Consider the following 225437-nt stretch of genomic DNA (forward strand, 5'->3'; position numbering starts at 1 on the left):
AGACTATGCGTCTCTTCCACCCTTGCATGACCGACCACCTTCGTTTCGAACAAGGTGGCGAGACTACAGCGGGCCTTGCGTCCGCAAAAGTCAGGTCCTTTCAATTTTTCTGACAGGAGGCCGCACATGTTGACCAGCGACCACATCGACATGCTGCTGACCGTCATCGACAAAGGCTCGTTCTCGGCGGCCGCGCGTGCGCTCGGCCGCACGCCGTCGGCGGTCAGCATGGCGATCGCGAACCTCGAGGCCGAGCTGGACCTCGTGCTGTTCGATCGCGGCTCGCGCGAACCGACGCCGACCGCCGCGATGCTCGCGCTGCTGCCCGATGCGCGGTCGATCGCCGAGCGGCTGCATGCGCTGCGTTCGCATGCGCAGCACCTGTCGGAAGGCGTCGAGGACACGCTGCGGCTCGGCCTCGCGGCGGAGCTCGACGGCACCCGCGTCGCCCGCGCGCTGACGGCCGTCGCCGCGAAGTATCCGGCGCTCGCGGTCAGCGTCGTCACCGCGCCGCAGGACACGATCGTCGACGCGCTGCATCGCGGCGCCGTCGATCTGTGCGTCGCATACGGCGGGCTCGATCTTCATCCGCAGGAACAGATTCACGCGCTGTGGACCGAGACGCTGATCGCCGTCGCGGCGCCCGGGCATCCGGCGATCGCCGAAGCCGCGCAGCCGGAGGCGATCGAGCGGTTGTCCGGGTTCCGGCAGATCGTGATCGCCGATCCGGAGCGGCCACTCACCGACGTGCGGCCGGTGATCGGCAATCGCACGTGGAACGTGACCGACACGGCGACCGCGATCGCGTTGGTGAAGGCCGGCCATGGCTGGGCGAACTTCCCGGCATCGATCGTCGCCCGGTATGTCGACGGCGGCGAGCTTGCGCCGCTCGTGTTCGCGAATATTCGCAACGGGCTGCCGCTGCCGGTGTATCTGCGGCGGCCGAAGCATACGGGGCTCGGCAAGGCGGCGAGCGAACTGGTGCGGGCGTTGCGGGCCGACCGCGACGATGTCTGAGCGGTACGGCTGACGACACGACATGCGTCACCGCGCCCGCCTGGCCGCCGCGCGCGGCCCCTTCCCGCTCGGCGCCCGACGCGTGCTGGTTCCCGCGAACATCTTCATGTCGTGCAGCAGGCAGTTCAGCAACGTGTCGGCCGCGACCCCGAGTGGCCGCCCCGCCTTCACGAGCAGGCGCGCCTTGGCGGAATCGAATAACGGATGCGCGATCGGCAGTGCCACGAGTTCACCGCTCTCGAGTTCTCGGTACGCAGCGAACGCGCCGATCAGCGTAATCCCGTCGTGACGCTTCACGAAATGGCGCAACACCGCAAGCGAATTGGTCGTCAGCGTCGGACGGATCGGCAGGTTCTCCGTATAGGCGAGCATCTGCGCGACCTGGCCGAGACCGAATGCCGGCGGCATCAGCGCGAGCGGATACTCGCCGAGTTCGTGCGCGCGCACCGCGCCGCCGCGCAACGCGAGCGGATGCCCGGCATGCACGAGCGCCACCACCGGCTGGGACGACGTGGCGAGATATTGAATCTCCGCATGGGCCGGCGGGTTGTAGGCGAGTCCGATATGCGCACGGCTCTCGGCCACCTCCTGCAGCACATTGTTGACGGGCAACACGTCGACGATCACGTCGAGCTTCGGATAGCGCATGCAGAAATCGGTCAGCACCTCGTCCATCAGCACATCGACGTAGCCCTCGCTGGTGACGATGCGGACCTGGCCGGATTGCAGCCGCCGCAACGCCTGCAGGCGCTCCTCGAACAGTTCCTGCTGTGAGCGGCAACCGCGCCAGTATTCGAGCAGATGCGCAGCCGCCTCGGTCGGGCACACGCCGCGCGCCTGCCGCTCGAACAACACGACGCCAACTTCCTCCTCGAGCAGGCGAATCTGCCGCGTAATCACGGACGGCGCGGTATTGATGCTGTCGGCCGCCCCGCGGATCGAGCCGTGCGTCAGCACTTCATGGAAGTAGCGCAAGCGGCGCTGGTTCAGTTCGCGCATGGAGATTCCGGTTGGCCTGTCTGTTGCCTGTGGAGCAACATTAGATCACTTAAGTTGCTCTTGCTCTGCTTTTTCGTCTCTTCGACGATGCGGCAAGCGGGATCCATCCTGCAAGACGTCCACGCCCCTGGAGAGAGACATGTCCGCCGTCCCATCCTCCCGCCGTCCGGCGGCGCATGACAGCGCGCCGGTGCAGGCGCTGTACCGCAAGCTGAACTGGCGCCTGCTGCCGCTGCTGTTGCTGTGCTACACGTTCGCGTATCTGGATCGCGTGAACATCGGCTTCGCGAAGCTCCACATGCAAAGTGCGCTCGGCTTCTCCGACGCCGCCTACGGCCTTGGCGCGGGCATTTTCTTCCTCGGCTACGTGCTGTTCGAGATTCCGAGCAACCTGCTGCTGCCCAGGATCGGCGCGCGCAAGACCATCAGCCGGATAATGGTGCTGTGGGGCTTGACGTCGGCGGGCATGATGTTCGTGCACGACACCACGTCGTTCTACGTGCTGCGCTTCCTGCTCGGCGTGTTCGAGGCCGGCTTCGCGCCCGGCATGATCTTCTATCTGACCTACTGGTACGGCCCGCGACGCATGGCCGGCGTGATGGCCGTGGTGATGCTCGCCGGCCCGATCGGCGGCATCGTCGGCTCGCCGCTGTCGACCTGGCTGATGACCACCCTCGACGGCGCGCACGGGCTGACCGGCTGGCAATGGATGTTCGTCGCCGAGGGCCTGCCGTGTGCCGTGCTGGGGCTGCTGGTGCTGAAGGTGCTGGCCGACCGGCCCGCCGACGCAGTGTGGCTGAGCGACCGCGAGAAAAACCTGCTCGCGGCCGAACTCCACGCGCCCGCCGCCGGCCACCACGCGTTCGGGCAGGCTGCGCGCGACCCGCGCGTCTACCTGCTGGCCTTCGCCTACTTCACGATGATCTGCGGGATCTATGCGGTCAGCTTCTGGCTGCCGTCGATCCTCAAGGCCAACGGCGTGAACGACACGATGCAGATCGGCTTCTATTCGATGATTCCGTATATCGGCGCCGCAGGCGCGATGATCGTGATCGGCCGGCGCTCGGATCGTCACGGCGAGCGCCGGTTGCACAGCGCGGTGTCGGCGCTGGCAGGCGCCGCCGCGCTGGCCGCAGCGACCTACGCGGACGGCCATCTCGCGGTATCGCTCGTCTGCATGACGATTGCCACGGCACTGTCGTGGGCCGCCTACACGGTGTTCTGGGCCATTCCGTCGCAATACCTGACCGGCAATGCGGCCGCGGGCGGCATCGCGCTCATCAACACGATCGGCCTGTTCGGCGGCTTCCTCAGCCCGACGCTGATCGGCGAGATCCGCACCGCAACCGGCAGCATGCAAGCGGGGTTGCTCGTGATCGTCGCGTTGATGGTCGCCGGCGCCGTGGCGCTGATCATGAACCGCCTGCCCGCTGCGGCACGGTGACCTGTCGCGCGGCCGGCATCTCGCACACGTGCCGCACTCGTCCACTGTCTTACTGAAATCAATGTCATGACCCAACGCATCCTAGTTGCCGGCTTCCAGCACGAAACCAATACCTTCGCGCCCACCAAGGCCGCGTACGCCAACTTCGAACGCGGCGAGGGGTTTCCGGCGCTCGTGCGCGGCGCCGATGTGCTCGCACTGCGCGACGTCAACATTCCGGCGGGTGGCTTCATCAACGCGGCGGAGCGGCGCGGCTGGCACGTGCTGCCGGTGATCTGGGCCGGTGCCAGCCCGTCGGCGCACGTCACCGAGGACGCATTCGAACGCATCGCCACCGAGATCGTCGATGCGGCGCGACGCGGCGGTTGCGATGCGGTGTATCTCGACCTGCACGGCGCGATGGTCGCCGAGCACACCGATGACGGCGAAGGCACCCTGCTCGAACGCGTACGCGACGCGGTCGGCCCGGCCGTGCCGGTCATCGCGTCGCTCGACCTGCACGCGAACGTGACCGACCGGATGCTGAGCCGCGCCGACGCGCTGGTCGCCTTTCGCACGTATCCTCACGTCGACATGGCTGAAACCGGCGAACGCGCGGCCGCGTTGCTCGAACGCCTGCTCGCGGCCGGCAAGCCGCTGCGTCGCGCGGCGCGACGGCTGCCGTTCCTGATTCCGATCAACGGGATGTGCACGCTGCTCGACCCCGCACGCGCGCTGTACGCACAACTCGCGGCGCTGGAGACCGGCGGCGTGGTTTCACTGTCGTTCGCACCGGGCTTCCCGGCGGCGGACTTCCCGGAGTGCGGGCCGGTCATCTGGGGGTATGGCGACACCGACGCGGTGGATACCGCCGTGCAGACGCTGTACGACACGATGCTGGCCGACGAGGCGAAGTGGCAGGTGCCGTTCCTGACGCCCGACGATGCCGTGCTCGAGGCCATGCGGCTCGCGGCGGATGCGAGCAAGCCGGTCGTGATCGCCGACACGCAGGACAACCCGGGCGCGGGCGGCGATTCGAATACGACGGGCCTGCTTCGCGCGCTCCTTCGCCATGGCGCGCAGGACGCGGCGCTGGGCCTGCTATGGGATCCGGCGGCCGTCGCAGCGGCGTGGCGTGCCGGTGTCGGTGCGCGCATCGAACTGTCGCTCGGCGGCTCCGGCGTGCCGGGCGACGAACCGTTTCGCGGACGCTTCGAGGTCGTCGCGCTATCCGACGGCGTGTGCCGCTACGACGGCCCGATGATGAACGGCATGCAGGCCGACGTCGGGCCGGTAGCGTGCCTGCGGATCGACGGCGTGCGCATCGTCGTGAGTGCCGGCAAGGCCCAGATGCTCGATCGCAATCTTTTTCGCGTGGGCGGCGTCGAGCCCGAAGCGATGAAGATCCTCGTCAACAAGAGCTCGGTGCACTTCCGCGCCGACTTCCAGGACATCGCGCACGCGGTGCTGGTTGCCAAGGCGCCGGGACCGATGCAGGCCGATCCGGCAGACCTGCCGTGGACGCGGCTCGCACGCGGGATGCGGACGAGGCCGATGGGGAACGCGTTCGAAGGCGTATGATGCGGTGACACGCACCCGGTTGATGCGGGTGCGATCGGCGGCAGCCTGCCGCGCGACTTGCTGGCGGCAATCGTGTCGGGGCGGTACGCGGCCGAACACCGTCGCACCGTTGGAAGGGGGTGGACGGAGCTGACCGCATCTCAAACGCGCATACCAACAAAATGGTTCGCCGTCGCTCGATAGCCGTCTATCGACGACACATTAAATAAAGCAGATCAGCCGGGGGATACATGACCATTCAGAGTGCAATTGTCCGGGCCGCGGCATTGGCTGCCGTGCTTTACGCGATGAATCGCCTTAAAGAGCGGCGCAATGCCGGCGATATCATGCCCAAACCGGCGAATTTCATGACCCGGCGGGTTGCAGGCATTGTGACAGGCCTGATCATATTTGCCTTGATTGCTTACTCCGAGCGGCATCTGATAGCGGCAACTTTCGGTTGACCGCGGAGCGCGGGCTTTGCCGGAGTAGAAGCAGGACGAACGCCGACGCTCCCCCGTAAATCCGCGATGAACCATAAAAAACCCCGGTCACGCAGGCCTGAGCCTGCATGCCGGGGTTCTTTGCGTCAGCGTCGACAGCCGACGCATCAGCCGCCGTCCACATTCATCGCGCCGCCACCTCCGCCTTCCCCGTCGCCGCATCCCCCACCGCCGTCGGCGCCGGCGCATTCCCCCACCCACCGCCCAACGCACGGATCAGGTTGACGGTCGACACCGCCTGCGCACCCGTCAGCTGGTTCGCCTGCAATTGCGACTGCAGCACCGACCGCTCGCTGTCGATCACGTCGAGATACGCGACCTCGCCTTCCTGGTACTGCGTCCGCGACAGCGTCGCCGCACGGCGCGACGCATTGACGGCCGCATCCTGCGCGCGGATCTGGTCGTCGAGCAGACGCAGGTCGGCGAGATTGTCCTCGACCTCGCGGAACGCGACGAGCACCTGCTGCCGGTAGTTCGCGACCTGCTCGTCATACTGCGCGCGCGCCTGCTGCACGCCGGCCGCCCGCCGCCCGCCGTCGAACAGCGGCAGCGTCAGCGCGGTGCCGGCGAACGGCCCGAGCAAGAACGTGCGGCTCGACCACAGGAACAGGTTGCCGAGCGTCGACGCCTCATAGCCGAACGCGCCCGTGATATCGAGCTTCGGGAAGTACGCCGACTTCGCGAGGCCGATCCGCGCGTTCGCCGCCGCCATCGCGCGCTCGGCGGCCGACACGTCCGGCCGGCGTTCGAGCAGCGCGGACGGCAGGCCCGGCGGAATCTTGACCGCGACCGGCACGATCGGCGTTTCCTTGAACGCGAAGTCCGCGGGCGCCTTGCCGAGCAGGATCGCGAGCGCATGCTCGGACGCCGCGCGCCGGCGCGCGACGCCGACCGCATCGGCCTGCGCGCTCGCCAGTTCGTTCTTCGCGCGCGACACGTCGAGCTCGCTGATGTCGCCTTCGCTGAAGCGCCGCTGCACGAGCTTCAGTGCCTGATCGCGCAGTTCGACGGTGCGGCGGTACAGGTCCTGGTCCGAGTCGAGCTGACGCAGTTCGAAGTAGTTCTGCGCGACGTCCGCCTGCAGCGCGAGCTGCACCGACCGGAACAGCGCTTCGCTCTGTGCCTGGTCGGCACGCGACGCCTCGACGTTGCGGCCCACGCGACCGAACAGGTCGGCCTCGTAGGACACCGTGCCCTGCGCACGCCACAGCGTCGCGTTGGTCGGGCCGGTGCCCTGCGGCTGGAACTGCGACGCCGACGACAGCCCTTCGCGCGTCGGCCCGAAACCGGCGCCGATCTGCGGGAACCACTGCGAGCGCGCGGTGCGGGTCGCCGCACGCGCTTCCTCGACGCGCGCCGCCGCGGCCTTCAGGTTCTGGTTCGCGGCGAGCGCCTGCGACTCGAGCGCGTCGAGCACCGGATCGCCGAACACCGTCCACCATTCGCCGCGATGCTCGCCGTCCGCCGGTTCGGCGGTCTTCCACGTGCCGGCCTGTTCGCCGGCCGCGAGCGTCGGCGCTTCCTTGAACGCCGCGGGCGTCGACACATCCGGGCGCTTGTAGTCGGGCCCCACCGCGCACGCGGCGAGCAGCGTCGCGAGCAGGGTGCTCGCGGCCGCCACCTTCGCGAAACGCATCAGGCCATTCGAGTTGTGCATGTTGTCCATCTTCTTGTCCTCAAGCATCCGTAGCCGGCGCACCCGACGGCGGCACGCCGTAACCGGCCGAGTCCTTCCCCGCGACGTGGATCTTGCCGCCCGCGAGCGTACGCAGCACGACATAGAACACCGGCGTGAGCATCAGCCCGAACAGCGTCACGCCGAGCATCCCGAAGAACACCGCGATACCCATCGCATGCCGCATCTCCGAGCCCGCGCCCGTCGACGTGACGAGCGGCACGACGCCCATGATGAAAGCGATCGACGTCATCAGGATCGGGCGCAGCCGCAGCCGGCTCGCCTCGATCGCGGCCTCGAGCGGCGTCCTGCCGTCGTGCTCCAGCTCGCGCGCGAATTCGACGATCAGGATCGCGTTCTTCGCGGACAGCCCCACCAGCACCATCAAACCGATCTGCGTGAAGATGTTGTTGTCGCCCTGCGTGAGCCACACGCCCGTCAGCGCCGACAGAATGCTCATCGGCACGATCAGGATCACCGCGAGCGGCAGCGTCAGGCTTTCGTACAGCGCCGCGAGCACGAGGAACACGAGCAGCACGCTGATCGGGAACACGTACATCGCCGAATCGCCGGCCAGAATCTGCTGGTACGTGAGGTCGGTCCATTCGAACCGCACGCCGCGCGGCAGCGTTTCATGCGCGATGCGCTCGATCGCGGCCTGCGCCTGCCCCGACGAGAAGCCCGGTGCCGGGCCGCCGTTGATGTCGGCCGCCGTGTAGCCGTTGTAGCGCACGACCATTTCCGGGCCGAACGTCGGCGTCACCGTGACGAGCGACGACAGCGGCACCATCTCGCCCTTGTCGTTGCGGGTCTTCAACTGCAGGATGTCGTCAGGACGCTGACGGAACGGCGCATCGGCCTGCACGCGCACCTGGTACACGCGCCCGAAGCGGTTGAAGTCGTTCACGTACAGCGAGCCGAGATACACCTGCATCGTGTTGAACACATCGGTGACCGGCACGCCGAGCTGCTTCGCCTTCACGCGGTCGAGATCGACGTTGAGCTGCGGCACGTTGATCTGGTAGCTCGTGAACAACGGGCCGAGTTCCGGCGCCTGCTGCGCGCGCTTGATGAAGTCGTTGGTCGCATCCGCGAGCCGCGCATAGCCAACCGCGCCGCGATCCTCGATCTGCATCTTGAACCCGCCGAGCGTACCGAGGCCGAGCACCGGCGGCGGCGGGAACACGGCGACGAACGAGTCCTTCATCGCGCTGTACTGCTGGTTCAGCGCACCCGCGATCGCGCCGGCCGACAGCGCCTTGCCATGCCGTTCCGAGAACGGCTTCAGCGTGACGAACACGATGCCCGCGCTCGAGCTGTTGGTGAAGCCGTTCACCGACAGCCCCGGGAACGCAACCGCGCTCTCGACGCCCGGCTGCTTCAGCGCGATCGAGCCCATGTCGCGAATCACCTTCTCGGTGCGGTCGAGCGATGCGCCGTTCGGCAGTTGCGCGAACGCGATCAGGTATTCCTTGTCCTGCGCGGGCACGAAGCCGCCCGGCACGACCTTCGACACGAGCACGGTCGCGCCCACCAGCACGAGGTACACGCCGAGCATCAGCGTCTTGCGCGACAGCACGCCGCGCACGCCGCGGCCGTAGTTCTCCGCGCCGCGATGGAACACCTTGTTGAACCCGCGGAAGAAGCCGCCGAGCACGCGGTTCATCACGCGCGTGAGCCAGTCTTCCTTGTCGCCATGCCCCTTCAGCAGGATCGCGGACAGCGCCGGCGACAGCGTCAGCGAGTTGAACGCCGAGATCACCGTCGAGATCGCGATGGTCATCGCGAACTGCTTGTAGAACTGGCCGGTCAGGCCCGACATGAACGCGAGCGGCACGAACACGGCGACGAGCGTCAGCGCGATCGCGATGATCGGCCCGCTCACTTCCTGCATCGCCTTGTAAGTCGCCTGCCGCGCATTCATCCCGCTCTCGATGTTGCGCTCGACGTTCTCGACCACCACGATCGCATCGTCGACCACGATCCCGATCGCGAGCACCATCCCGAACAATGACAACGCGTTGATCGAGTACCCGAACGCCAGCAGCAGCGAGAACGTGCCGATGATCGACACCGGCACCGCGATCAGCGGAATCAGCGATGCGCGCCAGGTCTGCAGGAACACGATCACGACGATCACGACCAGCGCGATCGCCTCGAGCAGCGTGTGCACGACGGCCTTGATCGACGAGCGCACGAACTGCGTCGGGTCATAGACGATCTTGTAGTCGACGCCGGCCGGCATGTCCTGCTTCAGCTCGGCCATCGTCTTGCGCACTTCGTCGGAGATCTGCAGCGAGTTCGCGCCCGGCGACTGGTTGATCGCCATCGCGACGGCCGGCTTGTTGTCGAGCAGCGAGCGCAGCCCGTACTCGGACGCGTCGAGCTGGATCCGCGCGATGTCGCGCAGGCGCGTGACGCCGCCGTCCGGCGTCGTCTTCACGACGATGTCGCCGAATTCGTCCTCGGTCTGCAGACGGCCGCGCGCGTTCACCGACAACTGCAGCGGCGTGCCGGGCAGCGACGGCGATGCGCCGATCACGCCGGCCGCAACCTGCACGTTCTGCTCGCGGATCGCCTGCACGACGTCCTCGGCGGACAGCCCGCGCTGCGCGACCTTCTGCGGATCGAGCCACACGCGCATCGCGTAGTCGCCCGAACCCCACAGCTGCACCTGACCGACGCCCTGAATCCGCGACAGGCGATCCTTCACGTTGATCAGCGCGTAGTTGCGCAGGTAGGTCATGTCGTAGCGGTTGTCCGGCGAGATCAGGTGGACCACCATCGTCAGCGTCGGCGAGCTCTTCACCGTCGTGATGCCGAGCCGCTGCACGTCTTCCGGCAGGCGCGGCAGCGCCTGGTTCACGCGGTTCTGCACGAGCTGCGTGGCCTTGTCCGGATCGGTGCCGAGCTTGAACGTGACGGTGATCGTCATGTTGCCGTCGCTGTTCGCCTGCGACTGCATGTACAGCATGTCCTCGACGCCGTTGATCTGTTCTTCAAGCGGCGACGCGACCGTCTCGGCGATCACTTTCGGGTTCGCGCCCGGGTACTGCGCCTTCACGATCACGGAAGGCGGCACGACTTCCGGATATTCCGAAATCGGCAGCAGGAACATCGCGATCACCCCGCCGAGCAGGATGATGACCGATAGGACTCCTGCGAAGATCGGCCGGTCGATAAAGAATTTTGAGATGTTCATGGGTTGCTCTGTCTGGTTGAACGCGGAAAACGTAGCGGCGTGCCGCTTACGATTCCGCCTTCGCCGGTGCGGCCGGCTTCGCGTTGTTCGCGAGCGGCGCGGACGGCGCATCGCCGCCCGTCATCGGGACCATGTGCGGCTTCACCTGCTCGCCCGGCCGCACGCGCTGCGTGCCGTTCACGACCACGCGATCGCCGGCGGACAGGCCGCTCACGATCACGCGGCGGTTGCCGTGCTGGTTGCCCTGCTGCACTTCGCGGTACGACACGCGGCCCTGCTGGTCGACGACGAACACGAACTTCTTGTCCTGGTCGGTGTTGATCGCCGCGTCGTCGACCAGCAGCGCCTGGTGCGGCGCGCTGCCGCCGACCTTCACGCGCGCATAGAGGCCCGGGACGAGCTCGCCGTCCGCGTTGTCGAAACGCGCGCGCACGCGGATCGTGCCCGACGACGTATCGAGCCGGTTGTCGACCGAATCGATCACGCCGCTGCGCGAGTAGCCCGTCTCGTTCGCCAGACCGAGTTCGACCGGCACCTTGCGGCCGTCGCGTGCGCCGTTGATGTATTGCAGGTAGGTCTGCTCGTCCGCATCGAACGACGCGTAGATCGGCGACACCGACACCAGCGTCGTCAGCGGCGCGGCCGACGCACCGGCCGACACGACGTTGCCGACCGTGATCTCCGCGCGCGACACGCGGCCCGACACCGGCGCCGTGATCCGCGTATAGCCGAGATTGATGCGCGCCGTTTCCAGCGCGGCGTCGGCGGCCTTCAGGTTCGCATTCGCTTCGCGCGCGGCGTTCTGCTTCTCGTCGTAGTCGCGCTTCGCGATCGCGTTGTCGACGATCAGCCGCTGCGCGCGCTGCCAGTCGCTCTGCGCGTAGCCGTTGCGCGCCTGCGCGGCGGCGAGCTGCGCGGCCGCGCGGTCGGTCTCCGCCTGGTACGGACGCGGGTCGATCACGAACAGCACATCGCCCTTCTTCACGAGCGCGCCGTCCTTGAAGTTCACCGCGACGATCGTGCCCGACACCTGCGGGCGCACGTCGACTTTCTCGACGGCTTCGAGGCGGCCCGAATAGCTTTGCCAGTCGGTGACGGTTTGCGGCACGACGGTCGCGACGTCGACTTCGGGCAGCGGCGCCGCCGTTTTCTCCGGCGCGTTCGCGTTCACGCGCATCGCGCCGAACGTGCCGAGGCCGACGACGGCGAGCGTCACGATCGCCGCGGTCGCGATTCGGGAACGAGAGGTACGTAGGATGGCCATGTGGATCTCCAGTAAGCGTGGATTGGTCTGGTTATTCGGAACGGTTCGGCTGGCGCGCCTGGAAGCGGCACTGGAAGAAGCGCACGGCTTCCTCCAGCGCGGCTTCGTGCGTCGCGAGCGCCGCGTGCGTGACGTCCGGGTAGCGGATCACCTGCGTGAGCACGCCCGATGAAATCAGGCAGCCCGCATATTTCTCCGCTTCGACGTGCAGCACGTCGTTCTGCGCGGTGACGACGAGCGTCGGCGGCAGGCCCGCGAGGCGCACCGATTCGAGCGGCGCCGCGTACGGGTGCATGCGCTGCGCCGCCTGCGGCAGATAGGCGCGATAACAGGCCGCGCATTCGCGCGCGGTAATGTCCGACGACAGGCGCTCGGCGTCGCCGATGCGCGTCATGCTCGGGTCGAGCATCGGCCCGAACAGCGCCTGCGCGGCGATCGACACTTCGCCGCGATCGCGCGCGATGAACGCGAGGCAGTTCGCGAGCTGGCCGCCCGCGTCATGGCCCGCGACGCCGATCTTCTTCGGATTGCCGCCGAATGCGCGGGCGCGCGTCGCGGCCCACACGGCGGCGCGATACGCATCCTCCGGCGCGGCCGGAAAAGGAAAGGCCGGCGCGAGCGAATAATCGACCGACACTACGAGAGCTGGTAAGCGTTCTGCTAAAAAACGCGCAGCGAAATCCGCGTCTTCGAGCGTGCCGCGCACGAAGCCGCCACCGTGGAAATAAAGCACTACCGGCAATCCGGTCTTGTCCGCGCGCCGATAGACACGCAGCGCGATGTCCTGCGCGTAGCCGGGGATTTCCACCTCCGCGACCGTCAATGCCGCGCGGGCCGTGGCTTCGGCGGGCAATGCGGCTTTCAGGAATTTGCTGAATTCAGAAGCGTCCATGACGATGCAGCATCCATTTCGAGATGGAACGAATTCTGGGTCCGGCAGACATTGGGATAAATGCCTATAATCCGGCAACACAATTCAACGCCTCCGAACAATCCCAGGCTGTGTCGCCTACAAAGCGACGCAGCCTGTTTGTTCCTAGGCTCATTAGATCGTGGAGGTTGTGATGGACCGGCTTCAGGCCATGCAGGTGTTTACTCGCGTCGTCGATACAAGCAGCTTCACCAAGGCAGCAGAAACGCTCAGCCTGCCGCGGGCGTCCGTCACGACGATCATCCAGAATCTCGAAGCCTTCCTCGGCGTGCGTCTGATGCACCGGACCACGCGCCGGCTGTCGCTGACGCCGGACGGTGCCGCGTACTACGAACGATGCGTGCGGATCCTCGCCGATGTCGAGGAAACCGAAGCAAGCTTCCAGAACAACAACCGGAAGCCGCACGGAAAGTTGCGTATCGACATGCCGGGCTCGATCGGGCGACTGCTCGTGATTCCGTCGCTGTGCGAATTCCATACGCGCTATCCGGACATCGACCTCCAGCTCGGCCTGTCCGATCGTCCGGTCGATCTGCTGCAGGAAGGCGTCGACTGCGTGATCCGCGTCGGTGCGCTGCAGGACTCGTCGCTCGTCGCGCGCCGCGTCGGTCTGTTCGAAGGCGTGACGGTGGCGTCGCCCGACTATCTCGAGCGCCACGGCGAGCCGCAGACGATCGAGGACCTGAACGACCACAAGGCCGTCAACTATTTCTCGAGCCGCACCGGCCGCACGATCGACTGGTCGTTCCTGATCGACGGCAAGGAAACCGAGATCAAGATGAACAGCATCGTGTCGGTCAATGATGCGGATGCGTACGTGACCTGCGGCGTCGAGGGTTTCGGGCTGATCCAGCCGCCGCTCTTCATGGTCCTGCCGCACCTGCGCGAAGGCCGGCTCAAGGAAGTGCTGCCGGGCATCAAGCCGCTGCCGATGCCGATCTCGGTCGTGTATCCGCACAGCCGGCACCTGTCGCCGAAGGTGCGCGTGTTCGTCGACTGGATCGCCGAAGTGTTCGACCGCTGCCCGCTGCTGAGCGGCAAGGGCAGCCTCGATGCGACGTGCAGCAAGCGCACGTTCGAGGAAGCCGAGCGCGCGCCGGCGCTCGATACGCCGGTCATCAACGAGTGGGTCGCGTAATCATCTGAATCGCGGCGCGCGGGCTGTCCGGCCCGTGCGCCGTACCGCATCCGTGCGGCCTGGGCACCGCTCCGGCGTCGCGTTCGCGCCGCCTTCCCCGCCGCCCCCGTCATCGTTCCCGAATCCGCATCACACCTTTGCGCCGCGCGCGGCAATCGTTCGCGCGTGTCGTCGCATGGCGGGCGTCACCTCGCTGCGAGGCCCGCTGCACGCGGCTGTGCGCGATTTTCGAATGCCCCTGCCGGCATTGCGTATTGCGATTGTTCCTCCATTACGACAATTCAATTCGCGTCAGCCGCATTTATCGCGCCGGAACAGATACCTAGAGTAAACCCTGTCGCGCACCTGCTGCGCATCGAACAGCCCCGTCAGACGGGACCGGAGCAAGCGCTCACGCGCCAACTCCGACCAACACAGGAGTTACGTCATGAACCGCCGCCATCTTCTCTCCGCCGTCGCCCTCGCACTCGCCGTGTCCGCACCGGCCTTCGCCGATACGAACGCCCCGCATGCCGGCGACTACGGCAACACGTCGTGGTACTCGCAGCACAACAATGGCCCGCGCACCCGCGCCGAAGTCAGCGCGGAAGTCGTGCAGGCCCGCCGCGACGGCACACTGGCCTGGCTGCGCAAGGCGAATTCGTATCCGCAAGGCCTCGAAGTCGCGCAAGGCCCGTATCGTCCGACGCAGGAAGGCAACCAGCTCGCCGGCGGGGGCCGCTAAGCGTCGGTCAACGTGCGACGCCGCGCAACGGATGATCCGGTGCGCGGCGTCGAATATTCGATTAGTCAGTTAGTTGCAGGAGTCTGTGATGAACGATCAACTTCCTTCGCCGCTCGATCATTGGGACGACACCACGCCCGTCTGGATGCCGTTCCGTTCCGCACCGCAATCGCACTGACCCGTGCGTTGATCTGTCGACGGGATCGGCCGGCCATCAACGGCGCGGCACCCCGTCGCGCCATTCGCTCCAGTGCGTGACGATGTCCTGCACGAGCGGGTTGCCTGCGCGGTACAGGTTCGGTGCCAGGGGCGAAGCCACCGGCCAGTGCTGCATATCGTACGTGAGTTGCGGCAATGGTCGTAGCGACACAATTGTCGACGTTCTCCGAAGTCAATCCAGTGGATGAGTCCCATCAGGGGCGGCCACATCGCTTGACACCGGCCAATCACGCTGGCACGCCGCGCTCGCCGTCATTCTCGATGTTCCGTTGGCCGCATATCGCGTGCCCAAGCTGTTTCAATCCCGATCGTCACGCCGGTTGAGCAGGCGCAAGAACACGTGTGCGCCACGAGAAACCGCGGTCTTTCCGATCTCTCGTTCACACTTCCCAATCTTTGTTCGTTCCGTCGACCGCCATTGGGTGCATCGTCGGTCCGCTTCAGGCACTTAGCATCGGCACGCCAAATGATGTCCATATGGAGCGTGCCTATGAATGCGTCGCCACAGCCCGATGTGTCGCTCGACGAACCGCCGATCTGCCCGAACATGACGGATTCTGCGTTCAGGAAACGGATACTTGAATTGCGGGACGAAGCCGTCGAGATCACACTGCAACGGCGCCGGGAACTGATGCAATGGAATCCGGCCGCCGAAGCTCGAGTCATCGAGTGGTTCGGCTCGGCAAACATGGATGCAAGACGCAAACTCGCTACGGGACTCGACGCCCTTGCCAGAGTGATGGCTCGCCTCGGCCCAAGGAACTTCGTCCGCGTCGGTTCCGATGCCGACCGGGCAACAGGATGTCTGCCGAACATGAAAAATGTCGACGTCGAGGTTGCGCATGTCTGTCGCCCCGACACTGCAACGCATACGATCGCCATCAATCTGCCGTTCTGCTCGCTACCGGAGCGATCGGCTGGAAACCTCTCCTCGCAGCAACTCACGATTGTTCATGAATGCGCCCATTTTGCGGACACCTTCGACGCCGGGGATCACCCGGCGGCATACGGTCGCTCGGCCTGCGCCCAGTTCGCCAAACGCTATCCGGGCATGGCGATCGGCAACGCAGACAACATCGCGTGGTTCATTCTGGCGCGGTGAACTGGAGCGACCGATGAGACATGCCCTCGCCGTCATACTCGGCGCCTTTCTGTCACTCCCGATCCAGGCCGATGCATGCAAGATTGTGTTGACCGACAGCATGGAACTGCCACTGAATTCGGCCGAGATCGCCAATAGCGACAGGCTCGCCGTCGCCAGGCATTACCTGAGCGCCCAGGAATGGACGCGCGAAGGGGCGACGGCCTCGATCGACGCGACGGCCTACGACTGGGAAAACCAACCCAATCAGCTCGCGCGACAACGCGGTGCGCAGATGAAATCCTTTCTCGTGCAACTCGGGATGTCGCCCGATGACATTTACGTCGACGAGCGAATCGTATCGCGCAGGAACGGCAGGCTCGATCCCGACGACAAAAAGCAGCTTTGGATCCAGTTCGTCCCGAAATGCCCGCCAGCAGGCTGTCATGATCTCTGCAACCCGGCAGGTACACCGGGTGTCGCGAGTCATGCACTGACACCCGCGACGCCCGGGCCTGAGCCCGACTCGATCCGTTTTTCGTGCGGCGACGTCCGGGAGCCCGCACCGGCGCGTTTTGTGACGACGGAACGCTGGACTGCACGCACACGCGATCAGACGTTGCTTGTGCGAGATCAAGACCGGAAGCCGTTGATGCACACCTGCTACCGGATCAGCACCAGTGCAACGCAATACATCGGCATGACGGACGAGCACGGCGAAACGGCGACCATGCAGTTATTGGGCCCCGAATACACGCGCATCGAACTCAAGCTGCCCCCACCCGGGCCGTGATCCTCGGCACGGCTCCCACGAGCCGCAATCCGGTCGCTCCGGGCAATATTGATGCGCCCGGAGCTCCGCCATGCGTGGATGATGGAGTGACTTCAGCACGTCGCCACACCGTTACCGGCGCGGCACCCCGTCGCGCCATTCGCTCCAGTGCGTGACGATGTCCTGCACGAGCGGGTTGCCTGCGCGGTACAGGTTCTCGGTTGCCGGGGCGAAGCCGCCCTGGTCCGCGTAGTTCAGCAGGTTGTCGGCACTCGTCTGCCCCGCATACGGCCGGTCGAAATCGGAACCCGTACGTAACACCGCCACGCGCGACAGGTCGACGCGCTTCACGCTCGCCGCACGCTTGAGTGCTTCGAACGTCGCGTTGTCTTCCTGCGCGGTCATGCAGTAGGTGCCCTTGCCGTCGGTCAGGATCTTGGTCCACTGACGCGCACGCTCGCCGATCAGCGTGCCCGAGAACCACGTGTTGCCCGACGACGTGTCGCACTGGATCACCGACGGCGGCCGGTTCGCCGGCGCGTACGTGAACTTCGCGCGCGCCGCCTGGGCCTGCGCGCTGTCGGCGAGCACGACGTTGCGCGACAGCGCATATGCGGCATCGGTCAGCTTCGGGTTGAGCTGGAACACTTCGGTGCGGTAATCGAGCGGCGGCTTGTCGCTCGGGCTCTTCGTATTGATGCCGAGATAGCCCGTGTTCCAGCCGGCCGGAATCTCGCGTGCATCGAGCTCCCACTGCAGGCTGAAATCGACCAGGTATTTCGACCACGCGGCCGAGCCGACCGTGCCTTGCGCGGGGTCGACGCCTGCGATGCCGGAAACCAGGAAGTACGTGTGACGCAGATCGAAGCGCTGCGAGAACGTGAGCGCCATGATCGACGCGGTGGCGTTCGCGTAGCCCATGCCGGTCGTCACGACGCACACGTCCTGCTTGTTGCAGTGAACGGCCGGGTAGTCGGGCGACAGTCCGGGTACGGCGATATCGCGCCACGGCCCGATCCGGTCGAGCCATGCCTGGCCCTCCGGACCGAACATCGTGATGATCATCACCTTGACCGGGCGGCCCTGTGCACCGGTCTCGGCGAATCCAGTGTTGCCCGCATCGTTGCCCTGGTTGTCCTGGGCGATCGACGGTGCGGTCGCACAGGCCGCGAGCGAGAATGCGGCAGCGGAAAGAATGGAGCGAGTCAGCATCGGCGTTCCTTGTTTCAATGATGTTGGGTGAGAACGGCTCTCGGAGACTGCGCGAGGGAGTATAGAACGCGCTTGCGCGATGCGTAACCCGACTACGAAACGGCCTGTGGCACTTGCCAACGCGACGTGCAGGGGTTGCGTCGCGTCTCGGCCGATGTGACAAAAGATCAGGAATGCTATCTGGTTCGCTCACGCGGCGATGAAACGTCCGTCACCGAAGTGCACTGCCGCGACCCGCTATACGCGCACGATCCCCGCCACGCCATAACCGAACACGACGAGCGCGGCGACCACATGGCTCGCCGCGAGCCATCGCGGCGACTTCACGATGCGCCCGATCATGCCGCCGCCGAAAGCGAACACGAGCTGCCCGACGAGGCTGCCGGCAAACACGCATGCGGCACCGGCGAGCCAGTGCCGATGCGCACCGGCGGCCGCGGTGGCGTAGCCGTAGAACAGCAGGATGGTCAGCGGATTGGCGAGCGTGACGAAGAACATCGACGTGAACGGGCGCGTGCCCGGCGGCGGCGCAGCGCCGTCGAGCGTGCGGCGCCGGTCCCTCAACGCCTGCCACATCATGCGTGCGCCCATGGCGAGCAGCACGCATGCGCCGACGCAACGGAACAGCGGCAGGTGCGACGCGAGCGTGCCCGCGAGCATCGCACCGATCGTGAATGCGGCGACGGCATAGCAGCCATCGGCCGACGCCACGCCCACCGCGGCGCGCACGCCGCTCGCGGTGCCGGCGCGCATGCCGTAATTGGCGATCATCAGCGCGACGGGCCCGACCGACAGCGCGATCATCAGCCCGAACAGGAAATCGCTCATCGGTTCGTCGATGCCGTCAAGGGAAGGCATCGATTCTACCGACCGTCGGCGACCCGACGTGACAACAACCGCGTCAGGCGACGTCGACGCGCGACGGCCCGTCCACCATCTCGCCGATCACGGCCGCGCGGTCGAAACCGTCGGCCCGGAAGCAGGCAAGCACGTCGTCGACCGCTTCCGGCGCGCACGCGACCAGCAGGCCGCCGGACGTCTGCGGATCGGTCAGCAGCGCCTGCGCGACCGGCGGCAGGCCGTCGGCAAGCCGCACGTCGCTGCCATACGCACCCCAGTTGCGGCCCGATGCGCCGGTAAACACGCCATCGGCGACGAACGCCTCGACGCCCGCCAGCCACGGCAGCGACGCGTAGTGCACGCGCGCGGTGAGGTTCGCGCCGCGCGCGAGTTCGAGCGTGTGGCCGAGCAGCCCGAAGCCCGTGACATCGGTCAGCGCGTGCACGCCCGGCAGCGCGGCGAGTTCCGCGCCGGGCCGGTTCAGCTTGGTGGTCGTCGCGACCATCTGCGCATAGCCGGCATCGTCGAGCTGGTTCTTCTTCAGCGCGGCCGACAGCACGCCGACGCCGAGCGGCTTGCCGAGCACGAGCACGTCGCCCGCCCGCGCCGCCGCGTTGCGCTTCACGCGTGACGGATGCACGACGCCGATCGCCGCGAGCCCGTAGATCGGCTCGACCGAATCGATCGAATGGCCGCCCGCGACCGGAATGCCGGCCTCCGCGCACACCGATTCGCCGCCGCGCAGCACGGCCGCGATCGTCTCGTGCGGCAGCACGTTGATCGGCATGCCGACCAGCGCGAGCGCGAGAATCGGCTTGCCGCCCATCGCGTAGACGTCCGACAGTGCGTTGGTCGCCGCGATGCGGCCGAAGTCGAACGGGTCGTCGACGATCGGCATGAAGAAGTCGGTGGTCGCGACGATCGCCTGCTCGTCGTTCAGCCGGTAGACGGCCGCGTCGTCGGACGTCTCGGTGCCGACCAGCAGATCGGGGAACAACGCCGGCGGCGTCGCCCGCTTCAGCAGCTCGGACAGCACGCCCGGCGCGATCTTGCAGCCGCAGCCGCCCCCGTGCGACAGGCTCGTGAGGCGCGGAACGGCGGGCGGGGTGAGGGTGGCTTCGGTCATCGTCGGCATCCGGTGAATAACAACGTTCTATTATCGACAATTCCGCGCGAGCGCGCCCGATACCCACATAATTGACCGCTCGCCCCGCTATGTTGCGCGTCCGCGCCTTCTTCATGGATCACTTGTTCATCGGCCTCGTGCTGTGCTCCGCCCTGCTGCACGCGATCTGGAATGCCTTCCTGCATGTCAGCGAGGACCGGCTCGTCCAGCTCGGCACGATGTCGCTGCCGTATCTCGCGTTCGGCCTCGCCGGCGTCGTACTGCTGCCCGCGCCGGCGCGCGCCGCCTGGCCGTATATCGCGGCGTCGGCCGCGCTCGAGGTCGCGTACTGCTTCACGCTGGTGCGGGCATACCGCAACGGCGAATTCGGACAGATCTATCCGATCGCGCGCGGGATCTCGCCGCTGCTCGTGTCGGTGCTGGCGCTCGCCGTGCTGCACGAGCAGCCGACACCCTTCGGCTTCGCCGGCATCGCGCTCGTGTCGTTCGGGATCATGTCGCTCGCGCTGCGGCGCGGCTTCCGGTTCTCCGGGGAAGGCGTGCCCTATGCGCTGCTCACCGGCGTGTTCATCGCGTCGTATTCGATCTGCGACGGAATCGGCTCGCGCGTGTCGGGCAGCGCGCTCGGCTACATCGCGTGGGTGTATGTGCTGTGGAGCGTGCCGCAGCTCGTGCTCGTCTGCGCGGTGCGCGGCGGCCCGCGCGCGGTGCTCGGCTCGCGCACCGCGCTCACGCAGGGCGGCATTGCCGGCACGATCTCGCTCGCCGCATACGGGATCGTGATCCTCGCGTACCGGCACCTGCCGGTCGCGACGGTGTCGGCACTGCGCGAAACGAGCTCGATCTTCGCGGTCGCGATCGGCTGGTTCGTGATGCGCGAGCGGCCCGGCCCGCAGCGGCTCGCCGCGTGTGCGCTGGTGGTCGCCGGCGCGGCGTTGATCCGGCTTTGAGCACCCGAACGGTCGGTTCCGCGCGGCGGCGACGGTCGGTCGTCCTCGTGTCGGCAGCGCGCGCCGCATCGCGATGCCGGCCGTCGCACGGCTGCGTTCAAACCACTGCGGCAACCTTGCCGAACGCCCGCTCGTCGATCGCTTCGGCCAGCGTCGCGAACGCGGTCGCGATCTCGTCCTCCGGCACGCACGCATAACCGAGCAGCAAGCCCGACGCCGCGCGCTCGCGCTCCGCGTAATAGCCGGACAGCGGCCGCACGACAATGTTGCGTTCGAGCGCGGCTTGCGCGACCGCGCGATCGTCGACGCCGTCCGGCAACTGCGTGACGAGATGCAGCCCCGCATCGCTGCCGAGCGCGTGCAGCGTGTCGCCGTAGCGGCGCGCGACCGCATCGAGCAGCATCTCGCGGCGCTGCCCGTACAGGGTGCGCATCTTGCGGATGTGCGACACGAAGTGCCCTTCCGCGATGAACTCGGCCAGCACCGCCTGCTGCAGCAACTGGCCTTCGCGGTACAGCTCGGCGCTCGCGGTCGCGAAGCTCTCCGCGAGCGGCTCCGGCGCGACCAGATAGCCGACCCGCAGCCCCGGAAACAGCGTCTTGCCGAAACTGCCGACGTAGATCACCTGCCCGGCCGTGTCGAGCCCCTGCAGCGACGCGAGCGGTCGGCTGCCGTAGCGGAACTCGCTGTCGTAATCGTCCTCGATGATCCAGCAGCCGTGCTGGCGCGCGTATTCGAGCAGCATCCGGCGCCGCGCGAGGCTCATCACCATCCCGAGCGGATACTGGTGCGACGGCGTGACGAGCATCAGCTTCGGCGGCTCCGCGAGATCGGCCGCCGACGGCGCGATCCCCTCCTCGTCGACAGGAATCGGCCGCGTGGTGAGCCCCGACACGTTCAGCACGCTGCGCACGCCCCAGTAGCACGGATCCTCGGTCCAGATCGCGTCGCCCGGATCGGTCAGCAGCCGCACCGCGAGGTCGATCGACTGGTGGATGCCGGTGGTGATCACGATCTGCTCGGGCGTGCAGCGCACCGAGCGCGACGTGCGCAGGTAATCGGCCAGCGCCTCGCGCAGCAGCGCGAGCCCGCCGCCCGGCGCGTAGGTCAGCAGGTCCGGACGCAGGCGCCGCCAGTACTTGTTGTGCAGCCGCGTCCACACCCGCGCCGGAAATCGTGACACATCGGGCACGCCCGGCATGAATGCGCCGCCCTGGCGCTTCGACACGCCCGCGCCGTCGACGAGCCGCGTGCCGCGCGCGGACAGCCGCCGTGCGGACGGCAGCACCACCGCCGGGCCGGCGGCCGGATCGGGCGCCGCGCCGACGATCTCGTCCGGCGCGCTGTCGGCGACGAACGTGCCGCGGCCGGTCGCCGAGTTCACATAGCCTTCGAGCGCAAGCTGTTCGTAAACCTGCGTGACCGTGTTGCGGGCGATCCCGAGCTCGGCCGCGAGCAGCCGCGACGACGGCACGCGCGTGCCGGCCGGCAGTTCGCGCGACAGGATCGCCTGCTGCAGCAACCGGTGCAGCTGCCGGTAGATCGGCTGTTCGCCGCCGCGCACGAGGCGCTGCGCCAGCCAGTCCGACAACACGCTTGCGCGCATGATTGGCTCCTGAATATTTATTGAAATGGCTCTGATTACCAGAGCCAAATGTGATTATAGTCGCCTCCATGGGCTGCCAATGCAGCCGATTTTTATCCCACCGGACAGAACATCAAGGAGATGACCGTGAAGAATGCCGACCTGCAGGCCCGCAAGAACGCCGCCACCCCGCGCGGCGTTGGCGTGATGTGTGATTTCTACGCAGCCCGCGCCGAGAACGCGGAGCTGTGGGATGTCGAAGGCCGCCGCTTCATCGATTTCGCCGCCGGCATCGCGGTGCTGAACACGGGCCACCGCCATCCGAAGATCGTCAAGGCGATCGCCGACCAGCTCAACAGCTTCACGCACACCGCTTACCAGATCGTCCCGTACGCGTCGTACGTCGAGCTGGCGGAAAAGATCAACGAACGCGCGCCGGGCGACTTCCCGAAGAAGACCGCGTTCTTCACGACCGGCGCCGAAGCCGTCGAAAACGCGATCAAGATCGCACGCGCGGCAACCGGCCGTCCGGGCGTCATCGCGTTCTCGGGCGGCTTCCACGGCCGCACGATGATGGGCATGGCGCTGACCGGCAAGGTCGCCCCGTACAAGCTGAACTTCGGCCCGTTCCCGGGCGACGTGTTCCACGCGCCGTACCCGAACGCCGTGCACGGCGTGACGACGGCCGACTCGATCAAGGCGATCGAGATGCTGTTCAAGGCCGACATCGATCCGAAGCGCGTCGCCGCGATCATCTTCGAACCGGTCCAGGGCGAAGGCGGCTTCAACCCGGCGCCGGCGGAATTCGTGCGCGCGCTGCGCAAGATCTGTAACGAGCACGGCATCCTGCTGATCGCCGACGAAGTGCAGACGGGCTTCGCGCGTACCGGCAAGCTGTTCGCGATGCAGCACTACGACGTGCTGGCCGACCTGATCACGATGGCGAAGAGCCTCGCGGGCGGCATGCCGCTGTCCGGCGTCGTCGGCCGTGCGGACGTGATGGACGCGGCAGCCCCCGGCGGCCTCGGCGGCACGTACGCGGGCAACCCGCTGGCCGTCGCATCGGCGCACGCGGTGCTGGAGATCATCGACGAAGAGAAGCTGTGCGAGCGTGCCACGCAACTCGGCGACGTGCTGAAGGCGAAGCTGAACGCACTGCAGGCCGACGTGCCGCAGATCGTCGACGTCCGCGGTCCGGGCGCGATGGTCGCCGTCGAATTCATGAAGCCGGGCACGGGCGAGCCGGACGCCGACTTCACGAAGCGCGTGCAGGCGCGTGCGCTCGAGCGCGGGCTGCTGCTGCTCGTGTGCGGCGTGTACTCGAACGTCGTGCGCTTCCTGTTCCCGCTGACGATCACGCAAGCCGTGTTCGACGAAGCGCTCGTGATCCTCGAGGAAGTGCTGAAGGAAACGGTCGGCGTGCCGGCCTGAATTCCCGCTCACCTCAACTGAATGTGCCGCCGCCGTCATGAAGACGGCGGCGGCCGTTTTCATCCGTCCTTTTCAAAGCAGGTGATTCACATGAGCACTGTTCAGGAAACCCTGGCACTGAAAGATCCGTCGCTGTTCCGCCAGCAGGCGTACGTCAACGGCGAATGGCAAGGCGCGGCGAACGGCGAGTCGTTCGAAGTCCGCAACCCGGCAACCGGCGGCCTGCTCGGCACCGTGCCGGCGATGGGCACGGCCGAGACGCGTCACGCGATCGAAGCCGCGAATGCCGCGTGGCCGGCGTGGCGCAAGAAGACCGCGAAGGAACGCGCGGTCGTCCTGCGCAAGTGGCACGACCTGATGATGGAAAACGCCGACGACCTCGCGCTGATCCTGACGACCGAGCAGGGCAAGTCGCTGGCCGAAGCGAAGGGCGAGATCGGCTACGCGGCCTCGTTCCTCGAGTGGTTCGCCGAAGAAGGCAAGCGCGTGTACGGCGACACGATCCCGACGCCGGCGAGCGACAAGCGCATCGTCGTCACGAAGGAAGCGATCGGCGTGTGCGCGGCGATCACGCCGTGGAACTTCCCGGCGGCGATGATCACCCGCAAGGTCGGCCCGGCGCTCGCGGCAGGCTGCCCGATCGTCGTGAAGCCGGCGGAAGCGACGCCGTTCTCCGCACTCGCGATGGCCGTGCTGGCCGAGCGCGCGGGCGTGCCGGCCGGCGTGTTCAGCGTCGTCACGGGCGACCCGAAGGCGATCGGCGGCGAACTGACGTCGAACCCGATCGTGCGCAAGCTGTCGTTCACCGGCTCGACGCCGATCGGCCGCCTGCTGATGTCGCAATGCGCGGCGACGGTCAAGAAGGTGTCGCTGGAACTCGGCGGCAACGCACCGTTCATCGTGTTCGACGATGCCGATCTCGATGCCGCCGTGCAGGGCGCGATCGCGTCGAAGTACCGCAACAGCGGCCAGACGTGCGTGTGCACGAACCGCTTCTACGTGCATGAAGCCGTGTACGACCAGTTCGCGCAAAAGCTCGCGGCGGCGGTCGGCCAGTTGAAGGTCGGTCGCGGCACGGAGCCGGGCGTCACGCAAGGTCCGCTGATCAACGAAGCGGCCGTGCTGAAGGTCGAGGCGCACATCGAGGACGCGCTCGCGAAAGGCGCGACCGTCGTGACGGGCGGCAAGCGCCACGCGCTCGGCCACGGCTTCTTCGAGCCGACCGTGCTGACCGGCGTCACGCCGGCGATGAAGGTCGCGAAGGAAGAGACGTTCGGGCCGCTCGCGCCGCTGTTCAAGTTCAGCAGCGACGACGAAGTGATCCGCCTCGCGAACGACACCGAGTTCGGTCTGGCCGCGTATTTCTACAGCCGCGACATCGGCCGCGTGTGGAAGGTCGCCGAAGCGCTCGAATACGGGATGGTTGGCGTGAACACGGGCCTGATCTCGAACGAAGTCGCGCCGTTCGGTGGCGTCAAGCAGTCGGGCCTCGGCCGCGAAGGCTCGCACTACGGCATCGACGACTACGTCGTGATCAAGTACCTCTGCCTGGCCGTCTGACGGTTCGGGGCCTGTCGCATCCGCGACCGGCCCTGACCGCCCGGCCGGAACCGGGCGGTCACGACGCGGGCCGGCGCCCCCCTCTCCGTCGCGCCCGCGTCATCTTCCTGTTCCGCTCAACGAAACACGTTCACCGCATCCGCAAGTCGCATCGTCCGATGCTTCAGGCTTGATGCGCCCGCCGCACGCTGTCCTTCCGGCGATAGTCTCCTCTCCGCGATCAGGCCCGACGACATACGCTTCACTCACGTGACGATGTCCGCCATCTCCCTGCTCGAACACCATTGGCAACGACCATCGCTCGGCTCGCCGAACGCGCCCGGATCGTCGATCCGCATTGCAGTTCGAGCGCGCGACTGGACGCGGATACTGGAACGTCTGACACATCGTTCAGGCATCCGCATCAAAACCCATCTTCGCGGAGAAATGCCTCGCGACATCGAGCGTCGCCGCCACGACGGTCGACTCGGGCGAGACGTCGATGCTCGCCGCCAGCCCCAGTATCGTCAACGCGCCGGCCAGCTTGCCGCCCCGTTCGAATATCGGCGTACTGATCGCGTCGATGTCCCTGAACATTCCGCCGGACGTGGCCCCGTATCCGCGCCGGCGGGCCAGGCCCCTGCGCAGGTCGAGATCGACGCGCTGGCCGTCTCTTTGGTCAGGCGGGTAATGCAGCAAGGTGTTGTCGATCGCGACGTCGACGGCCTCCCGGTCGCCCCATGCGAGAAACACCTCGCCGGTCGCGGAGCGCAGCAGCGGCATGACCGTGCCTAGTCGCGCATACACCGTGAGCGGCCGCTGCCCCTGATGCCAGCGCACGATCAGCGGCCCCTGCGGCGACCAGATGCTGAAAAACGACGCTTCGGCGGTTTTGTCGCTGAGCGCCTGGAGAAACGGCGCGCTGACGTGCTGAATCTCGAGCGTGTCGACCGCCGCCAGACCGAGCCGGACGGCGAATGGCCCCAGCGCATATCGGGCCGGCGAACTCTCTCGCCTGACGAACCCGGTGCGCACGAGGCTCACCAGATAGTGATGCACTTGCGCGGAAGCAAACCCGCAGGCGCGCGAGATTTCGATCACGCGCAGCGGCGCACGCGCTTGGTACAGGACGTCGAGAATGGCGGCAGCGACCTCGACCGCACTCACCCCGCGCTGTTTTGACACGGTCTGCTTGTCGGACACGTCGTCACCCCCTCCGGAATCGACCGTAAGCCTTGCACCGTCCTTTTTCGACAGCGTCCCCGCATCGCACCCGCACTCCCGGCACGCCTGGCGATTGACGGCGGCGCTTCCGCGAATGCTTCCTATGTGGTCGCGCGGCGCTTGATTTACGCATTGTAAATAGAGGTAGAGCCTTCCGGTGCAGCGACGCGATACTGCATTCACTGCATGTCGCGGAGCAAGGAACGCATCGGACAGCGCCGATCGCGGCACCGCGCCGGCAGTTCATTCCCCTTCCCGCACGCAAGGCGTCACGCGGGCCGAGCGGTTCGTCTGGCCGCGCGTCGCCAGCGAACGGCCGACGGCGCGACGACGCGCACGCCGGCCCGATCGCCCATTCCCCAAACGCGGAGACACGTCGATGTTCAATATGTTTGTGCGCAATTGCTGGTACGTAGCCGGCTGGAGCCACGAAGTGGCGGACGGGTTGTTCAGTCGCACCATTCTGGGCGAGGCGATCTGCCTTTACCGGGACAGCCAGGGCGCGATCGTGGCGCTCGCCGACCGCTGCGCCCATCGCGGCGCGCCGTTGTCCAGGGGACGCAAGGAAGGCGATGCGCTGCGCTGCATGTATCACGGCGTCAAGTTCGACAAAAGCGGCGCCTGCGTCGATGTGCCGGGTCAGGACAAGTGTCCGCCGAACCTGTGCGTTTCGAGCTTTCCCGTGATCGAGCGCGACAACTGGATCTGGATCTGGATGGGCGACAAGGCCAAGGCCGATCCCGCCCGGATTCCCGGTGCCTGGTCGCTCGGCCGGCCGGACTGGGTCTACCGGCCCGGCTACTACCACTACGATGCGCCCCACATGCTCATCTGCGACAACCTGCTCGACTTCTCTCACATCGGATACGTCCACCCGACGACGCTGGGCGGAACGGAAAACATGTCGGCGAACCGCCCGAAGGTCAGCCGCGGGGACGATCTGGTGCGGGTCGAGCGCTGGCTCGTCGATGAAGTGCCAGCGCCTTTCCACAGCCGGATCGCCCACTTCCCCGGGCTCGTGGACCGGTGGCACTTCTACGACTTCCACGTGCCGGGCGTGTTGATCATGCATTCCGGCGTGCAGGCGACGGGCACGGGTGCGCCCGAGGGCCGCATCCACGATGCCCTTGAGTTCAGAAGCTGTCAGGCGGTCACTCCCGAAACGGAATCGACGTCGCATTATTTCTATGCAGTCCCACGCAATTTTGCACTCGACGACGCATCGATCACCGAAAAAATCTTCGAAGACATCGTCACGGCGTTCGAGGAAGACCGGGTGATGATCGAGGCGCAGGCGCGCAATCTTCCGTCGAGTGGCTGGTCGGCCGCCCCGATCCAGGCAGACACGGCGTTGTCCCATTTCCGCTGGCTGATGAGCAAACGGCTCGACCTCGAAGGTCGACCCGATACGGCAGGACGGCCCGTCGACCGTTGACGCCACCCGTCGCGCGGGACCATGCGCGCGATGCCGTATTGCAGATGCAGTCGTATCCGACATGATTGAGATTGACTGGAGTAGATGATGAATTCGACAGGGCTGACCGTGAAAGTCGTACGCAAGACGATCGAAGCGATCGACATCTGCTCGCTCGAGCTGGTCGACCCGGAAGGCGCCCCCCTGCCCGCCTTCACCGCCGGGTCCCATATCGACGTGCACACGCCGGACGGGCACGTCCGGCAGTATTCGCTTTGCAACGCGCCGAACGAACGAGGCCGCTATCTGATCGCCGTGCTGCGCACGCCGACGTCGCGGGGCGGCTCCATCGCCGTGCACGACGACATCAACGAAGGCGACACGATCCGGATCAGCGCGCCGAGAAACCATTTCCCGCTCGCGGCGGAACCCCGCGACACGCTGCTGCTTGCAGCGGGCATCGGCATCACGCCGATTCTCTGCATGGCCGAACAATTGTCGGGCAGCGGGGTGGCATTCACGTTGCACTACTGCACGCGCACGATCGGGCACACCGCGTTCCGCGAACGGATTCTGGCGTCGAGCTATGCGGCGCGCACGGTCTTCCACCACAGCAGGGAGGCGAGCGGCGACGCGTTTGACATTCCGTCGGTGCTGTCCGGCGTCGAGCCGGGCACGCATCTGTACGTATGCGGACCGGTCGGTTTCCTGGAGGCGACGCTGGCTGCTGCGAGGTCGCTCGGCTGGTCCGACGATCGGCTCCACTACGAATATTTCGGCGCGTCGACAGCCGCCGGATCGGCAAACAAGGCGTTCCAGGTCAAAGTCATGAGTTCCGGGCAGGTGCATGACATTCCGGTGGATCGAAGCGTGACGTCGGTCCTCGCCGAGGCCGGCGTCGACATTCCCGTCTCTTGCGAGCAAGGCGTTTGCGGCACCTGTCTGACCCGTATCGTCGAAGGCGAGCCGGAGCATCGGGACCTGTTCCTCACCGAAGAAGAGCATCGCTTGAACGATCAGTTCACGCCCTGCTGCTCGCGCTCGAAAAGCCCGTTGCTGGTGCTGGATATTTAGGAAAACACATGAGCTTCTCGCGCGCTTTGGCGCGTTGACGCGTTGATGCGTTGACGCGCCCGGGCCATGACGCCGGCGCACGTGCGCCCGTTCATATCGGCTTGATCGGCAAGCAGCGCGAACCCGGGCAGCACAAGCTGCTCACGGGCTTCGCCCTTCCGCTCCGCCGCGTCACGCGGGGGCGACCGCCTGCGACGCCTCCTTCTGCAGCATGGCATCGAGCATCCGACGTGCCCGGACGGGGCCGGCGTCGATATTGAGCAGCGCCGGCCGCAAGGCCGTCAGGCCACCGGCGTTCACCAACGCCTGCTGCTGCGCCATGACCATCGGTTCATCCTGCTCCTCGAACGCGTAGCGGCGCAGGCTGCTGAGCTTTTCGTTCACCGCCTGCTGCTCGTCGGGCGTGCGCGTGACATTCTCGTCACGGCGCACCGCGGCGAAGTGATACAGCGTCTTGAACTCGGAAACAGGGGTGAGGATGTGCGCGCCGAGAATGTGGACGCCGTCGTCGCGGTTTCCGCCGGGCGGGCATGCACCGGCATGGTTCAGCATGCAGGACGGCGCGTTCCAGCGCATGTCGGCCCACTGATCCACGGGCTGGGCATCGCGCCGATACATCAGGTCGAACATGCCCGGCGGCACGACGTTGGGCCACGAGCGCCGCACGTGCAGCGTGTCCCCCGCCTGCTCCACCCTGGTTTCGCCCCGCACCATGCCGGCATGGCCCAGCACGCCGTCATGGAGAAACGACACATGGCTGAGGTCCAGCAGGTTGTCGGTCATCAACTGGTAGTTGACGGCCAGCTCGATCGTTTCCCGACGGCTCACCCGGGTATTGGCGTCCTCATCGAACGCGCTGTAATCCGGTATCAGTTCTTCCCGCGGCGCCTGTTCGCCCATCCACACCCAGACGAGCGAATGTCGCTCGACGGCGGGAAACGCGCTCACCCTGGCGGCAGACGGGATCGCGTCGCTGTGAGGGTTGTGCACGCAACGCCCTGACGCGTCGAACTCCAGCCCGTGGTACCCGCACCGGATGCGGGTCTTGTCGGCGCACAGTTTTCCGACGTGCAGCGGAACGAATCGGTGAGGACACCGATCTAGCAGCGCGACCGGCTTGCCTTCGGCATTCCGGAACATCACCAACGGCGTCTCCGTGATCGTCACGTCGACGAGTTGCCCGGCCGGCAAGTCCTGGGCCCACATCGCCGCGTACCAGATATTTCTCATGAAACGCATACTGCCTCCTCGTAATATTCAATAATATTGAATCACATCAACATAGGTAAGCAGATTAGGGGCTAACCTTTTGGGTCATAATTGGGGAGTTCCCTGATCCCCCGATGGAGTTTCTCTTGCCAAAACAGGTAGATAACGAAGAAGAAATTACGCAGAAACAGGGCATCCAGTCCGTCGAACTGGGGTTTGGACTCGTCGCGGCCCTGATGCAGGCTCAAGAGGCGCTGTCGCTCACGGAACTGGCGCGCGCGGCCGGCATGTCGACCAGCAAGGCACGGGGGTATCTGATCAGTTTCGTTCGACTGGGCATCGTCCGGCAGCTCGGCGACGGCGGCCTTTACGATCTCGGCCCGACGGCCGTCAGGCTCGGCCTCGCAGCGCTCGGCCGCATCAATCCGCTCGAATGCGCGCGAAGCGAACTGCCCGCGCTGCGGGCGGCGGTACGGGAGACCGTCTGCCTGTGCGTCTGGGGAGATTTCGGGCCGGTCGTCGTCGACAAGCTGGACGGCGTTCAGAACACGCCCTTCGAACTGAGGCTCGGCATGACGGTCCCGCTGTTGACGACCGCAACCGGGCGGCTTTTCATGGCATGGATGCCACCGGAGAGTTATCAGACCTTGTTCCAGCAGGAATCGGGGCGGCTCTTGCGCTCCGGCGCGAAGCATCAGTTCAACCTCGATCGCGTGCTCGCCGCGGTGCGCAAGGACGGATGCGCGTCGGTCAGCGATGTGGAGCTGCCAGGCTTCGCATCGGTCGGCGTGCCGCTGTTCGACAATCGCGGCGAACTGATCGCCACGGTCAATGCGATCGGCCCGAGCAGCCGGTTCGACGTTTCGATCAACGGCCCGGTTGCGAATCAGCTGCGGGCATTCGCGCGCCACGTGGCCGAGCAATGCGGAATCGCCGTGTAGCTGCAACGGCCGAACCCAGGAACCCGCCCCCTCCCTTCCAACGGCTGCCGCACCGTACCCGCGCGCCCGACGCCCTGCGTCCAAACGGCCTTATTTACCCATCGTAAATGGATGTAGGGCCGCGCGCGGTACGGGCGCGATACTGAATTCATCGCTTCTCGCCGCCCCGATCCACCGGCGCGGGATCGACCCCGCGTCGCTCTGCCGGCATGCCGTTGCTTGCCGCATGCGCCTGTCGCCGCGTGCTCGCGTTGAATCAGGCCTGCGATTTCGAGCTGTCGGTCCGTGGGACAGGGTTCATCCGGGTATTCAGCAAATCTGATGCAATTCAACATAACTGAATTATCAGGATGCTTCGCCGACTGCCCAGCCCCGTGATCCGGCACCCCGGTCGCACCTGGGACTGGCATACGGGCCCGCACATCGAGCGCCGTTTCGCGATCGAAACGTCACCCGCCCATCGGCTGATCGCGTAACCGCGTCACCGAGTTGGCGCCGACTCGGGTCAGCGCAACGAGATGATTTCGTGCATCAAATATAGGAATACGAAATACAGGAAGACACGACGGCCGGAGAAAGGACGTCGGCCATGCCGGCAACACCGATTCCCGGAGCGCGCCGGTCAATGCAGAAGAAACGAAAACCATTTGGAGACTTGTGATGGAAGGCGACGTGGAGCAACGGCTGGTGCGCAAGATCTGCATGCGGATACTGCCGCTGCTGATCCTCGGATATTTCTTCTCCTACTTCGATCGCGTCAACGTTGGCTTCGCCGCGATCTCAATGAAGGAGGACTTTCACCTGTCGCCCGCCGCGTTCGGCTTCGGCGCCGGCATCTTCTTCATTGGCTACACGCTGTTCGAAATCCCCAGCAACCTGATCATGTTGCGCACGGGCCCACGCATCTGGATCGGCCGCATCATGATCACCTGGGGGTTGATTTCGGCCGGCACGGCATTCGTCTGGAACGACGTCAGCTTCTGGGTCGCGCGCTTTCTGCTCGGGGTCGCCGAGGCGGGGTTCTTCCCGGGGATCATTTACTACCTCACCCTCTGGCTTCCGGCCCGGTACCGCGCGAGGATTTTCGGTCTCGTGCTCGCCACCGGCGTCGTCTCGGTGGTGATCGGCAGTCCGATCTCGGGATGGATCCTGTCGGTCGGCTCCATCGCCGGCCTGAAAAACTGGCAGTGGCTGCTCATCGTCGAGGGCCTGCCGTCATCGCTCCTCGGGATCATCGTTCTGTTCGGGCTGCCCAATCGCCCCGATCAGGTGACATGGCTGTCGGCGCGCGAAAAGACCTGGCTTACCCAAGAACTGCAACAGGAGAAGTCGTCACTGTCGGCAGAGGCCTCGCGCGCCGGGCGCGCGCTGCTGGACCGGCGCGTCTGGGCGCTCGGTCTCATGGTCTTTCCCCTCGCGGCAGCCATCTACGGGATGTTCACCTGGCTGCCGCAGGTCGTCAGCAGCCTGGGGGCATCGCCTATGCAAACGGGCCTGATCAATGCCGTGCCGTTCATCTTCAGCGCGATCGCGATGGTCTGGTGGGGCAACCATTCCGACCGCACGGGCGAACGCGCGTGGCACCTGATCATCCCGCCGGTATGCGCAACGGTCGGCCTGGTGACCGCTGCCATGCTGCCGGTCGGCATCTGGACGCTGGTGTGGCTTTCGATCGGCATGGCAGGCACGCTGGCCGCGCTGACGATGATCGTCTCGGTCACGCCCGAGTTTCTGACCGGGGCCGCCGCGGCGGCCGGAATCGCGCTGGTCAATGCGATCGGCAACGTCGGAAGCTTTTGCGGCCCGTATCTGATCGGTCTCATCAAGGCCATGGGCGGCCAGTTCCAGACCGCGCTGCTCGCGCTCGGCCTGCTGCTGCTGGTCACCGTCGGTCTTGCCGTGTGGTTCCGCGCGAGACACGGCGTCGAGCTCGGCATCAGTTCGGCCAACGCCTGACGCGCCGCGTGGCCGCGCATCGGGCATGGCGCGGATGCGTCGATCCGGACGGGCGGGAGCCTGTACGCGCATACGCACGGCCGGCTCGAACCGGTCCATGCAATCGCTGAAGCGCGACACGGGATCCTGATCGAAGCCTGACCGTCTATTTTCTTCATTTTTTGAAATCGCCCTCACTTAATAGATATGCAGTCCTGATAAAAACAGGCATCTTTCCTGAGGAGAACCTCGTATGAAAAAGTCAGCTTCGACGCTTGCCGCACTTGCGACCTGCGTGGGATGTTCGGTGCCGGCGTTCGCGCAATCCAGCGTGAGCATGTACGGGTTGATCAGCACCGGCATCGGCTATGCCAGCAACGCCGGCGGCTCGCGCCAGTACGGCCTTTACTCCGGCACGATGCAGAATAATCGGTGGGGCTTCCTGATCCGGGAGGATCTCGGCGGCGGATACACCGTGATCGCGCAGCTCGAGAACGGCTTCGACATCACCAACGGCAAGCTCGGGCAGGGAGGTCGCCTGTTCGGCCGACAGGCGTGGGTCGGCCTGTCGAGCGACAAATACGGGACCCTCACGCTGGGACGCCAATACGACGCGTTCTGGGACTACCTGTCCGTTTATGCGGCGCCGAACACATCTGGCGGTACCTTGGCAGCCCATCCGGGCGACGCCGACAACCTGATGGGAAGCTGGCGCTACAACAACAGCATCAAGTATGCGACGCCGACGTGGGCGGGTTTCTCGGCCGAAGGCCTCTATGCGATGAGCAATGCGACGAACTTCGCGATGAACCGGGCCTGGACCGCCGGCGTGCGATACACCGGCCAGCGGTTCAGTGCGGCCGTAGCCTATGTCGACATTCAGTCTCCGGGAACCCTGAATGCATCGGGCGCGGTCACCGACGATTACGCGGGCGCCCCCTTCTTCCTATTCCGCACGAGCCCGCTGAACAACACCGCGGGCGTCCGTCGACAGCGCAACGTCGGCGGCGGCGCCAATTACAAGGTGACGGACAAGTTCACGGTCAGCGCCTTCGCGGACGACATTCGCTACGACTACGTCGATCACACCAGCCTGCGCCTCGACAATTTCGACGTATCGTTATCCTACAAGCTGACGCCGTCCCTGTTCCTGTCCGGCGCCTACGTGTACACGAGCGGCGCGTATGGCGGCCTGCAGGCGAACCCGCACTGGAACACCGGCGTCGCGAGCATCGACTACTTCCTGTCGAAGCGTACCGACCTCTACCTGTACGACATCTTCCAGCGCACCAGCGGCCCTCGCGCGACGGCAGCCATCTACGGCGCCGTACCGTCGACCGGGAGGACACAGAATCTCCTGATCGTCGGCATCCGGCACAAATTCTGACGGCGTACGCGAAGAGCGCACCCAGCCTGCCGCCGCCCCCGAACACATCCATGCAACAGCGAAGCATGCCGGCCACCACAGTCGGCATGCCCACGCCCGACGCTCACCTGAACACGTTCACCGCATCCACCAACCGCGTCGCCTGCTGCTTCAGGCTCTCCGACGCCGCCGTGCTCTGCTCGACCAGCGCCGCGTTCTGCTGCGTGATGTTGTCCAGATGCACCACCGCCTGATCGACCTGCGCAACCCCCGTGCTCTGCTCGGCGGTTGACGAGCTGATTTCCGCGATCAGGTCCGACACGCGCTTCACCTGCGTGACGATGTCCTCCATCGTCTTGCCGGCGCCGTCGACGATCCGTGCGCCCGATTCGACCCGTTCGACGCTCGCGCCGATCAGCGTCTTGATCTCCTTCGCCGCATTCGCGCTGCGCTGCGCGAGCGCCCTGACCTCGCCTGCGACCACCGCGAAACCGCGCCCCTGATCGCCCGCGCGCGCGGCTTCGACCGCCGCGTTCAGCGCGAGGATGTTGGTCTGGAATGCGATCCCGTCGATCACGCCGATGATGTCGGAAATCTTGCGCGAGCTCGCCGTGATGTCGCTCATCGTCGTGACAACCTCGCTCACCGCCTGCCCGCCGCGCTCGGCCGCTTCGCTCGCGGACACCGACAACTGGTTCGCCTGCAGCGCCGTCTCCGCATTGCTCGACACCGTGGCCGTCATCTCGGCCATCGATGCGGCCGTCTGCTGCACGCTGGTCGACGCCTGTTCGGTACGCGCGCTCAGGTCGTTGTTGCCCTGTGCGATCTCGTTGCTCGCGCGCTGCACGTTGAGCACCTGTTCGCTGACGTCGTCGACGAGCCAACGGAACATCAGCCCGAGCTGGTTGATCGTGCGCAGCGTCATGCCGATCTCGTCGACGCGGTTCATCGCGACGCCGGTACGGCTTTCGCCGGTCGCGACGCGCAACGCCTGGTCGCGCAACTGCATCAGCGGACGCGCGATCTGCGCATCGAGCCACAGCCCGGCGGCAATCGACACGCCGGCCGCAGCAGCGGCAAACGCCGCGAGCCCGGCACCGGCCAGCCCGCACGCCCACCCCGCGCCGACGACGGCCGGCGCCAGCACGCACAGCGTCGAATGCAGCCGCGCCCGCACCGACATCGTCTGGAACAGCGATGCGACGCGCATCAGCCCGCTCCGCACGATCAGCCCTTTGTGGAAACGGCGGTTGCCGGCCTTGCCTTCGCGAAACGCGCGATACAGCGCGTCGGCGGCCGCGATCTCGTCGCGCGACGCCTTGGTACGCACCGACATGTATCCGGTCGGCTGCCCGTTGCGCATCACCGGCACCGTATTCGAACGCACCCAGTAGTGATCGCCGTTCTTGCGACGGTTCTTCACGAGCGCGGTCCACGGCTCGCCGTTCTTCAGCGTCGCCCACATGTCGGCGAACGCCTCCTTCGGCATGTCCGGGTGCCGCACGACGTTGTGCGGCTGACCTTCGATCTCCTCCGGGGAAAAGCCGCTGACCTGAATGAATGCGGCGTTCGCGTACTTGATGTAACTGTCCGCATCGGTGGTCGACATCAGCGTCGCGTCGTCGGGAAAATCGAATTCGTGTTGCGTGACAGGCTGGTTATTGCGCATGGTGTGGAGTCCCGGGTTGCGGATCTTGCGTCCGCCTGTGGATGGATTCGAGACCGGACGCATCGCGGTCGGCCCGCATGCGTTCGATCAGACTCCTGCGCTTTCGGCAAATCTGGCGAAAACATTATGCCGACCACGGGTAAATATGCATTAATCGTGCATCGTCTTGATTTAGCCGAACACTTTGTTTATACGTGAATAAAAAATCCCGTTTTATCAAATAGTTGCACGTCAATCGTCTGATCATTCCGGGCAATTCCTTCGACCGGATTGGCGAACGAATCCGGAATCTCGAATGCGAATCCCTCTCGTTTGATGCATTCGAATCCAGTCAAACCGGAAAACGGAGATTTCGCAGCCTCGTCGCGACGGGATACGCAAGCACGCGCCTCCGACGATTACCGAAACACGTTCACCGCATCCACCAGCAGCGTCGCCTGCTGCTTCAGGCTTTCCGACGCCGCCGCGCTCTGCTCGACCAGCGCCGCGTTCTGCTGCGTGATGTTGTCCAGATGCACGACCGCCTGATCGACCTGCGCGACGCCGGTGCTCTGCTCGGCGGTCGACGAGCTGATCTCCGCGATCAGGTCCGACACGCGCTTCACCTGCGCGACGATGTCCTCCATCGTCCTGCCCGCGTCGTCGACCCGCCGCGCGCCCGATTCGACCCGGTCGACGCTCGCGCCGATCAGCGTCTTGATCTCCTTCGCCGCATTCGCACTGCGCTGCGCAAGCGCGCGCACTTCGCCCGCGACCACCGCGAAACCACGCCCCTGCTCGCCGGCGCGTGCCGCTTCGACCGCCGCGTTCAGCGCGAGGATGTTGGTCTGGAATGCGATCCCGTCGATCACGCCGATGATGTCGGCGATCTTGCGCGAGCTGTCGGTGATGTCGCTCATCGTCGCGACGACTTCGCTCACCGCCTGCCCGCCACGCTCGGCCGCTTCGCTCGCGGACACCGACAACTGGTTCGCCTGCAACGCCGTCTCCGCATTGCTCGACACCGTGGCCGTCATCTCGGCCATCGACGCGGCCGTCTGCTGCACACTGGATGCGGCCTGCTCGGTGCGCGCGCTCAAATCGTTGTTGCCCTGCGCGATCTCGTTGCTCGCGCGCTGCACGTTGTGCACCTGCTCGCTGACGTCGTCGACGAGCCAGCGGAACATCAGCCCGAGCTGGTTGATCGTGCGCAGCGTCATGCCGATCTCGTCGACACGGTTCATTCGCACGCCGCGGCGGCTTTCGCCGGTCGCGACGTTCAACGCCTGGTCGTGCAGCCGCTTCAGCGGACGCACGATCTGCGCATCGAGCCACAGCCCTGCCGCAATCGACACGCCGGCCGCCGCAGCGGCAAACGCCGCAAGCCCGGCACCAACCAGCCCGCATGCCCAGCCCGCGCCGATCACGGCCGGCGCCAGCACGCATAGCGCCGAATGAACGCGCGCACGCACCGACATCGTCTGCGGCAGCGACGCGATGCGCAGCAGCCCGGTGCGGACGATCAGCCCTTTGTGGAACTTGCGCTGCCCGGCCTTGCCTTCGCGAAGCTCGCGGTACAACGCGTCGGCGGCCTCGATCTCGTCGCGCGGCGCCTTGGTGCGCACCGACATATAGCCGTGCGGCGCGCCGTTGCGCATCACGGGCACCGCGTTCGCGCGCACCCAGTAGTAGTCGCCGTTCTTGCGACGGTTCTTCACGAGCGCGGTCCACGGCTCGCCGTTCTTCAGCGTCGCCCACATGTCGGCGAACGCCTCTTTCGGCATGTCCGGGTGCCGCACGACGTTGTGCGGCTGGCCGACGAGCTCATCGTTCGAGAAGCCGCTCACATGGGCGAACGTCGTGTTCGCGTACGTGATGTAGCTGTCGGCATCGGTGGTCGACATCAACGTAACGTCGTCGGGAAATTCGAATTCTTGTTGGGTGACAGGCTGGTTGTTGCGCATGCAGGGCTCCGAAAGGCGGATCCGGAGGCAGGATCCGCGCGGCGCGGAAATCGCGATCAGTAGCCGAAAAACGGTTTATCGCTTTACGACGGTCTCGTCCTTACTGTCGGCAATTTCGGCAAAAACCTTACCCCTCAAATACAAAAAATACCGAATTCGTTTATCAATATGACCTGGATCAAATAATCTCGCGATAATCGAGGCCCGCTCTTTTCCGCTGCGACGCGATCCGTTATGGGAAAACGCCGGGCGGCAAGCCGATGTCGGCGGCCGCTGCGCGTGGCAAAACGATTTGGCTCATTTCGCCCAATTCAACCGCCATTCGAAAAATTCGATGAAAAAAATCTTGCATGAACTGAATCGACCTGGCGAACATACGGCATGCCGCCCGCAACCCGCCACCGGCCGGGCAATCGGATGACGCGCCGCACCGTTGGCGAACGCGACGCGCTGTCGGCCCGCCTGCTCGCACGCGACGAACTGCCGCTCGTGTGGACCATCGACCGGCGCGAGATCATCCACCGTCTGTACGCGCTGCGCGACGGCGAGCTGCATCTGGTCCCGGACTTCTACGACGTGCAAGGCTGGCCCGACGGCGAAGCCGAACACTACACGCCGATCCTGCTCGACTGTCACGATCGCGGCGGCTGGTGCCTCGGGATGTTCGACGGCACGCGGCTCGTCGCCGCGGTCATCGTCGACAGCAATCCGCTCGGCGTGCAACGCGACATGCTGCAACTGAAATTCCTGCACGTGAGCCGCGACTGGCGCGGTTGCGGGCTCGGCGCACGGCTCTATCGCGCGGCCCGCGCGCAGGCGCGCGCGATGGGGGCGAAACGTCTGTACGTTTCTGCGACGCCGTCGCAGCATACGATCGACTTCTACCTACGGCTCGGCTTCACAATCAGCGCGTCGCCCGACCCGGCGCTGCATGCGCTCGAGCCGGAGGACATCCACATGGAAGCACCGACCGCCTGACGCGAGCGTGCAAGCGCGACCGCGGGCCGCGCGTAGAATTTCCGCTCGACCCACGCCGCCAACACGGAGAACGACATTGCAGAACGCGCCGCAGCAGCCGGCCCCGCCGAAAATCCTCGTCAGCATGTGCGTGCTCGGTCATCCGGTCCGCTACAACGGCTCGGCCAGGACCGCCGCTCACGCCGCGCTCGAACGGTGGCAACGCGAAGGGCGTCTGGTGCCGGTCTGCCCGGAACTGGCAGGCGGATTGAGCGTGCCGCGCCCGCCCGCCGAGATCGCGGACGGGGAATCCGGGCAACGCGTACTGAAGGGGGCCGCGCGCATCGTCGACGTGCATGGCACGGACGTCACGGCAGCGTTCGTCGACGGCGCGCAAACCGCGCTGGCGCTCGCACGCGCGCACGATTGCCGCTTCGCGATCCTCGCGGACGGCAGTCCGTCGTGCGGAAGCCGCTTCATCTACGACGGGAGTTTCGCGGGCCGACGGCATGCCGGTGCCGGCGTCACGGCGGCGTTGCTGCGCGAGCATGGCGTCGAGGTGTTCGCGGACACCGAGATCGACGCGCTCGTCGCCCGCCTTGCGCGCCTCGCACAACGAACGGAAGGCTGAATGACGAAGTGGCCGTCACGACGATCTCGTGACGGCCACTTCGTTGGCGTTGGCGTTGGCGTTGGCGTTGGCGTTGGCGTTGGCGCAGCGGCGCGGATTCCGATCCTGCCGCTGCCGCCGCGTGACGCGATCAGACGCGTTCGATCGCGATCGCGATGCCCTGACCGACGCCGATGCACATCGTGCACAGCGCGAAACGGCCGTTGGTGCGATGAAGCTGGTACATCGCGGTCGTCACGAGACGCGCGCCCGATGCGCCGAGCGGATGGCCGAGCGCGATCGCGCCGCCGTTCGGGTTCACGCGAGGATCGTCGTCGGCGACGCCGAGCATGCGCAGCACCGCAAGACCCTGCGACGCGAACGCTTCGTTCAGCTCGATCACGTCGAACTGGTCGATCGTCATCCCGAGTCGCGCGAGCAGCTTCTGCGTGGCGGGCGCCGGGCCGATGCCCATCACGCGCGGCGCGACGCCGGCCGTCGCGATGCCGAGCACGCGAGCGCGCGGCGTCAGACCGAAGCGCTTCGCGGTGGCTTCGTTCGCGAGCAGCAGCGCGGCGGCGCCGTCGTTGACGCCCGACGCGTTGCCGGCCGTCACCGAGCCGTCCGGGCGCACGACGCCCTTCAGCTTCGCGAGCGTCTCGAGCGACGTTTCGCGCGGATGCTCGTCACGCGAAAAGACGACGGCGTCGCCTTTCTTCTGCGGAATCGTGACCGACACGATTTCCTCGACGAGCGTGCCGTCCTGCTGCGCACGTGCGGCCTTCTGCTGGCTGCGCAGCGCGAACAAATCTTGATCGGCGCGGCTGATGTTGTAGTCGACCGCGACGTTCTCGGCCGTCTCCGGCATCGAATCGACGCCATGCAGCTTTTTCATCAGCGGATTGACGAAGCGCCAGCCGATCGTCGTGTCGTAGATGTCGGCCTGGCGCGCGAATGCGCTGGCGGCCTTGCCCATCACGAACGGCGCGCGCGTCATGCTTTCGACGCCGCCGGCCACCATCAGCGCGGCCTCGCCCGACTTGATCGCGCGTGCGGCCACGCCGACCGCGTCCATCCCGGAACCGCACAGGCGGTTGATCGTCGAACCCGGCACACCCTCCGGCAGACCCGCGAGCAGCGCGGACATGCGCGCGACGTTGCGGTTGTCCTCGCCGGCCTGGTTCGCGCAGCCGTAGATCACGTCGTCGATCGCGGTCCAGTCGACGTCGCGGTTGCGCTCGACGAGCGCCTTGAGCGGCACCGCGCCGAGGTCGTCGGCGCGCACGCCGGACAGTGCACCGCCGTAACGGCCGATCGGGGTACGAATCGCATCACACAGAAAAGCTTCAGTCATCAGTGTCTCCGGTCTCATGCAAGGCTGGGAAGTGAATGAAACGCGCCCCTTGCATTGCCCGCCGGGATGCGCTTAAATGTTCTATATACGAACATAAGATCGTGTATCGAACGTTCAACGCATCATAGGGAGTGCGGGGACGACCTGTCAAGCGCCCGGTCCGCCGGGCGGTTGGCGTGTCAGGCCCCATGCGCTATCTTCTCGGCTGCACGACAATTCGACCGTTCATGACCACCGAAGACATCCAGAAACCCGGCGACTCCTATGTGCAGTCGTTCGCACGCGGCCTCGCGGTGATCCGCGCGTTCGACGCCCAGCGCCCGGAGCAGACGCTCACCGAGGTCGCGTCGGCCACCGGACTCACGCGCGCGGGCGCGCGCCGGATCCTGCTCACGCTGCAGACGCTCGGCTACGTCGAGGCCGACGGCCGGCTGTTCCGGCTCACGCCGAAGATCCTCGAGCTCGGCTTCGCGTATCTCACGTCGATGCCGTTCTGGAATCTCGCCGATCCGGTGATGGAACAACTGTCCGCGCAGATCCACGAAAGCTGCTCGGCGGCCGTGCTCGACCGCACCGAAATCGTCTATGTGCTGCGCGTGCCGACCCACAAGATCATGACGATCAACCTGTCGATCGGCAGCCGCCTGCCTGCGTACTGCACGTCGATGGGCCGCGTGCTGCTGTCCGCGCTCGACGACGCGGCGCTCGACGAGACGCTCGCGCAAAGCGGCATCCGCGCGCACACGCAGCACACGATCACCGATCTCGGCGAACTGAAGGCGACGATCGCGCAGGTGCGCCAGCAGGGCTGGGCCGTGGTCGACCAGGAACTCGAAGTGGGATTGATGTCGATTTCCGCGCCGATCCGCAACCGGCGCGGGCAGGTGATCGCCGCGATGAACATCAGCGGCAACGCGCAGCGACACACCGCGAAGCAGATGGTGAAGGAGTTTCTCGGGCCGCTGCAGCACGCCGCGCAGACGGTGTCGGAACTGGTCGCGCGGCGCGGCTGAGCGGCCGGCTCGCGTGCCTGCCCGGCGATACGGCACGGCGTGGCGCAGACAAAAAAGACGGGCGGCACGCGCCGCCCGCTCAACTCTCTGACTCTGCTGCAACTTCTTCTCACGGAACACGGAGCACGCTCCGCACCGCCCAATTTAGTGACGCGGCGAAAGCCGGTCAATTTGACGAGAACGAAATTGCCTGGCGCCTTTCGGACGCCCGGGCGCCTCAGCGCCCCGCCGCTCACGCGCCGAGCAACATCCCCTTGCGCACCGGCACCGTGCCCGTCACGCGGCCGAGCGGCGCGCCGGCCGTCACGAAGCGGATCGCGCGGCGCATGTAGAACACGCCGTCGGTGCGGCTCGACACGGTCGTGATCGCATCGGTCAGCGGATCGACGATGTCGAACAGCGGATCGCCGGCCCGAATCGTCGCGCCGATTGCCGCGCGATGCACGAGAATCCCGCTCACCGGCGCGTAGAACTGTTCGCTGCCGGCAAGCGGCGTGGCCGGCGCGGCGAGCGCCGGCAGCGGCGTGCGCTCGCCGTTCACGGCGCCGCACCACACCAGATAGTCGACGAGCGCATCGGCGTCGCGCTCCGCGTATTCATATGTCACGTCGCGCTGCCCGCGGCATTCGACCGTCACGGCCACCGTGCCCGCCGCCATCGGCGTGTGCGCCGGCAAATGCTGCCGCAACTGCGACCACAGCAGGTGATGCGCATCGTCGAACGCATGGCCGCCCGAATCCTCCGCAAGCAACGACACCTGCGCGCCGAGATAGCGCGCGAGCGGCTCGACCTGCGGCCACGCCGTGTCGCTCGTGTACACGTGCATCACCGCTTCGAGCGAGCAATGCAGGTCGATCACGACGTCGGCGTCATGCGACAGCTTCAGCAGCGCGAGCTGCAACGCATCGAATTCGGTGCGCGGCGCGATGTCGTCGAGCGCCGCGCCGACGCATTCGCGCACGATCGCGCGATTGCGCACCGGGTCCGCGCCGAGCCGGTCGCTGGCCTGCGCGGCAATCTCCGCGAGCGGCAGGAAGCCGCGATTGAAGTTGCGCCCGCTCGCGAGATCGAAGCGGCCGATGAATTGCCCGAGCAGATGATGATTGAGGCCGACCGGGTTCGCGACCGGCACGAGCACGATCCCGGCCGTGAGCCGGCCGTCGGCGTCGAGTTGCGCAAGACGCTGCTTGAGCACGACCGCGGCGAGCATCGCCGGAGTTTCGTCCGCATGCAGCGCGGCCTGCAGGTAGATCTTGCGGCCGGCGTCGGCCGGCCCGAAATGGAAGCTCGTCAGCGTGCGCTGCGTGCCGATCGACGGCGACAGGAGCGGCGTGGTGCGAATCTGCATCGATGATCTCGAATGAGGAAGAACGGAGAAAACGGGAGAACGGCGCGACTCAATCGCCGTACGGGTTGAAATCGAAGTACTTCTTCGCGATCCGGTCGTACGTGCCGTCCTTCAGCATCGACGCGATCGCGCCGTCGATCGACGCCTTGAGCGCCGTGTCCGACTGGCGCATCCCGATCCCGACGCCGCGATCGCCCATGTCGAGCGGCGCACCGACGAACGCGAAGCCCTTGCCCTTCGGCTGGCGCAGGAATCCGTAGTCGGCTTCCACCGCGCCGAGCAGCGCCGCGTCGAGCCGGCCGTTGACGAGATCGGCGAACACGTCGTCCTGGCTCTTGTACTGCACGATGCTGACGCCGGCCGGCGCCCAGTGCGCGAGCGCCCACGATTCGAACTGCGTGCCCGACTGCACGCCGACGCGCTTGCCGGCGAGCGACGCGGTCGTGCTGCCGAGCCCGAGCGCGGGCCGCGCGACAAGGCGCGACTTGAAGCGGAACAGCTTCGACGAGAACAGGATCTGCTTCTCGCGCTTCCCGGTGATCGCCATCGACGACAGGATCGCGTCGATCTTGCGCGCCTGCAGCGCCGGGATCATCCCTGAGAATTCCAGCTCGACCCACTGGCAGCGCAGTTGCGCGCGGCGGCAGATCTCGTTGCCGAGATCGACGTCGAAGCCCTTCAGGCTGCCGTCGGGTGCCTTCGCGTCCATCGGCGGATAGGTCGGGTCGATGCCGAGACGCACCAGGTGCGCGTCGAGCGCATGCGCGGGCGCGGCCGCGAATCCGATGCACAGGGAAACCAGCGGAAAGAGGAGGCGACGGACGCGTTGCATGCTTTTCATGGTCGACGGAGCGCTGGAAGAGAAACAAACGGCATGAGCCGGACTGCCTGCGATCGTAGTGCGCGCACGCCGCCGCCGGAACGCGCGACTGTCTTATCATGATCACTCTTTCCGATCACGGCATCGCGCTCGACCATGGCGTTCACGCTGTCCCAGCTTCGCATCTTCCAGGCCGTCGTCGAGCACGGCAGCCTGCGCGCCGCCGCACGCGCGCTCGATCTCGCGCAAAGCGGCGTCACGCAGCAGTTGCAGGGGCTCGAGGCGACGCTCGGCGCAACGCTGTTCACGCGCACCAATCGCGGGATCGTGCCGACCGCCGTCGGCCAGCGGCTGCTCGCGCGTTCGGGCGCGATCCTCGGCGAATGCGAACAGGTCGAGCACGAGATCCGGCAACTGAGCGGCGCGTACGAAGGCACCGTCACGCTCGGCCTGGTGGCGGAACCGCTGATCGACGCGTTCGCGCCGGTGCTGACGGCCTTCCGCGAGCGCTTCGCGAAGGTCGACGTGCACCTGCGCACCGGCACGTCGCGGATGATGATCGGCTGGCTGCGCGAAAACGCGGTGGATTTCGCGATCGCGATCGTCGCGAAGCAGACCGACACGACCGATCTCGCGGTCACGCCGCTGCTTGCGTCGGCGCCGGTGGTCGTCTGCCGCAGCGGCCATCCGCAGCGGCACGCGCAATCGCTTGCCGAGCTGGCCGACTACGCGTGGGTGTCGACGCGTTCGCCGAACCTGAGCGCCGATCCGGTCGTCAACCGGCTGCTCGCGTACTTCGACGTGCACGGCCTGCCGCCGCCGAGGATCCTCGCCACCGTCGAAGGGATGTTCGAGACGCTGCAACTCGTCACGCAGACCGATTGCCTGTCGCTCGAAACCGAAGCCGTGACGCGCCACGGGCCGTTCGCCGGCGCGCTCGCGAAGGTGCCCGTGCGCGAGCAGGCCGAATCGCAGGACATCTGCCTGCTGCAGCGCGCGGCCGTGCCGCTGACGCCGGCCGCGCAGGAACTGGCGACGATGCTCGCGTCGTACCTGAGGACCGTGCGCGGGCGGTAAGCGCAACGCGCCGCCCGCGGCACGTCACGTCAGTCCATCGACTCGCGCGCCGTCTCGCGCAGCATCGCGACCGCGATCAGCGACAGCACCACACACGCCGCCACATAGCCGGCCGGCGCGAGCTTGCTGCCCGTCGTCTTCACGAGCCACGTCGCGATCAGCTGCGCGGTGCCGCCGAAAATCGTCACGGCGAGCGCATACGCGATCGAGATGCCCGTCGCGCGCACGTGGCGCGGCAGCGACTCGCACATCAGCGCCATTTCCGATGCCGACCCGAGCGAATAGAACAGCAGCATCAGCGCGGTCAGCGGCAGGATCACCGACAGCGTCGGATGATGGTTCATCAGCCAGAACGCGGGGAACAGCAGCAGCACGAGCACGCCGCGCCCGACGAAGATCGGCATGCGCCGGCTGCCCAGGCGATCCGACAGCCAGCCGAACAGCGGGCACGTGACCAGCATCACGCAACCCGACGCGACGCCGACGAACATCGACAGCTTCATCGGCAGGCCGAGCGTATGAATCGCGTAGGTCGGCATGTAGAACGTCAGGATGTAGGTCGACACCGTGCCGCCCATCACCGTCAGCATCAGCAGCACCACCGTACGCGTATGCTGCGAGAACAGCTCGCGCAGCACGCCGCGTTCGATCCCGTGATGACTGTCGCCGGGCGCATCGTCGGCGAGCCGGCGGCGCAGATACATGCCGACCGGCGCGATCAGCACGCCCACGAGGAACGGCAGGCGCCAGCCCCAGCCTTCGAGGGCGTCCTTCGTCAGCGTGTTCGACAGCAGCGCCGCGAAGCCCGAGCCCATCAACGCCGCGCCGCCTTGCGTCGCGAGCTGCCAGCTCGCGCGGAACGCGCGGCGCGACGTGCCGCCCTGCTCGATCAGTGTCGACGTCGCCGCGCCGAACTCGCCGCCCTGCGAAAAGCCCTGCAGCAACCGCGCGAAGACGACCAGCAGCGGCGCGGCCACGCCGACCTGCGCGTAGGTCGGCGCGATCGCGATCAGGCCGGTGCCGAGCGCCATCAGCATGATCGTCAGGTTCAGCGCGGCCTTGCGGCCCTTGCGGTCCGCATAGACGCCGAGCACGACACTGCCGAGCGGCCGCGTGAAGAAGCCGGCGGCGAAGGTCGCGACCGACAGCAGCAGCGACGTGGTCGGATCGCTCGACGGGAAGAACAGCTTGCCGATCAGCACCGCGAAGAAGCCGTACACGGTGAAATCGAAGAACTCCAGCCAGTTGCCGATCACGGCCGCGGCGATCGCGCCGCGCCGTGTGACGGCAGGCGCGCCGTGCGCATCGGTTCCGGCTGCCCCCGTCGACGCGGGGTGCAGCGCGAGATGGTCTTTCTGCATGCTACGTGTCTCCTCTCAATGCGGCCTGACGCGCCGGCCGCCCGCCGCCGCCCGGTTACTGCCCGAGGTAACGCTCCACGAGACGCGTCCAGAATGCCGCGCCGATCGGCAGGTTGCGGTCGTTGAAGTCGTACTTCGGGTTGTGCACCATGCAGCCGTCCTCGCCTTCGCCGTTGCCGAGCCGCACGAACGACCCCGGCCGCTGCTGCAGCATGAACGCGAAATCCTCGCTGCCCATCAGCAGGTCGGCCTGCTCGACCACGTGCGCATCGCCGACCAGCTCGCGCGCGACCTGCGCGGCGAAATCCGTTTCGGCATCCGTATTGACGACGACCGGATAGCCTTCGATGTACTCGACGTTCGCGGTCGCGCCGTAGCTCGCGGCCTGCGACTCGGCCAGCTCGACGATGCGGCGCTTGAGCAGCGCGCGCACTTCCGGGCTGAACGAACGCACGCTCAGTTCGAGGCGCGCGCCGTTCGGGATCACGTTGTTCGCGGTGCCCGCGTGCATCGAGCCGACCGTGACGACCGCCGGCTGCGACGGGTCGATGTTGCGCGCGACGATCGTCTGCAGCGCCATCACGATGCTCGCCGCGACGACCACCGGGTCGACCGTCAGGTGCGGGCGCGCCGCATGGCCGCCGACGCCTTCGATCGAGATGATCGCCTTGTCGCCGGCCGACATGAACGGGCCGCGCCGCGTGAGGAACACGCCCGGCGCCGCGCCCGGATGGTTGTGCATGCCGTACACGGCATCGCACGGAAAGCGTTCGAACAGGCCGTCGTCGATCATCTTCTTCGCGCCGCTGTCGACGCCGTGCTCTTCCGCCGGCTGGAAATACAGGTGCACGGTGCCGGAGAAGTTGCGCGTCTTCGCGAGATGTTGCGCGGCGCCGAGCAGCATCGTCGTGTGGCCGTCGTGGCCGCACGCGTGCATCTTGCCGTGCGCGCCGCTCGCGTACGGCAGGCCGGTCGCTTCGAGAATCGGCAGCGCGTCCATGTCCGCACGGATGCCGATACTGCGCTTGCCGTCGCCCACGCGCAGCGTGCCGACCACGCCCGTCTTGCCGACCCCGCGCGTCACCTGCCAGCCCCATTGCTCGAGCTTGTCCGCGACGAGCGCGGCCGTTTCGTGCTCCTCGTACGCGAGCTCCGGGTGATGGTGGATGTGGTGGCGAATCTCGCGCAGCCCGCCGGCGGCGGGCATCAGGTCTTCGATTTCGGTGAGTCGAACGTCGGTGGTCATCAAGCGGCTCCTGCTGTTTGTCAGCGTATCTGCGCACGCGGGCGATTGCGTGCGGTAAAGCGAGCCACTATATCGAGCCGATATCGGTTCAATAAGATGCGGAATTTTTCACCGCGATAAGCTTTGTTAATCAGGGTTAATACGGACGAGCGCGGCCCGATCGACGTCGCCCGGCGCGCCGTTCACGTCCATCGTCATGTCAGCCATTGATTTTTGAGACGAACGGTCTATTATTCACCCATGGACGTTCGAACCGACCCGCCTCGCCGTCGCGGCAGGCCCCCCAAACAACACGAGGACCTCGTCGCCACGCGCGACATGCTGTTGCGCACCGGGCTGGAGGTGCTCACCGAAAAGGGCTTCTCGGCCACCGGGCTCGACGAGATCCTCGGCCGCGCCGGCGTGCCGAAGGGTTCGTTCTATCACTACTTCGACAGCAAGGAGGCGTTCGGCCTCGAGCTGATCGACCGCTACGCCGAATTCTTCGCCCGCAAGCTGGACCGCCATTTCAGCCAGCTCGACCGCACGCCGCTGGAGCGCGTGCGCGCGTTCGTCGACGACGCGTGCGAAGGGATGGCCCGCTACGCGTACAGCCGAGGCTGCCTGATCGGCAACCTCGGCCAGGAAATGGGCGCGCTGCCCGAGAGCTTCCGCGCGCGGCTGCGCGCCACGTTCGAGGACTGGCAGCGCCGTCTGGCCGACTGCCTGGCCGCCGCGCAGCAGGCGGGCGAGCTGGCGGCCTCCGCCGACGTCGCCGAGCTGGCCGCGTTTTTCTGGATCGGCTGGGAAGGCGCCGTGCTGCGCGCGAAGCTCGAACGCAGCGACGTGCCGCTCAAGCTGTTCGCACAGTTTTTCTTCAGTGGCCTGCCGCGCCACTGAGTTTTTTTGCCATTGACTAGACGATCGGTCTAAAAAAGGAGAACGCATGTTCCAGGGCATCGTGATCGACAAGGACGACACCGGCCAGCACGCGCGGCTGCAAACGCTGGACGACGCGCAACTGCCCGAGGGCAACGTGACGATCCGCGTCGGCTATTCGACACTGAACTACAAGGACGGGCTCGCGATCACCGGCAAGAGCCCGGTGGTCCGCAAGTTCCCGATGGTGCCGGGCATCGACCTGGTCGGCGAAGTCGAGCACAGCACGCATCCGGATTACCGCGCGGGCGACCGCGTCGTGCTCAACGGCTGGGGCGTCGGCGAAACGCACTGGGGCGGCCTCGCGCAGAAGGCGCGCGTCGACGGCGACTGGCTGGTGCCGCTGCCGTCGGCGTTTTCGCCGCAACAGGCGATGGCCATCGGCACGGCCGGCTACACCGCGATGCTGTGCGTGATGGCGCTGGAACGGCACGGCGTGCGCCCCGACGACGGCGACATCGTCGTGACCGGCGCGGCAGGCGGGGTGGGCAGCGTCGCCACGGCCATCCTCGGGCGGCTCGGGTATCGCGTCGTCGCCGTGACCGGCCGACCGGCGGACGCCGACTATCTGCGGCAGCTCGGCGCCGCCGAGATTCTCGATCGCGCGCAATTCAGCGAACCCGGCAAGCCGCTCGGCAAGGAACGCTGGGCCGGCGCCGTCGACGTGGCCGGCAGCCACGTGCTCGCGAACGTCTGCGCGACGACGCGCTATCGCGGCGTCGTGACGGCTTGCGGCCTCGCCGCCGGCATGGATTTCCCCGCCACCGTCGCGCCGTTCATCCTGCGCGGCGTCACGCTCGTCGGCATCGACAGCGTCATGTGCCCGCGCGCCGAACGGCTCGAGGCATGGCGCCGGCTCGCGACCGATCTCGACGTCGCGAAGCTGGGCGCGATCGGTCATCAGGTCGGCCTCGGCGACGCCATTCCGCTCGCCGGCGAACTGATCGGCGGCAAGGTACGCGGCCGCATCGTCGTGGACGTCAACGCGTGACACGCGCGACGGCACCCCGTCGTTTGTTTTCAGGCCGGCGGCTCGTGCATCGAGACCGGCCGGGCCACTTCATCCAGGAGACCTCATGACCGCTGCAGACAACGCTCCCATCAGCCGCTTCCCGGTGCCAGCTCTTGAAGACCTGCCCGACGACATTCGCGAACGCATCGCGGCCGTCCAGGAAAAGTCGGGCTTCATCCCGAACGTGTTCCTCACGCTCGCGCATCGCCCGGACGAGTTTCGCGCGTTCATGGCGTACCACGACGCGCTGATGGACAAGCCGGGCAATCTCACGAAGGCCGAACGCGAAATGATCGTCGTGGCGACCAGCAGCGTGAACCAGTGTCAGTACTGCGTGATCGCGCACGGCGCGATCCTGCGCATTCGCGCGAAGGATCCGCTGATCGCCGATCAGGTCGCGACCAACTACCGCAAGGCCGACATCACCGCCCGGCAGAAGGCGATGCTCGACTTCGCGATGAAGGTGTCGCAGACCGCGCATCAGGTGGGCGAAGCGGACTTCGACGCGCTGAAGTCGCATGGCTTTACCGAAGAGGACGTCTGGGACATCGCGGCGATCTCGGCATTCTTCGGGATGTCGAACCGCATCGCGAACGTGACGAACATGCGGCCCAACGCGGAGTTTTACGCGCTGGGGCGTTGAGCGCACGCGACGTTCGGGGACGCGGCGGCCGTGCCGCGCCCTCTATCGACGCCGATAAACGACGCCCTCGCCCGGCTCCGGCACCGCAGCGGCCGCCTCGTCGAAACGCTCGCGCGCTTGCGCGATCGGCTGCTTGTTTTTCTCCGCCCACATGACGAGCGCCATCACGGGCTCCAGCAGCGTTTCACCGAGCGGCGTGAGCGCGTAGTCGACACGCGGCGGAATCGTCGCGAACACCGTCCGCGTGACCAGCCCGTCGCGCTCCAGCCCACGCAATGCCAGCGTCAGCATGCGCTGCGAAATCCCTTCGATCTCGCGTTTCAGCTCGTTGAAACGCCGCGTACCGTCGTTCAACGTGGCGATGATGTAGAGGCTCCATTTGTCGCCGATGCGATCGAGGATCTGGCGGGTCGCCTGGCAGTCGTTGTCGCTGGGTCGGGGCATGGTGGCGGGAACATCGATGTGACTGGGGCACAACCCTGTGCGTTCTTGTGGTGCCCGGGTGCGAACCCTAGCATTCCACATGCATTTCGGTAACCGAGTTATCAAAAGTTACCGGGTGCTCATCTTATCCCGAAAGGAACGCTCATGAGCCGCATCCTGCTGATCACATCCAGCCCCCGCAGCACCGACAGCCTGTCCACGCGCTTCGCGCACGACCTCGCGCGGCAACTCGCGGCGCGCGACGCAAACAGCGCCGTGACCTTGCGCGATCTCTCCACCGATCCGCTGCCGCATATCGACGACGCTTACATCGTCGGCCGCATGCTGCCGCCGGACGCGCGCAGCGCCGAACAGGCGCAGGCCGTCGAGCTGGCGCAAGTGCTGATCGACGAACTGCGCGCCGCCGACATCGTCGTGATCGGCTCCGCGATGACCAACTTCGGCCCGTCCACGCAGCTGCGCGCGTGGTTCGACCGCGTGATCTGGCCGCAGGTCACGTTTCGCTATGGCGAAAGCGGCGTCGCCGGCATGGTGGAAGGCAAGCAGGTCTATCTGGTCACCGCCAGCGGCGGCGTCTTTTCGGAAGGCCCGTATGCGCCCTTCGACTACCAGTCCGGCTATCTGAAGCATCTGCTCGGGTTCATCGGGATGACCGACATCCGCGAAGTGCGCGTGGAAGGCACCGTATTGGGTGCCGATGCGGTGCAAGCAGCGATCGCGAAGGCCGGGCAGGAATTGCACGCGCTGGTGGAACAGGCAGGTTGATATGACGGCAGCGCCCGCCGATCCCGCGGCCGCGGGCGCTGCCGACCTCAACCAGCGCTCGCGGCTGCCAGACGCAGGTATTTCTTCGGACTCAACTGATAGAACTGCTCCATGACCAGCGTATGGGACGCTTCGTCGACGTCAACGATCTTGATGGACCCGTTCGTCAGATACTGGCCCGGCGTGAAGCCGTAGTAGTAGTCGCCGAACTTGACTTCGACATCGTTGTCCCTATGTCGCTGCACACCGGTGGCGGCATGCGTGCCCACGGAGATGATCAGCCGATTCATCCGGAGCGTCACCGGGTTGAAATTGATGTAGGTCACGGTCCACACATTGCCGAGCGCGTCCCGGTAACGCGACACCACTTCGGGAAACTTCTCGTACGGCTCGTCCGCCGGGCCGTAAAAATCATTGTCGACACGAACGGCCCTCGGGCTTTTCGCCTGAATCGCCGCGAACGCTTCCGCTTGAGGATCGCTGTTTCCGCACCCTGCAAGCAGCACCATGCCGATCATCGACACCGTCAATAGATGAAACTTCATTGCCCCCCCTTCTTCAAGCAATCCAAACCACTTCGGCACGTACAGGCGGCGCTACGCCGTCGGCAACGATCACCGACACCGCCTCGGCCTAGCGTTCGATTTCGCGCGTGTCGTACAGGAACATATAGTCGTGCTGGGTGCCGTCGCTGTCATGCGACTCCTGGATCACCTGAACGATCGCGCCGGGATGGTAGGTGAAGAGCTTGTCGTTCTTCATGCGTGCCTCGGCTTCCGCATGGAGGCGTGGGCCAACGATCACGGTCGTCTTGATTCCGTTCGACGAGCGCTTGTACGTCGACGCGAAGTACATGACGCCAAAACTGTCCTGATCCGTCGTGTTGTATGCCCACGAGCAGCGATCCGGACTGCGCTTGCCGTTCGGGTCGAAGGTTTCGCAACCGTGGGTGGCATCGACACGGGAATCCTGGTCGCTGTACAGAACGATCTTGTGCCCCTGGACGGTGAAACTGCCGTAGTACGGTGCGGCATATCCTGCAGTCGATGCGACAAGCAGGGCGAGCGAGAGCATGGTCTTTTTCATGATTGGTCTTTTGGTTGAGATTGTGGATCCTGCCTGGTTCTTCGCATCCGGCTATCGTTTTTCTCCCCCGGATTCATGGTCGCTCGCGGAGCACCCCGACGGCGACTCGGCGTGCGACACGAGCTTCGCGGCATCCGGACTCCCGAGCAACGCGTGCCGGGCCGCGGCATCGGCAAACCCGACGCGGTAGCGCCCCTGTTCGTCCGGACCGTCGACGATGCTGCCGCCGTACAACACCAGCATCCGACGCATCTCCCGTTCCGCGACGCCGTCCCTGAACGTAAGCCACACGTCGCCGCACGAACCCGTCGAACCGCGCGTGATCGTCACGTCTGCGCCGCCCCCGTCGCTTCCGACATAGTGGGCGATGACGCCGGCCTGTACGACGACGAGCGCGACGAGTGCGGGCTGAAGGACCGCCGCATGGTCGACCATCCATCTGCGCAGCCGTCCGACCCATGACGATCGCGCGACGTGCGCTTCGGGCTGCGCCCGTGTTTCGTTGCCCTCCGGAGCCAATCCCAGCCGCGCGGACGTCGTCGCGTACGACTGCTCCTCGGTGGCAGCCATGCTCTCCTCCCAGAACAGCTCCGCCGCCGTTTCCAGGATCTGCAGTTCCGTGCGTAATGCTGCATCGTCGCGCAGGCGTTCGACGACGCGTTGACGCTCATCGTCGGAGAGCTGATTGCGCAGGTAGGCAATCAGGACATCGTCGTCGCCGGACACCGGACCCTGAGCGTCAGTCATGCTTGCCTCCCGATTTCCGTCGCACGCACTCGACGACCGTCGACTTGGTCTCCGATACGCGACGACGGATTGCATTCGCCGACCCGGTTCGAGTCAGCGCCTGGATTTCGGTGTCCGTATAGCCCTGCAATGCAAGCTTGAACGTCTCGCGTGCGAGCGCGGACAGCTTCGCGAGACACGCGTCGAGGAGCCGCTTCATGCCTGTCGCCTCGGCGTCCGCCTCCGCCCCGGGAGCCGTGTGCCCGCCTTCGTACAGCAGCTTGTCGAAGTCCACGCCGTCGGCGACCATGCCGTCGAGCGACTGAAAGCGCTGCGCGGATTTACCGAGCGATGCGAGACGCGTGGACAGCTTGTTGATGGCCGCCTTTCCCAGGTAACGCGTCAGTACCGCCTCGAACTGCTCCGGCGCCCCTGCCATTTCCGAAGGATTCTTGAAGTTGTCCGGCTTGTCGAGAAACACATCGACGACCGTCGCTTGCCACGCGTCTTCCACGTCCTCGCGAAACGACCAGTGATAATGCCTCCCTGCAAACCGGTAGAACGCGGTACGCGCGCTCAGGAGAAACGGCTTGAACCGCTCGCTGTGCATGAAGTCGCGCAGGGATCCCCCTCCCGGAAACGCGTTCGGATGCTCTTCTTCGTGGACGGTCATGATCGAACACCAATGATTCAAACGAACAACACCCTCTTGTGCCGCGTGGGCACTTGCCATGTTCGGCCGCACCGCACCCCGGCGCACCGGCTCCGGCCTGAATTCAGGCAGCCTTCCTTTTCTTGCGCATGAACCACCAGCCCAGCACGGCCACTTCCGCCGCGAGCAACCCCGCATACTTCAACGCAACGCCATAGCCGGTCTCGCGGATCTTTGACTGATCCTTCTGGTTGAACTTCAAGTAGCCCTGCCTGGTTGGCTCGAACACCGTCCTGACGTTCTGGTAATCGCGAACGTGACATCCCGTCGCCGTCGGTTCGAGGACGATCTTCCCCCGGAACGACTTCATCACGTAGTTGCCGCCGATATAGAGATTGTTGAATTCATTCTTCTGGCAAGCCAGTTGCAGGAAGTTCTGCATCTGTGCCGGCTTGACGAAGCGGACATGCTTCAGCATCTCGGCACTGGACGGCTGTTCGCATGCTTGCGCGCAACTGTCGACCATCCGCATCACGACGGCGTGACTGGTGATCATCGGCGTCAGCTTGTCGATCAGCGTTTCCCTGGCGGAATCGGGCGTCAGGCCGATGCGAATCGGCTTTTCGGGCGCTTCCAGATACTCGGGGAGTTCGTCCAGATAGCCCGGCGCGGCGACCACACGCGCCTGGGTCGTCTGAACGCCGGCAACAAAGATCGATGCCGTCTTGTACACGGTGAAGACAACCAGGCACCAGAAGCCCACTATGAGAAGGCGTCCCAGGGTCTTCATGGCCAATTCGAAGTCCGCGACGTCGCTCGCTTGCGCGGCCGACTGATACTCCCCTTGCAGCTCCTGAAACCGGTCGTAATTGACCTTGGACCTCGCCGAATCGATCGTATCGGAATAGTTGACCCCAGCCCTGGACTGCCGGTATTCCGAACCGACGCCTGCACCCGGGTCGCTGAATCCGCCCTGATCGTTTCTTGAATAACCTTCCTGATCTCTACTCACCGACTTTCCCCTCGTCTGTTTTTAAGTTTCCGGCTTGCCTGCAGCAAGCGCTCTCGGCAATCGCATGCGCGTCACTCAGTCAACGGTCGTCAGCACCGGATCCCGCCCGTATGCGTCGCGGTAGCGCGCCCGGTATTGATCAACGGAGGCGGCACGTCCGACTTTCGGAAGCAGCGGAATCAGTTTCTCGGTTGCCTTGACGAAACCGTCGTCCACGGCGTGTTGCAGAAAAAGCGCGGCGGTATAGAGGTCGGCCGGCTCGCGCGCTTCGTTCAGTCTCCAGTTGCCGTACAGCGCTTCCGCGAGCGGATAGCGGCGACCGGCCGCATAGACGGCGTACGCCGTCGCTTGCGCACGCATCCGGTACCAGATCTGATCGGTAAGCATCGGCGGACGGTTCTGCAATGCCATCGCCATCGCGGTCATCGAGAAGAGGTCGCCTTGTTCGGCCTGGTCGTGAATGCGATTCGCCACGTCGGGGTTCTGCCAGATGTCGGGAAGCAGTGCGAGCATGCGGCTCACCTCCGCATCCCAGCGGGCTGCCCCCGCTACAGCGGGAGCAGCGTCACTCGCATCCGGCGCTGCAACCGGCTCCGCCGTCGCCCCGCGCGATACCGAGAGCAGCGCGGCCGGTTGACGCACGCTCATGCGCGGCCCCGGCGCCGCCGAGTCCGACAGCTTCAGATCGCCGACCAGGCCATCGTTGAACCAGGGCCGCTGCGTATCGGCCGTTGCGCCCGATACCATGATCTGCGTGTGCCTCAGCATGGTCAGCATGTCATCGCCTGTCCGCATCTGCTGACTCAGGTAGTAGGCGAACGGACTGTGGTCGTAGCGGGTTGCCCCGAGCCAGAACGAGTCGAGCGCCACTCCGCCGGGTTGGGTCGCGAAAGCGATGAGTTCGCCATGCCCCGCGTCCACTTTCGTCATCACCTGCCTGCCCGCCCCGCGCACCGCAGGGCTACGGCATGCATCGAGCAAGACGATCACGGCACGCGGCGCGCCGCTGCTCGCGGAACTTCGTACGTAGCGCAACGGAATCGCATAGCGTTGAAGATCCGCGTGCGTCACCTTGCCGATCGGCACGGGCAGGTCGACAGGAATCAGGTAGTTCTCGCCACCGTTCTCGAATCCGTGACCGGCGTAATAGACGAGGGCAATTGCAGCTTTGGACGCCACCTTGCCGAAACGGTCCAGCGCATCGAGCATTTGGCCGCGCGTCTGATTCTCTTCGAGATCGACGGTAAAACCGACCGATCGCAGGCTTGCGGCAATGAGTCCGGCATCGGACAACGGTGAGCCTAGGCGATCGGCGCCACGATAGACCGCATTGCCGATGACGAGTGCGACGCGCGGCGCGGAAGCAACATAAGCGGATGTGGAAGGCTGCGGCTCCGCTGCGCCGCCGGGCAATGAGAACGCGGCGGCAAGCAATGCAACGAGCCATGCATTCAACCGGCTGAAACCGGCGGTGCGCCCGCTGATATTCGCGCCCGTTATTTGGCGCAAGTTGCGCGCACAACTGAACTGCATCTCTTTCCCCGTGAGAAGCCGATCAAGTCCGGTATTGCTGGGTGATTCATCGAAACGGGTAAATTTCTTATATTTACCTTTCAGTGTTTCTGATGATATCGGTATCCAGTTCTGGTCGTCGGCGGATTATACGATGGCCCAATAGCGAGTCGGCATGAAATTCGGTGGATCGTCCGGCCCGCATAGGGCGCGACTCACCGTTCGAAACATCACGACGCAGTCGTCCAGCTCCAGTCGACGGTAAATGGCTGACCGTTCCTGATGCCGCTCACCGTGGCTGTGTACGGCGCACCGGCCTGCAACGGATGCAGCGGCGTGCAGACCGCCGCACCATGCAGTTCGGCGCCGATCGACGCCGTATCGGGATCCACCAGTTGGCACGGCACGTTCGTCCCTTGCGATGTGATCAGGAACGACCGGATCGACAGCTTGTCGGTACTCGCGCCCTGCAGTGTCACCGGATAGCCGACATTCGCACCGATGAATTGCGGCACATCGTTCAACGGATTCGGATTTTCGTTGGCGACCCAGGTTGTCGATATTCCGGTCTGGCCGTCATACGGATAAGCCACGAGGTGATTGCTGCCGAGTGTTTTCGCGTTGTCCGCGAAATCGATATTCAGTGCCTCGGCCCACGACACTGCACCCGGCACGAAATTCGTATCGACTGCCACGCCCGTGGCACCAAAATCGGACAGCATGACAATGCGATGAAACGGTGCATCGATCAGTGTATGGATCGGCAGCAGCGAATCGATTCCGTTTGACGCGGACGGGCCGCTCACGGAGAGCACGATATTGACTTCACCGGTAAAGCCGGACGGATAGAGCGCGGCAATCCGGCTTTGCGGATCGATGCCGGTAAAACCGGGCCTGCCCGCGATCTCGTAGTGTCCGTTCACGCCGTTCGCCACCATGTAGTCCGCATGATTCTGCGCCGCTCTGGCAATCGCGGCGTTTTGCGGAAGCACGCGCAGGCCGATGGTCTGACGCAGCGCGTTCAGGAAGCCGATCGAGTCGATCGCCACATCGCCGACCGGCGAGTATGTGACGGGCACGGCAGCGACCGGCACAAGCGAAGCCGGCGTATTCGCCACGCTGCCGGTTCCCGTCGATGCCTGTCCGGCCTGTCCGTCCGAAGCGCCACCGCCCCCTCCACAGGCCGCAAGACCGGTCAGCAGTACCGCAACCCCGCACGCTTTCAGCGCAATCGATATTTTCATGATGGTTTCCGATTTATTGTTGGACCTGCCACCCGCTGTTCGTCTTCACCAGCGCTACCTTGGCTGCCACTGGCGCACGCATGCCGTCCACACCGGCAAAATCGTCGCGATTTGCCCAGCCCGGCAGATCGTCGACCTTCCACGTGAAATCGACGTAGGTCACTGACATACCTTCAACACTGCTCGGAACCGTCCACTGACGGACCTCGTCCACGACCTTGCGACCGACACAGAAGCCCTGCCCGGGTGTCCATACGTTTTTCCCGGCCCCCGCCGGCGTGACCTGCACCTGGAGGATGTCGCCACCGAAGAAGCCCGTTGCCGTCACACGGCTCAGCGCGACATAGCCCTCTTTCCTCATGCCGAGAAGAATCGGGTGAATGTGTTGCATGTCGGCTGATACGCGCAGCGGAAACACCGCGTTCCGGTCGGTGACAGACCAGCACACGCTGCCGTCCTTTGCCAGCCCGGTGTTCAGCGCATCCTTGATGTCGCCTTTCGACGGACCGGCGTGGCACCCGGTCAACGCAAACGACGCGATGCAGGCGGCTGCCGCAACGCCGGTGAACAACTTCGTCATGGAGTTCCTCGACAAGAGTGGGGTCTGTTCGAAGCGACTAGTGCCGCCTCAGGACAACGGCCCGACTCCGCGGACCGCTCTACTCCCCTATTCATTGCGATCGCGGCATTTGTTCGCTTTTTTTTATCCGACTGCCGGAGTGGTTCTGCACGCCCGGCCCGATCGACCACACTCGAAAGCCCGGGCACAGCGCGGCCCGGACTGCCTTTCCAAAAAAAGTGCGAACAAATCCGTCATTCCAGGCGAATACGCAGGTACCGGGGCACGAGCTCATCCGGCACGACGAAAACGGAATCGCCGGAATCGGCAAACCCGCGTCATGACGCGGGTTCAAGAATCGACCTTCGGGGTCGTTGGGCGGATGAATGCATCCGCTGCGGTCAGAAGACGGCCAAACGTGCGGCGGTAGCGAGGCGAAGCAACCTGCTTCGCCTATTTCAGGCAACTTTCATCGAGCGAGCAAAAAATGTTTCTTTTCATCATTTTTCTTTTGATTGTCGTGGGCATGCTGGTCTGGGGATCCGCCAAGAAAAAGGAGCTGAAGCAGCAGGTGCGGCAAGCGATCGCATTGAGCGAAGGTGACGGATATTCGTTCTTCCACGGACATAGCGGCATCGCCATCAATACGAAGACGAAGCACATCGCCGTTGCTGAGAAATGGAAGGTCAAGGCCTATCCGTACAGCGACGTTCGCAGTTGGGAAGCCAGCAAAGTGCACGCAGGACAGACCCGCATGACCGCCTTCGGCGGCGCGACCGGCGCACTCGAAAATGTCGGCAATCACCACCTCGCGAAACTGAAGGCGGACGCCATGAGCGGCTTCTTCGTCAGGGTCGCGGACATCGAGAACACCGAGTGGCATATCCAGATGGTGAGCGAGAAGGAACAGGCGCGCTGGATGGAAATCTTCCGGCAGCACATCAATGAAGCCTGAGCGGCTCTTATCCGAATCGGCCGTCCGCGCTGTTCAAATCGCGCGGTGTATCGAACGAGCAATCGCGCGCCGGCGCGCGATTGCTCGTACTGCAAGCCCGGATTCGCGCGACCGTCCACACCGCTCACCCGGTTTCACCGACAACTCGAGCGTCAGCGCTCACTCCAACCCCTTCAGCGCCTGCAGCCCGTCCGGCAGTTTCGCGTCCGGGAACATCGTCGACAGCGTCGTATCCCGCCACCGCGCCGCCTCTTCCGCGCGCTGCTTCTCCGCCTGCTCGCACACGAACAGCGCATCGCCGCCGAGCAGCAGGCGCATCGGCACATCGTCGCGGCGCGACAGTTCGACGATCAGCGCCGCGATCCGCGCGGGATCGCCAACCTCATGGCCGCCGTACGCGCCGAGCAGTTCGAGAATCTTCCCGACCGACGGCTGGTAGTCGGGTAGCAGGCCGTCGACGTCGCGCTTCGCCTGCGCGGCCCATTCGGTCCGCATCCCGCCCGGCTCGAGCGTACACACGCGCACGCCGAACGGCGCAACTTCCTTCGCCAGCACGTCGCTGAACCCGCCCACCGCCCACTTCGCGGCCTGGTACGCGGACAACCCGGCCGTCGACGTGCGCCCGCCGACCGACGACACCTGGAAGATGTGGCCCGCGCGCTGCGCGCGCAGCGTCGGCAACACCGCGCGCGTCAGGTTGATCACGCCGAACAGGTTCGTTTCGATCTGGTCGCGGAAGTCGTCGGCGCGCATCTGCTCGAACGGCGCGGTATGACCGTAGCCCGCGTTGTTCACCAGCACGTCGATGCGGCCGAACGCGTCGCGCGCGGCGGCCACCGCATGCGCGGCCGCCGTGGCGTCGGTCACGTCGAGCTCCATCGGCAGCACCCGGTCGGCATACCGTTCTTCCAGATCCGCGAGCCGCGCGGGATCGCGCGCACCGGCCACCAGCCGGTCACCCGCCGCCAGCACCGCTTCCGAGATTGCGCGCCCCAGGCCGCGTGCGGCCCCTGTCACCAGCCAGACTTTCGACATTTCTCACACCTCGATGAAGTTGAAACCACAAAATGAATGATTACTCACTCATTAATATGAGCGATGACGCGATCGTTCACGCGATCCATCGCCCTGCCTGACATCACTGCCGCCGCAAACGCATCGCGTCGCCTGCTTTTCCCGTTACACCGGCCGGCCGCTCACACGGCGTGCAACACGGCCCACAACGCCCGAAACCCGGCTTCCCGGTACGCATCGGCCAGCGCCGGCGCACGCGCGATCGACTCCATCGCGGTTTCCGCGATCGACGTGAACAGCGCCGCACAGAACGCGTGTGCGTCGCCAGGCGCCAGCCCGCTCGACATCGCAGCCTGCTCGGTCAGCAGCGAATGCACCGCGCCGAAGCCCTCCGCCCCGACCGCGCGATGCGCATCGTCGATGCGACCGCTCACGCCGAGCTGCTGCAATGCGTGCCGTCCTTCCGGATTCGCGACGCCCCACGACACATAGCCGTTCCATGCATGCCGCATCGCCTGTTCGGCCGGCGCGTGCTCCGGATACCCGGTCATCATCGCGTCGCGCATCCCGGCCTTCAGGCTCACGTACAACGCGTTCAGCAGCGCGTCCTTGGTTTCGAAGTACGTGAACACCGTGCCCTCCGCGACGCCGGCGAGCCGCGCGATGCGCGCGGTGGTCGCGCTCGCGCCGTCCTCCGCGAGCGCGCGGGCGGCGGCGGCGAGAATGGCGTCGTGCTTGTCGGGACTGCGCGGTCGGGCCACGTTCGATTCCTTTAATGAGTGAGTGCTCAATCATAATCGTGCCAACGTATCGAATTCAAGCGCTGTTACATATGGGCGAACCCATACGCAATCACTCAAAACCGTGCACTATTAGCGTTTTCACGTACTGGCGCGCCAACGCACCGGCGCCCGGCGCTTCGACGTTCGTTCCACGCTCACCCGTTTCAGACCGCGAACCACTTCATGACGAATCAGCCCAACCAGACCGAAGCCGACCGGCCCGTCGACATGATCATCTTCGGCGGCGGCGGCGACCTTGCCGCCCGCAAGCTGTTGCCCGCGCTGTACATGGCGCACCTGCACTGCAACCTGCCGCCGGAGACGCGCATCATCGCGGTCGGCCGCCGCGACTGGGGCATCGACGGCTACCGCCAGTTCATGGACGAGCAGTCGCGCCCGTTCATCGACGACAAGGCCTTCGACGCCGACGCATGGGCCCGCTTCCTCGACCTGTTCAAGTACGTGCTGATCGACGTGAATGCGCCGGAAGACTACGCGCGGCTCGGCGAAGCGGCGCGCGGCGACGCGATTCGCGTGTTCTACCTGTCGACGTCGCCGGAGCTGTTCACGACGATCTGCGACAACCTGTCGGCTGCGAAGCTCGTCGATTCGCGCTCGCGCGTCGTGCTCGAAAAGCCGCTGGGCCACGATCTCGCGTCGGCAAAGGCGATCAACGATGCCGTCGGCAAGCACTTCGAGGAATCGCAGATCTATCGGATCGACCACTATCTCGGCAAGGAAACCGTGCAGAACCTGATGGTGCTGCGCTTCGGCAACCCGATCTTCGGGCCGCTGTGGCAGGCGCCGAGCATCCGCAGCGTGCAGATCACGGTCGCGGAAACCGTGGGCGTGGGCAGCCGCGCGGGCTTCTACGACCATACCGGCGCGCTGCGCGACATGGTGCAGAACCACCTGCTGCAGCTGCTTTGCATCGTCGCGATGGAGCCGCCGGTGTCGCTCGACCCGGACGCGGTGCGCGACGAGAAGCTGAAGGTGCTGCGCTCGCTGCGGCCGATGGCGCTGTCGGACGTCGCGCGCGACACGGTGCGCGGCCAGTACACGGCCGGCGCGGTCGACGGCCAGCCGGTGAAGGGCTACCTCGACGAGGAGAACGTGCCGGCGGACAGCCACGCGGAAACCTTCGTCGCGCTGCGCACGCACATCAACAACTGGCGCTGGGCGAACGTGCCGTTCTTCCTGCGCACCGGCAAGCGGCTGCAGCGCCGCCAGTCGGAAATCGTGATCGAGTTCGCGGACATGCCGTTCTCGATCATCCCGAGCGGCCCGCGCCACTACAGCAACCGCCTCGTGATCCAGCTCCAGCCGGAAGAGTCGATCCAGTTGCAGATGCTCGCGAAGGAACCGGGCAGCGGGATGAAGATGGTGCCCGTGAGCCTGAACCTCGACCTGCAGCAGGCGATTCCGGAACGGCGCGCGGAAGCGTACGAACGGCTGCTGATCGACGTGATCCGCGGGCGCCTCACGCACTTCATGCGCCGCGACGAGCTCGAAGCCGCGTGGTCGTGGGTCGAGCCGATCCTCGACGGCTGGAAGCAGCTCGGCGATCGTCCGCGCCTCTATACAGCCGGCACGTTCGGGCCGGCGGCCTCGTCGGCGCTGCTCGCGCGCGACAACATGTCGTGGTCGGAAGAGGCATAAGGCGCACAACACGCGACGGCGTGCCCGCGGCGCAAGCGCCGCGCGGCACGCCGGTGCATGACGGCGGCCGCCCGCCTCCCCCTCCCGCCTGCCGCGCTTACAGCGGCCCCACCCACGCAGCCTTGCGCCGCGACGACGCATCGCCGCTGCCCCCGCTGCCGCCCAGCACCTCGATCATGTAATCGACGAACGACGCGATCCGCGACGAAATTGCCGTGTTCCGGTAATACACCGCGTTGATCGGCTGTTCGACGTCGAGCGTCTGCCGCGCCAGCACCTGCACGAGGCGCCCGGCCTCGCGATCCTGCGCGGTCATGAAATCCGACAGGCACACGACGCCCGCGCCATCCAGCGCGAGCTGCCGCAGCGTCTCGCCGCTCGACGACCAGATGCCGGGCTCGATGCGCGACGGCTCGCCGTCCGCGCCGAGGATCGGCCACACGTTCAGCGATTCGGGCTGCGTGAAGCCGAGCAGCGTGTGCTTGTCGAGCTCCTCGACCTTGCGCGGCTGGCCGTGCGCTTCGAGATACGCGGGGCTCGCGAGGATGCGCAACCGGCTGTTGCCGATCCGTCGGCTGTGCAGCGTCGAATCCTTGAGCCGGCCGATCCGGATCGCGACGTCGGTGCGCCGCTCGAGCAGGTCGATGATCCCTTCGTTGCTGTTGAGCTCCAGATCGACCTTCGGGAAGCGCTCGCGGTAGCCGCGCACGAGCGGCACGATCACGTGCAGCATGAACGGCGTCGCGGCATCGACGCGCAGCCGCCCCGACGGCATCTCGCGCCGCGCGAGCATCTGCTCCTCGGCGTTCTCGACCGATTCGATGATCGCCCGCGCGTTCTGCAGGAACGCGCGCCCTTCTTCCGTCAGTTCCAGCCGGCGCGTGGTCCGGCGCAGCAGCGTGGTCTTCAGCTTCTCCTCGAGCCGCGCGAGCGTGCGGCTCGCGGCCGACACGGTGAGGTCGAGCTGCTGCGCGGCGGCCGTGATCGAACCGGTGTCGACCACGGCCGCAAAGGCCTGGAGTTCGTCGAGCGTGATTTTCATTATTGATCTGAAATCAAAACAATTTGGTTTATAGACCAGTTTTTCCGCAAAAGTAAAGGCGGCACACTGCGATCCATCCTTACTGGAACCAGGATCCCATCATGCCACTCGCCCTGCTCGCGCTGACCATCAGCGCCTTTGCCATCGGCACGACCGAATTCGTGATCGTCGGGCTGATCCCGACGATCGGCGCCGATCTCGGCGTCAGCCTGCCGTCGGCCGGCCTGCTCGTCAGCCTCTACGCACTGAGCGTCGCGATCGGCGCGCCGCTCCTCACCGCGCTCACCGGCCGCGTGCCGCGCAAGACGCTGCTCGCCGCGCTGATGGCGCTGTTCACCGTCGGCAACCTCGTCGCCTGGCAGGCGCCGAGCTACGAATCGCTGATCGTCGCGCGCATCCTCACGGGCCTCGCGCACGGCGTGTTCTTCTCGGTCGGCTCGATCATCGCGACCACGCTCGTGCCGAAGGAGAAGGCCGCCAGCGCGATCGCGACGATGTTCAGCGGGATGACCGTCGCGTTCGTCGCCGGCATTCCGCTCGGCACCTTCATCGGCCAGCACTTCGGCTGGCGCGCGACGTTCCTGATCGTCGCGCTGTTCGGCCTCGTCGCGTTCCTCGGCGCGGTGGCGTTCGTGCCGCGCGGCCTCCCGCGGACGCCGCCCGCGCCGCTCGCCCGCCAGTTCCGCGTGCTCGCCCAGCCGCGCCTGCTGCTCGTCTACGCGATGACGGCGGTCGGCTACGGCGGCTCGCTGATCGCGTTCACGTACATGGCGCCGCTGCTCGAACAGATCGCCGGCTTCACGCCGTCTCAGGTCAGCCTCGTGCTCGTCGGCTACGGCGTGTCGGTCGCGTTCGGCAACGTGTGGGGCGGCAAGCTCGCCGATAGCGTCGGCCCGGTCAAGGCGCTCAAGCGGATCTTCCTGCTGCTCGCGATCGTGCTGCTCGCGCTGACCTTCACGGTGCACGTGAAGTGGCTCGCGGTGCTGACGATGCTCGCGTGGGGCGCGGTCGCCTTCGGCAACGTGCCGGGCCTGCAGGTGTACGTCGTCAAGCAGGCGCGCCACTTCGCGCCAGACGCCACCGACGTCGCGTCGGGCTTCAACATCGCCGCGTTCAACCTCGGCGTCGCGGGCGGCTCGTCGCTCGGCGGCCTGATCGTCGCGCACGTCGGCCTCGGCCAGACGCCGTGGATCGCGGCGGCCGTCACGCTCGGCGCATTCGCGCTGACCGCACTGAGCGGCCGCCTCGACCGCGGCGCGGGCCTGCCCGAACGCACGGCCGAACCCGTCGAACTCGCACATTGAACGTCACTTTTTGCAGGAGCCAGACAGCATGAACGCATCGACCCGACGTCCGCCGTTCGCCGGCAAGACTTTCGAAGTCCGTTACGACGGCCTCACCGCACTCAACGCGTACGACGAGGACGGCCTCCACATGCGCTACGAGATCACCGAAGGCCCGTACGCAGGCGCCAGGGGCGAAGTCGAATACACGTGGCAGCACGTCGCCGGCGAGACCTACGCGATCGCGTGGCAGGAAGCCGATCGCGCAACGGTCGTCCATATCGACGATTTCGCGGCCGGCACGTCGCACACGTTCTTCACCGCGTCGTCGCTCGATTTCCACCGGCTCGCAGGCAGCCTGCGCGCGGTCTGAACGCAGGGAGATCCCAACCATGTCCACCTCACTCGCCAGGCTCGCCGACGGCGGCTTCAGCATCGGCATCGAACTGCCGCTCGACAACGACTGGTCGCCCGCCGGCGACGCGAAGCGCCAGCATGACGGCCGCCGCCCGGGCGTGCCCGACCTCGAAAGCCACGCCGCGCTCGCGCGACTGGCCGACACGCTCGGCTTCCGCGCACTCTGGGTGCGCGACGTGCCGGTGTACGACCCGTCGTTCGGCGACGCCGCGCAGGTGTTCGAAACGTTCTCGTATCTCGGCTACCTCGCCGGCATCACGCGCGACATCCTGCTCGGCACGGCGGCCGTGGTGCTGCCGCTGCGCGAACCGCTGCTGACGCTGAAATCGGCCGCGACGATCCAGGAACTGAGCGGCGGGCGCCTGCTGCTCGGCGTCGCGAGCGGCGACCGGCCGGTCGAATATCCGCTGTTCGGCCGCGACTTCGCATCACGCGGCGCGACCTTCCGCGACCAGATCGCGCTGCTGCGCGACGGCGCGCGCGGGCATCTGCCGCCGGGGCTCGACGTCCTGCCGGCCGCACGCTCGCCGGTGCCGCTGCTCGTCGCGGGTCTCGCGCAGCAGACGCCCGCGTGGATCGGCGAGCACATGGACGGCTGCCTCGCGTATCCGGGCACGCCGGCCGATCACGCGCAGCGCGCCGCGAACTGGCGCGCGGTGGCCGACAACAAGCCGTACGTGAGCTTCATCCACCTCGACCTCGCGGAAGACCCGCACGAACCGCTGCAGCGGCACCGCTTCGGCGCGCGCGCCGGACGCATCGCGCTGACGGAAGAACTCGCGGCGATGCGCGACGCGGGCGTGCAGCACATCGGCCTGCATTTCCGCCGCAACCGGCGCCCGCTCGACGAGACGCTGTCGGAGATCGCGTCGGACGTGCTGCCGGCGTTCCACGCGAACGGCGCGGCGAACCCGCTGGCGCGCACCGCCTGAGGCCGGCATCGCGCCACGCCGGCCGGATTCACGACCCATATTTGATTTCAAATCAAATATTTTTGACCTCTAACGGCGTTTATCTCATCAGTTCGAAACGCCAGAATGCCTTCCATACCGCAACCGTTCCGCCCTTTCAGGAGCCCACCATGAGCAACATTCCCGCATTCGGCCTCGGCACCTTCCGCCTGCAAGGCCAGATTGTCATCGACTCGGTCCGTAACGGCCTCGAAGTCGGCTACCGCGCGATCGACACCGCGCAGATCTACGGCAACGAAACCGAAGTCGGCGAAGCGATCGCCGCGTCGGGCGTGCGCCGCGAAGACCTGTTCCTCACGACGAAGATCTGGGTCGACAACTACGCACCGGAAAAGCTGGTCGCCAGCCTCGAGGAAAGCCTGCGCAAGCTGCGCACCGACACCGTCGACCTGACGCTGATCCACTGGCCGGCCCCGGGCAACGGCGTGTCGATCCAGGCGTTCATGACCGCGCTGGCCGAAGCGAAGGCGAAGGGCCTCACGCGCCAGATCGGCATCTCGAACTTCAACATCGAACTGACGAAGGAAGCGATCGCGGCCGTCGGCAAGGATGCGATCGCGACGAACCAGATCGAACTGAGCCCGTACCTGCAGAACCGCAAGCTGGTCGAGTTCCTGAACGCCGAAGACATCCACGTCACGTCGTACATGACGCTCGCATACGGCAAGGTGCTCGGCGACCCGGTGATCGGCGCGATCGCGCAGCGTCACGACGCGACGCCGGCGCAAGTCGCGCTCGCCTGGGCACTGCAGCTCGGCTACTCGGTGATTCCGTCGTCGACCAAGCGCGAGAACCTCGCGAGCAACCTGCTCGCGCAGACGCTGCGCCTGACCGGCGAAGACATGGCGCAGATCGCCGCGCTCGAGCGCAACGGGCGCGAAGTCGACCCGGCCGGCCTCGCGCCGAAGTGGGACTAAGCGCGCCGCGCTCTCATCCGATATGACCCGTCCGCGGCCAGCCGGCCGCGGCACCGACAGGACCCCATCATGAAGCAAGACCCGCTTTTCCAACCGCTGCAATTCGGCACGCTGACGCTGCCGAACCGCATCGTGATGCCGCCGATGACGCGTTCGCGCGCCAGCCAGCCCGGCGACGAAGCCAACGAACTGATGGCCGCGTATTACGCGCAGCGCGCGAGTGCGGGCCTGATCGTCAGCGAAGGCACCTATATCGCGCCGCTCGGCAAGGGCTACGCATGGACGCCCGGCATCCACACGCCATCGCAGGTCGCCGGCTGGCGCAAGGTGACGGACGCCGTCCACGCCGCGCACGGCCGCATCTTCGCGCAGCTCTGGCACGTCGGTCGGCTGAGCCACACGAGCCTGCTCGGCGGCCAGCAACCCGTGTCGTCGTCGCCGCTCCAGGCGAAGGGCGTGAACGTGTTCGTCGCCGGTGAAGACGGCAGCACGCCGGGCTTCGTGCAGGCGTCCGAGCCGCGCGCGCTGTCCGTCGACGAGATCCGCGAGATCGTCGATCAGTACCGCGCCGCCGCCCGCCACGCGATCGACGCCGGCTTCGACGGCGTCGAACTGCATGGCGCGAACGGCTATCTCGTGAACCAGTTCATCGACTCGAACGCGAACACGCGCACCGACGCATACGGCGGCTCGCTCGAAAACCGGCTGCGCTTCCTGCGCGAAGTCACGCAGGCGCTGATCGAGGGCACCGGCGACGCATCGCGCGTCGGCATCCGCCTCGCGCCGCTGACCACGCTGAACGGCTGCGTCGACGACGATCCGGAAACGACCTATCTCGCCGCCGCGAAGCTGCTCGGCGAACTCGGCGTCGGCTACCTGCACATCGCGGAAGCCGACTGGGACGACGCACCGCTGATGCCGGTCGTGTTCAAGCAACAGCTGCGCGCCGCCTACCCCGGCGTGCTGATCTACGCCGGCGCGTACACCGCCGAGCGCGCCCGTGAAGCGATCGCCGCCGGCTGGGCCGACCTCGTCGCATTCGGCCGCCCGTTCGTCGCGAACCCCGACCTGCCCGAGCGCCTGCGCACCGGCGTCACGCTCACGCCGCATGACCGCAACACGCTGTTCGGCGGTGGCGCGCAGGGCCTGACCGACTATCCGACGCTCGTGCAAGCCGCGGCGTAACCGGCGCATTCACATGAGAATCACGCTCCCTTCCCGCCTGGGTTTCGGCACCGCGCCGCTGGGCAACATGTATCGGGCCATCCCGAACGACGAAGCGCTGGCCACGGTCGACGCCGCCTGGGAAAACGGTATCCGCTACTTCGACGCGGCGCCGCTGTATGGCGCCGGCCTCGCCGAGCTGCGCCTGGGCGAAGCGCTCGCCGGCCGGCCGCGCGACGCGTATTCGCTCGGCACCAAGGTCGGCCGCCTCGTGCTCGACGAGCACGAGGACGCATCGCAGCGCGATCTCGGCGAGAAGGGCGGGCTGTTCCAGCACGGCCTGCCGAACCGGATCGTCTACGACTACACCGAAGACGGCACGCTGCGCTCGATCGAAGCGAGCCTGAAGCGGCTGCGCACCGACCGCCTCGACACCGTGTGGATCCACGATCCGGCGATCGACTTCCACGGCGAGCACTGGCTCGACGTGTTCGACGTCGCGATGTCGGGTGCCGCGAAAGCGCTCACGCGGCTGCGCGACGAGAAGGTCATCGAGGGCTGGGGCCTCGGCGTGAACCGGATCGAGCCGTGCACGCTCGCGCTCGAACGCTCGGACCCGGACGGCTTCCTGCTGGCCGGCCGCTACACGCTGCTCGACCATGCCGGCGCGCTCGAACGGCTGATGCCGGAAAGCGTCGCGCGCGGGCTCGGCCTCATCGTCGGCGGCCCGTACAACTCCGGCGTGCTCGCCGGCGGCACCCACTTCGAATATCAGCCGGCCACGCAGGCGATGCTCGATCGCGTCGCGCGCATCCGGCAGATCAGCGAACGGTTCGGCGTCGACGTGCGCGCGGCGGCGCTGCAGTTCTCGCTCGCGCATCCGGCCGTCGCGGCCGTGATTCCCGGCGCGAGCCGCCCCGATCGCATCGACGAGAACCTGCGGCTCGCGTCGGCGCCGATTCCGGCCGCGCTGTGGGACGCGCTGAAAGCCGAACGCCTGATCGCCGAGCATGCGCCGACGCCGGCCGGCGCGGCCTGAGGTTCCCGGGCTGAATCGGCAGGCGCACATGACTATCGCCGCGATCGTCATGTGCGCATTGCGGCCGGCGCGATTGGCGTCTAGCGTTTACGGGTTTGCCGATGGTTGACCTTCACCCGACCTAAAAGGATGCCCTGCCATGCGAAGCCGTTCCCTGCAACGCGCCACGCTGCCGGCCGCCGTGGCCTGCCTTGCGCTGGCCGTCTGTACCGTCTCCGCCCACGCCGACGAAGCCGCCGGCCTCGCGCCGCCCCAGCCGGCCACGCCCGTGCTGTCGACGACCGCGGCCGGCGTGCAGGTCTACACGTGCGACTACGACGCCGGACACAAGCTCATGTGGGTGTTCCAGCACCCGGAAGCGATGCTGTTCGACAGCAGCGGCACGCTCGTCGTCCGGCACGGCGCAGGGCCGTCGTGGGAGGCGACCGACGGCAGCCGGATCACCGGCAAGAAGCTCGCGCAAGCGCCGGGCGCGCAGCCGGGCAGCATCCCGCAACTGCTGCTCGCCGCGACGCCGGCCGCAACGGACGCGAAGACCACGACCGGCGCGCTCGCCGGCGTGCGCTTCGTGCAGCGGCTCGACACCGCGGGCGGCATGCCGCCGGAATCGGCGTGTTCGACCGAGCATGCGGTCGGCCGTTTTCCGTATTTCGCGCGTTACGTGTTCCTGAAGTAACGCACGACGACGGCTACCCGAATCCGGGGCGTCACTGCCGCACCCATTTGATCAGTTATCCTCCATTTCCACGATGCTGCTCCGGCCGTCGCGCAACGACCCGGCCTCAGCGAATCCGCATCGACAACTCGACATCGCCGCCGAACGGCACCGACAGGTAGCCGTTGCGCGGTGCGCGCACGTAGTCAAGATAGTCGGGACTGTATTCCGCGTTGTCGGCGACGACGAACGCGCCGGGCCGCAGCCGCGGCTCGACCCGCGCGAGGATCTCCGGATACAGCGCCTTCGCGCCGTCGAGCAGCAGCAGGTCGACGGTATCCGGCAGATCGACGGCCAGCGTGCGCAACGCATCGCCTTCACGGATCTCCACGAGATCGTCGAGCCCGGCCGCGGCCAGGTTCGCCTGCGCCCGTGCAACCTTCGATGCCTCGAACTCGCTCGTGATCAGCCGCCCGCCGCCGTTGTCGCGCAGCGCGGCCGCGAGGTGCAGCGTCGAGATGCCGAACGACGTGCCGAATTCGACGATCGCGCGCGCGCCGCTGCCGCGCGCGAGCATGTACAGCAGCGTGCCCGTCTCGCGCGACACCGCGAGCGGATAGTCCTTCAGGCGTGCATAGAAATCGGCGTAACCGGTCTTGCTGCGCATCAGCCGCACGTGCTCGTCGTGCGTCAGGTCGGCGAAGTCCGGATGCGACGCAGGCGACGACGCATCGGCTTCGTCGAACAGGCGCGCGAGCAGCGACGCCAGCGGGTCGTGAATCAGGGTGGTCATGCGAATCTCCGGTGTCAGGTTGAGTGCATCAGTGCACCTGGCTAGAATATGACGAACCATTCACGTTTTACCATTCGCATTGGCAGCCCCGTCATGACCGACCGCCGCAACGCCCCGATCGCCTCGCGCAGACAGCCTCGGCAGGCCCGCTCGACCCAGCTCGTCGACGACGTGCTGGAGGCCGCTATTCAGGTTTTGACGACCGAAGGCGCGCAGCGCTTCACGATGGCGCGCGTTGCCGAGCGCGCCGGCGTGAGCGTCGGCTCGCTGTATCAGTACTTCCCGAACAAGGCGGCCGTCCTGTTCCGGCTCCAGCACGACGAGTGGCGGCAGACGTCCGGGATGCTGTGCGGAATGCTGCAAGACGCGCAGAAGACGCCGCCCGAGCGGCTGCGCACCGCCGTCCACGCGTTCATCCGTTCGGAATGCGACGAAGCGCCCATGCGCATCGCACTCGACGATGCGGCGCCCCTCTATCGCGACGCCCCCGAGGCGCAGGCCGTGCGGGCCGAGGGCAACCGGATCTTCAGCGCGTTCATGCGCGAAGCCCTGCCCGACGTATCGGACGCCACGCATGCGATCGCGTGCGAGCTGGTCATGACGACACTCACGACGGGCGGCAAGGCGTTCTCCGAGACCGCACGCACGCCGGCGGAAATCGACGCCTATGCGTCCGCGATGGCCGACATGTTCTGCGCGTACCTCGCGCATCTCACGCCTCTCGCGCCGGATTGATGCAACGCGGGGCCAGAACAAGTGGCAGCGCAGCCCGCGCGCGGCACCGGTATCATCCGGATGCAGATTGCGCACGGCCGCGCATGGCGTCATACGCGGTCGGTTTCACGCACCTGCGCAGCCTCGATGAAAGATATTTGTAATATTTAGATGCACCACCCGCTCCCGCCCTGCCCGCCGACCCCGCATTCAAATAATCGCCTTAACGGATTCGAACTAGGCGTATACACGCGTTCCGCGACGACGAAGCCCCGTTACACGCCGATATAAGCGCTGAGACATGCGCTGCATGCTCTTCCCCCAATGGGACGTGATGGGCCGTTCGCCTAACCTTCGCTACGGCAAAGCACACGTGACGGGGTCGACCACACCACGCGTCGTACGACGCGACACACTCGCGCCCGCCGCATGGCGCGTACGACGACACGAATCACATGTCATGCGTCCCCACGACGTTGCCGATCATTCCAACCAGATTCGAGACACCCTGACGGCGGTCCGCTACGACCGTTTCAGTACGCTGATAAAGGAGCAAGCTCATGAGTGATACCCCGGTGCAGCCGACGGTCGGCGTCGGCACGGAAGAAACGGACTTTGGCACCAAGGGAGTCCTCGACCGGTACTTCGACATTTCGTCGCGCGGCAGCACGCAGCGCCGCGAGATCGTCGCGGGCGTGACCACTTTCCTCGCGATGGTCTATTCCGTGTTCGTCGTGCCCGGCATGTTCGGCAAGGCCGGCTTCGACACGAGCGCCGTGTTCGTCGCGGTCTGCCTGACCACCGCCTTCGGTTCCCTGCTGATGGGCCTGTGGGCGAAGCTGCCGATCGCGATCGGCTGCGCGATTTCGCTGACCGCGTTCACCGCGTTCGGCCTCGTGCTCGGCAAGGGGCTGCATCCGACCGTCGCGCTCGGCGCGGTGTTCCTGATGGGTCTCGTGTTCACGGGCATCTCGGTCACCGGCGTGCGTTCGTGGATCCTGCGCAACCTGCCCGCGGGCGTCGCGCACGGCACCGGGATCGGCATCGGCCTGTTCCTGCTGCTGATCGCGTCGAACGACGTCGGGCTCGTGATCAAGAACCCGGGTGCCGGCCTGCCGGTGTCGCTCGGCCAGATCACCGCGTTCCCGGTCATCATGTCGGTCGTCGGCCTCGCCGCGATCTTCGGTCTCGAGAAGCGGCGCGTGCCGGGCGGCATCCTGCTCGTCGTGGTCGCGATCTCGCTGGTCGGCCTGATCTTCGATCCGAGCGTGAAATACCATGGCATCTTCGCGCTGCCGTCGCTGAGCACGCCGGGCCACGCATCGCTGATCGGCGCGATGGACATCAAGGGCGCGCTGTCGATGGCCGTGCTGCCGAGCGTACTGGCGCTGGTGATGACCGCCGTGTTCGACGCGACCGGCACGATCCGCGCGGTGGCCGGACAAGCCGGCCAGCTCGACGAGAACGGCCGCATCATCAACGGCGGCCGCGCGCTGACCGCCGATTCGATCAGCTCGATCTTCTCGGGCTTCCTCGGCGGTGCGCCGGCTGCGGCCTACATCGAGTCGAGCGTCGGCGTGGCCGCCGGCGCGAAGACGGGGCTGGCGGCAGCGGTGGTCGGCCTGCTGTTCCTGGTCGTGATGTTCTTCTCGCCGCTCGCGGGCCTCGTGCCGTCGTATGCGACCGCGCCTGCGCTGATGTACGTCGGCCTGCTGATGCTCGGCAGCGTGAGCAAGCTGCACATGGACGACATGGTCGACGCGATGTCGGGGCTCGTCTGCGCGGTGTTCATCGTGCTGACCGCGAACATCGTGACGGGCATCATGCTCGGCTTCTCGACGCTCGTGATCGGCCGCATCGCCAGCGGCGAATTCCGCAAGCTGAACGTCGGCACCGTGCTCATCGCCGCCGTGCTCGTCACGTTCTATCTCGGCGGCTGGGCGATCTGACCGCAGAACATGCGCGACGCTGCCGGCAGAAGGGCGGCGCGCATCGGGACGATCACGTCTCCTCCACCATCCTCGTTGATGGTCTCCAAGCCTGGAAACGCCTGTTTCCAGGCTTTTTTTGTCTGCGCGGCCGCGATTGCCGCTCGACGGCCAAACGGACTACGAACCGTCGATGCGCGGCACGGCGCGAGGCGTCAAATCCACTGGTCGTTCTCGACCGTGCGTGCGCTGGTTGCGCTGTCGCCGGTATTCACGACGCCGCGCGGCTCGATCAGCAGCAGTTTCACTTCGCCCTGCGCACAAGGCTTGTGCTCGATACCTTTCGGCACCACGGCCATTTGCCCGGTACGCAGTTCGATCGAACCGTCGCCGTGCGGGCCGCCGCGAAAGTCGATACGCAGGATGCCGTCCAGCACGATGAAGGTCTCGTCGGTATCGCCGTGCCGGTGCCAGACGAATTCGCCTGCGAGCTTGACGACCTTGAATTGGTAATCGTTCATTTCCGCGACCACACGGGGTTGCCAATGGCCGCCGATCAGCGCGATCTTGCCCGCCAGATCAATCGTTTCGCATTTGCCGCGCGCAGCGGGCGTCGTAGGGGAATGTGGTGATGCCGACATCGTTCTCTCCGTGTGGGTGGGGATACGTTGCCGAGCATAGGCCGCCGCCGGCGGACCGTATTGAACGATCGTGGGACGCCCGCTCACCCACGGCGCATGACGTCTGCGACCTGGAGCCAGTGTCCGGGCGTGTGACCGAAGGCCTTCAGAAAATGCCGTGTCATGTGACTTTGATCGGCGAAGCCGGCGTCGGCCGCCGCGCCCGCAAGCGACGCGCCTGAACGCAGCATGCCGCGCACGGCACCGAGCCGGCGCATCGTCAGATAGCGATACGGACTCGTGCCGTAGAAGGTCCGGAAATCGTGGGACAGACTCCAGCGGTCGCGTCCCGTCACGATTTCCAGTTCGTCGAGCGTGACGACTCGCGTGAAGTTGGCATGCAGATAGTCGCGCGCACGACGTGCCGCCAGATAATCGCCTTTCCCTCGCGAGCGCGGCATGTCCGCGACGGCGGCAAGCGCGTGTACGAGCTCGACCAGCGCTTCGCTCTGTTCGAGCGGCTCGAGCCTGTGTCCGACGTGTTGCAGCAGGCTTTCCGTCGCGGCCGCGATACGCGGATCGCTCGTCACGCCACCTTCGATGAACGGCAACGCGCGGCCGCCCAGCACCGCCTGGAACAGCGCAGGTTCGACGTAAATCATCCGGTAGCGGAACCCCTCGCCCGTACCGGCCTGGCCGTCGTGTGCCTCGTCGGGATGCAGCACCATCGTATTTCCCGGGAGGCTATCGCGCCGAGAGCGGCGATAGTTGAAACTCTGCACGCCCGCCAGCGTGCGGCCGATCGCATACGTATCGTGCCGATGCATCGCATACGCATTGCCTTGAAACCAGGCTTCGATGCGCTCGACGCCGTCGATCGGCGTCGCATGCATCATCCAGTCGTGGGGCGACGAGGCTGCTTTTCGGGACATGACGAATTGAAAAACGCAGGGAAACGGGAGGTGTGCCGGTGCAAACCGCGCACCGTTCCGCGCAGCATGCCACATCGGCGCGGCGCGCACCGCCGTGTATCGACATGCCGTTCCGGGTGACGCGTTCGGCGTGCCGCCGCCCGATATCCGACGCACACCCGCATCCCGGTTGCCCTGATTCGCGGCCATCGGCCCCCACCACCCCGCACCCCTTCGTGCCGGGGTGCAGCGCGGCCAGCCTCGCGGCACCCGTCCGCACCCGGTGCTACGATCGCGCTTTGTCCTCCGGAGCGCTCATGAATCCGTTCGGCATCGTTTCCGAATCAGACACGCGGGCCGCGGCGCGCAAGCCGCCGTTCATCCCGTCGTTCGGCTTCGTCGAAGTTCATGAATCGCGGCCGATCGACGCGTCGCCGTCGCGCATCATCGACGCCGTGGCATCGCTCGACATGCGCGCCGATCCGGTGATCGACGCGCTGCTCGCCGTGCGCGAATCGCCGGCGGCCATCGTCCGCGCGCTGGGCCACCGCCCGGCCCCGGCCGAGCGCGCCCGCTTCGGCTTCGACACGTTCACGCTGCTGCATCGCGACGACACATCGCTGTCGCTGGGGCTCGTCGGACGCTTCTGGCGCCCGACGCCCGATGTACGGACGATCGACGACGCCGCGGCCTTCGTCCGGCACGACGATCCGCGCGATGCGAAGCTGGTGCTGCGGTTCGAGGTCGTCGGCCTGCCGTCCGGCACCCGGCTGCTGCGCACCGAAACCTTCGTGCACTGTCCGAGCATGCGCACACGCGTGCTGTTCACGCCGTACTGGCTCGCGATCCGGCTCGGGAGCGGCTGGATCCGTCGCCGCACGCTGGCTGCCGTCGAACTGGCGCTCGCCTGATCCGCGCGGTGCGGCGCCGGACGACAATGCGATACGTCGTATCGCAACATCCCGCGACAACGTCACGCACACGCTCGCGCCGTCGTTCGCAATCCTGACCGGTTTTCCGCCGGTCGTGGCGAAAACCTGCCGCGCGCCGCTCCGGCATTTTTGTTCCGCGCCCGGCGTCCGTCCCGCGACGCGCTACCCTATCGTTCTTCGCGCCGGCGCCCGGCCGCCGCGAGATCCGAATCCGATCGATGACCCGCATCCGAAACCAACTGAACATCACGCAGCTCCAGGCGTTCGTCTCCGCCGCGCATCACAAGAGCCTGCGCGCCGCCGCGCGCGAGCTCGGCGTCACGCAGCCCGCGATCACGCATACGATCCGCGAACTCGAAACCGCGCTGAACGCGGAACTGCTGGTGCGCAGCGTGCGCGGCGTCGAGTTGACCGCATGCGGCCATGCGCTGCTGCCGCGCGCGGAACAACTGCTCGGCGACATGCGCCGCACGGTCGAGGCCGTCGAGCAGGTGAAGGGAGAAATGTCGGGGCGCGTCGCGGTCGGCACGATGCCGTCGATCGCACTGACCGCGCTGCCGCATGCGGTGACGGCATTCCGCCGCTCGATGCCGAACGTGAGCCTGCATCTCGAGGAAGTGACGGTGCCCGACGCCCTCGCGCAACTGCGCAACGGCACGCTCGACATCGCTGCGATGCACCATGTGCCCGCGCTCGACCGCGATTTCACGCAGGTGCCGCTGCTGTCGACCGAATTCACCGTCGTGATGCGCGAAGGGCATCCGCTCGCGCACGCGCGCCGGTTAGAGGAATTGCTCGACGCCGAATGGATCGTCACGGTCGGCGCCGAACAGTTTCCGCACAGCGTGATGATCGCGATGTTCGAGGCCCGCGGGCTGCCGCTGCCGAAGCGCCTGCTGCGCTCGCCGATGTCGTTCGCGGTAACGCTCGGCCTCGTCGCGCACTCCGACGTGATCGGCTGCTTCACGCGCCCGCTGGCCGCGATGGTGGCGCCGCTCGGCATCCGAACGGCCGAGCTCGACGAAAGCATGCCGCGCTTCGACCTGTCGATCATCGCGCGGCGCGACCTGCTGCCGACGCCCGCTGTCTCGCAATTCGTCACGTGCCTGCAGCGCGCGGTCAACGAAACGCTCGGCTGAATCGTTCCTAGGTCTGAAACGGTCGCGTCGCTGTCCGCATGGCCGTCGGGTCCGGTATCGGGGCATGTCCTAGGCGCCCCGCCGGCATTTTGTCTTGATAATCTTGCGCACGTCGCGCGCCCGAATCGGGCAGGCGAAACGGACAGTCCGACGCGAAGCCGCGCCGGGCCGAAGGCTTACGGCGCGGCACAACCGCGCACCCATCGAACAAAACGAGGAGTCACCGAGTGAAAAAGATTCTTGCGGCTGTGACCGTTGCCGTGCTCGCCGTATCGGCCGGCAGCGCCTACGCGAAGGAATGGACGACCGTGCGCTTCGGCGTCGACGCAAGCTACCCGCCTTTCGAATCGAAAGACGCAAGCGGCAAGGTGGTCGGCTTCGACGTCGATCTGGGCAACGAAATCTGCCGCCGCATGCACGCGAAGTGCGTGTGGATCGAAAACGACTTCGACGGGATGATCCCGGCGCTGAAGGCCCGCAAGTTCGACGGCGTGCTGTCGTCGATGTCGATGACGCCGGCGCGTCAGGAACAGATCGCGTTCTCGGCGAAGCTGTTCAACACGCCGACGCGCCTCGTCACGAAGAAGGGCTCGGGCCTGCTGCCGACGGCCGACTCGCTGAAGGGCAAGTCGATCGGCGTCGAGCAGGGCACGATTCAGGAAACCTACGCGAAGACCTACTGGGCGCCGAAGGGCGTGAACGTCGTGCCTTACCAGAACCAGGACCAGGTCTACGCCGACCTGATCTCGGGCCGTCTGGACGGCGCGCTGCAGGACGCGGTGCAGGCTGAAATCGGCTTCCTGAAGACGCCGCGCGGCGCGACCTTCGACTTCGCCGGCAAGGATCTCGACGATCCGAAGACGCTCGGCGAAGGCGCCGGCATCGGCCTGCGCAAGGAAGACACCGACCTGAAGACGCAGATCGACGGCGCGATCGCCGGCATGCGCAAGGACGGCACGTACGACAAGATCGCGAAGAAGTACTTCGATTTCGACGTCTACGGCAAGTAATCGCGCGTAACAGCGCGCTTCGCATCCGCGCACACGGGCTCCGCAAGGAGCCCGTTTTTTTGCCTGCACGCGGCCCGACACGGCAAGGAATGCATGGCGGAGGCGCCGCCGCAGCGTTATTTTTTACGCGTCAACCTGATGATTCGCAAAGGAAAAGAGCGTGTTCCGAGGGCGGTTTGATAGGTTCGAGGAAGGCAACGTACAATCAATCTTCCACGCATACCGGATCACTCGCGGCTGCGCCGCACTCTCCTCATCATGCAAACGCAGACCCATCCGCTGATTTCCCCCGCCGTCGGCACCGAACGCCAGATCACGAGCTTCCACTACGGCCCGCGCGGCGGCAAGAAGGTCTACATCCAGTCGTCGCTGCACGCGGACGAACTGCCCGGCATGCTGGTCGCCGCGCTGCTGCGTCGCAAGATCGCCGCGCTCGAGACCGCCGGCAAGCTGCGTGGCGAAGTCGTCATCGTGCCCGTGCCGAACCCGATCGGCCTGTCGCAGCACGTGTTCGGCGACCACCTCGGCCGCTTCGATCTCGGCTCGATGCAGAACTTCAACCGCAATTTCTACGATCTCGCGGCGCTCGTGCTGCCGCGCATCGAAGGCCACCTGACGAACGACGCGCAGCGCAACGTCGCCGCGGTACGCGCCGCGATGCGCGACGCGCTCCACGAACAGATGCCGCGCACCGAGCTCGACTCGCAGCGTCTCGCGCTGCAAAAGCTGTCGTTCGATGCGGACATCGTGCTCGACCTGCATTGCGACAGCGACGCGGTGCTGCACCTCTACACGAACCCCGACCTGTGGGCAGACGTCGAGCCGCTCGCGCGCTATCTCGACTCGCAGGCCTCGCTGCTCGCGCTGAATTCGGTCGGCAATCCGTTCGACGAGATCCACAGCTTCTGCTGGTCGGACCTGCGCAACCGCTTCGGCGACCGCTTCCCGATCCCGAACGGCGCGATTTCCGTCACGGTGGAGCTGCGCAGCGAGCGCGACGTGTCGTACGAACTCGCGGAGAAAGATGCGCAAGGGATCGTCGAATACCTGACCGAGCGCGGCGTCATCGACGGTACGCCCGCACCGCTGCCGCCGCTCGCGTATCCGGCCACGCCGCTCGCGGGCACCGATCCGCTCGTCGCGCCGGTGTCCGGCGTGATCGTGTTCCGCACGCCGGTCGGCGCGTGGATCGAGGCCGGCCAGGAAGTGGCCGACATCGTCGATCCACTGACCGATCGCGTGATCACGCTGAAGAGCAGCGTGTCCGGCGTGCTGTACGCGCGCCAGATCGTGCGTTTCGCGACGGCCGGCATGGAAGTCGCGCGCATCGCGGGCGCCACGCCGATCCGCACCGGGTCGCTGCTGTCGGCCTGAGTGGGCCAAGCAGCCTGAACCGCCTGCTCGCGCGCCGCGCAACGGCGCGCATCAACGAAATCGCCCGCTTGCGCGGGCGATTGGCTTTTCTGCTTCAAGGCATGCCCGGCTGCGGCGCCGGGCAGCGGCGTGCGTCGACGCTCAGAACGCCGGCACGATCGCGCCGCCGAACTTCTGGTCGATGAACTTGCGCACGTCGTCCGATTCATAGGCCGCAACCAGCTTCTTCACCCACGGCTTGTCCTTGTCCTGCGCGCGCACCGCGATCAGGTTCGCGTACGGCCCGCGCAGGTCCTCGATCGCGATCGCATCCTTTACCGGCGTGAGCCCCGCCTTCACCGCATAATCGGTGTTGATCGACGCGACGTCGAGGTCGGGCAGCGCGCGCGGCAGTTGCGCGGCGTCGAGTTCGACGATCTTGATCTTCTTCGGGTTCTCGGCGACATCGAGCGGCGTCGCGTTCACGCCGTTCGTGCCGGCGCCCGCCTTCAGCTTGATCACCCCGTATTTCTGCAACAGCAGCAGCGCGCGGTTGCCGTTCGACGGATCGTTCTGAATCCCGACCTTCGCGCCGACCGGCAAATCCTTCAGCGACTTGAGCTTCTTCGAATAAAAGCCCATCGGCGCCGTGTAGGTCAGCCCGACGTTGACGATCTTGTAGCCGCGCTGCTTGATCTGGCTGTCGAGAAACGGCTGGTGCTGGAAGCCGTTCGCATCGAGGTCGCCCGCATCGAGCGCCGCGTTCGGCTGCACGTAGTCGTTGAACTCGATGACCTTGATCGCGAGGCCTTCGCGCGCGGCGACCTTCGTCACCTCGGTCCAGATCTGCGCATCGGGGCCGCTCATCGTGCCGATCTTCAGCGTCTGCGGGTCGGCGTGCGCGCCGGGCGCCGCAAAGGCCAGCGCCGCGGCAAGCGCGCCGAGGCCGGTCAGGATCGAACGTCGCATGGTGTTCCTCTTGTCCCGTGTCGTTGTTGAACGCGCATCGTGGCACGGGGCCGGAACGGCACCAACCAAGCTTATGTCATGTGCATATTCCCGCGCCCGATCGACGCTCAGGCGGAATCGGTATAACTCCCCGCTGTACAAGCAGGCAGAATCCACTGTCGCATCGGCACCACACATTCGTCATATGACAAACGCTGTCACATTCATTACGTGGCCCGCCGATAAAGTTGCGACCGGTCCGTGAAAGCGCCCATAGAGAGCGCCGGAACCGCAACTGGACACGCCATTTATTCGCTCGGAGAATCCTTTGAACAAGAAACTGTTGACCCTCGCCGCCCTCGCAGCAACGACTGGTGTGGCGCACGCACAAAGCAGCGTCACCCTGTACGGCGTGATCGATGCCGGTATCAGCTACGTGAACCACAGCAAGACCGCCAACGGCGGTAGCGGCAAGCTGTTCAAGTACGACGACGGCGTGGCCCAAGGCAGCCGTTGGGGCCTGCGCGGCACCGAAGACCTCGGTGGCGGCCTGAAGGCGATCTTCGTGCTCGAAAACGGCTTCAACAGCGGCAACGGCACGCTCGGCCAAGGCAACTCGATCTTCGGTCGCCAGGCTTATGTCGGCCTGAGCCAGGCGCAATACGGTACGGTAACGCTCGGCCGTCAATACTCGTTCTCGACCGACATCCTCGGTTCGAACTACTCGACGGGTGGCAACACGGTCGCCGGCAACTACGCGTACCACGTGAACGACGTCGACCAGCTCACGTCGAGCCGCATCAGCAACGCAGTGAAGTTCCAGAGCGCGAACTACGCCGGCTTCACGTTCGGCGCGTTGTACGGCTTCTCGAACTCGACCGACTTCGCAGGCGCACCGTCGACGACGACGGGCACCACGACGACGGCCGGTTCGTCGCGTGCATACAGCTTCGGCCTGAACTACGCGAACGGCCCGTTCGCCCTCGGCGCCGCCTACACGGACATCCGCTTCCCGAGCCAGGCTTCGCCGACGGCGTTCTCGACGACGATCGCGAACATCAGCACGGGCAACATCCGCGACCTGCGCACGTACGGCGTCGGTGGCCGCTACATCTTCGGCCCGGCAACGGCATGGGCGCTGTGGACGCGCACGCAGTTCACCCCGGTCGCTGCAGGCGCATCGGGCACGTTCTACAACGCATACGAAGCAGGCCTGAAGTATGCGATCACGCCGGCCCTGTCGGCAGCAGTCGGCTACACGTACACGAACGCAACGCAAAGCGGCAACTCGGCGCACTGGAACCAGGGCAACGTGGCGCTGGACTACGCGCTCAGCAAGCGTACGGACGTGTATGCGCTGGTCGTCGGTCAGAAGGCATCGGGCAACAACGTGCAAGCTCAGATCGGTTCGAGCACGAGCTACTTCAGCACGTCGGGCAACGGTTCGACGAACCAGATCGCCGCTCGCGTCGGTATCCGTCACAAGTTCTAAAGCATCCGCTTAATTTATCCGCTTGACACGCGGATCACGACGGCAAGAAGCGCCCCGCTCCACGCGGGGCGCTTTTTTATGGGCTTTTAAGTTTCGCTTAATTCTGGGCTGAGAGGATGCTCTCACCCCCCCTGTTGGCCGCCTGAACATCGGCGGCTTTTTTTTTGAGACCCACTACGGCACCGCCATCAACTGCCCACAAGACAGGATCGGAGGCCATGATGATCGAAGATACCGTTTTCAGCCATCTGCACGCGATGTTGACGCGCCAGCATTCGCTTCCCGTTCAGAGCTGCCGCGTGTCGGTGGCCATGCAGCGCCCGTGGGGCCGCCCGTACCGGCTCGTCGAATGGACGATGCATCTCGACGCACCCGCACGACGCCAGATCGTACCGGCCGAGTCGACCGACGAAGAGATCGCCGAAGTCGTCGCATCGCACGTGCCGGGCCGCCTGTACGGCGACGGCAGGCTGCAGTTCTGACGCCCCTTCCATTGCACCCGTCATCCGCATGCCGGCAGCGCCACCCATGTCATGCGGCACTCGGCCTCGTTTGATGCAGCAACGAAGTCTGCTACGCTTCGCGTTTTCGTCCACGCAACATACGATGGAAAACGCATTCAATGAACGCGGCGTGATGGTCACGCGCAACGGCCTGTCGGCCGCGGGCCAGTCCTTCCCGCTGCGCGACATCCGCAACGTCGACGTCGTCAAGATCCCGAAGAATCGTCTCGTACCGTCGCTGATCTCGCTGATCGGCGCGGCCACCGCCATCGCCGGCGGTATCGGCGCATCGAGCGCGGCGCTCGTCGTCGGCGTGATGCTCGTCGTCGTCGGCTATCTCGCCTGGGCCACGCAGGACATCACGTACCGGCTGATGGTCGAGATGCCCGACGGCAAGCGCGAAGCGCTGTCGAGCGCCGACGCCGAGTTCGTCGAACGCGTCGCGCAGGTCGTGCGCGATGCACGGGCGGCGACGGCCGCCGGCTGATTTCCGCTGCGCGCGGCGAGCACCTACTATGAAGTGAGCGGCACGCCGCCGCATCGTTCGAGGAGGTCGGCATGAACCCCCAATCGTTGTCCGGCATGCTGCGCGCACAGGAACTGCTGCTCGTCTCGATGATCCGCTCGCTGCCTCCCGACGCGCGCACCGCACTCGTCGACCTCTACGCGGAACAGCTCGCGTTCGCCGAACAGGCCGGCTTCGAAGGCCACGGCGATCGTGCGACGCACGACGCGTTCATCGCGCATGCGCGCAACCTGCTGATCCGCATCGAATCGCTGGCCTAAGGCTTCTCCCGCTTTTTCCCCGCGCGGCGCGTCCGCCCCGCGCACGACGGCGCTCGCCCGCACGCATCGCCGTTCTTTCTTGTATTGATAATAATTCTCATTTACACTGACAAAATTGTCAGTTGCCTTTCAATTCGCCGTTTGCCGCCTGTCGCGCGCAAACGGGCCAGCCAGGTGGACGCGTCACCCAGCCAGCCTTCGGGCTTGTTATCGTCAATGGGAGACCACCTGTGCATTGCTATCCGCTGGCACGGCAACCGATCTGTGCCGCACTGTTCGGCGCGTTCGGCCTGTCCGCCGCCCCGGCTCACGCCGATTCGTCGCCGCAAGGCGCCAACCCGCCACCTGCCGTCCTGACCACCACCGCCGCGTCCACGCGCGGCGATGCGGCGCTGCTCGACCCCGTCACCGTCACGGCCACCCGCACCGCCACCGCCGCGAGCCGCACGGCCGCGTCCGTGTCGGTGATCACCGACGACGAGCTCGACGAGCAGCAGGCCACCAACATCAAGGACGCGCTGCGCTACGAGCCGGGCGTCACGGTGCGCCGCACCGCGTATCGCCCGGGCAGCGCCGCGCTCGGCGGCGGCCGCGACGGCGATTCGAGCATCAACATCCGCGGCCTCGAAGGCAATCGCGTGCTGCTGATGGAAGACGGCATCCGCCTGCCGAACGCGTTCTCGTTCGGGCCGCTCGAAGCCGGCCGCGGCGACTACGCGGATCTCGACATGCTCAAACGCATCGAGATCCTGCGCGGGCCGGCCTCGGCGCTGTACGGCAGCGACGGGCTGACCGGCGCCGTGAACTTCATCACGAAGGATCCGCGCGACCTGCTGTCGATCTACGGCAAGCCCTCGTACTTCTCGTTCCGGCCGAGCTACGACTCGACCGATCGCAGCATTGGCGCGACGGTGTCGGCCGCCGGCGGCAACGACCGCGTGCAGGGGATGATCATCGCCGACGGCCGGCGCGGTCACGAAGTCGACACGCGCGGCGACAACAACTCGGCGAGCACGCTGCGCACGACGTCGAACCCTCAGGACGTCTATTCGGAATCGCTGCTCGGCAAGCTCGTGCTGACGCCCACCGCGCGCGACACGATCAGGTTCACCGCCGAAACCGTGCAGCGGCGCGTGAGCACCGACGTGCTGTCGGCGATCAACCCGCCCGGCACGCTCGGCCTCACGACGCACGACCGGCTCGAGCGCAACCGCTTCAGCGTCGACTACGACTTTCGCGACGATACGTTCCGCTGGTTCCAGAACGCGCACGTGCAGTTCTACTACCAGGACGCGAAGCAGGATCAATATGCGTTCGAGACGCGCGGCACGCAGCCGTCGCGCTCGCGCGACAACCAGTACAAGGAGCGCACGTTCGGCGGCTCCGCGTTCGCCGAAAGCGGCTTCTCGACCGGCCCGCTCGCCCACAAGCTGCTGTATGGCGTCGACGGCAGCCTGTCGCGCGTGACGAACCTGCGCGACGGCACCGTGCCCGGCGTCGGCGAAGCCTTCCCGAACAAGGCGTTTCCCGATACCGACTACACGCTGTTCGGCGCGTTCGTGCAGGACCAGATCGGCTATGGCCGGCTGCTCGTCACGCCGGGGCTGCGCTTCGACACGTACCGGCTGAGCCCGACGCAGAACGATCCGCTGTTTACCGGCACGGCGGTATCGACGAGCGCGAACGAAGTGTCGCCGCGCGTCGCCGTGCTGTACGAGATCACGCCCGCACTGATTCCCTATGCGCAATATGCGCACGGCTTCCGCGCACCGACGCCCGACCAGGTGAACAGCAGCTTCTCGAACCCGGTGTACGGCTACACGTCGATCGGCAATCCGAACCTGAAGCCCGAAACCAGCGACACGTTCGAAGCGGGGCTGCGCGGCAAGGCCGGCACCGGCTACGGCGTCGTGCGCTACAGCGCGGCCGCGTTCACCGGTCGTTACCGCAACTTCATCTCGCGCACGACGATCGCGGGCAGCGGCCGCCCGAGCGACCCGTTCGTGTTCCAGTACGTGAACTTCGCCGATGCGCGCATTCACGGCCTCGAAGGCCGCGCCGAATGGATCATGCCGAACGGCATCACGCTGAAGACGGCGATGGCGTTCACGAAGGGTTCGACGCAGAACGACGGCGCGGCGAGCCAGCCGCTGAACACGATCAATCCGTTCTCGGCGGTGTTCGGCGTGCGCTACGAGCCGGGCGAGCGCTGGTTCGTGCAGACCGACCTGCTGTTCCAGGCCGCGAAGCGCGACAAGGACATCGACACGTCCGACTGCTCGAACAAGGCGTGCTTCGCGCCGCCGTCGTCGTTCGTCGTCGACCTGCGCGGCGGCTACCGCTTCAACAAGCACGTGAGCGCGACGATCGGCATCCGCAACCTGTTCGACCGCAAATACTGGAACTGGTCGGACGTGCGCGGCATCGCCGACGATTCGAAGGTGCTCGATGCGTACACGTCGCCCGGGCGCACCGTCGCCGTCAGCATGAAAGTCGATTTCTGATGCGCGCCACCGCGCGCTGCTACCCAACCGCTACTTGAAGGAGTCCGACATGATGCATTCCGCCCTTCCCGGTCAACCCGTTACGGCGACGCGTGCGCCCGCCGCGTTGCGCGACGCGTTCGTCAAGCTCAAGGCCGAGCGCCAGCTGCGCAACCGCGACGTCGCGCAGGCGCTCGGCGTCAGCGAAGGCGAGGCGCTCGCCGCGTTCGTCGGCGAACACGTGGTGCGGCTCGACGCGCGCTTTCCGGCGATGTTCGAGGAAATGCCGCGCCTCGGCCGCGTGATGGCGCTCACGCGCAACGACACGGCCGTCCACGAGAAAGACGGCGAATACGCGCAGATGAGCCACGACGGGCCGGTCGGCCTCGCGCTCGGCGACATCGACCTGCGCATCTTCTATCGCCACTGGGCGTCCGCGTTCGCGGTGCACGACGAAACCACCCACGGCCCGCTGAAGAGCCTGCAGTTCTTCGATGCGCAAGGCCATGCGATCCACAAGGTGTACCTGCGCACGCACAGCGATCACGCGGCGTACGACGCATTCGTCGAACGCTGGCGCGCGGCATCGCAACAGCCGGGGCTCGACGTCGCGCCCGCCGCGCCGAAGACGCCCGAGCGCGCCGACACCGACATCGACGTCGCGGGCTTTCGCGCCGCGTGGGACGCGATGACCGACACGCACCAGTTCTTCGGCATCACGCAGCGCTTCGGCGTGAGCCGCATGCAGGCGCTGCGCCTCGCCGATCCGCAGTATGCGTACCCGGTCGAGACCGCGCATGCGCTGCGCCACGTGCTCGAACGCGCCGCGCAGAGCGGCCAGCCGATCATGGTGTTCGTCGGCAACGCGGGCATGATCCAGATCCACACGGGCCCCGTCGCGAACGTGCGCGAGGTCGGGGCGTGGATCAACGTGCTCGATCCGGGCTTCAACCTGCACGTGCGCGAGGACATGATCGCCGCCGCGTGGGTCGTGAAAAAGCCGACGAGCGACGGCCTCGTCACGTCGCTCGAACTCTTCGATCGCCAGGGCGACCATGTCGCGCTGCTGTTCGGCGAACGCAAGCCCGGCCGGGTCGAGCGCGACGACTGGCGCGCACTCGTCGCGACGCTGCCGGCGGCTGCACACGGAGAGGCTCGGTGAGCGCTCGATCGTTCGATGCCCGGCGCCGCATCGTACTCGCGAGCGCGGCTGCCGGCGCGCTCGCGGGCGTACTGCCCGGCCGCGCTTCGGCGCAGGCCACGCCGAAGCGTGTGGTCGTGATCGGCGGCGCGATTGCGGAAACCGCGTTCGCGCTCGGCGGCGCCGATGCGCGCGGCTACCGGCTCGTCGGTGCGGACACCACCTGCACCTACCCGGATGCCGCGAAACGCCTGCCGAAGGTCGGCTACCAGCGCGCGCTGTCGGCCGAGGGGCTGCTGTCGCTGCGGCCCGATCTCGTGCTCGCGTCAGCGGAAGCCGGCCCGCCCGCCGCGATCGCACAGGTAAAAAGCGCCGGCGTCGCGGTGACGACGTTCGACGAGCGCCACGACGTCGACTCGGTACGCGCGAAGATCACCGGCGTCGCGCAGGCGCTCGACGTGCGCGACGCCGGCGCCGCGCTGCTGCAACGCTTCGATCGCGACTGGCAGGCCACGCACGATGCGGTCGCCGCGCACGTGCCCGGCGGCGCGCAGCCGCCGCGCGTGCTGTTCGTGCTGAACCACACCGGCAACCAGGCGCTCGTCGCCGGCCAGCGCACGGCCGCCGACGCGATGATCCGCTATGCGGGCGCGCGCAACGCGATGCAGGGCTTCGATCACTACAAGCCGCTGACGACCGAAGCGCTCGCCGCCGCGGCACCGGACGTCGTGCTGATCTCCGACGAAGGGCTCGCTGCCGTCGGCGGGCGCGCCGCGCTGCTCGCCGCGCCCGGCTTCGGCGCGACGCCGGCCGGCCGCGCGCAGCGCGTCGTGTCGCTCGACGCGCTGTTCCTGCTCGGCTTCGGCCCGCGCCTGCCGCTCGCCGTCACGACCCTGCACCGACACCTGTCGGATGCGCTCGCCTGATTCCGGATCGTCCCGATGCCTGCTCATGCTTCGCCCTTCTCCGCGTCGTCGCCCCCGTCGGGCGCCACCCTCGGCGCCGCGCGCGTCGGCACGTCGCGCCGCGTTGCGCCGTTCGCGCTGACCGCGCTCGCCATCCTCGTGTGCGCGATGTCCATCGTCGCGCTGTGCGTCGGCGCCTACCGCATTCCGTTCGCCGAAGCGTGGGCCGCGCTGAGCGGCGACCCGGCCGCGCAGCAGGCGCGCGCGGTGCTGTTCGACATCCGCGCGCCGCGCGTCGTGCTCGCGCTGCTGGTCGGCGGCGGCTTCGGCGCGGCCGGCGCCGCGATGCAGGCGCTGTTCCGCAATCCGCTCGCGGACCCGGGGCTCGTCGGCGTGTCGAGCGGTGCGGCGCTCGGCGCGACGACGACGATCGTGCTCGGCCCCGCGCTGTTCGCCGCGCACGTGAGCGCGGCCGTGCTGCCCGTCGCCGCCTTCGCGGGCGCGCTCGCGGTCGCGGCGCTCGTCTACCGGCTCGCCGCGTCGCGCGGCCGGCTCGCGCTGCCGCTGCTGCTGCTCGCGGGTATCGCGATCAACGCGCTGGTCGGCGCGGCGATCGGGCTGCTCACGTTCGTCGCCGACGACGCGCAGTTGCGTTCGCTGACCTTCTGGAGCCTCGGCAGCCTCGGCGGCGCGCAATGGTCGGCGCTGGCGGCCGTCGCGCCATGCGTCGCGATCGGCTGCGTGCTGCTCGCGCGCGACCGCGACGCGCTGAACGCGTTGCAGCTCGGCGAAACCGAGGCCTTGCATCTCGGCGTGCCCGTGCAGCGGCTGAAGCGGCGCGTGCTCGTCGCGGTCGCGCTCGCCGTCGGCGCGCTCGTGTCGTGCGCGGGCATCATCGGTTTCATCGGCCTCGTCGCGCCGCACTGCGTGCGTCTCGCATGCGGCCCCGACCAGCGCGTCGTGCTGCCCGGCGCCGCGCTGCTCGGCGCGCTGCTGACGCTTGCCGCCGATCTCGCCGCCCGCACGGTGGCCGCCCCCGCCGAGATTCCGCTCGGCGTGCTGACTGCACTGCTCGGCGCGCCGTTCTTTCTCGCGCTGCTGTGGAAAAGCCGCGGCGCACTTGGCGGTTGAACCCTTCATTCACGAATCATGCTGACCGCCCATCATCTCGACGTCGCCCGCCGGCACACCGCGGTGCTCCGCAACCTGTCGCTGTCGATCGAACCCGGCCGCGTGACCGCGCTGCTCGGCCGCAACGGCGCGGGCAAGAGCACGCTGCTGAAAACCTTCGCGGGAGAACTGACCGGCAGCATCGCGCCGAACGGCGTGCGCGTGACCGGCGACATCACGCTGAACGGCGAACCGCTCGCACGCATCGACGCGCCGCGGCTCGCGCGCCTGCGCGCCGTGCTGCCGCAGGCCGCGCAGCCGGCGTTTCCGTTCAGCGTCGACGAAATCGTGCTGCTCGGCCGCTATCCGCATGCGCGGCGCAGCGGGGCAACCTCGCACCGCGATCGCGACATCGCGTGGCATGCGCTCGAACGCGCGGGCGCCGACGCGCTCGTCGGCCGCGACGTGACGACGCTGTCGGGCGGCGAACTTGCACGCGTGCAGTTCGCGCGCGTGCTCGCGCAGCTGTGGCCGGACGACGACGCGCCGGACACCGCGCCGCGCTACCTGCTGCTCGACGAGCCGACCGCCGCACTGGATCTCGCGCATCAGCACCGGCTGCTCGATACCGTGCGCGAGGTCGCGCGCGAATGGCAGCTCGGCGTGCTCGCGATCGTGCACGATCCGAACCTCGCCGCGCGGCATGCAGATACGATCGCAATGCTCGCCGACGGCACGATCATCGCGCATGGCACGCCGCGCGACGTGATGACGCCCGCCCACATCGCGCGATGCTACGGCTTCGCGGTGAAGAGGGTGGATACCGGCGACGGATCGCCGCCGGTCATGGTGCCGGCGTGACGCCGTTGCGTGAACCGGCTGCGTGCCGTGCAGCCGGCATCGTCATTCGCTTATCGCCTTCCAGGAGACATACGTGCCGCTTCCGCTGACCCGCATCATCCTGTACGTGCAGAACGTCGCATTGCTGAAGGCGTTCTATCAGCAGTATTTCGGTCTTCCTGTCATCGAGGCAATCGACGACGAATGGGCCGTGCTCGACGCCGGCGCGATCGAGCTTGCGCTGCATCTGGCCGGCCCGGCGTTTCGCCACGCGGCCACGACGCCCGCGCGCGCCGATGCGAACAACGTGAAGCTCGTCTTCTCGATCGACACGGACATCGACGCGCATCGCGAACGCTTCGTCCGCGATCGCGTGACGGTGCGCGCGCTCAAGCGCTACGACGGGTTCGCGTACCGGATGTACGACGGCGTCGATCCGGAAGGGAATGTCTTCCAGGTGGTGCAGCCGGACTGAATGCGGGCGCGACGGCGGATCCGTCGCACCCGCCCGCTCAATGCTCGAGATCCGCGACGCCGAACGTCCGCATCTTCCAGCCGAGCCGCACCGCGAGCATCCGCATCGCGAAGCCCGCCGCCAGCGCGACCACCGTCGCGACACCCGCGTCGATGCCGACGTGCTGCATCCCGACGTACAGCGCACCGGTGAAGAATGCGACGCTCGCGTACAGCTCCTCGCGCAGGATCAGCGGCATCTCGTTGCACAGCAGGTCGCGCAGCATCCCGCCGCACACCCCGGTGATCGCACCGGCGAGCACGACGATGATCGGCGCGGTGCCGGTCGACGCGCCGATGTCGCAACCGATGATCGTGAAGGCCGCAAGGCCGATCGCGTCGACGGTGACGAACAGCGTCTTCATCCGCGCAACGTGCCGCGCGGCCCACGACGCGACGGTTGCCGCGGCGAGCGTGATCATCAGGTACTCGGGATGGGCGATCCAGCCGAGCGGATAGTGGCCGAGCAGCACGTCGCGCACGGTGCCGCCGCCGAGCGCGGTCACCGCGCCCACCAGCGCGAGCCCGAAGCGGTCCATCCCGCGCCGCATCCCCATCAGCGCGCCCGACATCGCTTCCGCGACGATCGCAATCAGATAAAGCGTATGCATCGTGTGTCTCAGTCTTCGGTACGGAACAGGTCGAGCACGCGCTCGCGCTCGGCCGCGTCGACGGCTGCCGGCATCGGCGCGTCGGGTTGGCCGTCATTGCCCGGCGCATCGGACGCCGGCGCGCCGCCGCACGCATAGCGGCTGCGGATGAACGGCGGCACGTCGGCGGTGCAGGTGCCGCGCAGGTATTCGTCGTACACGAAATCGCCGTCGGCAAGCGCGACGTCCTGCGGCGGCGTCGCCTCGAGCGGCGTGCGTCCGTCGACGGCCGTCTTCATGTAGTCGAGCCAGACCGGCAGCGCGAGCGACGCACCGGTCGCGCGCCCCATCGGCCGCGGCGTGTCGTAGCCGAGCCACGCGACCGAGACGATGCCCGACGAATAGCCGGCGAACCAGACGTCCTTCGAGCCGTTCGACGTGCCCGTCTTGCCGGCCGCGTCGTCGCGGCGCAGCGCGAGCGCGCCGCGCGCGGTGCCGGCGCGCACCACGTCGCGCAACATGCTGTCCATCACGAACGCGTTGCGCGCCGACACGACGCGCGTGCCGTCGGGCACGGGCGCGTCGTACAGCGCACCGCCATGACGTTGCTTCACCGACAGGATCAGGCGCGGCACCATCCGCATGCCACCGTTCGCGAATACGCCGTACGCGCTCGCGAGTTCGAGCGGCGTCACCGCGCCCGCGCCGAGCGCGAGCGGCAGCGACGCCGGATTGCGCTGCGCGTCGAAACCGAAGCCCACCGCATGCTGCTGCACGTAGTGTGGGTCGGCCGCCTGCATCAGGCTGACCGCGACGAGGTTCTTCGAGCGCACGAGCCCGCGTCGCACCGGAATGAAGCCTTCGTAGTGGTTGCCGAAATTGCGCGGACGCCATGGCCGCGCACCGGTTTCCGCATGCGTGAGCGTGCGCTGCGTGTCGTCGACCAGCACGCCCGGGAAGTAGCCCTTCTCCAGCGCCGCCGAATAGACGAACGGCTTGAAGCTCGAGCCCGGCTGGCGATACGCCTGCAGTGCATGGTCGAACACGTTGCGGTTGAAATCCGCGCCGCCGACGAGCGCGAGCATGTCGCCGGTCGCCGCATCCAGCGACACGAGCGCGCCTTCGAGACCGTTGCGCGCATCGCGCGTCGCGGGCTGGCGGCGCAGCGTGCGCGCGAGGGCGGCTTCGGCCGCGCGCTGGTCGCGCATCGAGATCGTCGTGGTCACGTCGAGGCCCAGCGTGTAGGCCTCGTCGTGAAAGCGCTCGACCATCATCCGGCGCGCGCGCTCCGCGACGTACGGCGCCGCGATGATGCCCGGCGGCGGCGTGGTCGCCAGCGCGATCGGCGCGGCCACCGCCGCGCGGTACGTCGCATCGTCGAGCTGGCCGAGGGCGTGCATGCGGCCCAGCACGTAGTTGCGCCGCGCGGTCGCGCGTGCCGGATTGACGACCGGGTTGAACGCCGACGGCGCCTTCGGCAGCCCGGCGAGCACGGCCGCCTCGCCCGCATTCAGCGCGTCGAGCGGCTTGCCGAAATACACGTGCGCGGCCGCCGCGAAACCATACGCGCGCTCGCCGAGATAGATCTCGTTCATGTACAGCTCGAGCAGCTTGTCCTTGCTGTATTCGCGTTCGAGCTTGATCGCCATCAGGATCTCGACGAGCTTGCGGCTCAGCACCTTGTCGCGCGTCAGGTAGAAATTGCGCGCGACCTGCATCGTGATCGTGCTGCCGCCCTGCCCGGGCTGCCGCGTCACGACGTTCGCGAACGTCGCACGCGCGAGGCCGCCGACGTCGATCGCGCCGTGCTCGTAGAACTTCGCGTCCTCGGCCGCGAGCAGCGCATGCCGCATCAGCGGCGGGATGTGCTCGAGCGGCACGAACTCGCGGCGCTCGACCCCGTATTCGGCGAGCAGCTCGCCGTCGCGCGCGAAAATCCGCAGCGGCAGCGCGGGGCGATAGACGGCCAGATGTTCGACGGACGGCAGTTGCGTCCAGATGCGATGGACCGTCCATGCGCCGATGCCCGCGCACGCGAGCATCAGGCCGAGCAACGCGCCCGCGAGCATGCGCCATGCACGGCGACGTGGCGACGCGGGGGGCGGAGACGGCGGCGGAGGGGAAGCGGTGTGGTCGGTCATTCGGGCTCCTTCTTCGATGCAGCGACGGCGGACGCACCACGCGCCCATCCGTCACGAAAGGCGCGCATTGTCGAAGGGATGCCGGGATACCGGAACAATCTTTAGCCAATGTTTGGCTGGCTAAATTTTATTTAGGAAGCGTTGCTCGGGCGGACAACGGCAATGGTCGGACCGCTGCGCGTACGCCGCTTCGCCTGTACCATCGTCCGCATGTTCGACACCTACCTGCGCCTGTGGGGCCTCGTGCCCGACGGCGGCCCCATCCTGACCGCGAGCGGCGGCGTGCTGCCCGTCGCCTGGCACGCGCGGCCGGCGATGCTGAAAATCGCCACGTGCGACGAAGAGCGTCGCGGCAATGCGCTGATGACGTGGTGGAACGGGAATGGCGCCGCGCGGGTCTGGCTGCACGACAGCGATGCGGTGCTGCTCGAGCGCGCGCAGCCCGCGCCGACGCTCGCCGGCCTGTCCGCCGCGGGCCACGACGACGACGCGCTGCGGATCGCGTGCGACGCCGTCGCACGGCTGCACGCACATCGCGCCGCCGCGCCGCCCGAACTCGTGCCGCTGCACGACTGGTTCTATTCGCTGCTGTCGTACGACGCGGACGACGACGTGCTGCGCCGCTCGGCCGCGACCGCGCATCGGCTGCTGGCTGGGCCATCCGTCGACGAAGCGGTCCTGCACGGCGACATCCATCACGGCAACGTGCTTCACTTCGGCGACCGCGGCTGGCTCGCGATCGATCCGAAGGGCCTGCGCGGCGACCGCGCGTTCGACTATGCGAACCTGTTCTGCAATCCCGCGCACGACATCGCGGTCGATCCCGTGCGCTTCGAGCGGCGCGTCGCGATCGTCGCCGAGGCCGCGCAACTCGACCGGCGCCGGTTGCTGGAATGGATCCTCGCGTGGGCCGGCCTGTCGGCACTCTGGCTGATGGAAGACGAACAACCACCCGACACGCGGCTGCAGGTCGCGGCACTCGCCGCCGCCGCGCTCGACGTGTAGCACGCAACGCGCGCCACACGACAACGTCGACAACGCCCCGCCGCCGCGCCAATAAAAAAAACCCGCCGGCATTCACCGGCGGGCTTGCACATCCGACTCCCTGCGCGATGCTCAGCGCGCGGGGTTCAGCGTCAGGTTCATGTGACGGTTCACATCTTTGTACAGCAGGTAGCGGAAGCGGCCAGGGCCACCCGAATAGCATGCCTGCGGGCAGAACGCGCGCAGCCACATGAAGTCGCCTGCTTCCACCTCGACCCAGTCCTGGTTCAGGCGATAGACGGCCTTGCCTTCGAGCACGTACAGGCCGTGCTCCATCACGTGCGTTTCGGCGAACGGAATCACGCCGCCCGGCTCGAACGTCACGATGTTCACGTGCATGTCATGACGCATGTCGCTCATGTCGACGAAGCGCGTCGTCACCCATGCGCCGTTGGTGCCCGGCATCGGGATCGGCTCGACGTCCTGCTCGTTGGTCACGAACGCTTCCGGCAGCGGAATGCCGTCGACGACCTGATAGTGCTTGCGGACCCAGTGGAAACGCACGGCAGCATCGCTGACGTTGTGCAGCGTCCAGTCGGCGCCCGGCGGAATGAACGCGTAGCCGCCCGGCTTCAGCGTGTGCTTCTTGCCCTGCAGCGTCAGCTCGGCCTCGCCTTCGACGACGAACAGCACGGCTTCGGCGTTCTTGTCCTGCTCGGGCTTGTCGCTGCCGCCGCCCGGGTTCACTTCGACGATGTACTGCGAGAAGGTTTCGGCGAAACCCGACAGCGGACGCGCGATCACCCACAGGCGCGTGTTGGTCCAGAACGGCAGCCAGCTCGTGACGATGTCACGCATCACGCCCTTCGGAATGACGGCATACGCCTCGGTGAACATCGCGCGATCGGTCAGCAGATCGGTCTGCGGCGGGTGGCCGCCATGCGGCGCGTAATACGTTGTCTTAGACATAAAGCATCCAGGCAATGGGTTGGTCCGGCCCCGGGTGAAAACGGCAGCCGCGGCACACAGGCGCGTGGGGCACGCATGCGGCGGCGGAACATTGTTGCCGGGGTGGCTTGAAAGCGCATGCGCCTTCGTTCGGTCGGCCAGGCTTCGCGACGGGTCCGTCCGGTTCAGCGGGCGGTGCGACCCATGCTTGTGGGTCCGGCGGCCGGGCCGCGGACACTCGGGTCATGCGGCGGGGCACGGGGGACGGCACGGTTCGGTTCCGTACGCGGGCAGCGTTGACGATAGCGAAGTCGATTCCGATCGACCAATTAAATGTTGCGATGACATCCATTCGATTTCCCACTACCCGCCGGCGCCCGCGACGGCCGGTACGCCAGGATTTCAGGCGGTTTGCGTATCAGGGAAATCCTGATGCGCAGGCGCGTGGATACGGTGCCGGTGAAGTACCCGATGCAGGCGCGATACGGATGAGTGTGCGGATGAAGGATGAGCAGATGGCCGCCCGGCCGCGCTGCTTCGATCACGCGTGCGCGTCGGCTTCACGACGTGGCGTGACGGTGAATGACGTGCGGGAATGCAACCGGCGATGTCGTCGCCAGGCGGGAGAGGTCAACCGGAAGGAAAAGCATGCCGGCCCGTCGATCGGGCGAACATGATGCGCTGCTGAAACCGCGGAAGGTGGCCGGTCTGGGCGGTGATGGCGGCCCGACTCAGGCTGCCGGGCCGACCGTCGGATCGGATATCGACGCGTCGGGCGCGCCGGTGCGCAAGCCGCGCACCGCGCTGCGCCCGTGGGGCGCTTAGTCCCAGTGACGGTTGTGGCGATGCTTGCGGTGGCGAGAGCCGTGATCGCGCTCGTACGAGCTGCGCGACATGTTGCCGCCGAGCGCCGCGCCGGCGCCGCCGCCGACTGCCGCACCCAGCAGGCCGCCCGTGCGGCCGCCCATCGCGTTGCCGGCCGCGGTACCCGCGCCGCCGCCGAGGGCGCCGCCGATGATCGCGCCGGTGCGCTCGCGACGGTTCGACGTCACGGCGCCGCCGGCGCCACCGCCGATCGCGCCACCGATGACGGAGCCCGTGCTGCCGCCGACCGCGCCACCGACTGCTGCGCCGGCAACCCCGCCGAGCGCGCCGCCAAGCGCGTTGTTCAAATCACCGGCCATTGCCGGCAGTGCGGTCGCGCCAGCCAGGGCGGCGACGACGAGAGCGGGGGCGATTTTCTTCCACATTCCCGTATTCTTCCTTGTTCGCAATCTGGTTATTAAAGGTCCGCTCGCTACGACGATCTGAACCGATCGACGTTGATTCAGGCATTGTGCCGAATCCCGGACCAATTCATTTCAATGAGCTTGCGGCGAAGAATAGCACCGCTCCCGCCTCCTTGCCGTCGACATTCTGGTAACAAGTTGTTTACGAAAATGGACGCTCGGGCTGGCCGTGAGAAAAGCCGCAAATGCCCGCCAGACGGACGTCTGGGCGATTTCAACTCATCCAGGAGGAATGACCGCGAGCACCGGAATCGCCCCGCCGAGACACACGTGGCAACACATCGGGCGCGGGCAGCGCGCCGGGTCGGCTTCAACCGGTCATCCGGCGTTGATGAGGGTCAGTACACGCCCGGGAGCAGGCGCCAGGTGCGCGCGAAGTACGCGTCGTATTCGGCGCCGAACTGTGCGCGCAGCAGCGCCTCCTCGGAGCGGATCCGCGCGACCAGCGGCACCAGCATCAGCGCGACCAGCAACAGGCCGACGCTCGAGCGGAACGCGCACGCCCAGCCGATCGAATTGACGAGCAAGCCGAGATAGCTCGGGTTGCGGATGTGACGGTAAATGCCGCCCGTGACCAGCGTGTGGCCGGGCTGGATGGCAACCAGCCCGCTGAAGCGCTTGCCGAGCACGAATACGGGCCAGATGCGCAGCACCCCGCCCGCAACGTACAGCACGACGCCGACCCATCGCACCGCGTCGCCGCCGAAGGTCCAGACGTCGAGCCGGTCGGTCAGCGCGGGCAAATAGGCCAGCAGGAACCCGCTCGCGCCGAATGCCGCGAGCACCCAGCGGTTGTCGCGGTTCTCGCGCTCGCCGGCGCTCAGGTTGCCTTCGGTAAACATCGCGGCGAACGCCAGCGCGAACGTCACGACGGCGACAGCGGTGAGTTGCGGATGGGAGAAGAAGGCGGCGAACCCGCCGATGCCGAGCACGGCGAGCCCGAGATAGACGAGCGTGGAGACGCTCGACACGATTGCGACCTTGCGCGTGACGGACATGATTGCCTCGCCGGGATGGGCTTTCCTGTGAAGTATAGGAACCCGGGCGAGCGATGCGCCGGCGCACTGTTACACGATGCGCGCGTCGGCCCTGCCGATGACGGCGGCGCGGCGCCGAACGACGCGGCCGATCAATGTGCGGCGCAGCACGCGGGCCGGGCCCGCATGCGCGCGTACCGCTGGATCAGCGGATGCGGAAGTTGCCGCCGATCCCGACGCTGATGGGCGGTGCGTAATACCCCGGCGCATAACCGTAGTAGGCCGGCGCGGGTGCGTAGCCGTAAGGCGGCGCAACGTAGCAGCCGGACAGGCCGCCGATCAGCGCAAACGTAACGAGGACTTTGTACATGGCTCGATTCCCGGCGAAAAGGACACGTGGCACCTTGCGAAAGCCGGGCCGCCGCGACCTGCGGCGACCGGCACGAAGAGGCGATCCGCCCTTCCTGTCGCTCGATGAAACAATGCGCCGAGTCTAGCGCCGGGCCCGCACGGGCGAGTTTCGCGCGCGGTTACACGTGTTACCTCGCGTCACCGCTGAAACAGATGCGCGCCGCGCCGCCCGTGCGGCGAGCCATGCCCGCTTACACGAAATGGGCGCGAATGCGCTGCGCGACCGATTCGAGCGCCACCGCGTCGGCGATGTCGCGCGCGTGCATCCGCAGCTCGACGCCTTCCCAGCGCGGAATCACGTGGAAATGCACGTGCGGAACCGTCTGGCCGGCTGCCGCACCGTTGAACTGGCCGATGAACACGCCGTCCGGCCCGAGCGCCGCGCGCACGGCCGCCGCGATGCGCTGCGTCATGCGGATGCCGGCCGCGGCCGCCTCGCCGGACAGCTCGAAGATCTGTGCGGCGGGCTCCTTCGGGATCACGAGCACGTGACCGTCGGACTGCGGCATGAGATCCATGATCGCGATGGTTTCGTCGTCTTCGGCGACCTTCACGCACGGCAGTTCGCCGCGCAGGATTTTGGCGAACGGGTTGTTGTTGTCGTAGGACATGGCGTTTTCCGATAGCGGTTTGACGGATAGAAGAGCAATGCCGGACGATTATCGGCCGATGGCCGGTTCGAGTTCAACTCGTCCGGTGCCGCGCCGGCCCGCCGATCGGCAAAACGCACGGCCGGAACGCGCGCGCGGACGCCATCCATCCGTCACGCAACCGCGATTGCGCCGCGTCGCCCGAACCTGCGACACTGCCGCATCGTTGCCGGCCGGCACGCCACCGAGGACGCTCGCGCATGACGATTTCCATCAAATCGCTGATCCTGCGCGGCGCCGCACTCGCGGTCGTCGCCGCGATCGGCTACACGGGCTACATGCTGTCCCGGCTCGCGCCGATCGCGACCGGCTATGCGGCGAAGGCGCTGTGTTCGGGCGTGTTCGTGTCGGGTCGTCCGGCCGCGTCGGTGATCGACATCGACATCATGGCCGGCGTGCATCCGCTGCTGAAACTGGTGCGCCCGTCGGTGGATCCCGAGCATCATCGCGCCGTCGCGACCTTCGCCGGCTTCGCGCAACGCGAAGCGGACTTCCGGCCGGGGCTCGGCTGCACGCTCGCGCTCGGACCGTCGCCCGGCGTGCTGCCGGCCGCGCTGCCGCCCTTCCCCGATCCGCCGCCCGCGCAAGCGGCCCCCGTCGCCCCCGGCGCGCCGATCGTGCCGCCCGCCGGCATCGACGCACGCAAGCTGCAGACCGCGCTCGATCGTGCGTTCGACGAACCCGATCCGGCGCGGCCGCGGCGCACGCGCGCCGTCGTCGTGATGTGGCGCGGCCAGGTGATCGCCGAACGCTATGCGCCCGGCTTCACGGCCGACATGCCGCTGCCCGGCTGGTCGATGACGAAGACCGTGACGGCCGCGCTGGTCGGCATGCTCGTCGCGCAACACCGGCTGTCGCCGGATGCGTCGGCGCTGCTGCCCGAATGGCGCGGCAGCGGCGATCCGCGCGCGGCGATCACGCTCGACGAGCTGCTGCGGATGACGAGCGGCCTGCAATTCAACGAGGACTACGACGACCCGCTGTCCGACGTCGCCGTGATGCTGTTCACGCAGCCCGACACCGCGCGCTTCGCATCGTCCAGGCCGCTCGCCGTGAAGCCCGGCACGCAGTGGTACTACTCGAGCGGCACGAGCGCGATCGTCGCGCGCGTGATGCGCGTCGCGATGGGCGGCACCGAGGACGACTACCTCGCGTTTCCGCGCCGCGCGCTGTTCGCGCCGCTCGGGATGCGCAGCGCGGTGTTCGAGCCCGATGCATCCGGCACGCTCGGCAGCGCGTCGTTCATGTATGCGAGCGCGCGCGACTGGGCGCGCTTCGGGCAGTTTCTGCTGCAGGACGGTGTGTGGAACGGTCAGCGGCTGCTGCCCGAAGGCTGGGTGCGCTACCTGACGCGCGCAACGCCGCTGTCGCCGCACGAGGAATTCGGCGCGCATCTGTGGGTGAAGGTGCCGGAGCCGTTCAACGATACCGGCCCGGATGCGCGTGCCTTACCCGCCGACGCGTTTCATGCGGTCGGCCATGAAGGCCAGTTCGTGAGCGTGGTGCCGAGCCGCCAGCTGGTGGTCGTGCGACTCGGGCTGTCGCGGCCGGAATCCGCGTGGAATCACGAAAGGTTTCTCGCGCGCGTGCTCGACGCGGTGCCCGCGCCGGGCGAATGACGGCCGGCGCGCAGCATTCGGTGAATGCGGGCGGTAAATGCAGGCGGTGACACGGCGGCGGCCGACGCCGCCATGCCGCCGCGGCGCGCCGCACACCGCACGCGACTGACGACGCGTTACGGATTCGCGCTGCCCGCGTACTGCTTGAAGCCTTCGCGCGTCGCGAGACGGTCGATGTAACGCTTCACCGCCGGGAAATCCGGATGCTCGAACGGCGTGCCGAACCAGCGGTTCACCGACAGGCCGATCGGAATGTCGGCGAGCGTGAAGTGGTCGCCGGCCACGTATGCGCCGGTCGCTTCGAGCTGTGCGTTCAGCACCGTCATGTGCTTCGTCCAGCCCGCGATCGACTGCGCGATCACCGCCGGATCCTGATGATCGGGCGACTTGCGCACGAGGCCGAGGAATGCGCCGACCCATGCGCGGTTCAGGTCGGCCGCCTGCCAGTCGATCCACTGATCGACCCGCGCGCGCGCCTGCGGCTCGGCCGGATACAGCGCATCGCCGCCATAGCGGTTCGCGAGGTAGCGGATGATCGTGTTCGATTCCCAAAGCACGAAATCGTCGTCCTTGATCACCGGCACGAGCGCGTTCGGATTCAGTGCCAGATAGGTCGGATCGTTGGTCGTGCGAAAGCCCGAGCCCCAGTCTTCCTGTTCGAACGGCAGGTTCAGCTCGGTGCACAGCCACAGCACCTTGCGGACGTTGATGGACGGGATCTTGCCGAGGACGTGCAGCATGCAGTCTCCTTGTGAGGTCGGATGCAGGGCGTTCGGGGCACTCGACCGGCCCGAACGGGTATCCGTCGAATTTATACACGACCTCGGGGCAAACGGCAGGCCGCGCGCGCAAAATCGGTGTGCGGCCGGTCGGTCAGGTCGCGCAACGCGTGCTCGGCCGTCGGGAACCGGAACATGAATCCGTCCTGATGCAGCCGCGCCGACATCACGCGCTGCCCGTCCAGCAGCAGCTCGGCCATCTCGCCCATCGCCACGCGCAGCGGGGCGGCCGGCACGTGCAGCCAGGCCGGGCGCCGCAGCACCTTCGCGACGACCGCCACGAACTCGCGCTGGGTCAAGGCCACCGGTGCGACCGCGTTGTAGACACCGCGCATGCCGCCGTTCGACATCGCACGCGCGATGATCCGCAGCACGTCGTCCCGGTGAATCCAGCTCATTACCTGCGCGCCGTCGCCGAACCGGCCGCCCATGCCGACGTAGTGCGGCAGCAGCATCGGACGCAACGCGCCGCCGGGGCCGAACACGATGCCCAGCCGCAGCACCACCGTCCGCACCCCGTGGCGCTCGAGCGGCTGCGCCGACTGCTCCCACTGCCGGCACAACGCCGACATGAAGCCGCTGCCGGCGCTGCTGCCCTCGTCGAGGCGCTCGTCGGCCGGCCGCACGCCGTAGTAGCCGATCGCCGATGCCTGGATCCACGTGCGCGGCTTGACCTCGGCGGTCTCGACCCAGCGCATCAGCGCCTGCGTGACGCCGACGCGGCTGGCGAGCAGCAGCGCCCGGCGACGCTCGCTCCAGCGCGCGCCCAGCACCGGCGCGCCCGCGAGATTGACGACCGTGTCGAAACGCTCGTGCGGCTGCAACTGCGCGGCGGACGTCACGCTGCGCACGCGGCCGTGAAACTGATAGGCCGCGCGCAGCGGATCGCGCGCCAGCAACGTGACCGTATGCCCCGCATCGAGCAGCTGGTTCACGAGGATCTCGCCGATGAAGCCGGTCCCGCCGGTCACGAGCACGTTGCCGGCCGGCTGCCCGGCGAACGGATTGGCGGCCGGCGCGCGCCGTGCGATCCGGCAGGCCGCGATCCCGTCGCGCATGCCCGACAGCGTCACGCCGACGGCGAACAGGCTGAGCAGCCAGCCGCGCCAGCCGGCATCGATCGCGCGCAACGCGGTCGGTTCGTGGGCCCACGCGGCCAGTTGCATCGCGAGCATCCCGAACAGCGCCCCGCCATTGACGGCCAGCAGCGTGTGCAGCACGCGCTCGGTCGCCGGCAGCTTGCGGCTTTGGTCCTCGACGACGAAATCCCATAACGTCAGCGCCACTTCGACGAGCACGACCGCCGCGATGGCCGCCACCCACGCGCCATGAAAGGCGACGTTCGCGATCGACGCGAACACGAGACCGTAGAGCACGGAACGCACCGCATGAATCGTCAGTTCGAGCCGCGCGCGCGGACGGTGCGGCAGATCCTGCGTGAGTTCGTGGTGGTAAAGCGTATCGAATGCGCCCATCGCGCCCTGCACGATCAGCAGGTCGAGCGCCCAGTGAAAAGCCGGCAGCGTGTTCATGCGGTATCCCTCCTCCACAACCAGACGAGCGGCGGCACCATCGCGACGAGCGCCGCGACATCGGCCACCACGTGGCTCGCTACCTGCGCGTGCCACGACAGCAGCATGTCCTGCGGCGCCCAGATCAGCAGGCCGGCCAGCAGCCATCCCCACACTTCGCGTCTGCGCAACCGGTTGCCGAGGTGGACGAGCGCCAGCATCCAGACCGATGCGCATTGCAGCGTCGCGCCGAACAGCGACAGCCACCAGATCTGCTGCGCGCGCGCCGCATCGGGCGCCGTTGCGGCCCAGAAATGCAGCTCGATGCGCCGGTGATACGCATCGAACCACGACGCCCCGGCGACCCACGGCAGCGCCGCGCCGACGAGCAGGTGCACGATCGCCGCCGCATACATCCCGTTCACGACGATGCGACGCACGTCGTCGCGCGCGGGACGATCCGCCGCCGTGCCGATACCGCATGCCCGGGCATCGCAGTGCGCTTCGGCGTGATAGCCGAGCCAGCGCGACACGACATACCGGTTGCGCGCGAGGCGACGATACAGCGGCGCGAACACGTCACGCACGGCCGGCGCGCGCAGCAGCCAGACGAGCCCGTGACGCCCGACCAGCGTATAGGCGGCCACGATGCTGTCCATGCCGGTCAGCATGCGCCCGTCGGGCAGGCGCGCATGCAGCTCGCGATTCAGCGCGGAAAGGTCGACGCCGAGCGGCGCGGGATCGAAGCCCGGCTCGGCGATATCGACGAAGGCCAGCCGGTGTCGCGTGTCCTGCGCACCGAGACGCCTGATTTCCGCCGCGCATAACGGACACCGTCCGTCGAAGTAAAGAACCAGTTCACTCGAACTCATGTTTTGCACTCCTTCTTTTTATCGCAAGCATCATGAATCGATCGACTGCCCGGCAGCCACGCACTTACATCGGCTTGAGCACCATCAGGAAATAGACGGACAGCATCGCGAAGAACGCCGGATAGCCAAGCAGCTCCCAGCGCTTCGCATAGCGCCAGTAGCGCGCCGGCAACGCGGCGTCGCCATTCGCGTGCGCGAGCTTCGCCATCGAGGCCAGTTCGATCTGCAGCCACACGACCGGCAGCCAGCACGCGCCCGCGATCGCATACAGCACGATCGACGCGACGAGCCACGGCGTATCCCACTGCCAGCCGGCCGTGTGCGCGAGCCACAGCCCGGACGCGGGCTGGAACAGCACGGCCGGCGTCGTGAACCACCAGTCCGCGCGCACCACGAGGCGCGACACGGCCGCGATCGCCGGCACCGAGCGCGTGCGGTTCGCGAAGAACAGGTAGAACGCGGTGCCGAAGCCGGTGCCGACCATCAGCACCGAGGACAGGATATGCAGCGTCTTGACGATCAGGTAGACATTCATTTTTATTCCTCGTCGGCAAACAGGATCAACAGGATCGCGAGAATCGGCACGTTCTTGAGCACGGGGCCGAACGGCTCGGCGAGCAGGGCCGGCATCGTGACCGCGATGACCGCCGAATACGCGACGATCAGCGCGCCTTGCGCGACCCACAGGCGGCGGGACGGCGCAACGACGGTCGCCACGCCGAACGCGCAGTCCAGCGCGCAGGCCGCGTAGAGTGCGATCAGCGCGGGCAGCCCGGTCAGGTGCGCGTGCGCCAGCATCGCGAGGCTGTCGCTCCGCGGATGGACGAAGGCGCTGACGATGGCCGTCCAGATCCAGACGATCGCGAGCGCACCGAGCAGCAGCGGCCGCCGCCACATCGCGAGCGCGTCGTGGCGCAGCACGGCCGCATCCGCGCCGATGAAGGTCCGCAGCCCGCGCGGCGCGCGGCCGAGCACGGCCGTGATGGCCGCGGGATCACCGGTGTTGCCGCCGCGCAGCATCGTCCACGTGTCGCGGGTCAGCATCGCGCCGGGAATCGCGCCGGACAGCGTGGCCGCCGCCCCGACCAGCAAGCCCGGCAGCACGATGCGCGCCGCCGGCGGAAAACCGAGCGCCGCGCGATAGCCGCCGAGCATGTCGCGGTACTCGACTTCGTCGGCGCCAACGGCTTCGATGACACGCTCGCCGGCCGCCGGCGCATCGACGAGCCGCGCGACGAGTTCGGCGAGATCGTCGACATGCACCGGGCGCAGCCGTTGATGACCGCCCGCCGGCAGCACGTGCACGGGCAGGCTCGCGAGCATCCGGAAGAACCGCGCCGACGTGCCGGACGCGCCGTAGACCAGCGCCGGACGCACGATCCGGGACTCGAGCGGCAGCGTCTGCAGGAAGCGGTCGGCGGCGTACTTGCTTGTGAAATACGGCGTATCGCCGCGTTCGACGCCCAGCGCCGAAATCTGGATCACGCGCCGCACGCCGGCGCGGCAGCACGCGGTGAACAGCGCGCACGGCGCCGCACGGCGTCCAGCGTCGCACCGCGCCGGCCGGCGAGGATGCCGACCGCGTTGATCACCACGTCGACGCCCTCCAGCCGGGGCAGCCATGCATCGGCGTCGACGTCCTTCGCGAAGTCGATTTCGAGGTCGCGCGGGCCGGCCGCACGGCGCACGCCGCGCAGCACGCGGTGGCCGCCGGCTTCGAGCCGCGCGCCCAGCGCCCGCCCGATGAAGCCGTTCGCGCCGCACACGAGGATGTTCATGTCGCACTCCGTCGTGCGGCATGCCGGCGGTTCGACAGCAAGGCCAGGGTCATCATCGTCCTCTATTTACAGTTATTTCTGTAAAGACAGAAATATAAAACCCGAAAAAAGCGGGCTGTGTGCCCGCACGTCCGGTGCTGCTTACTTCGACGACTTGCGCCGGACCGTCTGGCTGATCTTCGCGCCGATGCCGAGCGCCTTCATCAGCGTGTCCGGCTTCAACCGCAGCATTTCGTCCGACCAGGTCGTGAGCGTCTCGACGAACTGCAGCGTGTCGCGGATGCGCTGTTCGGTCTCGCGGCTTTCGTCGGCGATCTCGGGGCTCGTCAGGCAATCGCGGAGCACCGTGAGCGTCGGTTCGATCTCGCGCTGGCGCCGCCCTTCGACGATCAGCTTGAACAGTTCCCAGATGTCGGTCGACGTCTCGAAATGGTCGCGGCGATCGCCCAGCACGTGCACGACCTTCGCGAGCCGCCACGACTGCAGTTCCTTCAGGCTCGTGCTGACGTTGGAGCGCGCGACGTTGAGCGTCTCGGCGATCTCGTCGGCCGCGACGGGCCGCCCGGCCAGATACAGCAGCGCGTGGATCTGCGAGACGGTGCGGTTGACGCCCCACCGCGAGCCCATTTCGCCCCAGTGGAGAATGAATCGTTCGGCAATCGGTGTGAGTTCCATGTCGAGAAATTTAGGCTTTTCAGTAATTTCTGTCAAGAGAGAAATAACCGGAGAAGCCGGCGTGTCGCGGCCCGCCGCGCGCCGCCTTTCCCGACGCGGATGCCCGCTTCCATTACAATGCGCGGGATTTTTCCGATTTCAGGCCGTCCCCGCCTTTCTGAACAGACAGAGGTTCCCATGATCATCAAACCGCGCGTGCGTGGCTTCATCTGCGTGACGACTCATCCGGTCGGCTGCGAAGCCAACGTCAAGGAACAGATCGACTACGTGACTTCGCACGGCACGATCGCCAACGGCCCGAAGAAGGTGCTCGTGATCGGCGCGTCGACGGGCTACGGCCTCGCCGCCCGGATCTCGGCCGCATTCGGCTCGGACGCGGACACGCTGGGCGTGTTCTTCGAGCGCGCCGGCAGCGAAACGAAGCCGGGCACGGCCGGCTGGTACAACACCGCCGCGTTCGAGAAATTCGCCGCCGAAAAGGGGCGCTATGCGCGCAGCATCAACGGCGACGCATTCTCCGACAAGGTCAAGCAGGTCACGATCGACACCATCAAGCAGGATCTCGGCAAGGTCGACCTGGTCGTCTACAGCCTCGCGGCACCGCGCCGCACGCATCCGAAGACGGGCGAAACGATCAACTCGACGCTGAAGCCGATCGGCAAGACGGTGGCGTTCCGCGGGCTCAATACCGACAAGGAAGTCATCCAGGAAACCGTGCTCGAGCCGGCCACGCAGGAAGAGATCGACGGCACCGTCGCCGTGATGGGCGGCGAGGACTGGCAGATGTGGATCGACGCGCTCGATGAAGCCGGCGTGCTGGCCGACGGCGCGAAGACGACCGCGTTCACGTATCTCGGCGAGCAGATCACGCACGACATCTACTGGAACGGCTCGATCGGCGAAGCAAAGAAGGATCTCGACAAGAAGGTGCTGTCGATCCGCGACAAGCTGGCCGCGCACGGCGGCGATGCCCGCGTGTCGGTGCTGAAGGCCGTCGTCACGCAGGCGAGCTCGGCGATCCCGATGATGCCGCTCTACCTGTCGCTGCTGTTCAAGGTGATGAAGGAAACCGGCACGCACGAAGGCTGCATCGAGCAGGTGTACGGGCTCCTGAAGGACAGCCTGTACGGCGCGACGCCGCACGTCGACGACGAAGGCCGCCTGCGCGCGGACTACAAGGAGCTCGATCCGCAAGTGCAGGGCAAGGTCGTCGCGATGTGGGACAAGGTGACGAACGAGAACCTGTACGAGATGACCGACTTCGCCGGCTACAAGACCGAATTCCTGCGTCTGTTCGGCTTCGAGATCGCCGGCGTCGACTACGACGCGGACGTGAACCCGGACGTGAAGATCCCGGGCATCATCGACACGACGGTCTGACGACCGGGCCCGCCGCGCGCAAGCGCGGGCGGCGGGCTATCCTCCACAGGCGGCGTCAGGCCGGCGCCGCCTCGTCCAGATACACCCCGGCCGACAACGTGGCCTTCACCTGCCGCGTGAAGTCGTCGGTGGACACCTCCTCCGCACCGGATTCGATCGCGTCGTACGCCTGGCGCACGACGTCGGCCGGCGTCGCCTTGGGCACGTCGAGGCCGCGCGTCAGGTCCGTATCGATGAAGCCGGCGTGCAGCCCGACCACCTGCGTGCGCTGCTCGCGCAGCGAATGCCGCAGCCCGTTGGTCAGCGCCCACGCGGCCGATTTCGACACGCCGTAGCCCGAGAGGATCGGCCGGTTCACCCAGCTCGCGACGGACAACACGTTCAGGATCGCGCCGCCGCCGTGGCCGGCGAGCGTTCCCGCGAACGCGCGCGACATCGCCAGCATCCCGAACACGTTGGTCTCCAGGTGAGCGCGCAACGCGTCGACCGCACCGTCGTCGGTCAGGCTGCCGAGCCGCGCGATGCCCGCGTTGTTGATCAGCAGCGTGACGTCGCGCGCCGCGTCGGCGGCCGCGGCGACCGCCGCCGGGTCGGTCACGTCGAGCTTCACGGGCACCACGCCCGGCAGCGTCACGCTGGCCGGATCGCGGGCGCCCGCATAGACCTTGCGCGCGCCGCGTTCGAGCGCCTGCTTCGCGAACTCGAGGCCAAGCCCGCGGTTCGCGCCCGTGATGAAAACGACAGCACCTTCGATCTTCATGATCGTTCCTTTCCGAGATTCGATCCCGTCCGCGCCGGTTCGCCGCGCGCCCGGAATCCGGTGAAAACCACGCTCCCTTCGCGCACCGAACCGTTGCCCCGCCGGTGCCGGAAGCCGGGCCGCCCCGCCGCCCGCGCCTCGCCGCACCCAAGCCCCGACCGACATCCAGCCATGTCGCGCCGGTTGCTTCGCTTCGTCCGCGAAGTCGGCTACACTTGATCTCAATGTCGATCACCATCGTCTTTGCGATGCATAGTGCCAGCGCGACTTCGCGCACGTCAATGGTGATCGCCATTGTGATTTTCAATCGCTGCAATTGCTGAAATGAGGGATGGATCAATGGGCGTCTCGAGACAACAGGCTGCCGACAACCGCAACGCGATCGTCGCGGCCGCCGAGCGGCTGTTTCGGGTGCGCGGCGTCGACGCGGTCGGGCTGACGGAATTGATGAAGGAAGCCGGCTTCACGCAGGGCGGCTTCTACAACCATTTCAAGTCGAAGGACGCGCTGGTCGCCGCCGTGATGGACAAGGCGATGCAGGATCGCGCGGATTCGCCGAACGCCGGCAGCGTCGCAAAACAGGTGACGGCGTACCTGTCGGGCGCGCATCGCGACAACGTCGAAGCCGGCTGCCCGCTGTCGGGCTTCGCGGGCGATGCGCCGCGGCTGACCGACGCGGCGCGCGCCTGCTACACGCACGGCGTCGCCGCGTATCTCGACCGGCTGGAACGCATGGTGGCCACGGAAGGCTCGGCCGCGACGGACGCGCGTGGCGACGCGATCGCCGTCTTCAGCCAGATGGTCGGCGCGCTGGTGCTGTCACGGGCGGTTGCCGGCACCGATCCCGCATTGGCCGACGAGATTCTCGATGCGGCGCGCCGCACGCTCGTCGCGCAGCCCGCCCCCGGCGATCCGGCCGTGCCGGCATAGCGGCACGTCGCCGTGCGCGCGCGACCGCGCCGCCATCGCGCGCTACTGGACTGCCCTCGCGGCATCCCACAGCGGCTGCTCGCCGAGCGCCGCATGCCACGCGTCGAACTGCGTGCGCCATGACTCGAACGGCTCCTGCAGCGGATGACGCGGATCCTCGCTGAGTGAATACGCCATCCCTTCGATCAGCCAGCGCGGCTTGGTCGCGACTGCGAGGTTGCCGAGCACTTCGGCCTGCCGGTGATGGATCAGCTCGTGCGCCAGAAAGTAGGTCTGCCAGCCGCGCGGCGCCACGGCCACGCCGAAATCCCCGAGCGTCAATGCCGCGCGTTGGCCGAGGCCGAAAGCATCGGCGCACGCGCGCGTCGAGCAGAACACGACGCGCGGCGCATCGCGAAACGGCCCCACGGCCGCCGCCGCGCGCGCGTAGCCGTCGCGATAGAGCTGCTGCGCGTCGCCGAGTTTCGCGGCATCGTCGATGCAGATGTCCGCGCGCGGACACGACACGCCGGGCAGCAGCGCCGGCGCGACGACACGCAGCGGCTTGACGAGCGCGTAAGCGGCGATCGGCAGCGCGACCAGCAGCCCCGTGAGGGCGAAAGCGACGTGGGAGCGTTTCATCGTGGCGGCCATTCCGTTGGCGTTCCGGTGGAGTGTTGCAGCACGAATATATCGGAGCCGCGCGGCCGCCGGCCGGCTTTTCGTGCCGCGTGGCTTGCACATTGGCGGCGCGGCCGGTGATCCGCGACAGAAGATGGTTGGGGCGTCGCATCGCCGCCCTCTCCCCGGGTTGCCGATCCGTCCGGTCATTAAGACGTTTTTCGACCTAATTTCGCCCGAATAATATATTGGACGCATGACCGGAAGCGCCGCATCCTTGCCGCACATCGACCTGCCGCACCGCAAGGACCGCACATGAAGCACAACGAATGGCTCACCGGAATCGGCTACGGACTGCTCGCGACGCTCATCTGGGGCGGCTTCCCGGTCGTCACGCGGCTGGGCGTCACGCATGCCGCGCTCGATGCGTTCGACATCGCGTTCATCCGCTTCGCCGTATCGGGCACGCTGTTGCTGCCGGTCGTGCTCCGTCGCGGCGTCCGCACGCTGCCCCCCACCGCGATCGTGCTGATGGTGATCGGCGCCGGCGCGCCGTACATCCTCACGGTCGCGGCGGCGCTGAGCCGTGCGCCGGTCGGCTACTTCGCGCTGACGCCCGGCAGCATGATCGCGTTCACCGCCGTCCTCGGCCGGTGGATCGCGCGCGAGACGCTGTCCGCCGCGCGGATCGCCGGCATCGTCGCGATCCTGGCCGGGATGGCGCTGGCCGCCTCCGACGCGCTGAGCGGCGCGATCGGGCCGCTCGCCGTCGCGCTGTTCGTGCTCGGTGGCCTGCTGTGGGCCGTCTATAACGTCACGACGAAACACGCGGCGGCCGGTGCGCTGCATGCGACGGCCATCGTGTCGGTCGGTTCCGCGCTGCTCTACTGCCCGCTTTATCTCGTCGTGCGCGGCGGCGCCGTGCTGCATGCGCCCGTCTCGGCCATTGCCACGCAGGCGATTTACCAGGGCGTGCTGATGTCAGTACTGGCGCTCTACTGCTTCAGCCGCGCCGTCGTCGCACTGGGCCCGGCGATCGGCGCAACCTTCGCCGCGCTGATGCCGCTGCTCGCCACGCTCGAAGCGGCGCTGCTGCTCGGCGAACGACCGCACGCAACGGTGCTCGCCGGCATCGCGGTCGTCACGGCCGGCATGATCGTGAGTCTTGTGAGCCGGAAGCCGTCGGGAGAACCGCGCGCCGTTGCACCGCCGAGCCCGGCCGCAAACGGGTGACGCGGAAGACGGCGCGTGCGCCGCCGATGCCGTGCGGTCGCAGCAGATCGGGGCCGGCAGCGACCGCACGCATGACGACGCGCGTCACGCCACGCGCCCGCGGCCCGGCGCATCGGCACCCGATCCCCACCGACTCGAGCGAATGCCCGCCCACAGAATCGCGAGGCTGGCTGCAAGCAGGATGGCCTCGATCAGTATCGCGTCGACATGCCAGTACCGCGACAGCAGCACGACGACGAGATCGATCCCGAAATGGATCGCGATCGCATAGCCGAGCCATCGCTTCGTCCCGCGCACGAACGTCTGCAACACGATCAGCGACATCCCGACATGCGCGGCGAGTGCGCTCACGCGTTCGAGCAGCGCCAGGAACGGCGACGCCAGCGTCATCCCGGAGAACTGCGACGCGATCAGCGATTGCACACCCGCGCCCGGGACGATCCCGGCGTGCTCGAGCAGGTAGCCGCCGCACAGCGCGAGAAAACCGATGCCGACGAGCAGCATCGCCTCGAGCCCGCCGTGTCCGAGCCCGTACATCACGGCGGTACGCGGATCGCGCTGACCGGCCAGCAAATAGCGGAACGCGACCCAGCGCCCGCATTCCTCGAAGAGCCCCGCCGTGAACGCCGCGAACACGAGCATCGGCACATGCCACGCGGGATCGGGGCCGAGCCAGCGGAACAGCGGAATCTGCCACGACAGTCGCAGCACCGGCTGGAACACGAAAAAGATCAGCATTCCGCACCAGAACGCGCGCATCGGCACGTGCGTGCGGCGCCGCCACGCGAGCGCGAGCAGCGGCGGTCCGATCAGCGCGGCGATGCCTGCGAGGCACGTGGCAAACAGGAGAATCGGCGCGACAGCGAGCATGGCGGGCGTCGGAGAACGAAGTGGCCGGGCAGGTCGATGCGTCCCCGCGCGCGGGGCGCGCATCGGCCGCCACCGTTACTTACACGAGCTGCTTGTGAAAATACGTGGTCGCGCACAACGCGCCGTCGGGCATCAGCGCGTAGTTCGGCACGATGCCGACGCGCTGCCAGCCGGCCCGCTCGTACAGGCGCTCGGCATCGCCGCCCGTCACCGTGTCGAGCACGAGCACGGTCTTGCCGGCGTCGCGCGCGGCGTCGTCGGCGGCCGCCATCAGTCGCGCGGCGACCCCTTGCCGGCGCGCATGACGGGACACGAGCATCTTCGCGATGTCCGCGCGATGCGGCTGGTTCTCCGGCTGCCCGGTCACGACCTGGACGGTGCCGACGATCCGGCCGGCGGCATCCTCTGCGACGAGCAGGATGCGCTCGCCGCTCGCGACGCCGTCGGCGACGCGCGTCCAGAATGCAACGGCCGTCGCGCGCGCGATCGGCAGCATGAAGCTGACGGATGCGCCGCCTTCGACGCAATCGATCAGCACGTCGGCAAGCGCGTCGACGCTGGCATGCGCTTCGTTCGCGTCGACACGGCGAACGGTCACGGGGTCTGTCATACCCTCTCCGGTATATCAGGCGGGGCACGCGTTCGGTCGGCGTGCGCCCGGATCGAATGGCATGCCGGTGTGCAGACGATGCATGCGCAACGGCGGCAGGTGTTCGGCAACACGGCGCCCGGCAGGGCCAGCGCGCGTTACCGCCCCAGCATCCTACGCGATGAAAATTTCCTGTGCATTGCCTATACTTAGCCACATGGCTAACTTTCAACCCGGCATCGACGCCGTATTCCACGCCCTCGCCGATCCGACACGCTGCGCGATCGTCAGCGCCCTCGGCGGCGGCGGGCGGACCGTGTCGGAACTGGCCGCGCCGTTCGACATGGCGCTGCCATCGTTCATGAAGCATGTTGCCGTGCTCGAGCGCAGCGGCCTCGTCCAGACCCGGAAAAACGGCCGCTCGCGCACCTGCGAGCTGGTCGGCGGCCGGCTGGCGGAAGCCGAGCAGTGGCTCGCCGCCCAGCGCGCGCTGTGGGAAGCACGCGCCGATCGTCTCGTGGAATTCGTCGAACGCCGTCACCAGGAGGAGCAAGCCCATGTCAGCCAGCCACGTCGACCCCGCCGCAACCCATGACCTCGTCATCACGCGCACGCTGCGCGCGCCGCGCCAGGCGCTCTGGCGCGCGTGGACCGACCCCGAACTGCTGAAGGCATGGTGGTGCCCGAAACCGTGGACCACCGAAGTCCGCGCGTTCGACCTGCGCCCGGGCGGCGCCTTCCACACGTTCATGCGCGGCCCCGACGGCGGCACGAGCGACAACCCGGGCTGCTTTCTTGAAATCGTGCCGCAAGCGCGCATCGCGTTCACGTCGATGCTCACGGGCGGCTGGCGGCCGCAGGTGCCGTGGATGGGCTTCACGGCCGTCATCACGATGGCCGACGACGCCGCCGGCTGCCGCTACGAAGCACGCGTGATGCATCCGGACGCCGCGACGCGCGAACGCCACGAGGCGCTCGGCTTTTTCGAGGGCTGGAACATCTGCATCACGCAGCTCGACGAATTCGCAGCCGCGTTGCGCTGACTGCGCACGCATGCGCGGCCATTGCATGCCGCCACGCACGCGCCTAGGATTCCTGAAGGAAGCATGACGACGCGCCGGCATCCGGCGCGCACCGTCGCGCGCGCTCCGCGGGAGGCCACATGCTGCACACGCACACGCATTCGACCCGGGTCAGCCGGCACCTGAACGCCCCGCGCGGGCGCGTCTATCGCGCGCTGCTCGACCCGCACGCGGTCGAACAATGGAAGGTGCCGGACGGCATGACGTGCCGCGTGCACGCGTACGACGCACGCGAAGGCGGCGCGCTGCGCGTGTCGCTGAGCTACGACGAACCGTCGGGCGGCACCGGCAAGACCGCCGCGCACACCGACACCTATCACGGCCGCTTCGTGACGCTCGTGCCCGACGAGCAGATTGTCGAAATCGACGTGTTCGAGACCGACGACCCGATGCTGCGCGGCGCGATGACGATCACGATCACGCTGTCCGACGAAGCCGGCGGTACGCGCGTCGACGCGGTGCACGACGGTGTGCCGCCGGGCGTACCGGCCGCCGACAACGAAACCGGCTGGCAGATGGCGCTCGCGCGGCTCGCGACGCTGGTCGAGAAGGGTTAGCGCGCACTCGCATCGCGCGGTCACGTCTGCATGCCGACCGCGGCAGGACCGGGCGCGGCGTCATCACGGGCGCTGCCGGCCGCGCGCCGGACCCTGCGGCAGCGCAAAACACCGCTCCGTGCGACACTGGCCCGCATTCGCATGCGCCGCCCCGCCTGCGCACGCCCGATCCGAACCCGCATGAGGAGACCGATACGATGAACGCCGCGCGCACCGCCACCTGGTATTTCGATTTCGTTTCCCCGTTCGCCTATCTGCAGCAGGAACGGTTCGAGCAGTTGCCGTCGGCGGTGGCGTTCGAGCCGAAGCCGATCGTGCTCGGCGCGCTGCTCGCGCACTGGGGCCAGAAAGCACCGGCCGAGATCGCGGCGAAGCGCACCTTCACGTATCGCCACGCGCAATACCGCGCGGACAAGCTCGGCATTGCGTTCCGGATGCCGCCCGCGCACCCGTTCAACCCGATCCGGCCGCTGCGTCTCGCGATCGCGATGGGCAGCACGCCCGACGCGATCCGGCGGATCTTCCGGCACATCTGGCGCGACGGCCACGACGTGTCGACGCCGGACGGCTTCGCCGCGCTGTGCGACGCGGTCGGCTTTCCCGAAGGCGTGACGGCCGTCGAAACCCAGGTCGTGAAGGACGCCCTGCGCGCGAACACCGATCAGGCGATCGCGGACGGCGTGTTCGGCGTGCCGACCTTCGCACTCGACGGCGACCTGTTCTGGGGCGACGACGCGACCGACATGTTCGTCGACTGCGCGACGTCCCGCGCGTGGCTCGATTCGCCCGAAGTGCGCCGCATCAGTGCGCTGCCCGAAGGCATCCGGCGCGGCTGACACCACGCGCGCCGGCGCTCACGTATCGCGCCCTTCGACGAGCGCGGGTACGGCCTCGCGCATCATCGCGACGAAGCGCACGAGCCGCGACGGATAGAACTGCGCGTGCGGATAGGTGAGGTAGACCGGCAACGGCGCGGCCTGCCACTCGGGCGCGAGATGCACGAGTTCGCCGCGCGCGAGATGGTCCGCCAGCAGCCATGACGAGCCGACGCACGCGCCGACCCCGAGCAGCGCCGCGCTGCGCAATGCGTAGAGGTTCTCGGTCGTGAAGCGCGGCCGGATCGCGATGCGTCGCGTATCGCCGGTCGTGGCGTGCGTCAGCGTCAGCTCGGTCCGGTAATACGTGCGCAGCGCGAGCCACGGCAACGCGGCGAGCGCGTCAGGATCGGCGGGCACGTCGACGCCGTCCAGCACCGACGGCGCGGCCACCACGAAGCGCGGCACCTTCGTCAGACGAATCGCGACGACACCGGGATCGGTCGGCTCGCCGACCTGGATCGCGCAGTCGATCCCGCTGCCGACGAAATCGCGCACCTCGTCCTGCAGCAGCCATTCCACCGATACGCGCGGGTAATCGCTCAGAAACCGTGCAAGCGGCGCGACGAAGCGCTCCTGCCCGAACGCGTGCGGCACCGCGACCCGCAGCAGGCCGTCTGGCTCCTCCTGCGCGCCGCGCAGGTCGGCCTCGAACGCCGCCCAGGTCGCGAGCAGTTCCTTCGCGCGCGTGAAGCAGCGCTGGCCGTCGACGGTCAGCCGCATCGCATGCGTGGTCCGCTGCAGCAAGCGCATGCCGAGCGAACGCTCGAGCGCCTGCAGCCGCCGGCTGATGGTCGGCTGCGTCGTGTGCAGATGCGCGGCGGCGGCCGACAGGCTGCCGGCCTCGACTATGCGTACGAAGGTTTCCATCAACTCGAAACGATAGCCCGCCCCGTCGACAGGTACCGCCTGAATGCGCGCAGACCCGCCAGCAGCGGGCGAAGCGGAAGTTTTCTCGGTCATGCGTGAAGCGTATAACAAATCTGCGCCGGGCGGCACTACCGTGGCCGGCTGCCGGTCGGCACACTCGCGTCCATTCGTTACCCAAACAAGGACGCACGCCATGTCTACTCCGACCCGCCTCGACGCCGCGCCTCGCGCGGCCCACGCACCGGCCCATGCGGTCCATGCAGCCGCCGCATCCATGCCCGATCGCCGGCTCGTGCTGCTGCTCGCCGCGGCGGCCGGCCTGGGCGTCGCGCCGCTCTATTATGCGCAGCCGATGCTCGCCGCGCTCGGCCCCGATCTCGGTGTGTCGGCGCGCGCGATCGGCTTCGTGCCGACGCTCACGCAGCTCGGCTATGCGCTCGGCATCCTGCTGCTCGCGCCGCTCGGCGACCGCTTCGACCGGCGCCGCGTGATCGTGACGAAGGCCGCCGGGCTGGTCGTCGCGCTGCTGCTCGCGGCGGTCGCGCCGTCGCTCGGGCTGTTGCTGGCAGCGAGCTTCGCGATCGGCCTGACCGCGACGATGGCGCAGGACGTCGTGCCGGCCGCCGCGACGCTCGCGCACGACACGCATCGCGGCCGCATCGTCGGCACGGTGATGACGGGGCTGCTGCTCGGCATCCTGCTGTCGCGCGTCGTCGCCGGGTTCGTGGCGGAGACGGCCGGCTGGCGCGCGATGTTCGCGCTGGCGGCCGCCAGCGTCGCGGCGATCGGCATCGTGGCCGCACGCGGGTTGCCGCGCTTCGAGCCGACCACGCAGTTGTCGTACCGCGCGCTGATCGGGTCGCTCGTGGACCTGTGGCGCCATCATCCGGCGCTGCGCCGCGCCGCGCTCGCGCAAGGGGTGCTCGCCATCGGGTTCAGCGCGTTCTGGTCGACGCTCGCCGTGATGCTGCACGGCGCGCCGTTCCACCTGGGCAGCGCGGCCGCCGGTGCATTCGGCCTCGCGGGCGCCGCCGGCGCACTCGCTGCGCCGATCGCCGGACGCCTCGCCGATCACCACGGCCCCGAGCGTGTCACGCGCATCGGCATCGTGATCGCGACGGTGTCGTTCGCCGCGATGGCCGCCGCGCCGCTGATGACGCCGCATGCGCAACTCGCGCTGCTCGCCGTCGCGACAATCGGCTTCGATCTCGGCGTGCAGGCAACGCTGATCGCGCACCAGACGATCGTGTACCGGATCGATCCCGCGTCGCGCAGCCGCCTCAACGCGGTGCTGTTCGTCGGCATGTTCATCGGGATGGCGGCTGGTGCCGCGCTGGGCAGTTGGTTGCTCGCGCAACTGGGCTGGAATGCGGTGATCGTGCTGGCTGTCACGACGTCGCTCGCGGCGCTGGCCGTGCGCATGTGGCGCCGGTAATTTCCGGCGGCGCGATCCAAAGGCGGGCAGGCCCACAGGGCTTGCCCGCCTTTTCTTTTTGTTTTCGTTCGACGCTGTACGGCCCGGCGCGGCGCGGCATATCCGTGCGGCGCGCAGGCCGCATTCGAGCATCCGGTGCAAGGTTTGCGATCGCGCGGCGGATTACCTAGTTCAACCGATTATTTTTCGCCGATCCCGCGAGCGCTGCGCGCAACCATCAGAGGATTCGACATCGCCACGTCACATGGCCCTCTCCCATCCGGCCCCACTGGAAAAGCGCGTTTTATCAGGGGATTCCCGGTATTTTTTCCCATTTTCTTCGAAATTACCGATGACATACTTGCCCCCCATTGCGCTCCGGTGCGAGCGCGCTTCCTGATCCGGCCGGCCGCACGTCATGCGCCGTGCGTCCGCCGGCGTCGCAGAACATGAATAATTTCGACACCACGATCCAGATCTTCCTGACCCGCATCACGCTCAGTCCTCTGATGAATCACGCGATCCGCGTGATCGCCGGTCTCTACACGTTCAAGGGCTTCGTGCTCATTCCCGTGCTGTGCTGGCTGTGGTTCCAGCCGGGGCCGCACCGCGAGCGGCAACGCGAGCTGGTCGTCGCGACGGTCGCGAGCGGGCTCGCCGCGCTCGCATTCGGCCGCTTGCTCGCCAAGGTATTGCCGTTCCGCGTGCGGCCGATCTACAACCCCGATCTGCACCTGCACTTTCCGTCGGAGGAACTGCGTGCGGCCACGCTGCAGGCATGGAGCTCGTTTCCGAGCGATCACGCGATGCTGTGGATGGCGATCGCGACCGGGATCTTCATCATCACGCGTCGCGTCGGCGTGCTCGCGCTGCTGTATGCGGCCGTGTTCATCTGCCTGCCGCGCGCGTATCTCGGCTATCACTATCCGACCGACCTGATCGCCGGAGCCGCGATCGGCATCGCGATCGCGTGGCTGCTGACACGCGATGCGATTCGCTCGCGCTTCGCGCCGCAGGTGCTGGAGGCAATCCGGCGCTTCCCCGCGCCGGCCTATACGCTCGCTTTCCTGCTGTGCTTCGAGTTGATCACGCAGTTCGACGAACTGCTGACGCTCGCGCAGTCGGTCAAGCACACGGCGATGTAACGGAGCAGCGCCGCCATGCTCCCGCTCCTGTGGTCACGACGCACCCGCGCCCGCTGCCGGCCCAGCGCGGCGACGTCGCGCGGTGCGCGTGCCGCCGCGCCCCTGACCGCACACGTCAGTCGCGATCGGGCGCGCCGAGCGGAAAGAACGAACGATACGGCCGCGCCTCGTCGACCGCCCGCGCAAACGACGGCCGCGCAAGCAGGCGCTTGCGATACGCGATCACGTTCGCGAACGACGGATCGATCCGGTGGGCCCAGTCCGCGTAGAACAGGAACGGTGCCGCGCCGCAGTCGGCGAGGCTGAAGCGGTCGCCGGCCGCCCATTCGCGATCGGCCATCTTCCGGTCGAGCCACGCGTACGACGTGTCGAGCATCGCGCGTGCATCGGCAACGCCGCGCGCGTCGCGCTCGTGCTCGGGCCGCAGCGCGTCGTGCACCACCTTCTGCTGCGGCGTCGACACGTAGTTGTCGAAGAAGCGATCCATCATGCGCACCTCGAGCGCCGCGCGCGGATCGTCGGGCAGCAGGCGCACGGGGCCCGGATGAGCGAGCCCAAGGTACTCGATGATGATGGTGGCCTCGAACACGGTGCGCCCCGCGTCGACGAGCACCGGGAAACGCTTCAGCGGCCAGAGCACGGTCAGTTCCTGCATCGGCTTCGGATCGTCGTGCGCGAGCACGCGATACTCGAACGGCGTGCCGTTCTCGTACAGCGCGGTCAGCACTTTCTGGCAGTAGGACGAAAAGGGATGGGCGTAAAGCGTCGGTGTCATCGCGGGATCTCTCGGGTTTCGGCGCCGCGTCGTGCAGCGCCACGTGATCGGATATCTTGACGACGAACAGCGCCGGCCCGATTCGACAGCGTGCCGATCTTTTTTTCTCCGGCGCACGGCATCGCACCGCTACGACCGGCCATCCTTCACGACGCGCCCTTCGCCGCGCCAGCGCAGCATCCCGCCACCGAGATTCGCGACGGCGTCGAAACCGGCCTTCAGCAGGATCACGGTCGCCTGCGCGGAGCGGCCGCCGGCGCGGCACACCGTCACGATCGGCCGGTCGCGCGCCAGCTCGCCGGTGCGCGCGGCCAGCTCGCCGAGCGGAATCGGCGTCGCGCCGGGCAGGTGGCCGAGCGGGCCGGCGAATTCGTCCGGCTCGCGCACGTCGACCACCTGCACGGCCGGCAGATGATCCTCGAGCCACTGCGGATCGATTTCCCAAAACCCGGCGAACGTATAGACGAGCGGCGCCCAGTCGGCGGCGTGCTGCGCATCGGGTGCGTTCGCGGCGACGCCGCACTGCAGGTTCGCGGGCACCGCGACGTCGATCTGGCGCGGATGCGCGAGCCCGAGGTTGCGCATGTAGCCGGCGAAATCGTCCTCGCTGAGATCGCCGCCCAGGCGCGGATTGAAGCGCCGCTCCTCGCCGACGCTCGTCACCGTCAGCCCGCGATAGTCGTGCGCCGGATACAGCAGGCACGCCGCCGGCAGCGTGAAGAGCCGGCCGTGCACCGCGCGATACAGCGCGCGCGGGTCGCCCTGCTGGAAGTCGGTGCGGCCGGTGCCGCGAATCAGCAGGCAGTCGCCGGTGAACGCCATCGTTTCGTCGTCGAGCACGAGGCTGATGCAGCCGCTCGTGTGGCCCGGCGTCGCGCGCACCGTCAGGTCGCGCGTGCCGAACGTGCAGCGGTCGCCGTCGTTCAGGTAACGGTCCGCGCCCTGCGCGCCGCTCGCGGCCGAGATCGCGATCGCGCTGCCGGTGCGCTGCTTGAGCAGCCACGCGCCCGTCACGTGATCGGCATGCACGTGCGTGTCGATCGTCGCGACGAGCCGCAGGCCCAGTTCGTCGAGCAATGCCGCATCGCGACGTACCTGCTCGAATACCGGGTCGATCAGCAGCGCTTCGCGCGACGCGCGGTCGGCGAGCAGATAGGTGTAGGTCGACGATTGCGGGTCGAAGAGTTGCCGGAAGATCATCGCGAAGTGGCTCCGTCGGCTGGGCGTGTCGGTTGTACGGCCGGCCCCGTGTGCGCCGCCGCGCGGGGCGCGCGTTCATACAGGGTAGTTCAAAATGCGCGCGCCGCCCGGCCCCTCGCGCACGCTGCCTTACACTACCGGCTGTTCTCGTCTTACGTTCACAGGAATTGCGTCGACATGTCGATGACGATCGATCCGAAGCAGGCCGCTGCACTGCTGGCCGTCGCCGACACGGGCAGCTTCGAGCAGGCCGCCGTGCGCCTGCACGTGACCGCGTCCGCCGTCACGCAGCGGGTCCGCGCGCTGGAGGCGAGCCTCGGCACGCCGCTCGTGTTGCGCACGCGGCCGTGCCGGCCGACGGTGGCCGGGCAGCGCGTGCTGCAGCACCTGCGCCGCGTCGCGCTGCTGCAGGCCGACCTGCAAAGCACGCTCGCGACCGAGCGCGAATCGCCGATCTCGGTCACGATCGCGCTGAACTCCGACAGCCTCGGCACCTGGTTCCTGCCCGCGCTGACGTCCGTGCTCGCGGGCGAGCGCATCCTGTTCGAGCTGATCGTCGAGGATCAGGACCATACGTTCGCGCTGCTCGAAAGCGGGATGGCCGTGGGCTGCGTGACGACCGAGCCGAAACCGATGCGCGGCTGCGTCGCGACGCCGCTCGGCACGATGCGCTACCGGCTGCTCGCGGCCGCGGCCTTCGCGGGACGCTGGTTTCCGCGCGGCCTGAATCGCACGAGCGCGCGCGATGCGCCCGTCGTCGCGTATTCGCGGCGCGACACGCTGCAGTCTGCATTCCTGAAGGAGAAGTTCGGGTTGCCCGAACGCGCGTATCCGTGCCACTACGTGCCGGGCACGCACGCGCATTTCGCGGCGGTGCGGCACGGGCTCGGCTACGCGATGGTGCCGGAGCCGCTGATCGGCGGCGCACCGCTCGACGCGCAGGGGCTCGTCGATCTCGCGCCCGCGCATCCGACCGACATCACGCTTTACTGGCATGCGTGGACCGTGCAGTCGCCGACGATGGCGTCGCTGTCCGCGCGGGTCGTCGAAGCGGCGCGCCGGTTGCTCGCGCCGCTGCCGAAGAAGTGAAACGAGGTGCCGGGCATCGTGCACGGCACCCTCGACGACGTTACGCGCGCCGTTGCGCGAAATACGCGCCGACCGCGTCGACGAACGTATCAATGTCCGCGCGCGACACGTCGCAGTGCGTGACGAAGCGCGACGCGTACAGCATCTGCGTGAGGATCCCGCGTTCCTTCAGCCATGCCTCGAGCGGCACGCAGTCGGCTTCGGGGAATTGCGCGAACACCATGTTCGTCGCGTGCGACAGCACCTTCACCTGTTCGATGCGCGCAAGGCCTTGCGCGAGATGCGCGGCATTCGCATGATCGTCGGCGAGCCGCTCGACGTTGTGGTCGAGCGCATACAGGCAGGCCGCCGCGAGGATGCCCGACTGCCGCATCCCGCCGCCCAGCACCTTGCGCCAGCGCTGCGCACGCTCGACCAGCGCGCGATTGCCGACCAGCACCGAACCGACCGGCGCGCCGAGCCCTTTCGAGAAGCAGATCGACACGGTATCGAACGGCGTGCACAGCTCGGCGATCGTGCGGCCCGACGCGACGGCCGCGTTGCACACGCGTGCGCCGTCGAGGTGCGCTGCCAGCCCACGGCTGCGCGCGAACGCGACGGCTTCCTGCACATAACCTTCCGGCAACACCTGGCCGCCGATCGTGTTTTCGAGCGCGAGCAGGCGCGTGCGGGCAAAGTGATTGTCGAGCGGCTTGATCGCCGCGGCGATCTTCGCGAGCGGCAGCGTGCCGTCGGGTGCGTTCTCGATCGGCTGCGGCTGGATGCTGCCGAGCACCGCCGCGCCGCCGCCTTCGTACTTGTAGGTGTGGGCGAGCTGGCCGACGATGTATTCGTCGCCGCGTTCGCAATGGGCCATCAGCGCGGCCAGGTTGCTCTGCGTGCCGCTCGGGAAGAACAGGCCGGCTTCCTTGCCCGCCCGCTCGGCCGTGGCCGCCTGCAGGCGCAGCACGGTCGGGTCGTCGCCCCATACGTCGTCGCCGACTTCGGCGGCAGTCATCGCGGCCAGCATCGCCTGGCTCGGACGTGTCACGGTATCGCTGCGTAAATCGATCATCTGCGTGTCCTGAGTGAACGCGGACCGGAACCGATGCGCCCGGCCCTGCCGAAACGAGACTCAGAGTGTACGCAATTCGCGCGGCGCGTGCCGATGGGGCCGACGCGCAGCGGCGACGCGAGCGCGCGCCGCCGGCGAACGGGATGACAACGCCCGCTGCGATGCGCCCCGCGCCGGCACGGCCGGCATGCGGGGCGGCGTCGTCAGTCAATAACGCGGCGGCGGCGGCTGAATGCCCGCCGGCGGCATCGGCGGCGCCGAGGGCTGCGCGCTCCCGCCGTATCCGCCGCTCATCCCGCCCGGCACCGGCACGCGGTTGCCGGATGCGTACATGCACTGCAGGTACGCGTAGTCGTAGCGGCGCTGGATGTCGTACGCCGAGCCTTGTGCGGCGCCCGCCCCCACGACGCTGCCCGCGAGCAGCCCCGCGCCCGCGCCGACCGCGGCGCCGGTGCCGCCGTTGAACGCCGCGCCCGCCGCCGCGCCGAGCGCGGTGCCGACGGCCGCGCTGCCGAGCGCGCTCGCGGTCGACGCCTGGCCGGCGCTCACGCCACCCGATTGCTGGAATGCGTATTGCCGGCAGTTCGCGTCATCGACCCGGAACTGGTCGAACGATTTGCCGGTGCCCGGCAGCGCCATCACGCTCGGGCCGACCGGCATGTATGCGCACGCGCCGAGCAGGCCGGCCAGCGCCAGCACGGCCGGCACACGCAGGGATCGAATTGCCTGGTTCATCGTCGGGCCTCCCTCATTGCGGCCGCGCCGGCACCGATCGCCAGCCCGACTTGCAGGTCTTCACATACGGGTAGTAATGCCGCGACGCGTCGCAGTAGTACCAGAGGTTCGCGTCGCCGCCCGCCTGCGGCTGATCCTTCTCGACGTACACCGGCGGCGGGCCGGGATCGACCGGCACCGCGACGACGGGCGGCGGGTAGTAATACGGCGCCGGCACGACGGGGTAGTAATACGGATAACCGGGGCCGACATAGACCCCGACCCGGGCGGCATGCGCCACGCCGCCCGTCGCGACGGCCACCGCGGCGGCCGCGCCCAGCGCGAGCTTCAATCCATTCACGTCACGTTCTCCGGCAGGACGGTTCGTCGATACGAACCCGATACGTCGAACGCTACGCCGCGCGCGATCCGGCATCCATTACGGGCACGCGCGCGATTGTTGCGCGACGTTACCCGTGTGACAGACGCGGGCCGCACAGGCCCGCCGGCACGCCGTCGTGCGTTACACGCTAATGCGTGGAAACGGATTCGCGCGGATTTGAACCGGCCGATGGCACGCGCCGGTCGCGCGCGGCCCGTTGCGCGCAACGTGGGCGGATCCGTCGCACCGTTCCGATGATGCGACGCGCCATATTGACGCACGTGCGGCAGACCGCCACGCCGCGGCCGCGCGCGCCGCGCACCGCGTTCTTGATACGAATCAACGATTTATCCCGAAATCGGGCGCGGCGGGCTGGACATCTGCGACGAGTTGGCACATTTCGCGGCGCACCATCGCGACCCATACTCCAGCCAACCCCGATGCCCCGTCGGCCGGGGTCCGCCGGCACCCGCCGGCGGGTATCGTCAGCCTCGGTCAACTGGTATGGACACCGCATTTTCGGCCCTCGATCTGGCCCGCCTGCAATTCGCGTTCACCGTCTCCTTTCACATCGTCTTCCCGGCGCTGAGCATCGGCCTCGCCAGCTTCATCGCCGTGCTCGAATATCGCTGGCTGAAGACCGGCAAGCAGTACTACAAAACGCTGTGCCTGTTCTGGTCGAAGATCTTCGCGGTCGCGTTCGGGATGGGCGTCGTCTCCGGCGTCGTGATGAGCTATCAGTTCGGCACCAACTGGTCGGGCTTCTCGAGCTTCGCCGGTTCGGTCACCGGCCCGCTGCTGATGTACGAGGTCATGACCGCGTTCTTCCTCGAAGCCGGCTTCCTCGGCATCATGCTGTTCGGCTGGAATCGCGTGAGCCCGCGCGCGCACTTCGGCGCGACGCTGATGGTCGCGATCGGCACGCTGATCTCGACGTTCTGGATCCTCGCGTCGAATAGCTGGATGCAGACGCCGCAGGGCTTCGAGATCGTCGACGGCCGCGTCGTGCCGACCGACTGGTTCGCGATCATCTTCAACCCGTCGTTCCCGTACCGCCTGTTCCACATGGCGATCGCCGCGTTCATCGTCGCCGCGCTGGTGGTGGCCGCGACCGGCGCATGGCACCTGCTGAAGGGCCGCCGCGACAAGGGCGTGAAGAAGATGTTCTCGATGGCGCTGTGGCTGCTGCTCGTGCTCGCGCCGCTGCAGGCCGTGATCGGCGACCAGCACGGCATCAACACGCTCAAGCATCAGCCGGCGAAGATCGCCGCGATCGAAGGGCTGTGGGACACCGAGAAGGGCGGCACCGCGCTCAACCTGTTCGGCATTCCGGACATGAAGGCGGAAACCACGCGCTACGCGGTGAAGGTGCCGCACCTCGGCAGCCTGATCCTCACGCATAGCTGGGACGGCGAGATCCGCGGGCTGAAGGACTTCCCGCCGCAGGACCGCCCGAACTCGACGATCGTGTTCTGGAGCTTCCGGATCATGGTCGGCCTCGGCTTCGCGATGATCGGTCTGGCCGCGCTCGCCTGGCTGCTGCGCCGCCGCGGCAACCTGTACGAATCGAGATGGTTCCAGCGCTTCGCGCTCGTGATGGGCCCGACCGGTTTCGTGTCGCTGCTCGCGGGTTGGGTGACGACCGAAGCAGGCCGCCAGCCGTGGGTCGTGTATGGCGTGATGCGCACCGCGCAGGCCGTGTCGCCGCTGTCGGTGCAGCAGGTCAGCCTGTCGATGATGACGTTCGTGATCGTGTACTTCCTCGTGTTCGGCACCGGCGTGTACTACATGCTGAAGCTGATGAAGGCCGGCCCCGCGCTGCCCGATGCGCCGCACGACCCGAAACACGACCTGCCCGACACGCGCCCCGATCACACCGCGCGCCGCCCGCTGTCGGCCGTCGACGAGCTGATCGAGACCGTCTGAGCCCACCCATTCCGCATACGAGAAAACCTATGGACGTCACCGTAATCTGGGCCGCGATCATCGCACTCGGGCTCTTCATGTACGTGGTGCTCGACGGCTTCGACCTCGGCATCGGCATCATCTTCCCGTTCTTCCCGGACGAGAAGGAACGCGACCTGATGATGAACACCGTCGCGCCCGTGTGGGACGGCAACGAAACCTGGCTCGTGCTGGGCGGCGCCGGGCTGTACGCGGTGTTCCCGATCGTCTATTCGACGGTGCTGTCGGCGCTGTACCTGCCGCTGATCTTCATGCTGGTGTGCCTGATCTTCCGCGGCGTGTCGTTCGAGATCCGCGCGAAGGCGCGCCGCACCAAGCAGCTGTGGGATCTCGCGTTCATCGGCGGCTCGGCCGGCGCGACGCTGTTCCAGGGGATCGCGCTCGGCGCGTTCCTGCAGGGCATCGACGTGAAGGACGGCGTGTACGCCGGCGGCGCGTTCGACTGGCTCACGCCGTTCAGCCTGCTGACGGGCCTCGGCCTGATCGTTACGTATGCGCTGCTCGGCTGCTGCTGGCTCGTCGCAAAGACCGAAGGCGACGTGCAGCGCCGCCTGCATCGCGTGGTGTGGCCGCTGACCGTCGTGCTGCTCGGCTTCATCGCGGTGATCAGCCTGTGGACGCCGCTGCAGGATCCGGCCGTCGCGCAGCGCTGGTTCGATTCGGGGCTGTTCTGGCGCCTGCTGCCGGTGCCGTTCCTGGTCGCCGGGTGCGCGGTGTGGATGCGCCGCGCGGTGCGCGACCGGCACGACATGACGCCGTTCGTGCTCGCGCTGGCGCTCGTGCTGCTGGGCTATGTCGGGCTGCTCGTCACGCTGTTCCCGTATGCGATTCCTCAGACGATGACGATCTGGGAAGCGGCCGCGCCCCGTTCGAGCCAGACCTTCACGCTGGCCGGCGCAGCGGTTATCCTCCCGATCATCATCGCCTACACGACGATGGGTTACTGGGTATTCCGAGGCAAGGTGCGCCATGAAGACCAGCATTACTACCACCACTGATTCCGCCGCCGGCCAGCCCGGCGCCCCGCGCCCGAAAATGCGCGGCTGGATGTGGTTCATCGCCCTGTGGGCGGGCGGCGTGCTCGGCGCCGTCACGCTCGGCTATGCGTTCAAGATCTTCATGAACCTGACGCTGTTTGCGGTGAAGTGAGGCGGCCGGCCGACCGGCATTCCCCCCTCCGGACGCATCGCGCATCCGTCGATCACCGGACGGATGCGCCGCCCCGCCGCCGCGCGGGTTATTGCGGCGCGCGCCGCACGACGCCAAGCTTCAACCCCAGCATGCCGAATATGCAGTTCATCGTCTGGACCGTTCCGTCGCTGCGACCCTGTTCGATATCCTGAATCGTCTTCGTCGATACGCCGGCGAGCTTGGCCATTTCGGCGCTCGTCATAAATTTCCGCCGAAACGATAACCCCGCCTATCGCCGCTCGCGCAGCGCCGCTTCGATCTTGCGATCGGTCTTGTACTGGCTCAGCGCATACACCGACCAGATCGCGGCGGGCAGCCAGCCGATGATCGTGAGTTGCAGGATCAGGCAGATGATCCCGGCGATCGGCCGGCCGATCGTGAAGAACTGGAACCACGGCAACAGCAAGGCAAGCAGCAGGCGCATGAACGATCCTCTCGGTGCGTCGTTGAACGGGTGATACGTGGCGAATATGCCGGCGCACGCGTCCGAATTCAACCCGTGCCCCGGCAGCGCGGCGCCGTCATCCGCCCGGCGCCGCCCGCGCCCGCGTCATGCCGCGGGCGCAACCACCCCGTTCCCCGCGCTCAACGCTCGATGCCGAGCCCCGGCAGCACGCGCGTGTTCTCGGCCACGACCGCATTCAGCAGACGCGGTTCGGCGCCGAGCAGCCCGAGGATCGTCGGCGCGACCTGCTTCGTGCCGACGACGTCGGTCACGGTGCGCGCGCGATGCAGCCCCGGATACGACACGAGCAGGCCGAGGTGGCTGTCGTCCGGCGCGTTGCCGCCGTGCTCCTCGTCCTTCGCCTTGCTCGACGTGTAGATTACGCCCGGATTCGGCTGCACGATGATGTCCGGCGTGCGGCCGTTGGCCGGATCGCCGAACCGGTCGGCCAGCGCCGCGCCGTACAGGATGTAGGCCTGCGAGCCGTCCGCGCAGATCCCCGGCGCGTTGCAGCTCAGGTTCGCCTTCAGCGTCTGCACCACGGCCGTGCGCTGGTTGCGGTCGCGCAGCCAGATCAGGCCGACGTCGTCGGTCTGCACGAAGCCGGTGCCGACCAGGCCCGAACCGTCGTTCAGGTTGCCCGTCGTCGTGTTGTTCTGGCCGAAGTTGCCGTTCGGGTCGAGATAGTTGTTCGCTTCGAGCAGCTTCGTCAGCGTGTCGCCGTTCTTCACGAGCTTCGTGTGATCGGTCGGCGACTGGCCATGCTTCGACGTGACGATCACGGCCGTCGACGAATACAGGTTGGCCTGCTTCAGCGCCGCGACGATATGGCCGATCGAGTTGTCGACGTACGTGATCGCGTTCGCGACCTGCCCGTTCGGCGTGAAGCTCGCGTCGAGATAGCCGCCGCCCGTCGCGACCGTTGCCTTCTGCGCGACGCTGAGCGTCTGGAAGTCGGCGCCGAACAGCGTCGGCACCGGCGCGCTCTTCGTGCCCGTGGAATCGCGGCCAGCGATCTGGTTGATCAGCGCCTGCACGTGCAGGTTGTCGAAGCGCGCGGTGTGCGAATAGACGTCCGTGTAGTTCGTGCCCGTGGCCGGGTCGATCGAGTTGATCTCGGTGCGTGCGAGATCGTCGACGCCGGTGCCCGACGGCCCGTTCAGCCAGTCGTAGCCCCATGCGTGCTTGTCGGCCCACGCGGTGTACGCGTTCGGGATGCCGGCCTTCACGGCCTCGAACACCGTATTGGTCTTCACGTAGTTGTGCGGATAGACCGGCACGCACTTGCCGTTGACCTTCGCGTTCGGGATCGCCTGCGGGTTGAACGCGCCGCCGCCGTTGAGGTGGACGAGCGCGCCGCCGTTCTCGGCATCGATGCCCGTCGTCTCGTCGAACACGACGTTCCAGCCCTGCTTGCCCGAACACGTCGTGTCGCTCGGCGCGTACAGGTTGCGGTCATACGACACGTCGTAGAACAGGCCGGCCGTCTTCGGCGAGCCGCCCGTCACGAGCGCCGCGAGCCCCGGAAACGAATCGGAAAGACCGGGCGTATACGCGTTCGTGTACGTGACGCCGCTTTGCGCGAGCACCGCGATGTTCGGACACGTGTTCGCGCCGATGCAGCGCGCGAGATCCTGCTCGTGCAGGCCGTCGATGCTGAGCAGCAGCACGTGCTTCACGACGCGCCGGCCGTGCGCCGCATCGTTGCCCTGCGCGTTGCCGTCCTGCTGCGCCGCGCTGACGCCCGTGCTTGCGAGCGCCAGCGCACCCGCTACCATCACCGCCATTTTTCGTTGCTTAGCGAACCTGGAAATCATCACCCCACCTCATCGATTGATGTTGAACTGCATGACTTGCCGACAGGCGCGCAAAATATCGCCGCGCCGTGGGGCGCTCGCGTGAAGCGGGGCTTTCTGTTTTCTGTCAAACGTAACCAATCGCAAGTGACACGAAGCAGTCGCAAAGCTCGGCGACCTGGCGCACACATGCGACATGCGCGCCCGCCATCCGCACCGGGCCGGTGCACGGTGCGCGCAGCCGCCGCCGCGGGATTTTTTTCGGGGTTGGCGCGCGACTATTGGCGTGTGATAAAGGGTTTTCCCTGAGCCGGAGCCGAGTATGTCGACCCTGGAAGCGCTACGGTTCGTGCTGGACGATGCACGGACCCCGGAGATCATTCGCCATCACGTCGTCGACGCGCTGCAGTACGCGTTGCGCAACCACGGGTCCGCGTTCACCGCGAAGGAAGTCGCATGGCTCGCACAGTGGGACGATGCCCGGCTGCCGCTGGCCGCGAGGAAGGAGCTGGACAAGCGCGAACCGGCGATCGCCATGCGCTGAAACGAAACGCGCCGCCGCGCCCGCTGGGTGTGCGGACGCGGCGGCGGCGGAGGGGAATGGCGGGCGGGGTACCGGGCGCGGCTTACTGGAGCCCGAAGTCGACGCGCGTCGTCGCGCCCTTGTCGTCGATGCCCTTCGCGTCGAGCTTCGGCGCCACGATGAACATGCGGCTCGCATCGATCTTGCCGTCGAGGTACTGGCGCACCGCCTGCGCACGCTGCTGCGCAAGCGCGCGCAGCGCGTTGTCGTCGGCCGGTGCGTGATCGGCGAGCGCCTGCTTCATGTCCGCATCGGGCAGCGTCTTCTGCAGGCCGATCAGGTTGCGCGGCTTCTTGAAGTCGGCGGCCTTGTACGCGCGCGTCAGGTACTTGGTGTACTCCGACGGATCGACCTTCACCGACATCGGATCGACGCTCTCGCCCTGGCCGACCACGTCCTTCAGCTTCTGCTGGCGCACCAGGCGATCGACGTACGCTTCGCGCAGCCCCGGCGTGTCCTTCGCCGGATCGACACGGCCGATCAGGTCGAGCCGGATCGACGGCTTCTCGGTCAGCATCTTCACGACGGTGTCGAGCTTCTTCTGCTGTGCGTCGGTCAGCTCGTACGAGCCCGGCGCGAACTCGACGTAGCCGAGATCCGCACCGCCGCTGCCGAACGCGTTCGCGAGCAGCGTGAACGGCGACGTGACGGCCTTCGCGATCAGGTTCAGCACCGCGTGCCAGATGAGGCCGCCGACGCTGAATTCCGGATTAGACAGCGAGCCCGACACCGGCAGGTTCACGTCGATCTGGCCGCGCGTGTTCTTCAGCAGCGAGATCGCGAGCTTCACCGGCAGCTTGGTCGCCGTGTCGTTGTCGATGTGATCGCCGAACGTGAGCTGGTCGATGAAGATGTGGTTGTTCGCCGACAGCTGGTCGTTCGCGAGCTGGTAATGCAGATCGACGTTGAGCTTGCCCTTCGTGATCGGGTAGCCGGCGTACTTCGCCGAATACGGCGTCAGGTTGGTCAGCTCGATGTCGTGCGCGGTCGCCGTCAGGTCCAGCGCCGGCTTGTCGATCAGCGGGTTCACCGAGCCCTTGATCGAGATCGGCCCGTTACCTGACAGGTTCGCGGCGACATCGACCGGCGCGGACGTCGTCGAGTCGGTGCCGAACGCGCCGACCGTGCCCTTGATCGCAACGAGGTTCGCCGTGTAGTTCGGCTTGATGAAGTTGTCGGTGTAGGTCACGCGGCCGTTCTGCAGCACGAGCTGGCCGAAATGCATGCGCACCGGATTCTGCGGCGCCGCCGCGGCCTTCACGACCACCGTCGCCGACGCGGCGGCCGGCGCGGACGCCTGCTGCGCCGACGCAGCCGACGCGGCCTGGGCGGCCGCCGGCGGCGTCATGCCCGGCGACAGCGACAGCGGCACCGGCTCGGTCTTGCTCGCGTCCCGCGTGAGCGACTGCGCGGGGCCCGACTGCTGCGCGACGACGTCCTTCAGGTTCAGGCGCCCCTGCGCATCGAGCAACACGCGGCCGTAGAAGTTCGCGAACGTCACGCGCGCCGCGTCGACGTCGGTGCCCTTCTCGTCGTAGCGCACCTTCAGGTTCGACAGCGCGAGCGAGCGCCAGCCCGCGAACTGATCGGAGGTCGCCTTGTCGAGCATCCGCACGTCGACCAGCGCGACATCGCCGCGATAGGTCGCGCGCGGCGTGTCCTTCACCTGCGCGAACGTCAGGTTGCCCTGCGCGTTGAGCAGCGCGCTCGCGATGGTCGCGTTCAGCGCGCTGCCGAAGTACGGCTCGAACGCGGCCGCGTCGAGGCGGTTGCCGTTGATCTTCAGGCCGAGCTTCAGCGGCTGCGCGGTCACGTCGCCCGACACGTTCAACGAACCCTTGCGGTTCAGCGTCGCCTTCAGCTGCACCGGCAGCGGCTTCGTCATGTCGTCGCTGATCTTCTGCACCGACAGGTCGAGCGGCTTGATCGCGAGCTTCACCGGGTGCGGCGTCGACAGATCGGTGAAGTTCGCGGACGAATCCTTCACGTTCAGCGCGTCGATCCGGTAATGCCACGACGGCGCGGCCGCTTCGGCCTTGCGCGCGACCGTGCGCTTGGGCACCGATGCCTGCGCCGGTTCGGCCAGCGCCGCGAGATCAATCTTGCCGTCCTTCAGGCGCTTCACGTCGAGCCCGAGCCCGGTCGCGTCCACGCTCGCGAGCTCCGCGCTGCGCGCGGCGACATCGATCTTCGCGATCGTCGCGGTCGCATCCGACAGCGCGATCGCGGGCGCCTTCGCGTCCGGCGTCGCGAGCTTCAGCGACTTCAGGCTCACCGTGCTGTCGGCGACCTGCGCGTCGAGCGGCGTCTTGCCCCAGTCGGCCTTCGCGTTGACGTTCGCGCCGAGCGTGCCGTCCAGCACGCGCGCACGGGTCGCTTCGCCGAGGTACGGCTGGAACGCCGGCAGCGCGAGCGCATCAATCGTCAGCTTCGTGTCGGCCTGCTTCGCCGCCAGGTTGAGCGCGCCTTCGGCCTTCACGTCGCCGCCGTGCGACAGCGACGTCGACAGCGTGTACTTCGCGGGCGTCTTGCCTTGCAGCGTGAAGCCGTCGAGCGTCGCGGCGAGCTTGGTCAGCGACATCGCGGTCGGCGTCGCCGGCACGCGGTCGTCGACGTTGATCGTGCCGCCGTCGATCGCGAAATGGCGGATCGTGAGGTCCAGCGGCGGCGCTTCTTTCGCCGCGGCTTCGGCCTGCGTACCGCTTGCCGCATCGGCGGCGGCGGTGGCGCCCGACGCAGCCGACTTGGCCGTGGCGGCCTTCGGCGCGGCGGCGGGCTGGCCGGCGAGCTTCTCGACGTTCAGCACGCCCTGCTTGTCGCGCGACAGGTCGACGACCGGCTGGTCGATGCGAATCTCGTCGAAATGCAGCACGTTGCGCAGCGGCTCGAGGCCGGCCGCCGCGACGTGCACGCCGCGCGCAGCGAACAGCGGCTCGGACGCCAGGCCGGTGACCTTCGCGTCGTTCAGGTCGACGGTGCCGGACACGCGCAGCGCGGGCGAATCGCCGCTCATCACGAAGTTCAGCGTGAGGTCGCTGCTCAGCAGGCCGCTCGTCACGATCACCGGCAGCTTCGCCGGCGCGTACGAAATCAGCTTCGGCACGTCGAGCCGGTCGAACTTCAGCGCGACTTCGGATTCGCGCGACTGCGCGAACGGCTTGGTCTTGCCGTCGATCGCGATCGGGCTGCCATCGAACCGCGCGCGCAGCTTCGGCTGCACGAAGATGTCGGTCTTCGACGGCAGCGTCGCGATGAACGGGATCCCGAGCGTCCAGTTGTCGACCACGTGCTTTTCTTTCAGCAGACGATCGTCGAAGTCGATCCGGCCGTCGTTGACCTGGATGTTCGATACCGAGAAATGCGTAGGCTTGCTGTCAGGTTTGGACGGCGTCGAAAACTTCTCGATCAGGTCGGTGAAGTTGAAGCGCTGTGCGTCGTAGCGAACGATATGAAAGCGCGGCGAGTCGACCCGCACTTCGTTGACGATCGGTGCGCCGCGGAACAGCGACGACCACGACGGCCGCACGATGAGCTTGCCGATGTCGATGAAGTCGCCCTGGCCGCCGCGCTCGCCGATATGGACGCCGTCGGCTTCGAGGTTCAGCGTGTACGGGTTCAGCGCGATGCGCTGGATGGTGGCCGGCCGGTCGAGCTGCTGGCTCAGTTGCTGTTCGGCGATGTGCCGGATCAGCGGCGGCGCCGCGAAGAACCCGAGCAGTCCGAACAAAACGAGGAAGATCAGCACGCCGAGGCCGATACGCCGGGTCCGGCGCGAGCGTGCAATGCCGCCAAGGGCATGGAGGGTCGAGGGTACGGTTTCTTTGTCTGCGCTTGCCATGCTTGGATGCCTCGGGAATGGATGCCGGGCCGCCCCGGAAACCGGCACGGCCGCACACGCTATCCCGAAAGTATAGGCTCAGGTGGTGACGGAACGGCGTATGGGCGCGGCCGCCGCGCCCGCCGTTCGGACAACGGCGGCGGCCATCCGTTCATTTCGGAGGTTATTTCCGGACGACGACGGGCGGCATCCACGAGCCATCGCTCGCCTGCGGCTTCGGTGCGTACATCCGCAGCGCGAGCGTGAATTCGGTGCGCGGCGCGGGCAGCCAGTTGGCGCCGTGCGCGCCGCCCGGCGAGCCCGACACGACCACGTCGATCGAGCCGTCGTGGTTGCGGCGTAGGCGGTCGCGGTCGCCGAGCGAGCGGCGCGCCGAGCCGACGTCGGGCAGCGCACCGCCCGTCGTGTACGGCGTGAGCGTCCAGAAGCCGCGCACCGGCGGCAGCGCGCCCGGCGCGAAATGCAGCACGTAGCGGTTCGCGCCGTTCAGCGGATGGCCGTCGCTGTCGACGCGCACGAGCGCGAGCGTCTCGTCGTCGCGCGTCGCGGTGCCGAACTGCGTATAGGCCGCATAGGCGCGCAGCGCGTAATCCTGGCCGTACTTGCCGGCCGTGTCGCCGATCCAGCTCCAGCCGTTCGCGTTCAGCAGGTTCGGCGGCGCCGCCGCGAGCCGCGCGCGCGCTTCGGCGACGCCGGCCGTCGCAGCGTTCAGGCGGTCGCCCGTCCACAGCACCGGGTAGCCGGCCGATACGCCGATGTCGTTCAGCAGTTCCTGCGCATGCGCGTCGTCGGCCGGGGCCGGATTGTCCTGCAGCGCCTGCGCGAAGCGCGTAAAGAACGCCTTCGGATCGAGCGCGGCCACCTGCTCGGCCGGCGTGCCGCCGCTCGCGGCCTCCGACGGCGCGCTGCCCGCATGGACCGCAACCGACGCGCCGCGCGCGGCGCCCGTATAAACGGACAGCGGCACCACGCGAATCGCGCGCTGCAGTTTCTTCACGTTGGTCAGGTCGCGGCCGCCGCTCGTCTGCTGCCGCACTTCGAGCCACGCATTGGCCGACGGCACGTCGATGCGCACGACGCCCTTCGGCAGCGTGCCCTGCCAGTCCTTCGCCACAAAGGCAATCGTTTGCGATCGCGCACCGCCGCGAGCCGCGCGCATGGCCACGCTCGACGACGACCACAGCACGTTCGTCCACATGTCGAGCGCGCGGGCATCCCAATAGCGGCCGCGGGTGTCGGGCAGCGTGACGATCACCGGCTCGGCGCCGACGTCGAGCCAGCCGCTCGAATCGAGCGTATCGACGCCCGGCAGCGGCGGGTTCAGCGCGCCCACCGGCGGCAAGGCCTGTGCATGACGCAGCGTATTGAACGGCGCCTGGCCCGGCTGCGCGCCGTCGCCGCCCGTCGCGGCTTCCTTCGCGACATCCATCAGCACGAGCGGATAGGCATACACATAGGAGTCGGCCACTTCCGCGCGCATCCAGCCGGTTTTCCGCTGGATCGCATCGGGTTGCGACGCACACCCCGTCAGCAGCGCCGCCATGACCAGCGACGCACCGGCGCGTCGCAGAGAAATTGATTCTCGTAGGTTTTCAATCATTGATTACTGGCCGAATATCGTTCTTTTCAGTCAATGCCCTGTTCGACGCGCGACCGACGAAAGCAAGGCGCCTCAGCTTGCCGGCCACCGCTTTGCGACGGCGGGCGCTGATGTCAGGCCGGTATCATAGCGCCTAAGGGCATCCCCCAATATGCCGATTAGCGGGCGGGGCGGTAGCCGGTCATCGTCAGCCGGAAATTGCGTCGATCCGGCGCCCTGGTCCGGGCGCGTCGGCCATCCGCGCGGGCCGACAGGCGCGGCAGGAGCCCATCCGTGCGTCGAATCGTCGCCGGCGCTTGACCTTCCCATCATGGGAATGTTGATACTGGGATCATTCGCGGCACGAACCGCGCTTTTGGGGAATCCGACATGACTGAATCACTCGCGTCCGCAGCGCTGCACACGATCGAACTGAGCGTCGACGGCATGCATTGCGGCGGCTGCACCGGCCGAGTGCAGCGTGCGCTGGCCGCCGTGCCGGGCGTCGTCGAGGCGGCGGTCGATCTCGATGCGCATGCCGCGACGGTGAGCGTGCAGGACACGGTCGAGCCGGCGCAGCTCGTCGAGGCGATCGGCGCGGCGGGATATCGCGCGACGGTGCGCGAGCAGGGTGGCGAAGCGACGGGTGGGTTGCATGCGCCGGTCGTTGTGACGACCGAGCTCGACATCGACGGGATGACCTGCGCATCGTGCGTGTCTCGTGTCGAAAAGGCGCTGGCGAAGGTGCCGGGGGTCACGCGGGCGTCGGTCAATCTGGCGACCGAGCGCGCCTCCGTCGAGGCCGCGCCTGGGGTTTCCTCTTCGCGGCTGGTGGATGCCGTCACGCAAGCCGGATATGGTGCGACGCCGGTCGCATCGGATACTGCCGCTGCCGCCGCCGTCGCCCCCACCCCCGCCAGCATCGAACTCGACATCGACGGAATGACCTGCGCGTCATGCGTGTCACGCGTCGAAAAGGCGTTGGCGAAGGTGCCGGGCGTCACGCATGCGTCGGTCAATCTGGCGACCGAACGCGCCACCGTCGACGCCACCCCGATCGTTTCCACATCGCAGTTGGTGGACGCCATCACCCACGCCGGCTACGGCGCGACACCGGTCGCGACCACCCCACCGCCCGCTTCCACTTCATCGTCAGCCTCGGCCGATCTCGAATTCGACATCGGCGGCATGACGTGCGCATCCTGCGCCGGCCGCGTCGAGAAGGCACTGGCCGCCGTCCCGGGCGTCGCGCGCGCATCGGTCAATCTCGCGACCGAACGCGCGTCGGTGCATGGCACCGGCCCGCTCGATGCCGCGACGCTGATCGCGGCGGTCACGACGGCCGGCTACCGCGCAGCGCTGGCCGCCGCGCCGGAAGCCGATGCTGCAGCGGGCGCCGACACCGGTTCGCCCGCCACCGCCCCGACGCAAACCGCCGACGCTCGCAAGCGCCGCGAAGCGATCCGCGAACGCAACCTCGTGATCGGCTCGGCCGTGCTGAGCACGCCGCTCGTCGTGCCGATGCTCGTCGCGCCGCTCGGCATCGACGCGATGCTGCCCGGCTGGCTCCAGCTCGTACTCGCGTCGATCGTCCAGTTCGGCTTCGGCGCACGCTTCTACCGCGCGGCCTGGCACGCGGTGAAGGCGCGCGCCGGCAACATGGACCTGCTCGTCGCGCTCGGCACGTCGGCCGCGTTCGGCCTGAGCCTGTGGATGCTGTTGCGCGACCCCGCGGATCCCGGCCACCTGTATTTCGAGGCATCGGCCGTCATCGTCACGCTGGTGCGCTTCGGCAAATGGCTCGAAGCGCGCGCGAAACGCCAGACGACCGAAGCGATCCGCGCGCTGAACGCGCTGCGCCCCGACCGCGCGCGCGTCGTCGAGCACGGCGTCGAGCGCGATGTGCCGCTTGCGCAGGTACGCGTCGGCACGACGGTCAGCATCCGCCCCGGCGAGCGCGTGCCCGTCGACGGCCGGATCGTGTCGGGCCGCTCGCACGTCGACGAATCGCTGATCACCGGCGAAAGCCTGCCGGTGCCGAAGGACGACGGCGATCCGGTAACGGCCGGTTCGATCAACGGCGAAGGCGCGCTCGTGGTCGAAACCACCGCGATCGGCGCGGAAACGACGCTCGCACGCATCATCCGGCTCGTCGAATCCGCGCAGGCGGAAAAGGCGCCGATCCAGCGGCTCGTCGACCGCGTCAGCGAAGTGTTCGTGCCGGCGATCCTCGGCATCGCGATGCTGACGCTGATCGGCTGGCTGATCGCCGGGGCCGGCACCGAAACGGCGATCCTCAACGCGGTGGCCGTGCTCGTCATCGCGTGCCCGTGCGCGCTCGGCCTCGCGACGCCCGCCGCGATCATGGCCGGCACCGGCGTCGCGGCGCGCCACGGCGTGCTGATCAAGGATGCGCAGGCGCTCGAACTCGCCCAGCGCACCACCGTGATCGCGTTCGACAAGACCGGCACGCTGACCGAAGGTAAGCCGTCCGTGACGGCGTTCGAAGCCGTCGGCGTCCCGCGTGAACAGGCGCTCGCCATCGCCGCGGCGGTTCAGCGGCACAGCGATCACCCGCTCGCGCGCGCCGTGGTCGCCGCACACGATGCGGACGTCGCGACACGGCGCGGCGCGGCAGGTCCGGCCGACGCACCCGTCGCGGCCGATGCGCGCGCGGTAGCCGGACGCGGCGTCGAAGCACGCGTGGGCGGACACCTGCTCGCGCTCGGCAGCACGCGCTGGCGCGACGAGCTCGGCATCGTCGTGCCGCCCGAACTCGACACCCGGGCCGCGGAGCTCGAACAGGCGGGCAACACCATTTCGTGGCTGATGCGCGCCGACGCGCCGCGCGCGCTGCTCGCGCTGATCGCGCTGATCGCGTTCGGCGACACCGTGAAGCCCGGCGCGCGCGACGCGATCGCGGCGCTGTCGGCGCGCGGCGTCGCGAGCGCGCTCGTGACGGGCGACAACCGCGGCAGCGCGGCGGCCGTCGCGGCGGCGCTCGGGATCGGCGAAGTGCATGCGCAGGTGCTGCCCGACGACAAGGCGCGCGTGGTCGCGGAACTGAAGCGCACGCATGGCGGGATCGTCGCGATGGTCGGCGACGGGATCAACGACGCGCCCGCGCTCGCCGCGGCCGATGTAGGCATCGCGATGGCAACCGGCACCGACGTCGCGATGCACACGGCCGGCATCACGCTGATGCGCGGCGATCCGGCGCTCGTCGCCGACGCGATCGACATCTCGAAGCGCACGTACCGGAAGATCCAGCAGAACCTGTTCTGGGCGTTCGTCTACAACCTGATCGGTGTGCCGCTTGCGGCGCTCGGCTGGCTGAACCCGGTGATCGCGGGCGCGGCGATGGCGTTTTCCAGCGTCAGCGTCGTGACGAACGCGTTGCTGTTGCGCAGATGGAAGGGGCGTGCGCGATAAGGGAACACGGTACGAAAGCGGGCGGGGCAGCAGCCCGCCCGCTTGCCGCCACGCGCTGGATTCACCGGCTTCGACGAATCGTGAGCGCACCACCCGTCACGCGCGCACGCTCTCTCGTGAAATCGTCTCGAACCGCACACGGTTCGCCTGCGGTATCCGAATCTTCGTCGCTAACCCGACACGACCGGCTTGATCAGCGTCGTCGTGATCGGTGCAAAGCCGCACGCCCGATACAGCGCACGGGCGGCCGCGTTGTGATTGAACACCGACAGCCCGATCTCCGTGACGCCATGCGCACGTGCTTCGGCCTCGAGTGCATCGAGCGCGCGCGTCGCCCAGCCCTGGCGGCGCCGGGACGGAACGATGTCGAGGTCGTAGATGAACAGCGTGCGGTTCGGCCCTTCGGGCACGATCGCGTACCAGAGGTCGCCGACGGTGTCGCCGCTGGCGGCGTCGATCAGCTGGACGAGTGTCTGGCCGGCGGTGAGCAGGCCGTCCGGCAGCAGCGTGTCGAAGCAGGCGCGGGCGCGGGCCGCCGCGTCGTCCGTCGCGTTCTGCCCGGACGACACGAGATCGCGCGCGTAGCCGTCGATGGCGCGCGTGCGGTATGCGTGGAATTCGCCGGCCGTCATCGGCCGCATCTGCAGCATGGCCCGTGGGTCGCGAGGTCAATCGGACTTCCAGTGTAGCGGGACGAGCGCACCCGCGCGCGATGCCGATCGCGCAGGTCGCCGCCCGGGCGGCCAGATCGGGAAACCGCCGCTCGCACGGCGCCCGTTCCCTATGCATCCCCGCCACGTTCTGATTAAATGGCCGACCCCGACCGTGCACCGAACAATCACGATGAGCGATCTGAAAGGCGACATCTCCATCGGGAACACGCACAGCCCTGACACCGCCACTCGCCGCCGCACGTTATGGGCCGCCTGCGGCGCGCACGCGGTGCATGACGGCCTGACGGACGTCATCTACGTGCTGCTGCCGATCTGGCAGGCACAGTTCGCAATCAACTTCGCGCAGGTCGGCTTGCTGCGGGGATCCTATTCCGGGGTGATGGCAGGTTTTCAGCTGTTCGCGAGCCGCGCAGCCAGACGCTGGGGGCGCGAACGCATGCTGGTGGGCGGAACGGCGCTGGCCGGCATCGCTTACCTGATAGCCGGCCAGGCCGGCGGCCTGGCGGCGCTGATGATTGCGCTGGTGCTCGCCGGACTGGGCGCGAGCACGCAGCATCCGCTGGCGTCCTCGATGGTCAGCGACGCCTATGACACGGGCGGCGGCGTGAAGGAAGCGCTGTCCCAATACAACTTCGCCGGCGATATCGGCAAGACGCTCATCCCCGGCGTGATCGGCCTGCTGCTGACGATCGTGACGTGGCGCACGGGCACCCTGCTGATCGGACTGATCGGCGTTGCTTCGGCCGGCCTGATCGCATGGCTGATTCCGTCGAACCGTGTGACTGCCGGGCCGCGCGACAAGGCAGCGAAGGCTGTCGCCGTGCGCGGGTCGGTCTGGGGTTTGCGCGCGTTGCTCGCGACCGGAATCGTGGACAACGCGGTGCGGATGGGCTTTCTGACGTTCTTGCCGTTCCTGCTGAAAAGCAAGGGCGCCGGCACCGCCGGTATCGGCCTCGCGCTGGCGCTACTGTTCGTAGGCGGCGCGTTCGGCAAGCTGCTCTGCGGCTATCTGGGCGTGCGCATCGGCATGATGAAGACGGTGTGGCTCACCGAATCCGCGACGTCGCTGCTGATCGTGTTGGCCGTGTTTGCACCGTTGTTCGCGATGATGACGGCGCTGCCGTTGCTCGGGCTCGCACTCAACGGGACATCGTCGGTGCTGTACGGCGCCGTGCCCGAACTGGCTGCCGAAGGAAAACGCGAGCACGCGTTTGCGCTGTTCTATACAGGCACCATCGGCGCCGGCGCGCTGTCGCCGGTTCTGTTCGGCCGACTCGGCGACGTCGCAGGCGTGCCTGCGGCACTGCTTGCGCTTGCTGCGGTTCTGCTGCTGACACTACCGCTGTCGTGGTACGTGCAGAAGGGACTCGATGCCTGACCCTGCGCAATCGATCCGGCCGCGCGCGATCAACGAATCAACGACGGTACAGGACGATCGGGACGAGGTGCGCACGACGCACGCGCTCGGCTTCGGCGCGACGCGCAGCGTACGAGTATTCCGCGTCGAGCGGCAGGTGCGGGGAGACGAAAAGGTCGTCGATCTTTTGCAGCAGGGCAAGGATGAAGCTCATGTGAGACTCCTGACAGAGAATGCTAGGGTTTCCCCTTAGATGGACTCCATTCTAAGGGTTTTCCCTGAATTCTGCCAGCGCAGCGCATCAGTTTGCCGCACCTGCGCGGGCCCTGAGCAGCGGCCCGACACGACGATCCTTGCCAGCCTTGGGCTTGCAGGTAGGGTCGGAGTATTTATCGGGTTCGGCGTGTGCGCTTCTCGGCCGCTGCCGCGCGGTTCGCGCTGCGCTGCAGCCGGTCGACCTGGGACAGCAGCGCTTCGTGATGTTCGGCGAGCGTCATCAGCGTCGCCTGCTGCGTCGACAGATCGGCGGCCAGCCGATCGACCCGCTGTTGCCGGGTATCCAGTTCCTGCTTCAGGTTCGCGACCTGCCGCGTTTGCAGCACCAGCGTGACGAGCGCGGCGAACACGACGAACGCCAGCGCCAGCAGCAGCCGGTTGACCCGGCGCATCTCGCGATCCGCCGCGCGCTTCACGCCGGCCATCTCGCCCTGCAACGCGGCGAGCCGCTCCGACAACGGACGCAGATGGGCATCCGGATCGAAGGCCGGGGCGTCCGGCGCAGCCGGTTGCGTGTGATCCGCCGACGGCTTCGTCACGAAGGAGGCCGCGGACGCCACCGGCTGGACCTCGGCCGAAGCGGAAGCCGATACCGAAGCCTCGACCGGTCGGTCGACGTCGGGCGTGCTCGCGGTCATTGCGGGCTCGACGGGCTCCGGGGTCGCTTGCTGTTCAGACGATGGCGCAGCAGTCGATTCGGCTGAGGCCGGCACGGCGGTAACCGCCGCCGCGACGCCGGCAGTCGCACGTCGCTTGCCACTCGAGGACGCACGGCGGCCCTTCGTGGTCGCGCCCGATGTCCGCGCGGCTTCGGCCGGCACGGTTGCCGCGTCGACGCCTTCAGCGTCATTACCCGGCTTTGCGGAACGATCGTCGGTGGCGCCGTCCGTCGCAACGGCATGCGCCGTCGAAGGATCGATTTTCGTTGCGGATGCATCGGACACGGCGTGCACCTCCGTCAGGCCGGCATCGGTTACCGATGCGTCGGCCGCGATCGCAACGACGTCTTCGGACTGCCGCGCGACATCGCCGCCCTTCGTCGCGTCGGCATCAACCTTGCGCACGACATCGTCCCCGAGCGCATCGCCCTTTCCGGGCGTCGCCGCCAATTCATCCATCGTCACGCCGGCAGCGGCCTGCTCCACCGCGCCATCCGCGTCACCACGCGCCGCACCGCCGGACGCGCTGAACCCGTCCAGCGACGCCTGCCGCCCGGCGGCGTCATCGCCCACTGCGCCAACCTCGGCAACGGCTTCATCGCGCACCACGGCAGACGCACGCGCAACCGGCTCGAGCACCGGGTCGCCAAACAGGTCGAGCGTGCGTTCGTCGCGCGGCGCATCGCCGGCCGGCGCACTGCCCGGCCGCGCGGTTGCGCGCGCCGCCGTATTGCCGGCAGCCGCGGCTGAGCGCGGCCGCGAACGGGCCGACGAACGATGGGAACGAGAACGGGAACGCGGCAAGGAAACGGATTCGGTCATGGAGTCGGATAACGGGCTCGCGAACGCGGAACCGGATGTCGAACGGAATCAGTGACGGCCATTGTCGCATGACCGATGCCCGCATCGAACGATCCGATGCCGGCTATTCGTCGCCCATCGGCCCGCTGCCTTCTTCGAATCGCGTGACGCACGACAGCCCGCGCAGCTTGTCGCAGATGGCACGGTATTCGAGATCGGACACGCGCCCGAGCGCGATGCGCACCTCGTCGTGCTCGCCCGTGTCGTCGGCGCGCTGCACGATGAACTGCTTCACGCGCGCGCTGTCGGGGCCGAGCGCTGCGTGCAGCGAATCGAACGTCAGCGTGCCGCCCACCACCGTCAACGCGAGCTGGCGGCGCTGACGCACCGTGAAGTAGCGCCGTTCGAGCGGCTTGATGCCGGCCAGGATGATCAGGATGATGATCGTCGCGGAAATCGACGCGATATAAAGCCCGCCGCCCACCGCCAGGCCGATCGCGGCGACCGACCACAGGCTCGCGGCCGTCGTCAGTCCGCGGACGATCTCGCCGCGCAGCAGGATCGACCCCGCGCCGAGAAAGCCGATGCCCGACACCACCTGCGCGGCGATCCGCGACGGATCGAGCACGATGTGGTCGCTGCTGCCGAGCACGTCGGCGAAACCGAACGCCGACACGATCATGATGAGCGTCGAGCCGACGCACACCAGCATGTGCGTGCGCAGGCCGGCCGCCCATGAAAGGCGCTCGCGCTCGAAGCCGATGACGCTGCCGAGCGCCGCCGCGAGAACCAGCCGCATCACGAGTTCCAGGTTGCCGAGCATCCGATTTCCCTCCTTTTCTGGTGCCGGTCGCGCGGAATGTTATATCCTTGGCCGCGGCCGCGCCGCTCCGGGCCACGCCGACTCGATTCGATCCAAGCGCTCTACCCCGCCATGTCCGCACCCGACTCCGCTTCCGCCCAGGCCGCCCAGTTGCGCGACCATTTCGTGCACGTCATCTTGCCGATCTGGCAGGGTTCAGGGTTCGACCATACGCTACGTCTGCCGTTCGAAGCCGTCGATCCGGCCACGCACGCACCGCTGCCCGTCACCCGTTATCGCGCAATGGCGTGCGCACGGCAACTGTTCGTGTTCGCTCAGGCCGGCAACACGGCGCACGCGGCCACGCTGTTCGACTCGCTGTGCAGCCGCTTTCGCGACCCGCGCCACGGCGGCTGGTTCTACAGCGTCGACGCGCAAGGCGCGCCGCTCGACACGACGAAGGACCTCTATACGCACGCGTTCATCGTGTTCGCCTGCGCCGCATGGCATGCGGCGTCGGGCGACGCCGCCGCGCGCACGGTCGCCGAAGACACCGCCGCACTGATCCAGGACCGCTTCGCGCCGCAGCCGGGCGACGCGCGGCTCGACGCCGCGCGTCACGCCGATTTCTCGTCATCGGGCAGCGGCGCGCTGCAAAACCCGTTGATGCACCTGACGGAAGCGTGGCTTGCCGCAGCCGACGCGTTCGGCGACACGGCGTTCGACGATGCGCTCCTGCGCACCGCACAGGCCGTCGAGCGCACGTTCGTCGATACGGCGAGCGGCTGCGTCGCCGAGCTGCCGCTCGGTACGGCCGACAACCGCTTCGAGCCCGGCCATCAGTTCGAATGGTTCTATCTGGTCGACGCGGCTGGCGCACGGCTCGCGCAGACCGGCCTGCCCGACGCGCTCGCACGTGCGTACGCGTTCGCCGAGCAGCACGGCGTCGATCCGCAGACGGGCGCCGTCTGCGCGGCGCTCGACGCGCAAGGCGCCTGCCTCGACGCGACGCAGCGGATCTGGGCGCAAACCGAATACCTGCGCGCGCTCGCGACGCACGGCGGCACGCCAGCCTCCGCGCCGCTCGCGCGGCAGATCGGGCGCTTCGCCGCGCGCTTCCTGCATCCGCGAGGCTGGTTCGAGTGCAAGACGGCCGACGGGCAGGTGTCGCGCGCCGACATGCCGTCGACGACGCCCTACCACCTCGCGACCGCTTACGCGGCGCTGCCGACCGGCGCGTAATCCGCGTCGGCGAGCGCCCCCCCGCGCGCGTCGCCCAGTTCGAACACCGACACCGCCTGCATCAGGTGCGAGGTGTGGTCGTTCAGCGATGCGGCCGCCGCCGCGACTTCCTCCACCAGCGCCGCGTTCTGCTGCGTCAGCTGATCCGTCTGCGTGACGGCCTGGTTCACCTGCTCGATGCCGACGCTCTGCTCGACCGACGCGGCCGTGATCTCCGGCATCGTCTGCACCACGCGCGTGATCGACGCGAGCTTGATGTTTCCGAACATGGGGGAGATTCCTGGCGAGCCGACGATGAAGCAATGCCCCGGCACTAGCGGCATTTCTTCGTCGGACTTTAAGCGGCCGGCGACGGACGCCTGCCGGCGCGCCGCCAGCGATGCGGCCGCCATTCACGCCGATTCGCCCGCAAACGAGCACAACGCCCGCGTTCGGCGCAACAATCGCGCCGCATCGCGCCGGCAATCGCAAGAAATGCGGACGAATTTCCTTGCTTATCCGCAGCCCCCTTCCTAGAGTTCAGCGCAAGCGGACACGCATTGCGAGGCAAGTCGATGACGGACATCACGGACCACGCGCGCGGCGCATTGCGCGCGCAACCGTTCAGCATGTTGCTGGGCACGCAGTTGATGCATATCGGCGACAACGAGGTGTCGCTGTGCCTGCCGGTGCGGGAGGAACTGCGGCAACAGCACGGTTTCGTGCACGGCGGCGTCATCGGCTATCTCGCCGACAATGCGCTGACATTCGCCGGCGCGCTCGTGCTCGGCCCGCGCGTCATCACCGCCGAATACAAGATCAATTACCTGCGGCCGGCCGTGAACGGCACGCTCGTCGCCCGCGCGAAGGTGGTCTACGCGGGGCGGCATCAGGCGACCTGCCAGTGTCACGTGTTCGTCATCGACGGCGATCACGAGCGGCTCGTCGCGATCGCGCAAGGCACGATCAACCGCGTCGGCGACGGCAAGATGCCGGATGCGCCGGAGGAAACGGCGTGATCGCCGCGTGACGGCGCTCGGGGCGGCGGCATGCCGCGCGCCCCGGCTCGTCAGCCCGCATCCTCTCCGTTCAGCGGCAGGAAACGCGGCGCCATGCGCGCCCTGAGGTTGCCGTTTTCGTCGGTACGATAAATCCCGCGCGCCGCGTTGTGCGGATGCGCGGCCGCGTCGGCCATGCTCAGCACCGGCGCAAAGCATACGTCGGTACCCTCGAGCAGCGCGCGCCAGTGCGCGGACGGCTGCTGCGCGAAGACCGCCGCGAAACGCGCCTTCAGCGCGGGCCAGCGCGCGCGATCGTACTGCGACGCCGGATCGAGGTCGGTCAACCCGAGCCGCTCGACCAGCAGCGCATAGAACGGCGGTTCGAGCGCGCCGATCGTCACGCATTCGCCATCCGCGCAGCGATATACGTCGTAGAACGGCGCGTCGTGAAAGAGGCTCGGCTGCGCGCCGTCGAGCTGGCCGTTCGCGCGTGCCCACAGCGCGAGCGAGCCGAGCATCGACACGACGTCGACGATCGCGCCGTCGACCACGCGCCCCGGGCCGCCGCCACGCACGTCGAAGAGCGCGCAGACGATCCCGAACGCGAGCCCGAGCGCGCCGCCCGCGTCGCCGACGACGGTCGGCGGCAGGCCGGGCCGGCCATCGCGCGGTGCGGACAGCGACAGCAGCCCGGTCAGCGCGACGTAATTCAGGTCGTGCCCGGCCGCCGCCGCGAGCGGGCCGTGCTGCCCCCAACCGGTCATGCGTCCGTACACGAGCTTCGGATTGCCGCGCGCGCAATCGGCGGGCCCGAGGCCGAGGCGCTCCATCACGCCGGGACGCAGCCCCTCGACCAGCGCGTCGGCTTGCGCGATCAACGCGCGCGCCGCGTCACGGCCGGCCGGTGTCTTCAGATCGAGTTCGACGATCGTCTTGCCTTCGCGGAGCAAATCGCCAGCGCGGCCCTGCAGCGCGTCCGGTGCGCTCGTGCGGCCGGCCGGGCGCGCGATCAGCGTGATGCGCGCCCCCATCCCGGCGAGCATCCAGCCCGCGAGCGGGCCGGGGCCGAGCCCTTCGAATTCGACGATATGGACGCCGGAAAGCGGCGCGTTCAATGACATGGCGACCTCGCGGGAATGCAACCGGACAGGGGTGAAGCAACGCTCCGATTCTATGCGAAGGGACGCGCCACCCGCACTGTGCGCGGCAAGCCGACCAATACGTGAAGCGCGCGTCGAAGCCGGATGAATGCATGCCGTCGTCCGCCCGATGCCGACTGCGCCCGCCCCTTGCGGACGCACCGCCGCCCGGCTAACCGGCCGTTTCGTCCATGCGCTCGGCCAGTGCGTCGCGCATCGCGAGCACGATCGCGTCGCGATGCGGATCGATCCGCTCCACCGGCCCGGCCACGCCGATCGCAAGCGGCATGCCGTTCCAGCCGTCGGCGATCACCATCGAGATCATCGCCGCGCCCTGCGTCACCGTATGCGCGGAATACGAATAGCCGAGCCGCCGCGTCTCGTCGACCTTGTCCAGCACGACGTCCTCGTCGATCGTCCTGCCCGACTTCCCGAGCCGCCGGATGCTGCGCGACACGAGCCGCCGGATCGTGCTGTCGGGCTGCAGGCTCAGCAGCGCCCAGCCGAGCCCCGACATGCAGGTCTCGCGACGCGTGCCGATCGGCCCATAGAACTGGACCGGAATCCGGTGGGCGCCCGCGACGGCGTCGATGTACTGCACATACAGGTCGCTCTGCACCGCGATCACGACGGCCTCCCGCGTGACGGCCGCCAGCCGTTTCGCCACCGTGTGCCAGTACCGGCGGCTGCCCGCTGCCGAATCGACGAGTGCCTCGCCGAGATTGACGAGCCGCGCCGTCGGCGCATACACGTGCGTCCGCTCGTCGTAGGCGAGGTAGCCCAGCACCTTCATGCTGGTCAGCAGCGCCGCCGCGCTGGAGCCGGGATAGCGGCAGCGCGTGGCGATCTCGCGCACGCTCAGCGGCCGCTGCAGCTCGCTGAACAGCTCCAGCACCTCGAACACGCGCGCCGCGCTCTTGACCACGTTTCCGCTCATTCCGCTCCCTCCGCGCCGTTCCGGCAGGCCCTTCCACGTATGTGGAATGGAATTTCCCGCCGCCGACCGTCGTGACGATACTAGGCTTCGGCCCGCGGCGTGAAGCCCCGCGGTACAGAACAAACGGAGACATCATGTCAGCCTTTCTGATCCGTGAACGGCAGGGACCGATCCTGACCGTCACGATGAACCGCCCCGAAACGCGCAACGCCATTTCGGACACCGATGCGATCGATGCATTGGTCGCGTGCTGCGACGACGCGAACCGCGACGAATCGATCCGCGTGCTGGTCCTGACGGGCGCCGGCACCGTGTTTTCGTCGGGCGGCAACGTGAAGGCGATGCGGGCACTCGCCGAGTCCGGGCTGCACGACCTCGCGGCGATCCGGACGAGCTATCGGCGCGGCATCCAGCGTCTCGCCCATGCGTTCCAGCAGCTCGAAGTGCCCGCCATCGCGGCGATCAACGGGCCGGCCATCGGCGCCGGCACCGACCTCGCGTGCATGTGCGACATCCGCATCGCCGCCGACCGCGCGCGCTTCGCGGAAAGCTTCATCGCGCTCGGCCTCGTGCCGGGCGACGGCGGTGCGTGGTTCCTGCCGCAGATTGTCGGCGCGGCCGTCGCGGCCGAGATGTCGTTCACCGGCGATGCGATGGACGCGCAAACGGCGCTGCGCCACGGACTGGTGTCGCGCGTCGTCCCCGACGGCGAGCTGCTCGCCCATGCGCACGCGCTCGCCGAACGCATCGCCCGCCATTCGGGCACCGCGCTGCGCCTGACCAAGCGGCTGCTGCGCGAAGGCCGGCATACGAGCCTCGACACGCTGCTCGACCTGTCCGCGTCGTACCAGGCATTCGCACACGCGACGCCCGAACACCGCGCGGCCGTCGAAGCGCTGTTCGCCGCGCGCGACTGAACCCACGGCGCTTCGCCCGGCACGCCGCCGGCGAACGCCAGCATCACCGACCCTCGAAGGAAACCTCGTCATGACCAGCAACCACGAAGGCGCGCTCGCAGGGGTGCGCGTCGTAGACCTGAGCCGCGTCTATGCGGGCCCGTTCTGCACGCAGACGCTCGCCGACCACGGCGCGGACGTCATCAAGATCGAGCCGCCGCAAGGCGACGAAACCCGCGACTGGGGGCCCGCCATGCCCTCCGGCATCTCCAGCTATTTCTGGGGGCTCAACCGCAACAAGCGCAACCTCGCGCTCGACCTGTCGCATCCCGACGGACGCGACGTGCTGTTCCGTCTGCTGGAGACGGCCGACGTGCTGGTCGACAACTTCAAGCAAGGCACCCTCGAACGCTGGGGCATCGGCTACGACGACTGCCTGCGCGAACGCTTTCCGCGCGTGGTTCATTGCTCGATCTCCGGCTACGGCACGGATGGCCCGCTCACCCGCTTTCCGGGCTACGACGCGGTCGCGCAAGGGCTCGCCGGCTTCATGTCGATCAACGGCGAACCGGGCGGCATGCCGCTGAAGGTGCCGTTTCCGGTCGTCGACTACGCGGCCGGGCTGAGCGCCGTGTCGAGCATCCTGCTCGCGCTGGTGGAGCGCACGCGCTCCGGCCTCGGGCAGCACGTCGACATCGACCTGTTCAGCACCGCGCTGTCGATGCTGCATCCGGTCAGCACGAGCTGGATGGCGACCGGCGACGTGCCCGTCGCAACGGGCAACGTCTACGCCGCGATCGCACCGTACGGCGTCTATCCGTGCAAGGACAAGCCGGTCGCAACGGGCGCCGGCAACAACCGCACGTTCGCGAAGATGGTCGAAGCGCTCGGCGTGCCCGAGCTCGCCCGCGATCCGCGTTTCACGACCAACGCGCAGCGCGTCGCGCACCGCGATGCGCTCGACACGCTGATCGGGCAACTGACCGGCGAACTGCCCGCCGACGAGGTCGTCGATCGGCTGATGCGCGCCGGCGTCGCGACGGGGCCGGTCAACACCATCGCAGACGGATTCGGCCATCCGCAGGCGGCCCGCAACGCGATGTTCGTCAAGAACGACACGTATACCGGTGCGGGCATCCCGGCCAAGCTGTCGCGCACGCCCGGCTCGATCCGCCGGCCGCCGCGGCCGTTCGCGGCCGACACCGACGCCGTGCTCGACGCGCTCGGCATCGACGCGGCCGGCCGCGACGCGCTGCGGCAGGCGGGTGTCGTTCACGACGAACGAGCGGGCATCACCGGGAGCGCAGCATGACCCTCTCGCGCACCTTCTCCTCCCTGACCGGCGACGACGCCCCGTCGATCCTGCGCAACGACGAAGACGGCATCGCGTGGCTGACGATCCATCGTCCGCATGTCGCCAACGCGCTGTCCGCCGATGCGTTCCGGCGCCTGTGCGACGAACTCGTCACGCTCGACGACGACCCCGCGGTGCGCGCGATCGTGATCCGCGGCGCGGGCGAGCGGGCCTTCAGCGCAGGCGTGGATCTCGGCGACCCGGAGATGCGCGGCATGCGGCCGATGCGCGGGCTCGCACGCAACGTGCACGAGCTGATCCTCGAACTGCGCAAGCCGACCATCGCGGCGATCAACGGCTACGCGATCGGCGGCGGCTTCGAGATCGCGCTCGCATGCGACCTGCGGGTCGCCGCCGATCACGCGTCTTTCGCGCTGCCCGAAGCCCGGGTCGGCATGGGTGCGAACTTCGCGAGCGTGCTGCTGCCGCGCATGCTGCCGCGCGCGATCGCGATGGAGCTGCTGTTTACGGGCCGCCGCATCGACGCGGACGAAGCGTCGCGCATCGGGCTGCTGAACCGCGTCGTTCCCGGCGCCGCGCTCGACGACACCGTGCGCGAACTGGCGCAGTCGATCGCCGCGAACGCACCGCTCACGATCCGCCGCATCAAGGAGACGGCGACGCGCAGCTGGGGCCTGCCGGTTGCCGCGGCGCTGCGGCTCGACGTCGGCCCCGACGTCTACGCGAGCGAGGACCGGGTCGAAGGCGCCCGCGCCTTCCTCGAAAAACGCAAACCGGTGTTCAAGGGGCGCTGATCCCGACGGCGCGCGGCCCCGTCCGCCGCGCGCCGTCAATCGCCGCCCCGATCGCGGGCGCGGCACATAACAAACATGGAACGGAGACACATTCATGCAACGGAAAGCACTCCTGATCGGCACATGCGTGCTGTGCACGACACATGCGCACGCGTCGTCGGTCACGCTGTACGGGATCGTCGACAGCTACGTCGAGTTCGATCGTATCGGCAGCCTGTCGAGCTTCCGGCAGAGCGGTGGCGGCGGATCGACGAGCCGCGTCGGGCTGACCGGCGTCGAGGATCTCGGCGGCGGAACCTCGACGAAGTTCGTGCTGGAAAGCGGCTTCTCGCCGGCCGACGGCTCGCTCCAGGGCGGCATGCTGTTCTACCGGCAGGCGTACGTGGCGCTGCAGAACACCCGCTACGGCGATCTGCGGCTCGGCCGGCAATACACGCCGGCGTTCTACACCGTGTACGAAGGCGATCCGTTCGGCCTGAACGAGCGCATGTCGCCGCTCGCGCTGCTCGCGACGTCGACGGACACGATCACGACCAACACGACCCCGCCGATTCCGCGCTTCAACCAGGCCGTGTCGTATCTCGGCCCCGACTGGAACGGCCTGCGCGTGATGGCCACCTACGGCTTTCCGACGCCGAACGCGCTGTCGATGCAGGCCGGCCGCAACTACGGCGCGGGGCTCCAGTACCGGATCGGCGGGCTCTATGTCGGCGCGAGCTTCCAGGGCGACGTGTCGTCCGGCACCCTCGCGCCCGTCGTGCAGCCGACGACCACCCGCCACTACGTGTTCGCGGCGAACTACGCGTTCGCACGGGTCAAGCTGTACGGCGCGTTCCTCTACGGCGCCAGCACGGCGCCCGGCCTGCCCGCGTTCTCGACGGCGAGCGTCGGCGCGGCGATCAACGTCGGCGCGCTCGATCGCGTGCTGGTGTCGGTCGTGCGCCGCGACGTGAAGGGCTCGGCGAACGACGCGACCGCGTTCGGCATCGGCTACGACCATCCGCTGTCCAAGCGGACCTCGCTCTATGCCCGCTATCTGTACCTGAAGAACGGCGGCGACGCGAGCAACACCGTCGTCGCCGGCGTGCAACCGCAGCCGGGCGGCACCGAACAGGTGCTGGCGTTCGGCATCACTCACCGCTTCTGACGGAAGGCCCATGACCCCGACCCTGTCCACCCCGGCCGGCACGCGCGACACCGCGATGCCGGCGCTCTATCGCCGGATCTCGCGGCGCCTGCTGCCGTTCCTGATCCTCTGCTACACGCTGTCGTTCATCGACCGGATCAACATCGGCTTCGCGCACGCGCAGATGGCCGCCGAGCTGCACCTGTCCGATGCCGTCTACGGGCTCGGCGCGGGCATCTTCTTCATCGGCTACATGGTGTTCGAGATTCCGAGCAACGCGCTGCTCGTGCGGATCGGCGCGCGCCGCACCATCGCCCGCATCATGGTGCTGTGGGGGCTCGGCTCGGCCGCGACGATGTTCGTCACGACGCCCGCGCAGTTCTACGTGTGCCGCTTCCTGCTCGGCGTGTTCGAGGCCGGCTTCTTCCCCGGCATCCTGTTCCATCTCGGCGCGTGGTATCCGCCGAAGCAGCGCGCGAAGGCGTTCGCGCTCTTCATGAGCGCGCTGTATCTCGCGGGGCTGATCGCCGGCCCCGTGTCGGGCGCGATCCTCACCTACTTCGACGGCGTCGCCGGCCTGAGCGGCTGGCAGTGGCTGTTCATCGTCGAAGGGCTGCCGAGCAGCGTGCTCGGCTTCGTCGCGCTGCGCTATCTCGACGACCGGCCGGACGACGCGCGCTGGCTGTCGGACGCCGACAAGGCCGCGCTGCGCGATGCGCACGCGCGCGCCGACGCAGACACGGACCACGGCGCCGCCCCCGCACGCCCCCTGCTCGCGCACCGCGACTTCTGGCTGCTGTGCACGGCCAATTTCGCGATCGCGGCGGCCGGCTACGCGCTCGTGTTCTGGATGCCCGTGATCCTGCATCGCGGCGGCCTGCACGGCGCGATGCAGATCGGCCTGCTGTCCGCCCTGCCCTACCTGTGCGGCATCGTCGGCATGCTCGGGATGGGCTGGCGCACCGAACGCCGGCACGCCTGGCGCGAACACGGTGCGGCCGCAATGCTGGCATGCGCGGCGACGCTCGTCGTGCTGGCACGCGTCGACGGCGCCGCGAACCTGACGATCACGCTCTGCGTCGCGGTCGCCACGCATGCCGCGGCGCTGCCCGCGTTCTGGGTGGTGCCGGGGCTCGCGCTGCCGAAGCGCTCGATGGCGGTCGCGATCGCGGCGATCACGATGTCCGGCGCGATCGGCGGATTCGCGAGCCCGTTCCTGATGGGCGTGCTGAACACCGCTACCGGATCGATGCGCGCCGGCCTCTATTTCAACGCCGCGCTGCTGGCGCTCGGCTGCGTGGCGCTGCTCGCCACGTTGCGCGCCCGGGCGGCCTCTCCGGCGCGCGCGTATTGAGCGCGCGCTTCCTTCGCCTCTTCATCGACATACCCATGAATTTCGAACTCGATCTCGATCACCGGATGATCAAGGACCTCGTCGCACGCTTCGTGAAAGACGAGCTGATGCCGCTCGAAGCGGCCGTGATGGCGCGCGAGGCCGACGGCCAGCACTTCGCGCTGCGCCCCGACGAACGCGCGCGGCTCGACGAGCGCTCCCGGGCGCTCGGCCTGTGGGGGCTCGACGCGCCCGTCGACGCCGGCGGCTCGGACCTGCCGGCCGTCGCGATGGTCGGCGTGAACGAAGCGATCGGCACGACCGTGACGCCGTACATCCTGCCGCCCGATTCACCGAATCTGCGGATGCTGTGCGACGCGGCCGACGGCGCGCAGCGCGCGCGCTACCTGGAACCGTACGCGCGCGGCCTCACGCGCGCCGCAATGGCGATTTCCGAGCCGGGCGCCGGCTCGGATCCGGGCGCGCTGTCGACGACGGCCGTGCGCGACGGCGACACATGGGTGCTGAACGGCCGGAAGATCTGGATCAGCCATGCCCGCGAAGCCGACTGGACGATCGTGATGGCGCTGACCGACCGGAGCAAGGGCAAGCGCGGCGGCATGTCGGCGTTCATCGTCGAGCGCGACACGCCGGGCTTCGTCATCGAGCGCCAAATCCCGATGATCGGCGGGCTGTCGACCTACGAAATCGTGCTGGAGGACTGCCGCATTCCCGCCACGCAACTGCTGGGCCGCGAAGGCGCCGGGTTCGCGCCGATGCAGGCGCGCCTGTCGAACCGGCGGCTGGAGATGGCCGCATGGTGCATCGGCCGCACCGAGCGTGCGGTCGCGCTGCTGTGCGACCATGCGAAGCAGCGCAAGACCTTCGGCGTGCCGCTCGCCGAGCGCCAGGCGATCCAGTGGTGGGTCGCCGACGCGCTGACGCAGATTCACGCGTGCCGCCTGATGACCTACGAAGCGGCCGCGCGGGTCGATGCCGGACAGGATGCGCGCACGCAGATCTCGATGGTCAAGGTGTTCGCGACCGAGATGGCGTCGAGCGTCATCGATCATGCGATGCAGACGCTCGGCGCGATGGGCATGACGAAAGAGCTGCCGCTGCACCAGATGGCGAACGAAGCGCGGCTGATGCGCATCTTCGAAGGCCCGAGCGAAGTGCACCGCTGGGTGGTCGCGCGCAGCGTGCTGTGACGCCGTCGTCACGGGTTCACCGGCCGGCGCGCGTTGCGCCGCCGTCACCAAGGAGCCGCATCCTGGACACACGTCATCTCGTCGACCCCGACCTCCGCCCCTGGCTGGACGTCTGGCCCACCGTCACGCTCGACGCCGGCAACCTCGCGCAGCACCGCACGCGCACCCTGCCGCTGCCGCCGATCGACACCGTCGGCACCACGCTCCTGCAGCGTCGCGTGCCGGGCCTCGACGGCGCGCCGGACGTGCCGGTCCGCGTGTACCTGCCCGACGACGCGACGCGCCCGCTGCCGGCGCTCGTGCACATGCACGGCGGCGGCTACGTGCGCGGCGCCGCGCAGGATCTCGAAGCCGTGCATCGGCCGCTGGTGAAGGCGCTCGGGTGCGCGCTGGTGTCGATCGACTACCGCCTCGCGCCCGAGACGCCGTTTCCCGGCGCGATCGACGATTGCTACGCGGCGCTTGCGTGGACCTTCCGTCACGCGGAGGCACTCGGCATCGACGCCGCGCGCATCGGCGTGATGGGCGAAAGCGCGGGCGGCGGGCTCGCCGCCGCACTCGCGCTGCTCGCGCGCGACCGCGGCGAATATCCGCTGGCCTTCCAGCACCTGATGTATCCGATGCTCGACGACCGCACCTGCGTGCGCGCGCCGCATCCGCATGCCGGCGAGTTCGTCTGGCATGCGGCCAGCAACCGGTTCGGCTGGACGTCGCTGCTCGGCCATGCGCCGGGCAGCGACCATGTGTCGCCTTACGCGGCGGCCGCCCGTGCGCAACGACTCGACGGGCTGCCGCCCGCGTTCATCGCGGTCGGTACGCTCGACCTGTTCGTCGACGAGAACATCGACTACGCGCAGCGGCTGATCCGCGCCGGCGTGCCGACCGAGCTACACGTATTCCCGGGCGGCGTGCATGGCTTCGACATCGTGCCCGATGCGCGACTGTCTGCCGCCGCGCGACGCATCGGCCACGACGCGCTGCGCCGCTTCCTGCACGGCTGACCGGCACCGGAGACGAAACCGACGCCGACGCAGAATCGACAAGGGCGGCCGAAGCCGCCCTTGACTGTCATCGGAACGACGACCGGTGCGATCAGAACGCGTCGCCCGGCACGCGCACCCAGCCTTCCATCAGCACGCGCGCGCTGCGGCTCATGATCGCCTTGGTGACGGTCCATTCGCCGTTCTCGCGCTGCGCTTCCGCGCCGACGCGCAGCGTGCCCGACGGATGCCCGAAGCGCACCGCGTTGCGTTCGCCTCCGCCTGCCGCGAGATTGACGAGCGTGCCCGGAATCGCCGCGGCCGTGCCGATCGCGACCGCTGCCGTGCCCATCATCGCGTGGTGCAGCTTGCCCATCGACATCGCGCGCACCAGCAGGTCGACGTCGCCTGCATTCACGCGCTTGCCGCTCGACGCGACGTAGTCGGCCGGCTTCGCGACGAACGCGACCTTCGGCGTGTGCTGGCGCGTCGCGATCTCGTCGAGCGTGTCGATCAGGCCCATGCGCAGCGCGCCGTGCGCGCGGATCGTCTCGAACTTCTCGAGCGCCTTCGCATCGCCGTTGATCGCATCCTGCAATTCGGTGCCCGTATAGCCGATCGCCTCGGCCTCGACGAAGATGGTCGGGATCCCCGCGTTGATCATCGTCGCCTTCAGCGTGCCGATGCCCGGCACCGTCAGATCGTCGACGAGGTTGCCGGTCGGGAACATCGACCCGCCCGCGCCTTCTTCCTCGGCGGCCGGGTCCATGAACTCGAGCTGCACTTCGGCGGCCGGGAACGTGACGCCGTCCAGCTCGAAATCGCCCGTCTCCTGCACCGCGCCATTCGTGATCGGCACGTGCGCAATGATCGTCTTGCCGATGTTCGCCTGCCAGATCCGTACGGTCGCGACGCCGTCGCGCGGCACGCGCGCCGCATCCACGAGGCCGCCGCTGATCGCGAACGGGCCGACCGCCGCCGACAGGTTGCCGCAGTTGCCGGTCCAGTCGACGAACGCGCGGTCGATCGCGACCTGACCAAACAGGTAATCGACGTCGTGACCGGGCCGCGTGCTCTTCGACACGATCACCGTCTTGCTGGTGGACGATGTCGCGCCGCCCATCCCGTCGATCTGCTTGCCGTACGGATCGGGGCTGCCGATCACGCGCAGCAGCAGCGCGTCGCGCGCGGCGCCCGGCGCCTGCGCGGCATCGGGCAGGTCCTGCAGCCGGAAGAACACGCCCTTGCTGGTGCCGCCGCGAATGTAGGTGGCGGGAATCCGGATTTGAGGAATGTGTGCCATGTCTGTGTTGTCCTGTCGACCGGAGCCGGCGCTCGAACGCCGGCCCCGGTCCCATGCAAAGCCCTGTGACGACGGGCGATGCACGTGTGCACCGCCCGGATTCAGCCTGTCAGCGTGCCGTCAGGCCGCCTGCGACGATTCGAGGAAGTCCTGCGCGAAGCGCTGCAGCACGCCGCCCGCATCGTAGATCGACACTTCCTCGGCCGTATCGAGCCGGCACGTGACCGGCACTTCGACACGCTCGCCGTTCTTGCGATGGATCACCAGCGTGAGATCGGCGCGCGGCGTGCGCTCGCCGGTCACGTCGAAGGTCTCGGTGCCGTCGATGCCGAGCGTCGTGCGGTTCGTGCCCGGCTTGAACTCGAGCGGCAGCACGCCCATCCCGATCAGGTTCGTGCGGTGGATCCGCTCGAACCCTTCGGCGACGATCACCTCGACGCCCGCGAGCCGCACGCCCTTCGCGGCCCAGTCGCGCGACGAGCCCTGGCCGTAGTCGGCGCCGGCAATCACGATCAGCGGCTGCTTGCGATTCATGTACGTCTCGATCGCCTCCCACATCCGCATGACCTTGCCTTCCGGCTCGACCCGCGCGAGCGAACCCTTCTTCACCGCGCCGTCGACCACCGCCATCTCGTTGATCAGCGTCGGGTTCGCGAAGGTCGCGCGCTGCGCGGTGAGGTGGTCGCCGCGGTGCGTCGCGTACGAGTTGAAGTCCTCTTCCGGCAGGCCCATCTTCGCGAGGTACTCGCCGGCCGCGCTGTTCGCGAGGATCGCGTTCGACGGCGACAGGTGGTCGGTCGTGATGTTGTCGCCGAGCACCGCGAGCGCACGCATGCCCTTCATCGTGCGTTCGCCGGCCAGCGCCCCTTCCCAGTACGGCGGACGGCGGATGTAGGTACTCTGCGCGCGCCAGTCGTACAGCGGCGCCGCACGCTCGCCGGTATCGGCCGTGCGCGCGAACATCGGTTCGTAGACCTTGCGGAACTGCTCCGGCTTCACGCTCGACGCCACGATCGCGTCGATTTCCTCGTCGGTCGGCCAGATGTCCTTCAGCGTGACGGGCTTGCCGTCCTGGTCGAGACCGAGCACGTCCTTCTCGATGTCGAAGCGGATCGTGCCGGCGATCGCATACGCGACGACGAGCGGCGGCGACGCGAGGAACGCCTGCTTCGCATACGGATGGATGCGGCCGTCGAAGTTGCGGTTGCCGGACAGCACGGCCGTCGCGTACAGGTCGCGCTCGACGATCTCCTGCTGGATCTTCGGATCGAGCGCACCCGACATCCCGTTACAGGTCGTGCACGCGAACGCGACGATGCCGAAGCCGAGCTTCTCGAGTTCCGGCAGCAGGTTCGCTTCTTCCAGATACAGCTCGACCGCCTTCGATCCCGGCGCGAGCGAGCTCTTCACCCACGGCTTGCGCGTGAGGCCCTTCGCGTTCGCGTTGCGTGCGAGCAAGGCCGCGGCGATCACGTTGCGCGGGTTGCTGGTGTTCGTGCAGCTCGTGATCGCGGCGATGATCACCGCGCCGTCGGGCATCTCGCCCGCCTTCTCTTCCCACTGGCCGGCGATCCCGCGCGCGGCGAGATCGGACGTCGGCAGCCGCTTGTGCGGGTTCGACGGGCCGGCCATGTTGCGCACGACGCTCGACAGGTCGAACGTCAGCGTACGTTCGTACTGCGCATGGTCCAGCGTGTCGGCCCACAGGCCCGCCGCCTTCGCGTAGGTCTCGACCAGCTTCACCTGCTCGTCGCTGCGGCCGGTGAGGCGCAGGTAGTCGGTCGTCTGGCCGTCGATGAAGAACATCGCGGCCGTTGCGCCGTATTCGGGCGCCATGTTCGAGATCGTCGCGCGATCGCCGAGCGTGAGGCTCGCGGCGCCTGCGCCACGGAATTCCAGATACGCGCCGACCACTTTTTCCTTGCGCAGGAACTCGGTCAGCGCGAGCACGACGTCGGTCGCGGTGATGCCGGACTGGCGCTTGCCGGTCAGCTCGACGCCGACGATGTCCGGCAGGCGCATCCACGATGCGCGGCCGAGCATCACGTTCTCCGCTTCGAGGCCGCCGACGCCGACCGCGATCACGCCGAGCGCGTCGACGTGCGGCGTGTGGCTGTCGGTGCCGACGCAGGTGTCCGGATAGGCTACGCCATCCTGCACCTGGATCACCGGCGACATCTTCTCCAGGTTGATCTGGTGCATGATGCCGTTGCCCGGCGGGATCACGTCGACGTTCTCGAACGCCTTCTTCGTCCACTCGATGAAGTGGAAGCGATCCTCGTTGCGGCGATCCTCGATCGCGCGGTTCTTCGCGAACGCGTCCGGATCGAAGCCGCCGCATTCGACGGCGAGCGAGTGGTCGACGATCAGTTGCACGGGCACGACCGGGTTCACCTTCGCCGGGTCGCCGCCGCCGTCGGCGATCGCGTCGCGCAGGCCCGCGAGATCGACGAGCGCCGTCTGGCCGAGGATGTCGTGGCACACCACGCGCGCCGGGAACCACGGGAAGTCGCGTTCGCGCTTGCGCTCGATGATCTGCTTCAGCGAATCGGCGAGGATCGCCGGGTCGCAGCGGCGCACGAGGTTTTCGGCGAGCACGCGCGACGTGTACGGCAGCGTGTCGTAGGCGCCGGGCGCGATCGCTTCGACCGCGGCACGCGCATCGAAGAAGTCCAGCGACGTGCCGGGCAGGGGTTTGCGGTTGGCGGTATTCATGATGTGGGGCGGAATTCGGGGTAAGACGTTCCGCGCGCGCCGGCGGCCCGCATCACGGGCGCCGGCACGCGCGGCGGGCGTTTCAGCGCTTCTCGATCGGCACGAACTGCAGGTCTTCCGGACCGGTGTAGTTCGCGCTCGGGCGGATGATCTTGTTGTCGATGCGCTGCTCCATGATGTGCGCGCTCCAGCCGGACGTGCGCGAGATCACGAACAGCGGCGTGAACATCGCGGTCGGTACGCCCATCATGTGATACGACACGGCGCTGAACCAGTCGAGGTTCGGGAACATCTTCTTCGCATCCCACATCACCGACTCGAGGCGCTCGGCGATGTCGTACAGCTTCACGTCGCCCGCTTCCTTCGACAGCTTGTGCGCGACGCCCTTGATCACCTTGTTGCGCGGATCGGAAATCGTGTAGACCGGGTGACCGAAGCCGATCACGACTTCCTTGTTCTCGACGCGACGGCGGATGTCCGCTTCGGCCTCGTCCGGCGAGCTGTAGCGGCTCTGAATTTCATACGCGACTTCGTTCGCGCCGCCGTGCTTCGGGCCGCGCAGCGCGCCGATCGCGCCGGTGATCGCCGAGTAGATGTCCGAGCCCGTGCCCGCGATCACGCGGCCGGTGAACGTCGATGCGTTGAACTCGTGCTCCGCGTAGAGGATCAGCGACGTGTGCATCGCGTCGACCCACGACTTCGACGGCGTCTTGCCGTGCAGCAGGTGCAGGAAGTGGCCGCCGATCGAATCATCGTCGGTTTCCGTTTCGATGCGCTTGCCGTTGTGCGAGAAGTGATACCAGTACAGCAGCATCGAGCCGAGCGACGCCATCAGGCGGTCGGCGATGTCGCGTGCGCCCGGCAGGTTGTGATCGTCCTTCTCCGGCAGCACGGTGCCGAGCACCGACACGCCGGTGCGCATCACGTCCATCGGGTGAGCCGATGCCGGGATCTGCTCGAGCGCGACCTTCAGCGCGTTCGGCAGGCCACGCATCGCGCGCAGCTTCGTCTTGTAGGCAGCCAGTTCGGTCAGGTTCGGCAGCGTGCCGTGCACGAGCAGGTGCGCGATTTCCTCGAACTCGCACGCTTCGGCGACATCGAGAATGTCGTAGCCGCGATAGTGCAGGTCGTTGCCGGTCTTGCCGACCGTGCAGAGCGCCGTGTTGCCGGCCGTCACGCCCGACAGCGCCACCGACTTCTTCGGCTTGAATGCGCCTGCGGCGGCCGGTGCTGCTGCGTCTTTCGTCTCGCTCATGTTTCCGTTCTCCAATGGGTATCGGGGGTGTCATGTCGGCCGGGCCCGGCGCTGGCGCGCGCGGCCCGGCGTCATGCAAAGCGTTCCGGGAACCGTGTCCCGGCGCGCGGGCACGTTACTTCTTGCCCTGCGCGAACAGTTCGTCGAGCTTCTGCTCGTACGCGTGATAGCCGAGGAAGTCGTACAACTCGGCGCGGGTCTGCATCGTCGGCACGGCGGCCTTCTGCGTGCCGTCGCGGCGCAGCGTCTCGTAGAAATTCAGCGCGGCCTTGTTCATCGCGCGATACGCGCCGCAGCAGTACAGCGCGATGTCGACGTTCGCCTCGCGCAGTTCGTCGAGCGTGAAGAGCGGCGTCGAGCCGAACTCGGTCAGGTTCGCGAGGATCGGCACCTTCACCGCTGCCTTGAAGCGACGATAGTCGTCGAGCGTCTTCATCGCTTCCGGGAAGATCATGTCCGCGCCGGCTTCCACGTAGGCGATCGCGCGCTCGATCGCGGCGTCGATCCCTTCGGCAGCGGCCGCGTCGGTGCGGGCCATGATCACGAACTGGTCGTCGGTACGCGCATCGACCGCGGCCTTCACGCGATCGACCATTTCCTCGACCGGCACGACTTCCTTGCCCGGACGGTGGCCGCAGCGCTTCTGGCCGACCTGGTCTTCAAGGTGGACGGCCGCGACACCGGCCTTGATGAACGAGCGCACCGTGCGCGCGATGTTGAACGCGCCGCCCCAGCCGGTATCAATGTCGACGAGCAGCGGCAGGTCGGTCGCGTTGGTGATCCGGTTCGCGTCGATCAGCACGTCTTCCATCGTGCTGATGCCGAGATCGGGGATGCCGAGCGAGTTCGCGGCGACGCCGCCGCCCGACAGGTAAACGGCCTTGAAGCCGACGGCCTGCGCCATCTTGGCTGCATACGCGGTGATCGCGCCGACCACCTGCAGCGGCTGCTCGGCCGCGACTGCCGCGCGGAATTTCGCGCCGGCGCTCTGAAGATGCGTGTTGCTCATGAACGGCCTCCTGAAGGAATGCCCATTAACAGCAAGGACCGGGCCAGCTTGCGGATCGCCGCTAACCCACTGATTCTTAAGCAACCAGCGTGGGCGCTTCATCGCCCATCCATTTCAATTCGGCAATTTCACGTTTCAAAAATGAAATTGCACGCGCATAATCGGTCGACATGGACCTCTCCTCGACCAAACCCGCCGGCCCGGCTGACCGAGCGGTGCGCCCGCGCATCTGGGCGATGGGCATCAGCCGCCTGCGCGAGCTGTTTCGCGAGATCGCCGGCGAATTCGACGAACGCGCGGACGTGCGCATCGTCACGCGTGCCTATGAAGACGCGCTGAGCGCCATCGCGGAGGCCGGCACCGCGCGGCCCGACGTGATCGTCGCGGCCGGCTCGAACGGCGCGTTCCTGAAAACGCGGGCGCAGGTGCCGGTCGTGGTCGTGTCGCCGACCGGCTTCGACGTGATGCAGGCGCTGGCGCGGGCCCGGCGCGATGCATCGCGGATCGCGCTCGTCAGCGCCGGCGAGACGCCGCCCGAGGTGCGCCGCTTCGTCGCCGCGTACGGCCTCGACGTGCAGTTTGCGTCATATCAGTCCGCGCAGGAAGCAGAAGCCTGCGTGCACGACCTGCACGATCGCGGCATCGAGACGATCGTCGGCCCCGGGCTCGTGACCGACCTCGCGGCGAGCGCCGGCATGGGCGCCGTGTTCCTGTATTCGCACGCGTCGGTGCGCAAGGCCGTCGACACGGCGCTCGAAGTCGCGTACGCGACGCATGCCGAGGCGTTTCGCCGCCAGCGGCTCGACAATCTGCTGCAGCATCTGCGCGACGGCGTGGTCGCGCTCGATGCGCGCGGCCGCGTCGAGGCGATCAACGAGCGGCTCGCGTCGGCGCTCGGGGTCGAACCCGCGGCGGCCGTCGGCCGTGCGCTCGTCGATCTGCGGCCCGAGCTGCGCACGCTGCGCGGCGAGGACGGCGACGCGCTCGCGACCGTGCGCGGCGTGCGCTACGTCGTGCATCGCGGGCCGCTCGTCGACCGTGGCGTCACGTCGGGCAGCGTGCTGACGTTCCAGGAGTCGCGCGCGGTCGAACGGCTCGACCGTGCGCTGCGTTCGCAGCCGAACACGCAGCAGTTCGCGGCGCGCTACGCGCTCGACGACGTAGTCGGCACGTCCGCGCCGATGGCGCGCGTGCGCGAACTGGTGCGCCGCTATGCGCGCTCCGACGCGACCGTGCTCGTGCTCGGCGAAAGCGGCACCGGCAAGGAGATGATCGCGCAGAGCCTGCATGCGCTGTCCGCACGGCGCAGCTATCCGTTCGTCGCGGTCAACTGCGGCGCGTTTCCGGAGGCGCTGCTCGAGAGCGAGCTGTTCGGTTACGAGGAAGGCGCGTTCACCGGCGCGCGGCGCGGCGGCAAGACGGGGCTGTTCGAGGCCGCGCATCGCGGCACGCTGTTTCTCGACGAGATCGGCGAGATGCCACCATCGCTGCAAAGCCGGCTGCTTCGCGTGCTGCAGGAGCGCGAGGTGATCCGCCTCGGCTCGACCGAGCCGATCCGCATCGACGTGCGCGTGGTCGCCGCGACGCATCGTCCGCTACTCGCGGCCGTCGAAGCCGGCACGTTCCGCGCCGATCTGTATTACCGGCTCAACATCCTGAACATCGGCCTGCCGCCGCTGCGCGAGCGCGCGGCCGATATTCCGGCGCTCGCGGCGACGCTGCTCGTGCAGGCCGCGCGGCGCGAGCCGCGGCTGGCCGAGCGCGTGCGCGATGCCGGCGACGCGCTGCGCGTGCTCGACGCCACGCAGGCGACGCTCGCGCGCTACCGGTGGCCCGGCAACGTGCGGGAATTGCAGAACGTGGTCGAGCGGATCGCGGTGGAACTGGCCGAGGAAGTCGACGAGAACGATCCGGCCGCCGCGTGCGGCGCGCTCTCGCCCGATGCATTGCAGGCGATCGCGCCCGAGCTGTTCGCCGCGCCGCCCGATGCGGCCGGCGCCGGCGACGACGATGCACAGACGCTCCACGCGCGCCGCCGTCGCGCGGAAGCCGACGAGATCCGTGCGGTACTCGACGCGTGCGGCGGCGACCGCGATCGCGCATGCGCGATGCTCGGCATCAGCAAGACGACGCTGTGGCGCAAGCTGTCAGCGAAATAGGTTCCGGCGTGACGGGCGGCTCGAGCCGCCGCTTCATTCGGCCTTGTGATAGTGGCGGTACGCCTTCGCGCGGTTGCCGCACGACGACATCGAGCACCATCGGCGGCTACCGTTCTTGCTGTCGTCGATGAACAGCCACTGACATGCGTCGTTCGCGCAGCGCTTGACCTTCGCGAGCCGCGCGCCGCCCAGCAGGTCGATCGCCGACCACAGCACCGGGCTCAGCACGCCCGCGAGCGTCGCGCCCGCGCGCCCGATCCGCCATCCATAGCCGCCGTCGATCCGCGTCAGCGCGACGCGCGGCGCGGCTTCCGCCAGAAAACCGCCAAGCAGCGCGAGATCGTCCGCCTGCGGCTCGCGCCGCTCGGCCTGCGCATGAAAGAGCCGGTACAGCGCCTCGCGCAACGCCAGCGCGCGCGCGAGCGTCGCCGGCTCGTCCTCTTTCTCCTTCTCTTCAGCGCGACACGCGTCGGCCAGGTCGGCCGGCACGCGCGCCTGCTCACGGCACCACGCAAACAGATCATCGAGCGTGCCGAAGGTTTCGGTCGGCGCGTCGGCGCCGCGCCAGTACAACGTGTTCGCGAAATCAATGCTCAGCGTTTCGGACGGCGCGGGAATCAGGCAGTCCGTCGTGACGGAAGGTTGCGTATCGTTCATGTCCCGATCGTATCTAACCACCATGCCGGTTGACAAGCCTGCGGACGCTTTCTAACATAACCAGCATGGTGGTTAAAAACAGGTTTGCGCACACCGCGCCCCTTCAGCTCAAGGAGACACAGATGTTCGATCGCCTTTCCTTCGGAGTTATCCACACCGGCCGCAGCCGCGCGCTCGACGACAGCATGCTCGACGCGCTGCGCCATACGCGGCTGGCTTGGTGCCTGTAAACAGGTTTGCTGCACGGACGTCCCCTCTTCAGTTCAAGGAGCCACAGATGATCGATCACCTTTCGTTCGGCGTTGCCCACATCGACCGCAGCCGCGCGTTCTACGACAGCACGCTCGGCGCGCTCGGCTACAAGCGGCTGTACAGCGACGACGGATCCCTCGGATACGGCACCACCGAACCGGTGCTGTGGTTGCAGCACGCGCAGCGTCCGGTCGTCGCCGATCCCGAATCGGGGCTGCACCTGTCGTTTCGCGCGACGTCGCCGGTTGAGGTCGATGCGTTCTACCGCGCCGCACTGCAGCACGGCGGTCAGGACAACGGCGGCCCCGGCAAGCGCGAGCACTACGGTCCCGGCTATTACGCGGCGTTCGTCGTCGATCCCGACGGGTATCGGCTCGAAGCGCATTGCGAACTCGACAACCTCGTCTGATCCGCCGCGTCCGGACACGGACGAACGACAAGGGCCCGATTCCGCATCGCGCGGAATCGGGCCCTTGTCTTTGCTGCATCGAGGTTCGGTGCACGGCGATCGCCGCCGGCAGTCATGCGGGGCGATCGTATCGGCGTGCGCAGGCCGGGAGGCCGCCGGGTTGCGCCGGCACCCCGCCCCGCACCCGCGGTTACTGCGCGCCGCGCGTGCTCTGCAGTTGCTCGCCGAGCCCGTCGATCCCGAGGCGTACCATCTGGCCGGGCTTCAGGAACACCGGCGTCGGCTTGATGCCCATCCCGACGCCCGGCGGCGTGCCGGTCGTGATCACGTCGCCCGGTTGCAGCGTCATGCAGGTCGACAGATAGGCGATCAGTTGCGCGACGCTGAACACCATCGTGCGCGTGTTACCGTTCTGATAGCGGTGGCCGTCGATTTCGAGCCACAGGTCGAGGCGCTGCGGATCCGGCACCTCGTCGCGCGTGACGAGCCACGGGCCGATCGGGCCGAACGTGTCGAAGCCCTTGCCCTTGTCCCACTGGCCGCCGCGCTCGATCTGCCATTCGCGCTCGGACACGTCGTTGACGACGCAATAGCCCGCGACGTAATCGAGCGCGCGCGCTTCGTCGACGTCCTTGCAGGCCGCGCCGATCACGACGCCCAGTTCGACTTCCCAGTCCGTCTTCACGGAGCCCTTCGGGATGTCGATGCCGTCGTTCGGGCCGCAGATCGAACTCGTCCACTTGCCGAACACCACCGGCTCCTTCGGCACCGGCATGCCGGCTTCGGCCGCGTGGTCGGCATAGTTCAAGCCGATGCCGATGAATTTGCCGACACGGCCGACGCACGCGCCGATGCGCGGCTCGCCGGATACGAGCGGCAGCGTGGCCGGATCGATCGCACGCAAGCGCGCGAGACCGGCGTCGGACAGCACGTCGCCGGCAAGATCCGGCACGTGCGCGGACAGGTCGCGAATCCGGCCGTCCGCGTCGAGAATACCGGGCTTTTCCTGGCCGGACGGACCATAGCGAAGCAGTTTCATCGTGCTCAACCTCTGTTGTCGAATGTGACAGGATACCGGCCGACGCAGCCGTTCACAGCCACGCGCCGGACTGAATGTCGATCGTCGATGGCGCGCATCGGCGCCATCGCCGGCAGGCCATTCGACGCGCGAAGCTCGCGCGGGCGCAGCGATCGCGGCGCCGCACCGAAGTGCGACGCGCATCGAACGGGCGGCCGCCGGTCTGCGCATCGGCGACGACGGCCCGGCATCCGCGCCATGTGCCGACCCGACCGGCCGGCTTCACGCGCGGCCGCGCCGTCGCTGGCCCGCCGCTCTTTGTACCATCCGCCGCCCGCAATGAAATGACCCGCGACGGATACCGACTATTGGGGCAACCGCCGGCGCTGCAGCGCAGCATCGGAGCCGCCGCCACGCTTGCGCGACGTCGAAATACGCGTTGTACCGGCATGGGGAGAATGAATAGGCAATATTCGTTGCGACCCTGTCATCGGAAACGACAGTTGATCCGTTCTTAATCGGTAACGATTGGTAAAAAGACGCTGCATTGCACACTGAAAGTTTGTTGTTAAGCTCGGACGGATGGTGCTTCCATCCACATCCGGGGCCAACGGTTCCGTGTGTGATATCGGCCAGCGTGCGTCGCCTGTCGATCGGAAATTCACTGACCTCATACCCATGACGCAAACGACCAACACCCCGTTTCTAGGCAGCGACGCACGGGAGTCGATGGGCGCGACCGACCGCTATCGCGCGCCCGCTCTGGACAAGGGTCTCGACATTCTCGAACTCCTGTCGGAACAAAAGGAAGGACTCACTCGCACCGAGATCACGAAGGAACTCGGCCGCAACGCAAGCGAGATCTACCGGATGCTCGAACGTCTCGTGGCACGCCGCTACGTGATGCGCTCGAGCAGCGGTGATCGCTACACCCTCAGTCTCAAGCTGTTCGCGCTCGCGCACCGGCATCCGCCGATGAACCGGCTGATCGCCGAGGCGTTGCCGCTGATGCAGCGTTTCGCCGATTCCGCCGAACAGTCGTGCCATTTGTCCGTCTACGATCGCGGCAATCTGCTCGTGATCGCGCAGGTCGACGGCCCCGGCTCATGGGGCGTATCGGTGCGCCTCGGCTCGCGCGTCGGGCTCGCCGATACGGCGTCAGGCCGCGTGATGCTGTCGTTCCAGGGTTCCGAGCAGCGCGCGGACATGCTGGCCGAGCACCGCAAGGTCAAGGGCGAAGCGCCGATGAACGAGCAGGAGCTCGCGCTCGCCTGCCTGTCGATCCGCCAGTCGGGCTACGTGCGCCAGGACAGCCGGCAGGCGTACGGCGTCACCGACCTGAGCACGCCGATCCTCGGCCCGTCCGGCCATGCAATCGCGGTGCTCACCTGCCCGTACATGCGCCGGATCGATACGCACATGGCGCCGTCCGTCGATGCGGTCGTCGACGGGCTGCGCGATACGGCCGGCCGTCTGTCGATGTGCCGCGCGGAGACGTACTGACGCGGGTTGAGGTCGAAGGCGGCCGGACGGGCACTTCGTCGGGCTGCCGGGCAAACGTGCAAGGCGAGAGGGGCCGTGGTGGCGCAGGCTTGCGCGGGCATTCCGCGGGGCGTTGCCGGGCAGGCCCCGGCGCTACGCTAGAATAGCGGCCCTCTCAAAAACTACGGCGGCCGGCTGTCGCGGCTGCCGTATCCGATGGATGTCATGGCCAAACTTCTGAACGATCAAGAATTCCAGCGTTTCTCCGAACTTCAGCAGAAGCAGGCGAGCTTCACGATCACGCCCGAGGAAGCGGACGAGCTGCGCGACATCGTCGCGCGCGCGCAGCAGAAGCGCGACGATCGTGCCGCAGCGATGCAGGCGATCGAGAACTACATCGAACAGTTCGACATCACGCCCGACGAACTCTTCTCGCCCGAGCAGATCGGCGACGCCGCGCGCACCTACGGGCTCATCACGGCCACGAAGAAGGAACGCACGCTGCCGCCGTCGATCACGTTCAACGGCAAGCCGTACCAGTGGACCAAGACGCTTCCGGACGACGTGCGCGCCGCGCTGTTCGACGCATTCACGTCCGGCGAGTCGGTCAAACGCTTCATCGCCATGCCGAAGGACGCCGCACGCTGTGCGCTGACGATCGCCCGCCTCGAACGCGAAACCGGTGGCATGTATGCCGAAACGCACCTCGAAGAACTCGCGATTTCCCGCGACCAGGTGAACGACGCAGCGGCAAAACTCGCTGCGTAAACCTCGCCTCGGGCACAGTTCATGCGTGCCTACCCTGACGCGGACGCCGGCAAACGCCGGCGCCGCGCCAGCCGGAGCGCTCCGTTTTCAGGCTCCCGAAAAGTCTCACCTTGGTGTCCCGTAAGCGCTCACCAATACCTCCCGAAAAAGCTCACCAAAGGCTCCCGGAGACGCTCACCTGCGTGTCCCGAAAGCCCTCACCGACGCGTTGCGCAAATGCGCTGCAGGCCCTCCCGGAAAGGCTCACCGGGGTTTCCCGCAAGCACTCACCGCCAGTCCCCGGGAAGGCTCACCGAACAGCTCCCGTATCGGCTCACCTCATGCGTCCCGGAAAAGCTCACCGACTGCTCCCGAAAAGTCTCACCTTTTCGATATTGCCGATGCAGAAGGTGCGGAATACGGGGGGCAGCGTGCTCGAATACGTCGCCGGAATGGTCTACACGCGGACGTCATCGAAGCTCGCGGCAAACCGGATGCGAATGCTGTGTCCCGACGCATTCGTCGTTTCCCGCCGATCGCGAGAGCCATACCGCTTCGTGTATTCGGTCGCGCGTTGATGCTCTGCATTCCGAAGTATGGCAAATCGGCACAGTCGGCTGTGAATGAGCATCGCGGATGCCGTGCGAACCGTGCCGTGCCGCCTCGCGTGTCCACGCATCCTCGCTCGGCCGGATGCGCGTTACGCGCGACTAGGGTTGCAGCTTCATTCTGAAGCCCACCACGCCCGGCTCCTCCGTCGTCGATGTCGCGAAGCCGCATGACTTCGCCAGCGAGATCATCGCCGTGTTCTCGCGCAGCGCTTCGCCGATCATCCATGCCGTGCCGCGCGATCGCGCATAGTCGATGATGCGGGTCATCATCAGACGGCCGAGCCCCTTGCCCTTCTGGTCGGGCCGCACCGCGATCGCGAACTCCGCGGTCTCGTTGTCGGGGTCGGCGACCGCGCGCGCCACCGCGAGCGTATGCGACCGGCCCGACACATCGGTGAACGCTACGATGAAGGCCATCTCACGGTCGTAGTCGATCTGCGTCATGCGCGCGACTTGCGAGTGATCGAAGCTACGCACCGCGCCGAAGAAGCGCATGCGCAGATCGTCCGGCGTCATCGCACCCAGCAGCTCGTTGTGCGCCTCCTCGTCTTCCGGACGGATCGGGCGGATCGTCACGGTCTCGCCGCGCCATTCGAGCGTCTGCTCCAGATGACGCGGATACGGCATGATCGCGAGCCGGCTGCGCCCGGTGGCCAGCGTGACGCGCGGCGCGATGATGTATGCGCGATCGGACAGCACGCGCAGCGTGATCGACATCGCGACCACTTCGCGGACGTCGCACACGACTTGCGACAACGCCGTCAGCGCGCCGAGCGTCGGCTCGACGGGCGTGCGACGCGCATAAGCCGAACGCTCCATCACCGCACGCGCGAGCACGGTATTCAGCGGCGGCAACCCATACACGACGAACGGCGCCGATACACCGTCCGCGGGCGGCACGGCATAGCGGAACACCGGGCCGAAATTCGCATCGTCATACATGTCGACCGTGACATCGACGACCCTGGCGCCGGCCGGTGCATCGGCCGGCTCGCCGTGCAGGCCGAAGTGCGACAGCCAGCGCAGCGCGGCGTCGCCGGCCAGTTCATGCTCGCCGGCCTCGACCATCCGCCGAGCGTCGGCCTGTGCGGAGGCGACGCACTCGGCCGGCTGTGGCGGCGTGCCCTCGGGGGTCTGCATCAGCAACTGCCGCCCGAGGTTGTAATCGACGAGACGCGCGTAGGCGCGTGCAAGCCGCTGCGGTGTCGTGTGGACCGGGATGCCGTTCGCGTGCAGCGCGTCGCGCGTCGCCGCGTCGACCGCGCCGAAGAAACACGCCAGGATGCCGCGATACGCATGCTGCCGCGATTCGATCAGCGTGCGCGCGACGGCATCGGCCGGCGCGCTGTGGGACGTCGAATGAACGACGAACAGCGTGCCCGTCTGCGGAAACGGCGCAAGCGCCTTGATGGCCGCCCCGAAATGCTCGGGACGCGCGTCGTCGCCCAACGTGAGCGGATTGCCGGGAGCGACGAGATGCGGCAACGCGGCCGCCACCGCCGACGTTGCCGCCGCCGGCCAGTCGGCCAGCACGTCGCGCACCTCGGCGACCGCATCGACCGCGAGTTTCGCGACGCCCGCGTCGCTGGTCACGAGCGTCGCCGCGCCGCGCGCGGTGACCCGCCCGACACCGAGCGTCTCGATCTCGTCGAGCAGATCGTCGAGCGCATCGACACGCACCATCCCCGCACGCTGGAAAGCGGCCGTGTACAGCGCATCGCCGGGATCCGCGCGCCCGGTGCGCAGCGCCAGCACCGGCTTGTTGCGCGCCGCCGCGCGCGCGGCCGACATGAACTTGCGCGCGGCGCACACGGTGTCGAGTTCGAGCAGGATCGCGCGCGTGCCGGGATCGCTCGCCAGGTAGTCGAGCACGTCGCCCGCATCGACGTCGGCCTCGCTGCCGAGCGCGACGACATGCGAGAAGCCGAGCCCCCGCGCATCGGCCCAGCCCAGCACCGCGTTCGTCAGCGCGTTCGATTGCGACACCCACGCGACGCCGCCCGCTCGCGCGGTATAGGCAGGCGCGCCGAAATGCGCATGGCGCGCGGGCGACAGCACGCCGAGGCTGCCCGGCCCGACGATACGGAGCACGAACGGCTTCGCGGCCTTGAGCGTGCGATCGAGCGCGGCCCGATCCGCATCGGTGCGCGCCTCGCCGACGATCACCGCGACGCGCGTGCCGAGTTCGCCGAGCTTGCGCACGATGCCGGCCCACGTAGCGGGCGGCGTGCAGATCACGGCGACCGAAGGCGGTGCGGGCAAGCGTTCGACATCGGCAATGACCGGATGCCCGTTCAGCTCGCGATACTTCGGATTGACGGGCCATATGGGCCCCTCGAATGCGCCGTCGATCACGCGCGCCCATACGATCGCGCCGAAACTTCCCGCGCGCAACGATGCACCGACGACCGCAACGGACTTGGGCTGGAACAACGCATCGAGATGGCGAACGGTCACATCGGCTCCATACGGTAACGAAAGACGACCCGACCGGTACACGAGCACGGATGGCCGTGCGCCGGTCGACGCGAACTCCAAGCATAGGCGAACCGGATGCGGCTGCCTATATGCCGAACGGCCGACTGTGCGGCGCGCCTCAACACTTGCAACATGGGCCCGTAACCGATGCCTTCGCACGACGGTCCGGGCGAAGGCGACACGATGCGGCGATCCGGTCGCCTCCTCAAAGGTGAGGATTTACAGGAGCCATGGTGAGCACATTCGGGAATTGCGCGCGGCGCTGCGTAAATGCGCGAACGGTGAAAGCCATCGGCAGTCCGTCAGCACCGCGAAACGCGCGAATGCCGAGGCGCGAGTGCAACGTAATTGCCGGGCTGTTTACCGCAATTCGCCGCGATATCCGGTCGAATTGCCGTGAATTCGCAAAACGGAATCCGCTAATCGCACGGTATTGTCGTTCGAGTCGCTGGCCGGAATCGCCCGGCAACGGCACAAAAACAAAACGGTGCGACGGCCGGTTAGCCGCTCGCACCGTCAGTCGACGCACGAAAGGTGAGGTTTTTCGGGAGTCAGTCCTTGATCAGGAAACGCGCGCGGTTCTTGCCGAGCCACGCCGGGGCACGGCCGCGGCCGCTCCACGTTTCGCCGGTCTTCGGATTCAGGTATTTCGGCGGCAACGGACGCTTCGGCTTTGCGGCAGCGGCGGCGCCTATCGGACGAAAGCCGAGTTCCTCTGCCGTAATGTCGAATTCCTCGATTTTGGCTCGAATCGCGGCAATCGCATCGGTAATCGCCTTTTCACGTTCCTTGTCGATTTTTTGCTGAAGCCTTTCGAGCTGCGCAGTCAGTTGCCTGTAGGTCGCCATATGGATGGAATTCCGTGAGTGTTATTCATGAAAAATAACCGACTCCAAGCGAATAGAAAAGCGCTTCTCCCGATTTAGATCCGTCACCCGGTCATTTCGGGATCAGTAGCCGCTCTTCTTCTTGCATGCGAAGAGAAGATTTCGCACGGCGTCATCAGTCGATTGATCGAGGATGTCGAATTCCCCGTTGCAGATGGCGCGGGCATTGTCCGTGCAATTGCTCCAGTCGTTGCCCGTGCACTGCACCTGTGTCGTCGGGCGCCCGTCTGAAGTGAACAGCGGCGCACCGCCGCCACACCCGCCAAGCCCCGCGACCAGGGCCAACAATCCGGCCTGACGCCAATGCGTTCGAGGCCACCGACAGACCGACGCAAGCATGTGTTTCATTGTTCTTTCCGTCAACCTTTTTCTGAATCCCGCGAGTATGCCATGCACCGTCTTCCACCGTTCAGTCGGGCGTCCTGTCAGGCTGGCCGCGCGTCTTGTACGGCAGCGCGCCGTGCGGATCGTCGGTGATGCGAACGAAAACCCGTTCGACGTCGGGAAGCGCGGCGAGTTCACGTTGCAAGGCCTGCCGATCGAATGCCGGATCCGCGCACCCTTCGACATAAATGAAGCGGCGCTGAACGGTGATCCACAGGCTCGTACCCTGCAAGCGGCCGGTGCCGTCGAAACGGGTCTTCGCAGCCGCGGCGATCGGGGCGTCGTACATATACGAATTCGACTTCGTGCAGCGGTGCGCGAGCCAGCAGCTCGTCCCGCGCTCGGCGCGGTAATGCGCGTCGTCCTCCATCTCGGCGCGGGTCATCCACGGGCCGAGCGGCAGCGGGCACTCGGCAAAGTCCTGCGACAGCGCCACGAACGGATCGTCGTACCAATTGCGCCGCGCCGCGGGCGCGTCGGCATCACCCGACTGCGCGAACGCGGACGCCGCCACCAGGACGGTCATCCATCCGGCGATGCGGATGCATTTCATCGCTGCCTCCTATCCGGCACTGCCGCGGTTCGGCCGCTCGCTTGCGACCGCCCCCGCCGCGCGGCGCTATCGGTCGATGCCGAGCGCCGCCAGTTTCTTGTAGAGCGTCGCCCGGCCGATGCCGATGCGCGCCGCCGCTTCCACCACCTTCCCGTCGCAAGCCGCGAGCGCATCGGTCAGGAACTGGCGCTCCCACGCGGCCAATGCATCGGTATACGAAACGACCGGCGCGTCGCCCGCGCCCCCGACAGCAGCCGCGGCAGGCAGCGTGCCCGCCGGCATGCCGTCCGGCGCGACGCGTACCGGACCGAGGAACGTTGCAAGCACACCCGCGTCGATCACCGAGCGATCCGACAGCATCAGCGCACGCTCGAGCGTATTGCGCAGTTCGCGCACGTTGCCCGGCCACGGGTAGGCGCACAGCATCCGCAGCGCATCGTCGGTCAGCTCGCAGTGCGCGGCGCGACCGTGCTGGGCCGCCAGCTCCTCGAGCGTCGCGTAGACGAGCGCGGCAATGTCGGACGCGCGATCGCGCAACGGCGGCGCGTGAATGGTCAGCACGTTGAGCCGGTAATAGAGATCGGCGCGAAAGCGGCCGGCCGCAACCAGCGCGGGCAGGTCGGCCGACGTCGCGGCGATGATCCGGACATCCGCGCGCACGATCCGGTTCGAGCCGACCGGTTCGAACTCCTTGTCCTGCAGCACGCGCAGCAGCTTGCCTTGCAGCGGCAGCGGCATGTCGCCGATCTCGTCGAGAAACAGCGTGCCGCGATCGGCCAGCTCGAACTTGCCGACACGCCCCTTGCGGTCGGCGCCGGTATACGCGCCCGGCGCGGCGCCGAAGAATTCGGTTTCGAGCAGCGTGTCGGGAATCGCGGCGACGTTGACGGTCACGAGCGGCTGGAGCGCGCGCGCCGAAGCCGCGTGGATCGCATGCGCGAGCAGCTCCTTGCCGGTGCCCGTCTCGCCGAGCAGCAATACCGGCGAATCGACCTGCGCGGCACGCCGTGCCTGACGCTTGGTTTCGAGGCTCGCGGCACTCGTGCCGACGAAGCTCGCGAATGTGTACTTGGCGCGGCGTGCCTGCGCGAGCGAGCGCTGCGTCGCGATCAGCTGCTGCTGAAGCTGCGCGTAGCGGGAAAAGATCGGCGTGAGCGTCTTCAACTGGTCGAACAACGCGAAGCCGATCGCGCCGACCGTCTCGCCCGCCTCGTTCTTCAACGGCAGCCGCGTGACGACCAGCGGTTCGCGGCCCGTCTCCATGATGTCGAGCAGGATCGGCTGCCCGGTCGATACCACCTCGCGCATCAGGCTGTTCGGAATCACCGTTTCGCAATCGAGGCCGACCGCCTGCTGCGGATCGGCGAAACCGAAGCGCGCCGCATATCGCTCGTTCATCCACACGACGCGTGCGTCGCGATCGACAACCACCGTGCCCGCACTCGAATCCTCGAAGGTCCGAAACAGCGACTCGGCGGCGCGCCGCAGCACGTCGCCGTAATTGACCGGCAGGCGAACCCAGTCGTTCATCATCGTGTCGTCGTCTCCGCGTATGCTTGGCCGAATGTCTCCGGATCGAGACGAATTATCTCACTCTGGAGACATGCCGGAATGCCTTGTCCGGGAAAGTCCTGCCCGATTCGACGGGCTGTCCTGACCGCCGGAGCGTCTCCGTTTGGAGACGTTTTATGTAGAATCATCAGACATTGGCCGGCGCAGGCCCGCCGGCCAGCGTCGGACCCTTGTCCGGCGGTGTAATCCGGCCTATGGCACGAAACCTGCACGAACCTGAGCCGGTCCGCGACACGTCGCGATCGAACAACAACCAAAGCCATTCAAAGCCATTAGGAGACTCCCTTGTCTTTCGTGATCGTCCTCGCCGCGCTGGCGTTCCTGATGTTCGCCGCGTATCGCGGCTACAGCGTGATTCTGTTCGCGCCGATCGCCGCGCTCGGCGCGGTTCTGCTGACCGAACCCGCCGCCGTCGCGCCGGTCTTCTCCGGGATCTTCATGGAGAAGATGGTCGGCTTCGTCAAACTGTATTTCCCGGTGTTCATGCTCGGCGCCGTGTTCGGCAAGGTGATCGAACTGTCCGGGTTCTCCGAGTCGATCGTCCATGCCGCGATCCGCTACATCGGCCGCTCGCGCGCGAATGCGGTGATCGTCGCGGTGTGTGCACTGCTCACCTATGGCGGCGTGTCGCTGTTCGTCGTGGTGTTCGCGGTGTATCCGTTCGCGGCCGAACTCTATCGCCAGAGCAACATTCCGAAACGGCTGATGCCCGGCGCGATCGCACTCGGCGCGTTCTCGTTCACGATGGACTCGCTGCCCGGCACCCCGCAGATCCAGAACATCATCCCGACCACGTTCTTCAAGACGACCGCCTGGGCCGCACCGGCGCTCGGCACGATCGGCTCGCTGTTCATCATCGTCGTCGGCCTTACGTATCTGGAATGGCGCCGTCGTTCCGCGATGGCGAAGGGCGAAGGCTACGGCACGTCGCTCCTCAACGAGCCGGAACGCGTCGAAACGACGTCACTGCCGAATCCGGCGCTGGCGATCCTGCCGCTGATTCTCGTCGGCGTGTCGAACTTCGCATTCACGAAGCTGATCCCGCAGTGGTACGGCGCCGCGTCGTACACGGTCGCGCCGGACGTGCTGCCCGGCGTGCACGCGCCGGTCACGACGTCGATCAAGACCGTCGTCGCGATCTGGTCGGTCGAAGCCGCGCTGCTGCTCGGCATCGTGGTGGTCCTCCTGACCGCGTTCAAGCGCGTCAGCGGCCGCTTCGCGACAGGTTCGAAGGCCGCCGTCGCCGGCGCGCTGCTCGCCGCGATGAACACGGCGTCGGAATACGGCTTCGGTGGCGTGATCGCCGCGCTGCCGGGCTTCCTCGTCGTCAGCGATGCGCTGAAGAGCATTCCGAACCCGCTCGTGAATGCGGCCGTGTCGGTCAGCTCGCTCGCCGGCATCACCGGCTCGGCGTCGGGCGGGATGAGCATCGCGCTCGCCGCGATGTCGGACCTGTTCATCAAGGGTGCGCAAGCGGCCAACATTCCGCTGGAAGTGCTGCACCGCGTCGTGGCGATGGCCAGCGGCGGCATGGACACGCTGCCGCACAACGGCGCAGTCATCACGCTGCTCGCGGTGACGGGCCTCACGCACCGCGAGTCGTATCGCGACATCTTCGCGGTCACCGTGATCAAGACGCTCGCGGTGTTCTTCGTGATCGCCGTGTACTACGCAACGGGCCTCGTGTAAGCCTGCGCATCGGGCGGCGCGCCACGCGCCGCCCCACCTCGCCCGGCCGCATCGACGCGGCCGGCGCTCCACCCCACCCTTCCCGCGCCCTTCCTTTACGTCGGTTCGACACGCCTGCACCGCAATGCGCAGCGCTTGCCGATCGGTTTGCCGGAAAACCCCGGCGAGCCACCCGGAATCGGCATTCAGCCGGCCCGGCCCCCGACCGCCTCGCGCACCTCCCCCCGCTACCACGCGCCGCCATCCGGCCCCGCTCGCCACCCCATCACCCCCCGCCCATTGTTGCCGGCAGCAGAACACTGCGTTGGGAGCGATCGCATTTTTCCCGCGCGCGGCCGGGCCTACACTCTTTTCAACCGCTGCCGCTTCGTCGATCGAAGGCCGGCCGCCCCGTCGAAAACATGGAGGTCCCGATCATGAAGCGCCTGATCCATGCAGTTGCCATCGCCCTGGCCGTCTCCGCCCCGCTCGCTGCGCAAGCGCAGTCGAACGCGCCGCTCACGCGTGCCCAGGTTCACGCCGAAGTGAAGGCGCTCAAGCAGGCCGGCTTCCAGTCGAGCGACTGGTTCTATCCGGCCAGCATCGTTTCCGCCGAAGCGAAAATCGCGCGGCAGCAGGGTGCCGGTTACGGCAGCGCGCACGGCGCGTCGTCGGAGTCGGGCCAGTAACCCAAACCACGCGGCCTCCGGCCCGCCCGACGGCACGCTCGCCCGCCGTCATGCCTTCACGGGCTGGATCAGCGTCGCGCACGTCGCTGCCTGCGGATCGCCCGCCGGCAGCTTCGCGCACACCCCGTCGAACTGCTTGACGACCGACCGGACCGACGCGTCGTGCGCGCCGCCGTCGCGCCACCGGTTCAACTGCGTGACGACCTTGGTCAGCGCACGCAGGTTCGCGCCGTAAAACGCATCCCGGGTCTTGCCGGCCTACGCAAGCACGCTCGCGGCGATCCCTTCGATCCGCGCCGAATCGTCCGGCGCCAGCGCGAATGCGGCATCGACGTCGCCCTGCTGCCACGCGATGCCAGGCGGCAGGCGCCCGGCGCCGGGCGATGCGCTCGATACGGCAGCGCCCTGCGGCGCGGCGGCTGCAAACGCCGCACCCGCGGCGGCGAACAGGCAGGCGGCAGTCAGATTCCGGAGAACGGTTTTCATCGAAGCGGGTTCCGTTGAAAGAGACGGTTGCGGGAAGCGACGGTCGCGCAACGTTCTGACCGGCACGTCACCAACGACCGGCCGCCGCATACGCGCATCGCGCAACAGGCCCCACCGCGGCGGCCGGCAAATCGCTCGACGATACGATTCATCGCGGCCACTTGAAACGAACAAATGCTCGAATGAATATGACGCGCGGCATCGCGCACGCGCGCTTGCCTTACCGTCGCTGCTTGACTCGCGCCATCTGGTACACCGACGCATACACACCGTCGCGCAGCGCATAGTCCGGCGCTTCGCCTTCGATCCGGAATCCGTGCTTTTCGTAGAGTGCGACCGCCGCGACGTTGTCGACGAACACGGTCAGTTCGACGCGCGTGATGTTCAGCCAGTTTTCCGCGAGCTCGATCGCCGCCGCGAGCAGCCGGGTGCCGACGCCGCGGCCGTGATGGGACGCATCGACCATCATCCCCAGCGACGCGGCATGACGGCGGCGCGGGTTCTGTTCAGGATGCAGCCCGAGATGGCCGACCACCGTGCCGTCGATTTCGGCGACGAGGCTCACGCCCTGTTCGCGAATGCGTTCGAGCCGCTGCCGCCATTTCTCGTGCGACGGATACGGATGCTGCAGCGTGTTGAGGTACACCGCGGGGTGCGCGACGATTTGCCGGATCGCGTCGATGTCGTGCATCTCGCTGTGCCGAATGGTGATATCGGTCATGACTGGGTAGCGTCGAAAGTATCGGTCGGAGGATGCCGCTGGTACGCAGCAACGCATCGAGCTTATCCGATTTCACGCGAATGAAACATCGCCATCGAACTGACCGGTTAAGTTGCATACACAACGACATGGCGTCATGCAGACATCACGCAATCGGCAATTCCTGCCCGATACCGCCGACACAAACCGGTAATTTCTTGCCGTCTCGACGCCCCCCACAGCAACCGATTCGTTGCGCCCGCAACGTCATCCGCGCAGGCTGCGCCATGTCATGCCCGCATCACGTCGACGTCATCTGCACGTCCTAGACTGGGCCGCGCCCTGACCGTCACTCACCGGGCCGGCACGTGCCGACATCCTCCCCCTCGCATCACGATGCGTGCCGGGCGCAGGATCGCGGCAACGGCCGACGCATTCGAACGCACATGCATCGCGGATCGTCCCGGGGGGGACGACGCATGGGACGCAGCTGGCCCCGGTCACGCATGCGCCCACCATCACAGGATCCGAACGCCATGACGTCACGCCGCACATTCCTTCAGAAGACCGCCACTTCAGGCCTCGCCGCCGCCGCGCTGTCCGCGTTTCCGCCGAGCATCCGCCGCGCGCTCGCGATTCCCGCGTTCCACGAAACGGGCACGCTCCACGACGTCAAGCACGTCGTACTGCTGATGATGGAGAACCGCGCATTCGACGGCTACTTCGGCACGTTCAAGGGTGTGCGCGGTTATGGCGACCGCTTCGCGGTGCCGTCGCCGAACGGCCGCGACGTGTTCTACCAGACGTATACGCAAACGACGCCGGCGACGACCTTCACGCCGTACCACCTCGATGCGAGCCAGGGCAACGCGCAGCGCGCGGGCGGCACGCCGCACACGTGGGCCGACGCGCAGGCCGCGTGGGACCACGGCCGGATGAACCATTGGCCCGACGCGAAAACGCCGCTGTCGATGGGTTATTACGACGCGGCGGAAGTACCATTCCAGCGCGCGCTCGCCGACGCGTTCACGCTGTGCGACCACTATCACTGCGGGATGCACACGGGCACGATCGCCAACCGCCTGTTCTACTGGAGCGGTACCAACGGCCCGAACGGCATCAGCCCGGCCGACGGCAGCCGCGTGAAGCTCGCCGCGCTGAACAACCAGTTCAACGGCGGCAACGACATCGGCCCGTCGAGCCAGGGGTGGACGTGGACAACCTACGCCGACCGGCTGCAGCAAGCCGGCGTGAAGTGGAAGGTGTACCAGAGCCTGATCGACAACTTCGGCTGCAACGAGATGATGAGCTTTCGCCACTGGCGCGCCGCCATCGAACAGATGCCGGCCGCGCGCCGGCCCGCGTACGTCGCGTCGACGGACATCACGCAGCCGGTGACGGCGGCCGGCGCATTCTACGATCCGGCGATCGACGATCCGTTGAGCCCGCTCGCGAAGGGCTTCGGCAACACGATGCCGTACGGCTTCCTCGAAACGTTCCGCGACGACATCCGCAACGGCAAGCTGCCCGAAGTGTCGTGGATCGTCCCGCCGTCGGTGTACAGCGAACATCCGGGGCCGTCGAGCCCCGCACAGGGCGCGTGGTACGTGCAGGCGGTGCTCGATGCGCTCACCGCGAATCCGGACGTATGGAGCAAGACCGTCCTGCTGATCAACTACGACGAAAACGACGGTTTCTTCGATCACATGCCGTCGCCGGCCGTGCCGTCGCGCAACGCGGACGGCACGCTCGCGGGCGGCCATACGCTCGCGAACGCCGACGTGGCCGTCGAGTACCACGACTTCGCGCCGGCCACGTCGAGCCAGCCGGCGGCCGACGGCCGTCCGTACGGCCCCGGCCCGCGCGTGCCGATGTGGGTGGTGTCGCCGTGGAGCCGCGGCGGCTGGGTGAACTCGCAGGTGTTCGACCATACGTCGACGCTGCTCTTCCTCGAAAAGCGCTTCGGCGTCGTGGAACCGCAGATCAGCGCGTACCGCCGCGCGGTGTGCGGCGACCTGACGAGCGCGTTCAACTTCCGCGCGCCGAACAACGAACCGCTGCCGACGCTCGCGGGCCGCACGACGAAAAGCCAGGTCGACGCGCTGAGCGCCGCGCAACAGGCCGCGCCGAAAATCACGCCGCCGGCCGCCCCTTCGCTGCCCGCGCAGGCCACCGGCGTGCGCCCGTCGCGGGCGCTGCCGTACGAGCTGCATGCGAGCGCGCAGGCCGATGGCGGCAAGGGCACCGTCACGCTGAAGTTCGCGAACACCGGCCGCGCGGCGGCGGTGTTCCACGTGTACGACAAGCTGCACCTGGATCGCGTGCCGCGCCGCTACGTCGTCGAACCGGGCAAGGCGCTGCGCGGCGACTGGGCGGCGCAGGCCGACGACAGCGGTAAATATGACCTGTGGGTGCTCGGCCCGAACGGCTATCACCGCCGCTTCACCGGCGACCTGGCCCGGCTCGCGGGGCCGCGTGCACCGCAACCGGAAGTGCGGGTCGGCTATGCGGGCGCGAGCGGCAACCTGCATCTGCGACTGCGCAACGACGGCGGCGGCACGGTGCGCTTCACGGTGAAGTCGAACAAGGTGTACGGCGCCCTGTCCGGCCATGGCGCGAACGACGATCACGGCAACCAGGACGGCAACAGCCAGGGGCGCGGGCACGGCAACGACGCGGGCACGACGTGGACCGTCACGGTGCGCGCCGGCAGCCAGTCGGAGCTGCACTGGACGCTCGACTCGACCGGGCACTGGTACGACTTCGTCGTCACCGCCGACAGCGATGCGCGCTTCTCGCGCCGCGTGGCCGGCCGCGTCGAAACGGGCCGCCACTCGGTCAGCGACCCTGCGATGGGGCTCGCCGACCGCTTCTGACGGCACCGCCGCAGCCCGGTCGGGAACGCGCCGGCCGGGCGCCGCTCGCCGCTCGCCGCGCGGCTCGATCCGGCTGAAACGCCCGCCCGGCGCGGCCCAAACATCTGAAGGATAGGTGGTGCAGCCCTCATTTCGAGCCCACGAAAATGCTCCGTGTTGCCGCCCGTTCGCGTTAAACTTCATCAAAGCTGCACCTACAACGACATCTTCGCCAACCCGGCATCCACGACACGAGGATAGGTTCGATGCGCACTTCCGGCTCATCCGGGGCAATGACCCTGCTCACCGAACACGACCCGGCCGACGGCCGCGAATTGCGCTCGCTCCGGCTCGAAGCGACCGGCGACGGCAAAAGCGTGCTGCTGATCGAGATCGACGAACGCAAGCCCGGCATCCATCGCGAGGTCCGCTACGAGATCACGCCGGCCGAACTGGTCGCGGCGATCCGCTCGCACGGCGCCGAGCTGCCCGGCGAAAACCACGGCGCCGCCTCGCTCGCCCGCACCCCCTCCTGATTGCCGAAGGGTGAGCCGCGCCCAGCGCGCCGGCTCACCAACATCTCCCTGCCGCCGTCAGGCGCTTTCCGTCGTTCCCGCCACCGGGTTGAAAATGGCCGATAATCGGCCCATCTGCGCTTCCTCTCCTGCGCCCATCCTTTTCGGCCAGCCGTCATGCTCCGTGACCTCGTCGCCCAATACGGGCCGCTTCTCGTCTTCGCCAACGTGTTTGCGGCAGCCATCGGCCTGCCGGTGCCGGCGATGCCGACGCTCGTGCTGTTCGGCGCGATGGCCGCGATGCATCCGGACATGATCGGCTCGCAGCTCGTGACGGTGATCGCGCTGTCGGTGCTCGGCGCGCTGATCGGCGATACGGCGTGGTATCTCGCCGGGCGACGTTATGGCGGCACGACGCTGAAGACGATCTGCCGGCTGTCGCTGTCGCGCGATACCTGCGTGAAGAAGACCGAACGTTTCTTCGGCCGCTACGGCGTACGCGTGCTGGCGGTCGCGCGCTTCATTCCCGGACTGTCGCTCGTCTCCGTGCCGATGGCCGGTGCGCTCGGCACGCGCTATCGCACGTTCGCCGGCTACGACGCGCTCGGCGCCGCGCTGTGGACGATCGTCGGGCTGGTGGCGGGGCTCGTGTTCTACCGGCAGATCGACTGGCTGTTCGCCGGCGCAAGCCGGCTCGGCCGCGCGGTATTGCTGGTGATCGTCGCGCTGCTGGCGATCTATGCGGCCGTGCGCTGGATGCGCCGCCGCGCGTTGCTCCGCCAGCTCGCGACCGCACGGATCGGCGTCGACGAGCTCGAGCGGCTGCTGCGCGACCCGGTGGCGCCGGTGGTCCTCGACGTCCGCTCGCCGGAGCACCGCAAGCTCGACCCGTTCACGATTCCGGGTGCGCAGTTCGCGGACGAGCGGCACATCGAAGACATCGTCGCGCGCTACCCGTTCTCGCAGCGGTTCGTCGTGTACTGCTCGTGCCCGAACGAAGTGACGGCCGCGCTGATGGCCAGGCGCCTGCTCGATGCAGGCTTCACCGATGCGCTGCCGCTGCGCGGCGGCCTCGACGCATGGCGCGATACGGGCCGCCAGCTCACGTCGCTGGTGGAAGACATGCCCGCCGCGAACGATCCGGTGGCGGGCCTGCACAAGCCGGCCTGATCGCACTGACTGCAGGCCGGCCGCGTAACGCTAAAAATACCGTTGGGGGACATTGCGTCCCCCTTCGATCAGTCGATCAGAACGCGTGCAGCGGCACGTTCACGACCAGGCGGTACTCGCGGTTCGTCGCGTCCGAGTAGTGCGCGGAACCGTTGTGCCACATCGCGATGAACGTGACCTTCGTGTTCTTCAGCTTGCCGCTCTGGAACGTGTACGACGGGATGAAGCCGAACTCGTGGTGACGGCCCTGCACCGGCGCGCCGTTGCTCCAGTAGATGCTCGACTTGGTCGGGTCGTTCGCCGCACCCGCGCTGCCGTCCGCACCCCAGCCCGTCACGCCCCAGATCATCGCCTTGAAGCCCGGCAGGCCCGCTTCCTTGCCGTAGAACGTGTAACGCAGCTGCAGCGACTTTTCGTGCGGCGCGTTGTAGTCGACGTCCATCGAGTTGGTCAGGAAGATGCCGTTCGTTTCGTTCAGGTAGTCGAAGAACTGGTCACCCAGGATCTGCTGGTAGCCGAGCAGCAGCTCGTGCGGGCCGTGCTGCGCAGCCAGCGACAAGCTGTATGCGTTGTTGTCGATCTTGCCCTGCAGCGCGTCGCCCGTGTCGTGCGTCGAATAGACGTTGCCGAAGCCCGTCCACTTGATCGTCTGCGTGCTGCCGATGCTGTGCTTCACCGACGCGTAGTACTGGTGCCACACGTCGTCGGCCTGGTTCGCGTACAGCGCGACTTCGCCGTTCGGCGAGTAGTCCCACGTGCCGCCGACGTAGGTCAGGCGGTTGATGCGCGTGCCGCCGTACTGGGTCGTGAGGTTCGTGAGCGTCGTATGGCCACGCGCATCGTTCTTCGTGAAGCTACCGGCTTCGAGCATCACGTTCTTGAATTCATTGCTGACGATCGTCGCACCGAGGAACGTCGGCGGCAGCGCACGGTTGTCGTGCTGCTCCATGAACGGGTTGTCGACGGCCTGCAGACCGTACTTGATCACCGTGTTCGAGATCCGCGCCTTCACGTCGTAGATGCCGGGGAATGCCCACGCGAGCTGGTTCCCGCCGCCGCCGCCCTTCGCGATGTGCACCATGCTGCCGGCGCCTTGGCCGCCGTCGAGCTTCAGTGCCGCATACACCGACGCGTCCACGCCGAAGCCAATCAGGCCCGACGTATAGCCGGACTCGAAGTTCGCCATCACGCCCTGGATCCATGCGTGACGATGCGGGCCGCCCTTCGCGTCGAGCACGTCCGAATAGTTGCGGAACAGGAAGTCGAGATGGCTGTCGGCGATGAAGCCCTTCGCCTTCGATTGCGCCGACGGTTCGTCGGGCGGCGTGACGGCCTGGCTTGCTTCGGCGTTGACAATGGCGTTCGGGGTCGTTGCCTGCGCAACCGTCGCGCTCGCGCCCGCGGCCGGCGCGGCCTGCGCGACCGTCAGCGGTGCGGGGGCCGCGTCGTCGGCGCGCGCGACGCCGCTCAGCGATACGCCGGCAAGTGCCGGCAGGCTCCATGCCAGCAGCATCTTCGATGCCGTCCCGATCGTCTTTTGCTTTTTCATCGTAATTCTCGTCTTGTGTTGATATCGTCCACGCCGGTCGCGATCCGCTTCCAGCCCCCCGGCTAGCCCGGCTAAAGGCGCGCCTGTACCCGCGACGCGAAGATCGTTCGCGCCGCATTTACCCCTGTTGACCTGCCTGGTTATGTTTGCTGCGTTACTTCACGCCGCTACACCCGCACGGATGCACGCGACCCGCGCGGCCGAGCCCTGCCGTACTTCCGGCAGCGGCACGTCCTGCGCGCACGCGTCGATCGCAACCGGGCAGCGCGTGCGGAACGCACAGCCCGACGGCGGGTTCAGCGGCGAGGGCATCTCGCCCGCCAGCAGCATCGGACGGCGAGCACGCTCGCGCGCCGGCTCCGGCGTCGGCGCTGCATCGAGCAGCGCCTTCGTGTACGGGTGCTGCGGCACGCCGTACACGTCATGCCGCGTGCCGAACTCCATCACGCGGCCGAGATACATCACGAGCACGCGCTGGCTGATGGCCTTCACCACCGCCAGGTCGTGCGCGACGAACAGATAGGACAACGACAGTTCGCGTTGCAGATCGCGCAGCAGGTTCACGATCTGCGCCTGGATCGACACGTCGAGTGCCGAAACGGGTTCGTCGCAGATCACGAGCTTCGGCTCGCCGATCAGCGCGCGCGCGATACCGACGCGCTGGCACTGCCCGCCGGAAAATTCATGGGGATAGCGCAGCAGGTGATGCGCATTCAAGCCGACGCGCTCGAGCATCGTGATCACGCGGCGGCGCACTTCGGTGCGACCGAGACCCGCGTGGTGCGTGACGAGCGGTTCCGCGACAATCTGTTCGATCGTCATGCGCGGATCGAGCGACGCGAGCGGATCCTGGAAGATCATCTGCACTTCGCGGCGCATCGCGGTGCCGCGCAGGTGATCGGACGCCACCGCTTCGCCGCGCCAGCGCACGGTGCCGGCGGTCATCGGCGCGAGACCGATCAGCGCACGCGCGAGCGTCGACTTTCCGCAGCCCGACTCACCGACGAGCCCGACCGTCTCGCCGCGCTTCACGTCGAACGACACGCCGTCGACGGCACGCAGCGTGCCCTTCGGCGACCACGGATAGCCGCCGAGCGGCACGCGGAAATGCACCTTCAGATTCTCGACGGACAGCAGCGTGTCGCCCGTCGCGCCGGCATCGCGGCGTTCATTGACGCTCATCGCAGGCCTCCCGTCAGATCGGCCGGCGGCCGGTGGCATGCGCGCACCGCGCCCACGGCGCCATAGGTTTCGAGCGCGGGGCGCGCGGCACCGCAGCGCTCCTCCGCATAGGTGCAGCGCTTCGCGAACGCGCAGCCGACCGGCGCGGTGCCGGGCATCGGCGGATTGCCGGGAATCGCGATGAGCGGTGCATCGTCCGCATCGGTCAGGCGCGGCAGCGCGTTGAGCAGGCCGATCGTGTACGGGTGCGACGGTGCGGCGAAGATCGAATCGGCCGGCGCGTATTCGACGGTGCGGCCCGCATACATGACCATCACGTCGTCCGCGAGGCCGGCGACCACGCCCATGTCGTGCGTGATCAGCACGATCGCGGTGCCGCGCTCGCGGTTCAGCTCGCGCAGCAGGTCGATGATCTGTGCCTGCACGGTCACGTCGAGCGCGGTGGTCGGCTCGTCGGCGATCAGGATTTCCGGCTCGGACAGCAGCGCCATCGCGATCATCACGCGCTGGCGCATGCCGCCCGAGAACTCGTGCGGATACATCCGGATGCGGCGCGCCGCATCGGGGATGCGCACCGACTCGAGCACCTCGATCGCGCGCTTGGTCGCTTCCTTGCGCGACAGCTTGCGATGCAACTGCAGCGTCTCGGTCATCTGCCGCTCGATCGTCAGGAACGGATTGAGCGACGTCATCGGATCCTGGAAGATCATCGCGACCCGGTCGCCGCGCACCGCGTTCAGCGCGCGCGTATCCATCTCGAGCAGGTTGTCGCCGCGATAGCGCGCGGCGCCCGTCGTCGTGCCGTTGCCGGCCAGCAGGCCGAGCAGCGCCATCACGGTCTGGCTCTTGCCGGAGCCCGATTCGCCGACGATGCCGAGCGTCTTGCCGGCTTCGAGCGAGAACGACACGCCGCTCACGGCGTCGATCGGCGGCGCGTCCTTGCGCGTGAAGCGCACGCCGAGGTTTTCAACTTCTAGCAGGGCAGCCATTTCAGCGATCCTTCGGGTCGAGCGCGTCACGCAGGCCGTCGCCAACGAAGTTCACGCAGTAGAGCGTCACGCACAGCATGACGGCCGGTGCCAGCAGCAGCCACGGCATCGATTCGAGTTTCTGCGCGCCGTCCTGGATCAGCACGCCCCAGCTCGTCATCGGCTCCTGCACGCCGAGGCCGAGGAACGACAGCACCGATTCGGTCAGCACGATGTTCGGCACCGACACGGTCGCGTACACGACGACCACGCCGAGCAGGTTCGGCACGACGTGGCGCAGCACGATCGACGCCGGCGACACGCCGATCGCGCGCGCCGCATCGACGAACTCGCGGTTGCGCAGCGACAGCGTCTGGCCGCGCACGACGCGCGCCATGTCGATCCACGAGAACGCGCTGATGGTCAGCACGACCAGCATGAACGAGCGGCCGAACAGGGTCATCATCAGGATCGCGATCAGCAGGTACGGGATCGCGTACATCATGTCGACGACGCGCATCATCGCGGAGTCGATGCGGCCGCCCGCGAAGCCGGCGGTCGCGCCCCACGCGACGCCGAACAGGCCGGACACCAGCGTGCCGAGCACGCCGACCTCGATCGACACGCGGCCGCCGATCAGCGTGCGCACGAGCAGGTCGCGGCCCAGTTCGTCGGTGCCGAACCAGTGCTGGTTCGCGAACGTCGGCGGCAGGCTGATCGAGCCCCAGTCGCTCGCGGCGGGATCGGCCGCGAGCAGCCACGGACCGACGAAACACGCGAGCGTGATCAGCGCGAGCAGCACGAGGCTGAACACGGCCGCACGGTTGTGAAGGAAGCGCGCGAACGCGAGCGCCAGCGGCGAGCGCGAACGCGGCGGCGAGTCGGTCTGCACGGGCAGACTGACGACGGGAGTAGTCGGAGTCATCGCAGTGCCTCGCTCAATAACGGATGCGCGGATCGAGCCACGCGTACGCGAGGTCGACCAGCAGGTTGAACAGCACCGCACAGACGGTCGTCAGCACGACGAGGCCGAGCACCAGCGTGTAGTCGCGGTTGATGGCGCCGTTCACGACGAGCTGCCCGAGCCCCGGCAGCGCGAACACCGATTCGGTGACGACGGCTGCGGTGATCGACGTGATGCAGACCGTGCCGAACAGCGACACGACCGGCATCAGCGCGGGCTTGAGCGCGTGGCGCAGCACGATCGTCGAGCCCGGCAGGCCCTTCGCGCGCGCGGTGCGGATGTAGTTGCTCGACAGCGTCTCGATCATCGAGCCGCGCATCACGCGGGCGAGCAGCGACACGTTGATGAGGGTCAGCAGCACGATCGGCAGCAGCCGGTACTGCCAGCCGCCGTCGCCCCAGCCGCCGGCCGGCAGCCAGCCGTTGCCGGCCGACGTCTTCAGCAGGATCGCGAAGATCCACACCAGCACCGGGCCGAGCACGAACGGCGGCACGACGTTGCCGAAGTTGCCGATCAGCATCACGAAGCGGTCGATCAGGCTGTCGCGGCGCACGGCCGCGACGGTGCCGAGCAGCACGCCGAACACGATCGAGATCGGGATCGACACGCCGCCCACGCCGAGACTCACGGGCAGCGCCTTCTTCACGAGATCGTTCACCGACCAGTCGACGTAACGGAACGACGGGCCGAGATCGCCGTGCAGCAGCGAACCGAGATACAGCAGGTACTGCTTCCACAGCGGCTCGTCGAGGTGGTACTTCGCGTTCAGGTTCGCGAGCGTCGCCGCGGACAGCTGCTTCTCCGTATCGAACGGACCGCCGGGCGTGAAATGCAGCAGCAGGTAGCAGACGGTGATGACGGCGAGAATCGTCGGCACCGCCCACAACGTGCGTCTCAATGCGTAGGCCAGCATGATCGCTCCGCTCAGTGCTTGATCAGGTACAGGTCCTGCGAAGCACGCATGTCGATCACGTTCTTCAGCGAGTAGCCGCCCACGTAGGGCTTCACGAGACGGTCGGCCGAGTACTGGAACAGCGGCACCATCGGCGTGTCGTTCATCGCCATGTCGTGCGCCTGCGTGAGCAGCGCGGCGCGCGCCTTGTCGTCGAGCTTCTGGTTGCCTTCGTCGACGAGCGCGTCGGCCTGCTTGTTGCAGTAGCCGACGGTGTTCTGCGAGCTGCCGCAGCGGATCAGGTCGAAGAAGGTCATCGCGTCGTTGTAGTCGGCGAACCAGCCGTCGCGCGCGATCTGCACCTTGCCGTCATGACGCTCCTTCATCAGCACCTTGAACTCGACGTTCTCGAGCTTCGTGTTGATGCCGAGCTTCGTGCGCCATTCCGACGCGGTAAACAACGCGACCTTCTTGTGCAGGTCGTTGGTGTTGTAGGTGAGCGTGAACGACAGCGGCTTCGCATCCGAGTAGCCGGCCTGCTTGAGCAGGTCCTTCGCCGCCGCGATGCGCTTGGCCATCGGCCACGCCGCCCATGCCGGCGTGAACGGCTGCACACCCTTCGTCCCATTCGGCATCAGGCCGTACATCGGCTTCTCGCCGGCCTGCGTGAGCTTCTGCGTCAGCACGTCGCGATCGATCACCATCGATAGCGCCTGGCGCACGCGCTTGTCCTTCAGCGCCGCGTCGCTGTTGTTCAGGTAGTAGTAGTAGGTCGCGAGCTGCAGGCCCGGGCGCAGTTCGCCGCCGAACTGCTTGCTGACCTGCTGGAAGATGCCCGACGGGATCGAGTAGCTGTAGTCGATCTGGCCGGCCTGGTACATGCGCATCGCGGTTTCGTCGCTTTCGATCGGCAGGTACGTGACCTTGTTGATCACGACTTTCGGCGCGTTCCAGTACTTCGCGTCCTTGGTGATCACGATGTGGTTGTTCGGCTGCCAGTCGACCAGCTGGTACGCCCCGTTGCTGACGATGTTGCCCGGGCGCGTCCACGCGTCGCCGAACTTCGTGACGGTGTCCTTGTTCACCGGCGCGAGCGGCGCCATTGCAGTCAGCTCGGGGAAGAACGCGACGGGCACGTCGGTCGTCACTTCCAGCGTGTACGGGTCGATCGCGCGCACGCCGAGCGTCGTCGGCGTGGCCTTGCCGGCGATGATGTCCTTCGAGTTCTTCACGAATTCAACGAGGATCGTGTACTTCGAGCCCGTCTTCGGATCGACGAGGCGCTCCCACGAATAGACGAAATCGGCGGCCGTCACGGGCTGGCCGTTGCTCCACTTCGCGTCGTGACGCAGCTTGAAGACCCACGTCTGCGGCGTCTTGCGTTCCCACGATTGCGCAACACCCGGCACGACCTGACCAGCCGCGTCGATACGGGCGAGCCCTTCGAACAGGTCGAGGCCGATCGTGTTGCCGGTCCACGATTCGATGTGCGCCGGGTCGAGCGACTCGACTTCGGCGGGCACCTGGCGCGTCAGGTCCTGTTGAGGAGCGAGCGCGACATTCGACGGAACGGTAACGGCGTGGGCTGCGGGCGTCGTCAGGGCGAGCGCGGCCAGCACGGCCGACATGGCATGCAAGGATTTCATCGTGGCAGTATTGAGAAGGTTTTTCGGTGAGCGTCGCGCGGCGGATGCCGCGGCTTACGCGTGAGACGCTGACGGGTACAGCGATTGAGGAGGCCCGTGATTCTCGTATTGCATGTTAGTATTCCTTACATTTCTTTCGACAGGCATTCCGTCTTCGAAACGAAGGAATACCTGTGCGTTAGAACAGTCTCGGTGTACCGACCCAGACCACCACCGACTCGACGTTCGCGGTGTTGACCCAGCTGTGCGGGACCGTCGACTGATAGTGCGAACTGTCGCCGGCCAGCAGGACGAACGTCTTGCCTTCCAGCGTCAGCGACACTTCCCCTTCAATCACATACAGGAACTCCTCTCCTGCATGTGTCGTCACCTCCGAGCGCTTCTGTCCCGGCGGCATCCGCACGAGGATCGCCTCGAGCTGACGCCCTTCGGATACGTTCGTCAGCCTCGCGAACAGATTCGCCGAATCGGCGAACCCGAAGAAGCGCAACTGCTCGCCTCGACAGACCGAGCGTTCCTCGCTCGGCGTATCCACGAAGTACTGCACCGTCACGCCGAGTGCCTGTGCGATACCGGCCAGCGACGTCAGCGACGGCGACGCGAGCCCGCGCTCGACTTGAGACAGAAACGGCTTCGAAATCCCCGCGGCGGTAGCGGTGTCGTCGAGCGTGCGCTTCAGTCGTTGGCGCAACGCGCGAATCTTGCTGCCCAGCGCGGCGGCATCTGCCGACCGCGAGTTTTCAGTGGGGGGAACCATAGCAGGCCGAAAAGTGGTCGTCAAAAAATGTTTGATGGAAAGTAACTAAGTTAGATCGATATGGCTTAGTCTTCGGGTTCGCACACGTCTTCGGTGTTGAGCCCGGTGCACTAAACAGGGCACGAAGCGAGCGAAACGACGCGCTATCTTGCCAGACTCGCCGGCTTCACAGGCAAGCTGCAAGGGGCTCTCCGGGAATCTGCTGAGAGCCGGGCGCCAAGCTTACAAGTAGATGATGAGACAAATGTTCCTGAAAGCTGCTGCCATATCGGGAGTTTCCCTGAGTGGCGCGGACCTGACGCACCGGACCGGCGAGCGCTACCATTCGCGCGCCGGTCGGGGCCTCGCACCACCTTACCAGGTGGAGTCCGACCCCGGCCCGGGCTGACCTGCCCGACTGTTCCATCGCCGACGCAAAGCCTACCCGGCCACTGTGCTCCGGCGCCAGTTCGACCCCCCAGGCGACGCGCGATCCGCGCCGTCCGTTTCAAACGAGATTGATGATGCACGCACCTGTTTCTCAAACCCGATCGTTTACGACGGTCTTCCTCATCGAAATGTGGGAGCGCTTCGGCTACTACGGCATGGCCGCGCTCCTGGTCCTCTTCATGGTCGACAGGCTCGGTTTCACCGACAGCCATGCGAACCTGACCTGGGGCGCGTTCACCGCGCTCGTCTACGCGTCGCCGTCGATCGGCGGCTGGATCGGCGACAAGGTGCTCGGCGCCCGTCGCACGATGATCATCGGCGCGGCCGTGCTGTGCACAGGCTACCTGATGCTGGCGTTCCCGAACGATGCGCTGTCTTACATGTACGCATCGCTCGGCGTGATCGTCGTCGGCAACGGCCTGTTCAAGGCCAACGCGGCAAACCTCGTGCGCCGCATCTATGAAGGCGACGATGCGCGCATCGACAGCGCGTTCACGATCTACTACATGGCGGTCAACATCGGCTCGACCGTGTCGATGCTCGCGACGCCGTGGATCAAGGATCACTGGGGCTGGCACGCCGCGTTCGCGGTCTGCTGCGCCGGCATGCTGCTCGCGATCCTGAACTTCATGCTGATGCACCGCACGCTCGCGCACATCGGTTCGCAGCCCGACGATCAGCCGATCCGCTGGAAGCGTCTCGGCGGCGTGGCGGTCGGCGGTGTCGCGCTCGCGCTGATCACGCTGTACGTGCTGCAGCACAAGCAACTCGCGGTCGCGAGCGTGTGGACGGCGGCATTCGCGATCCTCGCGATCTTCGCGTACATGATCGCGAAGTCGGAGCGTTCGGAGCGTGCGGGCCTGATCGCCGCGCTGGTGCTGATCGGCCAGGTGATCCTGTTCTTCATCTTCTACGTGCAGATGTCGACGTCGCTGACGCTGTTCGCGCTGCGCAACGTCGATCCGCGCTTCATCCTGTTCGGCACGACGCTGTTCACGTGGAGCGCCGCGCAGTTCCAGGCGCTGAACCCGATCTGGATCATGATGCTGAGCCCGGTGCTCGTGTGGGTCTACAACGCGTTCTCGAAGGCCGGCCGCGACCTGCCGGTCGCCGCGAAGTACGCACTCGGCTTCGGCGCAGTGGCCGCCGGCTACCTGGTGTTCACGATCAGCGGCCGCTACGCGGTGGATGGTCGCGTGTCGTCGTGGTTCATGGTGTGGGGCTACGGCCTCTACTCGCTCGGCGAACTGCTGGTGAGCGGCCTCGGCCTCGCGATGATCGCCCGCTACGTGCCGGCACGCATGAGCGGCTTCATGATGGGCGCGTATTTCGTCGCGACGGGTGTGTCGCAGTACCTCGGCAGCGTCGTCGCGAACTTCGCGCAGATGCCGTCGCATGACCTGCCGGCCACCGAATCGCTGCCGCTCTACCTGTCGCTGTTCGAGAAGCTTGGCTGGCTCGCCGCGATCGGCATGCTGCTCGCACTGCTGCTGCTGCCGATGATGAACCGCCTGTCGCGCCAGCATCAGCGCTGCGCGGAAGAGCGCCGCGAAGAAGAAACGCTGCAGGCGCAAGCGATGGCTTCGGCCCAGTAAGTACTATCCCTCGGCGTGCGGCATGCACGCCACATTCTCCCGCCGGCGCGGCCAGCACGTTCTACACTGGTTGCAACAGCGCATCCGCTCCGTCGCGATGCGCACTGGCGGGAGAAAACCATGAAAAGCAGAACGACACGGCTGTTGAGGATACTGTCCGACATCCGGCACGCGCAGCGCTGCACCGCACTGCGCGCCGCCCGGGCGGCAGCCGAAGCCGACGCAGTGCTCGCCGAGCAGGACGATCCGAAGTCCGACGCACGCGACGACGCCGAATCCGACGATCCGAACGCCGTCCCCCGCTCCCGCATCGGCTCACCTCACTGATGTCACCGCAGCCGCGCGGCGCCTTCCGGGCCGCGTGCGCGCCCTCCGCCGCCGCTTACGCGGCTGCACCGCGCCATCGCGCGAACCACGTTCCCGAACCCGCCACGGCAATCATCAGTCCGACCGCGCATGCGTCGGCCGCGAGGCCCACGCCGATATGCCGCAGCTCGGCGCCGTGCGCGACCGGGTGCAGCAGCGAGTCGATGACGAGCGAGATCGCGGCACCCGCGACGAAGCAGATCAGCCCGCGCTGGCCGACCGTGACGACCGGCCGCACCGCGCGCGCGACCCGCGCGATCCAGCCGTAGCGCACGAAGTCGGCCATCAGCCAGGCGACCGCCGCGAAGCTGACGATGCGCGGCAGGGCGAGATCGCGCTTGAGCACGCCTTCGGGCACCGGCAGCCCCGAGAGCAGCTTGTAGCTCGCGCAGCCGATCACGATCGCGCATGCGACGCCGGTCGCCGCGGCACTCCAGCGGCCGAGCGCGATGCGCCGGTAGACGGGCTGGCAGCGCGCGAGCACGCCCGCGACGAACATCAGCTGCCACGCGAACGGATTGAAGCTCCAGCGAAACGAATCGGTATCCAGCAGTTCGGGGCCGAGCCAGCCGGCCGCGAGCCACGACGCCGCGCTGAAGCCGACGAGCAGCCACGGATGGCGGCGCGCGAACGGCACGATCACGGGCGACGCGAGCGCGAACAGCACGTACATCGGCAATACCGACGCGAGATACGGCTGGCGCTGGAACGTCAGCAGCTCGGCGAGGCCGGTGAGCGGCGACGCGAGCATCACGCTGACGTCGTCGAGCGCGAGGTTCGGCGCGTCGATCCCGTAATGGTCGAGCACGACGGACACGACGAGCATGAGCGTCGACGTCGCGAGAAACGCGCGGTAGATCTGCATCGCGCGGCGCACGAACCGCCGCTGCGCGGCACGCGTGCCGTGCCGGTCGGCGATCGCGCCGTACGCACTCGCGGTCGCGAAACCACCGAGGAACACGAACACCTCGGCCGCGTCGCACAGCGCGAACGCATGGAGCGTCACGCGCGACAGCACGCTCGCGCCGATGTGGTCGACGACGATCATCAGCAACACGATTCCGCGGAAGAAATCGACTTCGATCAGGCGACCGCTGCGCGCGGGCGAAGCCGGGGTGGAGGGCGGTGCGCTCAACGACATGCGCCCACCTGCGCGACGAAGGTGCGACACGCGCCGGCGGAAAGATCGGAAAGGAAAGGGCGAGCGAAATCAGCAGCGATACGCGTATGCTCGCATCGCGCCAACCCGGCCGGCCCGGCACGGAGATGACCGTTCATGGAAAAGCTGCATACGAAGGGAAGACGGTCACGTCAGTCTAACGGCCGCTCGGGGATACCCTAAGTAACAAAGTGCAACGGAATCTTCTGTTCGATTACGGGGATGACGGCGGCGATACAGAATTGGCAGCGCGGCCAGCCTGATGTCAGTGCGATGCCAGTTCGACGCCAGCATCGCGAATTCGACAGAAGGAACGCGCGATGCGCAGCACGTTGCGCGCTGCGCTCGCGGCGTGCGTGCCGACGCTCAGCCGCGCGCCGGCAGGCGCCGCATCAGCATCGCGCTGTGCCACGCGGTCAGCGCGACGGCGACCCAGATCGGTCCGTAGGTCGCGAGCTGCGCGGCGCTCAGCGTCTCGCCGAGCAGCAGCAGCGATACCGCGACGAGCAGCACGGGCTCGACGTAGCCGAGGATCCCGAACAGCGCCATCGGCAGCATCCGGCTCGCCTTCAGGTAGCTCGCGAGCGCGAGCGTGCTGAGCACGCCGAGCCCGGGCAGCAGCACGGCCCACAGCAGCGGATGGCTGGCGACCGGCGTCGGGCTCGTCGACACCATCGCGAACGCGATCGGACATAGCAGCACGATCTCGAGCGCGAACGCGGCCAGCGAATCGGCGTTGATCCGCCGGCGCAGCACGAAATACGGCGGATAGCCGAGCGCGACGACGAGCGTCGGCCACGCGAACGCGCGCGTCGCCCACACCTCGTGCGCGACGCCGAGCGCCGCACACGCGACCGCCGCCCACTGCAGCGGATCAAGCCGTTCGTGATAGTAGTAGCGGCCGACGAGCACCATCGTCAGCGGCAGCAGGAAATAGCCGAGCGACACTTCGAGCATGCGCCCGTGCAGCGGCGCCCACAGGAACAGCCACAGCTGCACGCCGAGCAGCGCCGCGCTCACCGGCAGCGCGATCAGCAGGCGCCAGTCGCGTACGCTGCGCCGCACGAGTTCGACGAGCGCCGGCCAGCGGCCGCGCAGCGCGATCAGCGCGAGCGCGCCCGGTGCGGTCCACAACACGCGCCACGCGAAGATGTCGAGCCCCGTGAGCGGCGCGAGCAATTTCGCGTACGCCGACATCAGCGCGAACAGCGTCGACGCCATCACCGACAGCATGAGGCCACGCCCGGCCTCCGGATACCCCGTCATGCCTGGTTCGCCTTACTGCTGCTGGAAGCGCTCGAAGCGCCTTTCGACCTGACGCTCCTCGAACGTCACTTCGGTCACGCGCGCAGACGGCGGCCCGTGGCGCAGCCATGCGAGCATCCGGTCGATCTGCGCGCCGGGGCCCTGGATCATCGCCTCGACGCTGCCGTCCTCCAGATTCGCGACCCAGCCGCGCAGCTTCAGCGCATGCGCCTCGCGTACCGTCGCGTGACGAAAACCGACGCCCTGCACGACGCCGCGCACCCGTACGTAGTAGGTCTCGATCCGTTCGTCCAGTTCATTGCGGCTCATCGCGTCGCCCTCCCGTAGCGCATTCCATTCAAGCCCGGCATTGTAGACGCGTCGGCGGCTTCGCACACGCGTCCGGCGGGGCCGCCGCGCAGCCCCGCCGCGGCCCGGTGCGACGCCCCGCGCGGCGCTCGCGTCGCCGCCTGCGCCGACCACGTACAATCTCGCCGACGCACAACTGCCGCGCCGCTCGCGCGCGGCCCTGAAGGAAACGCATGACTGATACCTCCCGCGATCTCGTTCTCGTCACCGGCGCGTCCGGTTTCGTCGGCTCGGCCGTCGCCCGCATCGCGCAGCAGAAAGGCTATGCGGTGCGCGTGCTGGTGCGCCCGACCAGCCCGCGCACGAACGTCGCGGACCTCGACGCCGAGATCGTGACCGGCGACATGCGCGACGAGGCGTCGATGCGTGCCGCGCTGCGCGGCGTGCGCTACCTGCTGCACGTGGCGGCCGACTACCGGCTGTGGGCGCCGGATCCGGACGAGATCGAGCGCGCGAACCTCGAAGGCGCGGTCGCGACGATGCGCGCCGCGCGCGCCGAAGGCGTCGAGCGGATCGTCTATACGAGCAGCGTCGCGACGCTGAAGGTCACGAGCGCGGGCGATCCGTCCGACGAGAACCGGCCGCTCACGGCGGAGCAGGCGATCGGCGTGTACAAGCGCAGCAAGGTGCTGGCCGAGCGCGCGGTCGAGCGGATGATCGCCGACGAAGGGCTACCGGCCGTGATCGTCAATCCGTCGACGCCGATCGGCCCGCGCGACGTGAAGCCGACGCCGACCGGCCGCATCATCGTCGAAGCCGCGCTCGGCAAGATTCCCGCGTTCGTCGATACCGGGCTGAACCTCGTGCACGTCGACGACGTCGCGCACGGCCACTTCCTCGCACTCGAGCGCGGCCGGATCGGCGAGCGCTACATCCTCGGCGGCGAGAACCTCCCGCTGCAGCAGATGCTCGCCGACATCGCGCAGATGACGAACCGCAAGGCACCGACGATCGCGCTGCCGCGCTGGCCGCTCTACCCGCTCGCGGTAGGCGCGGAGGCCGTCGCGAAGTTCACGAAGAAGGAACCGTTCGTGACCGTCGACGGGCTGCGGATGTCGAAGAACAAGATGTATTTCACGTCCGCGAAAGCCGAGCGCGAGTTGGGCTACCGCGCGCGTCCGTACCGCGAAGGACTGCGCGATGCGCTCGACTGGTTCGGCTCGGCGGGGTATCTGAAATAACACAAAGCGGTGTGCTTCACGCCGCCTTGCGCACTTTGTTACACGTCGCTGACGGCCCGACCCCGGCGCAGCGGTTAAAATCGCGGGTCTTACGCAGAGAAGACACGCATGAACCTGAACGAACAGATCGATTCGCTCACCGCGGGCGTCGATCAGCTCCTCCACGATCACCACGCCGCGCAGCAGGCAGCACGCAGCGCAGAAGCGTTCGCGCGCGCCGCCGCAGCGGAAGCCCGGGCCGCAGCCGAACGTCACGCCGCGGCGGAAACCGAAGCGCAGGCTGCCGAGCAGCGCCACACGGCTGCCGCCGCGCAGGCCGAAGCCGCGCAGCAGCGCCATGTCGACGCCACCGCCACGGCCGAAGCCGCCGCCCAACGCCACAACGACGCCGCCGCGCAAGCCGAAGCCGCTGTCCAGCGTCACGCTGAAGCGACCGCGCTGACCGAAGCGCTCGCCCAACGTCACGCGGATGCCGAAGCCGCGTCGCAGCGTCATGCGACCGCGATCGCCGAAGCCGAGGCGGCCGCCCAGCGTCATCACGCCGCCGCGACCGAAGCGGACGCCGCCGCACAGCGCCATGCCGTGGCCACGACCGAGGCCGAAGCCGCCGCGAAGCAGCACGCGGAAGCGACCGCCGAAGCGGAAGCCGCGACGCAGCGCCACGCCGCCGCGATCGCCGAAGCCGAAGCGCTCGCGCAGCGTCACACGCAGGCCATCGCCGAAGCGGAAGCCGCCGCGCAGCGTCACGTCGACGCGGCCGCCGAGGCCGAAGCCATCACGCAACGCCACACCGAAGCGATCGCGCAGGCCGAAGCCGCCGCGCAGCAGCATGCGGATGCGACCGCCGCGGCCGAGCGCCACACGAAGGCCATCGCCGACGCGGAAGCGCTGGTCGAAGCCGTCGTGCAGGAAGCCGCAGCGACGGCCGCAGCGCCAGCAGCCGCAACGGCAGCGGCACTCGCCGCCGAAGTCGTCGAACCGGCGGCCGAGCCGGTTGAGCCGGTTGAGGATGCAGCCGCACCGGTGACAACCGATGCCGCCGATGCAGCGCCGGCGGACGCAGGCACCGCCGCCGTCGCGGCGACCGCGACCGAGGCTGCCCCCGCAGCCGAAGCCACCGCGGACAAAGCGACGCTGCACGTCGCCCGCCCGTCGCAAAACGAGCTGACGCTGACCGTCAACGGCCAGTCGATCACGCTGCACCCGGAGCAACTGGGCCAGCTGATCGAGGAACTCGCGCATGCGCGCGCGTCGATGCAGCCGGAACCGCCGCCGGGCATCCCGTCCGGCTGGCGCTTCGTGACGACGAAGAACCCGATGATGGCCGTGCAGAAGCAGTCGAACGGCGACCGCCTGCTGGTCGCGCGCCACACCGGCTACGGCTGGGTGCCGTTCACGTTCTCGCCGGACGTCGTGGTCCAGATGTACATGATGCTGACGCAGCGGTAAGCACGCGCGGCCTGCGCCGCAAACGAAACAGCCCGACCGGTTCGCACCGATCGGGCTGTTTGCTTTCCGGCGTCCGGGAACGGACAGCCGGCCTGTGCCGGCCGCCGCTCAGCGATCCACCGGCGCCTGCACGCGCGCCTTCCACTGGCCGCCCTTGCCGCGCCAGTAGCGCCACGCGGACGCGAACGTCGCGCCGACGTAGAACAGCGCGACGAGCGGCAGCGCGGGCGCCCACAGCGGCGAGCGCCGGTAGTAGCGCAGCATCGGCGCATACGCGGTGCACATCGACGCCCATGCGAGCCACGCCGGCCATGCCCGCGCGCCGTACACGAGCGCGGCGACCGGCGGCACGAGATAGATGATCGTCATCCCGAGCAGCGTGCCGGCGAGCAGCAGCGGCGAATAGTGGAGCTGGGTGAACGCGGTGCGCGCGATCATGTTCCAGATGTCGCGCCAACTGTCGTACGGGCGCAACGACACGCTGCGATCGGCCAGGTCGAGCCGGATCGGATGTCGGCCGCTGCCGCGATGCTTGATCTGCGCGGCGAGGCTGCAGTCGTCGATCAGCGCGCCGCGGATCGATTCGATGCCGCCCGCCTCCTCGAGCGCGGTGCGCTTGACGAGCATGCAGCCGCCGGCGGCGCCAGCCGTCCGGTTGCGCGGATTGTTGATCCACGAGAACGGATAGAGCTTCGCGAAGAAGAACACGAAGGCCGGGATCAGCGCCTTTTCCCAGAACGAATCGCAGCGCAGCCGCACCATCAGCGACACCAGATCGCGCTGCTCGGCCTGCGCGCGCGTGACGAGCTGGGCCACCGCGTCGGGCGGATGGCCGATGTCGGCATCCGTCAGCAGCAGGTAGTCGGCCGGCAGCCCGAGCGTACGCACGGCCGCGATGCCCTGCGACTGCGCCCACACCTTGCCCGACCAGCCGGCCGGCAGCGGCTTCGCGGCCAGCACCGTCAGGCGGTCGGCGCGGTTGATCGCGAGCGCGGCCGCGCGGGCGGCGTCGGCCGTGCCGTCGTCGCTGTGGTCGTCGACGATGATCAGGTGAAACTCGCCCGGATAATCCTGCTCGAGCAGCGACGTCGCCGCACGGGCGATCACGTCGACCTCGTTGCGCGCCGGCACGACCGCAACGACGGCCGGCCAGCCGGCGTCAGCGGCAGCGCCGCGCGCGTCGGGCGGCAACGCCCGCGCCGGGCGCGCACGCCAGAAGCCGCCGCGTGCGACGAGCAGCACGATCCAGATCAGCAGCGACAGGCCGGACACCAGGAAGGTCATCGCCAGCATCATCGGCACACCTCCTGCCGGGTGCTGGTCCACTCAATAGGGGTCGGAGTAAAAACACCCAAATCCGCATGGGCGGCAGGGTAATACGCGTGAGAATCGACGGTCATCGAATGGCCTTGAAATGAGCGCGACGCCGGGCAGCCGGACAGGCTGCCCGCGAAACCGCGCAGTTTACCGGGTTCCGCGTCCGTGAGCGCCGACGGGGCTCCGCGGCGGTTGCAACAGTGCCGATGCAGCACCAGAGCAAGGACGGCCCGATAGAGTTAAAATGCGCGATTAATTCGGGGTTCCGAGGCCTGGCTTGGCCGGTTCGTTTCCTGCCTTCATAACATCAAGCCGGGGCGAGCGGGCAGTGCCAGCTCCTCGAACCCCGGCGTCTGTCGTCGGAGTTCGCTCACTTATGCGAGTCATCCTTGCCCAGCCCCGCGGCTTTTGTGCGGGGGTTGTCCGTGCGATCGAGATCGTCGATCGCGCGCTGCAACAGCACGGCTCGCCGGTCTATGTGCGCCATGAAATCGTGCATAACCGGCATGTCGTCGAAAACCTGCGTAATAAAGGGGCGCGATTCGTTGAGGAGCTCGACGAGGTGCCGCATGGCGCCGTGGCGATCTTCAGCGCCCACGGTGTCGCCCAGACGGTCGAGCGCGATGCGCAAACGCGCGGGCTCGACGTGCTCGACGCCACCTGCCCGCTCGTCACGAAAGTGCACGTGCAGGGCCGGCAATATGTCGCGGCGGGCCGCCGGCTGATCCTGATCGGCCATGCGGGCCATCCGGAAGTCGAGGGTACGATCGGCCAGATTCCGGCCGAGGTGATCCTCGTGCAGAGCGAGGCCGAAGTCGGCACGATGACGCTGCCGGTCGATACGCCGGTCGCGTACGTCACGCAGACGACTTTGTCGGTCGACGACACGCGCGGCATCATCGAAGCGCTGCAGCGCCGGTTCACCGACATCGTCGGCCCGGACACGCGCGACATCTGCTACGCGACGCAAAACCGCCAGGCCGCCGTGCGCGAACTGAGCGAGCAGGTCGATGTGCTGCTGGTCGTCGGTGCGACGAACAGCTCGAACTCGAACCGCCTGCGCGAGATCGGCACCGAAAGCGGCGTGCCGAGCTATCTCGTCGCCGACGGCTCGGAAGTGAAAGCCGAATGGTTCGCGGGCGTGCAGACGGTCGGCCTGACCGCCGGCGCGTCGGCACCCGAGGAAATGGTTGAGGATGTAATCAGCGCGCTGCGTGCGCTGGGGCCCGTCGATGTCACGACGATGGCGGGCCGTGAGGAAAAAGTCGAATTCAAGTTGCCGGCGAAGCTTACGCAAGCTGTCGCCCGCGAAGTTTAAGGAGGACATCTCTTGTCTATTCCGCTGCTCCAGCAAGTCCGCGTCGGCGCATACATCATGCGCCAACACCTGTCCGGCAACAAACGCTATCCGCTCGCGCTGATGCTCGAGCCGCTGTTCCGTTGCAACCTCGCCTGTAACGGCTGCGGCAAGATCGACTATCCGGACCCGATCCTGAACCAGCGCCTGTCCATCGAGGAATGCCTGGAAGCCGTCGACGAGTGCGGCGCACCCATCGTGTCGATCGCCGGCGGCGAGCCGCTGCTCCACAAGGAGATGCCGGAAATCGTCAAGGGCATCATGAAGCGCAAGAAATTCGTGTACCTGTGCACGAACGCGCTCCTGATGGAAAAGAAGATGGACGACTACGAGCCGAATCCGTACTTCGTCTGGTCGGTCCACCTGGACGGCGACAAGGAAGCGCACGATCACTCGGTGTCGCAGGAAGGCGTGTACGACAAGGCGGTCGCGGCGATCAAGGAAGCGAAGCGCCGCGGCTTCCGCGTGAACATCAACTGCACGCTGTTCAACGATGCAGTGCCCGAGCGCGTCGCGAAGTTCTTCGACACGCTGGGCCCGATCGGCGTCGACGGCATCACCGTGTCGCCGGGCTACGCGTACGAGCGCGCACCGGATCAGCAGCACTTCCTGAACCGCGACAAGACGAAGAACCTGTTCCGCGAAATCCTGAAGCGCGGCGAAGGCGGCAAGCGCTGGTCGTTCAGCCAGTCGTCGCTGTTCCTCGACTTCCTGGCCGGCAACCAGACGTACAAGTGCACGCCGTGGGGCAACCCGGCGCGTACCGTGTTCGGCTGGCAGAAGCCGTGCTATCTGGTCGGCGAAGGTTACGTGAAGACCTTCAAGGAACTGATGGAAGACACGAACTGGGACAACTACGGCGTCGGCAACTACGAGAAGTGCGCGGACTGCATGGTCCACTGCGGCTTCGAAGCCACCGCCGTGATGGACACGATCTCGCATCCGCTGAAGGCGCTGCGCGTGAGCACGAAGGGCATCAAGACCGACGGCCCGTTCGCGCCGGACATCTCGATCGCGAAGCAACGCCCGGCCGAGTACGTGTTCTCGCGCCACGTCGAGATCAAGCTCGACGAAATCCAGCGCGCCGGCAAGGGCAAGCTGCAGAAGCCGGCCAAGCCGGCAACCGCGGCTTAAGCGCGTTGCGCTGCACGGAGGTTCACGCCTCCGCGCCAGCGGGCCACGAAAAAGCGCCACGGAGTGCATTCGCTCCGTGGCGCTTTTGTTTTGTCGGCGGTCGTCATGGGGCACCGCGTGCGCGCGCCGCATGAGCCTGCAAACGCCGCCCGCCTAGTGCCGCGACTCCGCCGCCGCGATCAGCTGCCACGCGGTCGGCCCGCGATCGAGCAGCGGGTCGGACGGCGGGTCGAGATCGTGCCGGTGCGCGTCGTCGGACGGCAGCGTCTGCGACTTCGCGATGCCGATTTCGTCGCCGCACACGGTGCACCGATAGATGCCCGCCACCGTCACCTTGCTGCCGGGCAGCAGGTCCTCACTGAATGCGCGGCCGCTTCCGCACGTGAAGTAGCCGCCGATCCTGTATAGCGCCATCGCGCCTCCTGACCGAAACGAATGCGTTCGCGTCGACACGCACGATCATCGCGAACGCGAGGAGGGATCGTCATCGCCCGAACGCGTGCGGGCTGCCGTGACGACCCCGGATGGCGAGAGCCGGCCTCAGGGGCCGGTCGCGTTGCCGCCGCTCAATGCAGAACGGCCGGTTCCCGCAGCTTCGATGCCGCCTGCTCGACCAGTGCCGGTTGCCCGGCGGATGCGAACGCGCAGACGTGATCCCACAGCTCGGCCAGCCGATGCCGCGTGAGCGTCGCGACGCATGCGTCGTTCGCGGCGAGCACGCGTTCGAGCACCGCGCATTCATCGTCGTGCAGCGTCCATGTGCCGCTTTGCGCGGCGCGCGCCACGCTCGCGTCGAGCACGCGCTCCGCCTCGACGCACAGGTCGATGCTCGCATCGGCGCATACGTCGTCGTCGAGCGCGAGGAACACCAGATAGACACTCGTGCGCAACCGCATCAGCAATGTTTCGCTGCCGTGCTCGCCACGCAGCGCGACGAGCGCCATGTGGCATTTCAGCGAGATGTCGCGCACATGCGCGGGCGGCAGCGGCAGCAGCCATTCGCGGGTCAGCGGCGCATGCCGACGGCCTTTTCGGACAGCCTTCATGATTCGCACCCGCTTGCGAACGCATCGTCCGCGATCCATACCGGCCACGCCGTGCGGCACGCGACAGCGCCGCGGCTCGCGTCCCACCGGCCGTTCGCCCGACTCCGTGCATCGGACGCATCGGCCCGCCGCCACGTCGCACGCTCACCGTAAAACCGGCGCAATGCCGACGCGCGCAACACGTCGGGGAATCGGTTCGGGCATCCCATGCTCGTCTCCCGCATCAGAACGTGTTCTCGCCCTTCAGGTAGTACGCGGTCTTCACGAAGAACGCCTGCACCGGATGGCCGCCCTGCGCAGCGCCGGCCGCGCGCGCTTCCATCGCGGCCCGCTCCTCGCGCGAGCGGTCGGGCACCGGGTTCCTCACACGCTCCAGTGCGCGCTGCATCGCGAGCGGATAGTTCTGGTTGCCGGCCGTCGTCGCACGATAGCCGGCGCGCGTCATCTGCATCAGCTGCACGTCGGTTTCGGCCCGCGCCGCCGACCAGGTCAGCGGCGCGACGTTCGGCTGCCATTCGGCATTGGCTGTCTGTGCGAAGCTCGCGGCAGGCAGCGCGGCAAGCGTAACGGACAGAGCAGCAAGGGAAACGAGGGATCGCATAGTGGCCTCCAGATGGTTGCGTCCGCATCGATCATCGTCGATGCCGTGCAACCATCGTAGGCTGCGTCGCAATGCGCTTGAATAGCCGATTCCGCAATTGATATTTTCAGCGCGACAATCCGGGCCGCGATCCGCGTGATTCGCCAATGCCGCCGAACCGGAATTTCTTTATTTCATTCAAATACCTGATCGCATTTTTCCAGACGATTCGCAGTCGTGCATCACGCGTCTTTTCAGTTTTTGAAATGACATATTGCCGACGCGAGAATCGGCCGCAGCCCGTGCCGGCGCGGCTTTCGACGCGATGCGATGCAGGCGGGCACGAACGGGAAAAACAGCGGCACGCGAGCCGGATAGTCGGACCCATGCGCCACCCGTCGCGCCGATATCCCGCGCTACGACAAGACGTGTCCGACAAGGAAGCGCGATAATTGCGCATCGTGCCGTATGTCACGGCGCTCACGCATGCCCTTTTCTTCTCGAGTCCTGCCATGGCTGCCATCGACACCACTGCCATCACGAGTTGGCACGCACACGTCTACTTCGACGCCGCGAGCCGCGACGCGGCCTGGGCGTTTCGCCTGATCGTCGAAGAGCGCTTCGGCGCGATCATCGAACTCGGCCGCTTTCACGAACGCCTCGTCGGTCCGCATCCGGCGTGGTCGTATCAGATCGCGTTCGGCGCCGCGCAGTTCGACGCCATCGTGCCGTGGCTCGTGCTGAATCACGGCGCGCTCGATATCTTCCTGCATCCGAACACGCACGACGAATTGCGCGACCATCGCGATAGCGCGGTGTGGATCGGCAAGTCGCATGTGCTGAATCTCGGGGCGCTGGGGGGCTGAGGCGGTCGGCGGCACGCGGCCGCGTTCGGCACGCGCGACATTCACGTTTCGGCCCGGCGTGAAACGTCCGGCCGCGTTGCATCAATACAGTGGTTCCGTTATCCACGTTTGCCGGAACCCGCCATGACGCACGCCGACACCGATGCGCAACGCATCCATCACAACTGGCACGCCGCCGTCGTCGCCCGCGACCTCGACGCGCTGATGTCGCTGTACGCGGACGACGCGATACTCGAAACGCCGCTCGTCGTCGTCACGCTGCCCGAGCACGGCTCGGGCGTGCTGCACGGCAAGGCCGCAATCGGCGCGTTCTTCGCCGCGGGGCTGCGCAATCCGGGCAACCGGCTAGGACGCTGGTACCGCACGGACCTGTTCTTTTCGAACGGCAAGCAGCTCGTGTGGGAATATCCGCGCGAAACCCCGGAAGGCGATCAGGTCGATCTCGTCGAGGTGATGGATCTGCGCGACGGGTTGATCGCGCATCATCGCGTCTATTGGGGGTGGGTCGGGTTCAAGGTGCTGCGTAACGTCACACCAGCGGCCGGTCGCACCTGATGCCGACGACCGCGAAGCATGCGCGACGCGCCTGCTCTGGCCGGCACGACCGTCGCATGCGACTGCGCATTCGCCGCCGCCCCGCGCCGCTCACGCGACATACATCGCGACACTGACGAACTGGCACAGGCTGCCGGCCAGCACGAAAAGGTGCCAGATGCCGTGCCCGTGACGAATGCGTTCGTCGTTGATGAAGAAGTAGATGCCGGCGCTGTAGATCACGCCGCCGGCCACGAGCCATGCGGTGCCGACCGGCGGCAGCGCGTGGATCAGCGGGCGGATCGCGACGAGCGCGAGCCAGCCCATCAGCACGTACAGCACCATCGACACGATGCGCGTGCGCCTGCCCAGCGTGAGTTCCTGCGCGATCCCGAACGCGGCGAGCCCCCAGCTCACGCCGAACAGCGACCAGCCCCACGGACCGCGCAGCGTGACGAGCGTAAACGGCGTGTAGCTGCCCGCGATCAGCAGATAGATGGCCGAATGGTCGCACTTCTGCAGGATCGCCTTGAGCCGCGGATTGCGCACGCTGTGATACAGCGTCGAGATCGCATAGAGCACGATCAGCATCGCGCCGTACACGCTGAAGCTCACGATCTTGTAAGGATCGTGGTCGAGCGCGCCCATCGTCACCAGCGCGACCAGCCCTGCCACCGACAGCACCGCGCCGACGAGATGGGAAATGCTGTTGAAACGCTCACCGACATGCACGACGGATTCTCCTGCGCGGATTCATCGGAAAAAAGAGAGTCATATGATACCGGCCGAAGGATTAAGCCGCGCTGAAGCCGGTCAAACGCCGCGGCGACGGCAGCGTGCCCCGCATCATCCGGCCCCCAAGGAAAAAGCGCCGCGAATACCTTCGCGGCGCTTCCTGGTCCGTCACCGGACGGCCTTACCGGACGACTGCTTCGGCCCGGTTCAACAGCACTTCCCTGCCCCCGACCCGTACCGCGCGTTCTGGCGTTCGCGGAAAAATTCCTCGTACGTCATCGGCTCGCGGTCCGGATGGGTTTCGCGGATGTGCGCGACGTAGGTGTCGTAGTCGGGCAGGCCGACCATCAGCCGCAACGCCTGCCCGAGGTAACGTCCCGCGCTGCGCAGGTCGCCGCCAAGATCGCTGAACATCGCGGCCTCCCGTTATCGGCCGCTGCCGAGCGCCTGTGCGGCCGGCAACGGCTCGTACGGCGTCTCGCGCACGGTCGGCTTCGACTCGCGCCGCGCGCGCAGCACGGCGATCACGCCGTACACCGCGATCGCCACGACGACGAAGATGAACAGGCCGGCCAGCGCCGCATCGATGTAGTCGTTGAAGATGATCCGCTGCATCTGCGCGATCGACTTCGCCGGCGCCAGCACCTTGCCTTCGTCCACGGCAGCCTGCAGCTTCGCGGCGTGCGCGAGGAAGCTGACCTTCGGGTTCGCATCGAAGATCTTCTGCCAGCCGGCGGTCAGCGTGCAGATCAGGAGCCACACGGTCGGCACGATCGTCACCCATGCATAGCGCTCGCGCTTCATCTTGAACAGCACGACGGTGCCGAGCACCAGCGCGATCGCGGCGAGCATCTGGTTCGAGATGCCGAACAGCGGCCACAGCGTGTTGATGCCGCCGAGCGGATCGACCACGCCCTGATACAGGAAGTAGCCCCACGCGGCCACGCACAGCGCGGTGGCGACGAGGTTCGCGGGCAGCGACTCGGTGCGCTTGAGCGCCGGGTGGAACGTGCCGAGCAGGTCCTGCAGCATGAAGCGGCCCGCGCGCGTGCCGGCGTCGACCGCCGTCAGGATGAACAGCGCCTCGAACAGGATCGCGAAGTGATACCAGAACGCCATCATCGCTTCGCCGCCGATCACCTGATGCAGGATGTGCGCCATGCCGACGGCCAGCGTCGGCGCGCCGCCCGCGCGCGCGATGATCGTCGTTTCACCGACGGCCTTGGCCGTCTGCGTGAGCATGTCCGGCGTCAGCACGAAGCCCCATTGCGTGACGGTGTTCGCCACCGCTTCCGGCGTCGAGCCGAGCACGGCCGCCGGCGCGTTCATCGCGAAGTAGATGCCCGGCTCGATCACGCAGGCGGCGACCAGCGCCATGATCGCGACGAACGATTCCATCAGCATCGCGCCGTAGCCGATGAAGCGCGCGTTGGTTTCGTTGTCGATCAGCTTGGGCGTCGTGCCCGACGAGATCAGCGCGTGGAAGCCCGACACCGCGCCGCATGCAATCGTGATGAACAGGAACGGGAACAGGTTGCCCGACCACACCGGGCCGGTGCCGTCGACGAACTTCGTCAGCGCGGGCATCTTCAGTTCCGGTGCGACGACCAGGATACCGATCGCGAGGCCGAGGATCGTGCCGATCTTCAGGAACGTCGACAGGTAGTCGCGCGGCGCGAGCAGCAGCCACACCGGCAGCACCGACGCGACGAAGCCGTAGCCGATCAGGATCCACGTGAGCTGCGTGCCGTTGAACGTGAACCATGCGGCGAGCGTCGGCGAATCGTGCACGGTCTGGCCGAACGCGATCGATGCCATCAGCAGCACGAAGCCGATGATCGACACTTCGCCGATGCGGCCCGGGCGGATGTAGCGCGTGTAGACGCCCATGAACAGCGCGATCGGAATCGTCGCGGCGACGGTGAACGTGCCCCACGGCGAATTGGTCAGCGCCTTCACGACGATCAGCGCGAGCACCGCGAGGATGATCACCATGATCAGGAACGCGCCGAACAGCGCGATCACGCCGGGCACCGTGCCGAGCTCCATCTTGACGAGGTCGCCGAGCGAGCGGCCGTCGCGACGCGTCGAGATGAACAGCACGATGAAGTCCTGCACCGCGCCGGCGAACACGACGCCGGCCAGGATCCACAGCATGCCGGGCGTGTAGCCCATCTGCGCGGCAAGCACGGGGCCGACGAGCGGCCCGGCGCCGGCGATCGCGGCGAAGTGATGGCCGAACAGCACGTACTTGTTGGTCGGTACGTAGTCGAGGCCGTCGTTGTATTTCACTGCCGGCGTCATCCGCAGCCCGTCGAGCTGCATGACCTTGCTGGCGATGAAACGGCTGTAGAAGCGATATGCGATCAGATACACGCAGACTGCGGCGATCACGATCCAGAGCGCGCTGACGCGTTCGCCGTGCGCAAGTGCGATCGTCCCGAATGCGAACGCGCCGAGCAGCGCGACCGCGATCCAGAGCAGGGTACTGGAAGCCCGATTCATGGCGTCTCCTGGTCTCCTATGTGGTTTTGAGTGGATCCGGTGAAGCGCCGAACCCGCGTGACGTCGATGCGTCGTGCCGCGTCTCGTGGAAGCCGCGGCGGTGGGCCGTAGTATTCCGCGCGACAGGGGACGCTTACAAGCGCACAACTACGTATGCGGGGCTACGTAGAATTACGTAGCTGTGGGTCATGTCGCGTCACGGGCGCGTCGCCGGGCGGCGATTGATCGCCGCCGGCAAGCCACGTACAGTATTTGCCTGCCTCGATTCCGGAACCGCCATGCCGATCGGATTTCAGAAGATGAACGCGAACGGCGACGACTTCGTCGTCGTCGACCTGCGCGGCCAGGACGCCACGCCGCGCATCGACCGCGAACTCGTGCGGCGCATGGGCGATCGTCGTTGCGGCATCGGCTTCAACCAGCTCGCGGTGATCTCGGACTGCGACGACGCGGCCGCCCGCGTCGCATTCTGGAACCCCGACGGCTCCGCGCTCGATACCTGCGGCAGCGCGACGCGCGGCATCGCGTGGAAGCTGATGCGTGAAACGGGCGGGTCGTCGGTCGTGCTGCGCACCCACCGCGGGCTGCTTGCCTGTGCGCGGGATGCGCACGGACTGATCACGGTCGAGATGGGCGCGCCGCGCATCGGCTGGCAGGACGTGCCGCTCGCCGAAGCCGCCGACACGCTCGCGCTCCCGCTGCCCGGCGCGCCGGCCGCATGCAACATGGGCAATCCGCATTGCACGTTCTTCGTCGACGATCCCGGCGCGCTCGATATCGAAGTGCTCGGGCCGGCGATCGAAACGCATCCGCTGTTTCCGCTGAAAACGAATGTGCATGTCGTGCAGGCCGTCAGCCGCACGCATATCCGGCTGCGCATCTGGGAGCGCGGCGGCGGCGTGCCGCTCGGCTCGGGCTCGTGTTCGTGCGGCGCGGTGGTCAACGGGATCCGGCGCGGGCTGCTCGACGAGACCGTGCGGGTCAGTTGCGATGGCGGGGATGTCGTCGTGCGGTGGGACGGCGCCGGCAGCAGCGTGTTGCTGAGCGGGCCGGTCGCGTTCGGTTTCGACGGGGTGTGGACGGCGTGACGAGCCGGCGTGGCGATCGCCGGCAGAAGCGATCTGCCGGGCCCGGTACATGCAGGATGCGCCGGGCCGCGTGCATCAGTGCTTGTCGTCGATCTTCTTCGGCTTCGGCGGCGACGGCACCTTCGCGTACTGGAACGCCGGCGTCGCCTTCAGCGCATCCTTCGTCGCGCCCGGCAGATAGATGTTGCCGTTGCGCACGTCGAGCGACGCGATCGGCACCGCGACGTCGTGCGCGGCCACGCCGAGGAAGCCGCCAGCCGACACGATCGCGGCCGACACCGAGCCGTCCGGCGCGACGATCAGGTCACGCACCTTGCCGACCTTCTGGTTCGCGTCGTTGTACACGGCCTTGCCGAGCACGCTCTTCTTCACGCTCCAGCCTTCGAGCAGCGCCTGCGATTGCTCGACGGTAACGCTGAGCGGCTGCGCGCCGGCGATCTGCGCGTGCGCGCTGATGCTCGAGGCGAGGATGGTTGCTGCGATGACGGTCTTGTAGAACTTCATGTGCATGGCACTCCGGTTCGATTGTTGTTGATTCCGGCAGCAAAGCGACGCGGGTGCAACGACTGATCCGTGTGCGCCCCGCGTCCCGCGCTTCGCCGGTAGCGTGACGGCCGGCCGCACCGCCACTGCGTGTGTGCGTAGCGAACCGGCATGGCCGGGTCGCAGCGTGCAACACGGCGCTCATGGTAGCGGCAATCGGTGGATCGTGCGTTCGGGCTGCAGTGGCGCAGAGGGGTCGAGCCGGACGAAGATCAACGATGGCGTGAACAGGTGGCGGGCGAATAGCGTGCGGCGCGAGCTCGGCGCGAAAAAACGGCGGCGTGCACGTCGATCAGGACACCATCGCAGACGCGCGACCGTTCCTCGCCGCCGTATCGCAATACGCATGCGGCGGGGCACCGCCCCGCCCCCGCTGCGTCACGCGTTGCGCGAATACACGCGCCGATGCCGCACCGCCTCGGCCAGCACGTCGAGCACCGGCTCCGTCTGCGCCCAGCTCAGGCACGCATCGGTAATCGACACGCCGTACTGCAACGGCACGCCCGGCTTCAGATCCTGACGCCCGGCTTCGAGATGGCTCTCGACCATCACGCCGACGATCCGGTGCTCGCCCTGCGACAGTTGCCGCGCGAGATCCTGTGCCACCTCGATCTGCCGTTCATGCGACTTGTTCGAGTTCGCATGCGAACAATCGACCATCACCTGCTCGCGCAGCCCGCTCTTGCGCAGCACCGCGCAGCACGCCTCGACATGCTCGGCGTCGTAGTTCGGCCCGCTCTTCCCGCCGCGCAGGATCACGTGCGCGTCGTCGTTGCCGCGCGTCTCGAAGATCGCGGCCATCCCCATCTTCGTCATCCCCATGAACGCGTGGCTCGCGCGCGCGGCGACGATCGCATCCGATGCGACCTGCACGCCGCCGTCGGTGCCGTTCTTGAAGCCGATCGGGCAGCTCAGCCCCGACGCGAGCTGGCGATGGCTCTGGCTCTCGGTCGTGCGCGCGCCGATCGCGCCCCACGCGATCAGGTCCGCGATGTACTGCGGGCTCAGCAGGTCGAGGAATTCGGTCGAGGCCGCAAGGCCGAGCGCGTTGATGTCGAGCAGCAGTTGCCGCGCGGCGCGCAGCCCTTCGTTGATCCGGAAGCTGCCGTCCAGACGCGGATCGTTGATGTAGCCCTTCCAGCCGACCGTCGTGCGCGGCTTCTCGAAGTACACGCGCATCGTGATCAGCAGGTCGTCCTTCAGCGCATCGGCGGCGGCCTTCAGCCGGCGCGCGTATTCGAGCGCCTGGCCGTGGTCGTGAATCGAGCACGGGCCGACGACGAGCAGCAGACGGTCGTCGCGGCCGTGCAGGATGTCGCCGATCGCGCGGCGCGTGTCCTCGACGAGCGTCTGCGTGCCGGCCGGCACCGGCAGTTCGTCCTGCAGCAGCGCCGGCGAGATCAGCGGACGCACCGCGCCGATGCGGACGTCGTCGATGCGCGTGGTGTCCTGCGTCGCGTCGGCGCTGCCTACCTCGCGATCGTGGGAAGGATTGTCGAGGTTCTGCATGGCGATTCTCCGGGGACGTCTGGAATGATGGGGAGGCTCGATTATGGCACTCGCGCGCGGCGACAGCGCCGCGCGACAGGGGGAATGCGATCGACGTCAACGCGGCGGCCCGCGAACCGATCCGCGCGCGCCGGCCGTTCGGCCGAGTGGTCGCGCGTCACGGAAGTACCGTACGATCGTGGCTGTCCGCTGCCGAAGCGCGCCGCCGCTCGCCGGCGACGGCGGCCCCGCAACCCGACCCAACCCGCCACGATGACCGTATCCGAACTGCTCAGCGCCATCCGCCAGCCTTACGCCGACCTGCTCGCGCAAGCAGCAACGCAACCAGCAGCCGTCGTGGAACCGGCCTACCGGAAAGCCGACGGCACGCTGGCCACCGAAGGCCCGCTCGCGCTGCCGTGCCGCGCCGACCTCGTCCATACCGCAGGCGAATCGGCCGGCCAGCCCGCGATGGTCGACTCGACCGGGCAACTGGATTTCGAGCCATTCGCGTTCGAACTTGAAACGGCGACCGTGTCGATCGGTCCGTTCCTGTGGGACTGGGCGACGATCGACGCGGACGGCCTCGACGAAGCCGCGGCAACCGACGCGTTCAAGGCGTGGTTCTTCGCATGGTTCGACGCCGACGACGCCAGCGTGCCGGCCGAAGACGGCCTGCACGGCATCGTTCACTATCTGTCGGAACCGGCGCGCACCGAACAGGGCTGGCGCGTCAACACGGATCTCGGCTCGGCGCCGGGCGCCGCGCTCGAAGATCTGCTGTTCCGGCTCGTCGACGCAGGTGCCACGCGGATCACCGTCGGCTGACTCGCTTCTCCATCACGCGGACACGAACATGAAAAAGGCACTCGCCGCCGTGCTGCTGTGCATCGCATTGCCCGCCTCGGCCGACGTCACCACGGAAGTGCTGTGCTTCCGGACAACGGGCGACAAACCCGTGCGCTTCGAGTTGCGCACGTATTACGACGACGTGGCCAAGTGGCAAGGCGGCGTCGTCCGGTATGCGAAATCGAAGACGGCGATCCCGCTGCTGTTCAAACACGAGGATCAGGAAGAACTCGCGGAAGGCCGTCCATATCAGTTCACGACCACGTGGTGGGAAATGGTCGACGGCAAGGTCAACGGCGAATACGAGATGATGAGCCAGGGTGCGATCGTCTATTCGATGACGTACACGAATGCGCGCACCGGCAAGAAGACCGCTTTCGAGTGGGCGCAGGACGTCGACGCGTCCGCAAAGACGGGGTGCCGCTGGTAATGCGGGTGCATCACCCGGCGCGCCTGCCTGCGCGCCGGTGCGGTGCCGGCTCCGGCGGTCCGTCAGCCCACGTCGGCCGGCGGATCGACGTCGATGCCGAGTTCGGCCGCCATCCGCTGAACGAGCGCGTTCAGGCGCGCGACTTCATCGGAAAGGCGCTTCTGCTCGGCCTTCAGCGCCTCGAATTCGGACGGCGGAACGGAATCCGCGCCGCTGCCCGTCTCGGCGCTGGCGAAGTCGGCGAGGTTCACTTCCCCGCACATCAGGTGCATCCAGCGATTCTCGCGTGCGCCCGGTGCACGCGGCAGCCGGACGACGAGCGGCTGCGCACGCGCGGCGAGTTCGTCGAGGAACGCCTCGACCGACGAGATGTCCGCGAAGCCGTGCAGGCGCGCGCTGTTCAGGCGCAGCTCGGCGGCCGTCTGCGGGCCGCGCAGCAGCAGGATCGTCAGCAGCGCGATCGCCTGGCTCGGGATGCCGAGCACGCGGTTCGCGTTGTGTTCGAAACGCGGCACGCGGCTGCTGCTGCCCTCCATCACGAGGCTCAGGTGCTTGAGCCCGTCGAGCGCGGTCGTGACTTCGTCCTCGCTGACGTTCATCACCGGCGAGCGCGCGGTTTTCTGGTTGCAGCCCGAGGTCAGTGCATTCAGCGACAGCGGATAGGTGTCCGGCACCGTGTGCTGCTTCTCGACGAGCACCCCGAGAATGCGGGCCTCGAGGGGCGTGAGTTCGCGCAGGGCGCGTGGCGTGGGCATGTCCGGCGTGGTGTTCATGGTGGCGTCGCAGCGTGCAGCAGGTGAAGGGAAACGGTCGCGGCCCGTGCGGCGTCGCGCGCGGGCGAGCCATATGATAGCTCGCGGCGTGGCGCCCGGCGCCGCTTGCGGCAAGCACGAGCGCCCTTGCCGCAGCCGGCTTTCGTCCAACGGTTCGGCCACGCGCCGTGGCACGGCAATGAAAGCGTGCCGCGCCGCGGATCTGCGCCCCGTGCACCTGGCGGCAATCGGCCCGCGCGCGGCTTCGCCCGCTCGTTTGCGCGTCGCGCAGGCCGGCGCTACGATACGCGTTCACCCCGACCCGCGGCGCCGCGCGCGAGCGCTTCGCGCATCGCACCGATACCGCGCATCGCCCGTCCCGCACGCCGTGTCGCCACGCATGCGCGCCGCCCGTCGACACCGTTCATCCGATCCGTTCACTCGTTCACCGCCATGACCGCCTCCTCTTTCGCGCCGAACGTGCGCGCCATCGTCACCGGCCACACGCGCGGCGTCGGCGCATCGCTCGCCGAACAACTGCTGCAGGAAGGCATCGCCGTGCTCGGCGTGTCGCGCAGCCGTCATCCGTCGCTCGCCGCGCAGGCCGGCGACCGTTTCGCCGAAATCGAACTCGACCTGTCGGACACATCGGCTGTCGCGACCTGGCTGGCCGGCGACACGCTGCGCCGCTTCGTCGACGGCGCGTCGATCGTGCTGCTGTTCAACAACGCGGGGATCGTCGACCCGATCGGGCCGCTCGCTGCGCAGGATCCGGCGCTCGTCGCGCGCGCGGTCGGCCTGAACGTCGCGGCGCCGCTGATGCTGTCGGCTGCGCTCGTACAGGCGGCATCGGCGCCGACCGAATGCCGGATCCTGCACGTGTCGAGCGGCGCCGCGCGCAACGCGTATGCGGGCTGGAGCGTCTACTGCGCGACCAAGGCCGCACTCGACCACCACGCACGCGCCGTCGCGCTCGATGCGAACCGCGCGCTGCGCGTCTGCAGCGTCGCGCCGGGCGTCGTCGATACGGGCATGCAGGCGACGATCCGCTCGACCAGCGAAGCAAACTTCCCGATGCGCGAGAAATTCGACGAACTGAAGGCGAGCGGCGCGCTGTCGACGCCCGAGGCCGCCGCACGGCAACTGATCGGCTATGCGCTGAGCGACGCGTTCGGCACGGAGCCGACGGCCGACGTGCGGAACCTGCCGGCCGGATAAGCCGGAGACGCGGCGCGTCAGCCTTCGAGCCGCTTCGTCCAGTCTTCGACCTGCCGCTCCGTCCTGCGCCGGTCGAGCATCGTGCGCCAGCCGGACGGCAACACCGGCACGTCGCACAACGCGTCGAGCGCAGCCAGGTCGAGCGTGCGCCGGTACAGCACATCGAGCACCGTCGACAGCGGCCAGCGCGGATACCGGCGCGCGTGCAGCGCCAGCACATCGCCCGGCGCCACCCAGCCTTCCTGCAGCACGCGGTAGTACCAGCCGGTCCGGCCGCTGTGCTGCACGAGCGCCGCCATACGCGGATGATCGAAGCGCGCATTGAGCTTCCAGCACGGCTGCCGCGACTGCGACACCTGCAGCACGGCACCGCCCAGCGTGAACACGTCGCCGAGGCACACGTCGTGCTCGGTCATGCCGTGCGTCGACAGGTTCTCGCCGAATGCGCCCGGTTGCGCAAGCACGTCGCGCGCGCCGATCTGCGCGGACCACCATGCGTAGTGATCGTGCGCGTAGTGATGAACCGCCTTGTCGGGCCCGCCGTGATGCCGTGCATCGGCCTGCTCGTCGCCTGCAAAGCCGAGCGCGCCGAGCCACAGCCGCTCATCGACCGGCTGCTTGTCGATCGCACTGGCCTGCCCCGCATGCGGCGCGCCAGCGAGCGGCCGGCGCTTGCCGACCCGCACCGCGGCGATGGCGGCCGCGAGCGCCGGCCGCGCGTCGTCGCTCATGCCCGCACACCGTCCGGCAGTGCCGCGAGCAGGCGTTCGAGTTCGCGCGTGCGCACGTCGCCGAGCGGCAGCAGCGGCCGTCTCGGTTCGCCGGCATCGAAACCGCGCAGCCGCAGCCCGGCCTTCACGGTCACCGGCAGCCCGCCGTTGACGATGAACTGCAGCAGCGGCAACTGCGCGTGGAACACCGACCTGGCTCGCGCCAGGTCGCCCGCGCGTATCGCGTCGACCAGCGCGAGCGGCAACGCGGCATTCAGGTTCGGCGCGGCGGTGCACCAGCCGGCCGCGCCCGCGGCCAGCGCGGCCAGTGCCATCGGGTTGCTGCCGTTGTAGAACGGGATCGTCCCGTCGCTCAACTGCGCGAGCCGGTGCATCCGCCCGATGTCGCCGGTGCTCTCCTTGACCATCGTCACGTTGTCGACGGTCCGGCAGATCGTCACGATCAGGTCAGGCGACATGTCGACGCCGCTCGTCGCCGGGTTGTTGTACAGCATGATCGGGATGCCGATGGCGTCGCCGATCGCGCGGTAGTGCGCGACGATCTCGTCGTGACCGAGCTTCCAGTACGACACCGGCAGCACCATCACCGCGTCGGCGCCGGCCTGTTCGGCGAAGCGCGCGCGGCGCACCGCACCCGCCGTCGTGAGATCGGAGATGCCGACGACGGTCGGCACGCGCCGGCGCACCGCGCGCAGCGACGCGGTGGCGACCGACTCCCATTCGGCATCGGACAGGTACGCGCTCTCCCCGGTACTGCCCAGCGGGGCGATCGCATGGACGCCGTCGGCGATCAGCCGCCCGATCAGCGCATCGAGTGCGTTCAGGTCGACACTGCCGTCGGCGGAGAACGGTGTAACCGGATAGGCGATCACGCCTTGCAACAGGATTGACACGATGTGGATTCCTCAATGATTGATGAAAACGGCGAACACGACGCACCGGCTCACGCGACGCAATCCCGATGCGTGCGCAACGCGCGCCGCGCGTAGTAGTCGAACGTCACGGCGTCGCGCTTCGGCTTCGAAATCCAGTCGTGCGCTTCCCGCGCCAGCGCCGGCGGAACGGGCTTGATCTCGCCGGCCGACATCGCCAGCAATTGCAGCTTCGCCGCGCGCTCGATCAGCAGCGCGAGGATGCAGGCCTCCTCGATCGTCTTGCCGACCACGAGCTGGCCGTGATGCGACAGCAGGATCGCGCGCTTGCTGCCGAGCGCCTTCGAAATGATCTCGCCCTCCTCGTTGCCGACCGGCACGCCGGGCCAGTCCTTCAGGAACGCGCAGTCGTCGTACAGCGGGCAGGTGTCCATGTGCGACACGACGAGCGGCTGCTCGAGCATCGACAGCGCCGCGACGTGCGCGGGATGCGTATGGATGATGCAGTTCACGTCCGGCCGCTCGCGATAGATCCACGTGTGAAACCGGTTGGCCGGATTCGGAATGCCTTCGCCGTCGACCACGTCGAGATCCTCGTTGACGCGCAGCAGGTTCGCGGCCGAGATCTCGTCGAAACCGAGCCCCAGCCGCTGCGTGTAATACGTGCCGGCATCGTCCGCACGGCAGGTGATCTGCCCGGCGAGACCGGAATCGTGACCGGCGTCGAACAGGATCCGGCACGCGAGCGCGAGCTTTTGCCGGGCAGACCAGCCGCTGTCGCCCACCTCGTTGTCGAGCCGCCGCTCCGCCAGCGCGACCAGCGCCTCCTTCGTCAAATTCAGCGTTTCCGCCATGTTCGCCTCCTGAATGGACCGGGTCTGCCGCGCCGCCCGCAGCCGTTTCCCGGCAACACATGACACACGATACATCATAGGACACTTTGTGTCATGCGTTACAATCGGTTTTTCGAAGGACACCCGGCGCCCCATGACGATTCGCCTGAAGCTGCTCAGAAAACAGAAGGGCTGGACGCTCGACGTGCTGGCCGTCGAGACCGGCCTGACGAAGAGCTATCTGTCGAAAGTCGAGCGCGGCCTGAGCGTGCCGTCGATCGCGGTCGCGCTGAAGCTGTCGAAGGCGCTGAACGTCGATGTCGAGCAGCTGTTCTCGGAGAGCCGCAACCGCGAGCTGATCACGGTCACGCGGGCCGGCGAGCGCACGCCGATGGGTGCGGCCGCCGACGGCCACGCGCATGGCTTCGAAAGCATCGCGGCCGGCGTCGCGCCGAAGAAGATGCTGCCGTTCGTCGTGCATCCGCCGCATGAATTCGTCGCGTCGACGTTCCGCGAGCACGAAGGCGAGGAGTTCCTGTTCGTCCACAAGGGGCGCGTCGAGATCGAATTTCCGAACGAGACGGTGCAACTCAAGACCGGCGATTCAGTCTATTTCAACGCACTCATCCCGCACCGCACGCGCAGCCTCGGCACGGCGCAGGCGGAGATCCTGGTCATCGTCAGCCACGACGACTAGATTCGTCACTTTTTCGCGCAAGGATCCCGATGGTCACGAAGACCACCGCACCGTTCCAGCAGATCAAGACGCTCGTTCGCCAGAACGTCGATGCGGGCGACTGGCGCCCGGGGGACCGCATTCCGTCCGAACTCGATCTCGCCGCGCAATTCGGCGTCGCGCGCATGACGGTCAACCGCGCGCTGCGCGAGCTGACCGAGGAAGGCGTGCTCAAGCGCATCGCCGGCGTCGGCACCTTCGTCGCCGAAGTGAAGCCGCAATCGAACCTGCTGATGATCGCGCACATCCGCGACGAGATCCGCGCACGCGGGCACGAATATCGCTGCCGCGTGCTGAGCCAGTCGCGCGAGCCGGCGTCGTTCGACGTCGCCGCCGCGTTCGGGCTGACGGTCAATACGCCGGTCTTTCACGTGGTGTGCGTGCACGAGGAAAACGGCCGGCCGATCCAGCTCGAGGATCGCTACGTGAATCCGGCCGCCGCGCCGGACTTCATCGACCAGGATTTCCAGTCCGAGCCGCCGTCCGAATACCTGTTCAACAACGTGTCGCACTACGAACTGGAGATCGAGCACGTCGTCGACGCGGCGCTGCCGACCGGCGAACAGGCGCGGCTGCTCGACATGCGCGCCGACGAGCCGTGCCTCACGCTCACGCGCCGCACCTGGACGAACGGGCTGCCGGTCACGTTCGTGCATTTCCTGCATCCGGGCAACCGCTACCGGCTCGGCTCGCGCTTCAAGCCGGGCGCCGGACGTCACCCGACCTGAGCCGCCGTTACCTTTCCAGCACCGTCACCCGCGCCTGAAACGACGCCGCGCGGCGGCCGCTTCATCCCGAAACGGCCGCCGCGCGCATGAAGCAGCGGGTCATGTCGCCGATATCCGCCGATCAGATCGCGTCGGCCTGCCCCGCGCCGTGCGACCACACGACCGGAAACAGCGGATGCTCGAGCCGTGCGCCGTCCGGCAGCTGATCCGCGAGCCCGGGGAACTCGGGCGAGGTCTTCCAGCGGCGCGGCGCGTGACGGATATCGTCGCCGACGAAGCGGATCGAAAACGCGCGCCGGCGATTCTGCGTGCCGCCCGACGCATGCAGCGTCAGCATCCGGAAGCACACCATGTCGCCCGGTTCGAGCGCCCAGTGGCGGATCGGGAACGCGGAACGGTCGGCTTCGATGTCCGGCAGGTCGGCGAGGCTGCCTTCCGGAAACCACTTCGCCTCCTTGTCCATGAAGGTGCGCGGCATCAGCCACGGCCCCTGGTGCGAGCCGGCGACGAATTCCAGCGTCGATTCGAGCGGCACCGGGTCGACCGGAATCCACATGCTGACGTTGTCGTCGCCTTCGATGTTGTAGTACGGCTGGTCCTGGTGCCACGGCGTGCGCTGCCGCGTGCCCGGCTCCTTCACGAGCAGGTGGTCGTGATGCAGTCGCACGGTCTGCGTGCCCATCAGCGCGGCGGCCACCGACGGCGCGGGCGAATTCACGATGAAGTCGCGGTACGCGTCGTTGTGCTGCCAGTTGCAGAAGTCCTCGAAGAACCAGCCTGGATCGTCCGGCCGGCTCGCGACCTTCGCGCGTTCGCTCGGCTGCGCAAGGTTCGTGTCGATGCCGGCACGCAGCGCGGCCACTTCGTCGGGCGAGAAAATGCCCTTGATGCACACGGCGCCTTCGTCGCGGAAGGCGGCGATCAGTTCGGGCGTCACGGCTTGTGCGACGCGGTCCTGGATACTCGTCATGGGTTGCCTGTCGATTGAATGAGTCATGGAGTCACGGTGCGGAGGTCAGTTGCTGCTTCGCGCCGTAGATGTCGAAGTCGAAATATTTCGCGGCGATCTTCTGGTACGTGCCGTTCGCGCGGATCTCGGCGATCGCGTCGTTCAGCCGCTTCTTCATGTCGGCGTCGCCCTTGCGCACGCCCATCGCGACGCCGTAGCCAGTGATGCGCACGTCGGTCACGTCGGGGCCGGCAACCGCGTAGCCCTTGCCGCGCGGCGTCTTCAGGAACGCGTAGCCGGCCTGCGTCTTGTCCTGGAAGGTCGCGTCGAGCCGGCCGTTCACCAGATCCTGATACACCTGGTCCTGGTTCTGGTACGACACGATCGTCACGCCCTTGGGCGCCCATTCGGCCTTCGCGTACGCTTCCTGCGTCGTGCCCTGGTCGATGCCGATGCGCTTGCCGGCGAGCGACGCCGCGGTCGGCAGCAGCTTCGAGCCGACGGGTGCGACGAGCGCGCCCGGCGACGCATACAGCTTGTTCGAGAAGTCGATCTGCTTGAGCCGCTCGTCGGTGGCGGTCATCGCGGACATGATCACGTCGAACTTGCGCGCGCGCAGCGCCGGAATCATCCCGTCGAAGCCCTGCTCCACCCACACGCATTTCGCATGCATCTGCTCGCAAAGCGCATTGCGCAGGTCGATGTCGAAGCCGGCGAGCGAGCCGTCAGGCTGCTTCGCCTCGAACGGCGGATAGGTGGGATCGATGCCCCAGCGGATCGTCGCCGTGTCCTGCGCGAACGAGACGAGCGGCGCGAACGCCAGCGCGGATACGACGAGCTTTGCAGTGCGATTCATTGTGTGTCCTTGTGGTCTCGACGTGGCGGGCGAGCGCCGGGCGTCCGTTGGGGAGCGTCGTGCCGGCATGCCCGGCGCGGGTCGCGAAAAGACGGGGACTTCGATGGAACTGCGATGCAGTCTAGACCGCTCAATTTTTGAGCGCAAGCAGGGGAAATGGAGGGGGTCCGAAATCGTGGAATCGAGAACGAAATCGCGGCAAATAGTGGCGCAGATAATCAATAAATGGTTATTTTTGCGGGAATTTTGCTCTATTTTCCACGTTTACCCGGCGTGATGCTCATCCGCCACAAAACGAGCTTCTACCGATATCCGCCCGGCCGGAATGTCTATACAGCTAGACCGATCGCTACCCTCCCGATGCCGATCGACCTGTACGGCCACGCATCCTATACCGCATCAGCGACCGTGGGTGGCGACACACATGGTTGAGATGTAAGGTATACCTTACATTCGCGTGAGATAAACCTGCGTCGGAGGTGAGCATGCAACTCTATGAAATCGGTCAGGCCGTTGCAAAACGGAGGGCCGAGCTCGACCTCACACAGGCTCAGCTTGCACGACTCGCCGGATTGTCTCGCCTCACGGTGAATCAACTTGAAACCGGCAAGGTGAAGGATCTTGGAATCAACAAGCTGATCCCGTTGCTCAATGTGCTCGGCATCGAACTCCTGGCGCAGCCGCGACCGCCTCAAAGCGGCCTTTACAAGGCCGTCGTGAGCTCGAACGTGAGCTACAAAGGCGAATTGACCGAGCACCTGCTGGCCGACGCGTTAAGCACGGGACAGATTCCGGCGGGATACGAATCGCAGATCTCCGTCATTCTCGATGAGGTGCCGCTTCCCGTCGTGGTGAAGGCCGTCGAGGAAGCCGCCGAACGCTCCGGCACGCCGCTTCGAGCCATCTGGAAAAACCTTGCCGCGTGGTCAAGGAATCTTCATCTGTACCGGGAGGTATGGGCGTGATTGCATCAGCCGACTTGCCCGAGGGCCCGTGGCAGGGCCTTTTCCGTCATGCGCTGACGCTCATCGACGAAATACGAAAGCACGGCACGTCCGTTCCGGACATTCGGCCGCGGCACCGTCCTCATGCGTTCGACTACTGCGCGAATCTGGCCGGCGAGTTCCTCCAGCAGCTTCCCGGCGCCAGCCCCGCGCACAAGTCGCGCCGCCGCTAACCCTACCGCCCGCCCGCCGCCGCCAGAATCCGCTCGATCTGCGCATACCCGCGGCTGCGCGCATGCTGCAGCGGCGTCTCGCCGTTCGAATCCGCCAGGTTCACGTTCGCCTTCGCATCGATCAGCAGCTGCACGATCCGCACATAGCGTTCGCTGCCGTCGCCGAGCATGATCGCTTCGAGCAGCGCGGTCCAGCCGAGCCGGTTCACGTGATCGACGTTCACACCCGCGTCGATCAGCGTGCGCACCGTCTCCACGTGGCCGCGCTCGGCCGCCGGAATCAGCGCGGTGCCGCGATACCGGTTCGTACTGCTCAGGTCCGCGCCGTGCGCGAGCGTCATGCGCAGGATGTCGAGACGGCCGCGTGCCCCCGCATACAGATACGGACTGTCCTGGATCGCATCCTTCGCGTTGACGTCGGCGCCCGCGTCGATCAGCACGCGCGCCGCCTCCACATGGTTGCCGTGCGTCGCGAGCAGCAGCGCGGTACGGCCCTGCCCGTCGCGCGAATCAATCCGCGCACCGCGCTCGAGCAGCATGCGGACCTCGCCCGCGTCGCCCCGATCGGCGGCGCTGCGCAGCCGGCCTTCGGGCGCGCCGCCGTCGGCGGCCGCCACGGCCGATGTAAGCGTCGTCAACGCAAACGAGCCGATGATCGCGATTCGTTTGAAAAACATCCCGTTTCCTCCTTGCATGTCCGTACGCGCCGCTGCGCCCGGGTCCGGCGAAACCGCAATTGCTGGCGACGTCCGGGCATGTTAAAAGTCGTCGCACACATTTGAAAATGAAATGTTCGAATCCACAGAAGTGCAGAAATGAATAGACCTTTGTTCGACCTCGACCTGCTGCGCGCGCTCGTGATGGTCGCCGATTGCGGCAGCTTCACGACGGCATCCGCGCGCCTGCATTCGACGCAGTCGACGGTCAGCCAGAAGGTTCGACGGCTGGAGGAGATCGCCGGTCATCGCCTGCTCGATCGCGGCACGCGCGACGTGCGGCCCACCGACGCCGGCGTGACGGTGCTCAGCTACGCGCGGCGCATGCTCGCGCTGAACGACGAAATGCTGGAAGCGCTGTCGGGTGCGACCGTCGCGCTGACGATCCGGCTCGGCGTGCCCGACGATTTCGCGGCGGGCCGCACGACGCACGTGCTTGCCGCGTTCCGGCGCGATCACCCGCAGGTGAAGCTCGAAGTGATGTGCGGGCTGAGCCGCGACATCAGCGCGGCATACGATCGCGGCGAGCTCGATCTCGTGCTGATCAAGCAGCGCCGCGACAGCCGCGAGGCGGTGGTGCGCTGGCCCGAGAAACTGCGCTGGATCGACAGCGCGCAGCATCCGACGATCAATCTCGATCCGGTGCCGATCGTCGTGTTCCCGCCGCGCGGGCTCTATCGCGACGACATGATCAAGGCGATCGAGGAGCGCGGCCGCCGCTGGCGGATCAGCTTCACGACGTCGAGCCTGAGCGGCATCCAGGCGGCCGTCGCGGACGGGCTCGGCATCAGCGTGCTGCCCGCGCGCGTGGTGACCGACGAGCACGTGGTGCTGACCGAGAAGGACGGCTTCGCGCCGATCGAGAACATGGACATCGCGATCCTGCATCGGCCGACCGCCGATCCGATGGTCAGCGAGCTGACCAGAACGCTCGCGGCAATGCTGGAGCAAGAACCGGCGTAGGCGCCAGGCGCGGTGCGACGTCTCGGATCGACATGAAGGCGCCGCACCCGGCGGGCGACCTTCGTCAGAACATCGTGTTCCCGTTCGCGGCCTGCTCCGGCACCGGCTGGTTCACGTCCCAGTGCTCGACGATCTTGCCGTGCTCGAGCCGGAAGATGTCCATGATCGCGCTGCCGCGCGTGCCGGGTTCGCGCACCGCGTGCACGTGCAGGATCACGTAGTCGCCGTCGACGAACGCGCGCTTGATCTCGCTGTGCGACTGCGGATATTTGTCGCGCAGGAACGCGACGAACTTGCGGAAGCCGTCGCGGCCGTCGGCCGCGTTCGGGTTGTGCTGCACGTAGTGATCGCCGACATACGCGAGCGCGGCATCGGCATCCTTCTCGTTCAGGCCTTTTTCATAGAACGCGAGCACCGTGCGGCGATTCGCTTCCTGCTGCGCATCGTCCGCGCCGGCCGCCGCCGCATGCACGGCCGTCACAGCGAACAGCGCCGCTGCCATCCATCGTGCGGCCGGTGCCGCCATCGCGCCCATCGTCCATCTGCGTCGCATCGTCGTCTCCCGGAGGATCAGGCTGAAAGAAGCCCGATCATACCGGGGCGACGCCACGCTCAGACCAGCGCGCCGTTGCGCGCGACGATCTTCCCCGACGACACGACGAGCCGCCGCGTTGGCCGCGCGACGACCGCCTCGGCGAACGTCAGCGCATCGACGAGCACGACATCCGCGCGCTTGCCGGCTTCCAGGCCGTAGTCGGCGAAACCGCAACCGCGCGCGGCGCTGTGCGTCACGCAGTCGAGCGCGATGTCGAGCGCGTCGTCGCGGCGGAAATCGTTGCGCATGCCGATCAGCATCGCGCGCTCGAGCATGTCGGGCGAACCGTACGGCGTCCACGTGTCGCGCACGCCGTCGTTGCCGCCGATGACGGTCACGCCGGCCGCGCGGCACGCGGCAACGGCCGGCACCGGCACCGCGGCCGGCGCGGTGGTGACGATCGCGACGCCCAGCTCGGCCATCCGCGCGAGCAGCGCATCGCGCTCGCGCTCGGCGATATCGCCAAGGCAGAAGCCATGGCTGATCGTGACCTTGCCCTGCATCCCGTGCGTGGCCGTGCGCTGCAGGATCAGGTCGAGCGAATACGCGCCCATCGAACCGCGCTCGTGCAGGTGCAGGTCCAGCCCGCGGCCGTGGCGTTCGGCGATGCCGAACAGCACGTCCACCGCCTCGACCGGATCGCCTTCGATCGCGCACGGATCGAGCCCGCCAAGCAGGTCGGCGCCCGCGCCGAGCGCGTCGGACAGCAGCGCGGCCGTGCCGGGCCGCTTGAGCACGCCCGACTGCGGAAACGCGACGATCTGGATGTCAACCTGGCCGCGCAGCGTCTCGCGCGTCGCGAGCACGCCGTGCAGATGCCGCAGCCCGGCTTCGGTGTCGACGTCGACGTGCGTGCGGATGCGCGTCGTGCCGGCCGCGAGGAACGCGCGCGACAGCGCGAGCGATGCAGCGCCGGCGTCGTGGCCGCTCGTCGCGCGGTAGTGGCGCTCGTTCTCGATGCGGTCGACGAGGCGCGGGCCCACCGCGTTGCGATACCACGGCATTCCCCAGTGCGTCTTGTCGAGGTGCGTGTGGCCTTCGACGAGGCCGGGCAGCGCGAGCGCGAGCGCGCCGTCCTCGATCGCGCAGCCGGCGGGCGCGTCGAGCGACGGGCCGACGCGCGCGATGCGATCGCCGTCGATCAGGATGTCGAGCGCGTCGTCGGCGTGGGTGCGGACGTTGCGGATCAGCAGGTTCGTCATGTCGGTTCCGGTAGGGTCGGTCAGTGCAGGGCCGTCACGATGCGCGCACCGTGACGGCGGTCAGGTCGTTATCGCGTGAAGCGCAGCCCGGGCGCGAACGGCGCGGCCGTATCGCTGACGCCGCGACGGAACACCCAGCGTTCGGCCGGCACGCCGGCGACGGCCGCTGCCGCATTCGGCGCGCTCACCGCGACGAAGCTCGCGTCGCAGCCGACCGCGATACCGTAGTTGTCCTTGCCGACCGCACGCGCGCCGGCATGCGTCGCCATGTCGAGCGCGATGCCGAGCGCTTCGTCGGTATAAAAGCCCGACCGGTAGCCGACCATCATCGCGCGTTGCAGCATGTCGCCGTTGCCGTACGGCCACCATGCGTCGCGGATGTTGTCGTTGCCGGCGAACACGTGCACGCCCGCGGCGCGCAGCTGCAGCACCGGCGGGAATGCGCAGTCGCCCGGCGCGTTGGTGAGGATCGACACGCCGGCGTCGGCGAGCGCCGCGGCCGCACGCTCGACGTCGTCGTGGCTCACCTGGCCGAGGGCGTATGCGTGGCTCACGTTCACGCGGCCGCCGAGGCCCGCCGCGCGCGTGCGCGCCGCGATCCGCAGCAATTGCGCGATGCCCGTCTCGCCGGGTTCGTGCAGGTGGATGTCGATCTTCGCGCCGCGCTTCTCTGCGATGCCGAACACGATGTCGAGCTGGCCGTCCGCGTCGCCGTCGAGCGTCGTCGGATCGATCCCGCCGATCACGTCCGCGCCTTCGCGCACGGCTGCATCGAGGATCCCGGCGGTGCCCGGGCACGTCACGACGCCGGCCTGCGGAAACGCGACCAGTTCGATGTCGACGATTCCGCGCCATTGTTCGCGCGCGGCCATCA

General features: G+C 67.4%; 212 protein-coding genes and 4 pseudogenes (2 of these 216 cut by a window edge). 103 read left to right on the top strand and 113 right to left on the bottom strand.

From position 1 onward, the window contains the following. A protein-coding gene (locus tag BX604_RS28100; protein WP_098554130.1) for a PACE efflux transporter crosses the window boundary here: on the bottom strand, window positions 1–28 show its 5' portion. The gene continues 413 nt to the left of window position 1, outside the view; only the first 28 of its 441 coding nucleotides appear in the window; it begins with the start codon at window positions 26–28; its stop codon lies off the left edge, out of view. Between the two features lie 98 nt (window positions 29–126). On the opposite strand from BX604_RS28100, the gene BX604_RS28105 reads away from it, so the two are divergent. Continuing rightward, entirely contained in the window at window positions 127–1017 is an 891-nt protein-coding gene (locus tag BX604_RS28105; RefSeq protein ID WP_098554131.1) for a LysR family transcriptional regulator, read from the top strand. A 27-nt stretch (window positions 1018–1044) separates the two neighbouring features. On the opposite strand, the gene BX604_RS28110 is transcribed toward BX604_RS28105, so the two are convergent. Further along, on the bottom strand, window positions 1045–2016 hold the full coding sequence (locus BX604_RS28110) for a LysR family transcriptional regulator (RefSeq protein WP_098554132.1): 972 nt from the start codon (window positions 2014–2016) through the stop codon (window positions 1045–1047). Between the two features lie 139 nt (window positions 2017–2155). Here BX604_RS28110 and BX604_RS28115 point away from each other — a divergent pair, with 139 nt between their 5' ends. The 3 genes from BX604_RS28115 to BX604_RS28125 all read left to right on the top strand — a co-directional run bounded on the left by BX604_RS28115 (window position 2156) and on the right by BX604_RS28125 (window position 5463). Beyond that, on the top strand, window positions 2156–3460 hold the full coding sequence (locus tag BX604_RS28115; protein ID WP_098554133.1) for an MFS transporter: 1305 nt from the start codon (window positions 2156–2158) through the stop codon (window positions 3458–3460). Between the two features lie 66 nt (window positions 3461–3526). Beyond that, window positions 3527–5020, top strand: coding sequence for a M81 family metallopeptidase (locus tag BX604_RS28120; RefSeq protein WP_098554134.1), 1494 nt, complete (start codon window positions 3527–3529; stop codon window positions 5018–5020). Window positions 5021–5250: 230 nt separating this feature from the next. Next, window positions 5251–5463 (top strand): hypothetical protein, encoded by a 213-nt coding sequence (locus tag BX604_RS28125; protein WP_098554135.1) that lies wholly within the window; start codon window positions 5251–5253, stop codon window positions 5461–5463. 163 nt (window positions 5464–5626) lie between these two features. Here BX604_RS28125 and opcM read toward each other — a convergent pair whose 3' ends face one another. Genes opcM through BX604_RS28145 form a run of 4 tightly spaced genes read right to left on the bottom strand, consistent with a single transcriptional unit; the run spans window position 5627 to window position 12535 of the window. Further along, window positions 5627–7168, bottom strand: coding sequence for a multidrug efflux transporter outer membrane subunit OpcM (gene opcM / locus BX604_RS28130; RefSeq protein ID WP_098555020.1), 1542 nt, complete (start codon window positions 7166–7168; stop codon window positions 5627–5629). 10 nt (window positions 7169–7178) lie between these two features. Further along, window positions 7179–10379, bottom strand: coding sequence for a multidrug efflux RND transporter permease subunit CeoB (ceoB, locus tag BX604_RS28135; RefSeq protein WP_098554136.1), 3201 nt, complete (start codon window positions 10377–10379; stop codon window positions 7179–7181). Between the two features lie 46 nt (window positions 10380–10425). Next, window positions 10426–11643 carry a multidrug efflux RND transporter periplasmic adaptor subunit CeoA gene (gene ceoA, locus BX604_RS28140; protein WP_098554137.1) on the bottom strand — a complete coding sequence of 406 codons (1218 nt, stop codon included), beginning with the start codon at window positions 11641–11643 and terminating at the stop codon, window positions 10426–10428. A gap of 31 nt (window positions 11644–11674) precedes the next feature. Continuing rightward, a complete protein-coding gene (locus BX604_RS28145; protein WP_098554138.1) occupies window positions 11675–12535 on the bottom strand; it encodes an alpha/beta hydrolase in 861 nt (286 codons plus the stop codon). 172 nt (window positions 12536–12707) lie between these two features. Between BX604_RS28145 and ceoR the strand changes: the two genes are divergently transcribed. Together ceoR and BX604_RS28155 are read left to right on the top strand one after the other, a co-directional pair. Next, window positions 12708–13712, top strand: a complete 1005-nt coding sequence (gene ceoR / locus BX604_RS28150) for a putative multidrug efflux transcriptional regulator CeoR (protein ID WP_098554139.1) — start codon at window positions 12708–12710, stop codon at window positions 13710–13712. Window positions 13713–14139: 427 nt separating this feature from the next. Further along, window positions 14140–14436 (top strand): DUF4148 domain-containing protein, encoded by a 297-nt coding sequence (locus BX604_RS28155; RefSeq protein ID WP_098554140.1) that lies wholly within the window; start codon window positions 14140–14142, stop codon window positions 14434–14436. Window positions 14437–14650: 214 nt separating this feature from the next. Here BX604_RS28155 and BX604_RS39375 read toward each other — a convergent pair. Then, a pseudogene (locus tag BX604_RS39375) lies at window positions 14651–14765 on the bottom strand (purine nucleoside permease); the annotation flags it as partial. A gap of 380 nt (window positions 14766–15145) precedes the next feature. Here BX604_RS39375 and BX604_RS28160 point away from each other — a divergent pair. Then, window positions 15146–15757: a M35 family metallo-endopeptidase gene (locus BX604_RS28160; RefSeq protein WP_257146453.1), complete on the top strand. Its 612-nt coding sequence runs from the start codon at window positions 15146–15148 to the stop codon at window positions 15755–15757. Window positions 15758–15770: 13 nt separating this feature from the next. Continuing rightward, window positions 15771–16529 (top strand): hypothetical protein, encoded by a 759-nt coding sequence (locus BX604_RS28165; RefSeq protein ID WP_098554142.1) that lies wholly within the window; start codon window positions 15771–15773, stop codon window positions 16527–16529. A 111-nt stretch (window positions 16530–16640) separates the two neighbouring features. Here the strand turns inward: BX604_RS28165 and BX604_RS28170 are convergent, their stop codons facing one another. From BX604_RS28170 to selD, 3 genes are all read right to left on the bottom strand, one after another. Continuing rightward, the gene (locus tag BX604_RS28170; protein ID WP_098554143.1) at window positions 16641–17720 is read right to left on the bottom strand and encodes a purine-nucleoside phosphorylase; all 1080 of its coding nucleotides are present in this window, start codon (window positions 17718–17720) and stop codon (window positions 16641–16643) included. A 237-nt stretch (window positions 17721–17957) separates the two neighbouring features. Continuing rightward, window positions 17958–18548, bottom strand: coding sequence for a LysE family translocator (locus tag BX604_RS28175; RefSeq protein WP_098554144.1), 591 nt, complete (start codon window positions 18546–18548; stop codon window positions 17958–17960). 73 nt (window positions 18549–18621) lie between these two features. Further along, the gene (gene selD / locus BX604_RS28180; RefSeq protein WP_098555023.1) at window positions 18622–19686 is read right to left on the bottom strand and encodes a selenide, water dikinase SelD; all 1065 of its coding nucleotides are present in this window, start codon (window positions 19684–19686) and stop codon (window positions 18622–18624) included. A 113-nt stretch (window positions 19687–19799) separates the two neighbouring features. Between selD and BX604_RS28185 the strand changes: the two genes are divergently transcribed. Next, the gene (locus BX604_RS28185) at window positions 19800–20636 is read left to right on the top strand and encodes a DMT family transporter (RefSeq protein ID WP_098555026.1); all 837 of its coding nucleotides are present in this window, start codon (window positions 19800–19802) and stop codon (window positions 20634–20636) included. 97 nt (window positions 20637–20733) lie between these two features. On the opposite strand, the gene pdxR is transcribed toward BX604_RS28185, so the two are convergent. Next, the gene (gene pdxR / locus BX604_RS28190) at window positions 20734–22242 is read right to left on the bottom strand and encodes a MocR-like pyridoxine biosynthesis transcription factor PdxR (RefSeq protein ID WP_098554145.1); all 1509 of its coding nucleotides are present in this window, start codon (window positions 22240–22242) and stop codon (window positions 20734–20736) included. 126 nt (window positions 22243–22368) lie between these two features. Between pdxR and BX604_RS28195 the strand changes: the two genes are divergently transcribed. Both BX604_RS28195 and gabD read left to right on the top strand, forming a co-directional pair. Next, window positions 22369–23652: a 4-aminobutyrate--2-oxoglutarate transaminase gene (locus BX604_RS28195; RefSeq protein WP_098555029.1), complete on the top strand. Its 1284-nt coding sequence runs from the start codon at window positions 22369–22371 to the stop codon at window positions 23650–23652. A 90-nt stretch (window positions 23653–23742) separates the two neighbouring features. Beyond that, the gene (gabD, locus tag BX604_RS28200; RefSeq protein ID WP_098554146.1) at window positions 23743–25212 is read left to right on the top strand and encodes an NADP-dependent succinate-semialdehyde dehydrogenase; all 1470 of its coding nucleotides are present in this window, start codon (window positions 23743–23745) and stop codon (window positions 25210–25212) included. Between the two features lie 390 nt (window positions 25213–25602). Here gabD and BX604_RS28205 read toward each other — a convergent pair whose 3' ends face one another. Then, window positions 25603–26394 (bottom strand): IclR family transcriptional regulator, encoded by a 792-nt coding sequence (locus BX604_RS28205; protein ID WP_179894912.1) that lies wholly within the window; start codon window positions 26392–26394, stop codon window positions 25603–25605. Window positions 26395–26794: 400 nt separating this feature from the next. Here BX604_RS28205 and BX604_RS28210 point away from each other — a divergent pair, with 400 nt between their 5' ends. Beyond that, window positions 26795–27850, top strand: coding sequence for an aromatic ring-hydroxylating dioxygenase subunit alpha (locus BX604_RS28210; RefSeq protein ID WP_306668245.1), 1056 nt, complete (start codon window positions 26795–26797; stop codon window positions 27848–27850). An 87-nt stretch (window positions 27851–27937) separates the two neighbouring features. After that, window positions 27938–28903 carry a PDR/VanB family oxidoreductase gene (locus BX604_RS28215; protein WP_098555034.1) on the top strand — a complete coding sequence of 322 codons (966 nt, stop codon included), beginning with the start codon at window positions 27938–27940 and terminating at the stop codon, window positions 28901–28903. 171 nt (window positions 28904–29074) lie between these two features. Here BX604_RS28215 and BX604_RS28220 read toward each other — a convergent pair whose 3' ends face one another. Next, window positions 29075–30142 (bottom strand): aromatic ring-hydroxylating dioxygenase subunit alpha, encoded by a 1068-nt coding sequence (locus tag BX604_RS28220; protein ID WP_098554148.1) that lies wholly within the window; start codon window positions 30140–30142, stop codon window positions 29075–29077. 104 nt (window positions 30143–30246) lie between these two features. On the opposite strand from BX604_RS28220, the gene BX604_RS28225 reads away from it, so the two are divergent. From BX604_RS28225 to BX604_RS28235, 3 genes are all read left to right on the top strand, one after another. Then, the gene (locus tag BX604_RS28225) at window positions 30247–31053 is read left to right on the top strand and encodes an IclR family transcriptional regulator (RefSeq protein WP_098554149.1); all 807 of its coding nucleotides are present in this window, start codon (window positions 30247–30249) and stop codon (window positions 31051–31053) included. 660 nt (window positions 31054–31713) lie between these two features. After that, entirely contained in the window at window positions 31714–33009 is a 1296-nt protein-coding gene (locus tag BX604_RS28230; RefSeq protein ID WP_098554150.1) for an MFS transporter, read from the top strand. A 232-nt stretch (window positions 33010–33241) separates the two neighbouring features. Beyond that, complete coding sequence (locus BX604_RS28235; RefSeq protein ID WP_098554151.1) at window positions 33242–34375, top strand: porin; 1134 nt, start codon at window positions 33242–33244, stop codon at window positions 34373–34375. Window positions 34376–34478: 103 nt separating this feature from the next. Here BX604_RS28235 and BX604_RS28240 read toward each other — a convergent pair whose 3' ends face one another. Together BX604_RS28240 and BX604_RS28245 are read right to left on the bottom strand one after the other, a co-directional pair. Further along, entirely contained in the window at window positions 34479–36023 is a 1545-nt protein-coding gene (locus BX604_RS28240; RefSeq protein WP_098554152.1) for a methyl-accepting chemotaxis protein, read from the bottom strand. A gap of 398 nt (window positions 36024–36421) precedes the next feature. Beyond that, window positions 36422–37966 carry a methyl-accepting chemotaxis protein gene (locus BX604_RS28245; RefSeq protein WP_098554153.1) on the bottom strand — a complete coding sequence of 515 codons (1545 nt, stop codon included), beginning with the start codon at window positions 37964–37966 and terminating at the stop codon, window positions 36422–36424. Between the two features lie 417 nt (window positions 37967–38383). On the opposite strand from BX604_RS28245, the gene BX604_RS28250 reads away from it, so the two are divergent. Beyond that, on the top strand, window positions 38384–38944 hold the full coding sequence (locus BX604_RS28250) for a GNAT family N-acetyltransferase (protein WP_098555037.1): 561 nt from the start codon (window positions 38384–38386) through the stop codon (window positions 38942–38944). Between the two features lie 124 nt (window positions 38945–39068). Then, window positions 39069–39554 (top strand): DUF523 domain-containing protein, encoded by a 486-nt coding sequence (locus BX604_RS28255; protein ID WP_373562449.1) that lies wholly within the window; start codon window positions 39069–39071, stop codon window positions 39552–39554. Between the two features lie 130 nt (window positions 39555–39684). Here BX604_RS28255 and pcaF read toward each other — a convergent pair whose 3' ends face one another. After that, window positions 39685–40887 (bottom strand): 3-oxoadipyl-CoA thiolase, encoded by a 1203-nt coding sequence (gene pcaF, locus BX604_RS28260; protein ID WP_098554155.1) that lies wholly within the window; start codon window positions 40885–40887, stop codon window positions 39685–39687. Between the two features lie 227 nt (window positions 40888–41114). Between pcaF and BX604_RS28265 the strand changes: the two genes are divergently transcribed. Next, window positions 41115–41900 carry an IclR family transcriptional regulator gene (locus BX604_RS28265; RefSeq protein ID WP_175691234.1) on the top strand — a complete coding sequence of 262 codons (786 nt, stop codon included), beginning with the start codon at window positions 41115–41117 and terminating at the stop codon, window positions 41898–41900. A 232-nt stretch (window positions 41901–42132) separates the two neighbouring features. Here the strand turns inward: BX604_RS28265 and BX604_RS28270 are convergent, their stop codons facing one another. Together BX604_RS28270 and BX604_RS28275 are read right to left on the bottom strand one after the other, a co-directional pair. After that, on the bottom strand, window positions 42133–43248 hold the full coding sequence (locus BX604_RS28270) for a succinylglutamate desuccinylase/aspartoacylase family protein (RefSeq protein WP_098554157.1): 1116 nt from the start codon (window positions 43246–43248) through the stop codon (window positions 42133–42135). 49 nt (window positions 43249–43297) lie between these two features. Then, on the bottom strand, window positions 43298–44080 hold the full coding sequence (locus BX604_RS28275; protein ID WP_098555039.1) for a transporter substrate-binding domain-containing protein: 783 nt from the start codon (window positions 44078–44080) through the stop codon (window positions 43298–43300). Between the two features lie 144 nt (window positions 44081–44224). Here BX604_RS28275 and BX604_RS28280 point away from each other — a divergent pair, with 144 nt between their 5' ends. Further along, entirely contained in the window at window positions 44225–45145 is a 921-nt protein-coding gene (locus BX604_RS28280; RefSeq protein ID WP_098554158.1) for a LysR family transcriptional regulator, read from the top strand. A gap of 29 nt (window positions 45146–45174) precedes the next feature. Here the strand turns inward: BX604_RS28280 and BX604_RS28285 are convergent, their stop codons facing one another. Further along, window positions 45175–46506 (bottom strand): MFS transporter, encoded by a 1332-nt coding sequence (locus BX604_RS28285; RefSeq protein WP_098554159.1) that lies wholly within the window; start codon window positions 46504–46506, stop codon window positions 45175–45177. A gap of 55 nt (window positions 46507–46561) precedes the next feature. Continuing rightward, window positions 46562–47752 carry a M20 aminoacylase family protein gene (locus tag BX604_RS28290; RefSeq protein ID WP_098554160.1) on the bottom strand — a complete coding sequence of 397 codons (1191 nt, stop codon included), beginning with the start codon at window positions 47750–47752 and terminating at the stop codon, window positions 46562–46564. 240 nt (window positions 47753–47992) lie between these two features. Here BX604_RS28290 and acuR point away from each other — a divergent pair, with 240 nt between their 5' ends. The 3 genes from acuR to BX604_RS28305 all read left to right on the top strand — a co-directional run bounded on the left by acuR (window position 47993) and on the right by BX604_RS28305 (window position 50325). After that, a complete protein-coding gene (gene acuR, locus BX604_RS28295; RefSeq protein ID WP_098554161.1) occupies window positions 47993–48631 on the top strand; it encodes an acrylate utilization transcriptional regulator AcuR in 639 nt (212 codons plus the stop codon). A gap of 46 nt (window positions 48632–48677) precedes the next feature. Further along, window positions 48678–49661, top strand: coding sequence for an acrylyl-CoA reductase (NADPH) (acuI, locus tag BX604_RS28300; protein WP_098554162.1), 984 nt, complete (start codon window positions 48678–48680; stop codon window positions 49659–49661). Between the two features lie 85 nt (window positions 49662–49746). Continuing rightward, complete coding sequence (locus tag BX604_RS28305; RefSeq protein WP_098554163.1) at window positions 49747–50325, top strand: peroxidase-related enzyme; 579 nt, start codon at window positions 49747–49749, stop codon at window positions 50323–50325. Window positions 50326–50367: 42 nt separating this feature from the next. Here BX604_RS28305 and BX604_RS28310 read toward each other — a convergent pair whose 3' ends face one another. Next, a complete protein-coding gene (locus tag BX604_RS28310; RefSeq protein WP_179894935.1) occupies window positions 50368–50802 on the bottom strand; it encodes a winged helix-turn-helix transcriptional regulator in 435 nt (144 codons plus the stop codon). Between the two features lie 111 nt (window positions 50803–50913). Between BX604_RS28310 and BX604_RS28315 the strand changes: the two genes are divergently transcribed. Further along, complete coding sequence (locus tag BX604_RS28315; protein WP_098554165.1) at window positions 50914–51534, top strand: FMN-dependent NADH-azoreductase; 621 nt, start codon at window positions 50914–50916, stop codon at window positions 51532–51534. A 47-nt stretch (window positions 51535–51581) separates the two neighbouring features. Here BX604_RS28315 and BX604_RS28320 read toward each other — a convergent pair whose 3' ends face one another. The 8 genes from BX604_RS28320 to BX604_RS28355 form a co-directional block, all read right to left on the bottom strand. After that, window positions 51582–52079: a hypothetical protein gene (locus BX604_RS28320; protein WP_098554166.1), complete on the bottom strand. Its 498-nt coding sequence runs from the start codon at window positions 52077–52079 to the stop codon at window positions 51582–51584. Between the two features lie 88 nt (window positions 52080–52167). Further along, window positions 52168–52620, bottom strand: coding sequence for a hypothetical protein (locus tag BX604_RS28325; protein ID WP_098554167.1), 453 nt, complete (start codon window positions 52618–52620; stop codon window positions 52168–52170). 51 nt (window positions 52621–52671) lie between these two features. Further along, window positions 52672–53346 carry a hypothetical protein gene (locus BX604_RS28330; RefSeq protein WP_098554168.1) on the bottom strand — a complete coding sequence of 225 codons (675 nt, stop codon included), beginning with the start codon at window positions 53344–53346 and terminating at the stop codon, window positions 52672–52674. A gap of 13 nt (window positions 53347–53359) precedes the next feature. Next, window positions 53360–54019 (bottom strand): hypothetical protein, encoded by a 660-nt coding sequence (locus BX604_RS28335; protein WP_098554169.1) that lies wholly within the window; start codon window positions 54017–54019, stop codon window positions 53360–53362. A gap of 103 nt (window positions 54020–54122) precedes the next feature. After that, window positions 54123–55010: a hypothetical protein gene (locus BX604_RS28340; protein WP_143748140.1), complete on the bottom strand. Its 888-nt coding sequence runs from the start codon at window positions 55008–55010 to the stop codon at window positions 54123–54125. 75 nt (window positions 55011–55085) lie between these two features. Then, on the bottom strand, window positions 55086–56543 hold the full coding sequence (locus tag BX604_RS28345) for a caspase family protein (RefSeq protein WP_098554171.1): 1458 nt from the start codon (window positions 56541–56543) through the stop codon (window positions 55086–55088). A gap of 209 nt (window positions 56544–56752) precedes the next feature. Then, window positions 56753–57766 (bottom strand): CAP domain-containing protein, encoded by a 1014-nt coding sequence (locus tag BX604_RS28350; protein ID WP_143748141.1) that lies wholly within the window; start codon window positions 57764–57766, stop codon window positions 56753–56755. A gap of 13 nt (window positions 57767–57779) precedes the next feature. Continuing rightward, window positions 57780–58346 (bottom strand): hypothetical protein, encoded by a 567-nt coding sequence (locus BX604_RS28355; RefSeq protein ID WP_098554173.1) that lies wholly within the window; start codon window positions 58344–58346, stop codon window positions 57780–57782. A gap of 466 nt (window positions 58347–58812) precedes the next feature. Here BX604_RS28355 and BX604_RS28360 point away from each other — a divergent pair, with 466 nt between their 5' ends. After that, window positions 58813–59280 (top strand): DUF4755 domain-containing protein, encoded by a 468-nt coding sequence (locus tag BX604_RS28360; RefSeq protein WP_098554174.1) that lies wholly within the window; start codon window positions 58813–58815, stop codon window positions 59278–59280. Between the two features lie 159 nt (window positions 59281–59439). Here the strand turns inward: BX604_RS28360 and BX604_RS28365 are convergent, their stop codons facing one another. Beyond that, window positions 59440–60315: an SDR family NAD(P)-dependent oxidoreductase gene (locus tag BX604_RS28365; protein WP_098554175.1), complete on the bottom strand. Its 876-nt coding sequence runs from the start codon at window positions 60313–60315 to the stop codon at window positions 59440–59442. Between the two features lie 161 nt (window positions 60316–60476). Continuing rightward, on the bottom strand, window positions 60477–61055 hold the full coding sequence (locus BX604_RS28370; protein WP_098554176.1) for a TetR/AcrR family transcriptional regulator: 579 nt from the start codon (window positions 61053–61055) through the stop codon (window positions 60477–60479). A 204-nt stretch (window positions 61056–61259) separates the two neighbouring features. Between BX604_RS28370 and zwf the strand changes: the two genes are divergently transcribed. After that, entirely contained in the window at window positions 61260–62735 is a 1476-nt protein-coding gene (zwf, locus tag BX604_RS28375) for a glucose-6-phosphate dehydrogenase (protein WP_098554177.1), read from the top strand. Window positions 62736–62832: 97 nt separating this feature from the next. On the opposite strand, the gene BX604_RS28380 is transcribed toward zwf, so the two are convergent. After that, the gene (locus BX604_RS28380) at window positions 62833–63777 is read right to left on the bottom strand and encodes a LysR family transcriptional regulator (protein WP_098554178.1); all 945 of its coding nucleotides are present in this window, start codon (window positions 63775–63777) and stop codon (window positions 62833–62835) included. 101 nt (window positions 63778–63878) lie between these two features. Here BX604_RS28380 and BX604_RS28385 point away from each other — a divergent pair, with 101 nt between their 5' ends. From BX604_RS28385 to BX604_RS28415, 7 genes are all read left to right on the top strand, one after another. Further along, window positions 63879–65081: an MFS transporter gene (locus tag BX604_RS28385; protein ID WP_098554179.1), complete on the top strand. Its 1203-nt coding sequence runs from the start codon at window positions 63879–63881 to the stop codon at window positions 65079–65081. Window positions 65082–65109: 28 nt separating this feature from the next. Beyond that, the gene (locus tag BX604_RS28390) at window positions 65110–65433 is read left to right on the top strand and encodes a MoaF-related domain-containing protein (RefSeq protein WP_098554180.1); all 324 of its coding nucleotides are present in this window, start codon (window positions 65110–65112) and stop codon (window positions 65431–65433) included. A 19-nt stretch (window positions 65434–65452) separates the two neighbouring features. Continuing rightward, on the top strand, window positions 65453–66409 hold the full coding sequence (locus BX604_RS28395; protein WP_098554181.1) for an LLM class oxidoreductase: 957 nt from the start codon (window positions 65453–65455) through the stop codon (window positions 66407–66409). 149 nt (window positions 66410–66558) lie between these two features. Continuing rightward, window positions 66559–67365 (top strand): 2,5-didehydrogluconate reductase DkgB, encoded by an 807-nt coding sequence (gene dkgB, locus BX604_RS28400; RefSeq protein WP_098554182.1) that lies wholly within the window; start codon window positions 66559–66561, stop codon window positions 67363–67365. Between the two features lie 69 nt (window positions 67366–67434). Next, window positions 67435–68550 (top strand): alkene reductase, encoded by a 1116-nt coding sequence (locus BX604_RS28405; RefSeq protein WP_098554183.1) that lies wholly within the window; start codon window positions 67435–67437, stop codon window positions 68548–68550. Window positions 68551–68563: 13 nt separating this feature from the next. Continuing rightward, window positions 68564–69568, top strand: coding sequence for an aldo/keto reductase (locus BX604_RS28410; protein ID WP_098554184.1), 1005 nt, complete (start codon window positions 68564–68566; stop codon window positions 69566–69568). A 139-nt stretch (window positions 69569–69707) separates the two neighbouring features. After that, window positions 69708–70244, top strand: a complete 537-nt coding sequence (locus BX604_RS28415) for a DUF3455 domain-containing protein (protein ID WP_098554185.1) — start codon at window positions 69708–69710, stop codon at window positions 70242–70244. Window positions 70245–70350: 106 nt separating this feature from the next. On the opposite strand, the gene BX604_RS28420 is transcribed toward BX604_RS28415, so the two are convergent. Beyond that, window positions 70351–71016 (bottom strand): O-methyltransferase, encoded by a 666-nt coding sequence (locus BX604_RS28420; RefSeq protein WP_098554186.1) that lies wholly within the window; start codon window positions 71014–71016, stop codon window positions 70351–70353. A 48-nt stretch (window positions 71017–71064) separates the two neighbouring features. On the opposite strand from BX604_RS28420, the gene BX604_RS28425 reads away from it, so the two are divergent. After that, window positions 71065–71751 carry a TetR family transcriptional regulator gene (locus tag BX604_RS28425; protein WP_098554187.1) on the top strand — a complete coding sequence of 229 codons (687 nt, stop codon included), beginning with the start codon at window positions 71065–71067 and terminating at the stop codon, window positions 71749–71751. A 539-nt stretch (window positions 71752–72290) separates the two neighbouring features. After that, entirely contained in the window at window positions 72291–73679 is a 1389-nt protein-coding gene (locus BX604_RS28430) for an NCS2 family permease (RefSeq protein WP_098554188.1), read from the top strand. 194 nt (window positions 73680–73873) lie between these two features. On the opposite strand, the gene BX604_RS28435 is transcribed toward BX604_RS28430, so the two are convergent. Together BX604_RS28435 and BX604_RS28440 are read right to left on the bottom strand one after the other, a co-directional pair. After that, the gene (locus BX604_RS28435; RefSeq protein ID WP_098554189.1) at window positions 73874–74299 is read right to left on the bottom strand and encodes a cupin domain-containing protein; all 426 of its coding nucleotides are present in this window, start codon (window positions 74297–74299) and stop codon (window positions 73874–73876) included. Window positions 74300–74382: 83 nt separating this feature from the next. Further along, entirely contained in the window at window positions 74383–75210 is an 828-nt protein-coding gene (locus tag BX604_RS28440; RefSeq protein ID WP_098554190.1) for an AraC family transcriptional regulator, read from the bottom strand. 296 nt (window positions 75211–75506) lie between these two features. Between BX604_RS28440 and BX604_RS28445 the strand changes: the two genes are divergently transcribed. The 4 genes from BX604_RS28445 (at window position 75507) to BX604_RS28460 (ending at window position 79644) form a co-directional block, all read left to right on the top strand. Continuing rightward, window positions 75507–76100 carry a hypothetical protein gene (locus tag BX604_RS28445; RefSeq protein WP_098554191.1) on the top strand — a complete coding sequence of 198 codons (594 nt, stop codon included), beginning with the start codon at window positions 75507–75509 and terminating at the stop codon, window positions 76098–76100. A gap of 239 nt (window positions 76101–76339) precedes the next feature. Then, complete coding sequence (locus BX604_RS28450; protein WP_175778602.1) at window positions 76340–77260, top strand: LysR substrate-binding domain-containing protein; 921 nt, start codon at window positions 76340–76342, stop codon at window positions 77258–77260. 227 nt (window positions 77261–77487) lie between these two features. Beyond that, window positions 77488–78270: an ABC transporter substrate-binding protein gene (locus BX604_RS28455; protein WP_098554192.1), complete on the top strand. Its 783-nt coding sequence runs from the start codon at window positions 77488–77490 to the stop codon at window positions 78268–78270. Window positions 78271–78528: 258 nt separating this feature from the next. Next, the gene (locus BX604_RS28460; protein ID WP_098554193.1) at window positions 78529–79644 is read left to right on the top strand and encodes a succinylglutamate desuccinylase/aspartoacylase family protein; all 1116 of its coding nucleotides are present in this window, start codon (window positions 78529–78531) and stop codon (window positions 79642–79644) included. A 141-nt stretch (window positions 79645–79785) separates the two neighbouring features. On the opposite strand, the gene BX604_RS28465 is transcribed toward BX604_RS28460, so the two are convergent. Then, window positions 79786–80592: a MetQ/NlpA family ABC transporter substrate-binding protein gene (locus BX604_RS28465; protein WP_098554194.1), complete on the bottom strand. Its 807-nt coding sequence runs from the start codon at window positions 80590–80592 to the stop codon at window positions 79786–79788. A gap of 307 nt (window positions 80593–80899) precedes the next feature. On the opposite strand from BX604_RS28465, the gene BX604_RS28470 reads away from it, so the two are divergent. From BX604_RS28470 to BX604_RS28515, 10 genes are all read left to right on the top strand, one after another. After that, window positions 80900–82063, top strand: coding sequence for a porin (locus BX604_RS28470; protein ID WP_098554195.1), 1164 nt, complete (start codon window positions 80900–80902; stop codon window positions 82061–82063). A 221-nt stretch (window positions 82064–82284) separates the two neighbouring features. Beyond that, the gene (locus BX604_RS28475; RefSeq protein ID WP_098555043.1) at window positions 82285–82545 is read left to right on the top strand and encodes a DUF2866 domain-containing protein; all 261 of its coding nucleotides are present in this window, start codon (window positions 82285–82287) and stop codon (window positions 82543–82545) included. Window positions 82546–82669: 124 nt separating this feature from the next. Beyond that, the gene (locus BX604_RS28480) at window positions 82670–83053 is read left to right on the top strand and encodes a DUF6232 family protein (protein WP_098554196.1); all 384 of its coding nucleotides are present in this window, start codon (window positions 82670–82672) and stop codon (window positions 83051–83053) included. A 71-nt stretch (window positions 83054–83124) separates the two neighbouring features. Then, a complete protein-coding gene (locus BX604_RS28485) occupies window positions 83125–83352 on the top strand; it encodes a hypothetical protein (RefSeq protein WP_098554197.1) in 228 nt (75 codons plus the stop codon). A 230-nt stretch (window positions 83353–83582) separates the two neighbouring features. Continuing rightward, the gene (locus tag BX604_RS28490) at window positions 83583–85856 is read left to right on the top strand and encodes a TonB-dependent hemoglobin/transferrin/lactoferrin family receptor (protein ID WP_098554198.1); all 2274 of its coding nucleotides are present in this window, start codon (window positions 83583–83585) and stop codon (window positions 85854–85856) included. Between the two features lie 49 nt (window positions 85857–85905). Beyond that, complete coding sequence (locus tag BX604_RS28495; protein ID WP_098554199.1) at window positions 85906–86997, top strand: hemin-degrading factor; 1092 nt, start codon at window positions 85906–85908, stop codon at window positions 86995–86997. Next, on the top strand, window positions 86994–87902 hold the full coding sequence (locus tag BX604_RS28500) for a heme/hemin ABC transporter substrate-binding protein (RefSeq protein ID WP_098554200.1): 909 nt from the start codon (window positions 86994–86996) through the stop codon (window positions 87900–87902). The genes BX604_RS28495 and BX604_RS28500 overlap by 4 nt, the downstream gene beginning before the upstream one ends. A 15-nt stretch (window positions 87903–87917) precedes the next feature. Continuing rightward, on the top strand, window positions 87918–89012 hold the full coding sequence (locus BX604_RS28505; RefSeq protein ID WP_098554201.1) for a FecCD family ABC transporter permease: 1095 nt from the start codon (window positions 87918–87920) through the stop codon (window positions 89010–89012). A gap of 18 nt (window positions 89013–89030) precedes the next feature. Beyond that, window positions 89031–89852: a heme ABC transporter ATP-binding protein gene (locus tag BX604_RS28510; protein ID WP_098554202.1), complete on the top strand. Its 822-nt coding sequence runs from the start codon at window positions 89031–89033 to the stop codon at window positions 89850–89852. Between the two features lie 73 nt (window positions 89853–89925). Beyond that, window positions 89926–90306 carry a VOC family protein gene (locus BX604_RS28515; RefSeq protein WP_098554203.1) on the top strand — a complete coding sequence of 127 codons (381 nt, stop codon included), beginning with the start codon at window positions 89926–89928 and terminating at the stop codon, window positions 90304–90306. A 37-nt stretch (window positions 90307–90343) separates the two neighbouring features. Here BX604_RS28515 and BX604_RS28520 read toward each other — a convergent pair whose 3' ends face one another. Both BX604_RS28520 and BX604_RS28525 read right to left on the bottom strand, forming a co-directional pair. Next, a complete protein-coding gene (locus tag BX604_RS28520) occupies window positions 90344–90955 on the bottom strand; it encodes a trimeric intracellular cation channel family protein (RefSeq protein ID WP_098554204.1) in 612 nt (203 codons plus the stop codon). A gap of 8 nt (window positions 90956–90963) precedes the next feature. Next, window positions 90964–93075 carry a penicillin-binding protein 1A gene (locus tag BX604_RS28525; RefSeq protein ID WP_098554205.1) on the bottom strand — a complete coding sequence of 704 codons (2112 nt, stop codon included), beginning with the start codon at window positions 93073–93075 and terminating at the stop codon, window positions 90964–90966. A gap of 210 nt (window positions 93076–93285) precedes the next feature. Between BX604_RS28525 and BX604_RS28530 the strand changes: the two genes are divergently transcribed. After that, complete coding sequence (locus tag BX604_RS28530; protein ID WP_098555045.1) at window positions 93286–94080, top strand: aminoglycoside phosphotransferase family protein; 795 nt, start codon at window positions 93286–93288, stop codon at window positions 94078–94080. Between the two features lie 111 nt (window positions 94081–94191). Here the strand turns inward: BX604_RS28530 and BX604_RS28535 are convergent, their stop codons facing one another. Continuing rightward, window positions 94192–95028 (bottom strand): bifunctional allantoicase/(S)-ureidoglycine aminohydrolase, encoded by an 837-nt coding sequence (locus BX604_RS28535; protein WP_098554206.1) that lies wholly within the window; start codon window positions 95026–95028, stop codon window positions 94192–94194. A gap of 627 nt (window positions 95029–95655) precedes the next feature. Between BX604_RS28535 and BX604_RS39145 the strand changes: the two genes are divergently transcribed. Continuing rightward, window positions 95656–95832: a hypothetical protein gene (locus tag BX604_RS39145; protein WP_179894913.1), complete on the top strand. Its 177-nt coding sequence runs from the start codon at window positions 95656–95658 to the stop codon at window positions 95830–95832. Here the strand turns inward: BX604_RS39145 and BX604_RS28545 are convergent. The 4 genes from BX604_RS28545 to BX604_RS28555 all read right to left on the bottom strand — a co-directional run bounded on the left by BX604_RS28545 (window position 95829) and on the right by BX604_RS28555 (window position 98295). Then, a complete protein-coding gene (locus BX604_RS28545) occupies window positions 95829–96257 on the bottom strand; it encodes a hypothetical protein (RefSeq protein WP_098554208.1) in 429 nt (142 codons plus the stop codon). The genes BX604_RS39145 and BX604_RS28545 overlap by 4 nt on opposite strands. A gap of 377 nt (window positions 96258–96634) precedes the next feature. Continuing rightward, window positions 96635–97294: a methyltransferase family protein gene (locus BX604_RS28550; RefSeq protein ID WP_098554209.1), complete on the bottom strand. Its 660-nt coding sequence runs from the start codon at window positions 97292–97294 to the stop codon at window positions 96635–96637. Between the two features lie 184 nt (window positions 97295–97478). Next, a complete protein-coding gene (locus BX604_RS39150; protein ID WP_175801354.1) occupies window positions 97479–97643 on the bottom strand; it encodes a hypothetical protein in 165 nt (54 codons plus the stop codon). Between the two features lie 232 nt (window positions 97644–97875). After that, window positions 97876–98295, bottom strand: coding sequence for an HIT family protein (locus BX604_RS28555; protein WP_098554210.1), 420 nt, complete (start codon window positions 98293–98295; stop codon window positions 97876–97878). A gap of 239 nt (window positions 98296–98534) precedes the next feature. Here BX604_RS28555 and BX604_RS28560 point away from each other — a divergent pair, with 239 nt between their 5' ends. After that, window positions 98535–99953: a serine hydrolase domain-containing protein gene (locus BX604_RS28560; protein WP_098554211.1), complete on the top strand. Its 1419-nt coding sequence runs from the start codon at window positions 98535–98537 to the stop codon at window positions 99951–99953. 116 nt (window positions 99954–100069) lie between these two features. On the opposite strand, the gene BX604_RS28565 is transcribed toward BX604_RS28560, so the two are convergent. From BX604_RS28565 to BX604_RS28590, 6 genes and pseudogenes are all read right to left on the bottom strand, one after another. Further along, window positions 100070–100693 carry a glutathione S-transferase family protein gene (locus BX604_RS28565; RefSeq protein ID WP_098554212.1) on the bottom strand — a complete coding sequence of 208 codons (624 nt, stop codon included), beginning with the start codon at window positions 100691–100693 and terminating at the stop codon, window positions 100070–100072. 71 nt (window positions 100694–100764) lie between these two features. Then, on the bottom strand, window positions 100765–102264 hold the full coding sequence (locus tag BX604_RS28570) for a TIGR01777 family oxidoreductase (protein WP_098554213.1): 1500 nt from the start codon (window positions 102262–102264) through the stop codon (window positions 100765–100767). After that, complete coding sequence (locus BX604_RS28575) at window positions 102261–103115, bottom strand: thiol-disulfide oxidoreductase DCC family protein (protein ID WP_098554214.1); 855 nt, start codon at window positions 103113–103115, stop codon at window positions 102261–102263. The genes BX604_RS28570 and BX604_RS28575 overlap by 4 nt, the downstream gene beginning before the upstream one ends. 64 nt (window positions 103116–103179) lie before the next feature. Further along, the gene (locus BX604_RS28580; RefSeq protein WP_098554215.1) at window positions 103180–103650 is read right to left on the bottom strand and encodes a DUF2269 family protein; all 471 of its coding nucleotides are present in this window, start codon (window positions 103648–103650) and stop codon (window positions 103180–103182) included. Window positions 103651–103652: 2 nt separating this feature from the next. Further along, a pseudogene (locus tag BX604_RS28585) lies at window positions 103653–104893 on the bottom strand (SDR family oxidoreductase). Between the two features lie 141 nt (window positions 104894–105034). Further along, a complete protein-coding gene (locus BX604_RS28590) occupies window positions 105035–105568 on the bottom strand; it encodes a GbsR/MarR family transcriptional regulator (protein WP_098554216.1) in 534 nt (177 codons plus the stop codon). Between the two features lie 177 nt (window positions 105569–105745). Between BX604_RS28590 and fabV the strand changes: the two genes are divergently transcribed. Beyond that, window positions 105746–106948: an enoyl-ACP reductase FabV gene (fabV, locus tag BX604_RS28595; protein ID WP_098554217.1), complete on the top strand. Its 1203-nt coding sequence runs from the start codon at window positions 105746–105748 to the stop codon at window positions 106946–106948. Window positions 106949–107003: 55 nt separating this feature from the next. On the opposite strand, the gene BX604_RS28600 is transcribed toward fabV, so the two are convergent. After that, window positions 107004–107708: an SDR family oxidoreductase gene (locus tag BX604_RS28600; RefSeq protein ID WP_098554218.1), complete on the bottom strand. Its 705-nt coding sequence runs from the start codon at window positions 107706–107708 to the stop codon at window positions 107004–107006. 339 nt (window positions 107709–108047) lie between these two features. Between BX604_RS28600 and BX604_RS28605 the strand changes: the two genes are divergently transcribed. Further along, on the top strand, window positions 108048–108638 hold the full coding sequence (locus tag BX604_RS28605; RefSeq protein WP_098554219.1) for a TetR/AcrR family transcriptional regulator: 591 nt from the start codon (window positions 108048–108050) through the stop codon (window positions 108636–108638). Window positions 108639–108680: 42 nt separating this feature from the next. Here BX604_RS28605 and BX604_RS28610 read toward each other — a convergent pair whose 3' ends face one another. Beyond that, complete coding sequence (locus BX604_RS28610; RefSeq protein WP_098555048.1) at window positions 108681–109259, bottom strand: hypothetical protein; 579 nt, start codon at window positions 109257–109259, stop codon at window positions 108681–108683. 294 nt (window positions 109260–109553) lie between these two features. Here BX604_RS28610 and BX604_RS28615 point away from each other — a divergent pair, with 294 nt between their 5' ends. After that, complete coding sequence (locus BX604_RS28615; RefSeq protein WP_098554220.1) at window positions 109554–110471, top strand: DMT family transporter; 918 nt, start codon at window positions 109554–109556, stop codon at window positions 110469–110471. An 84-nt stretch (window positions 110472–110555) separates the two neighbouring features. Here BX604_RS28615 and BX604_RS28620 read toward each other — a convergent pair whose 3' ends face one another. Next, window positions 110556–111341 (bottom strand): YhfC family intramembrane metalloprotease, encoded by a 786-nt coding sequence (locus BX604_RS28620; RefSeq protein WP_175801343.1) that lies wholly within the window; start codon window positions 111339–111341, stop codon window positions 110556–110558. Between the two features lie 79 nt (window positions 111342–111420). After that, window positions 111421–111951, bottom strand: coding sequence for a GNAT family N-acetyltransferase (locus BX604_RS28625; protein ID WP_098554221.1), 531 nt, complete (start codon window positions 111949–111951; stop codon window positions 111421–111423). Window positions 111952–112147: 196 nt separating this feature from the next. Here BX604_RS28625 and BX604_RS28630 point away from each other — a divergent pair, with 196 nt between their 5' ends. From BX604_RS28630 to BX604_RS28645, 4 genes are all read left to right on the top strand, one after another. Next, window positions 112148–112525 carry an ArsR/SmtB family transcription factor gene (locus BX604_RS28630; RefSeq protein ID WP_098554222.1) on the top strand — a complete coding sequence of 126 codons (378 nt, stop codon included), beginning with the start codon at window positions 112148–112150 and terminating at the stop codon, window positions 112523–112525. Continuing rightward, the gene (locus BX604_RS28635) at window positions 112488–112973 is read left to right on the top strand and encodes an SRPBCC family protein (protein WP_098554223.1); all 486 of its coding nucleotides are present in this window, start codon (window positions 112488–112490) and stop codon (window positions 112971–112973) included. Before BX604_RS28630 ends, BX604_RS28635 begins: the two co-directional genes overlap by 38 nt. Before the next feature lie 119 nt (window positions 112974–113092). Next, a complete protein-coding gene (locus tag BX604_RS28640; RefSeq protein ID WP_098554224.1) occupies window positions 113093–113569 on the top strand; it encodes an SRPBCC family protein in 477 nt (158 codons plus the stop codon). Between the two features lie 197 nt (window positions 113570–113766). Beyond that, complete coding sequence (locus tag BX604_RS28645; protein WP_098554225.1) at window positions 113767–114405, top strand: 2-hydroxychromene-2-carboxylate isomerase; 639 nt, start codon at window positions 113767–113769, stop codon at window positions 114403–114405. A gap of 18 nt (window positions 114406–114423) precedes the next feature. Here BX604_RS28645 and BX604_RS28650 read toward each other — a convergent pair whose 3' ends face one another. Beyond that, the gene (locus BX604_RS28650; protein ID WP_098554226.1) at window positions 114424–115407 is read right to left on the bottom strand and encodes a LysR family transcriptional regulator; all 984 of its coding nucleotides are present in this window, start codon (window positions 115405–115407) and stop codon (window positions 114424–114426) included. Window positions 115408–115507: 100 nt separating this feature from the next. On the opposite strand from BX604_RS28650, the gene BX604_RS28655 reads away from it, so the two are divergent. Both BX604_RS28655 and BX604_RS28660 read left to right on the top strand, forming a co-directional pair. After that, a complete protein-coding gene (locus tag BX604_RS28655; RefSeq protein ID WP_098554227.1) occupies window positions 115508–116749 on the top strand; it encodes an MFS transporter in 1242 nt (413 codons plus the stop codon). Between the two features lie 428 nt (window positions 116750–117177). Next, window positions 117178–117873 (top strand): phosphatase PAP2 family protein, encoded by a 696-nt coding sequence (locus tag BX604_RS28660; protein ID WP_098555054.1) that lies wholly within the window; start codon window positions 117178–117180, stop codon window positions 117871–117873. A 115-nt stretch (window positions 117874–117988) separates the two neighbouring features. On the opposite strand, the gene BX604_RS28665 is transcribed toward BX604_RS28660, so the two are convergent. Together BX604_RS28665 and BX604_RS28670 are read right to left on the bottom strand one after the other, a co-directional pair. Further along, the gene (locus BX604_RS28665) at window positions 117989–118648 is read right to left on the bottom strand and encodes a glutathione S-transferase family protein (protein WP_098554228.1); all 660 of its coding nucleotides are present in this window, start codon (window positions 118646–118648) and stop codon (window positions 117989–117991) included. A gap of 129 nt (window positions 118649–118777) precedes the next feature. After that, window positions 118778–119848 carry an MBL fold metallo-hydrolase gene (locus BX604_RS28670; RefSeq protein ID WP_098554229.1) on the bottom strand — a complete coding sequence of 357 codons (1071 nt, stop codon included), beginning with the start codon at window positions 119846–119848 and terminating at the stop codon, window positions 118778–118780. A gap of 177 nt (window positions 119849–120025) precedes the next feature. Between BX604_RS28670 and BX604_RS28675 the strand changes: the two genes are divergently transcribed. Continuing rightward, a complete protein-coding gene (locus BX604_RS28675) occupies window positions 120026–120937 on the top strand; it encodes an HTH-type transcriptional regulator ArgP (protein WP_098554230.1) in 912 nt (303 codons plus the stop codon). Window positions 120938–120977: 40 nt separating this feature from the next. On the opposite strand, the gene ltaE is transcribed toward BX604_RS28675, so the two are convergent. The 3 genes from ltaE to BX604_RS28690 all read right to left on the bottom strand — a co-directional run bounded on the left by ltaE (window position 120978) and on the right by BX604_RS28690 (window position 123066). Beyond that, window positions 120978–121991 (bottom strand): low-specificity L-threonine aldolase, encoded by a 1014-nt coding sequence (gene ltaE, locus BX604_RS28680; RefSeq protein ID WP_098554231.1) that lies wholly within the window; start codon window positions 121989–121991, stop codon window positions 120978–120980. A 207-nt stretch (window positions 121992–122198) separates the two neighbouring features. Then, the gene (locus BX604_RS28685; protein WP_098554232.1) at window positions 122199–122726 is read right to left on the bottom strand and encodes a hypothetical protein; all 528 of its coding nucleotides are present in this window, start codon (window positions 122724–122726) and stop codon (window positions 122199–122201) included. A gap of 13 nt (window positions 122727–122739) precedes the next feature. Further along, window positions 122740–123066, bottom strand: coding sequence for a hypothetical protein (locus tag BX604_RS28690; protein ID WP_098554233.1), 327 nt, complete (start codon window positions 123064–123066; stop codon window positions 122740–122742). Between the two features lie 525 nt (window positions 123067–123591). On the opposite strand from BX604_RS28690, the gene BX604_RS28695 reads away from it, so the two are divergent. From BX604_RS28695 to BX604_RS28705, 3 genes are read left to right on the top strand one after another with little or no spacing between them, the layout of a single operon-like run. Continuing rightward, window positions 123592–125013 (top strand): cytochrome ubiquinol oxidase subunit I, encoded by a 1422-nt coding sequence (locus BX604_RS28695; protein WP_098554234.1) that lies wholly within the window; start codon window positions 123592–123594, stop codon window positions 125011–125013. Window positions 125014–125042: 29 nt separating this feature from the next. Further along, window positions 125043–126050 carry a cytochrome d ubiquinol oxidase subunit II gene (gene cydB / locus BX604_RS28700; protein ID WP_098554235.1) on the top strand — a complete coding sequence of 336 codons (1008 nt, stop codon included), beginning with the start codon at window positions 125043–125045 and terminating at the stop codon, window positions 126048–126050. After that, on the top strand, window positions 126022–126201 hold the full coding sequence (locus tag BX604_RS28705) for a hypothetical protein (RefSeq protein ID WP_098554236.1): 180 nt from the start codon (window positions 126022–126024) through the stop codon (window positions 126199–126201). Before cydB ends, BX604_RS28705 begins: the two co-directional genes overlap by 29 nt. Window positions 126202–126289: 88 nt before the next feature. Here BX604_RS28705 and BX604_RS28710 read toward each other — a convergent pair whose 3' ends face one another. From BX604_RS28710 to BX604_RS28720, 3 genes are all read right to left on the bottom strand, one after another. Continuing rightward, the gene (locus BX604_RS28710) at window positions 126290–126430 is read right to left on the bottom strand and encodes a helix-turn-helix domain-containing protein (RefSeq protein ID WP_257146455.1); all 141 of its coding nucleotides are present in this window, start codon (window positions 126428–126430) and stop codon (window positions 126290–126292) included. A 42-nt stretch (window positions 126431–126472) separates the two neighbouring features. Then, the gene (locus BX604_RS28715; RefSeq protein WP_014900862.1) at window positions 126473–126667 is read right to left on the bottom strand and encodes a YqaE/Pmp3 family membrane protein; all 195 of its coding nucleotides are present in this window, start codon (window positions 126665–126667) and stop codon (window positions 126473–126475) included. A gap of 161 nt (window positions 126668–126828) precedes the next feature. Then, on the bottom strand, window positions 126829–128505 hold the full coding sequence (locus tag BX604_RS28720; protein ID WP_098554237.1) for an alkaline phosphatase family protein: 1677 nt from the start codon (window positions 128503–128505) through the stop codon (window positions 126829–126831). Between the two features lie 301 nt (window positions 128506–128806). Between BX604_RS28720 and BX604_RS28730 the strand changes: the two genes are divergently transcribed. Continuing rightward, window positions 128807–129028, top strand: coding sequence for a hypothetical protein (locus BX604_RS28730; RefSeq protein ID WP_098554239.1), 222 nt, complete (start codon window positions 128807–128809; stop codon window positions 129026–129028). A gap of 82 nt (window positions 129029–129110) precedes the next feature. On the opposite strand, the gene BX604_RS28735 is transcribed toward BX604_RS28730, so the two are convergent. Both BX604_RS28735 and BX604_RS28740 read right to left on the bottom strand, forming a co-directional pair. Continuing rightward, window positions 129111–132905, bottom strand: coding sequence for a DUF748 domain-containing protein (locus BX604_RS28735; protein WP_098554240.1), 3795 nt, complete (start codon window positions 132903–132905; stop codon window positions 129111–129113). Window positions 132906–133068: 163 nt separating this feature from the next. Then, a complete protein-coding gene (locus BX604_RS28740; protein ID WP_098554241.1) occupies window positions 133069–134505 on the bottom strand; it encodes a DUF1254 domain-containing protein in 1437 nt (478 codons plus the stop codon). A 369-nt stretch (window positions 134506–134874) separates the two neighbouring features. On the opposite strand from BX604_RS28740, the gene BX604_RS28745 reads away from it, so the two are divergent. Then, the gene (locus BX604_RS28745; RefSeq protein ID WP_098554242.1) at window positions 134875–137916 is read left to right on the top strand and encodes a heavy metal translocating P-type ATPase; all 3042 of its coding nucleotides are present in this window, start codon (window positions 134875–134877) and stop codon (window positions 137914–137916) included. Window positions 137917–138086: 170 nt separating this feature from the next. Here the strand turns inward: BX604_RS28745 and BX604_RS28750 are convergent, their stop codons facing one another. Next, complete coding sequence (locus BX604_RS28750; protein ID WP_098554243.1) at window positions 138087–138566, bottom strand: GNAT family N-acetyltransferase; 480 nt, start codon at window positions 138564–138566, stop codon at window positions 138087–138089. A gap of 193 nt (window positions 138567–138759) precedes the next feature. On the opposite strand from BX604_RS28750, the gene BX604_RS28755 reads away from it, so the two are divergent. Next, on the top strand, window positions 138760–139968 hold the full coding sequence (locus BX604_RS28755) for an MFS transporter (protein WP_098554244.1): 1209 nt from the start codon (window positions 138760–138762) through the stop codon (window positions 139966–139968). 37 nt (window positions 139969–140005) lie between these two features. Here BX604_RS28755 and BX604_RS39155 read toward each other — a convergent pair whose 3' ends face one another. From BX604_RS39155 to BX604_RS28765, 3 genes are all read right to left on the bottom strand, one after another. Further along, complete coding sequence (locus BX604_RS39155) at window positions 140006–140161, bottom strand: hypothetical protein (protein WP_006481665.1); 156 nt, start codon at window positions 140159–140161, stop codon at window positions 140006–140008. A gap of 175 nt (window positions 140162–140336) precedes the next feature. Next, a complete protein-coding gene (locus BX604_RS28760) occupies window positions 140337–141704 on the bottom strand; it encodes a flagellar hook-length control protein FliK (protein WP_098554245.1) in 1368 nt (455 codons plus the stop codon). 103 nt (window positions 141705–141807) lie between these two features. Then, a complete protein-coding gene (locus BX604_RS28765; RefSeq protein WP_098554246.1) occupies window positions 141808–142506 on the bottom strand; it encodes an MgtC/SapB family protein in 699 nt (232 codons plus the stop codon). A gap of 111 nt (window positions 142507–142617) precedes the next feature. Between BX604_RS28765 and BX604_RS28770 the strand changes: the two genes are divergently transcribed. Continuing rightward, window positions 142618–143727, top strand: a complete 1110-nt coding sequence (locus BX604_RS28770) for an AGE family epimerase/isomerase (protein WP_098554247.1) — start codon at window positions 142618–142620, stop codon at window positions 143725–143727. On the opposite strand, the pseudogene BX604_RS28775 reads toward BX604_RS28770, so the two are convergent. Next, window positions 143700–143975 (bottom strand): annotated as a pseudogene (locus BX604_RS28775) (methyl-accepting chemotaxis protein); the annotation flags it as partial. The gene BX604_RS28770 and the pseudogene BX604_RS28775 overlap by 28 nt on opposite strands. A 306-nt stretch (window positions 143976–144281) precedes the next feature. Between BX604_RS28775 and BX604_RS28780 the strand changes: the two are divergent. Beyond that, window positions 144282–144725 (top strand): PaaI family thioesterase, encoded by a 444-nt coding sequence (locus BX604_RS28780; RefSeq protein ID WP_096507802.1) that lies wholly within the window; start codon window positions 144282–144284, stop codon window positions 144723–144725. Between the two features lie 50 nt (window positions 144726–144775). Here BX604_RS28780 and BX604_RS28785 read toward each other — a convergent pair whose 3' ends face one another. After that, window positions 144776–145828: a CaiB/BaiF CoA transferase family protein gene (locus BX604_RS28785; protein WP_098554248.1), complete on the bottom strand. Its 1053-nt coding sequence runs from the start codon at window positions 145826–145828 to the stop codon at window positions 144776–144778. A 190-nt stretch (window positions 145829–146018) separates the two neighbouring features. Then, window positions 146019–146783, bottom strand: coding sequence for an IclR family transcriptional regulator (locus BX604_RS28790; protein ID WP_098554249.1), 765 nt, complete (start codon window positions 146781–146783; stop codon window positions 146019–146021). 134 nt (window positions 146784–146917) lie between these two features. On the opposite strand from BX604_RS28790, the gene BX604_RS28795 reads away from it, so the two are divergent. From BX604_RS28795 to BX604_RS28825, 7 genes are all read left to right on the top strand, one after another. Further along, window positions 146918–147700, top strand: a complete 783-nt coding sequence (locus tag BX604_RS28795; protein ID WP_098554250.1) for a crotonase/enoyl-CoA hydratase family protein — start codon at window positions 146918–146920, stop codon at window positions 147698–147700. A 70-nt stretch (window positions 147701–147770) separates the two neighbouring features. Beyond that, entirely contained in the window at window positions 147771–148991 is a 1221-nt protein-coding gene (locus tag BX604_RS28800) for a CaiB/BaiF CoA transferase family protein (protein WP_098554251.1), read from the top strand. Next, window positions 148988–149788, top strand: coding sequence for an enoyl-CoA hydratase/isomerase family protein (locus tag BX604_RS28805; protein WP_098554252.1), 801 nt, complete (start codon window positions 148988–148990; stop codon window positions 149786–149788). The genes BX604_RS28800 and BX604_RS28805 overlap by 4 nt, the downstream gene beginning before the upstream one ends. Before the next feature lie 94 nt (window positions 149789–149882). Beyond that, entirely contained in the window at window positions 149883–150935 is a 1053-nt protein-coding gene (locus tag BX604_RS28810; protein WP_098554253.1) for a porin, read from the top strand. 10 nt (window positions 150936–150945) lie between these two features. Further along, on the top strand, window positions 150946–152268 hold the full coding sequence (locus tag BX604_RS28815; RefSeq protein ID WP_098554254.1) for an MFS transporter: 1323 nt from the start codon (window positions 150946–150948) through the stop codon (window positions 152266–152268). A 35-nt stretch (window positions 152269–152303) separates the two neighbouring features. Continuing rightward, entirely contained in the window at window positions 152304–153458 is a 1155-nt protein-coding gene (locus BX604_RS28820; protein WP_098554255.1) for an acyl-CoA dehydrogenase family protein, read from the top strand. Next, window positions 153455–154459 (top strand): alpha/beta hydrolase, encoded by a 1005-nt coding sequence (locus BX604_RS28825; RefSeq protein ID WP_257146456.1) that lies wholly within the window; start codon window positions 153455–153457, stop codon window positions 154457–154459. Before BX604_RS28820 ends, BX604_RS28825 begins: the two co-directional genes overlap by 4 nt. 91 nt (window positions 154460–154550) lie before the next feature. Here the strand turns inward: BX604_RS28825 and prpF are convergent, their stop codons facing one another. The 4 genes from prpF to prpB all read right to left on the bottom strand — a co-directional run bounded on the left by prpF (window position 154551) and on the right by prpB (window position 160720). Beyond that, window positions 154551–155741, bottom strand: coding sequence for a 2-methylaconitate cis-trans isomerase PrpF (gene prpF / locus BX604_RS28830; RefSeq protein ID WP_098554256.1), 1191 nt, complete (start codon window positions 155739–155741; stop codon window positions 154551–154553). A gap of 120 nt (window positions 155742–155861) precedes the next feature. Then, entirely contained in the window at window positions 155862–158456 is a 2595-nt protein-coding gene (gene acnD / locus BX604_RS28835) for a Fe/S-dependent 2-methylisocitrate dehydratase AcnD (RefSeq protein WP_098554257.1), read from the bottom strand. 82 nt (window positions 158457–158538) lie between these two features. Beyond that, a complete protein-coding gene (gene prpC, locus BX604_RS28840; RefSeq protein ID WP_098554258.1) occupies window positions 158539–159711 on the bottom strand; it encodes a bifunctional 2-methylcitrate synthase/citrate synthase in 1173 nt (390 codons plus the stop codon). A gap of 115 nt (window positions 159712–159826) precedes the next feature. Then, window positions 159827–160720, bottom strand: coding sequence for a methylisocitrate lyase (prpB, locus tag BX604_RS28845; RefSeq protein WP_096507814.1), 894 nt, complete (start codon window positions 160718–160720; stop codon window positions 159827–159829). A 170-nt stretch (window positions 160721–160890) separates the two neighbouring features. On the opposite strand from prpB, the gene prpR reads away from it, so the two are divergent. Next, entirely contained in the window at window positions 160891–162879 is a 1989-nt protein-coding gene (prpR, locus tag BX604_RS28850; protein WP_098554259.1) for a propionate catabolism operon regulatory protein PrpR, read from the top strand. 33 nt (window positions 162880–162912) lie between these two features. Here prpR and BX604_RS28855 read toward each other — a convergent pair whose 3' ends face one another. After that, a complete protein-coding gene (locus BX604_RS28855; RefSeq protein WP_098554260.1) occupies window positions 162913–163560 on the bottom strand; it encodes a CGNR zinc finger domain-containing protein in 648 nt (215 codons plus the stop codon). Between the two features lie 253 nt (window positions 163561–163813). Here BX604_RS28855 and BX604_RS28860 point away from each other — a divergent pair, with 253 nt between their 5' ends. Further along, window positions 163814–164197, top strand: coding sequence for a VOC family protein (locus BX604_RS28860; protein WP_098554261.1), 384 nt, complete (start codon window positions 163814–163816; stop codon window positions 164195–164197). A 190-nt stretch (window positions 164198–164387) separates the two neighbouring features. Here the strand turns inward: BX604_RS28860 and BX604_RS28865 are convergent, their stop codons facing one another. Continuing rightward, window positions 164388–165236 carry an ureidoglycolate lyase gene (locus tag BX604_RS28865; protein WP_098554262.1) on the bottom strand — a complete coding sequence of 283 codons (849 nt, stop codon included), beginning with the start codon at window positions 165234–165236 and terminating at the stop codon, window positions 164388–164390. 657 nt (window positions 165237–165893) lie between these two features. On the opposite strand from BX604_RS28865, the gene BX604_RS28875 reads away from it, so the two are divergent. Together BX604_RS28875 and BX604_RS28880 are read left to right on the top strand one after the other, a co-directional pair. Next, window positions 165894–166718, top strand: a complete 825-nt coding sequence (locus BX604_RS28875; RefSeq protein WP_175801317.1) for an IclR family transcriptional regulator — start codon at window positions 165894–165896, stop codon at window positions 166716–166718. A 195-nt stretch (window positions 166719–166913) separates the two neighbouring features. Beyond that, complete coding sequence (locus BX604_RS28880; RefSeq protein WP_098554264.1) at window positions 166914–167465, top strand: hypothetical protein; 552 nt, start codon at window positions 166914–166916, stop codon at window positions 167463–167465. Window positions 167466–168154: 689 nt separating this feature from the next. Here BX604_RS28880 and BX604_RS28885 read toward each other — a convergent pair. The 5 genes from BX604_RS28885 to BX604_RS28905 form a co-directional block, all read right to left on the bottom strand. Next, window positions 168155–170512 (bottom strand): GNAT family N-acetyltransferase, encoded by a 2358-nt coding sequence (locus BX604_RS28885; RefSeq protein WP_098554265.1) that lies wholly within the window; start codon window positions 170510–170512, stop codon window positions 168155–168157. A gap of 572 nt (window positions 170513–171084) precedes the next feature. Next, window positions 171085–171381, bottom strand: coding sequence for an H-NS histone family protein (locus BX604_RS28890; RefSeq protein WP_098554266.1), 297 nt, complete (start codon window positions 171379–171381; stop codon window positions 171085–171087). Between the two features lie 102 nt (window positions 171382–171483). Continuing rightward, window positions 171484–171768, bottom strand: a complete 285-nt coding sequence (locus BX604_RS28895) for a hypothetical protein (RefSeq protein WP_172441939.1) — start codon at window positions 171766–171768, stop codon at window positions 171484–171486. Window positions 171769–171829: 61 nt separating this feature from the next. Beyond that, entirely contained in the window at window positions 171830–172357 is a 528-nt protein-coding gene (locus tag BX604_RS28900) for a BON domain-containing protein (protein ID WP_098554267.1), read from the bottom strand. Window positions 172358–172423: 66 nt separating this feature from the next. After that, window positions 172424–173890: a sigma-54 interaction domain-containing protein gene (locus BX604_RS28905; protein ID WP_098554268.1), complete on the bottom strand. Its 1467-nt coding sequence runs from the start codon at window positions 173888–173890 to the stop codon at window positions 172424–172426. A 324-nt stretch (window positions 173891–174214) separates the two neighbouring features. Here BX604_RS28905 and BX604_RS28910 point away from each other — a divergent pair, with 324 nt between their 5' ends. Together BX604_RS28910 and BX604_RS28915 are read left to right on the top strand one after the other, a co-directional pair. Beyond that, the gene (locus BX604_RS28910) at window positions 174215–175618 is read left to right on the top strand and encodes a GntP family permease (RefSeq protein WP_098554269.1); all 1404 of its coding nucleotides are present in this window, start codon (window positions 174215–174217) and stop codon (window positions 175616–175618) included. Window positions 175619–176034: 416 nt separating this feature from the next. Further along, window positions 176035–176286 carry a DUF4148 domain-containing protein gene (locus BX604_RS28915; RefSeq protein ID WP_098555059.1) on the top strand — a complete coding sequence of 84 codons (252 nt, stop codon included), beginning with the start codon at window positions 176035–176037 and terminating at the stop codon, window positions 176284–176286. Between the two features lie 48 nt (window positions 176287–176334). Here the strand turns inward: BX604_RS28915 and BX604_RS28920 are convergent. Both BX604_RS28920 and BX604_RS28925 read right to left on the bottom strand, forming a co-directional pair. Further along, a pseudogene (locus BX604_RS28920) lies at window positions 176335–176610 on the bottom strand (thioredoxin family protein); the annotation flags it as partial. A gap of 382 nt (window positions 176611–176992) precedes the next feature. Continuing rightward, window positions 176993–177493, bottom strand: a complete 501-nt coding sequence (locus tag BX604_RS28925; protein WP_098554270.1) for a GNAT family N-acetyltransferase — start codon at window positions 177491–177493, stop codon at window positions 176993–176995. Between the two features lie 515 nt (window positions 177494–178008). Between BX604_RS28925 and BX604_RS28930 the strand changes: the two genes are divergently transcribed. The 3 genes from BX604_RS28930 to BX604_RS28945 all read left to right on the top strand — a co-directional run bounded on the left by BX604_RS28930 (window position 178009) and on the right by BX604_RS28945 (window position 182012). Then, window positions 178009–180348, top strand: a complete 2340-nt coding sequence (locus BX604_RS28930) for a phosphocholine-specific phospholipase C (RefSeq protein ID WP_098554271.1) — start codon at window positions 178009–178011, stop codon at window positions 180346–180348. 245 nt (window positions 180349–180593) lie between these two features. Continuing rightward, entirely contained in the window at window positions 180594–180863 is a 270-nt protein-coding gene (locus BX604_RS28935; protein ID WP_098554272.1) for a hypothetical protein, read from the top strand. Window positions 180864–181019: 156 nt separating this feature from the next. Beyond that, complete coding sequence (locus BX604_RS28945) at window positions 181020–182012, top strand: DedA family protein/thiosulfate sulfurtransferase GlpE (protein ID WP_098554273.1); 993 nt, start codon at window positions 181020–181022, stop codon at window positions 182010–182012. A gap of 76 nt (window positions 182013–182088) precedes the next feature. Here the strand turns inward: BX604_RS28945 and BX604_RS28950 are convergent, their stop codons facing one another. From BX604_RS28950 to BX604_RS28980, 7 genes are all read right to left on the bottom strand, one after another. Next, window positions 182089–183561 (bottom strand): OprD family porin, encoded by a 1473-nt coding sequence (locus BX604_RS28950; protein WP_098554274.1) that lies wholly within the window; start codon window positions 183559–183561, stop codon window positions 182089–182091. A gap of 159 nt (window positions 183562–183720) precedes the next feature. Continuing rightward, entirely contained in the window at window positions 183721–184743 is a 1023-nt protein-coding gene (locus tag BX604_RS28955; protein ID WP_175801307.1) for an ABC transporter ATP-binding protein, read from the bottom strand. Further along, window positions 184740–185732, bottom strand: coding sequence for an ABC transporter ATP-binding protein (locus tag BX604_RS28960; protein ID WP_098554276.1), 993 nt, complete (start codon window positions 185730–185732; stop codon window positions 184740–184742). The genes BX604_RS28955 and BX604_RS28960 overlap by 4 nt, the downstream gene beginning before the upstream one ends. 1 nt (window position 185733) lies before the next feature. After that, on the bottom strand, window positions 185734–186636 hold the full coding sequence (locus tag BX604_RS28965; protein WP_098554277.1) for an ABC transporter permease: 903 nt from the start codon (window positions 186634–186636) through the stop codon (window positions 185734–185736). Between the two features lie 13 nt (window positions 186637–186649). Beyond that, window positions 186650–187588 carry an ABC transporter permease subunit gene (locus BX604_RS28970; RefSeq protein ID WP_098554278.1) on the bottom strand — a complete coding sequence of 313 codons (939 nt, stop codon included), beginning with the start codon at window positions 187586–187588 and terminating at the stop codon, window positions 186650–186652. Window positions 187589–187599: 11 nt separating this feature from the next. After that, window positions 187600–189213: a peptide ABC transporter substrate-binding protein gene (locus BX604_RS28975; protein WP_098554279.1), complete on the bottom strand. Its 1614-nt coding sequence runs from the start codon at window positions 189211–189213 to the stop codon at window positions 187600–187602. Window positions 189214–189391: 178 nt separating this feature from the next. Next, entirely contained in the window at window positions 189392–189970 is a 579-nt protein-coding gene (locus BX604_RS28980) for a cupin domain-containing protein (protein ID WP_098554280.1), read from the bottom strand. A gap of 500 nt (window positions 189971–190470) precedes the next feature. On the opposite strand from BX604_RS28980, the gene BX604_RS28990 reads away from it, so the two are divergent. Beyond that, window positions 190471–191994, top strand: a complete 1524-nt coding sequence (locus BX604_RS28990) for a peptide MFS transporter (RefSeq protein WP_098554281.1) — start codon at window positions 190471–190473, stop codon at window positions 191992–191994. A gap of 120 nt (window positions 191995–192114) precedes the next feature. After that, window positions 192115–192321 carry a hypothetical protein gene (locus tag BX604_RS28995; RefSeq protein ID WP_096507836.1) on the top strand — a complete coding sequence of 69 codons (207 nt, stop codon included), beginning with the start codon at window positions 192115–192117 and terminating at the stop codon, window positions 192319–192321. A 55-nt stretch (window positions 192322–192376) separates the two neighbouring features. Here the strand turns inward: BX604_RS28995 and BX604_RS29000 are convergent, their stop codons facing one another. The 3 genes from BX604_RS29000 to BX604_RS29010 form a co-directional block, all read right to left on the bottom strand. Then, window positions 192377–193501, bottom strand: a complete 1125-nt coding sequence (locus BX604_RS29000) for an OpgC domain-containing protein (protein WP_098554282.1) — start codon at window positions 193499–193501, stop codon at window positions 192377–192379. A 384-nt stretch (window positions 193502–193885) separates the two neighbouring features. After that, complete coding sequence (gene rarD, locus BX604_RS29005; RefSeq protein ID WP_098554283.1) at window positions 193886–194785, bottom strand: EamA family transporter RarD; 900 nt, start codon at window positions 194783–194785, stop codon at window positions 193886–193888. A 12-nt stretch (window positions 194786–194797) separates the two neighbouring features. Continuing rightward, the gene (locus BX604_RS29010) at window positions 194798–195094 is read right to left on the bottom strand and encodes an acylphosphatase (protein ID WP_098554284.1); all 297 of its coding nucleotides are present in this window, start codon (window positions 195092–195094) and stop codon (window positions 194798–194800) included. 212 nt (window positions 195095–195306) lie between these two features. Between BX604_RS29010 and hpnA the strand changes: the two genes are divergently transcribed. After that, on the top strand, window positions 195307–196314 hold the full coding sequence (gene hpnA / locus BX604_RS29020) for a hopanoid-associated sugar epimerase (RefSeq protein ID WP_069260948.1): 1008 nt from the start codon (window positions 195307–195309) through the stop codon (window positions 196312–196314). 108 nt (window positions 196315–196422) lie between these two features. Beyond that, window positions 196423–197763, top strand: a complete 1341-nt coding sequence (locus tag BX604_RS29025; protein WP_098554285.1) for a phage tail protein — start codon at window positions 196423–196425, stop codon at window positions 197761–197763. A gap of 108 nt (window positions 197764–197871) precedes the next feature. Here BX604_RS29025 and BX604_RS29030 read toward each other — a convergent pair whose 3' ends face one another. After that, window positions 197872–199059 (bottom strand): glycosyltransferase, encoded by a 1188-nt coding sequence (locus tag BX604_RS29030; protein ID WP_098554286.1) that lies wholly within the window; start codon window positions 199057–199059, stop codon window positions 197872–197874. Between the two features lie 397 nt (window positions 199060–199456). On the opposite strand from BX604_RS29030, the gene ispH reads away from it, so the two are divergent. Both ispH and hpnH read left to right on the top strand, forming a co-directional pair. Next, on the top strand, window positions 199457–200398 hold the full coding sequence (ispH, locus tag BX604_RS29040; protein ID WP_098554288.1) for a 4-hydroxy-3-methylbut-2-enyl diphosphate reductase: 942 nt from the start codon (window positions 199457–199459) through the stop codon (window positions 200396–200398). Window positions 200399–200410: 12 nt separating this feature from the next. Next, complete coding sequence (gene hpnH / locus BX604_RS29045) at window positions 200411–201571, top strand: adenosyl-hopene transferase HpnH (RefSeq protein ID WP_098554289.1); 1161 nt, start codon at window positions 200411–200413, stop codon at window positions 201569–201571. Between the two features lie 153 nt (window positions 201572–201724). Here hpnH and BX604_RS29050 read toward each other — a convergent pair whose 3' ends face one another. The 3 genes from BX604_RS29050 to BX604_RS29065 all read right to left on the bottom strand — a co-directional run bounded on the left by BX604_RS29050 (window position 201725) and on the right by BX604_RS29065 (window position 203218). After that, entirely contained in the window at window positions 201725–201985 is a 261-nt protein-coding gene (locus BX604_RS29050; protein ID WP_098554290.1) for a hypothetical protein, read from the bottom strand. Window positions 201986–202137: 152 nt separating this feature from the next. Then, window positions 202138–202617, bottom strand: a complete 480-nt coding sequence (locus tag BX604_RS29055) for a hypothetical protein (protein ID WP_098554291.1) — start codon at window positions 202615–202617, stop codon at window positions 202138–202140. A 223-nt stretch (window positions 202618–202840) separates the two neighbouring features. Then, window positions 202841–203218 carry a hypothetical protein gene (locus BX604_RS29065; RefSeq protein WP_098554293.1) on the bottom strand — a complete coding sequence of 126 codons (378 nt, stop codon included), beginning with the start codon at window positions 203216–203218 and terminating at the stop codon, window positions 202841–202843. A gap of 491 nt (window positions 203219–203709) precedes the next feature. Here BX604_RS29065 and BX604_RS29070 point away from each other — a divergent pair, with 491 nt between their 5' ends. After that, window positions 203710–204063, top strand: coding sequence for a DOPA 4,5-dioxygenase family protein (locus BX604_RS29070; RefSeq protein WP_098554294.1), 354 nt, complete (start codon window positions 203710–203712; stop codon window positions 204061–204063). Between the two features lie 123 nt (window positions 204064–204186). After that, complete coding sequence (locus tag BX604_RS29075) at window positions 204187–204618, top strand: nuclear transport factor 2 family protein (protein ID WP_098554295.1); 432 nt, start codon at window positions 204187–204189, stop codon at window positions 204616–204618. A gap of 90 nt (window positions 204619–204708) precedes the next feature. On the opposite strand, the gene trhA is transcribed toward BX604_RS29075, so the two are convergent. From trhA to BX604_RS29090, 3 genes are all read right to left on the bottom strand, one after another. Further along, entirely contained in the window at window positions 204709–205329 is a 621-nt protein-coding gene (gene trhA / locus BX604_RS29080) for a PAQR family membrane homeostasis protein TrhA (RefSeq protein WP_098554296.1), read from the bottom strand. A 210-nt stretch (window positions 205330–205539) separates the two neighbouring features. Then, window positions 205540–205746, bottom strand: coding sequence for a YbdD/YjiX family protein (locus BX604_RS29085; protein ID WP_012367086.1), 207 nt, complete (start codon window positions 205744–205746; stop codon window positions 205540–205542). A 12-nt stretch (window positions 205747–205758) separates the two neighbouring features. Then, complete coding sequence (locus BX604_RS29090) at window positions 205759–207837, bottom strand: carbon starvation CstA family protein (RefSeq protein WP_098554297.1); 2079 nt, start codon at window positions 207835–207837, stop codon at window positions 205759–205761. A gap of 278 nt (window positions 207838–208115) precedes the next feature. Between BX604_RS29090 and dapF the strand changes: the two genes are divergently transcribed. Continuing rightward, window positions 208116–208925: a diaminopimelate epimerase gene (gene dapF, locus BX604_RS29095; protein WP_098554298.1), complete on the top strand. Its 810-nt coding sequence runs from the start codon at window positions 208116–208118 to the stop codon at window positions 208923–208925. Between the two features lie 75 nt (window positions 208926–209000). Here dapF and BX604_RS29100 read toward each other — a convergent pair whose 3' ends face one another. Together BX604_RS29100 and BX604_RS29105 are read right to left on the bottom strand one after the other, a co-directional pair. Beyond that, the gene (locus tag BX604_RS29100) at window positions 209001–209429 is read right to left on the bottom strand and encodes a PRC-barrel domain-containing protein (RefSeq protein WP_098555062.1); all 429 of its coding nucleotides are present in this window, start codon (window positions 209427–209429) and stop codon (window positions 209001–209003) included. A gap of 417 nt (window positions 209430–209846) precedes the next feature. After that, window positions 209847–210977 carry a 3-deoxy-7-phosphoheptulonate synthase gene (locus BX604_RS29105; RefSeq protein ID WP_098554299.1) on the bottom strand — a complete coding sequence of 377 codons (1131 nt, stop codon included), beginning with the start codon at window positions 210975–210977 and terminating at the stop codon, window positions 209847–209849. 252 nt (window positions 210978–211229) lie between these two features. Between BX604_RS29105 and BX604_RS29110 the strand changes: the two genes are divergently transcribed. Together BX604_RS29110 and BX604_RS29115 are read left to right on the top strand one after the other, a co-directional pair. Beyond that, complete coding sequence (locus BX604_RS29110) at window positions 211230–211784, top strand: hypothetical protein (RefSeq protein WP_098554300.1); 555 nt, start codon at window positions 211230–211232, stop codon at window positions 211782–211784. 28 nt (window positions 211785–211812) lie between these two features. After that, on the top strand, window positions 211813–212235 hold the full coding sequence (locus tag BX604_RS29115) for a hypothetical protein (protein ID WP_098554301.1): 423 nt from the start codon (window positions 211813–211815) through the stop codon (window positions 212233–212235). Window positions 212236–212297: 62 nt separating this feature from the next. Here the strand turns inward: BX604_RS29115 and BX604_RS29120 are convergent, their stop codons facing one another. Then, window positions 212298–213008 (bottom strand): YceH family protein, encoded by a 711-nt coding sequence (locus tag BX604_RS29120; RefSeq protein ID WP_098554302.1) that lies wholly within the window; start codon window positions 213006–213008, stop codon window positions 212298–212300. 432 nt (window positions 213009–213440) lie between these two features. Here BX604_RS29120 and BX604_RS29125 point away from each other — a divergent pair, with 432 nt between their 5' ends. Further along, window positions 213441–214205: an SDR family oxidoreductase gene (locus BX604_RS29125; protein ID WP_098554303.1), complete on the top strand. Its 765-nt coding sequence runs from the start codon at window positions 213441–213443 to the stop codon at window positions 214203–214205. 17 nt (window positions 214206–214222) lie between these two features. Here the strand turns inward: BX604_RS29125 and BX604_RS29130 are convergent, their stop codons facing one another. Genes BX604_RS29130 through BX604_RS29140 form a run of 3 tightly spaced genes read right to left on the bottom strand, consistent with a single transcriptional unit; the run spans window position 214223 to window position 216662 of the window. Then, window positions 214223–214936, bottom strand: coding sequence for an MOSC domain-containing protein (locus BX604_RS29130; protein WP_098554304.1), 714 nt, complete (start codon window positions 214934–214936; stop codon window positions 214223–214225). After that, window positions 214933–215829 carry a dihydrodipicolinate synthase family protein gene (locus tag BX604_RS29135; protein WP_098554305.1) on the bottom strand — a complete coding sequence of 299 codons (897 nt, stop codon included), beginning with the start codon at window positions 215827–215829 and terminating at the stop codon, window positions 214933–214935. The genes BX604_RS29130 and BX604_RS29135 overlap by 4 nt, the downstream gene beginning before the upstream one ends. A 50-nt stretch (window positions 215830–215879) precedes the next feature. Next, on the bottom strand, window positions 215880–216662 hold the full coding sequence (locus BX604_RS29140) for an aldolase (RefSeq protein ID WP_098554306.1): 783 nt from the start codon (window positions 216660–216662) through the stop codon (window positions 215880–215882). A gap of 133 nt (window positions 216663–216795) precedes the next feature. Here BX604_RS29140 and BX604_RS29145 point away from each other — a divergent pair, with 133 nt between their 5' ends. Together BX604_RS29145 and hutC are read left to right on the top strand one after the other, a co-directional pair. Beyond that, window positions 216796–217338 carry a helix-turn-helix domain-containing protein gene (locus BX604_RS29145; protein WP_098554307.1) on the top strand — a complete coding sequence of 181 codons (543 nt, stop codon included), beginning with the start codon at window positions 216796–216798 and terminating at the stop codon, window positions 217336–217338. A 29-nt stretch (window positions 217339–217367) separates the two neighbouring features. After that, a complete protein-coding gene (gene hutC / locus BX604_RS29150; protein WP_098554308.1) occupies window positions 217368–218105 on the top strand; it encodes a histidine utilization repressor in 738 nt (245 codons plus the stop codon). Between the two features lie 121 nt (window positions 218106–218226). On the opposite strand, the gene BX604_RS29155 is transcribed toward hutC, so the two are convergent. Both BX604_RS29155 and BX604_RS29160 read right to left on the bottom strand, forming a co-directional pair. Continuing rightward, window positions 218227–219075 (bottom strand): phytanoyl-CoA dioxygenase family protein, encoded by an 849-nt coding sequence (locus BX604_RS29155; protein WP_098554309.1) that lies wholly within the window; start codon window positions 219073–219075, stop codon window positions 218227–218229. 31 nt (window positions 219076–219106) lie between these two features. Continuing rightward, window positions 219107–219910: an ABC transporter substrate-binding protein gene (locus BX604_RS29160; protein ID WP_098554310.1), complete on the bottom strand. Its 804-nt coding sequence runs from the start codon at window positions 219908–219910 to the stop codon at window positions 219107–219109. Window positions 219911–220395: 485 nt separating this feature from the next. Here BX604_RS29160 and BX604_RS29165 point away from each other — a divergent pair, with 485 nt between their 5' ends. Together BX604_RS29165 and BX604_RS39160 are read left to right on the top strand one after the other, a co-directional pair. Next, window positions 220396–220875 carry a helix-turn-helix domain-containing protein gene (locus BX604_RS29165; protein ID WP_098554311.1) on the top strand — a complete coding sequence of 160 codons (480 nt, stop codon included), beginning with the start codon at window positions 220396–220398 and terminating at the stop codon, window positions 220873–220875. After that, window positions 220866–221087: a hypothetical protein gene (locus tag BX604_RS39160; protein ID WP_179894909.1), complete on the top strand. Its 222-nt coding sequence runs from the start codon at window positions 220866–220868 to the stop codon at window positions 221085–221087. Before BX604_RS29165 ends, BX604_RS39160 begins: the two co-directional genes overlap by 10 nt. Before the next feature lie 2 nt (window positions 221088–221089). On the opposite strand, the gene BX604_RS29170 is transcribed toward BX604_RS39160, so the two are convergent. Next, window positions 221090–221764, bottom strand: a complete 675-nt coding sequence (locus BX604_RS29170; RefSeq protein ID WP_098554312.1) for an ankyrin repeat domain-containing protein — start codon at window positions 221762–221764, stop codon at window positions 221090–221092. Window positions 221765–221902: 138 nt separating this feature from the next. Between BX604_RS29170 and BX604_RS29175 the strand changes: the two genes are divergently transcribed. Continuing rightward, complete coding sequence (locus BX604_RS29175; protein ID WP_098554313.1) at window positions 221903–222766, top strand: LysR family transcriptional regulator; 864 nt, start codon at window positions 221903–221905, stop codon at window positions 222764–222766. 64 nt (window positions 222767–222830) lie between these two features. Here the strand turns inward: BX604_RS29175 and BX604_RS29180 are convergent, their stop codons facing one another. From BX604_RS29180 to BX604_RS29190, 3 genes are all read right to left on the bottom strand, one after another. Next, entirely contained in the window at window positions 222831–223319 is a 489-nt protein-coding gene (locus BX604_RS29180) for a nuclear transport factor 2 family protein (RefSeq protein WP_098554314.1), read from the bottom strand. 59 nt (window positions 223320–223378) lie between these two features. After that, complete coding sequence (locus BX604_RS29185; protein WP_098554315.1) at window positions 223379–224563, bottom strand: amidohydrolase family protein; 1185 nt, start codon at window positions 224561–224563, stop codon at window positions 223379–223381. A gap of 68 nt (window positions 224564–224631) precedes the next feature. Next, a protein-coding gene (locus tag BX604_RS29190; protein ID WP_098554316.1) for an amidohydrolase family protein crosses the window boundary here: on the bottom strand, window positions 224632–225437 show its 3' portion. Its footprint extends 397 nt past the window's final position; only the last 806 of its 1203 coding nucleotides appear in the window; its start codon lies beyond the right edge, outside the window; the stop codon is at window positions 224632–224634.

Origin of the sequence: Burkholderia sp. JKS000303 (genome assembly GCF_002563755.1) — a bacterium.
In the GTDB taxonomy this organism is placed as follows: Bacteria; Pseudomonadota; Gammaproteobacteria; order Burkholderiales; family Burkholderiaceae; genus Burkholderia; species Burkholderia anthina_B.

Excerpts from the sequence above, each read along its gene's own strand:
- BX604_RS28105 (WP_098554131.1), top strand. The coding sequence starts at position 127 with ATGTTGACCAGCGACCACATCGACATGCTGCTGACCGTCATCGACAAA.
- BX604_RS28110 (WP_098554132.1), bottom strand. The coding sequence starts at position 2,016 with ATGCGCGAACTGAACCAGCGCCGCTTGCGCTACTTCCATGAAGTGCTG.
- BX604_RS28115 (WP_098554133.1), top strand. The coding sequence starts at position 2,156 with ATGTCCGCCGTCCCATCCTCCCGCCGTCCGGCGGCGCATGACAGCGCG.
- BX604_RS28120 (WP_098554134.1), top strand. The coding sequence starts at position 3,527 with ATGACCCAACGCATCCTAGTTGCCGGCTTCCAGCACGAAACCAATACC.
- BX604_RS28125 (WP_098554135.1), top strand. The coding sequence starts at position 5,251 with ATGACCATTCAGAGTGCAATTGTCCGGGCCGCGGCATTGGCTGCCGTG.
- opcM (WP_098555020.1), bottom strand. The coding sequence starts at position 7,168 with ATGGACAACATGCACAACTCGAATGGCCTGATGCGTTTCGCGAAGGTG.
- ceoB (WP_098554136.1), bottom strand. The coding sequence starts at position 10,379 with ATGAACATCTCAAAATTCTTTATCGACCGGCCGATCTTCGCAGGAGTC.
- ceoA (WP_098554137.1), bottom strand. The coding sequence starts at position 11,643 with ATGGCCATCCTACGTACCTCTCGTTCCCGAATCGCGACCGCGGCGATC.
- BX604_RS28145 (WP_098554138.1), bottom strand. The coding sequence starts at position 12,535 with ATGGACGCTTCTGAATTCAGCAAATTCCTGAAAGCCGCATTGCCCGCC.
- ceoR (WP_098554139.1), top strand. The coding sequence starts at position 12,708 with ATGGACCGGCTTCAGGCCATGCAGGTGTTTACTCGCGTCGTCGATACA.
- BX604_RS28155 (WP_098554140.1), top strand. The coding sequence starts at position 14,140 with ATGAACCGCCGCCATCTTCTCTCCGCCGTCGCCCTCGCACTCGCCGTG.
- BX604_RS28160 (WP_257146453.1), top strand. The coding sequence starts at position 15,146 with ATGAATGCGTCGCCACAGCCCGATGTGTCGCTCGACGAACCGCCGATC.
- BX604_RS28165 (WP_098554142.1), top strand. The coding sequence starts at position 15,771 with ATGAGACATGCCCTCGCCGTCATACTCGGCGCCTTTCTGTCACTCCCG.
- BX604_RS28170 (WP_098554143.1), bottom strand. The coding sequence starts at position 17,720 with ATGCTGACTCGCTCCATTCTTTCCGCTGCCGCATTCTCGCTCGCGGCC.
- BX604_RS28175 (WP_098554144.1), bottom strand. The coding sequence starts at position 18,548 with ATGAGCGATTTCCTGTTCGGGCTGATGATCGCGCTGTCGGTCGGGCCC.
- selD (WP_098555023.1), bottom strand. The coding sequence starts at position 19,686 with ATGACCGAAGCCACCCTCACCCCGCCCGCCGTTCCGCGCCTCACGAGC.
- BX604_RS28185 (WP_098555026.1), top strand. The coding sequence starts at position 19,800 with ATGGATCACTTGTTCATCGGCCTCGTGCTGTGCTCCGCCCTGCTGCAC.
- pdxR (WP_098554145.1), bottom strand. The coding sequence starts at position 22,242 with ATGCGCGCAAGCGTGTTGTCGGACTGGCTGGCGCAGCGCCTCGTGCGC.
- gabD (WP_098554146.1), top strand. The coding sequence starts at position 23,743 with ATGAGCACTGTTCAGGAAACCCTGGCACTGAAAGATCCGTCGCTGTTC.
- BX604_RS28210 (WP_306668245.1), top strand. The coding sequence starts at position 26,795 with ATGTTCAATATGTTTGTGCGCAATTGCTGGTACGTAGCCGGCTGGAGC.
- BX604_RS28215 (WP_098555034.1), top strand. The coding sequence starts at position 27,938 with ATGAATTCGACAGGGCTGACCGTGAAAGTCGTACGCAAGACGATCGAA.
- BX604_RS28220 (WP_098554148.1), bottom strand. The coding sequence starts at position 30,142 with ATGCGTTTCATGAGAAATATCTGGTACGCGGCGATGTGGGCCCAGGAC.
- BX604_RS28225 (WP_098554149.1), top strand. The coding sequence starts at position 30,247 with ATGGAGTTTCTCTTGCCAAAACAGGTAGATAACGAAGAAGAAATTACG.
- BX604_RS28230 (WP_098554150.1), top strand. The coding sequence starts at position 31,714 with ATGGAAGGCGACGTGGAGCAACGGCTGGTGCGCAAGATCTGCATGCGG.
- BX604_RS28235 (WP_098554151.1), top strand. The coding sequence starts at position 33,242 with ATGAAAAAGTCAGCTTCGACGCTTGCCGCACTTGCGACCTGCGTGGGA.
- BX604_RS28240 (WP_098554152.1), bottom strand. The coding sequence starts at position 36,023 with ATGCGCAATAACCAGCCTGTCACGCAACACGAATTCGATTTTCCCGAC.
- BX604_RS28245 (WP_098554153.1), bottom strand. The coding sequence starts at position 37,966 with ATGCGCAACAACCAGCCTGTCACCCAACAAGAATTCGAATTTCCCGAC.
- BX604_RS28250 (WP_098555037.1), top strand. The coding sequence starts at position 38,384 with ATGACGCGCCGCACCGTTGGCGAACGCGACGCGCTGTCGGCCCGCCTG.
- BX604_RS28255 (WP_373562449.1), top strand. The coding sequence starts at position 39,069 with ATGTGCGTGCTCGGTCATCCGGTCCGCTACAACGGCTCGGCCAGGACC.
- pcaF (WP_098554155.1), bottom strand. The coding sequence starts at position 40,887 with ATGACTGAAGCTTTTCTGTGTGATGCGATTCGTACCCCGATCGGCCGT.
- BX604_RS28265 (WP_175691234.1), top strand. The coding sequence starts at position 41,115 with ATGACCACCGAAGACATCCAGAAACCCGGCGACTCCTATGTGCAGTCG.
- BX604_RS28270 (WP_098554157.1), bottom strand. The coding sequence starts at position 43,248 with ATGCAGATTCGCACCACGCCGCTCCTGTCGCCGTCGATCGGCACGCAG.
- BX604_RS28275 (WP_098555039.1), bottom strand. The coding sequence starts at position 44,080 with ATGCAACGCGTCCGTCGCCTCCTCTTTCCGCTGGTTTCCCTGTGCATC.
- BX604_RS28280 (WP_098554158.1), top strand. The coding sequence starts at position 44,225 with ATGGCGTTCACGCTGTCCCAGCTTCGCATCTTCCAGGCCGTCGTCGAG.
- BX604_RS28285 (WP_098554159.1), bottom strand. The coding sequence starts at position 46,506 with ATGCAGAAAGACCATCTCGCGCTGCACCCCGCGTCGACGGGGGCAGCC.
- BX604_RS28290 (WP_098554160.1), bottom strand. The coding sequence starts at position 47,752 with ATGACCACCGACGTTCGACTCACCGAAATCGAAGACCTGATGCCCGCC.
- acuR (WP_098554161.1), top strand. The coding sequence starts at position 47,993 with ATGGACGTTCGAACCGACCCGCCTCGCCGTCGCGGCAGGCCCCCCAAA.
- acuI (WP_098554162.1), top strand. The coding sequence starts at position 48,678 with ATGTTCCAGGGCATCGTGATCGACAAGGACGACACCGGCCAGCACGCG.
- BX604_RS28305 (WP_098554163.1), top strand. The coding sequence starts at position 49,747 with ATGACCGCTGCAGACAACGCTCCCATCAGCCGCTTCCCGGTGCCAGCT.
- BX604_RS28315 (WP_098554165.1), top strand. The coding sequence starts at position 50,914 with ATGAGCCGCATCCTGCTGATCACATCCAGCCCCCGCAGCACCGACAGC.
- BX604_RS28320 (WP_098554166.1), bottom strand. The coding sequence starts at position 52,079 with ATGAAGTTTCATCTATTGACGGTGTCGATGATCGGCATGGTGCTGCTT.
- BX604_RS28325 (WP_098554167.1), bottom strand. The coding sequence starts at position 52,620 with ATGAAAAAGACCATGCTCTCGCTCGCCCTGCTTGTCGCATCGACTGCA.
- BX604_RS28335 (WP_098554169.1), bottom strand. The coding sequence starts at position 54,019 with ATGACCGTCCACGAAGAAGAGCATCCGAACGCGTTTCCGGGAGGGGGA.
- BX604_RS28345 (WP_098554171.1), bottom strand. The coding sequence starts at position 56,543 with ATGCAGTTCAGTTGTGCGCGCAACTTGCGCCAAATAACGGGCGCGAAT.
- BX604_RS28350 (WP_143748141.1), bottom strand. The coding sequence starts at position 57,766 with ATGAAAATATCGATTGCGCTGAAAGCGTGCGGGGTTGCGGTACTGCTG.
- BX604_RS28355 (WP_098554173.1), bottom strand. The coding sequence starts at position 58,346 with ATGACGAAGTTGTTCACCGGCGTTGCGGCAGCCGCCTGCATCGCGTCG.
- BX604_RS28360 (WP_098554174.1), top strand. The coding sequence starts at position 58,813 with ATGTTTCTTTTCATCATTTTTCTTTTGATTGTCGTGGGCATGCTGGTC.
- BX604_RS28365 (WP_098554175.1), bottom strand. The coding sequence starts at position 60,315 with ATGTCGAAAGTCTGGCTGGTGACAGGGGCCGCACGCGGCCTGGGGCGC.
- zwf (WP_098554177.1), top strand. The coding sequence starts at position 61,260 with ATGACGAATCAGCCCAACCAGACCGAAGCCGACCGGCCCGTCGACATG.
- BX604_RS28380 (WP_098554178.1), bottom strand. The coding sequence starts at position 63,777 with ATGAAAATCACGCTCGACGAACTCCAGGCCTTTGCGGCCGTGGTCGAC.
- BX604_RS28385 (WP_098554179.1), top strand. The coding sequence starts at position 63,879 with ATGCCACTCGCCCTGCTCGCGCTGACCATCAGCGCCTTTGCCATCGGC.
- BX604_RS28390 (WP_098554180.1), top strand. The coding sequence starts at position 65,110 with ATGAACGCATCGACCCGACGTCCGCCGTTCGCCGGCAAGACTTTCGAA.
- BX604_RS28395 (WP_098554181.1), top strand. The coding sequence starts at position 65,453 with ATGTCCACCTCACTCGCCAGGCTCGCCGACGGCGGCTTCAGCATCGGC.
- dkgB (WP_098554182.1), top strand. The coding sequence starts at position 66,559 with ATGAGCAACATTCCCGCATTCGGCCTCGGCACCTTCCGCCTGCAAGGC.
- BX604_RS28405 (WP_098554183.1), top strand. The coding sequence starts at position 67,435 with ATGAAGCAAGACCCGCTTTTCCAACCGCTGCAATTCGGCACGCTGACG.
- BX604_RS28410 (WP_098554184.1), top strand. The coding sequence starts at position 68,564 with ATGAGAATCACGCTCCCTTCCCGCCTGGGTTTCGGCACCGCGCCGCTG.
- BX604_RS28415 (WP_098554185.1), top strand. The coding sequence starts at position 69,708 with ATGCGAAGCCGTTCCCTGCAACGCGCCACGCTGCCGGCCGCCGTGGCC.
- BX604_RS28420 (WP_098554186.1), bottom strand. The coding sequence starts at position 71,016 with ATGACCACCCTGATTCACGACCCGCTGGCGTCGCTGCTCGCGCGCCTG.
- BX604_RS28425 (WP_098554187.1), top strand. The coding sequence starts at position 71,065 with ATGACGAACCATTCACGTTTTACCATTCGCATTGGCAGCCCCGTCATG.
- BX604_RS28430 (WP_098554188.1), top strand. The coding sequence starts at position 72,291 with ATGAGTGATACCCCGGTGCAGCCGACGGTCGGCGTCGGCACGGAAGAA.
- BX604_RS28435 (WP_098554189.1), bottom strand. The coding sequence starts at position 74,299 with ATGTCGGCATCACCACATTCCCCTACGACGCCCGCTGCGCGCGGCAAA.
- BX604_RS28440 (WP_098554190.1), bottom strand. The coding sequence starts at position 75,210 with ATGTCCCGAAAAGCAGCCTCGTCGCCCCACGACTGGATGATGCATGCG.
- BX604_RS28445 (WP_098554191.1), top strand. The coding sequence starts at position 75,507 with ATGAATCCGTTCGGCATCGTTTCCGAATCAGACACGCGGGCCGCGGCG.
- BX604_RS28450 (WP_175778602.1), top strand. The coding sequence starts at position 76,340 with ATGACCCGCATCCGAAACCAACTGAACATCACGCAGCTCCAGGCGTTC.
- BX604_RS28460 (WP_098554193.1), top strand. The coding sequence starts at position 78,529 with ATGCAAACGCAGACCCATCCGCTGATTTCCCCCGCCGTCGGCACCGAA.
- BX604_RS28465 (WP_098554194.1), bottom strand. The coding sequence starts at position 80,592 with ATGCGACGTTCGATCCTGACCGGCCTCGGCGCGCTTGCCGCGGCGCTG.
- BX604_RS28475 (WP_098555043.1), top strand. The coding sequence starts at position 82,285 with ATGATCGAAGATACCGTTTTCAGCCATCTGCACGCGATGTTGACGCGC.
- BX604_RS28480 (WP_098554196.1), top strand. The coding sequence starts at position 82,670 with ATGGAAAACGCATTCAATGAACGCGGCGTGATGGTCACGCGCAACGGC.
- BX604_RS28485 (WP_098554197.1), top strand. The coding sequence starts at position 83,125 with ATGAACCCCCAATCGTTGTCCGGCATGCTGCGCGCACAGGAACTGCTG.
- BX604_RS28495 (WP_098554199.1), top strand. The coding sequence starts at position 85,906 with ATGATGCATTCCGCCCTTCCCGGTCAACCCGTTACGGCGACGCGTGCG.
- BX604_RS28505 (WP_098554201.1), top strand. The coding sequence starts at position 87,918 with ATGCCTGCTCATGCTTCGCCCTTCTCCGCGTCGTCGCCCCCGTCGGGC.
- BX604_RS28510 (WP_098554202.1), top strand. The coding sequence starts at position 89,031 with ATGCTGACCGCCCATCATCTCGACGTCGCCCGCCGGCACACCGCGGTG.
- BX604_RS28520 (WP_098554204.1), bottom strand. The coding sequence starts at position 90,955 with ATGCATACGCTTTATCTGATTGCGATCGTCGCGGAAGCGATGTCGGGC.
- BX604_RS28525 (WP_098554205.1), bottom strand. The coding sequence starts at position 93,075 with ATGACCGACCACACCGCTTCCCCTCCGCCGCCGTCTCCGCCCCCCGCG.
- BX604_RS28530 (WP_098555045.1), top strand. The coding sequence starts at position 93,286 with ATGTTCGACACCTACCTGCGCCTGTGGGGCCTCGTGCCCGACGGCGGC.
- BX604_RS28535 (WP_098554206.1), bottom strand. The coding sequence starts at position 95,028 with ATGTCTAAGACAACGTATTACGCGCCGCATGGCGGCCACCCGCCGCAG.
- BX604_RS39145 (WP_179894913.1), top strand. The coding sequence starts at position 95,656 with ATGCCGGCCCGTCGATCGGGCGAACATGATGCGCTGCTGAAACCGCGG.
- BX604_RS28545 (WP_098554208.1), bottom strand. The coding sequence starts at position 96,257 with ATGTGGAAGAAAATCGCCCCCGCTCTCGTCGTCGCCGCCCTGGCTGGC.
- BX604_RS28550 (WP_098554209.1), bottom strand. The coding sequence starts at position 97,294 with ATGTCCGTCACGCGCAAGGTCGCAATCGTGTCGAGCGTCTCCACGCTC.
- BX604_RS39150 (WP_175801354.1), bottom strand. The coding sequence starts at position 97,643 with ATGTACAAAGTCCTCGTTACGTTTGCGCTGATCGGCGGCCTGTCCGGC.
- BX604_RS28555 (WP_098554210.1), bottom strand. The coding sequence starts at position 98,295 with ATGTCCTACGACAACAACAACCCGTTCGCCAAAATCCTGCGCGGCGAA.
- BX604_RS28560 (WP_098554211.1), top strand. The coding sequence starts at position 98,535 with ATGACGATTTCCATCAAATCGCTGATCCTGCGCGGCGCCGCACTCGCG.
- BX604_RS28565 (WP_098554212.1), bottom strand. The coding sequence starts at position 100,693 with ATGCTGCACGTCCTCGGCAAGATCCCGTCCATCAACGTCCGCAAGGTG.
- BX604_RS28570 (WP_098554213.1), bottom strand. The coding sequence starts at position 102,264 with ATGAACACGCTGCCGGCTTTTCACTGGGCGCTCGACCTGCTGATCGTG.
- BX604_RS28575 (WP_098554214.1), bottom strand. The coding sequence starts at position 103,115 with ATGAGTTCGAGTGAACTGGTTCTTTACTTCGACGGACGGTGTCCGTTA.
- BX604_RS28580 (WP_098554215.1), bottom strand. The coding sequence starts at position 103,650 with ATGAATGTCTACCTGATCGTCAAGACGCTGCATATCCTGTCCTCGGTG.
- BX604_RS28590 (WP_098554216.1), bottom strand. The coding sequence starts at position 105,568 with ATGGAACTCACACCGATTGCCGAACGATTCATTCTCCACTGGGGCGAA.
- fabV (WP_098554217.1), top strand. The coding sequence starts at position 105,746 with ATGATCATCAAACCGCGCGTGCGTGGCTTCATCTGCGTGACGACTCAT.
- BX604_RS28600 (WP_098554218.1), bottom strand. The coding sequence starts at position 107,708 with ATGAAGATCGAAGGTGCTGTCGTTTTCATCACGGGCGCGAACCGCGGG.
- BX604_RS28605 (WP_098554219.1), top strand. The coding sequence starts at position 108,048 with ATGGGCGTCTCGAGACAACAGGCTGCCGACAACCGCAACGCGATCGTC.
- BX604_RS28610 (WP_098555048.1), bottom strand. The coding sequence starts at position 109,259 with ATGAAACGCTCCCACGTCGCTTTCGCCCTCACGGGGCTGCTGGTCGCG.
- BX604_RS28615 (WP_098554220.1), top strand. The coding sequence starts at position 109,554 with ATGAAGCACAACGAATGGCTCACCGGAATCGGCTACGGACTGCTCGCG.
- BX604_RS28620 (WP_175801343.1), bottom strand. The coding sequence starts at position 111,341 with ATGCTCGCTGTCGCGCCGATTCTCCTGTTTGCCACGTGCCTCGCAGGC.
- BX604_RS28625 (WP_098554221.1), bottom strand. The coding sequence starts at position 111,951 with ATGACAGACCCCGTGACCGTTCGCCGTGTCGACGCGAACGAAGCGCAT.
- BX604_RS28630 (WP_098554222.1), top strand. The coding sequence starts at position 112,148 with ATGGCTAACTTTCAACCCGGCATCGACGCCGTATTCCACGCCCTCGCC.
- BX604_RS28635 (WP_098554223.1), top strand. The coding sequence starts at position 112,488 with ATGTCAGCCAGCCACGTCGACCCCGCCGCAACCCATGACCTCGTCATC.
- BX604_RS28640 (WP_098554224.1), top strand. The coding sequence starts at position 113,093 with ATGCTGCACACGCACACGCATTCGACCCGGGTCAGCCGGCACCTGAAC.
- BX604_RS28645 (WP_098554225.1), top strand. The coding sequence starts at position 113,767 with ATGAACGCCGCGCGCACCGCCACCTGGTATTTCGATTTCGTTTCCCCG.
- BX604_RS28650 (WP_098554226.1), bottom strand. The coding sequence starts at position 115,407 with ATGACCGAGAAAACTTCCGCTTCGCCCGCTGCTGGCGGGTCTGCGCGC.
- BX604_RS28655 (WP_098554227.1), top strand. The coding sequence starts at position 115,508 with ATGTCTACTCCGACCCGCCTCGACGCCGCGCCTCGCGCGGCCCACGCA.
- BX604_RS28660 (WP_098555054.1), top strand. The coding sequence starts at position 117,178 with ATGAATAATTTCGACACCACGATCCAGATCTTCCTGACCCGCATCACG.
- BX604_RS28665 (WP_098554228.1), bottom strand. The coding sequence starts at position 118,648 with ATGACACCGACGCTTTACGCCCATCCCTTTTCGTCCTACTGCCAGAAA.
- BX604_RS28670 (WP_098554229.1), bottom strand. The coding sequence starts at position 119,848 with ATGATCTTCCGGCAACTCTTCGACCCGCAATCGTCGACCTACACCTAT.
- BX604_RS28675 (WP_098554230.1), top strand. The coding sequence starts at position 120,026 with ATGTCGATGACGATCGATCCGAAGCAGGCCGCTGCACTGCTGGCCGTC.
- ltaE (WP_098554231.1), bottom strand. The coding sequence starts at position 121,991 with ATGATCGATTTACGCAGCGATACCGTGACACGTCCGAGCCAGGCGATG.
- BX604_RS28685 (WP_098554232.1), bottom strand. The coding sequence starts at position 122,726 with ATGAACCAGGCAATTCGATCCCTGCGTGTGCCGGCCGTGCTGGCGCTG.
- BX604_RS28695 (WP_098554234.1), top strand. The coding sequence starts at position 123,592 with ATGGACACCGCATTTTCGGCCCTCGATCTGGCCCGCCTGCAATTCGCG.
- cydB (WP_098554235.1), top strand. The coding sequence starts at position 125,043 with ATGGACGTCACCGTAATCTGGGCCGCGATCATCGCACTCGGGCTCTTC.
- BX604_RS28705 (WP_098554236.1), top strand. The coding sequence starts at position 126,022 with ATGAAGACCAGCATTACTACCACCACTGATTCCGCCGCCGGCCAGCCC.
- BX604_RS28710 (WP_257146455.1), bottom strand. The coding sequence starts at position 126,430 with ATGGCCAAGCTCGCCGGCGTATCGACGAAGACGATTCAGGATATCGAA.
- BX604_RS28715 (WP_014900862.1), bottom strand. The coding sequence starts at position 126,667 with ATGCGCCTGCTGCTTGCCTTGCTGTTGCCGTGGTTCCAGTTCTTCACG.
- BX604_RS28720 (WP_098554237.1), bottom strand. The coding sequence starts at position 128,505 with ATGATTTCCAGGTTCGCTAAGCAACGAAAAATGGCGGTGATGGTAGCG.
- BX604_RS28730 (WP_098554239.1), top strand. The coding sequence starts at position 128,807 with ATGTCGACCCTGGAAGCGCTACGGTTCGTGCTGGACGATGCACGGACC.
- BX604_RS28735 (WP_098554240.1), bottom strand. The coding sequence starts at position 132,905 with ATGGCAAGCGCAGACAAAGAAACCGTACCCTCGACCCTCCATGCCCTT.
- BX604_RS28740 (WP_098554241.1), bottom strand. The coding sequence starts at position 134,505 with ATGATTGAAAACCTACGAGAATCAATTTCTCTGCGACGCGCCGGTGCG.
- BX604_RS28745 (WP_098554242.1), top strand. The coding sequence starts at position 134,875 with ATGACTGAATCACTCGCGTCCGCAGCGCTGCACACGATCGAACTGAGC.
- BX604_RS28750 (WP_098554243.1), bottom strand. The coding sequence starts at position 138,566 with ATGCTGCAGATGCGGCCGATGACGGCCGGCGAATTCCACGCATACCGC.
- BX604_RS28755 (WP_098554244.1), top strand. The coding sequence starts at position 138,760 with ATGAGCGATCTGAAAGGCGACATCTCCATCGGGAACACGCACAGCCCT.
- BX604_RS39155 (WP_006481665.1), bottom strand. The coding sequence starts at position 140,161 with ATGAGCTTCATCCTTGCCCTGCTGCAAAAGATCGACGACCTTTTCGTC.
- BX604_RS28760 (WP_098554245.1), bottom strand. The coding sequence starts at position 141,704 with ATGACCGAATCCGTTTCCTTGCCGCGTTCCCGTTCTCGTTCCCATCGT.
- BX604_RS28765 (WP_098554246.1), bottom strand. The coding sequence starts at position 142,506 with ATGCTCGGCAACCTGGAACTCGTGATGCGGCTGGTTCTCGCGGCGGCG.
- BX604_RS28770 (WP_098554247.1), top strand. The coding sequence starts at position 142,618 with ATGTCCGCACCCGACTCCGCTTCCGCCCAGGCCGCCCAGTTGCGCGAC.
- BX604_RS28780 (WP_096507802.1), top strand. The coding sequence starts at position 144,282 with ATGACGGACATCACGGACCACGCGCGCGGCGCATTGCGCGCGCAACCG.
- BX604_RS28785 (WP_098554248.1), bottom strand. The coding sequence starts at position 145,828 with ATGTCATTGAACGCGCCGCTTTCCGGCGTCCATATCGTCGAATTCGAA.
- BX604_RS28790 (WP_098554249.1), bottom strand. The coding sequence starts at position 146,783 with ATGAGCGGAAACGTGGTCAAGAGCGCGGCGCGCGTGTTCGAGGTGCTG.
- BX604_RS28795 (WP_098554250.1), top strand. The coding sequence starts at position 146,918 with ATGTCAGCCTTTCTGATCCGTGAACGGCAGGGACCGATCCTGACCGTC.
- BX604_RS28800 (WP_098554251.1), top strand. The coding sequence starts at position 147,771 with ATGACCAGCAACCACGAAGGCGCGCTCGCAGGGGTGCGCGTCGTAGAC.
- BX604_RS28805 (WP_098554252.1), top strand. The coding sequence starts at position 148,988 with ATGACCCTCTCGCGCACCTTCTCCTCCCTGACCGGCGACGACGCCCCG.
- BX604_RS28810 (WP_098554253.1), top strand. The coding sequence starts at position 149,883 with ATGCAACGGAAAGCACTCCTGATCGGCACATGCGTGCTGTGCACGACA.
- BX604_RS28815 (WP_098554254.1), top strand. The coding sequence starts at position 150,946 with ATGACCCCGACCCTGTCCACCCCGGCCGGCACGCGCGACACCGCGATG.
- BX604_RS28820 (WP_098554255.1), top strand. The coding sequence starts at position 152,304 with ATGAATTTCGAACTCGATCTCGATCACCGGATGATCAAGGACCTCGTC.
- prpF (WP_098554256.1), bottom strand. The coding sequence starts at position 155,741 with ATGGCACACATTCCTCAAATCCGGATTCCCGCCACCTACATTCGCGGC.
- acnD (WP_098554257.1), bottom strand. The coding sequence starts at position 158,456 with ATGAATACCGCCAACCGCAAACCCCTGCCCGGCACGTCGCTGGACTTC.
- prpC (WP_098554258.1), bottom strand. The coding sequence starts at position 159,711 with ATGAGCGAGACGAAAGACGCAGCAGCACCGGCCGCCGCAGGCGCATTC.
- prpB (WP_096507814.1), bottom strand. The coding sequence starts at position 160,720 with ATGAGCAACACGCATCTTCAGAGCGCCGGCGCGAAATTCCGCGCGGCA.
- prpR (WP_098554259.1), top strand. The coding sequence starts at position 160,891 with ATGGACCTCTCCTCGACCAAACCCGCCGGCCCGGCTGACCGAGCGGTG.
- BX604_RS28855 (WP_098554260.1), bottom strand. The coding sequence starts at position 163,560 with ATGGTGGTTAGATACGATCGGGACATGAACGATACGCAACCTTCCGTC.
- BX604_RS28860 (WP_098554261.1), top strand. The coding sequence starts at position 163,814 with ATGATCGATCACCTTTCGTTCGGCGTTGCCCACATCGACCGCAGCCGC.
- BX604_RS28865 (WP_098554262.1), bottom strand. The coding sequence starts at position 165,236 with ATGAAACTGCTTCGCTATGGTCCGTCCGGCCAGGAAAAGCCCGGTATT.
- BX604_RS28875 (WP_175801317.1), top strand. The coding sequence starts at position 165,894 with ATGACGCAAACGACCAACACCCCGTTTCTAGGCAGCGACGCACGGGAG.
- BX604_RS28880 (WP_098554264.1), top strand. The coding sequence starts at position 166,914 with ATGGATGTCATGGCCAAACTTCTGAACGATCAAGAATTCCAGCGTTTC.
- BX604_RS28890 (WP_098554266.1), bottom strand. The coding sequence starts at position 171,381 with ATGGCGACCTACAGGCAACTGACTGCGCAGCTCGAAAGGCTTCAGCAA.
- BX604_RS28895 (WP_172441939.1), bottom strand. The coding sequence starts at position 171,768 with ATGAAACACATGCTTGCGTCGGTCTGTCGGTGGCCTCGAACGCATTGG.
- BX604_RS28900 (WP_098554267.1), bottom strand. The coding sequence starts at position 172,357 with ATGAAATGCATCCGCATCGCCGGATGGATGACCGTCCTGGTGGCGGCG.
- BX604_RS28905 (WP_098554268.1), bottom strand. The coding sequence starts at position 173,890 with ATGATGAACGACTGGGTTCGCCTGCCGGTCAATTACGGCGACGTGCTG.
- BX604_RS28915 (WP_098555059.1), top strand. The coding sequence starts at position 176,035 with ATGAAGCGCCTGATCCATGCAGTTGCCATCGCCCTGGCCGTCTCCGCC.
- BX604_RS28925 (WP_098554270.1), bottom strand. The coding sequence starts at position 177,493 with ATGACCGATATCACCATTCGGCACAGCGAGATGCACGACATCGACGCG.
- BX604_RS28930 (WP_098554271.1), top strand. The coding sequence starts at position 178,009 with ATGACGTCACGCCGCACATTCCTTCAGAAGACCGCCACTTCAGGCCTC.
- BX604_RS28935 (WP_098554272.1), top strand. The coding sequence starts at position 180,594 with ATGCGCACTTCCGGCTCATCCGGGGCAATGACCCTGCTCACCGAACAC.
- BX604_RS28945 (WP_098554273.1), top strand. The coding sequence starts at position 181,020 with ATGCTCCGTGACCTCGTCGCCCAATACGGGCCGCTTCTCGTCTTCGCC.
- BX604_RS28950 (WP_098554274.1), bottom strand. The coding sequence starts at position 183,561 with ATGAAAAAGCAAAAGACGATCGGGACGGCATCGAAGATGCTGCTGGCA.
- BX604_RS28955 (WP_175801307.1), bottom strand. The coding sequence starts at position 184,743 with ATGAGCGTCAATGAACGCCGCGATGCCGGCGCGACGGGCGACACGCTG.
- BX604_RS28960 (WP_098554276.1), bottom strand. The coding sequence starts at position 185,732 with ATGGCTGCCCTGCTAGAAGTTGAAAACCTCGGCGTGCGCTTCACGCGC.
- BX604_RS28965 (WP_098554277.1), bottom strand. The coding sequence starts at position 186,636 with ATGACTCCGACTACTCCCGTCGTCAGTCTGCCCGTGCAGACCGACTCG.
- BX604_RS28970 (WP_098554278.1), bottom strand. The coding sequence starts at position 187,588 with ATGCTGGCCTACGCATTGAGACGCACGTTGTGGGCGGTGCCGACGATT.
- BX604_RS28975 (WP_098554279.1), bottom strand. The coding sequence starts at position 189,213 with ATGAAATCCTTGCATGCCATGTCGGCCGTGCTGGCCGCGCTCGCCCTG.
- BX604_RS28980 (WP_098554280.1), bottom strand. The coding sequence starts at position 189,970 with ATGGTTCCCCCCACTGAAAACTCGCGGTCGGCAGATGCCGCCGCGCTG.
- BX604_RS28990 (WP_098554281.1), top strand. The coding sequence starts at position 190,471 with ATGATGCACGCACCTGTTTCTCAAACCCGATCGTTTACGACGGTCTTC.
- BX604_RS28995 (WP_096507836.1), top strand. The coding sequence starts at position 192,115 with ATGAAAAGCAGAACGACACGGCTGTTGAGGATACTGTCCGACATCCGG.
- BX604_RS29000 (WP_098554282.1), bottom strand. The coding sequence starts at position 193,501 with ATGTCGTTGAGCGCACCGCCCTCCACCCCGGCTTCGCCCGCGCGCAGC.
- rarD (WP_098554283.1), bottom strand. The coding sequence starts at position 194,785 with ATGACGGGGTATCCGGAGGCCGGGCGTGGCCTCATGCTGTCGGTGATG.
- BX604_RS29010 (WP_098554284.1), bottom strand. The coding sequence starts at position 195,094 with ATGAGCCGCAATGAACTGGACGAACGGATCGAGACCTACTACGTACGG.
- hpnA (WP_069260948.1), top strand. The coding sequence starts at position 195,307 with ATGACTGATACCTCCCGCGATCTCGTTCTCGTCACCGGCGCGTCCGGT.
- BX604_RS29025 (WP_098554285.1), top strand. The coding sequence starts at position 196,423 with ATGAACCTGAACGAACAGATCGATTCGCTCACCGCGGGCGTCGATCAG.
- BX604_RS29030 (WP_098554286.1), bottom strand. The coding sequence starts at position 199,059 with ATGATGCTGGCGATGACCTTCCTGGTGTCCGGCCTGTCGCTGCTGATC.
- ispH (WP_098554288.1), top strand. The coding sequence starts at position 199,457 with ATGCGAGTCATCCTTGCCCAGCCCCGCGGCTTTTGTGCGGGGGTTGTC.
- BX604_RS29050 (WP_098554290.1), bottom strand. The coding sequence starts at position 201,985 with ATGGCGCTATACAGGATCGGCGGCTACTTCACGTGCGGAAGCGGCCGC.
- BX604_RS29055 (WP_098554291.1), bottom strand. The coding sequence starts at position 202,617 with ATGAAGGCTGTCCGAAAAGGCCGTCGGCATGCGCCGCTGACCCGCGAA.
- BX604_RS29065 (WP_098554293.1), bottom strand. The coding sequence starts at position 203,218 with ATGCGATCCCTCGTTTCCCTTGCTGCTCTGTCCGTTACGCTTGCCGCG.
- BX604_RS29070 (WP_098554294.1), top strand. The coding sequence starts at position 203,710 with ATGGCTGCCATCGACACCACTGCCATCACGAGTTGGCACGCACACGTC.
- BX604_RS29075 (WP_098554295.1), top strand. The coding sequence starts at position 204,187 with ATGACGCACGCCGACACCGATGCGCAACGCATCCATCACAACTGGCAC.
- BX604_RS29085 (WP_012367086.1), bottom strand. The coding sequence starts at position 205,746 with ATGTTCAGCGATCTTGGCGGCGACCTGCGCAGCGCGGGACGTTACCTC.
- BX604_RS29090 (WP_098554297.1), bottom strand. The coding sequence starts at position 207,837 with ATGAATCGGGCTTCCAGTACCCTGCTCTGGATCGCGGTCGCGCTGCTC.
- dapF (WP_098554298.1), top strand. The coding sequence starts at position 208,116 with ATGCCGATCGGATTTCAGAAGATGAACGCGAACGGCGACGACTTCGTC.
- BX604_RS29100 (WP_098555062.1), bottom strand. The coding sequence starts at position 209,429 with ATGAAGTTCTACAAGACCGTCATCGCAGCAACCATCCTCGCCTCGAGC.
- BX604_RS29105 (WP_098554299.1), bottom strand. The coding sequence starts at position 210,977 with ATGCAGAACCTCGACAATCCTTCCCACGATCGCGAGGTAGGCAGCGCC.
- BX604_RS29110 (WP_098554300.1), top strand. The coding sequence starts at position 211,230 with ATGACCGTATCCGAACTGCTCAGCGCCATCCGCCAGCCTTACGCCGAC.
- BX604_RS29115 (WP_098554301.1), top strand. The coding sequence starts at position 211,813 with ATGAAAAAGGCACTCGCCGCCGTGCTGCTGTGCATCGCATTGCCCGCC.
- BX604_RS29120 (WP_098554302.1), bottom strand. The coding sequence starts at position 213,008 with ATGAACACCACGCCGGACATGCCCACGCCACGCGCCCTGCGCGAACTC.
- BX604_RS29125 (WP_098554303.1), top strand. The coding sequence starts at position 213,441 with ATGACCGCCTCCTCTTTCGCGCCGAACGTGCGCGCCATCGTCACCGGC.
- BX604_RS29130 (WP_098554304.1), bottom strand. The coding sequence starts at position 214,936 with ATGAGCGACGACGCGCGGCCGGCGCTCGCGGCCGCCATCGCCGCGGTG.
- BX604_RS29140 (WP_098554306.1), bottom strand. The coding sequence starts at position 216,662 with ATGGCGGAAACGCTGAATTTGACGAAGGAGGCGCTGGTCGCGCTGGCG.
- BX604_RS29145 (WP_098554307.1), top strand. The coding sequence starts at position 216,796 with ATGACGATTCGCCTGAAGCTGCTCAGAAAACAGAAGGGCTGGACGCTC.
- hutC (WP_098554308.1), top strand. The coding sequence starts at position 217,368 with ATGGTCACGAAGACCACCGCACCGTTCCAGCAGATCAAGACGCTCGTT.
- BX604_RS29155 (WP_098554309.1), bottom strand. The coding sequence starts at position 219,075 with ATGACGAGTATCCAGGACCGCGTCGCACAAGCCGTGACGCCCGAACTG.
- BX604_RS29160 (WP_098554310.1), bottom strand. The coding sequence starts at position 219,910 with ATGAATCGCACTGCAAAGCTCGTCGTATCCGCGCTGGCGTTCGCGCCG.
- BX604_RS29165 (WP_098554311.1), top strand. The coding sequence starts at position 220,396 with ATGCAACTCTATGAAATCGGTCAGGCCGTTGCAAAACGGAGGGCCGAG.
- BX604_RS39160 (WP_179894909.1), top strand. The coding sequence starts at position 220,866 with ATGGGCGTGATTGCATCAGCCGACTTGCCCGAGGGCCCGTGGCAGGGC.
- BX604_RS29170 (WP_098554312.1), bottom strand. The coding sequence starts at position 221,764 with ATGTTTTTCAAACGAATCGCGATCATCGGCTCGTTTGCGTTGACGACG.
- BX604_RS29175 (WP_098554313.1), top strand. The coding sequence starts at position 221,903 with ATGAATAGACCTTTGTTCGACCTCGACCTGCTGCGCGCGCTCGTGATG.
- BX604_RS29180 (WP_098554314.1), bottom strand. The coding sequence starts at position 223,319 with ATGCGACGCAGATGGACGATGGGCGCGATGGCGGCACCGGCCGCACGA.
- BX604_RS29185 (WP_098554315.1), bottom strand. The coding sequence starts at position 224,563 with ATGACGAACCTGCTGATCCGCAACGTCCGCACCCACGCCGACGACGCG.